This window comes from Pseudomonas sp. FBCC-B1667, from assembly GCF_059133255.1.
This window is the reverse complement of the sequence record NZ_CP101437.1, coordinates 5,389,790-5,620,475: the sequence shown is the minus strand read 5'-3', so window position 1 is coordinate 5,620,475 and position 230,686 is coordinate 5,389,790. Positions and strand designations below refer to the sequence as shown.

General features: G+C 57.1%; 209 protein-coding genes, 1 tRNA gene and 4 pseudogenes (2 of these 214 cut by a window edge). 103 read left to right on the top strand and 111 right to left on the bottom strand.

Annotated elements, in window-relative coordinates; all coding sequences use genetic code 11:
- Both NL116_RS25965 and NL116_RS25960 read right to left on the bottom strand, forming a co-directional pair.
- Nucleotides 1-284, bottom strand: the 5' end (the start) of a protein-coding gene (locus tag NL116_RS25965) for a multidrug efflux RND transporter permease subunit (RefSeq protein ID WP_494374641.1). Its footprint begins 2,818 nt before the window's first position; the window shows 284 of its 3,102 coding nt (coding positions 1-284); the start codon lies at nt 282-284; its stop codon lies beyond the left edge, outside the window.
- A complete protein-coding gene (locus NL116_RS25960) occupies nt 281-1,441 on the bottom strand; it encodes an efflux RND transporter periplasmic adaptor subunit (protein ID WP_494374640.1) in 1,161 nt (386 codons plus the stop codon). The genes NL116_RS25965 and NL116_RS25960 overlap by 4 nt, the downstream gene beginning before the upstream one ends.
- A gap of 397 nt (nt 1,442-1,838) precedes the next feature.
- On the opposite strand from NL116_RS25960, the gene NL116_RS25955 reads away from it, so the two are divergent.
- Nucleotides 1,839-2,096 carry a hypothetical protein gene (locus NL116_RS25955; RefSeq protein WP_407011684.1) on the top strand — a complete coding sequence of 86 codons (258 nt, stop codon included), beginning with the start codon at nt 1,839-1,841 and terminating at the stop codon, nt 2,094-2,096.
- Between the two features lie 155 nt (nt 2,097-2,251).
- On the opposite strand, the gene NL116_RS25950 is transcribed toward NL116_RS25955, so the two are convergent.
- From NL116_RS25950 to norR, 5 genes are all read right to left on the bottom strand, one after another.
- A complete protein-coding gene (locus NL116_RS25950; RefSeq protein ID WP_494374639.1) occupies nt 2,252-3,001 on the bottom strand; it encodes a YkgJ family cysteine cluster protein in 750 nt (249 codons plus the stop codon).
- 83 nt (nt 3,002-3,084) lie between these two features.
- Nucleotides 3,085-3,411 (bottom strand): hypothetical protein, encoded by a 327-nt coding sequence (locus tag NL116_RS25945; protein WP_494374638.1) that lies wholly within the window; start codon nt 3,409-3,411, stop codon nt 3,085-3,087.
- A gap of 59 nt (nt 3,412-3,470) precedes the next feature.
- A complete protein-coding gene (locus NL116_RS25940; RefSeq protein WP_494378134.1) occupies nt 3,471-3,929 on the bottom strand; it encodes a GNAT family N-acetyltransferase in 459 nt (152 codons plus the stop codon).
- Between the two features lie 27 nt (nt 3,930-3,956).
- Nucleotides 3,957-4,859, bottom strand: a complete 903-nt coding sequence (locus NL116_RS25935; protein ID WP_494374637.1) for a chemotaxis protein CheV — start codon at nt 4,857-4,859, stop codon at nt 3,957-3,959.
- A gap of 116 nt (nt 4,860-4,975) precedes the next feature.
- Nucleotides 4,976-6,526 carry a nitric oxide reductase transcriptional regulator NorR gene (gene norR / locus NL116_RS25930; protein ID WP_494374636.1) on the bottom strand — a complete coding sequence of 517 codons (1,551 nt, stop codon included), beginning with the start codon at nt 6,524-6,526 and terminating at the stop codon, nt 4,976-4,978.
- A gap of 148 nt (nt 6,527-6,674) precedes the next feature.
- On the opposite strand from norR, the gene hmpA reads away from it, so the two are divergent.
- The 7 genes from hmpA (at nt 6,675) to cyoE (ending at nt 14,319) form a co-directional block, all read left to right on the top strand.
- Entirely contained in the window at nt 6,675-7,856 is a 1,182-nt protein-coding gene (gene hmpA / locus NL116_RS25925) for an NO-inducible flavohemoprotein (protein WP_494374635.1), read from the top strand.
- Nucleotides 7,857-8,143: 287 nt separating this feature from the next.
- On the top strand, nt 8,144-8,653 hold the full coding sequence (locus NL116_RS25920) for a disulfide bond formation protein B (RefSeq protein WP_123435056.1): 510 nt from the start codon (nt 8,144-8,146) through the stop codon (nt 8,651-8,653).
- An 817-nt stretch (nt 8,654-9,470) separates the two neighbouring features.
- Nucleotides 9,471-10,415 carry a ubiquinol oxidase subunit II gene (gene cyoA, locus NL116_RS25915; protein WP_027922709.1) on the top strand — a complete coding sequence of 315 codons (945 nt, stop codon included), beginning with the start codon at nt 9,471-9,473 and terminating at the stop codon, nt 10,413-10,415.
- Between the two features lie 3 nt (nt 10,416-10,418).
- A complete protein-coding gene (gene cyoB / locus NL116_RS25910; RefSeq protein WP_494374634.1) occupies nt 10,419-12,449 on the top strand; it encodes a cytochrome o ubiquinol oxidase subunit I in 2,031 nt (676 codons plus the stop codon).
- Between the two features lie 3 nt (nt 12,450-12,452).
- Nucleotides 12,453-13,079, top strand: coding sequence for a cytochrome o ubiquinol oxidase subunit III (locus tag NL116_RS25905; protein ID WP_027922711.1), 627 nt, complete (start codon nt 12,453-12,455; stop codon nt 13,077-13,079).
- A complete protein-coding gene (gene cyoD, locus NL116_RS25900; RefSeq protein ID WP_027922712.1) occupies nt 13,079-13,420 on the top strand; it encodes a cytochrome o ubiquinol oxidase subunit IV in 342 nt (113 codons plus the stop codon). The genes NL116_RS25905 and cyoD overlap by 1 nt, the downstream gene beginning before the upstream one ends.
- Before the next feature lie 11 nt (nt 13,421-13,431).
- The gene (cyoE, locus tag NL116_RS25895) at nt 13,432-14,319 is read left to right on the top strand and encodes a heme o synthase (protein WP_494374633.1); all 888 of its coding nucleotides are present in this window, start codon (nt 13,432-13,434) and stop codon (nt 14,317-14,319) included.
- 75 nt (nt 14,320-14,394) lie between these two features.
- Here cyoE and NL116_RS25890 read toward each other — a convergent pair whose 3' ends face one another.
- Entirely contained in the window at nt 14,395-15,813 is a 1,419-nt protein-coding gene (locus NL116_RS25890; RefSeq protein WP_494374632.1) for an aminotransferase-like domain-containing protein, read from the bottom strand.
- A 121-nt stretch (nt 15,814-15,934) separates the two neighbouring features.
- Between NL116_RS25890 and NL116_RS25885 the strand changes: the two genes are divergently transcribed.
- On the top strand, nt 15,935-16,429 hold the full coding sequence (locus tag NL116_RS25885) for a RidA family protein (RefSeq protein ID WP_494374631.1): 495 nt from the start codon (nt 15,935-15,937) through the stop codon (nt 16,427-16,429).
- 68 nt (nt 16,430-16,497) lie between these two features.
- Here NL116_RS25885 and NL116_RS25880 read toward each other — a convergent pair whose 3' ends face one another.
- From NL116_RS25880 to NL116_RS25860, 5 genes and pseudogenes are all read right to left on the bottom strand, one after another.
- On the bottom strand, nt 16,498-16,812 hold the full coding sequence (locus NL116_RS25880; RefSeq protein ID WP_140668471.1) for a helix-turn-helix domain-containing protein: 315 nt from the start codon (nt 16,810-16,812) through the stop codon (nt 16,498-16,500).
- Nucleotides 16,809-17,152 (bottom strand): annotated as a pseudogene (locus NL116_RS25875) (toxin). Before NL116_RS25875 ends, NL116_RS25880 begins: the two are co-directional and overlap by 4 nt.
- 138 nt (nt 17,153-17,290) lie before the next feature.
- Nucleotides 17,291-17,995, bottom strand: a complete 705-nt coding sequence (locus NL116_RS25870) for a hypothetical protein (RefSeq protein ID WP_494374630.1) — start codon at nt 17,993-17,995, stop codon at nt 17,291-17,293.
- 159 nt (nt 17,996-18,154) lie between these two features.
- Nucleotides 18,155-19,672 carry a sensor histidine kinase gene (locus NL116_RS25865; protein WP_494374629.1) on the bottom strand — a complete coding sequence of 506 codons (1,518 nt, stop codon included), beginning with the start codon at nt 19,670-19,672 and terminating at the stop codon, nt 18,155-18,157.
- Nucleotides 19,669-20,385 (bottom strand): response regulator transcription factor, encoded by a 717-nt coding sequence (locus NL116_RS25860; protein ID WP_494374628.1) that lies wholly within the window; start codon nt 20,383-20,385, stop codon nt 19,669-19,671. The genes NL116_RS25865 and NL116_RS25860 overlap by 4 nt, the downstream gene beginning before the upstream one ends.
- 152 nt (nt 20,386-20,537) lie before the next feature.
- Between NL116_RS25860 and msrB the strand changes: the two genes are divergently transcribed.
- The 3 genes from msrB to msrA are packed head-to-tail and all read left to right on the top strand — an operon-like array spanning nt 20,538 to nt 23,599.
- Nucleotides 20,538-21,056 (top strand): peptide-methionine (R)-S-oxide reductase MsrB, encoded by a 519-nt coding sequence (msrB, locus tag NL116_RS25855; RefSeq protein WP_494374627.1) that lies wholly within the window; start codon nt 20,538-20,540, stop codon nt 21,054-21,056.
- A gap of 43 nt (nt 21,057-21,099) precedes the next feature.
- A complete protein-coding gene (locus tag NL116_RS25850) occupies nt 21,100-22,863 on the top strand; it encodes a cytochrome c biogenesis protein DipZ (protein WP_494374626.1) in 1,764 nt (587 codons plus the stop codon).
- A 31-nt stretch (nt 22,864-22,894) separates the two neighbouring features.
- Nucleotides 22,895-23,599 (top strand): peptide-methionine (S)-S-oxide reductase MsrA, encoded by a 705-nt coding sequence (msrA, locus tag NL116_RS25845; protein ID WP_494374625.1) that lies wholly within the window; start codon nt 22,895-22,897, stop codon nt 23,597-23,599.
- A 125-nt stretch (nt 23,600-23,724) separates the two neighbouring features.
- Here msrA and NL116_RS25840 read toward each other — a convergent pair whose 3' ends face one another.
- A complete protein-coding gene (locus NL116_RS25840) occupies nt 23,725-24,630 on the bottom strand; it encodes a LysR family transcriptional regulator (protein ID WP_494374624.1) in 906 nt (301 codons plus the stop codon).
- 102 nt (nt 24,631-24,732) lie between these two features.
- Between NL116_RS25840 and NL116_RS25835 the strand changes: the two genes are divergently transcribed.
- Nucleotides 24,733-25,908, top strand: coding sequence for an aspartate aminotransferase family protein (locus NL116_RS25835; RefSeq protein WP_494374623.1), 1,176 nt, complete (start codon nt 24,733-24,735; stop codon nt 25,906-25,908).
- 101 nt (nt 25,909-26,009) lie between these two features.
- Here the strand turns inward: NL116_RS25835 and NL116_RS25830 are convergent, their stop codons facing one another.
- The 6 genes from NL116_RS25830 to NL116_RS25805 all read right to left on the bottom strand — a co-directional run bounded on the left by NL116_RS25830 (nt 26,010) and on the right by NL116_RS25805 (nt 33,665).
- Nucleotides 26,010-26,516 carry a P-loop NTPase family protein gene (locus NL116_RS25830; protein WP_494374622.1) on the bottom strand — a complete coding sequence of 169 codons (507 nt, stop codon included), beginning with the start codon at nt 26,514-26,516 and terminating at the stop codon, nt 26,010-26,012.
- A 14-nt stretch (nt 26,517-26,530) separates the two neighbouring features.
- Entirely contained in the window at nt 26,531-28,447 is a 1,917-nt protein-coding gene (locus NL116_RS25825) for an alkaline phosphatase D family protein (protein ID WP_494374621.1), read from the bottom strand.
- 115 nt (nt 28,448-28,562) lie between these two features.
- Entirely contained in the window at nt 28,563-28,784 is a 222-nt protein-coding gene (locus NL116_RS25820; RefSeq protein WP_494374620.1) for a formate dehydrogenase subunit delta, read from the bottom strand.
- Complete coding sequence (gene fdhF / locus NL116_RS25815; RefSeq protein ID WP_494374619.1) at nt 28,781-31,663, bottom strand: formate dehydrogenase subunit alpha; 2,883 nt, start codon at nt 31,661-31,663, stop codon at nt 28,781-28,783. Before fdhF ends, NL116_RS25820 begins: the two co-directional genes overlap by 4 nt.
- Nucleotides 31,660-33,192 carry a formate dehydrogenase beta subunit gene (locus NL116_RS25810; protein WP_494374618.1) on the bottom strand — a complete coding sequence of 511 codons (1,533 nt, stop codon included), beginning with the start codon at nt 33,190-33,192 and terminating at the stop codon, nt 31,660-31,662. The genes fdhF and NL116_RS25810 overlap by 4 nt, the downstream gene beginning before the upstream one ends.
- On the bottom strand, nt 33,189-33,665 hold the full coding sequence (locus NL116_RS25805; protein WP_494374617.1) for a formate dehydrogenase subunit gamma: 477 nt from the start codon (nt 33,663-33,665) through the stop codon (nt 33,189-33,191). The genes NL116_RS25810 and NL116_RS25805 overlap by 4 nt, the downstream gene beginning before the upstream one ends.
- A gap of 373 nt (nt 33,666-34,038) precedes the next feature.
- Between NL116_RS25805 and NL116_RS25800 the strand changes: the two genes are divergently transcribed.
- A complete protein-coding gene (locus tag NL116_RS25800) occupies nt 34,039-34,491 on the top strand; it encodes a hypothetical protein (RefSeq protein WP_494374616.1) in 453 nt (150 codons plus the stop codon).
- Nucleotides 34,492-34,503: 12 nt separating this feature from the next.
- A complete protein-coding gene (locus NL116_RS25795) occupies nt 34,504-34,872 on the top strand; it encodes a PH domain-containing protein (protein ID WP_494374615.1) in 369 nt (122 codons plus the stop codon).
- 87 nt (nt 34,873-34,959) lie between these two features.
- Here the strand turns inward: NL116_RS25795 and NL116_RS25790 are convergent, their stop codons facing one another.
- From NL116_RS25790 to NL116_RS25775, 4 genes are all read right to left on the bottom strand, one after another.
- Nucleotides 34,960-35,259, bottom strand: coding sequence for a DUF3916 domain-containing protein (locus tag NL116_RS25790; protein ID WP_494378133.1), 300 nt, complete (start codon nt 35,257-35,259; stop codon nt 34,960-34,962).
- 286 nt (nt 35,260-35,545) lie between these two features.
- Entirely contained in the window at nt 35,546-35,776 is a 231-nt protein-coding gene (locus NL116_RS25785; RefSeq protein ID WP_494374614.1) for a DUF7683 domain-containing protein, read from the bottom strand.
- A gap of 20 nt (nt 35,777-35,796) precedes the next feature.
- On the bottom strand, nt 35,797-36,918 hold the full coding sequence (locus NL116_RS25780; RefSeq protein WP_494374613.1) for an S-type pyocin domain-containing protein: 1,122 nt from the start codon (nt 36,916-36,918) through the stop codon (nt 35,797-35,799).
- Nucleotides 36,919-37,195: 277 nt separating this feature from the next.
- On the bottom strand, nt 37,196-37,507 hold the full coding sequence (locus NL116_RS25775) for a DUF3077 domain-containing protein (protein ID WP_494374612.1): 312 nt from the start codon (nt 37,505-37,507) through the stop codon (nt 37,196-37,198).
- 362 nt (nt 37,508-37,869) lie between these two features.
- On the opposite strand from NL116_RS25775, the gene NL116_RS25770 reads away from it, so the two are divergent.
- Entirely contained in the window at nt 37,870-38,463 is a 594-nt protein-coding gene (locus NL116_RS25770) for a hypothetical protein (RefSeq protein WP_494374611.1), read from the top strand.
- Between the two features lie 24 nt (nt 38,464-38,487).
- Nucleotides 38,488-38,844 carry a DUF7079 family protein gene (locus NL116_RS25765; protein ID WP_494374610.1) on the top strand — a complete coding sequence of 119 codons (357 nt, stop codon included), beginning with the start codon at nt 38,488-38,490 and terminating at the stop codon, nt 38,842-38,844.
- 209 nt (nt 38,845-39,053) lie between these two features.
- Here NL116_RS25765 and NL116_RS25760 read toward each other — a convergent pair whose 3' ends face one another.
- From NL116_RS25760 to NL116_RS25725, 8 genes are all read right to left on the bottom strand, one after another.
- The gene (locus tag NL116_RS25760) at nt 39,054-39,383 is read right to left on the bottom strand and encodes a hypothetical protein (protein ID WP_494374609.1); all 330 of its coding nucleotides are present in this window, start codon (nt 39,381-39,383) and stop codon (nt 39,054-39,056) included.
- A gap of 126 nt (nt 39,384-39,509) precedes the next feature.
- Complete coding sequence (locus NL116_RS25755) at nt 39,510-40,715, bottom strand: ISL3 family transposase (RefSeq protein WP_494373355.1); 1,206 nt, start codon at nt 40,713-40,715, stop codon at nt 39,510-39,512.
- Nucleotides 40,716-41,187: 472 nt separating this feature from the next.
- The gene (locus NL116_RS25750; protein ID WP_494374608.1) at nt 41,188-41,301 is read right to left on the bottom strand and encodes a DUF1652 domain-containing protein; all 114 of its coding nucleotides are present in this window, start codon (nt 41,299-41,301) and stop codon (nt 41,188-41,190) included.
- Between the two features lie 260 nt (nt 41,302-41,561).
- Nucleotides 41,562-41,834, bottom strand: coding sequence for a hypothetical protein (locus tag NL116_RS25745; RefSeq protein WP_494374607.1), 273 nt, complete (start codon nt 41,832-41,834; stop codon nt 41,562-41,564).
- 27 nt (nt 41,835-41,861) lie between these two features.
- Nucleotides 41,862-46,757, bottom strand: a complete 4,896-nt coding sequence (locus tag NL116_RS25740; RefSeq protein ID WP_494374606.1) for a polymorphic toxin type 46 domain-containing protein — start codon at nt 46,755-46,757, stop codon at nt 41,862-41,864.
- Nucleotides 46,754-47,494 carry a DUF4123 domain-containing protein gene (locus NL116_RS25735; protein ID WP_494374605.1) on the bottom strand — a complete coding sequence of 247 codons (741 nt, stop codon included), beginning with the start codon at nt 47,492-47,494 and terminating at the stop codon, nt 46,754-46,756. The genes NL116_RS25740 and NL116_RS25735 overlap by 4 nt, the downstream gene beginning before the upstream one ends.
- Entirely contained in the window at nt 47,484-49,526 is a 2,043-nt protein-coding gene (locus NL116_RS25730) for a type VI secretion system Vgr family protein (protein WP_494374604.1), read from the bottom strand. Before NL116_RS25730 ends, NL116_RS25735 begins: the two co-directional genes overlap by 11 nt.
- Nucleotides 49,527-49,657: 131 nt before the next feature.
- Nucleotides 49,658-50,173: an Hcp family type VI secretion system effector gene (locus NL116_RS25725; protein ID WP_494374603.1), complete on the bottom strand. Its 516-nt coding sequence runs from the start codon at nt 50,171-50,173 to the stop codon at nt 49,658-49,660.
- Here NL116_RS25725 and NL116_RS25720 point away from each other — a divergent pair.
- A complete protein-coding gene (locus tag NL116_RS25720; protein ID WP_494374602.1) occupies nt 50,172-50,477 on the top strand; it encodes a hypothetical protein in 306 nt (101 codons plus the stop codon). The two genes, NL116_RS25725 and NL116_RS25720, sit on opposite strands and share 2 nt — an antisense overlap.
- 89 nt (nt 50,478-50,566) lie before the next feature.
- Nucleotides 50,567-50,788, top strand: a complete 222-nt coding sequence (locus tag NL116_RS25715) for a hypothetical protein (RefSeq protein ID WP_494374601.1) — start codon at nt 50,567-50,569, stop codon at nt 50,786-50,788.
- A 19-nt stretch (nt 50,789-50,807) separates the two neighbouring features.
- Here NL116_RS25715 and NL116_RS25710 read toward each other — a convergent pair.
- The 3 genes and pseudogenes from NL116_RS25710 to NL116_RS25700 form a co-directional block, all read right to left on the bottom strand.
- Nucleotides 50,808-51,030: pseudogene (locus tag NL116_RS25710) on the bottom strand (integrase domain-containing protein); the annotation flags it as partial.
- 980 nt (nt 51,031-52,010) lie between these two features.
- Entirely contained in the window at nt 52,011-53,339 is a 1,329-nt protein-coding gene (locus tag NL116_RS25705; RefSeq protein WP_129438209.1) for a tyrosine-type recombinase/integrase, read from the bottom strand.
- 163 nt (nt 53,340-53,502) lie between these two features.
- Nucleotides 53,503-53,587: transfer RNA gene (locus NL116_RS25700), tRNA-Leu, on the bottom strand.
- Between the two features lie 107 nt (nt 53,588-53,694).
- Between NL116_RS25700 and queA the strand changes: the two genes are divergently transcribed.
- The 6 genes from queA to NL116_RS25670 all read left to right on the top strand — a co-directional run bounded on the left by queA (nt 53,695) and on the right by NL116_RS25670 (nt 59,781).
- A complete protein-coding gene (gene queA / locus NL116_RS25695) occupies nt 53,695-54,744 on the top strand; it encodes a tRNA preQ1(34) S-adenosylmethionine ribosyltransferase-isomerase QueA (protein WP_494374600.1) in 1,050 nt (349 codons plus the stop codon).
- 14 nt (nt 54,745-54,758) lie between these two features.
- A complete protein-coding gene (gene tgt / locus NL116_RS25690) occupies nt 54,759-55,874 on the top strand; it encodes a tRNA guanosine(34) transglycosylase Tgt (RefSeq protein ID WP_494378132.1) in 1,116 nt (371 codons plus the stop codon).
- 43 nt (nt 55,875-55,917) lie between these two features.
- Nucleotides 55,918-56,256: a preprotein translocase subunit YajC gene (yajC, locus tag NL116_RS25685; RefSeq protein WP_007916913.1), complete on the top strand. Its 339-nt coding sequence runs from the start codon at nt 55,918-55,920 to the stop codon at nt 56,254-56,256.
- A gap of 64 nt (nt 56,257-56,320) precedes the next feature.
- Entirely contained in the window at nt 56,321-58,189 is a 1,869-nt protein-coding gene (gene secD, locus NL116_RS25680) for a protein translocase subunit SecD (RefSeq protein ID WP_494374599.1), read from the top strand.
- 9 nt (nt 58,190-58,198) lie between these two features.
- Entirely contained in the window at nt 58,199-59,113 is a 915-nt protein-coding gene (gene secF, locus NL116_RS25675) for a protein translocase subunit SecF (protein WP_494374598.1), read from the top strand.
- Between the two features lie 119 nt (nt 59,114-59,232).
- Nucleotides 59,233-59,781 (top strand): glycine zipper 2TM domain-containing protein, encoded by a 549-nt coding sequence (locus NL116_RS25670; protein ID WP_027922743.1) that lies wholly within the window; start codon nt 59,233-59,235, stop codon nt 59,779-59,781.
- 253 nt (nt 59,782-60,034) lie between these two features.
- Here NL116_RS25670 and suhB read toward each other — a convergent pair whose 3' ends face one another.
- Nucleotides 60,035-60,853 carry a type III secretion system regulator SuhB gene (gene suhB, locus NL116_RS25665; RefSeq protein WP_483842894.1) on the bottom strand — a complete coding sequence of 273 codons (819 nt, stop codon included), beginning with the start codon at nt 60,851-60,853 and terminating at the stop codon, nt 60,035-60,037.
- A gap of 146 nt (nt 60,854-60,999) precedes the next feature.
- Here suhB and trmJ point away from each other — a divergent pair, with 146 nt between their 5' ends.
- The 21 genes from trmJ (at nt 61,000) to NL116_RS25560 (ending at nt 79,851) form a co-directional block, all read left to right on the top strand.
- Nucleotides 61,000-61,770, top strand: coding sequence for a tRNA (cytosine(32)/uridine(32)-2'-O)-methyltransferase TrmJ (gene trmJ, locus NL116_RS25660; RefSeq protein ID WP_494374597.1), 771 nt, complete (start codon nt 61,000-61,002; stop codon nt 61,768-61,770).
- A 2-nt stretch (nt 61,771-61,772) separates the two neighbouring features.
- Nucleotides 61,773-62,549: a serine O-acetyltransferase gene (gene cysE, locus NL116_RS25655; RefSeq protein ID WP_494374596.1), complete on the top strand. Its 777-nt coding sequence runs from the start codon at nt 61,773-61,775 to the stop codon at nt 62,547-62,549.
- A gap of 238 nt (nt 62,550-62,787) precedes the next feature.
- Nucleotides 62,788-63,279 carry a Fe-S cluster assembly transcriptional regulator IscR gene (gene iscR / locus NL116_RS25650; protein ID WP_027922748.1) on the top strand — a complete coding sequence of 164 codons (492 nt, stop codon included), beginning with the start codon at nt 62,788-62,790 and terminating at the stop codon, nt 63,277-63,279.
- Between the two features lie 50 nt (nt 63,280-63,329).
- On the top strand, nt 63,330-64,544 hold the full coding sequence (locus NL116_RS25645; protein ID WP_494374595.1) for an IscS subfamily cysteine desulfurase: 1,215 nt from the start codon (nt 63,330-63,332) through the stop codon (nt 64,542-64,544).
- 85 nt (nt 64,545-64,629) lie between these two features.
- Complete coding sequence (gene iscU / locus NL116_RS25640) at nt 64,630-65,016, top strand: Fe-S cluster assembly scaffold IscU (protein ID WP_003443374.1); 387 nt, start codon at nt 64,630-64,632, stop codon at nt 65,014-65,016.
- A gap of 34 nt (nt 65,017-65,050) precedes the next feature.
- Nucleotides 65,051-65,374, top strand: coding sequence for an iron-sulfur cluster assembly protein IscA (iscA, locus tag NL116_RS25635; protein WP_027922750.1), 324 nt, complete (start codon nt 65,051-65,053; stop codon nt 65,372-65,374).
- 8 nt (nt 65,375-65,382) lie between these two features.
- Entirely contained in the window at nt 65,383-65,904 is a 522-nt protein-coding gene (gene hscB, locus NL116_RS25630) for a co-chaperone HscB (protein WP_494374594.1), read from the top strand.
- A gap of 51 nt (nt 65,905-65,955) precedes the next feature.
- Nucleotides 65,956-67,818, top strand: a complete 1,863-nt coding sequence (gene hscA / locus NL116_RS25625; RefSeq protein WP_494374593.1) for a Fe-S protein assembly chaperone HscA — start codon at nt 65,956-65,958, stop codon at nt 67,816-67,818.
- 2 nt (nt 67,819-67,820) lie between these two features.
- Nucleotides 67,821-68,162, top strand: a complete 342-nt coding sequence (fdx, locus tag NL116_RS25620; protein WP_494374592.1) for an ISC system 2Fe-2S type ferredoxin — start codon at nt 67,821-67,823, stop codon at nt 68,160-68,162.
- 14 nt (nt 68,163-68,176) lie between these two features.
- Nucleotides 68,177-68,377, top strand: a complete 201-nt coding sequence (gene iscX, locus NL116_RS25615) for a Fe-S cluster assembly protein IscX (protein WP_494374591.1) — start codon at nt 68,177-68,179, stop codon at nt 68,375-68,377.
- A gap of 88 nt (nt 68,378-68,465) precedes the next feature.
- Nucleotides 68,466-68,891, top strand: a complete 426-nt coding sequence (gene ndk, locus NL116_RS25610) for a nucleoside-diphosphate kinase (protein ID WP_007916882.1) — start codon at nt 68,466-68,468, stop codon at nt 68,889-68,891.
- 28 nt (nt 68,892-68,919) lie between these two features.
- Nucleotides 68,920-70,062, top strand: a complete 1,143-nt coding sequence (gene rlmN, locus NL116_RS25605; RefSeq protein ID WP_494374590.1) for a dual-specificity RNA methyltransferase RlmN — start codon at nt 68,920-68,922, stop codon at nt 70,060-70,062.
- Nucleotides 70,063-70,079: 17 nt separating this feature from the next.
- A complete protein-coding gene (gene pilW / locus NL116_RS25600; protein ID WP_059182202.1) occupies nt 70,080-70,838 on the top strand; it encodes a type IV pilus biogenesis/stability protein PilW in 759 nt (252 codons plus the stop codon).
- Nucleotides 70,838-71,893 (top strand): RodZ domain-containing protein, encoded by a 1,056-nt coding sequence (locus NL116_RS25595; protein ID WP_494374589.1) that lies wholly within the window; start codon nt 70,838-70,840, stop codon nt 71,891-71,893. The genes pilW and NL116_RS25595 overlap by 1 nt, the downstream gene beginning before the upstream one ends.
- A 3-nt stretch (nt 71,894-71,896) precedes the next feature.
- Nucleotides 71,897-73,006, top strand: a complete 1,110-nt coding sequence (gene ispG, locus NL116_RS25590) for a flavodoxin-dependent (E)-4-hydroxy-3-methylbut-2-enyl-diphosphate synthase (protein WP_007944259.1) — start codon at nt 71,897-71,899, stop codon at nt 73,004-73,006.
- Between the two features lie 37 nt (nt 73,007-73,043).
- The gene (gene hisS / locus NL116_RS25585; RefSeq protein WP_059182204.1) at nt 73,044-74,333 is read left to right on the top strand and encodes a histidine--tRNA ligase; all 1,290 of its coding nucleotides are present in this window, start codon (nt 73,044-73,046) and stop codon (nt 74,331-74,333) included.
- A gap of 40 nt (nt 74,334-74,373) precedes the next feature.
- Entirely contained in the window at nt 74,374-75,015 is a 642-nt protein-coding gene (locus NL116_RS25580; RefSeq protein WP_494374588.1) for a tetratricopeptide repeat protein, read from the top strand.
- Nucleotides 75,008-76,159, top strand: coding sequence for an outer membrane protein assembly factor BamB (gene bamB, locus NL116_RS25575; RefSeq protein WP_494374587.1), 1,152 nt, complete (start codon nt 75,008-75,010; stop codon nt 76,157-76,159). The genes NL116_RS25580 and bamB overlap by 8 nt, the downstream gene beginning before the upstream one ends.
- 138 nt (nt 76,160-76,297) lie before the next feature.
- Nucleotides 76,298-77,767 (top strand): ribosome biogenesis GTPase Der, encoded by a 1,470-nt coding sequence (der, locus tag NL116_RS25570; protein ID WP_310265908.1) that lies wholly within the window; start codon nt 76,298-76,300, stop codon nt 77,765-77,767.
- A gap of 156 nt (nt 77,768-77,923) precedes the next feature.
- The gene (locus NL116_RS25565) at nt 77,924-79,072 is read left to right on the top strand and encodes a pyridoxal phosphate-dependent aminotransferase (RefSeq protein ID WP_494374586.1); all 1,149 of its coding nucleotides are present in this window, start codon (nt 77,924-77,926) and stop codon (nt 79,070-79,072) included.
- A complete protein-coding gene (locus tag NL116_RS25560) occupies nt 79,060-79,851 on the top strand; it encodes an amidohydrolase (RefSeq protein ID WP_494374585.1) in 792 nt (263 codons plus the stop codon). The genes NL116_RS25565 and NL116_RS25560 overlap by 13 nt, the downstream gene beginning before the upstream one ends.
- 129 nt (nt 79,852-79,980) lie before the next feature.
- On the opposite strand, the gene leuA is transcribed toward NL116_RS25560, so the two are convergent.
- Nucleotides 79,981-81,660: a 2-isopropylmalate synthase gene (leuA, locus tag NL116_RS25555; RefSeq protein ID WP_494374584.1), complete on the bottom strand. Its 1,680-nt coding sequence runs from the start codon at nt 81,658-81,660 to the stop codon at nt 79,981-79,983.
- A gap of 385 nt (nt 81,661-82,045) precedes the next feature.
- Between leuA and NL116_RS25550 the strand changes: the two genes are divergently transcribed.
- Entirely contained in the window at nt 82,046-82,402 is a 357-nt protein-coding gene (locus tag NL116_RS25550; RefSeq protein ID WP_494374583.1) for a hypothetical protein, read from the top strand.
- 119 nt (nt 82,403-82,521) lie between these two features.
- Here the strand turns inward: NL116_RS25550 and NL116_RS25545 are convergent, their stop codons facing one another.
- Together NL116_RS25545 and xseA are read right to left on the bottom strand one after the other, a co-directional pair.
- Nucleotides 82,522-83,343, bottom strand: a complete 822-nt coding sequence (locus NL116_RS25545; RefSeq protein ID WP_494374582.1) for a peptidoglycan DD-metalloendopeptidase family protein — start codon at nt 83,341-83,343, stop codon at nt 82,522-82,524.
- 3 nt (nt 83,344-83,346) lie between these two features.
- The gene (gene xseA, locus NL116_RS25540) at nt 83,347-84,726 is read right to left on the bottom strand and encodes an exodeoxyribonuclease VII large subunit (RefSeq protein WP_494374581.1); all 1,380 of its coding nucleotides are present in this window, start codon (nt 84,724-84,726) and stop codon (nt 83,347-83,349) included.
- Between the two features lie 187 nt (nt 84,727-84,913).
- Between xseA and NL116_RS25535 the strand changes: the two genes are divergently transcribed.
- The 4 genes from NL116_RS25535 to guaA all read left to right on the top strand — a co-directional run bounded on the left by NL116_RS25535 (nt 84,914) and on the right by guaA (nt 89,651).
- On the top strand, nt 84,914-85,675 hold the full coding sequence (locus tag NL116_RS25535; protein ID WP_494374580.1) for a sulfite exporter TauE/SafE family protein: 762 nt from the start codon (nt 84,914-84,916) through the stop codon (nt 85,673-85,675).
- 163 nt (nt 85,676-85,838) lie between these two features.
- Nucleotides 85,839-86,387: a sugar ABC transporter ATPase gene (locus tag NL116_RS25530; RefSeq protein WP_494374579.1), complete on the top strand. Its 549-nt coding sequence runs from the start codon at nt 85,839-85,841 to the stop codon at nt 86,385-86,387.
- A gap of 117 nt (nt 86,388-86,504) precedes the next feature.
- The gene (guaB, locus tag NL116_RS25525) at nt 86,505-87,974 is read left to right on the top strand and encodes an IMP dehydrogenase (protein ID WP_494374578.1); all 1,470 of its coding nucleotides are present in this window, start codon (nt 86,505-86,507) and stop codon (nt 87,972-87,974) included.
- Nucleotides 87,975-88,073: 99 nt separating this feature from the next.
- The gene (guaA, locus tag NL116_RS25520) at nt 88,074-89,651 is read left to right on the top strand and encodes a glutamine-hydrolyzing GMP synthase (RefSeq protein ID WP_494374577.1); all 1,578 of its coding nucleotides are present in this window, start codon (nt 88,074-88,076) and stop codon (nt 89,649-89,651) included.
- Between the two features lie 71 nt (nt 89,652-89,722).
- Here guaA and NL116_RS25515 read toward each other — a convergent pair whose 3' ends face one another.
- The gene (locus NL116_RS25515) at nt 89,723-92,800 is read right to left on the bottom strand and encodes a membrane-targeted effector domain-containing toxin (protein ID WP_494374576.1); all 3,078 of its coding nucleotides are present in this window, start codon (nt 92,798-92,800) and stop codon (nt 89,723-89,725) included.
- Nucleotides 92,801-93,072: 272 nt separating this feature from the next.
- Between NL116_RS25515 and NL116_RS25510 the strand changes: the two genes are divergently transcribed.
- The gene (locus NL116_RS25510; protein ID WP_494374575.1) at nt 93,073-94,449 is read left to right on the top strand and encodes a multicopper oxidase family protein; all 1,377 of its coding nucleotides are present in this window, start codon (nt 93,073-93,075) and stop codon (nt 94,447-94,449) included.
- On the top strand, nt 94,449-94,946 hold the full coding sequence (tadA, locus tag NL116_RS25505) for a tRNA adenosine(34) deaminase TadA (RefSeq protein WP_494374574.1): 498 nt from the start codon (nt 94,449-94,451) through the stop codon (nt 94,944-94,946). Before NL116_RS25510 ends, tadA begins: the two co-directional genes overlap by 1 nt.
- 125 nt (nt 94,947-95,071) lie before the next feature.
- Here the strand turns inward: tadA and cmoB are convergent, their stop codons facing one another.
- From cmoB to NL116_RS25470, 7 genes are all read right to left on the bottom strand, one after another.
- Nucleotides 95,072-96,028 carry a tRNA 5-methoxyuridine(34)/uridine 5-oxyacetic acid(34) synthase CmoB gene (cmoB, locus tag NL116_RS25500; RefSeq protein WP_494374573.1) on the bottom strand — a complete coding sequence of 319 codons (957 nt, stop codon included), beginning with the start codon at nt 96,026-96,028 and terminating at the stop codon, nt 95,072-95,074.
- Complete coding sequence (gene cmoA, locus NL116_RS25495) at nt 96,025-96,804, bottom strand: carboxy-S-adenosyl-L-methionine synthase CmoA (protein ID WP_494374572.1); 780 nt, start codon at nt 96,802-96,804, stop codon at nt 96,025-96,027. The genes cmoB and cmoA overlap by 4 nt, the downstream gene beginning before the upstream one ends.
- Nucleotides 96,805-96,923: 119 nt before the next feature.
- Entirely contained in the window at nt 96,924-97,553 is a 630-nt protein-coding gene (locus tag NL116_RS25490) for a lysoplasmalogenase (protein WP_494374571.1), read from the bottom strand.
- A gap of 2 nt (nt 97,554-97,555) precedes the next feature.
- On the bottom strand, nt 97,556-97,948 hold the full coding sequence (locus tag NL116_RS25485) for a protease inhibitor I42 family protein (RefSeq protein ID WP_494374570.1): 393 nt from the start codon (nt 97,946-97,948) through the stop codon (nt 97,556-97,558).
- Nucleotides 97,949-98,080: 132 nt separating this feature from the next.
- Nucleotides 98,081-100,498 carry an endopeptidase La gene (gene lon / locus NL116_RS25480; protein ID WP_494374569.1) on the bottom strand — a complete coding sequence of 806 codons (2,418 nt, stop codon included), beginning with the start codon at nt 100,496-100,498 and terminating at the stop codon, nt 98,081-98,083.
- Nucleotides 100,499-101,443: 945 nt separating this feature from the next.
- The gene (locus NL116_RS25475) at nt 101,444-103,852 is read right to left on the bottom strand and encodes a glucose/quinate/shikimate family membrane-bound PQQ-dependent dehydrogenase (RefSeq protein WP_494374568.1); all 2,409 of its coding nucleotides are present in this window, start codon (nt 103,850-103,852) and stop codon (nt 101,444-101,446) included.
- A gap of 214 nt (nt 103,853-104,066) precedes the next feature.
- Entirely contained in the window at nt 104,067-105,449 is a 1,383-nt protein-coding gene (locus NL116_RS25470; protein ID WP_494374567.1) for a carbohydrate porin, read from the bottom strand.
- Nucleotides 105,450-105,731: 282 nt separating this feature from the next.
- Between NL116_RS25470 and NL116_RS25465 the strand changes: the two genes are divergently transcribed.
- Nucleotides 105,732-105,962 (top strand): VF530 family protein, encoded by a 231-nt coding sequence (locus tag NL116_RS25465; RefSeq protein WP_007903672.1) that lies wholly within the window; start codon nt 105,732-105,734, stop codon nt 105,960-105,962.
- 2 nt (nt 105,963-105,964) lie between these two features.
- Entirely contained in the window at nt 105,965-106,609 is a 645-nt protein-coding gene (locus NL116_RS25460) for a Pr6Pr family membrane protein (RefSeq protein WP_494374566.1), read from the top strand.
- A gap of 131 nt (nt 106,610-106,740) precedes the next feature.
- On the opposite strand, the gene NL116_RS25455 is transcribed toward NL116_RS25460, so the two are convergent.
- On the bottom strand, nt 106,741-107,523 hold the full coding sequence (locus NL116_RS25455; protein ID WP_494374565.1) for a siderophore-interacting protein: 783 nt from the start codon (nt 107,521-107,523) through the stop codon (nt 106,741-106,743).
- Nucleotides 107,520-108,098, bottom strand: coding sequence for a PadR family transcriptional regulator (locus NL116_RS25450; RefSeq protein ID WP_494374564.1), 579 nt, complete (start codon nt 108,096-108,098; stop codon nt 107,520-107,522). The genes NL116_RS25455 and NL116_RS25450 overlap by 4 nt, the downstream gene beginning before the upstream one ends.
- A gap of 479 nt (nt 108,099-108,577) precedes the next feature.
- On the opposite strand from NL116_RS25450, the gene NL116_RS25445 reads away from it, so the two are divergent.
- The 5 genes from NL116_RS25445 to NL116_RS25425 all read left to right on the top strand — a co-directional run bounded on the left by NL116_RS25445 (nt 108,578) and on the right by NL116_RS25425 (nt 114,287).
- Nucleotides 108,578-109,066 (top strand): CS1 type fimbrial major subunit, encoded by a 489-nt coding sequence (locus tag NL116_RS25445; protein ID WP_494374563.1) that lies wholly within the window; start codon nt 108,578-108,580, stop codon nt 109,064-109,066.
- 110 nt (nt 109,067-109,176) lie between these two features.
- On the top strand, nt 109,177-111,699 hold the full coding sequence (locus NL116_RS25440) for a TcfC E-set like domain-containing protein (protein ID WP_494374562.1): 2,523 nt from the start codon (nt 109,177-109,179) through the stop codon (nt 111,697-111,699).
- Nucleotides 111,700-111,736: 37 nt separating this feature from the next.
- Nucleotides 111,737-112,477 carry a molecular chaperone gene (locus NL116_RS25435; RefSeq protein WP_494378131.1) on the top strand — a complete coding sequence of 247 codons (741 nt, stop codon included), beginning with the start codon at nt 111,737-111,739 and terminating at the stop codon, nt 112,475-112,477.
- 5 nt (nt 112,478-112,482) lie between these two features.
- On the top strand, nt 112,483-112,974 hold the full coding sequence (locus NL116_RS25430) for a CS1 type fimbrial major subunit (protein ID WP_494374561.1): 492 nt from the start codon (nt 112,483-112,485) through the stop codon (nt 112,972-112,974).
- Nucleotides 112,975-113,021: 47 nt separating this feature from the next.
- On the top strand, nt 113,022-114,287 hold the full coding sequence (locus NL116_RS25425) for a hypothetical protein (protein ID WP_494374560.1): 1,266 nt from the start codon (nt 113,022-113,024) through the stop codon (nt 114,285-114,287).
- 42 nt (nt 114,288-114,329) lie between these two features.
- Here NL116_RS25425 and NL116_RS25420 read toward each other — a convergent pair whose 3' ends face one another.
- Both NL116_RS25420 and NL116_RS25415 read right to left on the bottom strand, forming a co-directional pair.
- A complete protein-coding gene (locus NL116_RS25420) occupies nt 114,330-119,402 on the bottom strand; it encodes an NEL-type E3 ubiquitin ligase domain-containing protein (protein ID WP_494374559.1) in 5,073 nt (1,690 codons plus the stop codon).
- A gap of 152 nt (nt 119,403-119,554) precedes the next feature.
- Nucleotides 119,555-122,671 (bottom strand): transglycosylase domain-containing protein, encoded by a 3,117-nt coding sequence (locus NL116_RS25415; RefSeq protein WP_494374558.1) that lies wholly within the window; start codon nt 122,669-122,671, stop codon nt 119,555-119,557.
- 527 nt (nt 122,672-123,198) lie between these two features.
- Between NL116_RS25415 and NL116_RS25410 the strand changes: the two genes are divergently transcribed.
- Nucleotides 123,199-124,620, top strand: a complete 1,422-nt coding sequence (locus NL116_RS25410; RefSeq protein WP_494374557.1) for an amino acid permease — start codon at nt 123,199-123,201, stop codon at nt 124,618-124,620.
- Between the two features lie 56 nt (nt 124,621-124,676).
- On the opposite strand, the gene NL116_RS25405 is transcribed toward NL116_RS25410, so the two are convergent.
- Entirely contained in the window at nt 124,677-125,801 is a 1,125-nt protein-coding gene (locus tag NL116_RS25405; protein ID WP_494374556.1) for an OpgC family protein, read from the bottom strand.
- A 246-nt stretch (nt 125,802-126,047) separates the two neighbouring features.
- On the opposite strand from NL116_RS25405, the gene NL116_RS25400 reads away from it, so the two are divergent.
- The 3 genes from NL116_RS25400 (at nt 126,048) to NL116_RS25390 (ending at nt 129,578) form a co-directional block, all read left to right on the top strand.
- Nucleotides 126,048-127,553, top strand: coding sequence for a glucosyltransferase domain-containing protein (locus NL116_RS25400; protein WP_494374555.1), 1,506 nt, complete (start codon nt 126,048-126,050; stop codon nt 127,551-127,553).
- 109 nt (nt 127,554-127,662) lie between these two features.
- Nucleotides 127,663-128,037 (top strand): GtrA family protein, encoded by a 375-nt coding sequence (locus tag NL116_RS25395; protein ID WP_494374554.1) that lies wholly within the window; start codon nt 127,663-127,665, stop codon nt 128,035-128,037.
- A complete protein-coding gene (locus NL116_RS25390) occupies nt 128,034-129,578 on the top strand; it encodes a glycosyltransferase family 39 protein (RefSeq protein ID WP_494374553.1) in 1,545 nt (514 codons plus the stop codon). The genes NL116_RS25395 and NL116_RS25390 overlap by 4 nt, the downstream gene beginning before the upstream one ends.
- Here the strand turns inward: NL116_RS25390 and NL116_RS25385 are convergent.
- The 3 genes and pseudogenes from NL116_RS25385 to NL116_RS25375 form a co-directional block, all read right to left on the bottom strand.
- Nucleotides 129,556-129,927 (bottom strand): annotated as a pseudogene (locus tag NL116_RS25385) (glutamate synthase-related protein); the annotation flags it as partial. The gene NL116_RS25390 and the pseudogene NL116_RS25385 overlap by 23 nt on opposite strands.
- Nucleotides 129,928-130,253: 326 nt before the next feature.
- On the bottom strand, nt 130,254-130,703 hold the full coding sequence (locus NL116_RS25380) for a hypothetical protein (protein ID WP_494374552.1): 450 nt from the start codon (nt 130,701-130,703) through the stop codon (nt 130,254-130,256).
- A 374-nt stretch (nt 130,704-131,077) separates the two neighbouring features.
- Nucleotides 131,078-133,078: a tetratricopeptide repeat protein gene (locus NL116_RS25375; protein ID WP_494374551.1), complete on the bottom strand. Its 2,001-nt coding sequence runs from the start codon at nt 133,076-133,078 to the stop codon at nt 131,078-131,080.
- A gap of 95 nt (nt 133,079-133,173) precedes the next feature.
- Here NL116_RS25375 and NL116_RS25370 point away from each other — a divergent pair, with 95 nt between their 5' ends.
- Both NL116_RS25370 and gmtX read left to right on the top strand, forming a co-directional pair.
- Nucleotides 133,174-134,040 (top strand): hypothetical protein, encoded by an 867-nt coding sequence (locus NL116_RS25370; RefSeq protein WP_494374550.1) that lies wholly within the window; start codon nt 133,174-133,176, stop codon nt 134,038-134,040.
- 1 nt (nt 134,041) lies between these two features.
- Nucleotides 134,042-134,713, top strand: a complete 672-nt coding sequence (gmtX, locus tag NL116_RS25365; protein ID WP_494374549.1) for a gamma-mobile-trio protein GmtX — start codon at nt 134,042-134,044, stop codon at nt 134,711-134,713.
- A 160-nt stretch (nt 134,714-134,873) separates the two neighbouring features.
- Here gmtX and NL116_RS25360 read toward each other — a convergent pair whose 3' ends face one another.
- The 3 genes from NL116_RS25360 to NL116_RS25350 all read right to left on the bottom strand — a co-directional run bounded on the left by NL116_RS25360 (nt 134,874) and on the right by NL116_RS25350 (nt 136,684).
- Nucleotides 134,874-135,335 (bottom strand): hypothetical protein, encoded by a 462-nt coding sequence (locus NL116_RS25360; protein WP_494374548.1) that lies wholly within the window; start codon nt 135,333-135,335, stop codon nt 134,874-134,876.
- A 135-nt stretch (nt 135,336-135,470) separates the two neighbouring features.
- Nucleotides 135,471-136,364, bottom strand: a complete 894-nt coding sequence (locus tag NL116_RS25355) for an ImmA/IrrE family metallo-endopeptidase (protein WP_494374547.1) — start codon at nt 136,362-136,364, stop codon at nt 135,471-135,473.
- Nucleotides 136,361-136,684, bottom strand: a complete 324-nt coding sequence (locus NL116_RS25350; protein WP_420650616.1) for a helix-turn-helix domain-containing protein — start codon at nt 136,682-136,684, stop codon at nt 136,361-136,363. The genes NL116_RS25355 and NL116_RS25350 overlap by 4 nt, the downstream gene beginning before the upstream one ends.
- A gap of 190 nt (nt 136,685-136,874) precedes the next feature.
- Between NL116_RS25350 and NL116_RS25345 the strand changes: the two genes are divergently transcribed.
- The 10 genes from NL116_RS25345 to dsr1 all read left to right on the top strand — a co-directional run bounded on the left by NL116_RS25345 (nt 136,875) and on the right by dsr1 (nt 148,770).
- Entirely contained in the window at nt 136,875-137,840 is a 966-nt protein-coding gene (locus tag NL116_RS25345) for a CBASS oligonucleotide cyclase (protein ID WP_420650617.1), read from the top strand.
- Between the two features lie 9 nt (nt 137,841-137,849).
- Nucleotides 137,850-138,365, top strand: coding sequence for an HORMA-1 domain-containing protein (locus tag NL116_RS25340; RefSeq protein ID WP_494374546.1), 516 nt, complete (start codon nt 137,850-137,852; stop codon nt 138,363-138,365).
- Nucleotides 138,365-139,294 (top strand): AAA family ATPase, encoded by a 930-nt coding sequence (locus NL116_RS25335; RefSeq protein ID WP_461968907.1) that lies wholly within the window; start codon nt 138,365-138,367, stop codon nt 139,292-139,294. The genes NL116_RS25340 and NL116_RS25335 overlap by 1 nt, the downstream gene beginning before the upstream one ends.
- 45 nt (nt 139,295-139,339) lie before the next feature.
- Nucleotides 139,340-140,080: a DUF6602 domain-containing protein gene (locus NL116_RS25330; RefSeq protein ID WP_461968909.1), complete on the top strand. Its 741-nt coding sequence runs from the start codon at nt 139,340-139,342 to the stop codon at nt 140,078-140,080.
- Nucleotides 140,081-140,205: 125 nt separating this feature from the next.
- Nucleotides 140,206-140,541: a hypothetical protein gene (locus NL116_RS25325; RefSeq protein ID WP_494374545.1), complete on the top strand. Its 336-nt coding sequence runs from the start codon at nt 140,206-140,208 to the stop codon at nt 140,539-140,541.
- 271 nt (nt 140,542-140,812) lie between these two features.
- Nucleotides 140,813-141,975 (top strand): IS3 family transposase gene (locus NL116_RS25320; RefSeq protein ID WP_494372978.1). Its coding sequence is split into 2 segments (ribosomal slippage): nt 140,813-141,068 and nt 141,068-141,975, totalling 1,164 coding nucleotides; the frame shifts between segments, so codons are not numbered across the junction.
- A gap of 61 nt (nt 141,976-142,036) precedes the next feature.
- Nucleotides 142,037-142,783 carry a hypothetical protein gene (locus NL116_RS25315; RefSeq protein WP_494374544.1) on the top strand — a complete coding sequence of 249 codons (747 nt, stop codon included), beginning with the start codon at nt 142,037-142,039 and terminating at the stop codon, nt 142,781-142,783.
- Between the two features lie 57 nt (nt 142,784-142,840).
- Complete coding sequence (locus NL116_RS25310) at nt 142,841-143,359, top strand: hypothetical protein (protein WP_494374543.1); 519 nt, start codon at nt 142,841-142,843, stop codon at nt 143,357-143,359.
- A gap of 332 nt (nt 143,360-143,691) precedes the next feature.
- The gene (locus tag NL116_RS25305; protein ID WP_494374542.1) at nt 143,692-144,147 is read left to right on the top strand and encodes a hypothetical protein; all 456 of its coding nucleotides are present in this window, start codon (nt 143,692-143,694) and stop codon (nt 144,145-144,147) included.
- An 804-nt stretch (nt 144,148-144,951) separates the two neighbouring features.
- On the top strand, nt 144,952-148,770 hold the full coding sequence (dsr1, locus tag NL116_RS25300; RefSeq protein WP_494374541.1) for an anti-phage defense-associated sirtuin Dsr1: 3,819 nt from the start codon (nt 144,952-144,954) through the stop codon (nt 148,768-148,770).
- 277 nt (nt 148,771-149,047) lie between these two features.
- Here dsr1 and NL116_RS25295 read toward each other — a convergent pair whose 3' ends face one another.
- The 6 genes from NL116_RS25295 to NL116_RS25270 all read right to left on the bottom strand — a co-directional run bounded on the left by NL116_RS25295 (nt 149,048) and on the right by NL116_RS25270 (nt 156,515).
- On the bottom strand, nt 149,048-149,974 hold the full coding sequence (locus NL116_RS25295; RefSeq protein WP_494374540.1) for a hypothetical protein: 927 nt from the start codon (nt 149,972-149,974) through the stop codon (nt 149,048-149,050).
- Between the two features lie 255 nt (nt 149,975-150,229).
- The gene (locus NL116_RS25290; protein ID WP_494374539.1) at nt 150,230-152,800 is read right to left on the bottom strand and encodes an AAA family ATPase; all 2,571 of its coding nucleotides are present in this window, start codon (nt 152,798-152,800) and stop codon (nt 150,230-150,232) included.
- A gap of 332 nt (nt 152,801-153,132) precedes the next feature.
- On the bottom strand, nt 153,133-153,555 hold the full coding sequence (locus NL116_RS25285; protein WP_494374538.1) for a hypothetical protein: 423 nt from the start codon (nt 153,553-153,555) through the stop codon (nt 153,133-153,135).
- A complete protein-coding gene (locus NL116_RS25280) occupies nt 153,530-154,705 on the bottom strand; it encodes a polymorphic toxin type 44 domain-containing protein (protein ID WP_494374537.1) in 1,176 nt (391 codons plus the stop codon). The genes NL116_RS25285 and NL116_RS25280 overlap by 26 nt, the downstream gene beginning before the upstream one ends.
- A gap of 381 nt (nt 154,706-155,086) precedes the next feature.
- Nucleotides 155,087-156,043 carry a hypothetical protein gene (locus NL116_RS25275; protein WP_494374536.1) on the bottom strand — a complete coding sequence of 319 codons (957 nt, stop codon included), beginning with the start codon at nt 156,041-156,043 and terminating at the stop codon, nt 155,087-155,089.
- 190 nt (nt 156,044-156,233) lie between these two features.
- Nucleotides 156,234-156,515, bottom strand: a complete 282-nt coding sequence (locus tag NL116_RS25270) for a DUF3892 domain-containing protein (protein WP_494374535.1) — start codon at nt 156,513-156,515, stop codon at nt 156,234-156,236.
- A 998-nt stretch (nt 156,516-157,513) separates the two neighbouring features.
- Between NL116_RS25270 and NL116_RS25265 the strand changes: the two genes are divergently transcribed.
- Nucleotides 157,514-158,059 carry a hypothetical protein gene (locus tag NL116_RS25265; RefSeq protein ID WP_494374534.1) on the top strand — a complete coding sequence of 182 codons (546 nt, stop codon included), beginning with the start codon at nt 157,514-157,516 and terminating at the stop codon, nt 158,057-158,059.
- Nucleotides 158,060-158,525: 466 nt separating this feature from the next.
- Here NL116_RS25265 and NL116_RS25260 read toward each other — a convergent pair whose 3' ends face one another.
- On the bottom strand, nt 158,526-158,993 hold the full coding sequence (locus NL116_RS25260) for a hypothetical protein (RefSeq protein ID WP_494374533.1): 468 nt from the start codon (nt 158,991-158,993) through the stop codon (nt 158,526-158,528).
- A gap of 14 nt (nt 158,994-159,007) precedes the next feature.
- Nucleotides 159,008-159,382 carry a hypothetical protein gene (locus NL116_RS25255; RefSeq protein ID WP_494374532.1) on the bottom strand — a complete coding sequence of 125 codons (375 nt, stop codon included), beginning with the start codon at nt 159,380-159,382 and terminating at the stop codon, nt 159,008-159,010.
- A gap of 234 nt (nt 159,383-159,616) precedes the next feature.
- Here NL116_RS25255 and NL116_RS25250 point away from each other — a divergent pair, with 234 nt between their 5' ends.
- Nucleotides 159,617-159,928 (top strand): helix-turn-helix domain-containing protein, encoded by a 312-nt coding sequence (locus NL116_RS25250; RefSeq protein ID WP_494374531.1) that lies wholly within the window; start codon nt 159,617-159,619, stop codon nt 159,926-159,928.
- A gap of 205 nt (nt 159,929-160,133) precedes the next feature.
- A complete protein-coding gene (locus tag NL116_RS25245; protein WP_494374530.1) occupies nt 160,134-160,322 on the top strand; it encodes a hypothetical protein in 189 nt (62 codons plus the stop codon).
- 36 nt (nt 160,323-160,358) lie between these two features.
- On the opposite strand, the gene NL116_RS25240 is transcribed toward NL116_RS25245, so the two are convergent.
- The gene (locus NL116_RS25240) at nt 160,359-160,892 is read right to left on the bottom strand and encodes an antitoxin Xre/MbcA/ParS toxin-binding domain-containing protein (protein ID WP_494374529.1); all 534 of its coding nucleotides are present in this window, start codon (nt 160,890-160,892) and stop codon (nt 160,359-160,361) included.
- A gap of 643 nt (nt 160,893-161,535) precedes the next feature.
- Here NL116_RS25240 and NL116_RS25235 point away from each other — a divergent pair.
- From NL116_RS25235 to NL116_RS25225, 3 genes are all read left to right on the top strand, one after another.
- On the top strand, nt 161,536-161,898 hold the full coding sequence (locus NL116_RS25235; protein ID WP_494374528.1) for a DUF1413 domain-containing protein: 363 nt from the start codon (nt 161,536-161,538) through the stop codon (nt 161,896-161,898).
- Between the two features lie 99 nt (nt 161,899-161,997).
- Nucleotides 161,998-162,219 carry a hypothetical protein gene (locus tag NL116_RS25230; protein ID WP_494374527.1) on the top strand — a complete coding sequence of 74 codons (222 nt, stop codon included), beginning with the start codon at nt 161,998-162,000 and terminating at the stop codon, nt 162,217-162,219.
- Nucleotides 162,220-162,583: 364 nt separating this feature from the next.
- The gene (locus NL116_RS25225) at nt 162,584-162,991 is read left to right on the top strand and encodes a hypothetical protein (protein WP_494374526.1); all 408 of its coding nucleotides are present in this window, start codon (nt 162,584-162,586) and stop codon (nt 162,989-162,991) included.
- A gap of 123 nt (nt 162,992-163,114) precedes the next feature.
- On the opposite strand, the gene NL116_RS25220 is transcribed toward NL116_RS25225, so the two are convergent.
- Entirely contained in the window at nt 163,115-163,420 is a 306-nt protein-coding gene (locus NL116_RS25220) for a helix-turn-helix domain-containing protein (RefSeq protein ID WP_494374525.1), read from the bottom strand.
- Nucleotides 163,421-163,569: 149 nt separating this feature from the next.
- Between NL116_RS25220 and NL116_RS25215 the strand changes: the two genes are divergently transcribed.
- Together NL116_RS25215 and NL116_RS25210 are read left to right on the top strand one after the other, a co-directional pair.
- The gene (locus tag NL116_RS25215) at nt 163,570-164,493 is read left to right on the top strand and encodes a hypothetical protein (RefSeq protein WP_494374524.1); all 924 of its coding nucleotides are present in this window, start codon (nt 163,570-163,572) and stop codon (nt 164,491-164,493) included.
- Between the two features lie 37 nt (nt 164,494-164,530).
- Entirely contained in the window at nt 164,531-164,980 is a 450-nt protein-coding gene (locus NL116_RS25210; RefSeq protein WP_494374523.1) for a hypothetical protein, read from the top strand.
- Nucleotides 164,981-165,206: 226 nt separating this feature from the next.
- Here NL116_RS25210 and NL116_RS25205 read toward each other — a convergent pair whose 3' ends face one another.
- A complete protein-coding gene (locus NL116_RS25205; RefSeq protein WP_494374522.1) occupies nt 165,207-166,973 on the bottom strand; it encodes an ATP-binding protein in 1,767 nt (588 codons plus the stop codon).
- A 289-nt stretch (nt 166,974-167,262) separates the two neighbouring features.
- Nucleotides 167,263-168,033 (bottom strand): hypothetical protein, encoded by a 771-nt coding sequence (locus NL116_RS25200; RefSeq protein ID WP_494374521.1) that lies wholly within the window; start codon nt 168,031-168,033, stop codon nt 167,263-167,265.
- 179 nt (nt 168,034-168,212) lie between these two features.
- Here NL116_RS25200 and NL116_RS25195 point away from each other — a divergent pair, with 179 nt between their 5' ends.
- Nucleotides 168,213-169,268, top strand: a complete 1,056-nt coding sequence (locus NL116_RS25195; RefSeq protein WP_494374520.1) for a hypothetical protein — start codon at nt 168,213-168,215, stop codon at nt 169,266-169,268.
- Nucleotides 169,269-169,805: 537 nt separating this feature from the next.
- Here the strand turns inward: NL116_RS25195 and NL116_RS25190 are convergent.
- The 5 genes and pseudogenes from NL116_RS25190 to NL116_RS25170 form a co-directional block, all read right to left on the bottom strand.
- Nucleotides 169,806-170,183, bottom strand: coding sequence for a hypothetical protein (locus NL116_RS25190; RefSeq protein ID WP_494374519.1), 378 nt, complete (start codon nt 170,181-170,183; stop codon nt 169,806-169,808).
- A gap of 15 nt (nt 170,184-170,198) precedes the next feature.
- Nucleotides 170,199-170,678, bottom strand: coding sequence for a DUF4365 domain-containing protein (locus tag NL116_RS25185; protein ID WP_494374518.1), 480 nt, complete (start codon nt 170,676-170,678; stop codon nt 170,199-170,201).
- A gap of 141 nt (nt 170,679-170,819) precedes the next feature.
- Nucleotides 170,820-172,085, bottom strand: a complete 1,266-nt coding sequence (locus tag NL116_RS25180; protein WP_494374517.1) for a hypothetical protein — start codon at nt 172,083-172,085, stop codon at nt 170,820-170,822.
- 415 nt (nt 172,086-172,500) lie between these two features.
- Nucleotides 172,501-172,770 (bottom strand): annotated as a pseudogene (locus tag NL116_RS25175) (FMN-binding glutamate synthase family protein); the annotation flags it as partial.
- A 180-nt stretch (nt 172,771-172,950) separates the two neighbouring features.
- Nucleotides 172,951-173,751, bottom strand: a complete 801-nt coding sequence (locus NL116_RS25170) for a helix-turn-helix transcriptional regulator (protein ID WP_494374516.1) — start codon at nt 173,749-173,751, stop codon at nt 172,951-172,953.
- A 129-nt stretch (nt 173,752-173,880) separates the two neighbouring features.
- Between NL116_RS25170 and NL116_RS25165 the strand changes: the two genes are divergently transcribed.
- The gene (locus NL116_RS25165; protein WP_494374515.1) at nt 173,881-174,702 is read left to right on the top strand and encodes a carbon-nitrogen hydrolase family protein; all 822 of its coding nucleotides are present in this window, start codon (nt 173,881-173,883) and stop codon (nt 174,700-174,702) included.
- A gap of 115 nt (nt 174,703-174,817) precedes the next feature.
- On the top strand, nt 174,818-176,143 hold the full coding sequence (locus NL116_RS25160) for an APC family permease (protein ID WP_494374514.1): 1,326 nt from the start codon (nt 174,818-174,820) through the stop codon (nt 176,141-176,143).
- 83 nt (nt 176,144-176,226) lie between these two features.
- On the opposite strand, the gene NL116_RS25155 is transcribed toward NL116_RS25160, so the two are convergent.
- Nucleotides 176,227-176,697, bottom strand: coding sequence for a DUF4234 domain-containing protein (locus tag NL116_RS25155; RefSeq protein ID WP_494374513.1), 471 nt, complete (start codon nt 176,695-176,697; stop codon nt 176,227-176,229).
- 214 nt (nt 176,698-176,911) lie between these two features.
- On the opposite strand from NL116_RS25155, the gene NL116_RS25150 reads away from it, so the two are divergent.
- The 3 genes from NL116_RS25150 to NL116_RS25140 are packed head-to-tail and all read left to right on the top strand — an operon-like array spanning nt 176,912 to nt 178,509.
- Nucleotides 176,912-177,346 carry an NUDIX hydrolase gene (locus NL116_RS25150; RefSeq protein ID WP_494374512.1) on the top strand — a complete coding sequence of 145 codons (435 nt, stop codon included), beginning with the start codon at nt 176,912-176,914 and terminating at the stop codon, nt 177,344-177,346.
- A 24-nt stretch (nt 177,347-177,370) separates the two neighbouring features.
- Entirely contained in the window at nt 177,371-178,009 is a 639-nt protein-coding gene (locus NL116_RS25145) for a LysE family translocator (protein ID WP_494374511.1), read from the top strand.
- A 2-nt stretch (nt 178,010-178,011) separates the two neighbouring features.
- Complete coding sequence (locus NL116_RS25140) at nt 178,012-178,509, top strand: GNAT family N-acetyltransferase (protein ID WP_494374510.1); 498 nt, start codon at nt 178,012-178,014, stop codon at nt 178,507-178,509.
- Nucleotides 178,510-178,628: 119 nt separating this feature from the next.
- Here NL116_RS25140 and metR read toward each other — a convergent pair whose 3' ends face one another.
- Nucleotides 178,629-179,546 (bottom strand): transcriptional regulator MetR, encoded by a 918-nt coding sequence (gene metR, locus NL116_RS25135; protein ID WP_494374509.1) that lies wholly within the window; start codon nt 179,544-179,546, stop codon nt 178,629-178,631.
- Between the two features lie 119 nt (nt 179,547-179,665).
- Between metR and metE the strand changes: the two genes are divergently transcribed.
- Complete coding sequence (gene metE / locus NL116_RS25130) at nt 179,666-181,978, top strand: 5-methyltetrahydropteroyltriglutamate--homocysteine S-methyltransferase (protein WP_494374508.1); 2,313 nt, start codon at nt 179,666-179,668, stop codon at nt 181,976-181,978.
- Between the two features lie 42 nt (nt 181,979-182,020).
- On the opposite strand, the gene NL116_RS25125 is transcribed toward metE, so the two are convergent.
- On the bottom strand, nt 182,021-187,246 hold the full coding sequence (locus NL116_RS25125) for a dermonecrotic toxin domain-containing protein (RefSeq protein ID WP_494374507.1): 5,226 nt from the start codon (nt 187,244-187,246) through the stop codon (nt 182,021-182,023).
- A gap of 204 nt (nt 187,247-187,450) precedes the next feature.
- Here NL116_RS25125 and NL116_RS25120 point away from each other — a divergent pair, with 204 nt between their 5' ends.
- Nucleotides 187,451-188,485, top strand: coding sequence for an alpha/beta fold hydrolase (locus tag NL116_RS25120; RefSeq protein ID WP_494374506.1), 1,035 nt, complete (start codon nt 187,451-187,453; stop codon nt 188,483-188,485).
- A 188-nt stretch (nt 188,486-188,673) separates the two neighbouring features.
- On the opposite strand, the gene NL116_RS25115 is transcribed toward NL116_RS25120, so the two are convergent.
- The gene (locus tag NL116_RS25115) at nt 188,674-189,030 is read right to left on the bottom strand and encodes a DUF6124 family protein (protein ID WP_494374505.1); all 357 of its coding nucleotides are present in this window, start codon (nt 189,028-189,030) and stop codon (nt 188,674-188,676) included.
- 519 nt (nt 189,031-189,549) lie between these two features.
- Between NL116_RS25115 and NL116_RS25110 the strand changes: the two genes are divergently transcribed.
- A complete protein-coding gene (locus tag NL116_RS25110) occupies nt 189,550-190,215 on the top strand; it encodes a DsbA family oxidoreductase (RefSeq protein WP_494374504.1) in 666 nt (221 codons plus the stop codon).
- A gap of 111 nt (nt 190,216-190,326) precedes the next feature.
- Here the strand turns inward: NL116_RS25110 and NL116_RS25105 are convergent, their stop codons facing one another.
- The 5 genes from NL116_RS25105 to NL116_RS25085 all read right to left on the bottom strand — a co-directional run bounded on the left by NL116_RS25105 (nt 190,327) and on the right by NL116_RS25085 (nt 196,571).
- Nucleotides 190,327-191,715, bottom strand: a complete 1,389-nt coding sequence (locus NL116_RS25105) for a sigma-54-dependent transcriptional regulator (RefSeq protein WP_494374503.1) — start codon at nt 191,713-191,715, stop codon at nt 190,327-190,329.
- Nucleotides 191,705-193,477, bottom strand: a complete 1,773-nt coding sequence (locus NL116_RS25100) for a sensor histidine kinase (protein ID WP_494374502.1) — start codon at nt 193,475-193,477, stop codon at nt 191,705-191,707. The genes NL116_RS25105 and NL116_RS25100 overlap by 11 nt, the downstream gene beginning before the upstream one ends.
- Before the next feature lie 103 nt (nt 193,478-193,580).
- Complete coding sequence (locus tag NL116_RS25095) at nt 193,581-194,474, bottom strand: alpha/beta hydrolase (protein WP_494374501.1); 894 nt, start codon at nt 194,472-194,474, stop codon at nt 193,581-193,583.
- Nucleotides 194,471-195,865 (bottom strand): aspartate aminotransferase family protein, encoded by a 1,395-nt coding sequence (locus NL116_RS25090; RefSeq protein ID WP_494374500.1) that lies wholly within the window; start codon nt 195,863-195,865, stop codon nt 194,471-194,473. The genes NL116_RS25095 and NL116_RS25090 overlap by 4 nt, the downstream gene beginning before the upstream one ends.
- Nucleotides 195,858-196,571, bottom strand: a complete 714-nt coding sequence (locus NL116_RS25085; RefSeq protein ID WP_494374499.1) for an MtnX-like HAD-IB family phosphatase — start codon at nt 196,569-196,571, stop codon at nt 195,858-195,860. The genes NL116_RS25090 and NL116_RS25085 overlap by 8 nt, the downstream gene beginning before the upstream one ends.
- Nucleotides 196,572-196,790: 219 nt before the next feature.
- On the opposite strand from NL116_RS25085, the gene NL116_RS25080 reads away from it, so the two are divergent.
- Nucleotides 196,791-197,543, top strand: a complete 753-nt coding sequence (locus NL116_RS25080; protein ID WP_494374498.1) for a MipA/OmpV family protein — start codon at nt 196,791-196,793, stop codon at nt 197,541-197,543.
- A gap of 135 nt (nt 197,544-197,678) precedes the next feature.
- Here the strand turns inward: NL116_RS25080 and NL116_RS25075 are convergent, their stop codons facing one another.
- The 14 genes from NL116_RS25075 to NL116_RS25010 all read right to left on the bottom strand — a co-directional run bounded on the left by NL116_RS25075 (nt 197,679) and on the right by NL116_RS25010 (nt 211,365).
- Nucleotides 197,679-198,080, bottom strand: a complete 402-nt coding sequence (locus NL116_RS25075) for a DMT family transporter (protein ID WP_494374497.1) — start codon at nt 198,078-198,080, stop codon at nt 197,679-197,681.
- Nucleotides 198,073-198,447 carry a DMT family transporter gene (locus tag NL116_RS25070; protein ID WP_494378130.1) on the bottom strand — a complete coding sequence of 125 codons (375 nt, stop codon included), beginning with the start codon at nt 198,445-198,447 and terminating at the stop codon, nt 198,073-198,075. The genes NL116_RS25075 and NL116_RS25070 overlap by 8 nt, the downstream gene beginning before the upstream one ends.
- A gap of 186 nt (nt 198,448-198,633) precedes the next feature.
- Nucleotides 198,634-198,963, bottom strand: a complete 330-nt coding sequence (locus NL116_RS25065; RefSeq protein ID WP_494378129.1) for a GlpM family protein — start codon at nt 198,961-198,963, stop codon at nt 198,634-198,636.
- An 8-nt stretch (nt 198,964-198,971) separates the two neighbouring features.
- A complete protein-coding gene (gene aauR, locus NL116_RS25060; protein ID WP_494374496.1) occupies nt 198,972-200,300 on the bottom strand; it encodes a two-component response regulator AauR in 1,329 nt (442 codons plus the stop codon).
- Nucleotides 200,297-202,198 (bottom strand): two-component sensor histidine kinase AauS, encoded by a 1,902-nt coding sequence (aauS, locus tag NL116_RS25055; protein WP_494374495.1) that lies wholly within the window; start codon nt 202,196-202,198, stop codon nt 200,297-200,299. Before aauS ends, aauR begins: the two co-directional genes overlap by 4 nt.
- Before the next feature lie 223 nt (nt 202,199-202,421).
- Nucleotides 202,422-203,156 (bottom strand): amino acid ABC transporter ATP-binding protein, encoded by a 735-nt coding sequence (locus NL116_RS25050; protein ID WP_494374494.1) that lies wholly within the window; start codon nt 203,154-203,156, stop codon nt 202,422-202,424.
- Nucleotides 203,153-203,824, bottom strand: coding sequence for an amino acid ABC transporter permease (locus tag NL116_RS25045; protein WP_494374493.1), 672 nt, complete (start codon nt 203,822-203,824; stop codon nt 203,153-203,155). Before NL116_RS25045 ends, NL116_RS25050 begins: the two co-directional genes overlap by 4 nt.
- A complete protein-coding gene (locus tag NL116_RS25040) occupies nt 203,824-204,570 on the bottom strand; it encodes an amino acid ABC transporter permease (protein ID WP_494374492.1) in 747 nt (248 codons plus the stop codon). Before NL116_RS25040 ends, NL116_RS25045 begins: the two co-directional genes overlap by 1 nt.
- A gap of 192 nt (nt 204,571-204,762) precedes the next feature.
- Nucleotides 204,763-205,677, bottom strand: coding sequence for a glutamate/aspartate ABC transporter substrate-binding protein (locus tag NL116_RS25035; RefSeq protein ID WP_494374491.1), 915 nt, complete (start codon nt 205,675-205,677; stop codon nt 204,763-204,765).
- Between the two features lie 340 nt (nt 205,678-206,017).
- The gene (glpD, locus tag NL116_RS25030; RefSeq protein ID WP_494374490.1) at nt 206,018-207,556 is read right to left on the bottom strand and encodes a glycerol-3-phosphate dehydrogenase; all 1,539 of its coding nucleotides are present in this window, start codon (nt 207,554-207,556) and stop codon (nt 206,018-206,020) included.
- Nucleotides 207,557-207,848: 292 nt separating this feature from the next.
- Entirely contained in the window at nt 207,849-208,604 is a 756-nt protein-coding gene (locus NL116_RS25025; protein ID WP_007943555.1) for a DeoR family transcriptional regulator, read from the bottom strand.
- 94 nt (nt 208,605-208,698) lie between these two features.
- Nucleotides 208,699-210,204, bottom strand: coding sequence for a glycerol kinase GlpK (gene glpK, locus NL116_RS25020; RefSeq protein ID WP_494374489.1), 1,506 nt, complete (start codon nt 210,202-210,204; stop codon nt 208,699-208,701).
- Nucleotides 210,205-210,278: 74 nt separating this feature from the next.
- Nucleotides 210,279-211,130 carry an MIP/aquaporin family protein gene (locus NL116_RS25015; protein WP_494374488.1) on the bottom strand — a complete coding sequence of 284 codons (852 nt, stop codon included), beginning with the start codon at nt 211,128-211,130 and terminating at the stop codon, nt 210,279-210,281.
- A 40-nt stretch (nt 211,131-211,170) separates the two neighbouring features.
- Entirely contained in the window at nt 211,171-211,365 is a 195-nt protein-coding gene (locus NL116_RS25010) for a hypothetical protein (protein ID WP_494374487.1), read from the bottom strand.
- Between the two features lie 135 nt (nt 211,366-211,500).
- On the opposite strand from NL116_RS25010, the gene ybaK reads away from it, so the two are divergent.
- Both ybaK and NL116_RS25000 read left to right on the top strand, forming a co-directional pair.
- Nucleotides 211,501-211,971: a Cys-tRNA(Pro) deacylase gene (ybaK, locus tag NL116_RS25005; RefSeq protein ID WP_494374486.1), complete on the top strand. Its 471-nt coding sequence runs from the start codon at nt 211,501-211,503 to the stop codon at nt 211,969-211,971.
- 15 nt (nt 211,972-211,986) lie between these two features.
- Entirely contained in the window at nt 211,987-212,769 is a 783-nt protein-coding gene (locus NL116_RS25000) for a PhzF family phenazine biosynthesis protein (RefSeq protein WP_494374485.1), read from the top strand.
- Nucleotides 212,770-212,885: 116 nt separating this feature from the next.
- On the opposite strand, the gene NL116_RS24995 is transcribed toward NL116_RS25000, so the two are convergent.
- Both NL116_RS24995 and argF read right to left on the bottom strand, forming a co-directional pair.
- Entirely contained in the window at nt 212,886-213,995 is a 1,110-nt protein-coding gene (locus tag NL116_RS24995; RefSeq protein ID WP_494374484.1) for an ABC transporter ATP-binding protein, read from the bottom strand.
- Complete coding sequence (gene argF / locus NL116_RS24990) at nt 213,992-214,912, bottom strand: ornithine carbamoyltransferase (RefSeq protein WP_494374483.1); 921 nt, start codon at nt 214,910-214,912, stop codon at nt 213,992-213,994. The genes NL116_RS24995 and argF overlap by 4 nt, the downstream gene beginning before the upstream one ends.
- Nucleotides 214,913-215,316: 404 nt before the next feature.
- Here argF and plzR point away from each other — a divergent pair, with 404 nt between their 5' ends.
- The 3 genes from plzR (at nt 215,317) to grxD (ending at nt 218,286) form a co-directional block, all read left to right on the top strand.
- Nucleotides 215,317-215,607, top strand: coding sequence for a PlzR type 4 pili assembly inhibitor (plzR, locus tag NL116_RS24985; protein WP_494374482.1), 291 nt, complete (start codon nt 215,317-215,319; stop codon nt 215,605-215,607).
- A 134-nt stretch (nt 215,608-215,741) separates the two neighbouring features.
- On the top strand, nt 215,742-217,847 hold the full coding sequence (locus tag NL116_RS24980) for a molybdopterin oxidoreductase family protein (protein ID WP_494374481.1): 2,106 nt from the start codon (nt 215,742-215,744) through the stop codon (nt 217,845-217,847).
- Nucleotides 217,848-217,944: 97 nt separating this feature from the next.
- Complete coding sequence (gene grxD, locus NL116_RS24975; RefSeq protein WP_007943565.1) at nt 217,945-218,286, top strand: Grx4 family monothiol glutaredoxin; 342 nt, start codon at nt 217,945-217,947, stop codon at nt 218,284-218,286.
- A gap of 85 nt (nt 218,287-218,371) precedes the next feature.
- Here the strand turns inward: grxD and bfr are convergent, their stop codons facing one another.
- Both bfr and NL116_RS24965 read right to left on the bottom strand, forming a co-directional pair.
- On the bottom strand, nt 218,372-218,848 hold the full coding sequence (bfr, locus tag NL116_RS24970) for a bacterioferritin (protein WP_494374480.1): 477 nt from the start codon (nt 218,846-218,848) through the stop codon (nt 218,372-218,374).
- Nucleotides 218,849-219,046: 198 nt separating this feature from the next.
- Complete coding sequence (locus NL116_RS24965) at nt 219,047-219,265, bottom strand: bacterioferritin-associated ferredoxin (RefSeq protein WP_007943567.1); 219 nt, start codon at nt 219,263-219,265, stop codon at nt 219,047-219,049.
- Between the two features lie 314 nt (nt 219,266-219,579).
- Between NL116_RS24965 and NL116_RS24960 the strand changes: the two genes are divergently transcribed.
- Nucleotides 219,580-220,182, top strand: coding sequence for a peroxiredoxin (locus NL116_RS24960; protein WP_027922844.1), 603 nt, complete (start codon nt 219,580-219,582; stop codon nt 220,180-220,182).
- Between the two features lie 73 nt (nt 220,183-220,255).
- On the opposite strand, the gene rnt is transcribed toward NL116_RS24960, so the two are convergent.
- A complete protein-coding gene (gene rnt, locus NL116_RS24955; RefSeq protein ID WP_027922845.1) occupies nt 220,256-220,933 on the bottom strand; it encodes a ribonuclease T in 678 nt (225 codons plus the stop codon).
- Nucleotides 220,930-221,976 (bottom strand): dihydroorotase, encoded by a 1,047-nt coding sequence (gene pyrC / locus NL116_RS24950; protein WP_027922846.1) that lies wholly within the window; start codon nt 221,974-221,976, stop codon nt 220,930-220,932. Before pyrC ends, rnt begins: the two co-directional genes overlap by 4 nt.
- A 159-nt stretch (nt 221,977-222,135) precedes the next feature.
- Here pyrC and NL116_RS24945 point away from each other — a divergent pair, with 159 nt between their 5' ends.
- Complete coding sequence (locus NL116_RS24945; RefSeq protein WP_494374479.1) at nt 222,136-223,047, top strand: flagellar protein MotY; 912 nt, start codon at nt 222,136-222,138, stop codon at nt 223,045-223,047.
- Between the two features lie 128 nt (nt 223,048-223,175).
- Nucleotides 223,176-224,393: an argininosuccinate synthase gene (locus NL116_RS24940; protein WP_027922848.1), complete on the top strand. Its 1,218-nt coding sequence runs from the start codon at nt 223,176-223,178 to the stop codon at nt 224,391-224,393.
- Nucleotides 224,394-224,547: 154 nt separating this feature from the next.
- Here NL116_RS24940 and NL116_RS24935 read toward each other — a convergent pair whose 3' ends face one another.
- Nucleotides 224,548-225,153 carry a hypothetical protein gene (locus NL116_RS24935; RefSeq protein WP_494374478.1) on the bottom strand — a complete coding sequence of 202 codons (606 nt, stop codon included), beginning with the start codon at nt 225,151-225,153 and terminating at the stop codon, nt 224,548-224,550.
- Nucleotides 225,154-225,737: 584 nt separating this feature from the next.
- Between NL116_RS24935 and NL116_RS24930 the strand changes: the two genes are divergently transcribed.
- Entirely contained in the window at nt 225,738-226,364 is a 627-nt protein-coding gene (locus tag NL116_RS24930; protein ID WP_007943575.1) for a response regulator transcription factor, read from the top strand.
- 82 nt (nt 226,365-226,446) lie between these two features.
- Here NL116_RS24930 and NL116_RS24925 read toward each other — a convergent pair whose 3' ends face one another.
- From NL116_RS24925 to rsxB, 6 genes are all read right to left on the bottom strand, one after another.
- Nucleotides 226,447-226,626 (bottom strand): PA3496 family putative envelope integrity protein, encoded by a 180-nt coding sequence (locus NL116_RS24925; protein ID WP_007898493.1) that lies wholly within the window; start codon nt 226,624-226,626, stop codon nt 226,447-226,449.
- A gap of 106 nt (nt 226,627-226,732) precedes the next feature.
- The gene (gene nth / locus NL116_RS24920) at nt 226,733-227,371 is read right to left on the bottom strand and encodes an endonuclease III (protein ID WP_494374477.1); all 639 of its coding nucleotides are present in this window, start codon (nt 227,369-227,371) and stop codon (nt 226,733-226,735) included.
- 29 nt (nt 227,372-227,400) lie between these two features.
- Nucleotides 227,401-227,910 (bottom strand): Rnf-Nqr domain containing protein, encoded by a 510-nt coding sequence (locus NL116_RS24915; protein ID WP_494374476.1) that lies wholly within the window; start codon nt 227,908-227,910, stop codon nt 227,401-227,403.
- Complete coding sequence (locus tag NL116_RS24910) at nt 227,903-228,514, bottom strand: RnfABCDGE type electron transport complex subunit G (RefSeq protein ID WP_494374475.1); 612 nt, start codon at nt 228,512-228,514, stop codon at nt 227,903-227,905. Before NL116_RS24910 ends, NL116_RS24915 begins: the two co-directional genes overlap by 8 nt.
- The gene (locus NL116_RS24905) at nt 228,511-229,500 is read right to left on the bottom strand and encodes an RnfABCDGE type electron transport complex subunit D (protein ID WP_494374474.1); all 990 of its coding nucleotides are present in this window, start codon (nt 229,498-229,500) and stop codon (nt 228,511-228,513) included. Before NL116_RS24905 ends, NL116_RS24910 begins: the two co-directional genes overlap by 4 nt.
- Nucleotides 229,487-230,686 carry the 3' portion of an electron transport complex subunit RsxB gene (gene rsxB / locus NL116_RS24900; RefSeq protein ID WP_494374473.1) on the bottom strand. 15 nt of this gene lie beyond the right edge of the window, so the window shows 1,200 of its 1,215 coding nt (coding positions 16-1,215); the start codon falls outside the window, past its right edge — the gene reads right to left on this strand; its stop codon occupies nt 229,487-229,489. Before rsxB ends, NL116_RS24905 begins: the two co-directional genes overlap by 14 nt.

The following is a 230,686-nucleotide window of genomic DNA, read 5'->3' as shown; positions in this document are numbered from 1 at the left end:
AGGTTGGTCGAACCCAAGGCGCTGCTCGATGTCATTTGAGTCACGCCGGGAATGGCGCTGAATTGCACTTCGAGCGGCGTGGCCACCGACGACGCCATGGTTTCCGGGCTGGCGCCGGGCAATTGCGCGGCCACCTGAATGGTCGGGAATTCAGCTTCCGGCAGCGGCGCAATCGGCAGGCGGGGGAAGGCGATGGCGCCGAGCAGCACCAGCGCAAACGTCAGCAGGAGGGTGGCGACCGGGTGATCGATGCACCAGGCCGAGACCGAGCCGTGGCCCTTCATGGTTTCGACTCCGATTGCACCATTTGTGGCGGATCGGTCATCACCTGCACCGTCGACCCCGGCTTGAGCCGCGACTGGCCATCACTGACCAATACATCGCCCGGTTTCACGCCTTTGATGATGTCCTGACCGCTGCCTTGGGCAACCACCTGCACGGTCACGGTTTCCACTTTGTCGCCGTTGACCCGGTACACGAAGTGTTGATCGAGACCCCGTTGTACGACGGTAGGCGGCACCACCAGCGCATCTTTTTCCAGGGCTGTCTGAATTTTTACCGTCACCAGCAGGCCCGGCCAGAGTTTTTGTCCGGGGTTATTGAATTCGGCCTTGGCGCGGATGGTCCCGGTATTGGCGTTGATTTGGTTGTCGATCAGGGTCAAGTGACCTTCGCCCAGCAGGTTGCCGGTTTCACCGTCGGTATCGGCGCCAATGTAGGCTTTCACTTGGGCGCGTTGCGGGTCGCCGATCAGACCTTGCAGGGTCGGCAGCATGTGTTGCGGCAGGGAAAACTCGACGGCGATCGGGTCGATCTGCGTCACGGTGAACAGGCCCTGGGCATCGGTCATGCGCAGGAAGTTGCCTTCATCCACCGTACGAATCCCGACGCGACCGGTCACTGGGGAGCGAATCTGTGTGTAGGAGAGTTGCACCTGTGCGGCGTCGATTGACGCCTGATTGCCCTGGGCGGTGGCTTTGAGCTGGTTGACCAGGGCTTGTTGCTGGTCGTAGGTCTGCTTGGACACACCGTCGTCGACGCTGAGCAGTTTGTAGCGCTTGAGGTTGACCAGTGCCACTTGCAACTGCGCCTGGCTTTCGCCCAGTTGGGCGCGGGCCTGATCGAGGCTGGCGCGGATCGAGCGGTCGTCGATGGTGGCCAGCAAATCACCTTTGTTCACCAATTGGCCCTCCTTGACCAGGATTTTGGTGAGAATGCCGTCGATCTGCGGGCGCACCACCACGCTGTGCAACGACAGCACCGAACCGATTCCGCTGACGTAACGTGGCACGTCTTTCTCAACGACGTTGATCACGCGCACCGGAATGGCGGTCGGGGCAGCGAGCTTGGCCGTGGCCGGTTTGACGAGGTACCAGGTGCCCAGCGCTGCCAAGGCTATTAGCAGACCTGCGATCATGGCGTTTTTTTTCTGAATTCGCATGCGAGTGGGGCGCCGGGCTGAGAGGTTGGGGTATTGTCAGGTTTATACCCTTCGTTATAACCCTGTCAGCCCGTCAGGAAGGTGACTGCTAACTGACGGGGCTGTCAGTTTGGGAGGGATCTTGATTGGGTATGCATGGCGTTCGGTCAGGTTGACCGCGTTATCGTTCATCGCGAGCAAGCTCGGCTCCCACAATTGTTCCGTGGAGGGTACAAAAAATGGCTCCACCATAGATCCCTGTGGGAGCCGAGCTTGCTCGCGATAGCGGTGGGTCAGTCAACACAAAACCCGACGGACTCACGCGCGGCGTGAGGCTTGCAGCTCTCGACACAGGTATACTGCCGCCTTTCGCGGCTCGCTGACCGGGCCCGACTTATGTGCATCACCCGGAGCTTTCATGACTTCCCCGACACAACCGCCGGTTGCCGACGCTTTGAGCGACGACCAGGCAGACCTGCCAGACAGCGTCGACTCCAGCGCAGACAGCGAAACCAAAGCCGCAATCCCGGCGTTCAAGTTCCCGTTCAAACCGGGTGATCTGGCTGCCGCGAAGACCGCCAGCCAGCCTTGGTACAAGAACGGCGCGAAAAATGGCCATACCAAGACACCTGGGGCGGCGCCTCCGGGTACGCGTCGGTCGATGGGAAAGCGCTGAGTTTTGACTTGAGCGGTGTCTGATCTGCCGTCATCGCGAGCAGGCCCACTCCCACATTGGATCTCCATCTGACACAGATGTTGTGTATGTCGACGATCCAATGTGGGAGCGGGCTTGCTCGCGAAGGGGTCATAACAGGCAACTCATCCTTTGGATCAAGCCGCCCGCAACGAAATAAACGCATAGTTCACCGGTGCTTCAGTCACCAGTTGCGCACCCGCCGCCTGCATCTGCGCGGCAACGTCATCCCCCGACACATGAAACAACCAGTCACTCTCCGGCGCCGCCAGCGGTTGCGCTGACACCTCATCAATGACGGTGGCAAACGCGGTCATGTCCGGCAGATAAGCGGTAAAGCCATCGCCCTTCAGCGCTGTCGTGCGAATCCCCAACAACCCGCAAATTGCGTCCTTGGCTTGAATGTCATCGCGATCCGCCTGGCGAGAGCGCTGGATCAATTCGGCCAATTGCTGATCCACCAACTTTCCGCCGATGATCAGATCCGGACCCTGCTCCCAAGACTCGGGCGGACACTCCTTGATCGCTGTGTTCAGCAGGATGTGCGGGTTGATTTCCGCCGGGTAGATGCGGCATACCAGCGGTCGGCGCTCGTAGATTGCGCAGCGGTTGTCTTCGTCAAGATTCCGGCAGGGACCGACGTTATAGGCGGCAAAGGTGATCGCCACATACGCCTCGGACGCGCCGCTTCGCACCCTCACCGAACGGCGTTCGGCGTGTTCGCGTTGCTGCATCGGCAGGCCCAGGCCGTTACCCAGAAAGCCCTCGACCAGCACGATCACTTGACCGCCATCGGCCGCCCACAGGCGGGCTTCCGCCAGGGTCAAGGGGACGTGGTGGTCGGTGCAGCACTTGCCGCAACCTACGCAGGAAAACGTTGTGTTCATTGATCGCCGGGTTGCATGTGTGGGCAAGAAACGGCGACAGAATGTCACCGCGCAGCTCAGCGATGAAGCAAGTTATGCGCCATTCACTGGGCCTTGGCGGTCGGGCGAATGGAGTCCCATTCGGTCACGTAGGCGGTTTTTGTTTTCTTGTCGAACAGGCACAGCTCGGTGCCTTGCTGGCCTTTCATGTGTTTTTGCGGGTATTGGCCTTGCATCAGGAGCGCGGTGTAGCCGACCCGGTCATCAAACTGCGCGGCGTTGCCGACCGGCTTGGCGTTTTTCAGGCCGCTGGCTTTTGTACAACTGGTGAGGACTGCTTTGTCGTAGGCGGCCCAGGCGTCGGAGCTGGAAGCTTGGGCCTGGGAGACGAGGGCGGTGAGGCAGAGGATGGTCAGCGTTGCGGCTTTCATTGATCGGGCATCCGTTGGGCTTGTAGGGCCGAGTATGCCTCAAGGTTTGACGGCGCGGGTCAAACTGGAACCGGTTCCCGGCGGACCACATACATCCCGGCACTTTCATACAATCGCCGCGCACGAAGGTTGTCTTCCAATACCTTCAAATCCACAAAGCCTTCCCGACGTTGTTGAAACACGCGAAACGCCTGCAGCAACAATGCGCGGCCTAGACCGAGCCGTTGCGCCCGCGGGTGTACCACCAGGTTCTTGATGTAGGCGCTGGTCCAGCACTGGCAGACACCGACGATACCGTCGTCATCCAGCGCAATGAAACACAGGTCAGGATCGTACTCGGGGTCGGTTTCAAACCGCTGTTGCCACACCTCCAGTGCCGGCATGCGGCCGCCACCGTCCTGGTAACCCAGTTCCATCAGGTGATGAACGGCTGCAGCTAATTCAGGGCGGTATTGGCTGAGGATGATGCTTTCAGGCCAGGTGATCGCCGGCACCACCTCGGCGAGGTTGCGCCGCATCAAGAAGCAAAAATCTTCAGCCACGACTCAGTGACCTTGTTCAGAGACAGCCCGGGCCGCTTCGATCAGGCATTTGGTCAGTTCGGGCGAAGAGAATTTGGTCAGCACTGCGTTAGCCCCGGCCAGCCGCGCTTTCTCGCTGTTCATCGCACTGTCCAACGATGTGTGCAGCAACACGTACAGGTGCGAAAAATCCGGGGTTTCGCGCAGGGTGCGGGTGAAGGCGTAGCCGTCCATCTCCGACATTTCAATGTCCGAGACGATCAGGTTGATCTGCTGGGCCGTGCCTTGCAGGTCGAGCAGGCAGTCGATGGCTTCCTTGGCGCTGCGGGCGGTGTGGCATTGCAGGCCGAGGTTACGCAGGGTGTGCACGGATTGTTGCAGGGCGACCTGGCTGTCATCGACTACCAGAATGCGCGCGCTGCCCAGGACTTCAGCGTCCTCCATGCTCAGTTCGGTCGGGGCCGTTTCGATCTGTGCCGGGGCGATGCCGTGGATAACTTTTTCGATGTCCAGCACTTGCACCAGCGTGCCGTCGACCGAGGTCACGCCGGTGATGTACGAGCGTACGCCGCCGGAACCAAAGGGTGGCGGGCGGATGTCGGTGGTCAGGCAGTGGACGATTTTGCTCACGGCCTGAACATGCAGGCCCTGCTTGGAGCGACTGACATCGGTGACGATCAGGCAGCCACCGTTCGGGTCTTCCAGCGGGCGCTCGCCGATGGCACGGCTCAGGTCGATCACCGACAACGAAGCGCCGCGCAGGGTGGCGATGCCTTTGACGTGAGGATGCGACTCCGGCAGTCGGGTCAGTGGCGGGCAAGGGATGATTTCGCTGACCTTTAGCAGGTTGATCGCCATGAGCTTGCCGCTGCGCAAGGTAAACAGCAGAAGCGAAAGTGAATCTGCGCGGGCTTTGTTGGAAGACATATGTACCTTCTGGAAAAAGGTGATGGGCGATCGCGGGATTGCCAAAAACTATCGATAACGGGTTATCGACTTGTAGTGGGCAGGCTTTAGAAATTCGGATGAACCGTTTGCCGCCCTCACTTCATCCCCAGCCTTTTGGCCATGCGCCCAAGATTCGCCCGATCCAGACCCAGTTCACGCGCCGCACTCGCCCAGTTGTTGTGATGCCGCTCCAGGCAAGCGCTGATCAATTGCCGCTGATAATTCTCGGTGGCTTCACGCAGATCACCGGCTATCAAAGTCACAGGGCTGACGGCTGGTTGTTCGGTAAGCACCTCGATACTGCCAGTAGGCAAATCCAGATCCGCCGCACTCAAGCTCAGAATCTTCGGTCGTTCCTTGCAATTGCCCAGTGCTTTAAGCGCGCTGCGACCAATCAAATGCTCCAGCTCCCGCACGTTCCCCGGCCAGTTATAGGCCAGCAAGGCAGCCTGTGCATCGCTGTTCAAGCGTAGGCTGTTGAGGCCCATGCGCGAGCGGTTTTGCTCGAGGAAGAAGCCGCTGAGCAGCAAAACATCCCGTCCACGATCACGCAACGCTGGCACCAACAACGGGTAAACGCTCAAGCGATGGTAGAAGTCGGCACGGTAGCGACCATTGCGCACTTCTTCGGCCAGGTCACGGTTGGTCGCCGCGATCAGGCGCACGTCCACCGTGTGTTCCTTGTCAGAGCCCAGGCGCTGCAACTGGCCGCTTTGCAACACCCGCAGCAGCTTGGCTTGCACCGTCAGTGACAGCTCGCCGACCTCATCGAGAAACAGCGTGCCGCCATTGGCCAGTTCGAACTTGCCGCGACGATCATTCATTGCGCCGGTAAACGCGCCGCGCACATGGCCGAACAACTCGCTCTCCACCAGAGTGTCCGGCAGGGCCGCGCAGTTGAGGCTGATAATCGGTTTGTCGGCGCGGGCAGAGGCCGCGTGAATCGCCTGCGCAACCAGTTCCTTACCAACCCCGGTTTCGCCGGTGATCAACACGGTCAGGTCACTGCCGCCTACCAGGTTGATCTCTTCCACCAAGCGTTTGTGGGTCTTGCTCTGGCCGATCATCTCGCGGTTCTGCTGGCCGCTGGCCTGACGGTAAACCTCGGCGCGCTGGTGCTCGTCTTCGACGCGGTTGGCCAGCCGTTCGATGCGCTCGGCGGCGTTGACCGTGGCCGCGGCGAGGCTGGCAAAGGCTTGCAGGGCATCCAGTTCGATCGGTTCGAATTGTTCCGGGTCGAGGGCGTCGAGGGTCAGCAAACCCCATGGACGCTCGTCGATAAACAGCGGGCAACCCATGCAGTCGTGGACTTCCAGATGATCGTCGAGGCCCTCGACCAGTCCGTCGTAAGGGTCGGGCAAGTCGCTGTCGGCGGCGAAGCGGGTCGGGCCGTGGCTGCTGAGCAGGGCCTCGAATCGCGGGTGCTCGCTGATTTTGAAGCGCCGTCCCAGGGTGTCCGTGCTCAGGCCATCGACGGCCAGCGGCACCAACCATTCGCCATCAAGGCGCAGCAGGGCGGCGGCATCGCAAGGCAGCAGGGCGCGCATGGCTTCGAGCAAGCGTCGATACCGCTCGCCTTCGGGCAGTTCGCGGGACAGGTCAGAGACCAGGGGCAGCAGGGCGGTGAGCAGGGATTTTGCAGTCATAGTGACTCCGTGTAGTCGACATGACTATAAATCAGCATTTGTCGATATGACTACGATGTTTTTAAGTTATTGATTTATATAGTTTTAATACTTGGCATAGAAACTGATAAGCCTAAGGAAATACACATCAAGCTCCGGAGTCGTCCTTATGCTGAGCGTTCAAGACCGTGCCATCGTCAAATCCACCGTACCGTTGCTGGAAAGCGGCGGCGAAGCGCTGATTACTCACTTTTACCGCATGATGCTCTCCGAATACCCGGAAGTCCGCCCGCTGTTCAACCAGGCCCACCAGGCCAGTGGTGATCAGCCGCGCGCGCTGGCCAACGGTGTCTTGATGTACGCGCGGCACATCGACCAGCTCGATCAGTTGGGCGACTTGGTGGCCAAGATCATCAACAAGCACGTGGCCCTGCAAATCCTGCCGGAACACTACCCGATCGTCGGCACCTGCCTGCTGCGGGCCATCGCCGAAGTATTGGGTGAAGAAATCGCCACCCCTGAAGTCATTGCGGCCTGGGGCGCGGCTTATGGGCAACTCGCCGAGATTCTGATCGGCGCCGAAACCAGCCTCTACGATCAAAAAGAACAGGCGCCCGGCGGCTGGCGCGGGGCGCGGGAATTCATCGTGACGGCCAAGGTTGAAGAGAGCGCAGAAATCACCTCGTTCTACTTCGAACCGGCGGACAAAGGTCCAATTCTTGAAGCAGAGCCAGGTCAGTACATCGGCATGAAACTGATCCTCGACGGCGAAGAGATTCGTCGCAACTACTCGCTGTCGGCGCTGGCGAACAAGGGCGAGTACCGCATCAGCGTCAAACGTGAAACCGGTGGACGGGCGTCCAATCATTTGCACGATCAGTTGCATGTCGGAGCGAGCATCCAACTATTCCCGCCATCGGGCGAATTCACCCTGACAGCCAGCGATAAACCGCTGGTGCTGATCAGCGGCGGTGTCGGCATCACGCCGACACTGGCGATGCTCGAAGCCGCGCTCGCCACCGAGCGCCCGGTGCATTTCATCCACTGCGCGCGCAATGGTAGCGTCCACGCTTTCCGTGACTGGATCGATGGGTTGGCTGAGCGTCATCCGCAACTCAAGCGCTTCTATTGCTATGCGGAAGATGACGGTGTGAGTCCGGCAGCGGACAAGGTCGGGTTGTTGAGCCGTGAGCAACTGGGCGAGTGGTTGCCTGAGCAGCGCGACCTGGATGCTTATTTCCTGGGGCCTAAGGGGTTCATGGCGGCGATCAAGCGTCACTTGAAGGCCTTGGGCGTTCCGGAGAAACAGAGCCGTTATGAGTTCTTTGGGCCGGCTTCGGCGTTGGAGTAACTGGATGGGGCGGCTCGGGAGACCGAGTCGCCATCATCGCGAGCAAGCTCGCTCCCACAGTGATCCAGGGTGTACACAAAACGTGTATTCCCACCGGTCCCCTGTGGGAGCGAGCTTGCTCGCGATGGCCGCACCACGGTCTCAATTGTTGATTACAGTTCGAAAAGTTAATCCCTTCTTAACCGGTTTATCGTTTATTCCCCCAAATCCACCGGCGCGCGCAAGGCTCTCAAACCTTAGAGCCTGCGTGTAGACTGGCGGCAACTGCTATCTAAAAGGGAAACGCGATGAGCGAGGAAACAATGCGATTGGGGCGCGAACGGCGCTATCTGGTGTTGCTGGGCATCATCTGCCTGGCGTTGATCGGCGGCGCGCTTTACATGCAAATTGTGTTGGGCGAGGCCCCATGCCCGCTTTGCATTCTCCAGCGCTACGCGTTGTTGTTTATCGCGGTGTTTGCCTTCATCGGCGCGGCCACGCGCACTCGTCGCAGCATTACCGTGTTCGAGACGCTGGTGGTCATCAGCGCTCTGGCAGGCACAGCCGTTGCCGGGCATCACGTCTACACCCAGTTCTACCCGGCGGTCAGTTGCGGCATCGATGTGCTGCAGCCGATTGTCGATGGCCTGCCGCTGGCGAAGATCTTCCCGCTGGGCTTCCAGGTGGATGGCTTCTGCTCCACGCCGTACCCGCCGATCCTCGGTCTGTCGCTGGCACAATGGGCGCTGGTAGCGTTCGTGCTGATCGTGATTCTGGTGCCGTTGCTGACTTCGCGTAACCGCAAAGCGCTGCGCTGAGGCGGTTCGCCGCACCGCTGCGTCATTCATGAAAACGCCCCGGCCCTCGTTGAGGGGGCCGGGGCGTTTTGCATTTTCAGAGGCCAGATAAAAAGACCGTGACGCGCGACAAGCAAGGGTGCGACACGTGTGCGACATGTTGTCACAGCGTGAGTGTCGCAAGGCATTTCAAGGGGCTGAATTGGCATGGGGGCGGGCAACAAAATGGGTCTGTTGCGGTGGATGATCATCCGACCCTGGAAATGCTGGAGCAGGCAGTTTTAACAGGGCCTGGCGAAATGCCCTAGCCCTTGTCTCATAGGGCGTTGAGCAGTGTCGGAGGAGGGCGAAGACGCCTCGAAGCTGTCTGAACTGCGCAAGGTAGACCTACTAATTTTGGTGTTTTTGTTGAGAATCGATTTCGATACCATGCCGGACTTTTGCGAAATCCGTTAATGATTGTTGCTGGAATGGATAAAAATTATTTCGGGATGAGACATGGTTTATGAATCGTTACATATCTACAATCGCCCGCACTGAATTCCCGGCACTGCTCAGCATGAGCAGAAAGTAGGGCGTCGAGAGGCTTGAACGCTTCATGCGACTCCCAGGTGTCGGAGCCTTCCAACTATCCGCACCAAATGGAATTGGTCTGTAACAAGGCCTTTGACCACGAATTCGAATAAGAACTTACCGCTGTCCCAGGATTTGTCGAGCAGCGTCTGACGCGCGACGGGCAGCCCTTATTCAATCCAAGAAAAATGCCAACCCTTGGCAGGGTGAAGTGTTGGCGATCAAAACCCAACTGCATTGCGCAAGCTGCTTTAGAGGTCGTGAGATGAGTAAAAACAGGTACCCCAGACTACTAGGCTTATTGCCGCTGATTGGCACATTGTTGCTGTCAGGCTGCAACATGACCTTGCTCGATCCCAAGGGCCAGGTTGGCCTGGATGAGCGAAACCTGATCATCACCGCAACGCTGCTGATGCTTCTTGTCGTGGTACCGGTCATCGTCATGACCTTCCTGTTCGCCTGGAAATATCGCGCCTCCAACACTGACGCCGTCTACACGCCGAAGTGGTCGCACTCCACCAAGATTGAAATCGCGGTGTGGGCTATTCCAGTGCTGATCATCATTGCCCTGGGTTATGTCACCTACAAGTCGACCCACGCTCTGGACCCTTACAAGCCACTGGAATCCGACGTCAAGCCGATCACCATTCAAGTGGTGTCGATGGACTGGAAATGGCTGTTCATCTATCCGGAACAAGGGATCGCCACGGTCAACAAGATCGTCTTCCCGGCCAACACGCCAATCAACTTCCAGATCACTTCCGACACCGTGATGAACTCGTTCTTCATTCCGGGCCTGGGCGGTCAGATCTACGCGATGGCGGGCATGCAGACCAAGCTTCACTTGATCGCCAACCAGAACGCTGAATTCGACGGGATCTCCGCCAACTACAGCGGCGCGGGTTTCACCGGCATGAAGTTCAAAGCAATCGCCACCTCTCAGGCGGACTTCGATGCCTGGGTCAGTGATGTCAAGAAGGCACCTAAACAGCTTGAAAAAGCTGAATACGAAGCCCTTTCCAAACCAAGCCAGAACAATCCAGTCGCGCTCTACTCCTCGTTCACACCGAACCTGTTCCAGACCATCGTCGACAAGTACGAAGGCATGAAACCAGGTCCGAAAGTGGACCACGAGAAGAAAGAGAAAGAAGTGGCCCAGATGGAAGGGATGGACATGAGTTCGCATTCAGCTGCCGGGGCAGAGGAGTAAACGATGTTTGGTAAATTAAGTTGGGAAGCGGTCCCGTTCCACGAACCGATCGTGATGGTGACCATCGCCATGATCGCGCTCGGCGGTCTGGGCGTGTTCGCTGCAATCACCTATTTCAAGAAGTGGACCTACCTGTGGTCCGAGTGGCTGACCTCGGTTGACCACAAGAAAATCGGCGTGATGTACATCATCGTCGCCATGGTCATGCTGCTGCGCGGTTTTGCCGACGCCATCATGATGCGTACCCAGTTGGCCATGTCCACTGAAGGTTCGCCGGGCTACCTGCCGCCTGAACACTATGACCAGATCTTCACCGCTCACGGTGTGATCATGATCATCTTCATGGCGATGCCATTCTTCACCGGCCTGATGAACCTTGCGGTGCCACTGCAGATCGGCGCGCGTGACGTTGCCTACCCGTTCCTGAACTCCCTGAGCTTCTGGCTGCTGATGTCTGGCGTCGTGCTGGTCAACGTGTCCCTGGGGGTCGGCGAATTCGCCCGTACCGGTTGGGTTGCGTATCCACCGCTGTCGGAACTGGGCTACAGCCCTGGCGTGGGTGTGGACTACTACATCTGGGCGCTACAGCTATCCGGTCTGGGTACGACGCTGACCGGGGTCAACTTCCTGGCCACCGTGCTGAAAATGCGGACCCCGGGCATGAAACTGATGGACATGCCGATCTTCACCTGGACCTGCACCTGGGCCAACGTTTTGATCGTCGCTTCCTTCCCGATCCTGACCGCTACCCTGGCTTTGCTGACGCTTGACCGTTACATGGATTTCCACATTTTCACCAATGAACTTGGTGGCAATCCGATGATGTACGTCAACCTGTTCTGGGCGTGGGGTCACCCCGAGGTTTACATCCTGATTCTGCCGGCGTTCGGGATCTTCTCCGAAGTCATCTCGGCGTTCTCCGGCAAGAAACTGTTCGGCCACCACTCGATGATCTACGCCTCGGGCGCGATCTCGATCCTGGGCTTTATGGTTTGGCTGCACCACTTCTTCACCATGGGTTCGGGTGCCAACGTCAACGCCTTCTTCGGTCTGGCGACGATGCTGATCTCGATCCCGACGGGGGTGAAGCTGTTCAACTGGCTGTTCACCATCTACCAGGGCCGTCTGCGCATGACCAGCCAGGTTCTGTGGACCCTGGGTTTCATGGTGACCTTCGCCATTGGCGGCATGACCGGCGTACTGCTGGCCATTCCGGGTGCTGACTTCGTCCTGCACAACAGCCTGTTTGTCATTGCTCACTTCCACAACGTGATCATCGGCGGCGCCGTATTCGGCTACATCGCTGGTTTCGGCTTCTACTTCCCTAAAGCGTTCGGCTTCAAGCTGCACGAAGGTTGGGGCAAGGCAGCGTTCTGGTTCTGGATCTCGGGCTTCTTCGTCGCGTTCATGCCGCTCTATGCGCTGGGCTTCATGGGCATGACCCGTCGTCTGAACGCCACCACCAACCCTGAGTGGGTGCCGTACCTGTACGTGGCCATGTTCGGTGCGGTGATGATCGCCTGCGGTATCGCCTGCCAGTTGATCCAGCTCTACGTCAGTGTCCGTGACCGTAAGAAGCCGGAAAACATGTGCGAACACGGTGACCCGTGGAATGCCCACACGCTGGAATGGTCGACCTCGTCGCCACCACCGTTCTACAACTTTGCCGTACTGCCAAAAGCCGACTGCATCGACCCGTTCACTGAAGCCAAGGAAGACGGTACTGCGTACCAGACTCCGGTCAAGTACGAGCCGATCCACATGCCAAACAACACCGCGACCGGCCTGGTCATGGGTGCTCTGTTGACCGTGTTCGGTTTCGCGATGATCTGGCACATCTGGTGGATGGCCATCTTCGGCCTCGCCGGCGCCGTCATCTACTTCGTGATCCACGCTGCCCGTGACGACCAGGGCTACATGGTGCCGGTCGACGTGATCGAGCGCACCGAAGCCGAGCAGCGCAAACGTCTGGTAGCCGCAGGGAAACTCCCGGCCACTGCCACCCGTGTTGAAACCTCGTTGGAACAGGCTTAAACCATGTCGAACTTAGTGACCAATGCTGGACACACCCATGTCGATGGACATGGGCACGATGACCATCACCACGACTCGGGCGAGATGACCGTATTCGGTTTCTGGCTCTACCTGATGACCGACTGCATTCTGTTTGCGTCGATCTTCGCGGTGTACGCGGTACTGGTTAACAACGTAGCGGGTGGCCCGTCGGGCCACGACATCTTCGAGCTGCCTTACGTGCTGGGCGAAACCGCCTGCCTGTTGTTCAGTTCGATCACCTACGGCTTCGCCATGCTGGCGTTGTTCAAGGGCAACAAGAAGGCGGTACTGGGCTGGTTGGCCATCACCTTCCTGTTCGGCCTGGGCTTCATCGGCATGGAGATCAACGAGTTCCACATGCTGATCTCCGAAGGCTACGGTCCTAACCGCAGCGGCTTCCTGTCCGGGTTCTTCACCCTGGTCGGCACCCACGGTCTGCACGTGACCAGCGGTCTGATCTGGATGGCAATCATGATGTATCAGGTCCAGAAAAACGGCCTGACGGCGACCAACAAGACCCGTCTGAGCTGCCTGAGCCTGTTCTGGCACTTCCTGGACGTGGTGTGGATCTGCGTATTCACCGTTGTTTACCTGATGGGGACCCTGTAATGGCTAATGCACACTCCCACGATGGCCACGGCCACGACGACAGCCACGGCAGCGTCAAGTCGTACGCCATCGGCTTCATCCTGTCGGTGATCCTGACGATCATTCCTTTCGGCCTGGTGATGTACCCGTCGCTGCCGAAAGCCATGACCCTGTGGATCGTACTGGCCTTCGCCGTGATCCAGGTGCTCGTGCACCTGGTGTACTTCCTCCACCTGGACCGCTCCGCTGCCCAGCGTAACAACGTGATCGCGTTTGTCTTCGCAGCGTTGGTAATCGTCCTGTTGGTAGGCCTGTCGCTGTGGATCATGTTCAGCATCCACACCGTCATGATGGCGCACTGAGGAAAGTCCGGATGTCCTTTAAGCACTTTATCCAAATCACCAAACCGGGGATCATTTTCGGAAACGTGCTTTCTGTGGCGGGCGGATTTTTCCTGGCCTCGAAAGGGCATGTCGATCTGGCCATCTTCCTGGCCGCCATGATCGGCACCTCCCTGGTGGTGGCTTCCGGTTGCGTGTTCAACAACTGCATCGACCGCGACATCGACCTGAAGATGGAACGCACCAAGAACCGCGTGCTGGTCCAGGGCTTGATCTCCCTGAAACTGGCCCTGGCCTTTGCGACCGTCCTGGGTGTCGCCGGCGTTGCGTTGTTGTACAAGGTGGCTAACCCGTTGGCCGCTTTGTTCGCAGTGATCGGTTTCGTCATCTACGTCGGCTTCTACAGCCTGTACCTCAAGCGCAAGTCGGTTCACGGCACGCTGGTGGGCAGTCTGTCGGGCGCCATGCCGCCGGTGATTGGCTACGTCGCTGTGACCAACAACTTCGACATGGCCGCACTGACGTTGCTGGTGATGTTCAGCCTGTGGCAGATGCCGCATTCCTACGCCATCGCGATCTTCCGCTTCAACGATTACCTGGCTGCATCGATTCCGGTGCTGCCAGTGAAGCGCGGGATCCAGGTGGCCAAGAAGCACATCCTGATCTACATCCTGGCGTTCCTCGTGGCGACCTTGATGCTGACCTTCAGTGGCTACGCCGGCATGAGCTACCTCGCCGTCGCCGCGGCCATGGGCATGTACTGGTTGTACATGGCCTGGACCGGTTATAAGGCAGTGGATGACACGGTCTGGGCACGCAAGCTGTTCGTGTTCTCGATTTTCACCATTACCGCGTTGAGCGTGATGATGTCCCTGGACTTCAAAGTGCCAACCGAGCTGCTGCTGACGTACGCGCCTTAAGCGTCGGATGCTGTAAACAAAAGCCCCGCCTTCGAGAGAAACGCGGGGCTTTTTGTTGGGGGGCAACACGGTCTGTCAGGAGCCTCGCTTATCAAGCAACCGGAAAAACCGCTCCCGCACCTGCGGATCATCGCTGTGCGCAACATTGAAGCGCAGAAAACTATTGGCGTCGGCCGCTTTACTCAGCATCGCCCCCGGCGCCAGCACCAGGTCGTTCCTGAGGCCTTTGTTGGCGAGGGTTTCGGCATGCAACCCGCTGGGCAGACGCGCCCAGATGAACAACCCTTCGCCTGGCACCGATGACACCGAACACCCAGCCTCCACCAGCCAGCGCGCCACACGACTGCTCGATTCATACAATCGGTCCACCGTGCGCCGGATGTGCTTGGCGTAGCTGCCGTTGCTGAGCATGGTGCAGGTGATCTGTTCCGCCAATTCCGAGGTCACGCCGCCGATGCTCATCTTCAGGGTGATCATTCGGGCCGCCAGTTGCGGTGACAACACGGCGTAACTGACTCGGCTGTTGGCCGTCAGGGTCTTGGAGAAACCGGACACGTAACTGACATTGTCCAGCCCGCTGGCGGCCAGACGCGGGGTGCTTCGTTGCTGGAGATCGCCATACAGGTCATCTTCAACAATGTGGAAACCGTAGCGGTGACTCAACTCGAGCAGGCGATACACCTGCGCCGCCGAAAACGAGTGCCCGGTCGGGTTATGCAGGGTGCTGTTGGTCATGTAGAGCACGGGGCGATGGGCGATCAGCAAACGCTCGAACGCCTCCAGATCCAGCCCGGTGCAATCGCGGGGAACGGTGATGACTTTGGCACCGTGCAACGCCAGATTGGTGTGCAGGTTGAAGTAACACGGATCGTCGAGCAGCACCGTATCGCCAGGTTTTAACAACAGACGCATCAATTGGTCGATGGCCTGCATGGTGTTGGCGGTGGTGATGATTTGTTCCACCGGCACGTCGATGCCGACAGTCGACAACTTGACCCGCAACGCCTCGCGCAGCGGTCGGTAGCCTCCGACCTCACCGTATTCACCCATGCGCAACGATGTCGCACGAAGGGTGCTGCGCACGGCTTTAAGCAGTTCTTCGGCGGGCAGCCATGAGCCGGGCAGAAAACCACAGCCGGGACGCAATGCGCCATTATTCACAAGCACTGCGCGACGAACCCGGCTGAGGGTGTCTTGCGGTTGCAGGTCCGGGCCAGCAGCGGCTGGAGTCTGGGTGTTCGTGCGGTGGACGTAATGGCCCGAGCCTTGGCGTGAGACCACCAGCCCCTTGGCCCGCAATCGATCAAGGGCGTCGACTACGGTGGATTTTCCGACGTTCATCAATTCGGAGAGTTCGCGAATCGGCGGCAACTTGGCCCCGTGGGGCAAGCCTCCCTGGCTGATTGCTTCGGACAGTTGATCGACAATCTGTTGTACCAGCGGCACGCCTGGCTGGAACTCGATAGCGGCGATCACGGCGCGCTGAGCCTGCATTTTACTGGTCTCCCTGGCAGTAAAGTTCGCTGGATTCTATACGAACTTGCCCTGATCAAGAGAAGCGTCTGTCTCTACCATCAAAAACGCGTTTGCATGATGGCTAAAGAGGGCTCGGTAGATGAATCAGCAATTAACCCGCGACGAACGTTTCCTCGCGATGGCGAAAGAACACGGCTTCAATATCTACGACGAGAACGCGGCCGGCGGGCATTACGCGCCACTGCTTCGGCATGACAATGAGGTGTATGTCAGTGGCCTGGTGCCTCGCATGAACGGCAAAATCCAGTACCCGGGCCGGGTGGGCCTGGAGCTCAATCTGGCCGATGCGCAAGAGGCCGCGAGCATCAGCGCGATACGGGGGCTGGCATTGATTCGCGAGGCCGTCGGTTCACTGGATAACGTCAAGGCCCTGCTTCGTGTCACCGTTTATGTGAAATCCACGTTCGATTTCGTCGACCTCAGTGAGGTGGCCAACGGCGCGTCAGATGTCTTCACTCATGTGTTGGGCGAGGCGGGCAAACATACGCGCACGACGGTCGGTGTTTACCAGTTGCCGAAAAACGCGCCGGTGGAGGTGGACATGATCGCGGCGTTGCATCCTGCGATTTCCTGAATTTTGCAGGCAATAAAAAGCCCCGCTTTTCTCTCGTAGGCGGGGCTTTTTGATAAAGAGCTATCCACTCAAACGGCTTGGAGTCGCTCGACCATATCGGGGAATTTCTCCACCAGCCTAATCAATAAAGCCGCTTGAGCATTTGGCTTGGATTTTTCCTGCTCCCAATTTCTCAGGGTGCTGGGGCTGGTTCGAATTCGCTTGGCAAAAACGGCCTGGGACATATGCAACTTAGTACGCAGCGCAACGATTTCTTGTGCGCCTACCTCAGGAGCCGGGTTATCTTCCACCGTAGTATTTCGCAGCGTGATCTTGCCTTCTCGCTGAGCAGCCATCTCGTCAACGCCCTGCATCAACTCTGCAAACAGGTCGCGCTTTTTCATGGGGTACCTCGTGCCTTTAACTCTGTGCCTATGGCTTTCTTGAGCGCCTTCTCTTGGTCGGCAGTCAAATTCTCAAGCTCATCCTTGTCATAAATTGCAAACATCCAGAACTGGCCATCATTCATAAGCCAATAATAGACAACCCCAAGCCACCACGCCTGCCTTTACCTCGTCGCTCATCTACCCAGCGCAGTTTGCGGAAGCCACCTGTACGAGGCATGACATCGCCTGCCTGTGGGTTCGACTGCATATACGTTTGCAGCGAACGATACTCATCGTCCGTCAGATAATCGCCAACGGTGGCGGTGAACGAAGAGGTTTCAAAGAATTGGGTTCGCATCACCAAACTATAGGCAAATTGATTATAGTCAAGCAAGCAGCAATTCCTTCACCTGACGAAAGGGGAGATACGACCCACTAGCAAACATCAGTCACAAAAAAGCCCCGCTGCAAGGGCGGGGCTCTTGGGTGAAACGTGTTACTGCGCAGCGATGCTGTAGCCGGCGAATGCGGTTTGCTGCTGCAACGCGGTGATGATGTTCTTGCGGTTGACCGCTTGTTCGACGCCGGCGTTATCCAGGAACGTCTCGCTTTCAATCACGGCGTCATCGCCTTCGCCGATGAAGGTGAAGCCGAGGAACTCCAGCGCTTTGCGGTCAACGTTCAGGCTTGATCGCGGGGTGCGCAGCGGCAGGGTGACGTTTATGCCGTCCTTGCTGATGGTGAACACTTCAAGATCTTTCTTGGCGCGAGCCACTTTGCTCTTGCCACTGCTAGGGTTGCTGATCGCCTGGTGCGTCTGGTTCAGCACCTTCAGCGCGAGGCCGTAGACGATCTCCTGAAACGCCGGGTCATCCTTGAAGCTGGAGAGAATCCGGCTGATCGGGAATTTGCTGCTCAGGTCTTCGAGAGCGGCGATGTCGGACGCTTCCGCATCCTTGAGTTGCTTGAGTTCGCCCATCAGTTCATAGGCTTTATCGTCGTCGAAGCTGTCATGTGCCTGGCGAATCGCGGCGCGCAGCTCGCGGATCTGGTCGCTTTCCCGAGTGGATTGAAAAGCGTCCAGGACCATCTCGCTGATGGTCTTGGCCTGTGGCACATGCTGTGAAAGATTGATGGAGTTTTCGTATTCCGCTTTGGACGACAGGGTGACTACGGATTCAGCGGTGTTGGAATCGGACATTGAAATTTCACTACTTCTTTAACTTGAATTGAGGCGAGAAAGCACAGGGCCTTTTCAGGTCGCCTAATCTATTGGACCTACGCTGAGTTGTCACGGATGAACAGGCAGTAGGTCATGATTTTTGCGAGTAGGCATTTTGGGGCATTGACGGAACGCCGGCTATTTCCCCATCGAATTCAGATTCATTGAGTGAGTCGCCCATTGTTCCGCTGTTTGCTGATCCACCGGCAAGGAGAATCGGAAGGTGGCGCCTCGTCCGGGCAGATCGATCAACTGGATCTCGCGACCGTGCAATTGCAGGATCCGATGCACGATACGCAGCCCCAATCCGCCATCGCGCCGTGCACCGCCAATGTTGAAGGGGCGCAGGAACAGGCCTTCGCGTAATGGCGCCGCAATACCGGGGCCGGTGTCGCTGACGGTAACTTCGATAAACGACCCTTGCGGGCGCAGGCTCAGCTCGATTTCTCCACCTTGAGGGGTATCGCGCAGGGCATTGTCGAACAGGTTGGTCAGCACCCGTTCGATCAGTCCAAGGTCGGCGCAGGCCGCAGAAACGTTCGGGGCGAAAGTGGCCTTCAGTTCGATCTGGCGCGCTTCGGCGGTCAGTTCGAATTTCTGAAAAATGTCCTGCACCAGATCGGTCAGGGAAAAGCGTTCCAGCACCGGTTGTACAAAACCGTGTTCCAGTCTGACCAGTTCCAGCAGCGACTGCGCCAGCCCACCCACCTTGCGGCTTTGATCGAGCGCGATGCCCAGATAGCGACGCCGGTCGGCGGAGGTTAACGTGGCGTCCTTGAGTGACAGGGTTTCCAGGTATCCATGCAGCGATGCCAGTGGTGTTCGCAGATCGTGGGAAATGTTCGCCACCAATTCGCGGCGCTCCTGATCCTGACGGGTCAGCGAACGCCACTGTTCATTGAGGCGGGTTTGCATCTGCCGGAAGGCGGCGTCGAGCACGGCAATTTCATCGTGACTGGCGGCTTTTTCTACCGGTACTAACGCAGGCGGTGTGGAGGGCACGCCGTCGATGTCGAACTGGCTGACCCTTTCGGTCAAACGCCGCAGCGGTCGGGTAATCAGGGCAAATGCCGTGAGGCCGGCAATCAGGCACAACAACGCCACCAGACCGATGGATAACAGGGCGGTATTGAGCGCGGCGCTGGTCGCGCCGCGTTCGGCGAAGCGGTCGTGTTCTTCGCTGAGCAGTACCACATACAGATAACCGGCCGGTTGGCCGTTTACCTGCAATGGCGCGGCGCTGAACACTTTGCGGCCGTCGATGCTGCGCGGATCATCGCCGAGAATCGGCAGGGCATCGCCTTTGAGCAATCGCTGAACGGGGGCCAGATCGATCCGCTCCCGGTGTATCCGGCCTTCCGGTGCAGCGCTTCCGACAATCTTGCCTTCGGTGTCCAGCAGATACACCTCAACGCTGGGATTGACCTGCATGAGTTTGCTGAACAGTTCTCGAATGGCATTGGGCATCAGGCCACTACTGTCCATCAGCACCGTGTCATGGGCAATGTGTTGCGCCAGATCGCGCGACAGCCCCTGCACCACTTCCAGCTCGTGCATCTTGTTGGAACGCACTTGCATCCAGGCCGATGTGCCACAACACACCAGCAACAGAACGGCGAATACCAGGGACAGGCGTTGTGTCAGGGTCAGCCTCATGGCTGCTCCTCCTTGACGGCGAATTTGTAGCCTCGGCCCCACACCGTGAGGATGCGCGCGGGGAGCGCCGGATCGGCTTCGATCTTGGCCCGCAGACGGTTGATGTGGGTGTTCACCGTGTGTTCGTAACCTTCATGGCTGTAACCCCAGACTGCGTTGAGCAGGTCCATGCGCGAGAAGACTTTTCCGGGTTGGCGGACGAAGAAATACAGCAAGTCGAATTCCCGTGGCGTGAGGTCCAGACGCCGGCCGTCGAGCGAGACGTCGCGGGTGATCGGGTCGATGGACAGGCCATCCGTCATCAGGCTGCCCGAGTCCATTTTCAGGTTTCGGGCCATGGCGTCGACCCGGCGCAGCAGGGCTTTGACCCGGGCGACGAGCTCCAGCATCGAAAAGGGTTTGGCGAGGTAATCGTCGGCGCCAAGTTCAAGCCCGAGGATCCGGTGTACTTCGCTGGAGCGTGCGCTGGTGATGATGATCGGGGTGTAGCGGGCCATCGCCCGGGCACGACGGCAGATCTCCAGGCCGTCGACCCCGGGCAGCATCAGGTCGAGGATCAACGCGTCCCAGCTTCCTTGCTGTAGCAGGCGCATGCCTTCGTCACCGTCGGCGCAGTGCACCACCTCGAACGGCTCATCGCGAAGATGCAGGCAGATCAGGTCGGCGATGTGCAGGTCGTCCTCGACGACAAGGACACGTTTGGTCTGTTCCATAAAGCTCAATCCTTTGTAGCGCAATGGGCACATTGTGCGGGTTTTCCTCAGTCCGAGTTATCACGAATTGTTTAACTGCTCGTGAGGATTTGGCGATCAACCCAAGCCTAGGCTGTGTTCCTTATCAGGCATCGGGAATTTTGGAGAAGGCCATGTTTTCACGGCGACAGTTTCTTGTAGCGAGCGGCGGGCTGGGCGCTGCAGCCTTGGTGATCGGTGTGTTGCCAAAATTTGCCGCCCGTACCGCGCTGGTCAGTGATGCCGGCGCGGCGGAGGTATTCGAGGTGACCCACAGCGACAGCGAATGGCACGCCATGCTCAGCGACGAGCAGTACGAAATCCTGCGTGAAGAGGGCACCGAACGGGCCTACAGCAGCCCTTTGAACAATGAACACCGCGAAGGCATTTTTGCCTGCGCCGGTTGTGATCTGCCGCTGTTCTCATCCAACACCAAGTTTGACAGTCGTACCGGTTGGCCCAGCTTCTGGGCCCCCCTGGACAAAGCGGTGGCCACTCGTCAGGACCGGTCCTTTGGCGTGCTGCGTGAAGAAGTCCATTGCCGGCGCTGTGGCGGTCATCTGGGGCATGTCTTCGACGACGGACCAAAGCCTACCGGCCTGCGTTATTGCATGAACGGTCTGGCGCTGACGTTCGAGCCGCAGGCAGCTTGATTCGTGGGCATGTCATTTCACTCACTTGATGCAGGTCGACGCTATGTGGCTTTTGGTTCTCGCTTACCTCGGTGGTGTACTGACGATTGTCAGCCCCTGCATTCTGCCGGTGCTGCCCTTTGTCTTCGCGCGAACCGGGCAGCCGTTTATGAAGAGTGGCTTGCCGCTGTTGGCGGGGATGGCGTTGACCTTCGCCCTGGTCGCCACGTTGGCGGCGGTGGGCGGCGGTTGGGTGGTGCAAGTCAATCAATACGGTCGCTGGCTCGCGTTGCTGTTCGTTGCACTGTTCGGGCTGACGCTGCTGCTGCCGCGACTGTCCGAGCGTCTGACACGGCCACTGGTGGCGGCCGGAAGCCGATTGTCGCAAGCCGCTGGCGCCGATGCCCGGCCGCGTCCCGGCGCTTCCTTCCTGATTGGCGCCGCCACCGGCCTGCTCTGGGCGCCGTGCGCCGGGCCGATTCTGGGCCTGTTGCTGACCGGTGCGGCGCTGCAAGGGGCAAGCATCGAAACCACGTTGTTGCTGCTGACTTACGCGTCAGGTGCCGCCACGTCGCTGGCCATGGCGTTGCTGCTCGGCGGTAAAGTCTTCGCGGCGATGAAGCGCTCGATCGGCGCTGGCGAATGGGTTCGACGTGGTCTGGGGGCAGCGATGCTGGCGGGTGTCGCCGCGATTGCCCTGGGGGTGGATACGGGGATTCTGGCGCGGGTTTCGACCGCATCCACCGGCGGGATCGAGCAAGCCCTGGTGCTCCGGTTGGCCGGCCAGTCGCCGACCAACAGCGGGGCGATGATCGCTGCAGGTGGCGCGATGAAGGTGAGTGACAAGGCATCGGGCGCCCTACCGATTGAAGGCCATCTCCCACCGCTGGATGGCGCGGTGCAATGGCTCAATTCCCCACCACTGACCGCACAAGCTTTGAAGGGCAAAGTCGTGTTGGTGGATTTCTGGACTTACTCCTGCATCAACTGCCTGCGCACCTTGCCGTATGTAAAAGCATGGGCCGAGAAATACCGCGATCAGGGTTTGGTGGTGATCGGTGTCCATGCGCCCGAATTCGCCTTCGAGCGGGACGTCGATAATGTCACCAAAGCCATGAAGGACTTGGGCATCACTTACCCGGTGGCCATCGATAACGACTACAAACTCTGGCGCGCCTTCAACAACGAATACTGGCCGGCCCACTATTTTGCCGATGCTCAGGGGCGCATTCGTTATCACCACTTTGGTGAAGGTGATTACGCCGAATCGGAAAGGGTCATCCAGCAACTGCTGCGTGAAGCGGGCACGGTGAACGTCGCGGACGGTTTGATCCATGCGGAGGCGACAGGGGTTCAGCTCGCGCCGGACATGAGCGAAGTGCAATCACCGGAAACCTATGTCGGTTTCCAGCGGGCGGAGCATTTCGTTCCCGAGTCCGGTCTTTTACCTGACAAAGTGGCCGCGTATAGCCCTCCCGTCGATCTGGCCCTCAACGACTGGAGCCTGGACGGAAAATGGAATGTCGGTTCAGAGCGTGCGACTTCCAGCGCGCCTGTCAGTCGCATCGTTTATCGCTTCCATGCCCGTGATCTGCACCTGGTGCTGGGCCCCGGTGCCGACGGTAAACCGGTGCGATTCAAAGTGCTCATTGATGGCAAAGCCCCTGGCGATGCCCACGGCTCCGATGTCGCACCCGATGGCAGCGGCAGGGTGAGCGAACAGCGTTTGTATCAATTGGTACGCCAGAGCGGCGGCGTGACGGACCGGACGTTCAGCATCGAGTTTCTCGATCCGGGTGTCTCGGCCTATGCATTTACGTTCGGTTGAAGTCATTTTATTTATTGAGGAGTCATGCGCCATGAAAACCCTGCTCACCTGGCGCCGTACCCTGTTGGGGATGGCCGCTGCCGGCGTTATCAGTCAATGCTCGGCATTCTCGTTCGGGGCCGAAGAAGCCGTCGTCATCCCCCCACCAACTCTGGATGAAACGACCCAGGTCCACAGCGAAAAAGTGGTGTTTGCCGGCGGATGTTTTTGGGGCGTCCAAGGCGTTTTTCAGCACGTTAAAGGCGTGAAGAAAGCAGTCTCCGGTTACGCGGGCGGTGCGGCCAATACCGCCCAATATGAACGGGTCAGCGAGGGCGATACCGGCCATGCGGAATCTGTTGAAGTGACGTTCGATCCGGCTCAAGTCAGTTACGGGACATTGCTGCAGATCTATTTTTCGGTGGCCCACAACCCCACCGAACTGAATCGGCAGGGGCCCGACAGCGGGACTCAATACCGGTCGGCGATTTTCACTGAGAGTACCGAACAGCAACGCGTCGCCCAGGCTTACATTGCTCAGTTAGACGCTGCTCATTCGTTCAACAAACCCATCGTGACCAAGCTGGAAACCTACAACGGTTTCTACCCGGCGGAGGAGGAGCACCAGGATTTTCTGACCGAGCACCCGACCTATCCGTACATCGTGATCAACGATCTACCGAAAGTGGCGCAGTTGAAGCAGTTGTACCCCGATCGTTATCAGGAGAAACCGGTGTTGGTGAAGACGGGGATGTGAGTGAAGTGCGATAACGGGGGTTGTTTTGTACCACGCCGAAACTCATGGTCACTTGAAACGCCCTGACGCGCAGATATCAAATGATTCGCCTGGCATCGAGATCAGTTCATGGCCCATTGCCACGGCTAGTGTTTACCCCACAACTGCATGGCAAAGTCGACGAAGTGGCGTAATTTCGGTAGGCGGTAGCGGTCCTGGGCGTATACCAAGTGCATGGGCCGGCTCGGCAGCTGATAGTTCTGCATCAACGCCACCAGTTTGCCATTGAGCAGGTCTTGTTCCACCAGCGCATCGGGCAGCATCATGATGCCCATCCCGGTACGGGCCGCCTGGTGTAAACCCGCCGAACTGTTGATCAGCATCGGACCACTGACGGCTACCGTCACTTCGCCTTCCGGCCCGGTCATGCGCCATTTTTTTTCGACTGATTGCCAGTCATCACCGACCGGATAGGAAAAGGACAAACAGTCGTGATGTCGCAGGTCTTCGGGTTTTTCCGGCGTTGATTGGCGTGCCAGGTATTCCGGTGATGCGCAGATGGTCAGGGTGTAGTCGATGAGCGGGCGGGCAATCAGGTTGGACGGCTCGATGGCGCCCAAGCGAAACGCCACATCAATGCCGTTCTCGAGCAGGTCCGGGCGCCCGTTAGTGAGCACCACGTCAAGTTTGACCTGGGGGCATTGCCGCGAAAATTCGCTGAGGGCGGGCGCGAGCCTTTCCGTGCCGAAAGTCAGTGGTGCCGTGATGCGCAAGGTGCCGCTGGGCGCATCCTGACTCTGTTCGGCCAACCGTTCGGAATCGGCCACCAATCCCAATACTTCAAGACATCGCTGGTAATAAGCGGAGCCGAATTCCGTCAGGCGCTGGCGCCGTGTCGTCCGGTTAAGCAAGCGCACACCCAGCCGTCGCTCCAGCGCGCGCAGGTGATTGCCGACCATGGTCGTGGACATTTCGCACTGCTGCGCGGCGGCCGTCATGCTGCCAGCTTCCACTACCCGTACGTAAACGGTCATTGCCTGGAACAAATCCATTATGAATCTCAGCTTTAAGATGATTGAAGTATTACAGCGTTTATCCATCTCAGGTGGCTAACCATACTGCAAAAACACCGACCATTGATGGAGCTTGATGCCGTGACCGCCGCCTGCCTGATGAGCACTTACCAACCGCTGGCCTTGAGTTTCAACAGAGGGTTGGGCACGCGCCTGTGGGATGAGGCGGGTCGTGAATACCTGGATGCAGTGGCGGGTGTCGCAGTGACCAACGTTGGTCACTCGCATCCGCGAATTGTCTCGGCAATCAGCGAGCAAGCCGGTTTGCTATTGCACACGTCCAACCTCTACAGCATTAACTGGCAACTACGGCTGGCGCAGCGGCTGACGACGTTGTCCGGCATGGAGCGGGCGTTCTTCAACAACTCCGGTGCCGAAGCCAACGAAACCGCGCTGAAACTGGCACGACTTTACGGCTGGCACAAAAGCGTCGAGCAACCGCTGGTGGTGGTCATGGAAAACGCTTTTCATGGCCGGACGCTGGGCACGTTATCCGCCAGCGATGGCCCGGCTGTGCGCCTGGGGTTCAATGAATTACCGGGGGATTTCGTCAAGGTTCCATTCGGTGATCTGCGCGCTCTGAACGATGTTCAACAAGCCCACGGTCAACGTATCGTGGCAGTCCTGATGGAGCCGATTCAGGGCGAAAGCGGCGTGCAGTTGCCGCCGCCGGGCTATCTCAAAGCGGTGCGCGAACTCTGCAACAAGCGCTCGTGGTTGATGATGCTCGACGAAATCCAGACCGGAATCGGCCGCACCGGCCAGTGGTTCGCGTTCCAGCACGAGGGCATCGTCCCGGACGTCATGACCCTGGCCAAAGGGTTAGGCAACGGCATCCCCATCGGCGCCTGCCTGGCTCGGGGCAAAGCCGCCGATCTGTTCACACCGGGCAGCCATGGCAGCACGTTTGGTGGCAATCCACTGGCCTGCCGTGTGGGTTGCACGGTGCTGGACATCATCGAAGAACAAGGTCTGCTGGAGAACGCCAGGCTTCAGGGCGAACGTCTGCTCGCCAGATTTCGCAGCGAGTTGGCGGACAATCCGAACGTCCTGGCCATCCGTGGTCAAGGCTTGATGATCGGCATCGAACTCAAGCAACCGATCCGCGACCTGACCCTGATTGCCGCGCGGGATCACGGCTTGCTGATCAACGTGACACGCGGGAAAACCATTCGCCTGCTGCCGCCGTTGACGATTGATGAGCGGGAGGTGGAGATGATTGTCAGAGGGGTTTGTCGGGCCGTGACCATTGCATGACACATGTTCCTGATCGTCCCCACGCTCTGCGTCACGCTTTAGGGGCGCGGAGCGGCTGCATTCCCACGCGGGGCGTGGGAATGATCAGTAAGACTGCGGCGTCAGGGGATATGAGATTGTCTGTCGGTGTTCGCGAAAGCGCTGATTTCACCTCGATCCATCAGTTTGATTTTTGACCCGTGGAACCCTGCGAACAATTGCCGGTGTGCGGCAAATCCACTGGCATCCTCACGCAGCCGATAACTGGCGGCCCATTCCACCAACGCCATCAGCAACTCGTCATTGTCCGGTCTGTGTTCCCGCTGACGAATATTGGCCACACAACTTTCGTCATCCACACACAACCAGATCAGCGCCGTTGCCCTGTGGATAAGTTCGCTGACGATCCAGCCATAAACGCCTTCGATCACCCACTGCTTTTCATCGGCCGCGACCCGCGCGATGCCCAGTGCGGCGGCATACGGACGGGCGATGCTGTGCTCGTCCGACAGCCAGTGAATCCGGTCGAGATCGATCCATGGCACCTTGAGGTGTGCGGCCAATCGTTCCGCCAGCCAGCTTTTGCCGGCGCCGGAGTTGCCGATGATCAGCGTGCGGGTGAGGTTCATGGTGACTCGCCGTATCAGTCGTCATGTTCAGGCGCAACCATCCGGGTCTTGGGTGAGCCGTTTGAGTTGTGCTGATAGATATCCTGGGGTTGCCCTTTATCATTGAAGTACACCTGGCCGATGCCTGCCGAGTTCCATAGCCGTTCTCCGGCCTCGGCGTGTTCAGGGACGTGCGGGACGATGCGCATGCGTCGGCGTTTGGTCAGCCAGTTGAGGGGCGAACGCGGCGAGTAGAGCCAGCGATTGAGGCGGTCGAACCATTCGAGCAGCCTCGGTGGGAATTCATTCTTGATGCCGCTGCTGGTGATCTGCCAGATTTTCGGGCCGGCCTTGCGGTGACGGATCAGCACTTCGTAGACGAAGGAATAATGCACATCGCCGGACAGCACCACGTAGTTACCCGGCGTGCGTGAGTGTCGGAAAATGTTCAGGATCACTTGCGCCGCGCCGCGATGGGCCATCCAGTTTTCGGCATCCACCAACAGGGGATAACCGAACCAGCTGAAGACTTTCTGCACGGTTTCGATCAGTTTGACGCCGAAGATCGGTGCGGGTGAAACGATGATCGCCGACGGATGATCGAGCAGTTCCTGTTGCAGTTCGCTGAGGGCCTCCCAGTCCAACAGGCCCGACGGTTGCTTGAGGTTCATCTCGCTGCGCCAGCGCCGGGTGCGGGTGTCGATCACCACCAGTGCGGGTGTGGTGGGCAGCACGTAATGCCACTGCTGAAAGCTCAACAGCGCATCGATCAAGTCATCCTGCACCGGGCTGTCGAGGTAACGGTCGGCCCCGGTGACGCTGAGCAAACGGGTTTTTTCCAGCACATCGCTGAACGCGTCGGGGTTGTTGCCCCAGCCCTGGCACAGCATGTAGGCGATCAAGGCGTTGCCGATGATGCGCTTGGAGAACGGATGGCCGTAGGCCGTTTCCTCCCATTGCGCGGAAAGGTTCCAGTCGTCGGTGATGTCGTGGTCATCGAAAATCATCAGGCACGGCAGATGTGCCATGGCCCGGGCGACACCGCCCAGGCCGGATTTGAAGCCTTCGATATGGGTTTGTTCAACGGCGTAACGCTTGAGCCTCTCAGGCGTCAGCGCAGGGGGTTGCGGGGCGATCAATGTCCACGGCGTCGGCGACCAGACCAGCAAATACATGGCCATCACTTCAGCGAACGTCACCAAGTGATTGTCGGCACTGCTGCTGGTGAAAATCGGCTTGCGCGCGCCACCGAAAAATCGCTCGCGCAGGGTTTCGTTGCTTTCAAGCGCCGGTAACAAATCCGCACGGTGGTAGTAGCTGGCCGGGTGCTCATAAAGCTTGGCACTGTCGCTGACCACGGCACCGTCGAGGGTTTCCTGGAACAGGCCGAATCGCTCGATCAAGGCATGAATCGCCCGCAACATCGGTCCCGCCACATCGTCGGCGTAAATCTGATCGCCGGTCATCATCAGCAGCGCGGGCCGCTGCGATGCGTCATGTTCCGTTGCCAATAGACCGTCGACACAGAGCAAGCCATCGGTGGCCGGGTGATGGGGTTTACGGCAGGAGCCATGCAGCAATTGATCAATGCGCGAGCGCAGGACGAAGTTTGGGCAGTGAGCATCGCCGTAGAGCAAATGCGGGGCCCACTCGGCGATGCCCGTCCCGTCGATCAACAGGTCGTATTCGATCACGGTGTCGCAGGGCAGGGCGGTCGCCAGCGGAACATCGATCAAATGGATAAACGCGTGAGTGCCGATCGGGATGACGGTGCACTGTCCGTCGTCCAGTCGGATGTCTGCGCAGTCTTGCAGGCGCAACGTCAGCGACAGCGCCCGGGAGCCCACGAGCCACATGACCAGCCGGGCAGGTTCCAGCCGCCGCAACAGCGGGCCGACCAGCACCGGTGGCAGTGAGTTGCAATCGTCAGACAAAGGCAGAGATACGGACATCCAGGTTCAAGGCTCTTGGCGCACAGGCCGGCGATGATAGCGCAGGTGATCGCCTTTTCCTGTTAAGCGGGCGCCGCGATTGCTCACGACGCCATGCCAAAAGTTTTCCGTGAACCTAAGCCGCCCAGCCCGCCCCACTGACCGCCGCCTGTGCCAATGGATGCATATCTGCCCCTTGATGCTCCGTCTGCCAGGCCAGCAACTCCTTGCGCATACCCGGCGTCCAGTACATCTGCAGATGATTACGCACACCGAGTACGGCCGCTTGCTGGTCCGGTTCGGTGGCGAAATACTGGGCGATCTGGTTGGCCATCCTGATCAGGTTTTCAGTGCTCATCGGCGCACCTCCGCTTTGGCGCCACGGGCATGCCGGCGTTCCTTGAGCAAACGGTCCTGTTCATCACTGAAGGCCTGATAGCGTTTCTGCCACTCGGAAGGGTGGTAGACGCGGCTGACCTCCACGGCGGTGACCTTGTACTCCGGACAGTTGGTGGCCCAGTCGGAGTTGTCGGTGGTGATCACGTTGGCCCCCGATTCAGGGAAGTGGAACGTGGTGTACACCACGCCCGGTGCGACCCGTTCGGTGACCCGCGCGCGCAGCACGGTCTGTCCGGCGCGGCTGCCGATGCCGACCCAGTCACCCTCGTTGATGCCACGGCTCTCGGCGTCGGTCGGGTGGATTTCCAGACGGTCCTCGTCGTGCCAGGCAACGTTTTCGGTACGTCGAGTCTGAGCACCGACGTTGTACTGGCTGAGGATGCGTCCGGTGGTCAGCAGCAGCGGATAGCGATTGTTGACCTTCTCTTCGGTGGGCACGTAACCGGTGAGCATGAAGCGCCCCTTGCCGCGCACGAATTCCTCGATGTGCATCGTCGGCGTGCCGTCCGGTGCCGCCGCGTTGCAGGGCCATTGCAGGCTGCCGTGACGATCCAGTTCGGCGTAGCTGACGTGGGTGAAGGTCGGCGTCAGGCTGGCGATTTCATCCATGATGTCTGACGGATGTGTGTAGTTCATCGGGTAGCCCAAGGCGTTTGCCAAAGCCACCGTGCCTTCCCAGTCGGCCTTGCCGCCCAGCGGATCCATGACCTTGCGCACGCGGGAGATGCGTCGCTCGGCGTTGGTGAACGTGCCGTCTTTTTCCAGGAACGAACTGCCCGGCAGGAACACGTGGGCGAACCTGGCGGTTTCGTTGAGGAAAATGTCCTGCACCACGATGCATTCCATGGCCGACAGGGCTGCGGTGACGTGTTGGGTATTCGGATCGCTCTGGGCGATGTCCTCGCCCTGGCAATACAGGCCTTTGAAACTGCCGCTCAAAGCAGCCTCGAACATGTTCGGAATACGCAGGCCTGGATCGGGTTGCAGCGTGACGTTCCACGCCTGTTCGAACTGTGCGCGAACGACCTCATTGGAGATGTGCCGGTAGCCCGGCAATTCGTGGGGAAAGGAGCCCATGTCGCACGAACCCTGAACGTTGTTCTGCCCACGCAACGGGTTCACGCCCACGCCTTCGCGGCCGATGTTGCCGGTGGCCATGGCCAGGTTGGCGATGCCCATGACGGCAGTGCTGCCCTGGCTGTGTTCGGTGACGCCGAGGCCGTAGTAGATCGCCGCGTTCCCACCGGTGGCATATAGACGGGCGGCGGCACGGATGTCGGCAGCGTCTACGCCGCAGATGGCGCCCAGCACTTCCGGCGAGTTTTCCGCACGGCTGACGAACTCGCTCCAGCGGGCGAAATCGCTGCCCTCGCAACGGGCGTCGATAAAGGTTTGATCGAGCAGACCTTCGGTGACGATGACGTGGGCCAACGCATTGAGCATCGCGACGTTGGTGCCCGGACGCAGGGCCAGGTGCAGTTCGGCGCGGGCATGCACCGAGTCCACCAGATCAATGCGGCGTGGGTCGATAACGATCAGCCGTGCGCCTTCACGCAGGCGACGTTTGAGCTGGGACGCGAACACCGGGTGGGCGTCGCTGGGGTTGGCGCCCATCACCAGAATCACGTCGGCCTGCATCACCGAGTCGAAACTCTGGGTGCCGGCGGACTCGCCCAAGGTTTGTTTCAGGCCATAACCGGTCGGCGAATGGCAGACTCGCGCACAGGTGTCGACGTTGTTGTTGCCGAACGCGGCGCGCACCAGTTTTTGCACCAGGTAGGTTTCTTCGTTGGTGCAACGGCTGGAGGTGATGCCACCAATGGAGTCGCGGCCGTATTTTTGCTGCAACCGACGGAATTCGCTGGCGGCGTAGGTCACCGCTTCATCCCAGCTGACTTCCTGCCAAGGGTCGTTGATGTGCTTACGGATCATCGGTGTGGTGATGCGATCCGGATGAGTGGCGTAGCCCCAGGCAAAGCGCCCTTTGACGCAGGAGTGGCCATGGTTGGCCTGGCCATTCTTGTCGGGAACCATGCGCACCAGTTGGTCGCCTTTCATCTCGGCGCGGAACGAGCAGCCCACGCCGCAATAGGCACACGTGGTGATCACGCTGCGTTCAGGCTGACCCAGTTCGACCACGCTTTTTTCCATCAGCGTCGCGGTGGGGCAGGCTTGCACACAGGCGCCGCAGGACACGCATTCCGACTCGAGGAAGTTATCGCCTCCGGCGGCCTCGACCCGGGACTCGAAGCCGCGCCCGGTGATGGTCAGGGCAAACGTGCCCTGGGTTTCTTCGCAAGCGCGCACGCAGCGGTTGCAGACGATGCACTTGCTTGGGTCGTAATCGAAATACGGATTGGAAGTGTCCTTCACATCAGCCAGATGGTTGTCGCCTTCATAACCGTAACGCACTTCCCGAAGCCCGACCTGGCCTGCGACGGTTTGCAGTTCGCAGTTGCCGTTGGCCGAGCAGGTCAGGCAGTCCAGCGGGTGATCGGAGATGTACAGCTCCATGACGTTGCGCCGCAGCGTCGCGAGTTTCGGCGTCTGGGTGTGCACGCTCATGCCTTCGCTGACCGGCGTGGTGCAAGACGCCGGATAACCGCGCATGCCGTCGATTTCCACCAGGCACATGCGGCACGAGCCGAAGGCTTCGAGGCTGTCGGTGGCGCACAGTTTCGGAATCGTGGTGCCCATCAACGCAGCGGCGCGCATCACCGAAGTGCCTTCGGGCACGCTGATGCTGCGACCGTCGATGTTCAAAGTGACTTGCACCTGACTTTCGCGGGCCGGCGTGCCCAGATCGATATCGGTGTTCGGGTCGAAGAGGGTGATCATTGGTCGGCCTCCGAAGATTGCAGACCGAAGTCGGCGGGGAAGTACTTGAGGGCGCTGACGACCGGAAACGGCGCCATGCCGCCCAACGCGCAGAGCGAACCGTATTGCATCGTGTCGCACAGGTCCTTGAGGATGATCGCCTGTTCATCGCGACCGCTTTGGTCTGGCGCGGCCAGCAAGCGATCGATCACCTCCACGCCCCGGGTCGAACCGATGCGGCAGGGCGTGCATTTGCCACAGGATTCCTCGGCGCAGAACTGCATGGCGAAGCGCGCCATGTGGGCCATGTCCAGCGTGTCGTCAGCCACCACCACACCGCCGTGACCAAGCATCGCGCCGATACCGGCGAACGCTTCGTAATCCAGCGGCGTGTCGAATTGTGAGGGCGGCACCCAGGCGCCGAGCGGGCCGCCAACCTGCGCGGCTTTCAGCGGTCGGCCACTGGCGGTGCCGCCGCCGTAGTCTTCCACCAGTTCGCGCAGCGTCAGGCCAAAGGCCCGTTCCACCAGGCCACCACGACGAATATTGCCCGCCAATTGAAAGGGCATGGTGCCGAGGGAGCGGCCCATGCCGTAATCGCGATAGAATTGCGCGCCCTTGGCCATAATCAGCGGCACCGAGGCCAGGGTCAGCACGTTGTGTACCAGCGTCGGCTGGCCGAACAACCCCTTCAGCGCAGGAATCGGTGGCTTGGCGCGGACGATCCCGCGTTTGCCTTCGAGGGAATCCAGCAGCGCGGTTTCCTCACCGCAGATGTAAGCGCCGGCACCGACACGTACTTCCATATCGAAGGCCAAGCCGCTGCCGCCGACATTGGCGCCGAGGTAACCGTTAGTCCGGGCAATCTCCAGCGCTTCATTCAGCGTGGCGACGGCCTGTGGATATTCCGAGCGCACATAGATGTAGCCGTAGCTGGCGCCAACGGTGATGCCGGCAATGGCCATGCCTTCAATCAGCAGGAAGGGGTCACCTTCCATCAACATGCGGTCGGCGAACGTGCCGGAGTCGCCTTCATCGGCGTTGCACACAATGTACTTCTGCGCAGCCTGCGTGGCGCGCACCGTGCGCCATTTGATCCCGGCCGGGAAGGCGGCGCCGCCACGGCCACGCAGGCCTGAATCGAACACCACCGTCGCGGTTTCATCGCCGCCAAGAATGACGGCCCTTGTTAAACCCTCGAAACCGCCGTGGGCCCGGTAATCGTCCAGCGACAGCGGCCGGGTGATACCGGCGCGGGCGAACAGCAAGCGTTGTTGAGACTTCAGATACGGCAATTCTTCCACCAGGCCCAAGGCCAGTGGGTGCGAGGACGGGTCGCCTTGCAGTGCATCGAGCACGGACGGCACATCGCTAGCGGTCAGCGGGCCAAAACCGATACGGCCTTGCGGGGTGTCCACTTCCAGCAAGGGTTCCAGCCAGTACAGGCCGCGCGAGCTGGTGCGTTGCAGGTCCTGGCTGGCAAGGGCAGACGCCACCGCATCGGCACCGACGGCACGGGCCAGGGAATCACAGGATAGATAGAGGCTCATACGTCCTCCCGGCAAGCGTCGAGCAATGCATCCAGACGCTCTGCACTCAGCCGCGCATGCACCTGACCATCCAGCTCCAGCGCCGGCGAGCAGGCACAAGCACCAAGGCAATACACCGGACGCAAACTGATGCTGCCATCGGCGCTGCTGCCGTGATCATCCAGTTGAAGACGATCACGCAATTGCGCGGCAAGCTGCTCAGCGCCACGGCTTTTGCACGACTCGGCGCGGCACAGACGCAAGATATGCCGAGCCGGCGGCGCGGTGCGGAAATCGTGGTAGAAGCTGATCACCCCGCGAATCTCGGCCTGACTCTGATTGAGAGCGTGGGCAATCTCGGGGACGGCGGCATCGGGGATGTAACCGATACCGGCCTGAATCTCATGAAGAATGGGCAACAGTGCACCCGCAGAGCCCTTGTGGCGCTCCAGCACGCTGTTGACCATAGGCAATTGCAACATCTCATCAGGCATACAGCATTCCTCACGGTCACGGACAAACCAGGTGGTTGTCGGTCGTCCGAAAGTGTCGGCTGCGGCATTCACACCACGTCACGGAATCGTGGCATTGTCAGGCCGTGGCCAGGGCACCCTGAGCGGGCATCTTGTTGTGCCCGGCGCGGTCTTTGCCGCACCTTTTATAGGGCATTAAGGCAGCTTGCCACGCTGGTATTGATTCGACTGCACCAAAGCGACGTGTTTGGTTCTTTCCACGACCACCCGTTAAGTCTAGAAGAGCACTGACCACGGCGCGCATTGTCTGTAATGTTTTGTGGCACAAGCGCAGCACACTTGCCCGCTACAGTAAACGTACGATGCCGTCCGACGAGATCGCAAAGGAGTACACATGAACCGACTCATCCTGCCTGCGCTGGTCATCCTGATCGCGGCGCAATCCCCGGCCTACGCCATTAACGACACATACCGCAAACAACTGGAGCAATCGGGCTGCACCCAGGTCAGCGAAACCCAAGGCTGCGATATCCACAAGAGCAAGGCAGAAAACGCCAAGGCAGGCTTCAGCAACCCCGCCGCAGACGCCCCAGGCACCCCAACCCCCTACGTCGGGCAATGGGTGGCCAAGAGCGATGCCGGCGCAACCGTCGCCACCATCCGCATCGATGCCAAGGAACAGGTGTGGGTCAACGGCAAACAGGTCAAAGCCAAGCGTACCGACGGCACGCTGCAGTTTCGCCAGGGCAAAATCCTCTTCACCCTCCAGGGCGATCGAAGCCTGCAGAACCAGGACTACTGGACGGACAGCGATGCCGGGACCAAAGGACCGATACAGATTGAATAACAGGAGCGACACATGATTGATTTCAACAACAAGGGCTTCTTCAAACTCAAGCAAAACGAAGAATACGCCCAACGCGTTGCCGACCTTTTGCTCGACGGCGAACACGTCATCGACGCCTACAAATCGATGCGCGACGGCGTGGTCTTCACCAACAAACGCATCATCGCCGTCAACGTCCAGGGCCTCACCGGCAGCAAAAAAGACTTCACCTCACTGCCCTACAAAAACATCGTGGCGTACTCGGTGGAAACGTCCGGCACCTTCGATCTGGATTCAGAGCTGGAGATCTACTTCTCGTCGTTGGGAAAAGTGAAGTTCGAATTCACCGGCAGGACATCGATGGTAGAAATCTCAAAGCTGATCTCCCATCACGTCCTCTGACCCCGACACGAAAAAGCCCCGAAAAACTCGGGGCCCAACTGACTAAACACACATCCAATGTGGGAGCGAGTCTGCTCACCAAAGCCGTCAGGCCGGTTCCCCGATGCACCACCACTGCACTGCGACCTCATCGTCAGGTTGGGTTACGTCATGCCCGTGCTCGATGAAGTGCGCTGGCGTGTGCAACGCAAGATCACGACTGATCCGCTCTGGCATGAGCGCGTTAGTTTCACCGAGAAAACCCAGATAATAGTCACGGTCATAGAAGATGGTGACCTCGCTCTGATGAACCCATGGCCACGTCAGCAGGCAAGCAACGCGGTAGTAACCTTGAGAGTGGTCAGCAGCGTTAGACAGGTGACTAGCGGCTTCGAGCAGTTGCTGAATGCAGAAGGCCTGAACTTCGATCGCGGCGTTAGGACCTTCGACCAGAGCCTCTTGTTGCTGAGGGCGATTTGCCGCATTGATACGTCCTTGTGATGCTGAAAAAGTCTTTCGTTGTTGTCAGCTGGCGCAATGAATTCTGGAAAGATTCATTTCCAAAAAGGGGTTTTATTTTTCAGATACATAAATTTGTTCCCTTTGTTCCCTTTGTTCCCTTTGTTCCCTTTGTTCCTTATTTAAAATCGGACTTATCTAGATGGTCGCGGAATGGACGGGCCGACAATCTCCATCAGGCACTACAGGACAGTTGAAAGATGTAATCCGGACTGTTGAAGGCTTTTCCAGTCATGCTTTCAAGGCGCCTTATCTGATCTGGCGTTAAGTCGTATTCATAAATGGCGTCTTCCGGCTCACTCCACCCCATAAGCTCTGCCAATTGATCGAATTGGTCGGTAGGGATTTCAATGCTGAACGCCAGCTCCTCAGTTCCCTTGTCGAATGCAAGAATCTCATGCAGCATTTTTCTGACTCCTATCAAAGTTACTTTGGCGTGGTTCGGCCTGGTTCGGCGTCCTTTGCTCGTTCGCCCGTGTCAGGGTTGAACTCTCCCAAATGCTTGCCTTGTTTGTCGTAGAGCTCAACCCTGCCATTCTCGTAATCCCATTCATAAATTCGTCCCTTGCGGTCTTTCCAGCGTTTTCGCTTATGTCCACCACCTTTGACAGAGCTCTTTGATGGACTGAGTACGGCATCTGGAAAGGCCGTCAATCCTTTGGGGGCGGGGTGATAGCTGTGGTCGCCGCCGATAGGTCGCGCAAACACCAGGTACAACGAACTCAGGCCTGAGTCTGCCGGAAAGACCAAAATGCAGTCATCGGCCTTTATGCCGTCCTCTACCGGATAGCCCTCGATCTGGGCGTCTGTTCCTTCCGGGATCGGGTGTACAAGGATTGTGCCTTGGCTGTTGCTGGCGTCAGGATGGACCATTGGCGGTATGCCTGATCGTCCTCTAGGTGTCCACAGGATGGTGACGCCATTTAGCTCGGCTTTGATCGCGGTCTTGGAGGTGTTCCACTGGGCTTGCACCGTGCGGACCGTGTCATCACCTAACGGGCCGGTGTGAATGCCGTAAACCTGCAACTCGCCCTTAGCATCGTGGCGGAACTGAAATCGCACGCGGGTTGGAGCACGGGTCATGATGCGCAGCTGATCGTCGGTATAGAGCGTGCCGTCGCCCATTTTGGTCGGGAGCATACCTAGTACGAACACGCCGGCAGGATTTCCACGCAATGCCCAGGTGAATCCCTTTTGCATGATGCCGCCACCCGCTATGCGCCCCAGTACAGCGTCGAAGCCTAGAGCGAGTCCGGCAGCCTCTGCCGCCGTCGGGACAAGCATCGACCCAGCCAGCATGACCTTGCCAAAGTCCGAGGCGGGCATGGTGTTGCTACCGGCGTGAGTACTCCCCCAGTTTTCAGGTGTGCAGCACTTGGCAAAAACTGGGTCTTTACGATCCTTGGGAATTGGCCATTCATCTTTAGGGATATATTCCGGTTCTGGTTTAGCGGGCGGATTCCAGCCGGCCCACGAGGCGCCACCGTTCGGACGTTTTCGGCGCCAAATGTCGTCGAAAGGATGTTTTTTCCGAGTGTCCATGGTCATGACAATCCCTGTGTGACTTCGTCTCGAGACAGGAGATTGTCGGTCAGCTCGCTTCCCAGTCAATTTGACTCGGTAACCTGAAGTTTCAGACTCTGCGAAGTACGCACGATCCGCTGCGTACTTCGTTCATATGAAGTTGTAAGCCGATAATCATGGACGCCATCACACGGTCCTTCTGCAGGAGAGAGCCTGCTCGCGAAAACGCCAGTTCAGCCAGCATCAATGCTGAATCGATCGCCGTCATCATCACAAGCAGTCCGCTCCCATTTTTCAGCCGCTACCCTTCAGAAGTCGCCGCTGTCCGTTCAGGTGCCGCTGCAGTAGTCCGACCCCGCCCAAGCACCTTCACCGCATCATCAACCACCGCCTTACTCATCGCCGTCAAATAATGCGCGGCCCAGGCATGGCGGTCGGTGTCCGTGGCGTACGCCGCATCTTCATTCAGCTTCTTGGCGAGAAACAGAAAGTCAGAAGCCATGGCCAATGCATCGCCGAGGGGAACGCCACGAGTGACGTGGAAGAGTGGTTGATCTGCGCAGTAAATGGCAGGTGTTAGGCCGATGGTTTTCAGCTCGGATTGATCGGTCATTGGCCACCTCCGAGGACGGTGAGGCGGTGGGAGAGGGTGGACAGTGGGGCGTTACGCAACTGGGAGTCGCGTTGAGGGTAAAGCCAGATTTTGTACGTATCCATATAGCGCATTGTGAAGCTCCTTAATTTTTAGGAGCCGCCACAATTCGTTACCAAGCGAATGGGTGGCAGCTGTGCGCAGGTTGGTAAACCGGGAAATCAAGGAAACCGGCACGTCCGAAGACGTCCCACGCACAGCCGCCATAACGCAGATCGCAGGCGAAAAAAAAGCGCCTGCGAACGCATGGCACTGTTGCGCAGTGATTTACCTCGGGTTACCAAGCCCGGCCGCTGAATTTGCAGCGACGGAGGGAGGGTATCGTGGAGGCCCTTTTCTCGCAACCTTCGAACACATCGACCCCAACGTTGGCCGATGTGAAGGCCGGGAAGATCACTGCGCGAGAGGGCGTGCAGTTCAGCCATGAAATGCGAAACAAGATTTTGATGGAGCACCGCAAGGTTACCTCTGCGCAGGGGTTGGCTGTGGTGCAAAAAAAGAAGGCTGATGGCCGGACGCTTCAGACGCTTTTTGATCGTTACTCCAAGGAGCTGTTCAAAAAAAGTTACGATAGCCTTTCACCAGCGGAGCAGAGCGAGGTTAATTACACAATTTTGGAGGCCGCAGGGCGAGATAATTCCAAGTTCACAAATGGCACAAAAAAAATGCAGCTAATGGGAGAACTTGGCATTTTGATTACTGCTGCTGTCGCGACTTATCAAATTCTAAATGCTGAAAACAAACAAAAGGAAACGGCGCGTCAAGGGCTGATAGTGGGTGGCGGTACGGCGGGCGGTATTCTGGCAGGGCTTGGAGTCAGCGCTCTATGTGGGCCGGGCGCTCCGATCTGTGCATTTGCCGTTGTGTTTCTGGGAACTGTTGTTGGGGGCAGGTGGAACGGTAGCAGACTCGCTTGATGAGGAATTAGAGGAGTTTTCACATTGGGATATTCTTTGAACCAATCTGAGTTGACAAAGATTAGGGTCGCGCGCTCTGATCCGTTCAATGATTTCCCGGTTGATTACGATTACATAGCTCGCCAGGTTAAAGGCGTTGATCCTCAAACCCTCTACGAGATCCTTTACTCCGAAGTTGCGCCTGTCTGCTTTACCAATATTGCTGCGGCCCTTCCAACGGTATGGACAGGCTTCGATCCTGACTCCCTCAATGCCATGATTGAAGAACGGCGCGTATCCCGGAAGAACAATTGGTTTCGTAGGCAATTCGACAAACTACTCGTTCGTTGGTTGGAATATAACTACGGGTACATCTGGAAAGAGATTGTCAGCAGGCTGTGAGTTGTCAGCGAAGTTTGATTTGCTTTGAGTTTAGTGTCGTCACCAAGAAGGGCTCGTTAGGGCCTTTTCATATGCGGCTTGTTTTACTTGTACTACCAGCTTCCGACGACGCGAAGGAGAAGGGGGTAGATTTATTTCCATCTCAACCAAAGCCCCACTCAGTACCCGTCGGTGTAAAAACGGCGCCAAAACTGCCCTAACCCAATCCTTCACTGAATATCTTTCAAGTAATCCTTGAGCGCAATGGCCGGCGCTTCAAGCTGCTCTATCGTCCGCACATTGTAAAAATCAGCAGACAACCGATGCAGTTCACGCCCAAGCGGCGTATCAACACCACCGATAGCCTCCAGCGCCAAACCTACACAGTGCGCCACTCGAAACTGAATCCCCTCGACATCACCTCTACGCACCAACAACCCAAACACCTCCCGCTCATAATCACTCATGATCGGATCGTCCCGCAGAATCGGACTCGAATCCTCCGTCTCATAAGCAAGCTTGAGGCAGAACAGGGCGACGGTTTCCAGCAGCAGTTCCATGGGGTGAATCCTTGTGAAGGGGCGTACCGGTCGAGGAGGCGAGAAATCAAAAGCATCGCCAGCAAGCCGGCTCCTATAGGTCGGCGTTGTGTCAGGCACTTTTTGCCAGACGAAAAAAAAGGTTCATCACGGATTACCGGGAAAGACGCTCTTGATCTTCATAAAGAAGAACTCGCTATCCCGGTAACCGTACGCCATCCGCTTGATCACCTTTATTCGATTGTTTATTCCTTCCAACTGACCAGTGTGCATCGGCCAGCGAACCCGGCTCACGATGCCCCGCCAGTAAGCCTTTAGCCGTTTGGCAAACTGGATCAGAGCAGGTATTTCGCTTTCATGAGCATGGCGCAGCCATTGCTTCCATGCCGATCTCCAGCTCCAGGCAGTACTCGGCGTCCAGAGCGTTTTGAGTTCGGCCTTCATTAAATAGACCGTCATCAATGCCTGGTTAGCCGCCAGCAGATCCCCCAGGCGAACCTGTTGTTCCGGTGTTTTCAGGTTCTGCGGATTACGCAGAAGCAGCCATCGCGCCTGCTTGATGACCTTTCGGGCCGGTTTGTCATGACGCAGTCGATTGGCTTCGTCGACGCGCACCCGATCAATCACCTCTCGGCCATATTTGGCCACCACATGGAACAGGTCGTAGACCACGCGTGCTTGCGGGCAGTGCTGACGAACCTCCAGATCAAAAGCGGTATTCATGTCCATCGCCACCGCTTCGATGCGAGCGCAACCCTCTGGCCCCAGCTCTTCGAAAAATGGCCTGACCGCCGCCCGGCTGCGGCCTTCGCCGATCCACAGCACCCGCCGTGTATCCGCATCCAGGACAACGCTGGCATAACGATGACCTTTGAACAGTGCGAACTCGTCCATCACCAAACGTCTCGGTTGCGCCTTTGGCAAAATGCTCAATGCTGCTTGCAAGGCTCGACGCTCCAGCAACCGAACGGTCTCCCAATGCAGCCCAAACATCTGCGCCACGTGCAACGTGGGAAGGCGTTCACAGGCTTGAATGACCGCCTCTGCCAGACGACGTGTCATACGGGCATAGCGATCCAGCCAACTGACGGCCTCCATGCGTTTGCCGCAATCGCGGCAATCAACGCGCCGGAGCAAAACGCTCAGGCGCACCGCACGACCGAGAATGGGTAAATCACGAATGACTCGCTCGCAATACTCATGCGTGGTTGAACAGATTTTTTGGCAGCCGCCACAGGAAGGAAATCGAGTGGCGTGAGGAGTCAGATCGATCTGTAGGGCATCGCCATCAGGCTTGATGGTGACGACAGAAAAGCCCTCCCAAAAAGGAAGGAAAGTATTAATATCGCGCATAAGAACGCCGGTTTGTTAGATGTGTTTGCTCGCACGAACATCATCAATCAAATCGGCGTTCTTGTTTCTGTGTTTCCCGGGATTCCGTGAAGAACCAAAAAAAAGGCCTTGCTAAGCAAGACCTTTCTTAATTTTGGTGCCCGAGGGAGACTCGAATAATAGCATAACTGTATAATTAACATAGTTTTTTGCATGTGTACACTTCCACGTTGTACCGTGAAGTGTACGCCCTACCTGCCTCCAATAAGGACTGGTGTGGATGGAAGCTTGATCGGATTTCTCCATCCAATTTCCGATGAGCTGTGAGTAATATCTACAAGAAACTGGTTACGGATAGACTCCCTGGTCTGCCAAAAAATGCCGAACCTGTTGGCGCTGATGCGATTTTGACCCAGGTTACTGATTTTAGCTGACCTATGTGCAGCCTCTGAAATCCCACGCAAGGTCATCGATTGCTGAATATTCGAATGGGTCAATGATTTCCGGCGGCTTGGGTCAAAATCGCATCAGCGCCAACAGTGCAGACGCAAGAAAGAGGCAGAAAACCGCACGCAATGATGTGGCGAAGTTCAAGGATGGAAATCATGACCTATGTCCTCAACCTCAAAGGTGGTTTGAGTTTCTGTTCAGTAATCATAGACAACCTGCTCGGTGTTGACTGAGATCACGACAAGCTGCATCACCTCTAGCGGTCATCCCTCGCCCTCGTAATGACATGCGCTATGGGTCGAAAAGTACCTGGCGACATGCAGCAATCGGCCGATTCTGTTGAAAAAGTCGGATTTTCAGATCGCCTGAACTCAGGCACGGCTATCCCCTTTTGTTTTGTGGCTAACTTTTTGTTTGTTAAACACTTAAAAGCCAAGACTCACACTGCTTCAGTTTTGCATTGTCGTTCATTGCGTGAGATATTTTTTTGTCTATCTCTTTGAATTTATTCGGTTCGTTTTCTTTGTAAAATATTAACCAGTTGTCTCTGCCTTCATGTTCGATCATGTATTTTTGTTCATTTTTTTTGATACTCAAAGACCAAGATGAGAAAAAATCGGGGTGATCCGAAAATACTGTTACCGTAAAGCCACAACGACTTGTCATGTCATATAGATCGGATTGTTTCATTTGTGGCCTCCTAAATGTTATTACAGTTTACGGGATTTTTTCGAAGTTTCCTTTAGCGCTGCTAAAGACTTGAGTACCACCCCCTGACGACGGTTGTGTCACACCTTTCACAGACCAAGTATCATCTATCTGTTTGGCTGTCGATTTCAATACGGGCGTTTTTTCGGTTGTTCGATAAATACCTTGCAGTTTTAGTTCGACTGTCCCTGCTGCACGATTATCTCCGAGTGGACCAATTCCTAGCTCTGATGGGGTTGTAGCAGGGTTCAGAGAGTAGTAGTTGCCTTGTGGAGCACCCGGTGATTGGAATTGATAAACGGTTTTTCCTCGGTTTAACGTTTCTACATTTACCGGTTGATTAAAATCTATGCCGTTTAAATGCCCTGGAATGCTTGTCTCTTCAAAGCCTTGTGTTCGGTAAAACTCCGTAGCGGTCTCTTTTCTTCCGCGGGCATTGATATCGTTATTGATATCCCCTGTCCGGCCGTATTTTTGATTCAGCTCAGCTCGTCTGTCATCTGGGCAGTTACTCGGAACGCAGCTCAACCCCAACGGATCCACCCACCCCGTAGGGTTAGGTACGTACTGGTAGTTGTTCAACCCACCCGCAAGCTTGATCGGATCCGGCGTCAAAAACCGTCCAGTCCCCGGATTGTAGTAGCGATGCCGGTTGTAATGTAAGCCCGTTTCCGCATCGAAGTACTGACCCTGAAAGCGCAGCGGGTTGTCGATTTCAGCAATGTCGAGGGTGGCGAGGTTGCCGTAGGCGCGGTATTTCGCCGACCACATGATCTCGCCGCTGTAATCGGTGAGTTCCTGTGGCGTGCCGAGGTGGTCGAGTTGGTAGTAGAACGGGGTGGCTTTCAGTGGGCCTTCGCCATCGAGCATGGCCAGCGGGCGGAAGCTGCCGGGTTCGTAGATGTAACTGCGATAGCGGTTATCGGCGCTCTCGGCGATGAGGCGTTCGCCTTGCCACAGAAATTCGGTGGTTTGACCATCGACGGTTTTGGCGATGCGGCGGCCGAAGGCGTCGTACTGGTAGCTCGCGCTGCTACCGCCGGGCAGGCTGACGCCGATCAGGCGATGTTGGCAGTCGTAACGGTACTCGGTAACGAGTTTCTGCCCGGTGCCACGGCGTTCGCGGATCAGGTTGCCGTGGGCGTCGTAGTCATAGTGACGGTCGCCCTGCATGAGCAGGCGGTTGCCTTTGACGTTGGCCAGGTTCGCGGTAGGCTGGTCGCCTTGGCCGAGGAGGTTGCCCGCTGGGTCGTGGGCGAAGCTTTCCGGGGTGGTGCCACGGACGTTGATCAGACGGTCAAGCGGATCGTAATGATAGCTGCGGTTGCCTTTGCGGCTGTCGTCGATGCCCGCGAGGTTGCCATTGGCATCGTAGGCGTAGCGGCGGTGGAACAGGTTGCGTTCCTGCTGGCTGACGGTGTGGGCTTGCAGTCGGCCTTGTTCGTCATACTGGTATTGGCTGAGCAGCAGTCCTTGTTGGCGCTGCTGTTCGCGGCCGGCGTTGAACTGGTGTGTGGTCAGGCGCGAGCCGTTGAGGTCGATACTGCTCAGGCGGCCACCGGATTGGTGACGGTAGTCGAGTTTGCTGCCGTCGGGGAGGCGGCAGTGGCTCAGTTGGCCGAGGTTGTCGTACTCGTAACGCAAGGTGCCCCAGCCTTGGTGTTCGGTGATCAGGCGGTCTTGCAGATCGTATTCGTAAGCGAGGGGCCAGTGGCCGTCGTCGATGTTTACGAGGCGGCCGAGGGCGTCATAGCTGTAGTGAATTTCCTCGCCATCGGCCAGGGTCTTCACCAGCAGACGGCCAGCGGCGTCGCGTTGGTACTCGGTGATCAGCTCGCTGCCGTCGTCGCCGAATTCGGTTTTCTTCAGCAACTGGCCGTTGAGGTCGTACTCGTAGGCCGTACGGCGACCGTCGAAGCCGGTTTCCTGTTGGATCAGGCCGTTGGGGTAGTAATCGAGGTGGTAATGCTCGCCACGTTCGTTTTCGATCTCAGTGAGCAGCAAGCGCGAGTTGTCGTAGCGATAACGCAGTTGGCTGCCGTCCGGATTGATGCGACGACTGACCAAGTGCAGGTTATCGGCGTATTCGTAGCGGGTTACGCGGCCCAGTTCATCGCGTTCGGCAGTGACTTTGCCGTAGGCGTTGTAGGTGAAGGCGCGCGTAGCGCCGCCCGGCAAAGTGATTTGCGCGAGGCGGTTGGCAGCGTTCCATTGGTAGTGGGTGATCGCGCCGCTTTCGTCCTGACGGGTGATCTGCCGGCCCAAGGCGTCGTAGCGATATTTGCGCTGGCCGCCGTCCGGTAGCTGTTCTTCGAGCAGTTGGCCGAGGTTGTTCCAGCCCAGTTGATGACGACTGCCATCCGGGTGACGGATTTCCAGCAGACGGCCTTGGCGGTTGTAGCTGTAGTGGGTCGAGTTGCCGTCCGGGTCGACTTGTTCGGTGATGTCGCCCTGATCGTTGCGCCAGTATGTCCACTTTGCCGGGCCACGGTTCACCACACGGACGTAGCCGTGGTAGTACTCGTAAGTGGTGGGGGCGTCTTCCGGCGGAATCACCGCAACCAGTCGACCGGCTTCGTTGTACTGGTATTCGGTGACGGCGCCGAGTGGGTCTTTTTCGGCGATCAGGCGGCCCTTGTCATCGTAGGCCTTCAGGTGTTCGGCACCATCCGGGTCGACTTTGGCGACCAGTCGAGCCTGGTCGTCATGTGTGTAGACCTCTTCGCTGCCGTCAGCGTTGGTAACCGTGACGCTGCCCTTGTCATCCCAAGCGTAGTGCGCGTCCATCTGCGAGAAGCTTGCCCAGTGATGGATGCAGCGGGCTGACTTGCCTTCTTTTTCCCATTCCCAGTAGAAGCTGGCACCACCAGCCAGTTGCCGTTCGAGAATGACGTTCTGGTCGTTATAGGCATAACGCTCGGCTTCACCGGCGGCGTTTTTGGCTTCGATCAGGCGGTGCTGGGCGTCGTAGCCGTAGGTGACCAGGGTCTGGACGGTGCTCCAGGCATCTTCCAGGTTGTCCGCCGGGCTGAACTGCTGGTAATCGATGGCGACGATGTGTTTGCGGTCGTAACGCACGAGGAGGGCGCGACCGGCACCGTTATCGACACGTTTGATTCGTCCGTGAATGTCGCGGGTGATGTGCAGGCGGTTGTCGTAGCTGTCGCTGATGGCGATCAGCGTCGCGCCTTTGCTGTTGTAGCGGAAGTGGTAGAACTGGGTGCGTTCGCCGGCTTGGGTGAGGATCAGTTCGGACGGATCGTCACCAAGGAAAATCGCCGCTTCCGACAGGCTGTTGGTGATCGCCGGGCGCTGCACACTGGGCAACGGGAAGGTGGTGACGCGGTTTTCGTGGTCGGTCCAGATTACTTCGTCGCCGTTGATGTCGACGCGTTGCGCCAGGGCGTGGCTCCAACCGTAACCGAGGCCGCAGTCGATTTCTGCGGCGCTGGTGCGATAGAGGCGCGTCCAGCTGAAGGGCAGCAGACCACCGAGTTCACCGTCGGTCAGGGTCAGCAGCTCTTCGCCGGTAACCATCGATACCGGGCAACCATTGGTGCAGGTTTTCTTGGCACAGGCGGCGCTTTTGTCGTCAGGCGTTTTTGACTGAGTAGGAGCGTCGTCGACCTTTTCCTTTGGTGCGAGGGTGGTCTGTTTGTCTTTCTTGCCACGCGGAAATGAAGAAGCGTCTTTCACTTCCTGCTTCGGCGTATCCGTGGTTTTCGGCACCTGACTTTTAGAACCGTTGGCGGCGGCCTCGTCGATTTTGAGCGCCGCCGTTTTGGTCGGCTTCATCGGCACGCTTTTGGCACTGGCAATCAGTGGCTTGGAAACCTCCGCGTGCGCTGGCAGGCTGTGCTTGCCGCTCAGGCTCATCAGTTTTGCGGCCAGCTCTTCAAGGTATTTGAGCGCCGTACCGGACTTGACCGTGGACAGAGTTTTGGTCCCCACCCGCACTGCGATCCCGGCACCGCCAGTGAGGCAAATACCCAATACCACGTTGATCAGGAATTCCGACGCAATGGCCGTCACCACGTCAACGATGACTTGCGGCGGCAGCATGCCGACCCACGCCACAATCGCCGAGACGTAAATGAACATCAGTGGTTCGTCACTGAGGATCAACAGACCCGAAGCAATGGACTCCTTGGACGCGGCATAGAGCTTGTCGATCTCGACATCCGACAGGTACTTGCGCAGCTTTTCGAGGTTTTCCTTTGGGTGTGCGAGTAGTTCGAACAGGCTTTTGATGTCATCCCACAGCCTGAGCAGCGCCTTTTCCAGACCATCCATCGCTCGTTTTAACAGAATGACAGAGCGGCCCGCGCGGTCAGCCGCCGAGTAACTGGCCCACTGAGGCTGGAACTTGCTCGACCATTCACTTTGCAACCAGCCGTTTAGATTGCCGATTACACCCTGGTAGGAGTCGTAGAGTGCTTTGACATTGCTTTGGGATACGTTCGGGAAAAAGGTAATGCGGTACATCTGGCCTTTCTTGCAGCCATCGATCACCTTGATGCCGCTCGGGCCGATCGTTGTTTCAATGACGGGGCCAGTGACGTCGTCGTAAAAAGTACCTTTGGTGACGGGTTCCAGTTTCACTGGCGTGTTGCCGATCGGTACGAATCGTGCTGATTCGAACATGTGGATCAGCGTGAAGTCGCCCGCCAGAGGGCAGGTCGCGTAGGTCTCGACCTTGCCGGTTTTGGTCTTGCGTTTGGTCACGCTGACTTCATTGCCGACCTTGAAGGTTTGGTCGACATCCAATGCCCAACCGGTCAGGAAGCCGTCCGCCCATTCCTTGTAATCGCTCAGGCAGTTCTTGAAGTCTTTGAGAATCAGGTTCACGTCAGGGGTTTTGGCGTCCAGCACGCGTAGGACCAAGGTACCGATCGGGGTATTCATGACGTGACTTCCTTTGTCAGCTGAGCAGCGAGACGCTCTGCCAAATCTTCTGTATTGGGTTGTTGGCGCACGAAGCGCTCGACCTTGTGGCGCAAGTTATTTTCGGGAAAGGCGAAGAACAGTTCCGGGCAGTCCTCTCCCAGCCACTGCATCAGGTTGTCGACGACGGTGGTGTGGTCTTTTTCCGCCAAACTATCGAGCAACTTTTGCGGCACCTCCCACCACGGCCATTCCTTCGCTGGCGGCACGGCCCTCGGCCCAACGTCCAGGCTCTGGCCATTGATCAGATAGCGGTCAAACACCGGCAATACTTCACCTGCGCCAGCACTCAGCCCTTCAAGAATCGGGTAAATATGCCGCCCGTCCCAGAACCGGAAAAACACTTCGGTCCCATCGGGCATGCGTACCTGGGTCAAACTGCGCAGGTGCTCGAACACCACGTCCGGCGTGCTGGTGGACACTGCCAGCCAACCCCAGTCCTGAGCATCGGTTTCGGCGATCCATTGCAGAAAACCGGCATTGGGTTTCAGCTCGGCGAGGTAGGGCATGACGGGCTGCCAATCGGCGTAAGGCGTGCCGCTCCAGATCGGGATCAATTCCGGCGCCATGTCTTGCTGGTAGAAGGCCTTGAGTGGCTCGGCATCGCTGGCCGCGCTAACGATCAAGTACAACCGCTCACCCTTCTGCAACGGCCGTTCAGCCAGCCAAGCCTGTGGAGTCAACAGATCAGATCGCACAAGCACCTGCCTTGCACTTCTCGCACTCTTCACAGAATGGCGCGTTGCGTTTCAGGGTGTTGATCTGCGCCGGGCTCAGAACCGCCCCCGCCTTATCCGCATCCGCCTGTTTCAGCGCCCCGGGCATCAGCGGAGCCGCCCCAGTGCCGCTGCCCGGACTCCCCCCGGAATTCATGTTGATCACCGGCCCGCTCAGCGTCACACCGCTGGCGTCGATCTTGATGAAGCTGCCGCCGCCCTTGAGGGTGAGTTCGCTGCCGGCTTCGAGCACGACTTTCATGCCGCTGCTCAGGTGGATTTCCTGGCCGGCTTCGATGAATTGGCCGGTGCCGACTTTAATGTGCTGGTTGACGCCCACCGTCAGGTGGTCGTTGGCGCGGGCTTCGACTTTGCGATCGGCATAGACGGTGTGGTGTTCTTCGGCCTTGAATTCGCTGTAGCTGTTTTGCTCAACGGTGTCGTGGCGTTCGTTGCCGACGCGGATTTTCTGGTCGTGCTCGACGTTTTCGTCCCAGTCGCGCTGGGCGTGCAGGAAGATCTGTTCCTGGCCCTTTTTGTCTTCGATGCGCAGCTCGTTGAAACCGCCGCCGCCCGGAGAACTCAGGGTTTTGAAGGTGCTGCGGGTCTTGTTCGCCGGCAGGGCGTACGGGACGACGTTTTCCTTGTGGTACAGGCAGCCGCTGATCAGCGGTTGGTCGGGGTCACCTTCGAGAAAGCTGACCAGCACTTCCATGCCGATGCGTGGAATGGCGATGCCGCCGTAATGGGCGCCGGCCCAGGCGGAGGAGACGCGCAGCCAGCAGCTGGTCTTGTCGTCGGCCTGACCTTCGCGGTCCCAATGGAATTGCACTTTGACGCGACCGTATTGGTCACAGTGGATCTCTTCACCCTTGGGGCCGGTAACCACGGCGCTCTGGCTGCCGAGGATCCGTGGCTTGGGGTGGTTCAGCGGCGGACGGTTCGGCACGTCCCAGGGGGTGGCCTGGAAGCGGTTGCGGTAGCCCTGGTGGAAATCGTCTTTCAGATTGGTGGTGCTGCTGGTCACCGACTCTTCTAGCACTTGCGGCTGTTTGCCTTCGTGGAGGATTTCGGTCAGCAGCCACAGATCGTTCCACTTGGCCTTGGGGTGTTGGGTCAGGGCCAGGAAGTGGCCGCTGACGAGCAACGGCTGATCGCTTCGGCCTTCGGCCAACTGGAAGTCGCTGCGGTGACGCTCGAGGGCGCGTTTGGCCAGGTGCTTGCCGCGTTCACGGTCGATGAAGCGGCCGGGGTAGTCGTAGTCTTCGAGGTCGGGCAGGGCGTCGCCACGGTTCTCGCTTTCCAGTTTCAGGCGCGGTTTTTCGAAGTCGTAATCGCGGCGGGTGGTGCGGCTGGTGCGGGTTTCCAGGCGCAGGTCGAAGCGCTTGATCACCGGGTCGTTGGCGACCATGCCGGAGTCTTGCTGGTAGGCCACGGGCGCGAGTTTCGGGAACAGCGTCTGGTCATCGCCGAACACTAGCTTGTGGGCCGTGGCGCTGTGCTGGAAGTGGTAATGGATACCTTCTTCCTCGCACAGGCGCTGGATGAACTGCAGGTCCGATTCATCGTATTGAACGCAGTAAATGCGCTCGGGATAAATCGCCCCGACTTTGAATTCGTAGGCATTGCTTTGGATGCCGTGCTCTTCGAGGACCATGCCGATGATTTTCGGCACGGTGAGGTTCTGGAAGATGCGTTGGTTGATGCGGTGCGCCAGGTAGGACAGCTGCGGGCGCAGGGTCACAGCGTAGCGGGTCAGGCGTTTGCCCGAATCGCCCTGGGCGGCGCGGTAGATCTGGCCATGAATGCCGCTGCCGTCAGGCGAGAGCTGCAAGAAGGCCGGTTTGTGCAATAGCGTTTCGAGGTCCAGGGACGGCTGCTCACTGACCAGCTCCACCTCAAACACAAAAGGTTGGCTGATGGCTTCCCGACCTTGCAGGGCAAGGACCTGGAGATCGTTTTCCAGACCTTCGACAGTCAGGGCAAAGTGAGTCTGATTGGCCGGCGCGAACATCCCTTGTTCCTCGTGCAGTGCTGCGGCGCACGCCTACACCCAAACGGGCGCTTGCGGACGCGAAAATTCCTGGAAGGCGCAAATGACATCGACCAGCAGAGCTGGCCGATGTTTGGAACCGTCAGCCGCGATTAAGCGACTGGAACACGCCAGTCATCGGAACCCGAAGTACCGGATACTTCGTGGGTCCAGGTGATTTTGCGGTAGGTGAACTGCACTTCTTCCAGGTGCGTGAAGTGCGCGTTCGACGGATCCTGGCAGTTGTGCATTTTGTTGTTGATGGCGACGATGATCGCGTCTTCCAGTTTGGTGGTGTAGTAGTGCTCTTGGGTACCTTGAGCCGAAGTGCGGTACCACTGGATAACGATTTCGCTCATGCGCTCGCCGGAAGTCAGGGCGGCTTGCAGCAGTGGCGAAGACTTGTCGTAGACCTTGGTGATCACGACTGGCTTGTGTACGCGCTGACCGGTCGGTTGGCCGGACTGTGGGTCACGCGGGATGATCACGTCGTGGCTGAACGCCTGAACCATGACCTGGTCTTCGTGACCTTCCTGGTAGGTGTTGCCAACGGAGTCGGCGGTGAAGGCGCCGGCAGTGATCAGGCCTTGTTTCTCGCCAGTAACGGACATGTACGCTGGTGTAGCCATGGATGTGCTCCTTGCTAAAAGTGAGGGTGCCCGGGAGGCGGTATCGCCCGGTGGGTGCCTGACTGTTATCAAGGACCGTGCCAGAAATTATTTTTTCCATATAAATCAGGTGGTTGAGGCGATTTTTAAAACGCGAAGAGGTTTTTCGGCAACGATTACCGGAAAAAGTGCGCAAGAAGTTGCGCACCACTGCGCAACTTCTTGCGCACTTGGCTGCAGTCTTTGCAAGACGTGGCTTGCAGGGCAGTTGGGTCGCGAATATTACGATCTACTGCGCAACTTCTTGCGCACAATGGCCCAATGATGGCGCTCACTGTGCGAAGAAAGAGAATTTCATAACCTCCCAATTCGCATCAAGGTAGTTGAAGGTAATGCTGGACCGGAGAAGTACCAATGCTAACCGATCTACAAGCTCGTCTATCACTCGCAGAGCTAGCCGAAAAATACTTAGAGGGAAGAGATCCTGCTTATGGTCGGCTGATCGAAGTCATTCATGATCCAGCGCGGCAAGTGCCTATCAAAGGGGTACTTGAGGCCATTCGCCGATACCAAAAAGCGCCGTACACACAAAAAGAGCTTGAGCTGATCGATGACCTTTTATACATGTACGGATAATTGGCAAAACGCGATTCGGGATAGTCCAACAAGATCTGCCGATCAATCTGCCGCGCATCGTTGAACCCTGGCCCATCCTCCGACCGACACCACCGCACAAACGCCTGCCAGCGATCACTGTGCGCTTTGACCGTGCCGTAATGCTCACCGCCAAACAGGTCGCGGAGGGCCTGCGGCCCGGCATAACTCAGTTGTCGGCCATAGCCAAAATTGCGCCCGTCCCGTCTACCGACCAATGCCATGATCAAACTCCTCTCGAAGCCAAAACTTTTAAAACTTTCCCCACGTCATCCCGCCAAGAATGTTGAGTGTTATCAGGGATCAAGGCCCCTGCGACCTGTGAGGGTTGTCCACTAACGCGGGACTGACGGCTCTTTACGACCGGGAGCTTGGGCATCTCATGATCTGGCCTCCTGAACACCGTTACCGGTGGGCGGGCGGAGGTTGCATTGGCTGACGAGACCAGCGCCGTGGGATCCTGAGTCAGGTGAAGGCAGTGAGGCGATGACCGGGGCATCCCTGACTGTCAGTCAGGTGCAGTCCATTCCTTGGGCTGCGGCACCATCATCTGCATCGCTGTTGCGGGTGACTTCGGTGTTTGTCACGCCGATTGTCACGAGGGGAAATGCCGCAAAGCCTTGTACGAGTTGGGCTGCAGCAGCGGTAGGAGCGCCCGTCTCTTTCCGGGAGAAAGAGACGGGCGCAGGTTGGCGCAAGGAAATGGCCAAGCGGATAGGTTGCTGCAGGGCAGCTATGAAAGGGAATGAGTTGCCGCAGTGGGCACGCTGGTAAAAGTAGGCATCCATCACATCGCTGTGACCGTGCGAGCCGCCGGACGCTCATCGCACTTTGGGAGAACCACCACGGTGTGGCGTAGCCTTAAAGGTTCTGGCTACCTGGGTTGCTGTCAACGACAGCGCTTTGCCCGATCTTTTCTACGCCTGTGAATAATTGAGGTCAAGACTCCAATTTTCGGGAGTTCTGCGGCGGTGGATGAAATTATCCACCGGTGGAAATCTATGGTTTTCCACAGATAATTTGCGTGGGCTTTAGATTTTTTACATGAGGTCCATCCAAGCAGGGCGGCTTTGCAGCCCCGCTTGGATGGACCCGCGTGGAAGGCGGACTGCGGTGATCTTATTGGCTTACCCACGTTTGGATGCGCCACGGTAGTTTTGCAAGGTTGTCGTCGAGCGGGTCGAATTCGTGAGGCATCAAGTGATCACTGAGTCGCCGTTGATTCTGTCTCGATAGGCAACTTTTGGGGAGGATCATCTTTGTGTGCATGGGATGCTGTTAGAGGCGGTGCAGAAGGGCGAGCGAGGAACTGATTAACGCGAGTATCAAATTGATCGCGAAGGTTGGCTGTAATGCCTTCTTTGAGGGCATCGAGATAGTCTGCATACCACTGCATCATGATCCGACGTTGCGGCAGGTATAGGGCTTGATTGTACTCACCAGAGATGCCGCCCTCGACGTGAGCCAGCTGGCTTTCGACATGATCCTTCAGCCAGCCATGTTCGCGGAGCAGCGTGCTTGCGGTATGACGAGTGCCATGGCTGACGAGTCGTCCTTTGTAGCCGATCTTGGCGAACACCAGGTTGATCGTGTTTTCACTGATGACTGGCTGCTTTTCACCATTGCCAGGGAACAGATACCGGCTGCGTCCAGTGCTTTGATTCAGTTTGGTAAGCATGGCGATCAATTGATGAGGTAGAGGGCTGACGTAATCTCTGCGCATCTTCATGCGTGCGGCCGGGATGGTCCATATCCCTTCCTCGAAATCGATCTCTTCCCATTTTGCATAGCGAACCATGCCGGGGCGGCTCGCCGTCAGGATTGTCATCCATGATGCAATCCTCGCTGGTAGCCGACTGGTGGTCTTGCTTAAGGCCCGGAGAAACTCAGGTAGTTCGTGTTCATGTAGATGTGGGTAGTGTTGAGTGGGTGGTGGAGCTATCGCAATGGCATGGAGTTCGGAGGCTGGATTGTGTTCGCACAGGCCACGTGCAATGGCTTGACTGAAAATCTGTTTCAGCCAGGTCCGGGTCTTGTCCGCAACATTGAAGGCGCCTCGTTTTTCGATGCAGGCCTGCAGTTTTGCGCAGTCGCTTCGAGTGATGAGCTCCAGTTGCTTCTCGCCGAGCGCGGGCAGTAGATCCTTATCGAGATAGTCGCGGATCTTCTTCAGCGTCGCGCTGCTGCGGCCGGAGTCCGCTTTGAATTGGTACCAGTACTCCGCGGCTCGCCTGAAGGTGTTGAGCCCGGCCTCCTGCTGTCGTAGCTTGTCATCGCGGCGTTTGGCGCCGGGGTTGGTGCCTTGCTTGAGTAGGTTGCGGCATTCTGCAGCTCGTTCACGAGCTTCCTGCAAGGAGATATGCGGATACACGCCAAGTGACATGCGCGCCGCCCGACCCTGATAGGTGTAACGGAAGTGCCAGTACTTGCTGCCGTTGGGTTTCACCAGCAGGGCAAGACCCGAACTATCACTCAAGGTGAACGGTCTGTCGGCAGGCTTGGACGCTTTGATTTGCAAGGCGGTCAATGGCATCGCTGTACACCTCCGGTTCTCGAACTGGAATATGTACAGAAAATGTACCAAAAAGAGGCTGGCTTGCAAGAGATAGGGGTGGAACCCCAGAGACCAAAAAGCCCGCAGTTAGCGGGCTCTATGGGTGTTGAGTAGACGCTGGTAGTCGTCTATGTACTGCAAATGGTGCCCCGAGGGAGACTCGAACTCCCACTCCTTTCGAAAACGGATTTTGAATCCGCCGCGTCTACCAATTCCGCCATCAGGGCTCAATGGCCGCGGAGTATAAAGATGAGATTACCGTCGGTCAATCAGGTACATAGAGAATTTTCACTATTTCCGCTAGACTTCCCGCCCCTGCTAGACGAACCCCATCATGCGCGTTGCTGACTTTACTTTCGAACTCCCTGATTCGCTGATCGCCCGCCACCCTTTGGCCGAGCGTCGCAACAGTCGCCTGTTGACCCTTGATGGGGTCAGCGGCGCCCTGGCACACCGTCAATTCACCGATTTGCTCGAGGATTTGCGCCCGGGCGATTTGATGGTGTTCAACAATACCCGGGTGATTCCGGCACGGCTGTTTGGCCAGAAGGCTTCCGGCGGCAAGCTGGAAATTCTGGTCGAGCGCGTGCTCGACAGTCATCGCGTGTTGGCCCATGTGCGTTCCAGCAAGTCGCCGAAGCCGGGGTCTAAGATCCTGATCGATGGCGGTGGCGAGGCCGAGATGCTGGCGCGTCATGATGCGTTGTTCGAGCTGGGGTTCGCCGAAGAGGTGTTGCCGCTGCTGGACCGCGTCGGGCACATGCCGTTGCCGCCGTATATAGACCGCCCGGATGAAGGCTCGGACCGTGAGCGTTATCAGACGGTCTACGCCGAGCGTTTGGGCGCGGTGGCGGCGCCGACGGCGGGGCTGCATTTCGATCAGCCGCTGCTGGAGGCGATTGCCGCCAAGGGCGTCGAGACGGCGTTCGTGACCTTGCACGTCGGCGCCGGTACGTTCCAGCCGGTGCGCGTCGAGAAGATCGAAGATCACCACATGCACAGCGAATGGCTGGAAGTCGGCCAGGACGTGGTGGATGCGGTCGCTGCTTGCCGTGCTCGCGGTGGTCGCGTGGTGGCCGTGGGGACCACCAGCGTGCGTTCGCTGGAAAGTGCTGCGCGCGATGGCGTGCTCAAGCCGTTCAGTGGCGACACCGATATCTTTATCTACCCGGGCCGACCGTTTCACGTGGTCGATGCCTTGGTCACCAACTTCCATTTGCCTGAATCCACGCTGTTGATGCTGGTTTCGGCGTTCGCCGGTTATCCCGAAGCCATGGCTGCTTATAAAGCGGCCGTCGAGCATGGATACCGCTTTTTCAGCTACGGTGATGCGATGTTTATCACCCGTAATCCCGCACCACGTGGCCCTGAGGACAAAGAATGAGTCGCCAAAGTCGTATGTCGTTTGAGTTGCTTGCTACTGACGGCAAGGCTCGTCGCGGTCGTTTGACCTTTCCACGCGGCACCGTAGAAACCCCGGCCTTCATGCCGGTGGGCACCTACGGCACCGTCAAGGGCATGTTGCCGCGGGATATCGTCGCCACCGGCGCGGAAATCATTCTGGGCAACACCTTTCACTTGTGGCTGCGTCCTGGCACCGAAGCGATCAAGAAGCACGGCGACCTGCACGATTTCATGCAGTGGAAAGGCCCGATTCTGACCGACTCCGGCGGCTTCCAGGTGTTCAGCCTGGGCGCCATGCGCAAAATCAAGGAGGAGGGCGTGACCTTCGCCTCGCCGGTTGATGGCGCCAAAGTGTTCATGGGTCCGGAAGAATCGATGCAGGTCCAGCGTGACCTGGGTTCGGACATCGTGATGATTTTCGACGAATGCACCCCGTACCCGGCTGACGAAGACGTCGCTCGAGTGTCGATGGAGCTTTCGTTGCGTTGGGCCAAGCGCTCGAAAGAAGCCCATGGCGACAACACGGCGGCGCTGTTCGGCATCGTTCAGGGCGGCATGCACCAGGACCTGCGCATGCGCTCCCTGGAAGGCCTCGACCAGATCGGCTTTGATGGCCTGGCCATTGGCGGTCTGTCGGTGGGCGAGCCCAAGCACGAAATGATCAAGGTGCTGGATTACCTGCCGGGTCAGATGCCGGCTGACAAACCTCGTTACCTTATGGGCGTTGGCAAACCGGAAGATCTGGTTGAGGGTGTGCGCCGCGGTGTGGACATGTTCGATTGCGTGATGCCAACCCGTAATGCCCGCAATGGGCATCTGTTCATTGACACCGGCGTGCTGAAGATCCGTAACGCGTTCCATCGCCATGATGATTCGCCGCTCGATCCGACCTGTGATTGCTATACCTGCCAGAACTTCTCCCGTGCTTATCTGCACCACCTGGACAAGTGCGGCGAAATGCTGGGTAGCATGTTGAATACCATCCACAATTTGCGCCATTACCAGGTGCTTATGGCTGGTTTGCGCGAGGCTATTCAACAGGGTACATTGGCCGCCTTTGTCGATGCCTTCTACGCCAAACGCGGGTTACCTGTTCCGCCTTTGGACTGAGTTTTCTGACCCCAAGATTCAACATTTGCAACTGGAGTGCTAAATGAGCTTTTTTATCTCTAATGCCATGGCTGACGCTGCTGCACCTGCTGCTGCGGGCCCAATGGGTGGTGGTTTTGAGTGGATTTTCCTGGTGGGTTTCCTGGTCATCTTTTACCTGATGATCTGGCGTCCACAGGCCAAGCGCGCCAAAGAACAGAAAAACCTGCTGAGCAGCCTGCAAAAAGGCGACGAAGTTGTGACCACCGGTGGTATCGCCGGCAAGATCACTAAAGTGGCAGACGATTTCGTTGTTCTGGAAGTTTCCGACACCGTCGAAATGAAGTTCCAGAAAGGCGCTATTGCCGCGACGCTGCCAAAAGGCACGCTGAAAGCGATCTAAGTTTCAACTTCATATTCAATCGACGGGGCGCGCAAGGCGCCCCGCGTCATAAACGGGCGGCGTGATGCTGAACAAATACCCTCTGTGGAAATACATTCTGATCCTGGCGGTGCTGGCGGTCGGTCTGATTTATTCCGCTCCCAATCTATATCCTGATGACCCGGCCATTCAGGTCAGCGGTGCAAGTACTGCGCTGTTGGTCAATCAGGCTGATCTGGATCGTGTGAGCACTGCGCTCAAGGAATCCGGGATCAACGTCAAGGCAGCCACGCTGGCGGCCAATGGCAAGGGCGGTCTGATTCGTCTGACCAAGGCTGAAGATCAGCTGCCGGCCAAAGACGTCGTGCGCAAGGCCCTGGGTGATGACTACGTCGTTGCACTGAACCTGGCACAAACCACGCCACAATGGCTGCGCAGCCTGGGCGCGCACCCGATGAAGCTGGGTCTGGACTTGTCCGGTGGTGTGCACTTCCTGCTGGAAGTGGACATGGACAAAGCCATCGACGCACGCTTGAAAGTGTACGAAGGCGATGTGAAAAGCCTGTTGCGTAAAGAGAAACTGCGCTATCGCAGCCTGCCGCAATTTAACGGTGCCATCCAGCTGGGCTTCAGTGATGAAGCAGCCCGCGAAGAGGCCCGGGCGCTGATCCGCAAGAACTTCAACGATTTCGACATTGTTCCGGCCGACCTGAATGGTCAACCGGTGCTGCGTCTGGCGATGACCCCAGCCAAGCTGGCGGAAATCCGCGAATACTCCATCAAGCAGAACTTGACCACGGTACGTAACCGCGTCAACGAGCTGGGTGTCGCCGAACCGATCGTTCAGCGTCAGGGCGCCAACCGCATTGTGGTTGAGTTGCCGGGCGTTCAGGACACCGCAGAAGCCAAGCGTATCCTCGGCAAGACGGCCAACCTCGAGTTCCGTCTGGCGGCTGAGCCGGGTGCTTCGAAAGCCACTTCCGAAACCTTCGAATTCCGTGAAGGCAAGCGTCCGCCGGCACAGATCGAGCGTGGCCTGATCATCACCGGTGACCAGGTAACTGACGCCAAGGCTGGTTTCGGCGAACACGGCACGCCTGAAGTGAACATCCGTCTGGATGGCCACGGTGGCGAGCTGATGAGTCGTGCGACTCGCAGCAACGTCGGTCGCAGCATGGCGGTGATCTTCATCGAGCAGCGTCCTGTTACCACCTACACCAAGCAAATGGTCAACGGCGTCGAGAAAGACGTTGCGGTCCAGACGTTCAAAGAAGAGAAGAAGATCATCAGCCTGGCGACCATCCAGTCGCCGCTGGGTGCTCAGTTCCGCATCACTGGCCTGAACGGCCAGGGCGAGTCTTCCGAACTGGCGCTGTTGCTGCGTGCCGGTGGTCTGGCTGCACCGATGTACTTCGCTGAAGAGCGCACCATTGGTCCAAGCCTGGGTGCCGACAACATCGTCAAGGGTATCGATGCATCGCTGTGGGGCATGCTGTTTGTCTCGCTGTTCATCATCGCCATCTACCGCTTCTTCGGCATCATCGCCACCGTCGCGCTGGCGGTGAACATGGTGCTGCTGCTGGCCTTGATGTCTTTGCTGGGGGCAACGCTGACCCTGCCGGGTATCGCCGGTATCGTATTGACCATGGGTATGGCGGTCGACGCCAACGTTCTGATCTTCTCGCGGATACGTGAAGAGATCGCGGCGGGCATGACCGTACAACGGGCAATCAACGAAGGCTTCGGCCGGGCATTCACCGCGATTCTCGACGCCAACCTGACCACATTGTTGGTCGGCGGGATTCTCTTTGCGATGGGCACCGGCCCGGTCAAAGGCTTCGCAGTGACCATGTCCCTCGGGATCTTTACCTCGATGTTCACGGCCATCATGGTGACCCGCGCGATGGTCAACCTGATCTTCGGCGGTCGTGACTTCAAGAAGTTGTGGATTTAAGGGGCTGCCATGTTACGTACAATCAACTTCATGGGCGTTCGCAACTTTGCGTTCGGCGTCACATTGTTCCTTACGGCGCTGGCCATTTTCAGTGTCTTCCACAAGGGCATGAACTGGGGCCTGGACTTCACCGGCGGTACGCTCATTGAGCTGACCTACGAGCGTCCGGCTGACGTCACCAAGGTGCGTGAGCAACTGGTGACTTCGGGTTATCACGAAGCCATCGTGCAAAGCTTCGGTGCGACTACCGATTTGCTGGTGCGTATGCCGGGTGAAGATCCGCAACTGGGTCATCAAGTGGCAGAAGCGCTGCTGAAAGTCGGCGGCGACAACCCGGCGACGGTCAAGCGCGTCGAGTTCGTCGGCCCGCAGGTCGGTGAAGAGCTGCGCGACCAGGGCGGCCTCGGCATGCTGATGGCGCTAGGCGGCATCCTGATTTACCTGGCGTTCCGCTTTCAGTGGAAGTTTGCGGTCGGTGCGATCGTTTCGTTGATTCACGACGTGATCGTGACCATCGGTATCCTGTCGTTCTTCCAGATCACCTTCGACCTGACGGTGTTGGCGGCGGTACTGGCGATCATCGGTTACTCGCTCAACGACACCATCGTGGTATTCGACCGGGTTCGTGAGAACTTCCGGGTACTGCGCAGGGCTAGCCTGATCGAGAACATCAACATCTCGACCACGCAAACCCTGCTGCGGACCATGGCAACTTCGATCTCGACGTTGTTGGCGATTGCGGCCCTGCTGTTCTTCGGGGGCGACAACCTGTTCGGCTTCTCCATTGCGCTGTTTGTCGGTGTTCTGGCGGGTACTTACTCGTCGATCTATATCGCGAACGTGGTGCTCATCTGGCTGAACCTGAACAGCGAGGATCTGATTCCTCCTGCGGCGACCGAGAAGGAAGTCGACGACCGTCCATAACGGCCATCGCTTTCCAGCTGTCTGCCAAAAAAGGCGCGAGTTGAACTCGCGCCTTTTTTTATGCTCCAAGGCTGGGAGAAGCGCGGGTTCTTCCCGCATGTGATGGTCAGGAGGTTCATGTGAACAAGTCGTTGCTGGTTGGTGCGGTATTGGGTGCTGTCGGTGTAACTGCCGGGGGTGCTGTTGCCACCTACAGCCTGGTTAAAAGCGGCCCTGAGTATGCGCAAGTACTAGCCGTTGAACCGGTCAAGACACAGATCAAGACGCCACGTGAAGTCTGCAAGGATGTCGCAGTGACTCGGCAAGCGCCGGTCAAGGATCAACACCAGATTGCCGGTACGGTGGTCGGTGCATTAGCAGGTGGTTTGCTGGGTAACCAGATCGGCGGCGGCACCGGCAAGAAGATTGCCACGGTCGCAGGCGCGGTCGGCGGTGGTTACGCAGGCAACAAGGTTCAGGAAGGCATGCAAGAGCGTGACACCTACACCACGACTCAAACTCGCTGCAATACAGTGAATGACATCAGCGACAAGGTCGTAGGTTACGACGTTCGTTATTCGCTGGATGGCAAGGAAGGCAAAGTGCGGATGGATCGTGATCCGGGCAACCAGATTCCGGTCGATAAAGAAGGCAAGCTGGTCCTGTCGCAGAACGAAGAGAACCGCTAAATTTTCAGGTTTAAGTTTCAAAAAAGAAGCACCCTTCGGGGTGCTTTTTTGTGTTCGCAATTCATGAAGCACTCCAATTCCAATGTGGGAGCGGGCTTGCTCGCGAAGGCGGCTTCACATGCAGCATTGATGGGGGCTGATACACCGCTTTCGCGAGCAAGCCCGCTCCCACATTAGGTTTTTGGTGTTTGTGCGACAGTATTCCAGGCATAAAAAAAGCACCCCGAAGGGTGCTTTCTCTGTCGCTGGAAGCTTAGCGCTTCAGCGAGGCTGGCAGGTGCGGCTGGATCGCCGTCAGAACGGCCTTGAAGCATTTGGTGTTACCGGCAACGACGTGGCCTTTCTCAAGGAATTCGTGACCACCGGTGAAGTCGCTGATCAAACCGCCGGCTTCCTGGATCAGCAGGGCGCCTGCAGCCATGTCCCACTCGGACAGGCCGGATTCCCAGAACGCGTCGAAACGACCGGCAGCCACATAGGCCAGGTCCAGGCTCGCCGAACCCGCACGGCGGATGCCGGCAGTCTGGCCAACCAGGGCGCGGAACATGCCCAGGTAGTTTTCGAGGTTGTCCATCTGGTCGTCACGGAACGGGAAGCCGGTACCCAACAGGGCACCGTCCAGGCTGGTGCGACCGCTGACGCGCAGGCGGCGACCGTTCAGTTGAGCGCCGCGACCACGGCTGGCGGTGAATTCTTCCTGGCGAACCGGGTCCAGAACAACAGCGTGTTCCAGGCGACCGCGGTATTTGCAGGCGATGCTGACAGCGAAGTGAGGAATGCCGCGCAGGAAGTTGGTGGTGCCGTCCAGCGGATCGATGATCCACAGGTATTCTTCGCCTTCGATACCGTTGCCGGCGTGCATGCCGGTTTCTTCACCCAGGATCGAGTGGTTCGGGTAGGCCTTGCGCAGCGCATCGATGATTTTCTGTTCGGCGGCGCGATCCACCTCGGATACGTAATCCTTGGCGTCTTTTTCGTCGACCTTGATGGTATCCAGGCGCTCGATGGAGCGGAAAATCAATTCACTGGCGCTGCGGGCGGCGCGCAGCGCGATATTCAGCATGGGCTGCATGGATGTGTCACCTAAGGTTGTTAAAGAAAGCCGGGCATTCTATCAGAACTTTTCTACAGGTGAAGGTCGGTGTTCGCTTTCATAGCTTAACGGTAGTAGGAACTGTAAGATTCGGCTCCTTATTTCTGTGTTCGAGACTGCCTCCCGTGCTGCATAACATTCGTGTCGTCCTGGTCAATACCAGCCATCCCGGCAACATCGGCGGGGCTGCGCGTGCCATGAAGAACATGGGCCTGTCGCGGCTGGTGCTGGTCGAACCGCGGCTATTTCCGCATCACGAAGCCGACGCTCGTGCTTCCGGTGCAGGGGATGTCCTTGAAAGCGCGCAAGTCGTCGCCACCTTGGAAGATGCCTTGGTCGGCTGCAATCTGGTGCTCGGCACCAGTGCTCGCGACCGGCGCATTCCCTGGCCGCTGCTCGATCCCCGCGAATGCGGTGTAAAAGTGGTGGAAGAAGCCGGGCAGGGCGCCGAGATTGCCCTGGTGTTCGGTCGTGAAGATTCTGGCCTGACCAATGAAGAGCTGCAGCGATGTCATTATCACGTGCACATTCCATCAGACCCTGAGTTCAGCTCGCTGAACCTTGGGGCGGCGGTGCAGGTGCTGGGCTATGAAGTGCGCATGTCCTGGCTCGCGGCCCAAGGGCAGCCAAGCAAGGTCGAGAAGGATGAAGTGGCGTCCACCAAAAGTGGTGAGCTGGCGACCATGGATGAGCTGGAGCGATTCTATGAGCACCTGGAACAAACCCTGGTGGCCATCGAATTCCTCGATCCGGAAAAGCCACGGCACTTGATGGCGCGCCTGCGCCGGTTGTACGGACGTAGCTCGGTCAGCCGGGCAGAAATGAACATATTGCGTGGCATCCTCACGGAAACCCAAAAAGCGGCCCGTGGCGAGCTTCTAAAGCGGAAGGATTAATGATGTTTGAGCGTTTGCGTGAAGATATCCAAAGCGTATTCCATCGAGACCCGGCGGCGCGTAACGCTTTTGAAGTTCTGACGTGCTACCCGGGCATGCATGCCATCTGGATTCATCGTCTGTCGTCGGTCTTGTGGCGCGCAGAGCTGAAATGGCTGGCACGGCTGGTGTCGAACTTCGGTCGCTGGTTGACCGGGATCGAGATCCATCCGGGGGCCAGGGTCGGTCGTCGCTTCTTTATCGACCATGGCATGGGCATCGTTATTGGTGAGACCGCCGAGATCGGCAATGACGTCACCCTTTATCAAGGTGTGACCCTGGGCGGAACCAGCTGGAACAAGGGCAAGCGTCACCCGACCCTTGAAGATGGCGTGGTGGTGGGGGCGGGCGCCAAGGTGCTCGGCCCGTTTACGGTCGGCGCGGGTGCCAAGGTCGGATCAAATGCAGTGGTGACCAAGGCTGTTCCTGCCGGGGCGACCGTTGTCGGTATTCCGGGGCGGATCATCGTCAAATCCGATGATGAGCAGGATGCCAAGCGCAAGGCCATGGCCGAGAAGATCGGCTTCGATGCCTACGGTGTGGGCGAAGACATGCCGGACCCTGTAGCGCGTGCCATTGGTCAGTTGCTGGATCACTTGCAGGCGGTCGACGGTCGTCTGGAGGGGATGTGCGGCGCGTTGAAGGATCTGGGCAGTAACTACTGTGCCAAGGATCTGCCTGAACTGCGCGAAGAAGATTTTGCGTGTGTGAAGGATAAGGATCAGAGCCAGGCCGGTTAGGCCGAGTCGACTGCATCGCGAGCAGGCTCACTCCTGCATTTGAAATGCGTTCCCCTATAGGAATGAGCCTGCTCGCGAAGAACGATAACGCGCAATTGCTGGCTGTAGCCACCCAGCCTTTGCTATGATGCTGCCGCTCTTTTGCGGGTAAACCTGACTAAAGTACTAGGTCTTATAGTTGACTTAAATACTCGGGAATTGCATACTCGCCCCATTCCGAACTCCGTGGTAATTGTCCATGCGACTGACTACAAAAGGCCGATACGCCGTGACCGCCATGCTCGACCTGGCGTTGCACGCGCAGCACGGGCCGGTGTCCCTGGCCGATATCTCCGAGCGCCAAGGCATCTCCCTGTCCTACCTCGAACAGCTTTTCGCCAAATTGCGCCGCAGCAATCTGGTGTCCAGCGTCCGTGGTCCGGGCGGCGGCTACCAACTGTCCCGCGAGATGCAGGGCATCCAGGTCGCCCAGGTGATCGATGCGGTGAACGAATCAGTAGATGCCACCAAATGCCAGGGCCAAGGCGATTGCCATTCAGGCGACACCTGCCTGACTCACCACTTGTGGTGTGACTTGAGCCTGCAGATTCACGAATTTCTGAGCGGTATCAGCTTGGCTGACCTTGTGACTCGCCGTGAGGTACAAGACATAGCCCAGCGTCAGGACCAGCGCCGTTGCAACAGCAAGGCGCCGCGCCTGGACAAGATTGAAGCGTCCGCCGTCGAATGACAGCCAAAGAGCTAACGGCACGCCAGCCAGCCTGATTTAGGAGATAGTCCATGAAATTGCCGATTTACCTTGATTACTCTGCGACCACCCCGGTTGATCCGCGTGTTGCGCAAAAAATGAGTGAATGCCTGCTGGTTGACGGAAACTTCGGTAACCCGGCGTCCCGTTCCCACGTGTTCGGCTGGAAAGCTGAAGAGTCCGTCGAAAACGCCCGTCGTCAGGTCGCCGACCTGGTCAACGCCGATCCGCGTGAAATCGTCTGGACCTCCGGTGCCACCGAATCCGACAACCTGGCAATCAAGGGTGCGGCGCATTTCTATGCGACCAAAGGCAAACACCTGATCACCACCAAGATTGAGCACAAGGCTGTCCTCGACACCATGCGCCAACTGGAGCGTGAAGGTTTCGAAGTGACCTACCTCGAGCCTCAGACTGATGGTCTGGTAACGCCGGCGATGATCGAAGCGGCTCTGCGTGAAGACACCATCCTGGTCTCGGTCATGCACGTGAACAACGAAATCGGCACCATCAACGACATCGAAGCCATCGGCGAGCTGACCCGCTCCAAGGGCATCCTGTTCCACGTTGACGCCGCTCAGTCCACCGGCAAGGTCGACATCGACCTGTCGAAGCTGAAAGTCGACCTGATGTCGTTCTCTGCCCACAAAACCTACGGCCCTAAAGGCATCGGCGCGCTGTACGTCAGCCGCAAGCCGCGTGTTCGCATCGAAGCGACCATGCACGGCGGCGGTCACGAGCGTGGCATGCGTTCCGGCACCCTGGCGACCCACCAGATCGTCGGCATGGGTGAAGCCTTCCGTGTAGCCAAAGAAGACATGGCTGCCGAAAACGTGCGCATCAAAGCCCTGAGCGACCGCTTCTTCAAACAGGTCGAAGGCCTGGAAGAGCTGTACATCAACGGCAGCATGACCGCCCGCGTTCCGCACAACCTGAACCTGAGCTTCAACTACGTCGAAGGCGAGTCGCTGATCATGGCGCTCAAGGATCTGGCTGTTTCGTCCGGTTCGGCCTGCACCTCGGCATCGCTTGAGCCTTCGTACGTACTGCGTGCCCTGGGCCGCAACGACGAACTGGCACACAGCTCGATTCGCTTCACCTTCGGCCGTTTCACCACCGAAGAAGAAATCGACTACGCCGCGCAGAAAGTCTGCGAGGCCGTTACCAAGCTGCGCACTCTGTCGCCGCTGTGGGACATGTACAAAGACGGTGTCGACATTTCGAAAATCGAGTGGGCGGCACACTGATTTCAAGTCGCCGCGAACCAGCCCTGTACAACCCAGGTTGGCAGGGCTTTAAGAGCGACTCTCTGATGAGTGAGGATTAAGCATCATGGCTTACAGCGAAAAGGTCATCGACCACTACGAAAACCCGCGCAACGTCGGCAAGATGGACGCGGAAGACCCTGATGTCGGCACCGGCATGGTCGGCGCTCCGGCGTGCGGCGACGTTATGCGCCTGCAAATCAAGGTCAACGAGCAAGGCATCATCGAAGACGCCAAGTTCAAGACTTACGGTTGCGGTTCGGCTATCGCCTCCAGCTCCCTCGCTACCGAGTGGATGAAAGGCAAGACCCTGGACGAAGCCGAGACCATCAAGAACACTCAACTGGCTGAAGAACTGGCCCTGCCGCCAGTGAAAATCCACTGCTCCGTACTCGCTGAAGACGCTATTAAAGCGGCCGTTCGTGACTACAAGCAGAAGAAAGGCTTGATCTGACTTTCAGGTTTTGGCGACGAGTAAGGAGTCACCGATGGCTATCAGCATGACAGAAGCGGCTGCTCGACACGTGCGGCGCTCCCTCGACGGGCGCGGCAAAGGTGAAGGGATTCGTCTGGGTGTTCGCACCACAGGCTGTTCCGGCCTTGCCTACGTGCTGGAGTTTGTCGACGAGGTGGTTGAAGAGGATCAGGTGTTCGAAAGTCACGGTGAAAAAGTGATTATCGACCCAAAGAGCCTGGCCTACCTGGACGGCACCGAACTCGATTTCGTCAAGGAAGGGTTGAACGAAGGCTTCAAGTTCAACAACCCCAACGTCCGCGGTGAATGTGGCTGCGGCGAAAGCTTCAACATCTGAGGCTTGTCGTGGGTACTCCTTGTCATTTCGCTTTATTTGAGCTGCAACCGAGTTTCAATCTGGACCTCGACCAGCTGGCTACGCGCTACCGTGAGTTGGCGCGCAGTGTTCATCCGGACCGCTTTGCTGACGCTTCCGAGCGTGAGCAGCGGTTGGCGCTAGAGCAATCCGCGAGCCTCAACGAGGCCTACCAGACGCTCAAAAGTCCCCCTAAGCGTGCACGTTACCTGCTCGCTTTGAATGGTGGCGAGCTGCCGCTGGAGGTCACGGTGCATGATCCGGAGTTTCTTCTGCAGCAGATGGAGCTGCGTGAAGAGCTCGAAGACCTGCAAGACAGTGCCGATCTGGCCGGTGTTGCGGTGTTCAAGCGGCGCCTGAAGACCGCGCAGGATGTACTGAACCAAAGCTTCGCGGCTTGTTGGGATGATGCGGCTCACCGTGAACAGGCCGAACGCCTGATGCGGCGCATGCAGTTCCTCGACAAGCTCACCTACGAAGTGCGCCAGTTAGAAGAGCGCCTCGACGATTAACCCAGTGCCGCTCCGGTCGCACGCCTGATATACAGATAAGTCCTGATACCAATGGCCCTACTGCAGATCGCCGAACCCGGCCAAAGTCCTCAACCGCACCAGCGTCGTCTGGCTGTAGGGATCGACTTGGGCACTACCAATTCGCTGGTCGCTGCGTTGCGCAGTGGTCTTTCCGAACCTCTGGCTGACGCTGACGGGCAGGTCATCCTGCCGTCTGCCGTGCGCTATCACGCTGATCGCGTCGAAGTCGGCGAATCCGCCAAGCGGGCTGCCGCGACCGATCCTTTGAACACTGTGCTGTCGGTCAAGCGCTTGATGGGTCGTGGTCTGTCCGACGTCAAGCAATTGGGCGATCAACTGCCGTACCGCTTTGTCGGCGGCGAATCGCACATGCCGTTCATCGACACCGTGCAGGGGCCGAAAAGCCCGGTCGAAGTCTCCGCCGATATCCTCAAGGTGCTGCGTCAGCGCGCTGAAGCGACGTTGGGTGGCGAGTTGGTCGGCGCGGTGATCACCGTTCCCGCCTATTTCGATGATGCGCAGCGTCAAGCCACCAAGGATGCGGCCAAACTGGCCGGTCTGAACGTGCTGCGTTTGCTCAATGAGCCCACCGCGGCCGCTGTGGCTTACGGTCTGGATCAGCACGCTGAAGGCCTGGTCGCCATTTATGACCTGGGCGGCGGCACCTTCGATATTTCGATTCTGCGCCTGACCGGCGGTGTGTTTGAAGTCCTCGCTACCGGTGGCGATAGCGCGCTGGGCGGCGATGACTTTGATCACGCAATTGCTGGCTGGATCATCGAGAGCGCCGGTTTGTCCGCCGATCTCGATCCGGGCGCGCAGCGTCAACTGTTGCAAACAGCCTGCGCTGCCAAAGAAGCGCTGACTACCGCCTCGTCGGTCGAAGTGGCTCATGGTGGCTGGAAAGCCGAGCTGACCCGCGAAGCGTTCGATGCGCTGATCGAGCCGATGGTTGCTCGCAGCCTGAAAGCCTGCCGCCGCGCCGTGCGTGATTCTGGTGTCGAACTGGAAGAAGTGCACGCGGTGGTCATGGTTGGTGGCTCGACGCGTGTGCCTCGCGTTCGCGAAGCGGTCGCTGAAGCCTTTGGTCGTCAACCGCTGACCGAAATCGATCCGGATCAAGTGGTGGCCATCGGTGCCGCGATCCAGGCCGATACCCTGGCTGGCAACAAGCGCGATGGCGAAGAACTGCTGTTGCTCGACGTGATTCCGTTGTCTCTGGGGCTCGAAACCATGGGCGGCCTGATGGAGAAGGTGATTCCGCGCAACACCACCATCCCCGTCGCTCGCGCCCAGGACTTCACTACCTACAAAGACGGCCAGTCGGCCATGGCGATCCACGTGTTGCAGGGTGAGCGCGAGCTGATCAGCGACTGCCGCTCCCTGGCGCGCTTTGAATTGCGCGGCATTCCAGCGATGGTGGCCGGTGCCGCGAAGATTCGCGTGACCTTCCAGGTCGATGCCGACGGTCTGCTCAGCGTATCGGCCCGTGAATTGGGTTCAGGTGTTGAGGCCAGCATTCAGGTCAAGCCGTCCTACGGCCTGACCGACGGCGAAATCGCCAAAATGCTCAAGGATTCGTTCCAGCATGCCAATGACGATAAAGTCGCCCGTGTACTGCGTGAGCAGCAAGTCGACGCTCAGCGCCTGATCGAAGCGGTGCAGGCTGCTCTGGAGGCTGATGGCGAGCGCTTGCTGGATGCCGAAGAGCGTCTGGTCATCGACATGCAAGTGCAGGAATTGACCGAACTGATGAAAGGTTCCGATGGTTACGCCATCGAGCAGCAGACCAAGCGTCTGTCGCAAGTGACCGATGCCTTTGCTGCCCGCCGCCTGGACTCGACGGTGAAAGCCGCGCTGGCGGGGCGCAACCTGAACGAGATTGAGGAATAACGATGCCGCAGGTCATTTTTCTGCCACACGAGAAGTTTTGCCCGGAAGGCATGGTTGTGGAGGCTGAGCCCGGTATATCCATTCTTGAACTGGCGCACGAACACCATATCGAGATGGAAAGTGCCTGTGGCGGCGTCTGTGCCTGCACCACGTGTCATTGCCTGATTCGTGAAGGCTTTGACTCGCTGGAAGAGGCTGACGAGCTGGAAGAAGACTATCTTGATAAGGCTTGGGGGCTGGAAGCTCAGTCCCGCCTGGCGTGTCAGGCGATTGTCGGGACTGAAGACCTGACCGTCGAAATTCCGAAGTACTCGCTCAACCACGCAGCCGAAGCGCCGCACTGATTCAAGGAATTGTCATGAGTCTGAAGTGGACTGATGTGCTGGAGATTGCGATCCAGCTGGCTGAAAGCAAGCCCGACGTTGACCCTATTTCGGTCAACTTCGTCGATCTGCGCAAATGGGTGATGGAATTGCCCGAGTTCGACGACAAGCCTGAGCATTGTGGCGAAAAGGTTCTGGAGGCCATTCAGGCCAACTGGATCGAAGAACGCGACTGAGCCACGCTGCAGGTTAGGCAATACCAAAGAACCCGCGTATAATTCGCGGGTTTAATTTTTCACAAATTACCGTTTCTGGAGTTACACCATGGCTGTTCAACGTACTTTCTCCATCATCAAGCCTGACGCTGTTGCTAAAAACGTCATCGGCGAGATCACCACTCGTTTCGAAAAAGCAGGCCTGCGCGTTGTAGCTTCGAAACTGAAGCAACTGTCCAAAGCTGAAGCTGAAGGCTTCTACGCTGAACACAGCGCTCGTGGTTTCTTCGGCGACCTGGTTGCTTTCATGATCTCCGGCCCGGTTGTTGTTCAGGTTCTGGAAGGCGAAAACGCTATCGCTCTGAACCGTGAGCTGATGGGCGCTACCAACCCTAAAGAAGCTGCTGCCGGCACCATCCGTGCGGACTTCGCTGACTCCATCGATGCCAACGCTGTACACGGTTCGGACTCCGAAGCCGCTGCTGCTCGCGAAATCTCGTACTTCTTCGCAGCTACTGAAGTAACCACTCGCTAAGCATTGGCTTAAGAGTGAAGGTGAATCCATGACTACATCGACTGTAAAAACCAACCTGCTGGGTCTGACTCAACAGGAAATGGAACAATTCTTCGACTCGATCGGGGAGAAGCGTTTCCGTGCCGGTCAGGTAATGAAATGGATTCACCACCTTGGCGTCGATGATTTCGACGCCATGACGAACGTCAGCAAAGCCTTGCGCGACAAGCTCAAGGTGATTGCTGAAGTTCGCGGTCCTGAAGTGGTCAGCGAGGACATTTCCACCGATGGCACCCGTAAGTGGGTGGTGCGTGTGGCGTCCGGCAGCTGCGTCGAGACCGTGTACATTCCCCAGGGCAAGCGCGGCACTTTGTGCGTTTCGTCCCAGGCAGGCTGTGCCCTGGACTGCAGTTTCTGCTCCACCGGCAAGCAAGGTTTCAACAGCAACCTCACCGCCGCCGAAGTCATCGGTCAGGTGTGGATTGCCAATAAATCGTTCGGCAGCATCCCGGCAACTGCCGACCGTGCCATCACCAACGTGGTGATGATGGGCATGGGTGAGCCGCTGCTGAACTTCGACAACGTCGTCGCGGCCATGCACCTGATGATGGACGACCTGGGCTACGGCATTTCCAAGCGCCGTGTGACCCTGTCGACCTCCGGCGTGGTGCCGATGATCGATGAGCTGTCCAAGCACATTGACGTCTCCCTGGCGTTGTCGCTGCACGCACCAAATGACGCATTGCGTAACCAATTGGTGCCGATCAACAAGAAATATCCGCTTAAGATGCTGCTCGAGTCGTGCCAGCGCTACATGTCGTCCCTGGGCGAAAAACGCGTGCTGACCATCGAGTACACCTTGCTCAAGGACATCAACGACAAGGTTGAACACGCCGTTGAGATGATCGAACTGCTCAAGAACATCCCGTGCAAGATCAACCTGATTCCGTTTAACCCGTTTCCGCATTCCGGTTACGAGCGCCCGAGCAACAACGCGATTCGCCGGTTTCAGGATCAGCTTCACCATGCAGGCTTCAATGTCACCGTACGCACCACCCGCGGTGAAGACATCGATGCCGCATGTGGCCAATTGGTAGGGCAGGTGCTGGATCGCACCCGCCGCAGCGAACGTTATATCGCCGTGCGCGAGTTGAGCGCCGAAAACGATATGGCGACAAACGCTGCGAAATAATTAAAGAGAGGATCTCTATGTCCCTGCGCTTCGCGCTGCTTTTGCTGTGGGCCAGCCTATGTGCTGGATGTGTCCTGTCGGGCGATTTCAACCCGATGAAGACCAGCAAGGGGCGCGATGAAGCGCGTGTGGCTTATGTGCAATTGGGGTTGGGGTACTTGCAGCAGGGGATGACCGAACGTGCCAAAGTCCCGCTGAAAAAGGCGTTGGAGCTGGATGACTCGGACCCTGATGCCAATGCGGCGCTGGGGCTGGTGTTCCAGGCCGAAATGGAGCCAGAACTGGCCGACCAGCATTTCCGCAAGGCCCTGTCGTCCCGCCCCAACGACGCACGAATCCTGAACAATTACGGCAGTTTTCTTTTCGAAGAAAAACGTTACAAAGAGGCGTACGAGCGCTTTGAACAGGCCGCCGCCGATACGCTGTACCCTGAGCGTTCGCGAGTATTCGAGAACCTGGGCATGACCGCTTCAAAGCTGGGTGAGCGAGATCTCGCGCAGCAGCAACTCGAAAAAGCCCTGCGTTTGAATCGCCAACAGCCACGTGCATTGCTCGAAATGGCTGAGTTGTCCTTCGAAGACAGGCATTATGTGCCCGCGCGTGACTATTACGATCGTTTTAGCCTGCTGGCCGAGCAAAATGCACGTAGTCTATTGCTCGGCGTTCGGCTGGCAAACGTGTTCGAAGATCGCGACAAGGCCGCAAGTGCTGGCCTGCAACTAAAACGACTCTATCCCGGTACGCCGGAATATCAGCAATACCTGTCGGAGCAATGATGAAAGCGGCGCATCCCGAAGTTGTAGCAGCGAATCGCGTTAACCCCGGTGAGACTTTGCGCCAGGCCCGCGAAAGCAATGGCTGGTCGCTGGCTGAAGTGGCCCTCAAGCTCAACCTCACCGTTACTTCCCTGAGCAATCTTGAAGCCGGCGCATTCGACAAGTTGCCTGGGCATACCTTTGCTCGCGGTTATATCCGTGCGTACGCCAAATTGCTGGGCATGGACCAGGCCGTTCTTGTGCAGCAATTCGACCAGTCCACCGGCACCGATTCCAAGGGCAGTAGCGTCCACAGCCTGGGGCGTATCGAAGAGCCGGTGCGGGTTTCCCATACCATTTTGCGCATTGTCAGTCTGTTGTTGCTGATTGCGGTGATTGGTGGCGGTTTTGTTTGGTGGCAGGATCAAACCTCACTGCGCACCAAGGAGTCGATCGGCCTGGCCCCGGAGCACGTTGAAGTGGAAGGCGCCGACGGCACTACCCAAATCCATCCGCTGGACGAACCGGAAGACCAGGCCGTCGCGGAAGGTCAGGCTGAAGGCACTACGTCGCTGGCATTGCCACAAGCCGGGACCTCCTCTGACGCGCCGGCTGAAGCTGAAGCAACCGCGCCTGCTGCTCCGGTAGCACCGGCACCGGTGGCCCCGACGCATAATGCCGCTCCTGTTGTTGCCGCTCCAGCGCACAACAGTGCCCCTGTGGTTGCAACACCGACTGCTCCGGCGCCGGCTGTTCCTGCGGTTCCCGCACCAGTAGTGACCGCTGCGGTTGCTCCAGCCGCCCAGACGTCGGTTGCGACGGCGCCAGTGGCCGGCCAGGGCCAGGTTCAGTTGCAGTTCACCGCCGATTGCTGGACGCAAGTGACCGATGGCACCGGCAAGGTGCTGTTGAGTGGTCTCAAGCGTAAAGGCGATAGCGTTTCCGTCAGCGGCAAGCCGCCGTTTGCCGTGCGCCTGGGCTTCGCCCGTGGTGCACAGGTCAGCTACAACGGTCAGGCGGTTGATGTCGCTCCGTTCACCAGTGGCGAGACTGCTCGCCTGAAGTTGGGTCAATAAGTCATGCACGGCGAATCTCCAATCAAACGTCGCGAATCCCGCAAGATCTGGGTCGGTAACGTGCCTGTTGGCGGCGATGCGCCTATCGCTGTGCAGAGCATGACCAACAGCGACACCAATGACGTTGCCGCGACCGTGGCCCAGATCAATCGTCTGGAAGCCGCTGGCGTCGATATCGTGCGCATTTCCGTGCCGGACATGGATGCCGCCGAAGCCTTCGGCAAGATCAAGCAACTGGTCAAAGTACCGTTGGTGGCCGACATTCATTTCGACTACCGGATCGCGTTGCGCGTCGCCGAGTTGGGGGTGGATTGCCTGCGGATCAACCCGGGCAATATCGGTCGCGAAGACCGCGTCCGCGCGGTGGTCGATGCCGCCCGTGATCGTGGGATTCCGATCCGCATCGGCGTCAACGCCGGCTCCCTGGAAAAAGACCTGCAAAAGAAATACGGCGAGCCGACCCCGGCTGCGCTGGTCGAATCTGCCCTGCGCCACGTCGAGCACCTCGAACGCCTGAATTTCCAGGACTTCAAGGTCAGCGTGAAGGCGTCCGACGTGTTCATGGCCGTCGAAGCCTATCGCCTGCTGGCCAAGGAAATCGTTCAGCCGCTGCACCTGGGCATCACCGAAGCGGGTGGTTTGCGTTCAGGCACAGTGAAATCCGCTGTGGGCCTCGGTATGCTGCTCGCCGAAGGGATTGGCGATACCATTCGCATCTCGTTGGCGGCTGACCCGGTCGAGGAAGTGAAAGTCGGCTACGACATTCTCAAATCCCTGCATCTGCGTTCCCGTGGCATCAACTTCATCGCCTGCCCGAGCTGCTCGCGGCAGAACTTCGATGTGGTCAAGACCATGAACGAGCTGGAAGGGCGCCTCGAAGACCTGCTGGTGCCGCTGGATGTCGCGGTCATCGGATGCGTGGTCAACGGGCCGGGTGAAGCCAAGGAAGCCCATATCGGCTTGACCGGCGGCACGCCAAACCTGATTTACATCGACGGCAAGCCGTCGCAGAAACTGACGAATGACAATCTGGTGGATGAGCTTGAACGCTTGATCCGCCAGAAAGCGGCCGAAAAGGTCGAAGCTGACGCTGCCGTTATTGCGCGTGGCTGAGCCGGACTCAAGAGCCGAACGAATTTAAGGATTTATTGTGAGCAAGTCTCTGCAAGCCATTCGTGGCATGAACGACATCCTGCCCGAACAGACACCCCTGTGGCGTCATTTCGAGGGCACCGTTTCGCGTCTGCTGGATAACTACGGTTACAAGCAGATCCGCATGCCGATCGTCGAGTTCACCGAGCTGTTCAAGCGCTCGATCGGTGAAGTGACCGACATCGTCGAAAAAGAGATGTACACCTTCGAAGATCGCAACGGCGACTCCCTGACCCTGCGTCCGGAAGGCACGGCGGCGTGCGTGCGCGCAGTGCTTGAGCACGGCATCACCGGCGGTGGACAGGTGCAGAAACTCTGGTACATCGGCCCGATGTTCCGTCACGAGCGTCCACAAAAAGGCCGTTATCGCCAGTTTCACCAGATCGGTGTCGAAGTGTTCAACCTCGACGGTCCGGACATCGATGCCGAGCTGATCGTGCTGACCTGGCGTCTGTGGGGCGAGCTGGGGATTCGTGACGCAGTCAAGCTCGAGCTCAACAGCCTGGGCACTGCCGAGTCCCGTGGTCGCTATCGTGAGGCGCTGGTCGAGTTCCTGTCCGCGCATCTGGACAAGCTGGACGAAGACAGCCAGCGTCGTCTGAAAACCAACCCGTTGCGGGTTTTGGATACCAAGAACGCCGACACACAAGCGATCCTGGTCGACGCGCCGAAAATGGCCGACTACCTGGACGACGAGTCCCGTGTGCACTTCGAGGGCCTCAAAGCTCGTCTGGACGCCGCCGGCATTCCTTATGTGATCAACCCGAAGCTGGTTCGCGGGCTGGATTACTACAGCAAGACCGTTTTTGAATGGGTCACCGACAAGTTGGGCGCCCAGGGCACCGTGTGTGCCGGTGGTCGTTACGACGGTCTGGTCGAGCAGATGGGCGGCAAGCCGACCACGGGGGTTGGTTTCGCCATGGGCATCGAGCGCCTGGTTTTGTTGCTTGAGACCCTGGAGCAGATCCCGGAAGAAATCTCCCGTCAGGTCGACGTCTACCTCTGCGCCTTCGGCGAAGCGGCGGAACTCGCCGGCCTGACCCTGAGCGAACGTGTTCGTGATCAATTGCCCAACCTGCGCCTGCAAGTCAATGCCGGCGCCGGCAGCTTCAAAAGCCAGTTCAAGAAGGCCGACAAGAGCGGTGCGCTGTATGCGCTGATCCTCGGTGACGATGAGATGGCCCAGCAAGTGGTAGGTTTCAAACCCCTGCGTGGCCAGGGCGAACAACAAAGCATTGCCTGGGATGCGCTTGCTGCACACCTGGCCACCTGCGTCGTGCAGGGTTGAAGCTGTCAAACAGCCGATTTAGCGATTAAGGAGTATTGGGGTGTCGAGTACCGAAGACGAACAACTGGCGGATTTGAAGGACTGGTGGTCACGCAACGGCAAGCCCCTGGTTACTGGCGGCCTGCTGGCGCTGGTCATCGTGTTCGGCTGGCAAGCCTTTCACAAGTATCAGAGCAATCAGTCGCAAGGCGCCTCGATGCTCTATCAGCAATTGCTCGAAACCACGTTGACGCCTGACGGCAAGCCTGACGCCGCCCGTGTTGCCGATCTGGCCGGCAAGCTCAACAGCGAGTTCGCCGGCAGTGCCTACGCACAATACGGCAGCCTGTTCGTGGCGAAAGTCGCCGTCGACGCGGCCAAGCTGGACGACGCCGCCACCGAGCTGAAAGCCATTGTCGCCAAACCGGCCAACCCGGCGCTGGGTGAAATCGCCCGTCAGCGTCTGGCGCAGGTACTGGCCGCGCAGAACAAGGCCGATGAAGCCTTGAAGTTGCTCGAAGGCGATGCCGACAAAGCATTCCTGGCCACTCGCGAAGAACTCAAAGGCGACCTGCTGGTGCAGTTGGGCCGTACCGACGAAGCGAACAAGGCGTACCAAAACGCCAAGGCAGCTCTGTCGGATGAAGCGGCGGTCGGCGGCCTACAAATCAAGCTGGACGATCTGGCCAAAGGGGATGCGTGACGTGATTCGTTGGAAACATGCAGCATTGCTGGCCCTGGCCATTTTGGCCGCGGGTTGCAGCAGCAACAGCAAAAAAGAATTGCCACCTGCCGAGCTGGTCGACTTCAAAGAAGAAGTGGTCCTGCAAAAGCAGTGGAGTCGTTCGATCGGTGACGGTCAGGGCGAAACCTACAACATGCTGGTACCGGCGATTGATGGCGACACCATCTATGCTGCCGACGTCACTGGCGTGGTGGTCGCGATGGATCGCAGCAATGGCGACGTCAAATGGAAGAAAGATCTCGAGCTGCCTGTTTCCGGCGCCGTTGGCGTGGGTTACGGGCTGGTCATGATCGGCACGCTCAAAGGCGAAATCGTTGCCTTGGACGCGATCAACGGTGAAGAGAAATGGCGCGCTCGCGTGTCCAGTGAAGTCCTCGCACCGCCGGCCAACAACGGTGATGTGGTTGTGGTTCAGACTCAGGACGACCGTCTGATCGGCCTGGATGCCGCGACCGGCAACCAGCGCTGGTTGTATGACAGCACCCCTGCGGTTCTGACCCTGCGCGGCACCAGTGCACCGATCGTCACCAACCGCCTTGCGTTGGCGGGCCTGTCGACCGGTAAAGTGGTCGCTCTCGATATCACCAACGGCGTGCCGGTGTGGGAACAGCGAGTAGCGATTCCACAAGGTCGTTCGGAGCTGGAACGTGTGGTTGATATCGACGGCGGCTTGCTGCTGTCCGGCGGTACTTTGTACGTTGCCAGCTATCAGGGTCGCGTTGCGGCACTGGACCTGGAAAGCGGTCGTCAGCTCTGGCAGCGTGATGCTTCCAGCTATGCCGGTGTCGCCCAGGGTTTTGGCAACGTCTACGTGAGCCTGTCTGCGGGCACTGTTGAAGGCGTCGACGAGCGTTCCACCACTGCATTGTGGAGCAACGATTCGCTGGCCCGTCGTCAACTGTCGGCTCCGGAAGTGTTCTCCAGCTACGTTGCAGTCGGCGACATGGAAGGCTACCTGCACCTGCTGAGCCAGGTGGACGGTCGCTTCGTCGGCCGCGAAAAGATCGACGGCGACGGCCTGCGTGCCCGTCCGCTGGTGGTGGGTGACACGATTTATGTGTATGGCAACAGCGGCAAACTGGAAGCCCTGACCATTAAGTAAAGGTTTGACTATGCTTGGGGTTAATCCCCAGGCAGCCCCGATTACGGGGTTCGCAGCGCCCTCAAGCGTTGCCCCGAGCACCAGCCGCTGCCTCGCAGCGGCTTTTGTATTTTCTGAAATAACGAAGTGGAGAGCCGCATGGTTCCCGTAATCGCCCTGGTGGGCCGACCGAACGTCGGCAAGTCCACCTTGTTCAACCGCCTGACCAGGACTCGTGACGCCATTGTCGGCGACTTGTCCGGTCTGACCCGTGATCGCCAATACGGTGAGGCCAAGTGGCAAGGGCGTTCCTACATTCTGGTCGACACCGGTGGTATCTCCGGTGACGAGCACGGTATGGACGAAAAAATGGCCGAGCAGTCACTGCTGGCCATTGAAGAAGCGGATGTCGTTCTGTTCCTGGTAGATGCCAAGGCCGGTTTCACCGCCGCCGACCAGATGATCGCCGAGCATTTGCGCAAGCGTAACAAGCGTTCTTACGTGGTAGCCAACAAGGTCGACAACATCGACCCTGAAATGGCCCGCGCCGAATTCGCGCCGTTGGGCATGGGCCACGCGATCCCTATCGCCGGTGCTCATGGTCGTGGCATCACCCAGATGCTGGAAATCGCCCTGAGCGACTTCCCGAAAGACGAGGAAGAGCCGGAAGACGGCGAAGAAGAGATCGTCGCCGAAGGTGAGGAAGCCAAGCGCATTCCTGGCCCAAGCGAAAAAGACGGTATCAAGATCGCCATCATCGGTCGCCCGAACGTCGGCAAGTCGACCCTGGTCAATCGCATGCTCGGTGAAGACCGGGTGATCGTGTATGACCAACCCGGCACTACCCGCGACAGTATCTACATCCCGTTCGAGCGTAACGAAGAGAAGTACACGCTGATCGACACCGCCGGTGTGCGCAAGCGCGGCAAGATCCACGAAGAAGTTGAAAAATTCTCCGTGGTCAAAACCCTGCAAGCGATCAAAGACGCCAACGTGGTGATCTTCGTCATGGACGCGCGCGAAGGCGTGGTGGACCACGACCTCAACCTGCTGGGCTTCGCCATTGAGTCGGGTCGTGCGCTGGTTATCGCGATCAACAAGTGGGACGGCATGACGCCGAGCGAGCGCGACTTCGTGAAGGTCGAGCTGCAACGTCGACTGTTCTTCGTTGATTACGCCGACATCCACTTCATCTCGGCCCTGCACGGCACGGGCGTGGGCAACCTCTACGCCTCGGTACAGAACTCGTTCAAGTCTGCCGTGACCCGCTGGCCGACCAACCGCCTCACCCAGATTCTGGAAGATGCGGTCGGTGAACACGCGCCACCGATGGTCAACAACCGACGGATCAAGCTGCGTTACGCCCACTTGGGTGGTGCTAACCCGCCGATCATCGTGATCCACGGTAACCAGATCGAGAAGGTGCCGAAGTCTTACGTTCGTTACCTGGAAAACACGTACCGTCGTGTCTTGAAGCTGGTCGGTACCCCGATCCGCATCGAGTTCAAGGGCGGCGAGAACCCGTTCGAAGGCAAAAAGACCACGCTGACCGACCGCCAGGTCAACAAGAAGCGTCGCATGATGTCGCACCACAAAAAGGCCGACAAAAAGCGCCGCGACAAGAAATAGAAGCTGCTTTAGTTGATCGTTCCCACGTTCACACGCGGGAACGATCAATTAGGAGAAGGGCGCCCGTTGGCGCCCTTTTTTTATGGGCGCCGGATGGGCTATCCTCGGGCTCTCCCGCGCCGCCGTTAGAGCCGGGTGTAGCGCAGGGAATCACCGATGATCACCAGTAAGCTGCCGAATGTCGGCATCACTATCTTCACTCAGATGTCTCAACTCGCGGCGCAGACCGGGGCGATCAACCTGTCCCAGGGTTTTCCCGATTTCGATGCCCCGCAAGCCCTGTGCGATGCGGTTGGCCGGCACATCGCCAATGGCCATAACCAATATTCGCCCATGACCGGCCTGCCGGCGTTGCGTCAGCAAGTGTCGGCGAAGATCGCTCGCAGCTACGGCGTCAACGTCGATGCTGATCAAGAAGTCACCATCACTCCCGGCGCCACACAGGCGATCTTCTGCGCGATTCAGGCGATTATCCACAGCGGCGACGAAGTGATCGTGTTTGATCCTTGCTACGACAGTTACGAGCCGTCGGTGGAACTGGCCGGTGGACGCTGCGTGCATGTACAGCTCGGGTTGAATGATTTCTCCATCGACTTCCAGAAACTGGCTGATGCCATGACCCCGCGCACGCGGATGATCGTGCTCAACTCGCCGCACAATCCGAGTGGGGCGCTGATCAGCCGGGCCGAGCTGGATCAGTTGGCGGATTTGATTCGGGGTCGCGACATCTATCTGGTCAGCGATGAAGTCTACGAACACCTGGTATTTGACGGCGTGCCTCACGTCAGTGTGCTCAATCACGAGGAGCTGTATCAACGCGCCTTCGTGGTCAGTTCCTTTGGCAAGACTTACCACGTTACCGGCTGGAAAACCGGCTACGTGGTCGCTCCACCGGCACTCACCGCCGAGCTGCGCAAGGTGCATCAATACGTCAGTTTCTGCGGCGTCACTCCGTTGCAATTTGCCTTGGCCGACTTCATGGCCGAGCACCCGGAACACGTCGAAGCATTGCCCGGTTTCTATCAAGCCAAGCGGGATCTGTTCTGCGACCTGCTGACACCGTCGCGCTTCAGTTTCACCCGAGTGACCGGCACCTATTTCCAGTTGGTCGACTACTCGCACATCCGCCCGGACCTCAATGATGTCGAGATGGCGCTGTGGATGACCCGCGAACATGGCGTGGCGAGCATCCCGATCTCGGTGTTCTACCAGACCCCACCCGAAGGCCAGCGCCTGGTGCGCCTGTGTTTCGCCAAACGTGAGGAGACCCTGCGTGAAGCAGCGGCAAAACTATGCGTGATCTGAGTGCACTGCCCAACCTGAATGTCGCATTGATCCAGACCACGCTGGCCTGGCACGACCGGCAAGCCAACCTCGAGCACTTCGAACAGTTGCTGGAACAGGCACGCGGCGCGGACCTGATCATCCTGCCGGAGATGTTCACCACCGGTTTCTCCATGGAATCGGAAACGCTGGCGGAGACGGAAAACGGTCCGACCAGCAAGTGGCTGCGCGTTCAGGCGGCAAAGCTCGATGCGGTCATCACCGGCAGCATCATCGTTCAAACCGCAGACGGCAGTCATCGCAATCGCCTGCTGTGGGCGCGGCCGGACGGGGAGGTGGGGCACTACGACAAGCGTCATCTGTTCCGCATGGCCGGCGAGCATAACCACTACACGCCGGGCGAGCGTCAGGTGCAGTTCGAGCTCAAGGGCTGGCGCGTGCGGCCGTTGATTTGTTACGACCTGCGCTTCCCGGTCTGGAGCCGCGATGCGCACGACACCGACTTGCTGCTGTACACCGCGAACTGGCCGGGTGCGCGGCGTCAGCACTGGAACCGCTTGCTGCCTGCGCGGGCCATTGAAAACCTTTGCTACGTGGCCGCAGTGAATCGGATCGGCACCGATGGCAAAGGTTTTGCCTACACCGGCGACAGTCAGGTGCTGGATTTCCAGGGCGAAACCCTGCTAAGTGCCGGTGAAGCCGACGGCGTGTTTCAAGTGGTGCTGAATGCTGCGGACCTTCAGGCTTATCGCACGCGTTTCCCGGCGAACCTGGATGCCGATACCTTCGAGTTCACCTGAGATTTTCGCTGACCGTCCCGGCCTCTTCGCGAGCAAGTCGAAGAGGCCAGCTCAGCCCACACAAAAACTCAGGCAAACAAAAAGGCCCCAAGGTTCGCACCTCGGGGCCTTTTGCAGTTCAGCGAACGCTTACGCCGCTTTCGCTTCCGGCTGGCTCAGCGAGCGGTTCAGCGCGCTGAACAGCGCCTTGAAACTGGCAGTGGTGATGTTTTCATCAATGCCCACACCATGCACCGCACGCTCACCGTTCACACGCAGTTCAATGTAGGCCGCAGCCTTGGCATGGGTGCCCGCGCCGATCGCGTGTTCGTTGTAGTCCATGATCTCCACCGGAATCGGCAGGCCGGCCACCAAGGCTTCCAGCGCACCGTTGCCCTTGCCGCGCCAGTGCAGGTTGGTTTCGCCCTGACCTTTGCTGGAGACTTCCACTTCCACGGCGCTGTGACCGTTTTCTTCCTGCAAGCGATGGCTGACCAGCGCGTACGGGGTGTTGGCCTGCAAGTACTCGCTGTGCAGCAACGCGTGGATTTGCTGAGCAGTCATCTCGAGGCCGAGGCGATCAGTTTCACGCTGCACGACCTGGCTGAACTCGATCTGCATGCGGCGTGGCAAGTTGATGCCGTATTCCTGTTCCAGCAGGTAAGCGATACCGCCTTTGCCCGACTGGCTGTTGACGCGGATCACCGCCTCGTAGCTGCGACCGATGTCGGCCGGGTCGATCGGCAAGTACGGCACTTCCCACAAGGCATCTGGTTTCTGCTGGGCGAAGCCCTTGCGGATCGCGTCCTGGTGGGAGCCGGAGAACGCAGTATGGACCAGGTCGCCGACGTACGGGTGACGTGGGTGCACCTGGATCTGGTTGCACTCTTCGACGACCTTGCGCACGCCGTCGATGTCGGAGAAGTCCAGCTCAGGGTGAATGCCCTGGGTGTACAGGTTCAATGCCACGGTCACGAGGTCGACGTTACCGGTGCGCTCGCCGTTGCCGAACAGGCAGCCTTCGACACGGTCGGCGCCGGCCATCAGGCCCAATTCGGTGGCGGCAACACCGGTACCACGGTCGTTGTGGGTGTGCAGGCTGATGATCACGCTGTCACGACGGTTGATGTGACGGCCGAACCATTCGATCTGGTCGGCGTAGATGTTCGGCGTGGCGCATTCGACGGTGGCAGGCAAGTTGAGGATCATCTTGTGCTCAGGCGTCGGGTTCCAGACCTCGATCACGGCATCGCAGACTTCCTTGGCGAATTCCAGCTCGGTGGCACTGAACGTCTCTGGCGAGTACTCGAAGGTCCACTCGGTGTCTGGCTGCTGGGCGGCGTATTTGACGAACAGCTTGGCCGCGCTAACGGCGATTTCCTTGATCCCGTCCTTGTCCTGGTTGAAGACAATCCGGCGGAAAGAAGGGGAGGTCGCGTTGTACAAGTGAACGATGGCTTTCTTCGCGCCGCGCAGGGATTCGAAGGTGCGTTCGATCAAGTCTTCACGACCCTGGGTCAGCACCTGAATGGTGGTGTCGTCCGGGATGTGCTTACCTTCGATCAGTGTGCGTACGAAGTCGAAGTCGGTTTGCGAAGCGGCCGGGAAAGAGGCTTCGATTTCTTTCACGCCGACGGCCACGAGGGTTTTCCAGAAGCGCAGCTTCTTGACCGCGTCCATGGGCTCGATCAGCGACTGGTTGCCATCACGAAGGTCAGAGCTGCACCAGATCGGCGCGGCAGTGATGGTCTTCGACGGCCAGGTGCGGTCCGGGATGTCGATGGTCGGGAACGCGCGGTATTTCGAAGACGGGTCTTTGAGCATGCTCATTGGGGGAATCCTTATTGTGTTGGCCGAAAAAAGGCGGCCTGCCGGTGGATCAAATGTTGTTGGGAAAAGCGTGGGGCGAGGCACCGCGATTCAGCCTGGCAGTCGTGCGCTGACGAGGCAGAGGCTGCGGTGCTGGCGAAGCTGAATGAGGGTGTGAAAGGTTTTCATGCCTTCAACCCTAACCTCGGGGGTGAAGGATGGCAAGCAGTCGAAAAAAATTGAGAGGAATACCCGGAAAGGTAATTTTATCGAGATTTAATTGCTGTGAACGGCGGCGATTGTTTTGATGATTGCGCAAGGTTTGAGCACTGCGCAATCGCAGAATTTCGGTGACGGCCTCTTGGGTGCAACTATGCTTACAGCCTGAACAAGGCAGGAGTCGGACATGAACGAGTCGGACTGGAAGCGGTATAGCGCGTTGCGTCCGTTGGCCCATGAGCGGATGTGTATCCGGATCATGGAGGAGGTCGAGCGCACCGTGCTGGATAAAAGCCTGGAGCCTTATGATCGGATTGAAGCCACTGAAGAGTTGCTTCAGTCCAGGCAAAAGGAGCTGTATTGGGCGTTTGGTGTGTTCAGGTTTTCCCGGCATGAGGCGCAGTCGCACTTGCTCGGGTTGTGCGCGCGGGAGTTGATCACGCCTGAAGAGTTGGCGGGATTTTCTGCGGAGACTCAGGAATGGGTCAAGCATTGCCTGGCGGATCGGGAAGCCCATGGGATTGAGGATCTTGAGGCTGAATAGGTGGCGTCTGTTACGCCGCCATCGCGGGCAAGCCCGCTCCCACAGGGATATTTGTTGCACTGAAGATCCAATGTGGGAGCGGGCTTGCCCGCGAAGAGGCCAGTAGCCTCTGCAACTTTCTAAGGCTGAAACGCCCCGATAAAAATCGCCGGATCCACCCGCGCATCATTCAGGCTGACGTTCCAGTGCATGTGCGGCCCGGTCGCCCGGCCAGTAGCACCGACCTTGCCCACCACCCCACCACGCGCCAATTGCTGCCCAACCTTCACATCGATTTTCGACATGTGGCAGAACATGCTGATGAAGCCCTGCCCGTGATCGACAAACACCGTGTTGCCGTTGAAGAAGTAATTGCCGATCAGAATCACCTTGCCCGCCGCCGGCGTCTTGATTGGTGTGCCTGCCGGCACAGCAAAGTCGAGCCCGGCGTGCGGATTGCGCTCTTCACCATTAAAGAAACGGCGCACACCAAACTTGCTCGACAGCGGTCCGTTGACCGGTTTGTCTAGCAGCAGGTTGCTCGGCGTGTTGGGGCTGAAGCTGCGATAGGCCTGGATCTGCTCGGCCAACTCGCCTTCTATGCGCTTGAGGTTGTCAGGGTTCGGATTGACCTGCTGGGTATTTTTCAGGGTGATGTGCTGTTCCGGGTATTTCTTGTTGCCGACGGTAAAGTTCAGACTGCGGCCGCCGCTGCTGATCTGTTGCGTGCCCGGTTTCACGGTCAGCGGCACACCGACAATCGCCAGCCAGTTGTTCTGTTCCTTGACCACCAGCACCGGTTTGCCTTGATAGCTGGCTTTCGGTGCCTGGGCCGCGGCGCCCAGATCCACCACGGCCACGCCGCCGGGTACGGGCTTGTTCAACAGGTGAGTGATGTAGCTGTCGGCGTGGGCGTTAAAGGTCAGGCACAGCAACAGCAGTGGAGCTAAAAAGCGCGGCATGGATCAATCCAGTAAAGAAAGGGTGACAGGCGTCAGGTGATTGTCTTCGACCCGCACTTGCAGTTCGCCGTCGCCGAGTTTGGCCTTGAGGCGCTGACCGTTGTGGGTTTGTTCGGCGCTGCGGATCGCATTGCCGCGCTCGTCCAGCAGAATGCTGTAGCCACGGGCGAGGGTCGCCAGCGGGCTGACCACTTGCAGCGTCTGTACCTGACTTTGCAGTTGCAGGCGTCGGGACTTGAGGCCTTCGCGGATGGCACGGGGCAAGCGTTCGGCGAGGCTGTCGAGGCGTTGGCGGAGCATCGCCAGTTGCCGGCCGGGATGTTGCCCGGCGAGGCGGGTTTCCAGGCGAATCAAGCGTTCGCGACGGGTGTTGAGGTTGCGTTCGAATGCACGGCGCATGCGCATGTCCAGATCATCCAGGCGCTGCGCTTGCTGGCGCAGACGCTCGCCGGGATGGCGCAGGCGGCGGGAAATGCCTTCCAGACGCAGGCGGTCGCGCATCAAGCGGTCGCGCATGCGCATCACGAGTCGGCGATGCAGGCTTTCCACCCGGCGTACCAGGTCGTTGGAGTCCGGGGCGAGCAACTCGGCGGCGGCGGACGGCGTCGGGGCGCGGACGTCGGCCACGAAGTCACTGATCGACACGTCGGTTTCGTGGCCGACAGCGCTGACAATCGGTGTGACGCAGGCATCAACCGCGCGGGCCACGGCTTCTTCGTTGAAGCACCAGAGGTCTTCCAGCGAGCCGCCGCCACGGGCCAGGATCAATGCGTCGAACCCCCGGGCGTCCGCCAGCTTCAGCGCGCGGACAATCTGCGCGGTGGCCTCGCGACCTTGCACGGCGGTGGGGATCAGCATCAGCTGGATTTGCGGAGCACGGCGGCGGAACACGCTGATGATGTCGCGAATCACCGCGCCAGTCGGCGAGCTGATGATGCCGATACGTTGCGGATGCGCCGGCAGCGGCACTTTGCGTTCGGCACTGAAAAGACCTTCGGCGCTGAGCTTTTCCTTCAGTGCATCGAAGGCCAAACGCAGCGCGCCGTCACCGGCCGGCTCCACGGTGTCGAGGATCAGTTGATAGTCGCCACGTCCCTCGAACAGTGAAACCTTGCCGCGGACTTTGACCGCCAGGCCATCCTTCAAGGCTTGACGAACCCGTGCGGCGTTTTGCCGGAACAGCGCGCAACGCACCTGGGCGCCGCTGTCCTTGAGGGTGAAATACACGTGGCCGGACGCAGGACGCGCGAGGTTGGAGATTTCGCCTTCGACCCAGATATTGCTGAACACGTCTTCGAGCAACACCCGCGCGCGGCCGTTGAGCTGGCTGACAGTCAGGACTTCACGGTCCAGGCCGAGTCTTGCAAAGGGATCTTTAATCATGGGGCGCAGTTTAAAGGCATTCGGCGCCCAATCTCCATGACCCAACGAAATTCCATTTGTGCGAGCCTGCTCGCGAATTCGGTGTGTCAGTCACCGCAATGTTGAAAGTCGATCCGTATTCGCGGGCAGGCTCGCTGCCGCAAGGGTAAAGTCCAGCCCCTGTACTCAAGGAAGACATGGAGTGAATATGTTGGCATTTCTCAACCAATGGCCTTTCGGCACGACGGATTGGCTGATCATCGGGCTGGGCATCGCTCTGGCGTATATCGTGTTTGGCATTGCCGGCTTTGGCACCGCACTGGTAGCGGGGCCGATTCTGATTCTGTTCATGCCATTGTCGAAGATCGTGCCATTGCTGGTGCTGCTGGATTTTGTCGCGGCGTTCGGCAATCTGCTGCCCTCGCGGCGTGATGTGGCGAAACCCGAGTTGCTGCGGTTGCTACCGTGTATGGCGGTGGGGTGCACATTGGGGGTGATCTTTCTGCTGAACCTGAAATCCGACGTATTGCTGCTGCTGATGGGGCTATTTATCAGTGCTTATGCGATTTACAGCCTGTGGGTCAAAACCCGTCCGACACAGTTATCCGCTTCGTGGGCAGTGCCGATGGGCGCCGTGGGCGGGATGTTCGGGGCGTTGTTTGGCAGTGGCGGCTTCTTATATGCGATCTATTTGAACAGCCGACTGCCCAAAGAGGCAGCCCGGGCAACCCAGAGTGCGCTGATCAGTTGCAGCACGGTGGTGCGCTTGAGCCTGTTTGCCGTCGCAGGTGTGTATGCCGAGCTACCCTTGTTGGTATTGGCCCTGTGTTTGTTGCCGGCCATGGCCTTGGGGCTGTGGATCGGGCGGCGATTGACCATGAAGTTGTCGCGCGAGGCGTTTGTGCGGCTGGTGACCTGGTTGGTATTGGCCAGCGGGATTGCCTTGATCGGGCGCTATTTCAGCACTTGACCTGAAAATGTCAGGCATTAAGCTGCCGCCCGCAGTCCTTGTGGGAGCGAGCCTGCTCGCGAAGGCGGTGGGTCAGGCAACATCACTGTTGGCTGCAATGGCCCCTTCGCGAGCAGGCTCGCTCCCACAAAGGTGGATTATTCAGCATCGGTAGGCTTGCACCATGAACTCCCAAAGCATCATCGTCCCGAAAATCTCCACGCTGCCAGTGCACGAACCCCGGGCCCGGGCGGTCGTGCGGTGGCTGGTGCGCAAAAACATCATCAAGGAAGAACTCACTACGTGCGGCCGCACCGGCAATCGCATGGGCCACGCCATCGCCGACGGTGCACGCGCCGTGGTCCTGTACCCCGAAGCGCTGCCATTTGGCGAGCCGATCAATGGTCTGGAGATCATCACCAAGCGCTGCATCTACACGCCGGCCAAAGGTTTCCTGAGCGAGGCAGGCTGCGCCGAATGCCGTAAGGAAGTCGGAGAAGCGCTGTTCGAAAGCCTGGAAGACTGGATGCCCGGCCGCACCGATAACTTCACCTGTCCAGAATGCGGGCATGAGGACGACATCAACGGGTTCCTGTTCCTGCAGGAATGCGGTTTTTCCAACCTCGGCTTCATCTTCAACAATTGGGCGGAAGCCGGGTTCAAGCAGAGCTTTATCGATGAGTTTGCCGATTGGCTGGATCAGCCGGTGAGTTGGATCAAAGTCGAGTTGTAGGCCGCGATAAATCCCGTATATCAGTAATGCTAATAATAGACAGAGTTTTACATTGAACCCGAGGGGGTGTCTGACTATAATGGCGCGCTTCCATTTTCCCGCTCGGGAGCCCCCGCGATGCTGCGTATCAGCCAAGAAGCTCTGACATTCGACGACATTCTCCTAGTGCCCGGTTATTCCGAGGTACTTCCTAACGAAGTCAGTCTCAAGACCCGTCTAACCCGTGGCATCGAGCTGAATATTCCTCTGGTTTCTGCCGCCATGGACACCGTTACTGAAGCCCGTCTGGCAATCGCCATGGCTCAGGAAGGTGGCATCGGCATCATCCACAAGAACATGACCATCGAGCAGCAAGCTGCCGAAGTGCGCAAGGTCAAGCGTTACGAAGCCGGCGTGGTCAAGGACCCGATCACCATCGAGGCTGACGCCACGGTTCGTGAACTGTTCGAACTGACCCGCCTGCACAACATCTCCGGCGTTCCGGTACTGCACGATGGCGACCTGGTCGGCATCGTTACTTCCCGTGACGTGCGTTTTGAAAATCGTCTGGAAGCCACAGTCCGCGAAGTGATGACGCCTAAAGAGCGTCTGGTCACGGTCAAGGAAGGCGCCGACAAGAACGACGTTCGCGAGTTGTTGCACAAACACCGCATCGAACGCGTACTGATCGTCGACGACAAATTCGCCCTCAAAGGCATGATGACCGTCAACGACATCGAAAAAGCCAAGGCTTACCCGCTGGCCAGCAAGGACGATCAAGGTCGTCTGCGTGTGGGCGCGGCCGTCGGTACCGGTAAAGACACTGGTGATCGCGTCGCAGCCCTGGTCAATGCCGGCGTTGACGTGGTGGTGGTCGACACCGCTCACGGTCACTCCAAAGGTGTGATCGACCGCGTTCGCTGGGTCAAACAGAATTTCCCTGAAGTGCAGGTCATTGGCGGCAACATCGCCACCGGCGCTGCCGCCAAGGCCCTGGCCGAAGCGGGTGCTGACGCCGTCAAGGTCGGTATCGGCCCTGGCTCGATCTGCACCACCCGCATCGTCGCCGGTGTCGGCGTCCCGCAAATCAGTGCCATCGCCAACGTCGCCGCTGCCCTTGAAGGCACCGGCGTTCCGTTGATCGCCGACGGCGGCATCCGTTTCTCCGGTGACCTGTCCAAGGCCATCGTAGCCGGTGCTTCCTGCGTAATGATGGGTTCGATGTTCGCCGGTACTGAAGAAGCTCCGGGCGAGATCGAACTGTTCCAGGGTCGTTCGTACAAGGCTTACCGTGGCATGGGTTCGCTGGGCGCCATGTCCCAGGCTCAAGGTTCCTCCGACCGTTACTTCCAGGACTCCTCGGCAGGCGCCGAGAAACTGGTTCCGGAAGGCATCGAAGGGCGTGTTCCTTACAAGGGCACCCTGAGCGCCATCATCCATCAACTGATGGGCGGCCTGCGTTCCTCGATGGGCTACACCGGCAGCGCCGACATCGAAGAAATGCGCACCAAGCCTGAGTTCGTGCGGATCACCGGTGCTGGCATGGCCGAGTCTCACGTGCACGACGTACAAATCACCAAAGAAGCGCCAAACTACCGTGTAGGTTGAGGCTTCCAGCAAAAAGTTAAGTAACCGGGGCTGTTTTATTCAGCCCCGAGTTGTTTCTGAATCACGACTGTTTCTGAATTACTTAGACGAGACTGAATCATGGCCCTCGACATTCACGCCCACCGCATCCTGATCCTCGACTTCGGTTCCCAGTACACCCAGCTGATTGCCCGCCGCGTGCGTGAAATCGGCGTGTACTGCGAACTGCATCCGTTCGACATGGACGACGAAGCGATCCGCGAATTCGCTCCAAAAGGCGTCATTCTCGCCGGCGGCCCCGAGTCCGTGCACGTCGCTGACAGTCCGCGCTGCCCGCAAGCGGTGTTTGACCTGGGCGTACCGGTCTTTGGTATCTGCTACGGCATGCAGACCATGGCTGAACAGCTGGGTGGCAAGGTCGAAGGTTCCGAACTGCGTGAGTTCGGTTACGCTCGCGTTGACGTCGTCGGCAAGAGCCGCCTGCTCGACGGCATCGAAGACCACATCGACGCCGACGGCCTGTTCGGCCTCGACGTGTGGATGAGCCACGGTGACAAAGTCACCAAGATGCCGCAGGACTTCCACATCCTCGCCAGCACCCCAAGCTGCCCGATCGCCGGTATGTTCAACGACGCTCGCGGCTACTACGGCGTACAGTTCCACCCGGAAGTGACCCACACCAAGCAGGGCGGTCGCATCCTGTCGCGCTTCATCCTCGACATCTGCGGCTGCGAAGCCCTGTGGACGCCTTCGAAGATCGCTGAAGACGCCATTGCCAACATTCGCGCCCAGGTCGGCACCGACAACGTACTGCTCGGCCTGTCCGGTGGTGTGGATTCCTCGGTGGTTGCCGCGCTGCTGCACAAAGCCATTGGCGACCAGCTGACCTGCGTCTTCGTCGACAACGGCCTGCTGCGTCTGCACGAAGGCGAGCAAGTGATGGCCATGTTCGCCGAGAACATGGGCGTCAAGGTGATCCGCGCCAACGCTGAAGACCAGTTCCTGAACAACCTGGCTGGCGAAAGCGACCCAGAGAAAAAACGCAAGATCATCGGCCGTACCTTCATCGACGTGTTTGACGCCCAGTCGAACAAGCTGGACAACATCAAGTACCTCGCCCAAGGCACCATCTACCCGGACGTGATCGAGTCGGCTGGCGCCAAAAGCGGCAAGGCTCACGTGATCAAGTCGCACCACAACGTGGGCGGCCTGCCGGAAGAGATGAACCTGAAACTGGTCGAGCCACTGCGCGAACTGTTCAAGGACGAAGTCCGTCGTCTGGGCCTGGAACTCGGCCTGCCGTACGACATGGTCTACCGTCACCCGTTCCCGGGCCCGGGCCTGGGTGTGCGGATCCTCGGTGAAGTGAAGAAGGAATACGCCGACCTGCTGCGTCGTGCCGACCACATCTTCATCGAAGAACTGCGCAAAGCCGACTGGTATCACAAGGTCAGCCAGGCATTCGTGGTGTTTCAACCGGTTAAGTCGGTTGGCGTTGTAGGCGATGGCCGTCGTTACGCGTGGGTCGTTGCCCTGCGTGCCGTTGAAACCATCGACTTCATGACCGCGCGTTGGGCTCACCTGCCTTACGACCTGCTGGAAACCGTCAGCGGCCGCATCATCAATGAAATCGAAGGCATCTCCCGCGTTACTTATGACGTGTCGAGCAAGCCGCCAGCGACGATTGAGTGGGAGTGATCCCGGTCTGATTGATCGTCCGTAATACCTGAAAGGCCCCGTGAGCGAAAGTTCACGGGGCCTTTTTGCTATCAGGTCGCTACCGTGGGGAGGCGCCCTTCCAGGGTCAGGCCCATGCGGTTAAGTGCGTGGGCAAGGCTGGTCAGATTCGCGTAGGTCACCAGATGCACGCCGGCCCAGGCAGGACGGTGGATCAGAAAGCCGCCATTCATCGTTCGTTCAATCATCGTTCGCACAATCTGGTTGGTCCTGCTGCGATGAATCAGCGTCAACGTGTCCTCCGACTTTTCAATGGTGAACATGCCTTGGCGGAACAGCAGCTGATTGATTTGATCGGGCGATCGTTGAATGACCTGAGTCGGTATCTGCAGGCTGATATCGGCATACAGGGTGTCGACATTGCCGCTCATCTGGGGCGCAGCCTCTGTGACTTCACGGCCGACTTCGATGCCATGGTCGATGTCGAGGTGCAGACGCTCACCAGGGCCCACTTCTTCAATGCGTAGACCGATACCGCCCTCGGTTTCACTGATACCGGCGATTCCCCTGAACGTGTTGGTACTCTCCTGATCGGTCAGCACCAGCCATTTTCCGCCGCCATTGCGGGCTTGAGTGGCCTGCATGATGGTATGGGTGAGGTAGGTCTTGACGGATTGGCGTGAGATGGCGCGGAAGTTTGTATCGGTGTATCGATAACTGGCCAGGCAATCGGTGGCCTGGATTCGAATGCCGTTCTGTTGGGCGGTCTTGACGACTTCGAGGGGGGTGAACTGTCCGGCAGGATCGCCGGGCAGCTTTTGCAGATACTTCTCCAGCATGCCATGCATCTCCCCGGTTTCGGCGAAGACGTTCAGGTCGACTTGATTGAAGTCGTTGAGCAGGCGATGCATGTAGATCGTCTTGACGCCTTGCTTCGCCAGCGTCGGCATGTTTTCGATCAGGAACCGCATGCTGGCAATGCGGTCCTGACTCTCACCGATTACCAGACCGGGCGCAGTGTTAAATACTTTCTCGATGAGCTCCGTAACGGTCGTGGAGGGTGTGATGACGGGCTGAACCGGGCGGGCCGGTAACGAGGCAAAAAAATCCGTCTGGATCTGGAAACCGATCGCGTCCCTGATCAGGACCGCTCGACGTCCGGCGACGTACTCTTCATAGGGGGAAATCCCTCGGAGGACCCCGCCAGGTGCGGAGACGACTTTTATATGGGTTTCCGGCTTTCCCAGGGCCAAAAAGTTCAGCGATCGCCCATTGGGGGCATCGTATCTTGTCAAATGCCTGACTAAATCTGACCTTGGGCGGACCTGAGTCGTTGGCCTGGAAGGACCGGGACCGGGACCGGGACCTGGAGCGGGAGCGGGCTTGCTGAGGCCTTTGCCGCCGCCTTTCAATCCGCCTTTCGGCGCCAACTCCCATTCGCCTTCGCCAGTCAGGCGCACGGGAATTGATCCTGTGGAGGCCTGTGGGTTTGCCGGGTCGATGATGGCCCACGTTCCGCCACCATTGATGTCGGCTTCGTAGCGAACGTAGTAAGCCTGATCGTTCATCATGATGGCGGTGGAAGGGTTTGAGTCCAGTGAGTAGATTCCCCGAAATTTTCCGCTCGTGGCCGCAGGATAGTTTTCGAGGATTTCATTGCATTGCCAGTGCTCTGGCACTTCAAAAGCTTCTGCGGTTTCATCTGGCAGGGTAGGCAGCACAACCGGTTGCAAGGGACCTTCCTCTGATGCAGCGTTCGCCTGAGGGTCTTGCGCGGCGACGGTTTCTTCCGGATCGAGCGCCTTGTACAGATCCGCCATCTCGGCCGCTTCAGCCGCCTCGGCGGCAGCCCCGGCTTCATCCAATACGGTGACCTCCTTGAGCAGCGGAATATTGAACAGGGCATTGATGCCATCGAGCACGGCGCCGATGACGCCAGCCTTGCGTTGCGCCGCCGTTGCGCCATTGACCGCCTTGTCGATGTTCAAGCCCATCGCGGCGATGCTGGCCCCGATCACCGGCAGCGCGATTGGCCAGCCCATCACCGCCAAGGGGCCAAACACGTGCAGCCCGGCAGTCAGGTAACCCAGCCAAAGTTGCTTGCGCATTTGTCCGTGGGTCACCAGCGTCAGGTCCGCCTCTTCCAGCATCGTGCTCTGGACCGCCCGGCTCTGCCAGGTGAAGGCATCGCCGCTGATCGTGATGTTTTTCTGATTGATCAAGTGGTGGTCGTATTTCCCCCAGGTGCCGACCAACTGATTCATCAGCGGAGTGATGTTGTCGTGGACTTCCTTGCGTACCGACAGCGGAAAATGAGTCATGAACTCGGTACGCGGCTGCTCTTCATTCATTTGCAGCAAGGTCCACCAGTGCATGTCCGTCAGTGTCGGGTGCACGTGGAAAGCCTGTGCGGCGCCGGGAACGTAAGTGATCTGCCGACCGTTGCGGTCAACGATGCGCAGAATATCGGTGGCGACATGCCCTGCGACATCCAATGCGCAAACACGAAGATCGGCGGGCGGATTGGTTTGGGACTGCAGGGTCGCCAGGGTGATCGGCCAGCTTGCAGCACCGACAACGGCCCTTACGACAGTCTGGAAATCCTCCTCTTCCAGTTGACCGTGTTGCCGCGCCTCGACGGCTTTGCTGAGGTAGTTACATTTGGCTAGCGCCCGGAAGTCCTCGAAATGAGTGGCCCAGAACGCGTTCAGTTTATTCAGATAGCGTTCACTGAGGTTCTTGTCCCACAGATCCGCAAGGACCTTGCTGGGGTACATCCGCACTTCGTTGGTTTCATTGAAAATGCTGGCGCTTGCATCGGCTGTGTAAAACCCGCCGTTACTGTTCAGCTCGAGGGCGTCGTCTTGATCGGTGACGCGGTATCCCTGGATCACCAGTTGCGTCAGCGTCAATGATTCACAGGGTTTGGGGGCGTGCTCCCAACTCAGAAAGGCTTTGGTGCTGCTGGCCGAGACGTTATCGAACCGGTGCCACCAGACCTGATCCGGGTCCATGCCGGTGATGCCATGTTTTTGCAGGATTTCGCTGGCGACCGCGTGGGCTTCTTCCTTCAAGCCGGGGCAGGCGGTAACAACGACGGGGGCAATCGTTTTCAGTTGCTCCTTGTCGGCAGCATTGGGTAACGCGTCGGTACTTTGATCAACAGGCATGCTCTCGCTCCTTGAGAAATGGGTCGTGAGGATGACCCGTTTACTCAAGGCACGTGCACTACATAGTTATGCCCACATGCCTTACGTGATCATGTAGGGGCAGCGTCGTGCCACATCCAAAAAGTAGAATTTGTCGGGGTATGCCGTGATTCGGTGTACTCGAATTGCCGACGATCCGCCGCCCCACCCTTACTGTTTCTCATCCGCAGGTGTATCGTATTCGCCTTTTGCAGGCCTCGTGCCTGTCGCTGATACGTGAGGTAGTTGAGTTCATGTCCTTTACCCGTCGCCAAATCCTCGGTGGCCTGGCCGGTCTTGTTGTCGTTGGTGTCGGAGCGGGGGGCGCGTCGCGGTACTGGCTGGGCAAGATGGCCGACGCCGACGCCGGTCATGACTATGAGCTGATCGCGGCGCCGCTGGACGTCGAACTGGTTGCCGGGCACAAGACCCCAGCCTGGGCGTTCGGCCCCTCGGCGCCGGGCACGGAGCTACGGGTGCGTCAGGGCGAATGGCTGCGGGTGCGCTTCATTAACCACCTGCCGGTAGCGACCACCATTCACTGGCACGGCATCCGCCTGCCACTGGAAATGGACGGTGTTCCGTACGTTTCGCAATTGCCGGTGTTGCCGGGCGAATACTTCGATTACAAATTCCGCGTGCCGGACGCCGGCAGTTACTGGTATCACCCGCACGTGAACAGCAGCGAAGAATTGGGCCGCGGCCTTGTCGGTCCGCTGATCGTCGAAGAGCGCGAACCGACCGGTTTCAGGTACGAGAAAACCCTGAGCCTGAAGAGCTGGCACGTCGACGAAGACGGCGCTTTCGTAGCGTTCAGCATTCCTCGCGAAGCCGCTCGTGGTGGCACGGCGGGGCGGCTGTCGACCATCAACGGTGTCTCGCAAGCGGTGATCGACTTGCCCGCCGGGCAAATCACCCGAGTGCGCCTGCTCAACCTCGATAACACGCTGACCTATCGGCTTAACATTCCCGGCGTCGAAGCGCAGATCTACGCGCTGGACGGCAACCCCGTGGCGCCGCGCCCAATGGGCAAGGAGTACTGGCTCGGCCCGGGTATGCGCATCTGCCTGGCGATCAAGGCGCCACCCGCCGGTGAAGAACTGTCCCTGCGCAACGGCCCCGTTCGCCTGGGTACGTTCCGCTCGGTGGCAAACACCGATGCCCCCACCGAATGGCCGCCCACCCTGCCTGCCAACCCGGTGGCAGAACCCGACCTGGCCAATGCCGAGAAACTCAACTTCAATTTCGAATGGGTGGGCTCGGTGTCGGTCAACGTCGACAACGGTAAACCGCCGAGCCTGTGGCAGATTAACGGCAAGGCCTGGGACATCACGGACAAGACCTGCGCTGACCGCCCGATTGCCAAGCTTGAGAAGGGCAAGAGCTACATTTTCGAATTGAAGAACATGACTCAATATCAACACCCGATCCACCTGCACGGCATGAGCTTCAAAGTCATCGCCTCGAACCGGCACAAAGTCATTCCGTACTTCACCGACACGTATCTGTTGGGCAAGAACGAGCGTGCGCAAGTGGCGTTGGTGGCGGATAACCCGGGCATCTGGATGTTCCATTGCCATGTGATCGATCACATGGAAACCGGCCTCATGGCCGCCATTGAGGTGGCGTGATGCGTCAGATACGTCCCGCCGCCATCATCGACCGCAGCCGTGATCGCGACTTCATGCGCGAAGCCCTGGCTCTGGCGGCGCAAGGTGCTGCGCTAGGCGAAGTGCCGGTGGGTGCGGTGCTGGTGCAGGACGGTGAAATCATCGGTCGCGGCTTCAATTGCCCGATCAGCGGCAACGACCCGAGCGCCCATGCCGAGATGATCGCGATCCGTGCCGCCGCCTTGGCCGTCAGCAACTATCGCCTGCCCGGTAGCACGCTGTACGTGACGCTGGAGCCGTGCAGCATGTGCGCCGGCCTGATCGTGCATTCGCGGATTGCGCGGGTGGTGTATGGCGCGCTGGAGCCAAAGGCCGGGATTGTGCAAAGTCAGGGACAGTTCTTCACCCAAGGGTTTTTGAATCATCGGGTGTTGTTTGAAGGCGGGGTGTTGGCGCAGGAGTGTGGGGCGGTGCTTAGTGAGTTTTTCAAGGCTAGACGCGCCAAACCCACTGAATAAACACAAAACCCAATGTAGAAGTGAGCCTGCTCGCGATGGCGGTCTGACAGTCAATATTGATTTGACTGTCAGACCGCCATCGCGAGCAGGCTCACTCCTACAGGGTTATGCGATGTTTGATAGATTTATTTACGGGCCACGATGACGGCACGCATCGGCGCCGGCAGCCCTTCTATCGTTTTGCTGTGGTCGTCCGGGTCCAGGAAGTCGCTCAACGACTGATACTTCATCCACTCCGTGCCGCGCTGTTCCTCGACCGTGGTCACGCTCACGTCCACACAGCGCACATCCGTAAACCCGGCACGGCGCAACCACAGCTCCAACGCCGGCACCGACGGCAGGAACCACACGTTGCGCATCTGTGCGTAGCGGTCTTCCGGTACCAGCACCTGTTGCTGATCGCCTTCGATCACCAGCGTCTCCAACACCAATTCACCGCCCTTGACCAGGCAATCCTTCAGCGCCAGCAAATGCTCGATCGGCGAACGGCGGTGATAGAACACGCCCATGGAAAACACCGTATCGAAGCCTTCCAGCTCCGGCGGCAGGTCTTCGAACGGGAATGGCAGGTGCCAGGCGTTGGGTTCGGACAGATAGCGCTGCACTGCCTGGAACTGGCAGAAGAACAACCAGTTCGGGTCAACGCCGATCACGCTGTCGGCACCGGCGCCGAGCATGCGCCACATGTAATAGCCGTTGCCGCAGCCGACATCGAGGATGCGTTTGCCCTTGAGGTCCAGATGCGGCGCAACGCGGGACCATTTCCAGTCCGAACGCCATTCGGTGTCGACGTGCACACCAAACAAATCAAACGGCCCTTTGCGCCACGGCGACAACCCCATCAGCGCGGTGCGCATCTGCGCACGGGTGTCGTCGTCGCACTCGGTGTCCAGCATCAGGCCATTGAGCAGGTCGACGTCACTCGGCTGGATCTTCGGCAATGCATCCAGCGCGCTCTGCCAGCGCTCAAGGTCGCCGTGACCCTTCTCCATTTTCTTGTCGAGTTGCGCTTGCAGGGTGTTGGCCCAGGCGGCCAGTGGTGTACCGGCCAGACGGCGGGCGAGGGGGGACAGATCAATCATGGCAAGGCAATCAACGAGGCAAAGTTAAGACACTGGAACCACGGCACGACTTTCGAGAACCCCGCGGCCAGCAAGCGGTCGCGGTGTTCTTCGAGGCTGTCGGGCTTCATGACGTTTTCGATGGCGCTACGCTTCTGGGCGATTTCCAGTTCGCTGTAGCCATTGGCGCGTTTGAAGGCGACGTGTAAATCAGTGAGCAGGGCGTGTTCTTCAAGGTCATTGAAGCGCAGCTTCTCCGAGAGGATCAACGCGCCGCCGGGCAGCAGCGATTGGCGAATACGCGAGAGCAACGCGGTGCGCTGGTCGGGGGCGATAAATTGCAGGGTGAAGTTCAGCGCCACCACCGAGGCGGGCAGGAAGTCGAGGGCGAGGATATCGCCTTCGATCACCTCCACCGGCAGCAACTCCTGGAACATCGAGTCCTGACCGTTGAGGTATTCGCGGCAACGCTCGACCATCGCCGCCGAGTTATCCACCGCGATCACGCGGCAACCGTCGGTGCGCACGTGCCGGCGCAAGGCCTGAGTCACGGCGCCCAGAGACGAACCGAGGTCGTAGAGGATGCTGTTGGGCTGGGCGAATTGCGCGGCCAGCACGCCGAGGTTTTCCACGATGGTCGGATAACCCGGCACCGAGCGCTTGATCATGTCCGGGAACACCCGCACCACGTCCTCGTTAAAGGCGAAGTCAGGCACCTGGCTCAGAGGCTGGGCGAAAAGGCGATCGGATTCTTTGCTCACGGCGGTTCCAGCGGCATGGGTGGAAAAGGCCGGCATTTTAGCCAAATTGACGGGGGGATGCGCGGGTTGTCTGATAAACCGCTGGGCTCATGCAATTTGAAGGGTGAAAGGACTGTTGTGGCGAAGGGGGCAAGCCCCCTCGCCACAGAGCCGCGTTATTTTTGAGAGAACGCTGACGCTGTAATTCCCCATTGCCCCAACCAGTAACTGAGGATGATCACGTAAGGCGCTGCGTCGAACGGCGCCACAAATCGGCTGATACCAATCACGCTGTCGGAAAACACAAACGCCAGCGCACCTGCCGCCGCCAGCAACGCCGAGCGCTTGGGAACTTCATTGCCCAGGCGAGCCAGTGCCCGCCAGAGCATTGCGCTGATGGCCAGTCCGTAAACAATCACCGGGATCAGCAATGGGCCGAGGCCGTGGGAAATCAGAATCCCCAACAAGACTGCGCCGACGCTCAGGGCAATCACCAATGGAAGCACCGCCAACCGCCGGCAATCGCTCAGATAGGCTTTGAGATACGCCAGATGCGCGACCAGAAATGCCCCGAGACCAAACACAAACAGATCACCCGGCCACGCCAGCAACACGTCGCCGAGCAGCGAAAAAATCAGGCCAAGGCTGATCCAGCGTCGATAGTCGCTGGGTGGTGCATCATGCAACCAGCCCAGCAGGGCCAGAACGGGCAGCGGTTTGACCAGCAGACAAAGCAACGTCGCATGCACACTCACGCCATACAGGAAGGTCACCGCGCCCATCAGCGCCAGAATCAGCCAGCCCACGGTCAGTTAACCGAGATCGCGCAATCGAAGGTGTCGACCGGCAACACTTCCGGTGCCCAAGGCTGCTGCGAGGTCAGGCGCAAGCGCCCGGTGCCGGCGGCAAAAGCCTGGAAGCGCCAGGTCGAAATACCGGCGCTGCCGACGATGCCCGCGTCTTCCGGGTTGCTGTACACCTCAGGGCTGAGCGCATGCAGCACACCACCGGCCGAATCCTGAATCGCCCAACGGTAACCTGTGCTCGGGTTGCTCGGCAGGGTCAGGACCAGGTTTTGCCCGCTGTTCAGCTTCACCGGGCATTGGCTCTGTTTTTCCACGGTCACGTTCTGTTTCGGCTGCGTGGCGCAAGCGGCCAGCAAGGAAAGGGCGAGGGGGACAAACAAGCGAGTGGGGGACATAAGGTCAGCGGCTCCGGCGTTCACGACGAACGGCGAGCATAACTGAAGATGAGACAAAGTGTGACAGGGCTGAGGGAGGGATCGTTTCCCACGCAGAGCGTGGGAAACGATCAGTACGATCAGGTTGTGGGGTCAGAACAAAATCTTCGCCACATCGGCAAAGCGTTTGGCGAAGTGCACGGTAATCCCTTCCTTCAGATAATCCGGCAATTCTTCGAAGCTTCCACGGTTTGGCTCCGGCAGGATCAACTCAAAAATCTTCTGCCGCCGCGCCGCAATGACCTTCTCACGCACGCCGCCAATCGGCAGTACATGCCCGGTCAACGTCAGTTCACCGGTCATGGCCACGCCTTTTTTCGGCGGCTGGTTGCGTGCGAGCGAGAGCAGGGCGCTGGCCATGGTCACGCCGGCGCTCGGGCCGTCTTTCGGGGTGGCGCCTTCCGGGACGTGGAGGTGGACGAAAGCTTCGTCGAAGAACTTCGGATCACCGCCAAACGACTTCAGATTTGAGCTCACGTAGCTGTAGGCGATTTCCGCCGACTCCTTCATCACATCACCCAATTGCCCGGTGAGTTTGAAGCCGCGGTTCAGCGTGTGGATCCGCGTTGCTTCGATCGGCAAGGTCGCGCCGCCCATACTGGTCCAGGCCAGACCCGTGATAACACCGGTGCCGGACAGCACTTGCTCATTGCGGAACACCGGATGACCGAGTGAGGTTTCGAGGTCTTTGGGGCCGAGTTTGATGACGGCTTTGGGGTCGTCGATCAATTTCACCACGGCCTTGCGCACCAGTTTGCCCAGTTGTTTTTCCAACTGGCGCACCCCGGCTTCGCGGGCGTAACCGTCGATCAACGCTTTGAGCGCGCTGTCGCTGATGCTCAGGCTGCCCTTGGACACGCCGGCCTTTTCCAGCTGCTTGGGCCACAGGTGCCGCTTGGCGATGGCGATTTTTTCTTCGGTGATGTAGCCCGACAGGCGAATCACTTCCATCCGGTCCAGCAATGGGCCGGGGATCGAGTCCAGGGTGTTGGCGGTGCACACGAACAGCACTTTCGACAGGTCCAGACGCAAGTCCAGGTAATGGTCGAGGAATTCGACGTTCTGTTCCGGATCAAGCGTTTCCAGCAGCGCCGAGGCCGGGTCGCCCTGGTAGCTTTGGCCCATCTTGTCGATCTCGTCGAGCATGATCACCGGGTTCATCACTTCGACGTCTTTCAGCGCCTGCACGAGTTTGCCCGGTTGCGCGCCGATGTAGGTGCGGCGGTGGCCCTTGATCTCGGCTTCGTCGCGCATGCCGCCGAGGCTGAAACGGTAGAACGGCCGGCCGAGGGATTCGGCGATGGACTTGCCGACGCTGGTTTTACCCACGCCCGGCGGGCCGACCAGCAGCACGATGGAGCCGCTGATTTCGCCTTTATAGGCACCGACCGCGAGGAATTCGAGGATGCGGTCCTTGATGTCGTCGAGGCCGGCGTGGTGTTTGTCCAGCACTTTGCGCGCGTGCTTGAGGTCGAGTTTGTCCTCGCCGTACACGCCCCACGGCACCGATGTCGCCCAGTCGAGGTAGTTGCGGGTGACCGCGTACTCCGGGGAGCCGGTCTCGAGGATCGACAGCTTGTTCATTTCCTCTTCGATGCGTTTCTGCGCCTGCGGCGAAAGCACTTTGCCGGTCAGGCGTTGCTCGAACTGCTCAATGTCGGCGCTGCGATCATCCTTGGTCAGCCCTAGCTCTTGCTGGATGACCTTGAGTTGTTCCTTGAGGAAGAACTCACGCTGATGTTCGCCGATCTTGCGGTTAACTTCGGCGGAAATCTCTTTCTGCAGGCGCGCAACCTCGACTTCCTTGCGGAGCATGGGCAGGACTTTTTCCATGCGTTTGAGCATGGGCACGCAATCGAGCACTTCTTGCAGCTCGCCACCGGTGGCGGAGGTCAGGGCGGCGGCGAAGTCGGTCAGTGGCGATGGGTCGTTGGGGCTGAAGCGGTTGAGGTAGTTTTTCAGTTCTTCGCTGTACAGCGGGTTGAGCGGCAGCAGTTCCTTGATCGCATTGATCAGCGCCATGCCGTAAGCCTTGACCTCGTCGGTCGGCTCGGTGGGCTGGTGCGGGTATTCGACTTCCACCAGGTACGGTGGGCGATGGTGCTTGAGCCAAGTCTTGATGCGCACCCGGGTCAGGCCCTGGGCGACGAATTGCAGTTTGCCGTTTTCACGGCTGGCGTGATGGACTTTGACCAGGGTGCCGTACTCGGGCAACGCGCTGGTATTGAAGTGGCGCGGGTCTTCCTGGGGCGCGTCCATGTAGAACAGGGCCAGGGAGTGGTGATCGGCTTTGCTCACCAGGTCGAGGGTTTCGGCCCAGGGTTCTTCGTTGACGATGACCGGCAGTACTTGGGCCGGGAAGAACGGGCGGTTGTGGATCGGGATGATGTAGACCTTGTCCGGCAGGTTCTGGCCGGGCAGGGCGAGGCCTTTGCCGGTGGCGTGGTGTTCGATTTGCTCGGTTTCGTCGTATTCGCTCGGGTCTTCGGGGAATTCTTGCTGGTCGCTCATTGGGGCACCTGCGCAATTGGGTATGGGTGTTAGATGGGGCAGGTGGGGGGTGGTTTCAATGGCTCGCGATGTTTCTAGGTGTGTGTTCAGGGTTTGGACAGGTGCTTTGTCTTGGCGGCCTCTGGGCCGACCATGTTGTTGTTTTTGGGGTACATATCCGTTGCTGCGGTAACGGCTGCTTAGGGTTTCGCCCTTACGGCGACTCACTTTTTTTTCAAACGCCAAAAAAAAGTAAGCAAAAAAAGGCTCGCCCCGAGCGTCCGGCCCCTCGCTAAGGCTCGGCGTTCCTTCGTTCCGGTATCCATCCGGGGACACTGCCCTCCGGTCTGCTTCGCGACGACCTACATGCAGCGTGTTCGACTGCGTCGAACGGCGCTGCGCGCCACTCCCCGGATGCACACCTCCACTCAGCCTCCCGAGGGGGCGGGTGAATCAAAAGCTAGATCAAAAGCTGCAGGCGAGCTAACGCTCGGCCTGTTGAGTGGTGGGGAGCAACGGGGGTGTGTCGATTCAAGCTGTAGGAGTGAGCCTGCAGGAAGATTAGCGGTGTGGATCATGGCGACGCTCCATTCGAAAATAGGGAGTTCGCCACGACTGCGACCCAGCACTTGGGTGGTAACCCGTACGCAGGTGGGTCGGCCAGGGAATGGAACCCGGCAGGGCCGAAGCCCTCCCACGCACAGTTCGCCATGAAGCAAGCACGAAAAGTGCGGCAAAACCCGGTCGCTGAATTTGCAGCGACCCCCAAAGCCTATCTCCCGGACTTCCGACACAACAACCGCCACACCCTGTCGGAATCCTCCTCAAAACCGCCGCAGCTGTGGGACCTTCACAGATTTTCCAGACCTCCCCCGGTCAAATTGAGGAGTGGGGTGACAAAAATAGCGGCCACGAAAAAGGCGACCCCCTCACAGGAGTCGCCTTTCCATTAACCGCCGCTATACCTTACTCGGACAGTTTGTACGCCATCACATAGTCGCCTTGCTTGGTGCCCAGCGACCCGTGACCGCCCGCAACCACCAGCACGTATTGCTTGCCGTCCTTGCCGGTGTAGGTCATCGGTGTGGTTTGCGCGCCGGCCGGCAGGCGGCCTTCCCACAGTTGTTTGCCGTTTTTCACGTCATAGACGCGCAGGTATTGGTCGAGGGTGCCGCTGAGGAACGCCACACCACCGGCGGTGGTGAAGGTGCCGCCCAGGCTGGGTACGCCCATGCTCAACGGGATCGGAACCGGCGAGCTGTCGCGCACGGTGCCGTTTTTGTGCATCCAGATTTTTTCATGGGTGGTCAGGTCGACTGCGGCCACGTAGCCCCACGCCGGTGCCTGGCACGGCAGGCCCATTGGCGACAGCAGGGGTTCAAGAACGACGCCGTACGGCGCGCCTTTGTTTGGCTGCACACCTTCGGTTTCGCTTTTGCGCGGGCCTTGGGCGGCGATTTCTGCCGCTGGGATCAGCTTCGATTTGAAGGCCATCCAGTCCGGGTTCACGAACAGGATCTGACGCACCGGATCCACCGAGACACCGCCCCAGTCGAACACGCCGAAGTTACCCGGATAAACGATCGAACCTTGCAGCGATGGCGGGGTGAACGGGCCGTCGTAGCGCAGGGATTTGAAGGTGATCCGGCAGACCAGTTGGTCGAATGGCGTGACACCCCACATGTCGCGTTCTTTCAACGGTGGCGGCATGAAGTTGAGGTCGGATTTGGGTTGGGTCGGCGAGGTGTGATCACCGGCGACGGCGCCTTGCGGCACGGGCACTTCGTTGATCGGCACGATTGCTTTGCCGGTGCTGCGGTCCAGCACGTAGATGCTGCCTTGCTTAGTCGATGCCAACACGGCTGGCTTCACGCCGTCAGCGGTTTTCAGGTCCATCAGGGTTGGCTGGCCGCCGACATCCATGTCCCACAGGTCGTGGTGGGTGAACTGGAAGTGCCAGCGCACTTTGCCGGTAGCAATGTCCAGCGCGGTCAGGCCGGCGGCATGCAGTTCCGATTCAGGGGTGCGTTCGCCACCGAACTGGTCCGGGGTCTGGTTGCCCATCGGCAGGTAGAGCATGCCGAGTTTTTCGTCGACCGCGAACATGGACCACATGTTCGGCGAGTTGCGGGTGTAGGTCTGGCCTTCGGCAATCGGCGTGGTGTCGTCCGGTTTGCCGCTGTCCCAGTTCCACACCAGTTTGCCGGTGTGTACGTCGAACGCGCGGATCACGCCGCTTGGCTCGTCGGTGGAGACGTTGTCGGTGACGTGGCCGCCAATCACCACCAGGTCTTTGGTGACCGCGGGTGGCGAGGTGGAGTAGTAACCGCCGGCAGTGAAGCCGCCGATGTTGGCGCGCAGGTCAACCTGGCCCTTGTCGCCGAAGTCTTCGCACATCTTGCCGGTGTCGGCGTTGAGGGCGATCAGACGGGTGTCGGCGGTCGGCAGGAAGATCCGGCGTGGGCAGGCATTGATCACGGCGGCACTGGCGCTGCCGGTCGGGCTCTGCTCGGAGGCGTAGACGGCGTCATCGTGATACGACACGCCACGGCAGGTCATGTGCGCCCAACCCTTGAAGTTCGCCGCGTTTTGCGTGGAGAGCTTAGGGTCGAAACGCCAGATTTCCTTGCCGGTGTCCGGGTCCAGCGCGATCACCTGGCTGTGCGGCGTGCACACGTAAAGCATGCCGTTGACTTTCAGCGGGGTGTTTTCAGCGGTGGTCTCGCCCGGATCGTTCGGGCCCGGCAGGTCGCCGGTGCGGTAAGTCCACGCCGGGACCAGTTTGTGCGCGTTTTCCGGAGTGATCTGCGCCAGGGGCGAGTAACGATCACCGTGGGCGCTGCGGCCGTAAGAATTCCAGTCACCGTCGGGCATGGCCGGCGCGGTGTTGGTCATGCCGGGCACGCTGTCGCGGTCCAGTTGGCCTTTGATTTCACCGGGGTGGGTGAATTGGCTGGCCAATGCGGCCACGCCCGCCACGACCACGGCGACGCTCAAGGCGCCGGTGCCCATCGGTGCAGCGCCTTCGCGCAGCAGTGGACGACGGAACCATGGCAGCAGCAGGACGATACCCAGCGCAAACAACATCGCCAGGCGCGGCACCAGTTGCCACCAGTCAAGGCCGACTTCCCACAGTGCCCAAACGGTGCTGGCGAACAACACCAGTGCGTACAGGCCCAGCGCAGCGCGGCGGGCGAGGAGCAGCAGCACGCCGGTCAGCGTCAGGCCGATACCGGCCAGCAGGTAATACAGCGAGCCGCCGAGCATGCTCAACTTGATCCCGCCAGCCAGCATGGCCAGGCCCATTAGCAGAAGCAGGATGCCGAGCAGGCTCGGCAACAGACGGCTTCGACTCAAAGCACCATCAGTGCTCATAGTGTAGTTCTCCGTGACGTTTTAAGTAGTCCCGCGCAGGTTCACTGTAGATGACGATCTGGCGCGGGCATGGTTCATATAAAAAGTGTTTGTTTGACGCATTCCCTTGTGGGAGCGAGCCTGTCCGCGAAAGCGGAGGTTCAGTCAACATCGATGTCAAGGCTGACGGCCTCTTCGCGCGCAGGCTCGCTCCCACAGGGGGGGGCGGTGTGTTTTAGAAGGACGAGGTGATCTTGATCCCGCCAATCAATGCGTCATCGACCTGGTCCACGCCACCGGGGTGGCGGATGTATTGCAGGTTCGGGCGCACGGTCAGCCAGTTCGTCACATGCACGCCGTAATAGAGCTCGGCGCTGTATTCGGTGTCTTGCGGCGGCAGGAACGTCGGGTCGTCGTAGTTGAAGACGGCGCGGGCCTGATTGCTCGCCTCGGCGTTTTTGCGGTAGGCCGGGTTGACGTGAACCCGGGCCAGGGCGAAGCCGATGTCGTCTTTGGCGCGCGCATCGAAAACGCCTTTGTAGACCACGCCTGCCTGGACGTAGTTGTCGATGGCGTTGGTCTTCTTGTCGTGCATCGTGCCGTTGGCAAAAACGTTCAAACCACGGCTGTTATCGCTGGTGAGGTTGGTGATCTGCTGCTGAATGCCCAGCCACACGCCGTGTTTGCTCGATGCACTGCGGTATGCCTCACCGCTCAGGGCCGCTGGCTGACCATTGCTGTCCTTATAGACATCGGTGGCGTTGGCGCTGCTGTAGTAATAACCGGCACGGTATTCGCCCGGCAGGCCGTTGAGCTTCGGCGTCCACACCAGCTCCACCGGCAAAATCGCGCCCTGGGTGCCGCTGCCACTGAGCTTGAAGCCGTTGTCGCGATCCAGGTTCGACGGGTTTTGCTCGTAGGCACCGACCTGCGCGTACAACTGCGGCGTCAGGTGATATTTGACCCGCATTGCCCATTGGCTGACCGGCCAGTTGTACCAGATGTCGCCGACCCAGTTGCCGACCTGCGAGCCGCAGAACGCCAGGTTCTGGAAGTCGCAGGGGAAGCTGTTGAAATCTTCGCCTTCGCCAAAACGACCGGCCTTGATGTCGAGCTTCTGGTCAAAGAATTTCTGCTGAAACCACATCTGCGTCAGGCGCCAGGTTTGCCCACGGCCCCAGACTTCCTGGGCCGAGGTAAAGCCGCCCACACGCGGGTCATTGATACGGTCGTTGCTGATGTTGTTGCCGTTGCGCTCGGTGATGGTCAGCTGAAATTCGGCGTCGTCCCAACCGAGGATTTTCTGCAAATCCAGGTGCGTGCCGAAACCGAACTGATCGCTGTAGCGCGCAGTGCGGTCATGGTCGTAGCCACCGTGCAGGTTGCTGCCCATCTCGCCGGTGTAATCGACTTTGAAGTCGTAGCCTTTTTCCGCAAGTTCGGTACGCGTGCCGTTCCAGTCGCCGAGCATCCACGGTGAATCGCTATCGAAGGCGGGCGCCGCCTGGGTGCAGGTGGCGAAGCCCAACGCGGTGAATCCACCGATCAGTTTCAGGGCTTTTCGGCTGGCAACAGCTGTACAGACAGCGCTGTCTCGCGAAGTTTGAAAGTAAGGCATAGAGAAGAAATTCTGGGTCTTTTTCTAGGGAAGATACGGAGTGCAGCAGGGCCTGAAGCCATTTGAAGAAGCGTTTCAGCTAGGCGGCGCAAGGATAATGTTCTGTTACAAATAGAGAAAGGGCTTTTATGGACATGGATCGTTTCAGATTTGGTAACAGTGCCGGGCGGCGACCTTCAACGTCACCTACATTGACTGATAGCGCACAGAGCGCTTCCACCCGATCACACCCTCGGCTAAGGTGCGCGGCTTCCCACTCCTTACATCGCTCGAAGGCCCGGCATGACCGAACAGAACAACAACCCGCTGCATGGCGTAACGCTGGAACAGATCCTCAACGCCCTGGTGGAACACTACGAATGGTCGGGGCTGGCCGAGCGCATTGATATCCGCTGCTTCAAGAGCGATCCGAGCATCAAGTCGAGCTTGACGTTTCTGCGCAAAACCCCGTGGGCCCGGGAGAAGGTCGAGCGCCTGTACGTGAAGTTGATGCGCACCAAGCGACCGCTCTGAACATGCCGGGCTTGGTCGCGAGGCGCCGTTTTGTGGCCGCTGCGGCGGTGCTGGGCTGGGCCGGGCTGGCCATTCAGCTGTACCTGATTCTGTATTCGCGCTGGACGCTGGACGCCCGGTTGATCGGCGGTCTGGTGAGTTTTTTCAGCTATTTCACGGTGCTGACCAACACGCTGGTGGCGACGGTACTGACCTGTGAGTGGACGTCCCGAGAGTCCGCAGCCCGACGCTGGTTTTTGCAGCCGTGGGTGAGCAGCGCGATTGCCGTGAGCATCGCCGTGGTGGGGCTGGTGTACAGCGTGTTGCTGCGGCATCTGTGGCACCCCGAAGGCTGGCAGTTTCTGGCGGATGAATTGCTGCACGACATCATGCCGCTGCTGTTTCTGGCGTATTGGTGGTTCTGCGTGCCCAAAGGCACCCTGCGTTTGCGGCACATCGCGTTGTGGATGATCTATCCATTGATGTACTTCGCCTACGTGTTGTGGCGCGGGCACCTGCTGGCGGTATATCCCTATCCCTTTATCGATGTCGACAAGTTGGGTTATCCACAGGTGTTTGTGAATGCGGGTGGGTTGCTGGTCGGGTTTGTGGTGGTTGCGCTGATAGTGATCGGGCTCGACAGGTGGCAGGTCCGAAAGCGAACCTGAATTGTGGCGAAGGCGCTTTTGCGGCGAGCAAGCTTGCCCCCGTTGGGCTGCGAAGCGGCCCCAAGTCCGGGCGCGCTGCGCACTCCAACGGCGGCAAGCCTTTCGCACAGGATGCTGGTCAGGCTTAGTTATTACTCGTCGCTGTCATCCAGCCGCCAGTAGCCGACCGCTTTTACGAACGGCTCATTCAAGCCATGTTCATCCAGCAACACTCGCCGAATCTGCCGCGACACTTTGGTCTCGGTCGCCACCCACGCATAAAGATTGCCGCTCGGCACTTGCAGTTGTTTCACGGTGTTCAGCAGGTTGTTCTTGCCGCCCTCGCGCAAGACCCAGATCACATTGACCTGCGCGGGGCTTTCCAGACGCTGTTGCTCGGCACCGTTCTCCACCTCGACGATCACCAGCGCACGGCGATTGGCCGCCAGGCCCTCGAGGCGGCGGGCAATGGCGGGCAGGGCGGTTTCGTCGCCGATCAGCAGGTAGCTGTCGAACATGTCCGGCACGATCATCGAGCCACGCGGCCCGCCGATGTGCAGGAACTGGCCGGGTCTGGCTTGCTCGGCCCAGGTCGAGGCGGGGCCGTCACCGTGCAACACGAAATCGATGTCCAACTCCAGTGTGTCGAGGTCGTAGCGACGTGGCGTGTAGTCGCGCATCGCCGGCATCGGCCCGTTGTTTTTGCCAGCGCCGAGCACCAACGTTTCCAGTGCCGCCTGTTCCGCCGCGTTTTGTGGGAACAGCAGTTTGACGTGGTCATCGGTGCCGAGGCTGACGAAGCCGGCCAGCTCTGGCCCGCCCAAGGTAATCCGGCGCATGCGCGGCGTCAGGTCGACCACACGCAACACCTGCAGTCGACGGCGCTTGATTTCATGCATGACACGGTGGATGGATTGCACGATCACTTCAGTCATTCGGCTTGCTCCTGAACGGGTTGAACGGCCGGGCCGTCGACGATGGCCTTGGCGGTGTTGTTGAGCAGGTCGCGCACCCGCAGGATTTCTTCGGGGCTCCAGCGGCCGTGGTGCATCTGCAAGGCATGACGCAAGTTGTGCACCGCTTCGTGAATCTCCGCAGGGCGGTCATGACCGCGCAGCGAGCGCTTGCTGACGTCGATGCGCATACGCACGCCGTCCAGCGCAATCGCTTGCTCAGTCAGTGACAGGCGTCCGGCGTCGGTGATGCCGTAACGTTTTTTCCCGCCCTCGGCGTCGCCCGAAATCATTTCGCTTTCTTCAAGAAAGGTAAGGGTCGGGTAGATCACGCCGGGGCTGGGACTGTAGGCGCCGTCGAACATGCTTTCGATCTGGCGAATCAGGTCATAGCCGTGGCAGGGCTGTTCGGCGATCAGCGCCAACAGCAGCAGTTTCAGGTCGCCGGGGGCGAACACCCGTGGCCCGCGTCCGCCGCGTTCCCGACCGGGGCCAGGGCGTTTTTCGAAGCCGTCGCGGCTGTCGCCGTGTTCGCGATGGGAATGATGGTCTCTCATTTCGTGTCTTCTCTCGTCGTGTTTAGATACAACTTAAGATATATCTTAAGTAAAGAGCAAGGTCGCAGGACGAACGGTCATGGCGAGGCAGGCACGTGCCAGGACCGGGCTGGCAGGCGACGTGCTCTTTTAGAGTAATAAATCTATTCGGGCGAGTTTGACGGCTTATCACCGGCTTATTAGTGTGAGAGTCGTATTGATCTTACGGACGTTTTATTAGTTGTTATCTGTCTGTATTTTTAGTCAAAGCTGTGTGTAGTACTTCTCTGAGAGGTGTGCAGCGCAATGAGTGTTTTTCTGTCTTTTTTCCTATTGTTTGAAGTCCATTGTTACTACATGTTCTTCGGAACTTGCGTACTTACTTTCTTAAGCGATTGGCCGATCATTCTCCGGCGTCGAAAATAAGCCGGCCTACGAAGAGTCGTACTGGCTTATTCAGCTTTCTCGGCCCAATCCTTTGAAAAGACAGGTACTCAACAATGTTCAATAAGTTTGCAATCGCCGTCCCGATGACCCTCTTGGCACTCAGCTCTTCGGTGGCGTTCGCTGCGGAAGAAGCACGCACCTCCATCAACATTACCGCCACGATCCCAACCCAGGTATTCCACGCCCAACCGGTGAATCCTGACTTCGGTAAAGATGAAAAAATGGCCTACAACCTGGTGGCTGGCACCTTGAATCCGCTGCGTGCGACCTACGATATTCGCCACACCAACGGTTCGGTCAATGCTTATGTAGAAGGCGGTCCGCAACCCCTGTTCAACGGTAGCAACAACATCGCGCTGACCTATTCCTTCAACGGCGTAACCTTGACCGGTGCTTCCCAGGAAGTGGTCGGCGATACCGAATCCAACGGCGGCATGCGCGCTGATCTGGTGATTGCCGCCGCCAAACCGACCGCCACTCAGACCGGTCTTTACACCGCCAATCCAGTCGTAGTCTTCGATGCCATGCCGCGCATCCCGTAACACCGTTATGAAGTAAGGATCGTTCTTATTTAGATAACGCTTGCCGGTCGACAGGCAACTGCTGCCTGTCGACCGGGTTTTAACGTGCTTATATTCAGAGTATTCCGTTCATGTTCCCGATGACTCCCATCGCGACGGCGCTTGCCCTGCTGTGTTGCGCAACCGCTTTGGCCGCACCCGCAGATAATGCGTACACCCCCCGAAGTCTGTTGGCCCAGGCCAAGGGTTTGCCGACCGAGTTTGAAGAACACTTCTTCGATGTGCCGCTGGCAGTGCGTGTGGAACTTGATCAACAGTTTCTGGGTGAGGCGATGGTCGTGTTGACGCGCGATGATCGCATTACGCTTGTTGACTTCACGGATGTCAGCGACAGCCAGTTCAAACCCAGTGAGCGCGACATCTGGTCGAGCTATCTGAAACAAGGTGTGGCCCTCGGCAGCTGCGAGGCCACATGCCCCGAACCATTGTTGGCCGTGCACTACAGCCTCGAAAACTCCTTGGTCTCGATTCTCACGCAAAATGCTGAGCGTGACGACCAGGTGCAACGCTATTACAACCTGCCTGAGGCTGGCAGTACCGGATTGATCGTGCGCAACCAACTCAACCTCAATGGCGGCCAGGATCAGGACCTCGGTGGACGCTACGGTCTGGAAGCCAGCAGCAGCCTGGGCAATTGGACCCAAGCGGTCAATATTCAGCTGTCGCGACTGGGCGGCATGGATAACACGCTCTACCACGCCGTCAATGAGCTTTATACCCAGCGCGAGCTGGAAGGCAATTTTCTGCGCCTGGGTTATTTCACCCCTTCATCCGAGGGCCTGTCCCGCCAGCCGCGCACCTTTGGTACCAGCCCCGACACGGCGTTGGGCGTCATGTATGGCAGCTCCGACAGTCTGGCCATCAATACCCCGAAACCGGCGGTTTATCCGATTTACGTCACCGCCAATCGCCAGGGTTCCGTGGAGATTTACCGCGACGGTCTGCTGATCAATACCCAGGCAATGCCTGCCGGTTTGCAGACCCTCGATACCCGTCCACTGCCGGGAGGGATTTATGAAGTGGAAGTGCGCCTGATTGAAGACGGCCAGATCACCTCCAGCACTCAGGAGCTGGTCTACAAGCCGAACAACTGGCGCAATCATGACGAGCGCTGGCGCTACAACCTGTTCGCCGGCCGTGAATCGGGCTTGCTCAGCAACTGGGACCAGCCCGACGATGGCGACAAGACCGCCGGCGCGGCGCTCAACTACTTGCTGCACCCGCGTGTGATTCTCGGCCTGAGCGGTCGACAAGTGAGCGATAGCCTGCAACTCGGTACGTCGGTCGACTGGGCCATCGTCAATCACGCCAGCCTGTATGCCAACGTCTACCAGACCGAAGACTACGGCACCGGTCTCGACGTGCAGGGCCTGTATTCCTACGCCAGTGGCAGCCTGGTCGCCAGCTATAACCGCAGCTGGCTCGACACCACAAAACTGTACGACACCCTGCCCGATGGCACGCGGGTGCGCCAGCCCAACGTATTCATCGGGCAAACCAGCAACTCTTCGTTGTCGATCAACCATCGACTGACCAGCAAAAGTTCGGTCAATGCGCGGGTATCCCACAGCGAGGGCAACACCAATGGCACGGGCGTGGACCTGGGATGGACCCAGCGCACCCGGCTGCTTGGCAGCGATGCCAGCTGGCGATTGTCCCTGTTCGATCGGCCGGGCAGCATCAGTTCGGATGACGACCGCAACCGAGGTATCGACCTGAGCGTCAACCTTGCCCTGGGCGGCCCCGGTGAACAGATCTCCGGCAGCATCGGCACCCGCACGGCCCGCGACGGTGGACGAGATAACAATGCATCGATCACTTACCGCAAAGACCTGCAGGATCACATTCTGCAAAACGTCTCCGCCACGGCCATCACGGACACTTATGGCCTCGGTCTGAATACCATGGCAACGATGCAATCCGACCTGATCAATGCCGATGGTTTCATTCAACGCTCCTCCTTCAACAACGACTTTACCGGTGGCCTGAACCTGGACAGCACCGTGGCCGTCGGCGCACGGAAAATGGTCGTGACCAGCCAATACCACCGCAACGGCGCGGGCATGATCATCGATGTGGAATCGGACATCGAAGACATTGTCCTGCGCGCCGACGATTTGAGCGGCGGCAGCGCGGTCCTGAAGCCCGGGCGCAATTTTGTGCCGATCACGGCCTACAAAAGCAGCTCTGTCAGTTTCGATTTCGAAGGCAACCACGTGCCGGCCGCCACCATTCAGCCGTCGCGTTCCAGTTATCACCTGAACAAGGGCGGCGTGGATTATCGGCAGATTCGCGTGATGCGAACCCTCACCGTCCTGGGCCGCCTGATCGACCCTCAGGGCAAACCGCTCAAGGGCCACCACATCATCAACCACGCCAGTCGCGGGGTGAGCGAGGTGGATGGTTTCTTCTCGATGGAAATGAACGCCGGTTCACCGACCCTGGAAGTGCGCCACGGCAACCAGCTGCTGTGCCAGTTCCGCCTGGACCCGAGCCGTGGCCGCACGGAAAACAACGTGCTGATGATCGGCGATCTGCGCTGCACGCCAGACACCTTGGCGGACCTGACGCTTCAGACGCCGACGGCAGGCTGATGCCCGGCACCCCGCACTTTTTTGGAGGTAAATGACGATGAAACGTCGGTTGGCATTGATTGGTTTTTGTTTGTTCACCCAGACGGCGCACGCCGGACCAAGCATCAATATCGGCTCGGTTTACGACTACCTGGACGGTGACAAAAGTACCTTTTTGAAACGCGTCTATAACGGCGGCGACAGCACCGCCTTCGTCAAGGTCAACATCCTTGAAATCCTCTACGACGCCGATGGCAAATCCCGGGAAGTCCCACTGATGTCCAATGCCGACGGCACCTCCCGGGATGGCTTGATGGCCAGCCCGGCACGGCTGATCGTGCCCGCCAGTGGCATGCAAGGCACGCGATTGCTGTACATGGGCGAGCGCGACAAAGAGCGCTATTTCCGCGTGCGCTTCGTGCCGGTGGTGCCCGAGAAAGAAGACGAGTTCGCGGTGTCCATTGAAGAGCGCGAGGAATACAAGAAAACCCTGTCCGCCGGGGTCACGGTGCTGGCCGGGTATGGCGCGGTGTTTTTCGTCCGTCCCAAGAGCACGCGTTACGCCAGCGTGATCGAGAACGGCCCGACGGATTACCGTATCCGCAACAACGGCAACACCGTGGTGGTGATCGATGAGTTCAAGGATTGCTCGGTCAAGAACGAGCAGGACTGCCAGCCCACCACCAAGCATCACATCCTGGCGGGCCGCCAATTCGAGTTCGAAAAACAGGCCGGCCGCGAATACCGCTTCACGCTGGTTGAAGGCGAGAGCAGCAAGAAACTTGATGTAAAGGGCTGATGACCATGTTCAGAAAACTGATGGTTCTGATGGTCTTGGCAATGGCCTGCCATTCAGCGTTTGCAGCCCGCGAGGTGCATCAATTCGACGTGTTCGTGACGATCCCGAGCCAGCCCTTCTACGTCATTCCCGCTGACCCCGGCTGGATTCACCGCGAACAGCAATTACCGTGGAACCTGACCACCGCGACCCTGGGTGGCTTGCGCAAGTATTTCGATGTGAAGAATGAGTCTGGCGCCATCGAGGCACGGCTTGAGGGCAGACCTTTTCTGTCCAACGGCACTGATGCTCATGACATTGGTTTGCGCGTGATGTTCAACGGCCATGTGCTTGATGAACTGAACAGTCGCGAAGTGGTGTCGATGAGCGATGCCGCACCGGGTAAGCGTGTGTTGCTGGAGATCGTGCCAACCCCCCCTGACGATGGGATTTATAAACCGGGCAGCTATTTCGGCAGTGTCAATTTGATTTTCAACGCAGTGCTGCCGGGGGCGTGATGCCATGCGGATTGGCTGTTGACCTGACTCGTTTCAGAGGAAAAAACATGAATCATTCACAGGGCTTGGGGCGGCAGGTACGTTGCTGTGTCGGGATCGGGATTTTATCGTTGCTCACCTGTTCTTCGGCCTGGTCGGAAGAAGTCTCTATCCTGGCATCGTTCAGACCGGACTCTGCAAACCCTCAGCAGAACAAATTCCGGAATGACACGCCTCCCAGCGGTTATTGCGAGAGTTATCCCAGCGAGTGCCACGACAACGAGATGTTCAGCCTGCGCGTGCCGATTCAGTTCAACTCCAATGCGCCGATCCAGGCGAATCACCCGTCATCGCGCCAGGGTGCCACTTTCAAAGTCCCGGCGCAGTGGCGCGAGTTGTCCGTGGTGCATGAAACGACGGGCGAGCCCGAGACGGTCAAGGTTCGGATTGCAGGTATGGGCTCCCAGTATTTGACCGAGGACGTTATCAGCCTTGTCGGTGGGGGGAGCGACTATCAACTTGCCCACGCTCAACTGTGGGGCGCCAGTTGGGTGTATGCGCCCGCACCCTGTCTTTATAGTGGCGTAGGGCTTATAGGGCCGGCTAGCTATGCCTTTTTCTGGAAAACACCCGTCGAGGCCAGCTGCGATAAGCAGGCCAGGTTCAACGTGCCCTGGTTGCGTTACAACTATCTGGATTTCGCCTATGAACTGGTCACACCGAACCCGTTGGGCATGTCTTCGGGCCGTTATGTTGGAAGCCTGACCTACAGCGTCGGATCGAACGGTGATTTCGACATGGGTGACGTCATGCAACCGAGCGATTCGACACTGACGCTGAATTTCACACTGGACGTGCAACACACGCTCAAGGTCGAGATCCCACCTGGCGGCAATAGTGTTGAACTGGTGCCGCAGGGCGGCTGGCAAGCGTGGCTGACGCAAGGGCGCAAGCCGACACGGCTGTTCCGCGATCAGACGTTCAATGTGTCTTCGTCGAGTCGCTTCAAGATGAACCTTGACTGCCAGTACAGCAACGATGGCAACCGCTGCCTGGTACGCGACCCGGCCTCGGGTCATGCTGTGCCACTCGACGTCAGCGTCACGTTGCCCAATGGCCTGGTGGATGGCGCCGATCAACCCGTCAGCCGCCGGCCGTTGCGGCGCGACGGCAGTGGCACCGAGCTGTTCCAGCCGCGCATTTATGTTGATCGCAAGCCTGGAACGTTACACTTCGAGATCGCGCAAGACGAGGTCGAGGAAATGCTCAAGCCCGGTGTCACCCGAACGTACTCGGGCAATGTCACGGTGATCTGGGATTCGGAAGTGGGCTAAGGGTTGACCCTGATGCATCATTCGATGCATCAGGGGTGCCGATTATTGCTGTGCGTCTTTTTGCAGTGCTGCGCGGGTCAGTTTCCTGCTCAGTTCTTTTTCTTCGTAGCCCAGGTCATGAAGCAGTCCGCCATAGACTTCATCGGTCATGTCTTCATGGGTCAACACCACTTTTTCATCGATATTCAGTCGCCCGGCAAGGTCTAGCAGGCGCTGTTTGATCGCTCGTCGTTTCGCAATCTGCTGGTCCTTGGAACGGGCCCAGGTGTGCTGGACTTCGCGTAACTCATCCAGCAAGTCGCTCCTGGTTTCGAACAGCCGGGTATTGCGGCGGAACTCGTTCGGGTACGTGTCCTGCAGGTATTTCTGCCAGAACGGCTGTTCGATCATGTCGTTGATCAGACCATCGCCGGCCTCCATCGACATCACCGTCTCGAAGGCGATGTCGAGGGTTTCGGCGCTCACCTTTGCAATGGGGCGAAACAGCATCGACTCCGATTGCCACGGTAAACCAAGGCGTTGAGCCAGTCCGGTTTCGTAGGCGAGGTACACCTCGACCTCATCGGGGTTACCCGGGCGGCTGCCGAAATCGGCACGGGCAATGTCATCCACGCGCGCGAGGCGAGCGGCACCCTTGGCCAGGTTCAACAGTTTGCTTTCAAGCACGGCGTTGGACGTCGACAAGGCATAGGCTTCGGAGGCAAGCACCTTGATGCCCATGTGGTTGAACACCTGGGTCCCGGCATCGGCACAGGTGGTAGGCGCCCTGGCCATCTCGAACAGATCCTTGCGCAACCCGGTGTCCAGGTCGATGGCTTCGATCATGCGCCATACCCGGGTGCTGAGCTGTTGACGCAAATTACCACCGGCCCGGTAATCGGCCGAGCGAGTCTGTTTCTGGATCAAGGAAAAAAAATCCGCTGAGCCAGGCTCGGTCATCAAGTCGTGCCAGGCTTCCTCCCGGAAAGTGCCCAGCCCTGAGACCTCGGCACTCCACCATACCGAGTCGTTGTTCATGGGCCACAGCTTTATCGCGTTGCGTGCCGCGTTGGTGTAGACCTGCGTTGGCGAGATGCCGACCGATCGTCGATACGCTGTGAAAGTAACCAGGTTGGCCTCCGAGAGCTGCTGTTCGTACAAGCGGGTCCGCGCCACGAGGAAGGCATCTTCCGAACCGGGCACGACCTTCGGAATGACGCTGATCGGGTTCTCCTGCAAATCCAGAAAGAAGCCGCGCGGTCGACGTTTGTTGGCAGGTCCTAACAGGCCATCGGGCCAAGTGGTGGCCCCGGTGTTGCTCAAACTCAGAATTCTCAGTCTGGGCATGCGTCCGACGTCCGGCAGCCGGCCCAACTCCCGGTTGTCATCGAGCCTGAGGGTTTCCATGCGGGTCAGGTTTCGCAGTTGCTCGACGGCCGACGGGGTCAACGAGATGTCGTTGTTCATCAGTCGCAACGTGCGCAGGTGGTGCATCTTGCCGATGGCGTCGGGGAGTCGCCTCAAGCCGCAGCTGCGGGCGCTCAGTTGCTGCAGATGAGGGAAGTCGCCCAATAGGCCGGAGGCGGATTCGGCAAAAGTCGTGCGGTCCAGATTCAAGGTGCTGATCTGATCGAGGTAGCGTTTGATATCCGGCAATTCCTTCCACCAGCGTTCGAGGTCGAGCACCTTGAATTCTGTGGACAAGTCCAGCGCATACCCGCCGTCGGCTGTGATGCTGCGTTCGCCAAAGACCGTGGGTTTGCGTTTGAAACAGTCGATGAGGCGTTCGGCAATGTGCAACCCGCCGCTGTTGACGAACCCGCGTTGATCCGGGCCCCAGGTATCCGGCTGCTGGTAGCGCCAGCGATTGAACAACACACGCAGGTCGTCCAGTTCACGGTCCAGACGAGTCAGGGTCTGGTGCCCTTGTTCCTGCGATCCGAGGGATCGCACAAAGGTGATGACCTCGCGCTCATTGAAGTGAGGGTAAATATCCTGCACCCGTTCGGTGAGCGTGGGGGCGACGGTGGAGAAGCCGGGACCGCGCAAGAGGATCATGTCTTCATGGTCAGCCAGCGGACGGATCGGCGGTGCGGCGAGCGCAGTGCGGCGTTGCGCCGGGGTCTCGGTCTTGGCCATTACCCATTGCTTGAAGAAGGCGCCCTGGCCCGGCCGATAGCCCAATTGCGCCTGTTTGTTGTTCGGCAAGCCGTTGAGGACGGCTTCGTAAAAATCAGTGCTGTCGTGCAATTTCTGGTTGTCGCCATCCCAGACTTCGAATCGGTTGACATCATCCTTGACCAGCACCCGGACCATCGACGCGTCTTCAGCACCCACGCGGCTGCGCAAGGGACCGGCGTCGTTGCCTTCGCGAACCTCGATGCGCAATTGCGCGAAGGTGTCGGTATGAATCCTCAAGGCGTTCAGCACCAGGCTCTCGGTTTCCGCCACCCACTGCGCGCCGTCGTGGAAGCCTTCATAGGCATGGTTGGTCCGGGCTTCGAAGGCGGCCTCACGGGCGCGGCTCTTGAGGTTCAGCGGCAGGTGTTGCGTTTGGGTCATGCGCTTGAGGTCGGCAGTGTCGGCACTGTTCAGCAACGTCGCTGCCGCGCGGGACGGCAGCTCGGGAAAGGTCTGGCGCATGAGTCGCAGCTGCGGATCGTCGGACGCCTGGGCACCTTGGTAAAGCTGATTGACGATGTCCGGGGTCATTTGATCGGCTTCATCCGCCAGTCGATTACGCAACGCTTGTACCCGTTCCCCTTTGGCGGTGGACCGACCGAGCACGGCTTGCAGCTCTTCTTCGCTGAGAAACTCGAGAAGGTCTGGCGCAAACCGGTCACTCATGAGGTTGGACAGACTGGTGGACAGCGTCTGCCCGTCGCTCGCCTCTACATTGCCGTACTGGCGGAACCGGCCGCTCATGTCGGCATGTTCGTAGACCTTCAGGGCTTTATCTGCCGGCCAGCCGTCCAGGTAAGTCGCCAGCGGTTCAAACCAGTAGGAGGAAGGGTCCAGGGGCTGGCCTGAGCGAATCCTGTCGATGGCCTGGCGGGTCTGGCGCTGGATGTTCAAGCGGGTGAGGCTGTCGTCGAGTAACGGTGGCGGGGCCGTGTTGTCGACGTACATCCGGCGCAGCGCGCCGTCGTTGATGCCGCTGGCAATGCGAACGTCGTCGAGTTGCGTGTCGCTGAAGCCCTCCACGGCGTGGCCGAGACGGCGCATCAACGTCGGGCGATCCCAGGCTCGCGGGTTCTCGGCTTCATGAGTCCAGGCGCCGAGGCCGTTGTGTTTCAGCTCGGGCCGATAAGCCATGTCGCGATACGGGTGTTTGACTCGATAATTGCCGGTTTGCGGGTCTTTTTGCACGGCGTAGTGTTTGTCTTCCAGTGGCAGAACCGTCTGGCCTTCGTGGGCATGCAGCCCGAGCTTGTCCGGCCTGGAATCCGGCGATAGCTGCACATCGGGCCACTCATAGGCTTTGAGATCGGGGTGCCACAGCCGGGGTTCGCCGTTGGGCAGGGTAACCGGTTTCATGCCTTCGATCAGTGGTGACAGTTTCAGGCGCGCCAGCGCACCAATCTGCGCGCCGGCGGAAAACGCTGCCAGCTGAAGCACATCCGTGACCACGCCGACGATGTGTTCGACGGCTTCGGTCCACAGCCCCAGGGTCATGTCGACGATGCCTTCAATGGTGTCGCTGGCCATCTGATACGCCATGTAGCCCATCATCACCTCACCGAGTCCGGGCACGAACGGCGTGACGACCATCAGGGCGATGTTGAAAATGTCCGAGAAGATTTTTTTGAAGTTCTCCCACCACGCCTGTCGGGCATGGGTATCGGCATCGGCGGTGGACACGGCGATGTGGCAGGCGTCTTTGAAAACCTTGTTGAGCTTGTGCTCAGACAGGTACTGCCAGAGTTCGCCGGTGATCGGTGTGGTGCTGAAATGCAGGTTAGGTTCAGTGACAGCCACTTCCCGCCAGCTCGGTCTCTGGTCCAGCGGCTCTTTGCGGTGCCATTTCACTTGGAACAGGCGTTGTTGCAGCCCGGCAAAAAAATGCCCCCGAACGGATTGATCGACGAACCGGCTGAAATATTGGCGGTAGGTCATGCCGGTGGACGAAATGACATCGTTGTTACGCAGCTGACGCGTCAGTTCATTCATGAAAGCGAGGGTCGAGGGATACTCTTTCAGCGGATGCTCAGGGTCTTGCGGGACGTAAGCGAATATCGGCACAACTTCACGGGCCCGGTCCAGATCCGGGGTAATCAAAACGATCCCGGTCAGCACACTGTCGAGAATCGACAGGTTGGCGAAGTGCATGATTCGGCCTTTGCGGGTGAGGTTGCGCTGGCCGTCGAGCATCATCAGGATCAGGTCACCGGCATCGGCGTCAATGTCGCCTTTCAGGACGGCCAGTCTGGCAGCCGCTTTGAACGCGGTTTTCTCACTCTCGACAATCTTGTGTTTCAAAACAACCTGGGCGAGGCCGTCTCTGGGCCGCAATTGTTCTTCGAGGTATTTCGTGTAGCGCGCGCCAATGTCCAGCTCGCGGCACAGGGTCTGGAACTGGGCGATGGACATTTTGCGTTTGATCGGCAGGGTGTCGAAATGCCCACGGGCATCGGGCTGACTGATGAAGTTCGAGTCTGCTTCGCAGGTTTCCCTGCTCGAGAAGTTATGCAGGGCCGCGTCCAGCAGTGATACGGTTCGGGTCACCACACCGTTGATGTTGCTGGCATACCAGGGAAGCTGTTTGGGTAGATAAAGGTGCAAGTACGTGGTTTTTACGTCGACGTCGACACCGAACTGTTTCAGCAACGCCTCGGTCACCAACGGTTCGGCGAATTCATATACGCCTTGTACCTTGTCCATGACCCGGTCAACGGTGTTTTGCGCGGACCAGTGTTCGAGGTTGGCTTGTTGTAACGGTGTGTGATCGAAATCCCTGTTGGCCAGTACCCAATACCCTGAAGCCGGTCGGGTGAGGCTCAGTTCCCGAATCCGTCGCGATGAAGCGTCCTTGAGCGCGGGATGGATTCGGTTCTTGATATACGCGTAGTGGCGACCTTTATTGCCATCGGCCCCCGGTGTGGGTAGCGCTGAAGTACGTCCGTGTAAGTCAGTCATGCTTTTAATGAACCTTGAGCGTTAAGTGGAGTGACCAGCCTAACGCCCGAGGCTCAAAGTAAAAGCCTGAATTCCCGCTGCTTTAATCCGTGTTTACCCCCCCAATGCATTGGAATTACCCATGCCGAAAATAAATAAATACCGCCATTTTTTCAGCGTCGCGCGACCTCCACGGGCAAACATTGCGTATGCGCACCCGGTTGCAGATACGGCGTCAGAATCGGCGCCATGCCCTTGAGCACCTGCACCGGCAGCGCCGAGGTGAACGTGAACGCTTCGGCGCTGCGCCCGGGTACGAAGGCAGTCAACGTACCGAAGTGGCTATCACCGATATAGAACACGAAGGTGGCCGTGCGGTTGATCGACTTCGAACTCAAAATTCGCCCGCCGGAACCAATGGCTTCGATACGGTTATCCCCGGTCCCGGTCTTGCCGCCCATCGCCAGGGGTTTGCCATCGGGGGTGATGAAACTGCCGGAAACACGTTTGGCGGTACCGGCATCCACCACTTGCGACAAGGCCTCGCGCATGGCCGTGGCCACTTCGGACGGCATCACCCGTTTGCCGGCGACCGGGTCGTTGATCAGTTTGGTTTCGTAGGGCGTATTCGCCGCGAAATGCAGTGTGTCGATGCGCAATGTCGGCATGCGCACGCCATCGTTGAGAATGGTGCCGATCAATTCGCCCAGCGCTGCCGGACGGTCGCCGGAGCTGCCGATGGCCGTGGCCAGTGACGGAACCAGGTGATCGAACGGGTAGCCGACTTTCTGCCAGCGCTGGTGAATGTCCAGGAACGCTTCGATTTCCAGCATGGTGCGAATACGGCTGTCGCGGGCGCCTTTGTGACGACTCTTGAACAGCCAGCTGTAGACTTCCTGACGCTCGAACTGGCTGGCTTTGACGATCTGGCTCCACTTGGCGTCCGGGTTGTTCAGCAGGTAGCCCATCAGCCACAGGTCCAGCGGGTGAACCTTGGCGATGAAACCCTGGTCCGGCAAGTCGTAGGCGCCGGGGCTGTAACTTTCGTACAGCCGTTGCAGGCGTTCGTCAGTGAGTTTTTCGGTGAGCTTGGCGCCTTTGAGGTGCGAACGCACAAAGGTGTTGAAGCTTTCCTGGCTGGCCTGTGGCAGCAGATAACGGTGAATCGCCGCCATGCGAATCGGCGTCGGGCGCATGCTGTCAAGGAAGGTATCGAGCCGTGCCTGGGTGTCCTTGTTTTTGTACTTCTTCCAGAATTTCAGCAGGAACGAGGTGCCTTCGCGGTCGGCGAAATCTGCCAGGTATTCCTGACGCCGCGGGTCTCGATCGTCCTTGAGCAATTCGGCGCTGTTGTTGGGGCCGGAATAGGTGGTATAGCGCACCAGGTCGCGCATCAGCCGAATGAACGGCAAGTTGATCGACTCACGGATCGCATCGCGCAGCGTCGGCATGCGACCGTTGTCTTCCTTGCGAAAGTTATGGAACATGTGCAACCCGCCACCCGTGAAAAAGGCTTCGCCTGGGCTCGCGGAGTATTTGCGATCCAGCGCGGCGCCGAGCATGGCCGGCAGGTTGCGGTCTTTGTTCTGGATCAGATAATCGACGGCCCAGCGGCTCAGACGGTCCTGGTCAGGGACGTCGACTTTCTTCAGTTCCGGCACGGTCATCCCTGCATACTTGTCGTGCAGCTCGGCAATGATCTGCAGGTAGGTGGTGAGTACGCGCATTTTGGCGGTAGAGCCCAGTTCCAGTTTGCTGCCTTCGTTGATGTCGAACGGCTGGTCGGTACTGTCGGTCTGCACGCGCACGCGCGCGCCATCCGGCGTCAGTTCGAACAGCGTGAAGCTGTAGCGCACTTGCGTGGTGCTGGTGGGGGTGAGCAAGCGTTCGCCCATCAAACCGATCTGCGTCGCAAACGCCGGGTCGGCCAGGTGCTTGAGGTACTCCGTGGCCTGGGTCTGCAAATCGCCTTGCAGGGTGCTGGTGGCAGACAAGTCGAGACGGTCGAGGTCGTACAGCGGACGATTGAGCAACCCGCCCAGGCGACTGCGGGCCACGCTGATGCCTTTGTTGGTTTCGATTGGCTGAATGGTCGGCTGGGTTTGCCAGTCGCGATACGTAACCTTGCTGGCCAGCGCCGCCGCCGCAAACGGCGCATCGATCACATTGTTCTGGGCGAGCAGGCGAATGTGGCTGTCGGTGAGGTCTGCCAGTTCATCACGACCTTTGGTCAGGTAGTGGGAAGGGCGGCGCTGGGCAATCATCAACGAGAGCATTTCACGCAAGGCCAGGCCTTTGGCGGCCATGGTCTTTGGGTCGGTGTCGGTGCTTGCCAGCGTTTCGTTGGCCTTGTCGAAGTCGGCGCCATACCAGACCCGCAACCCTTCCGCCATGCCATGCACTTCACCGTGGCCGGGCACGGCGGACAGCGGCACGCTGTTGAGGTAGTCGCGTACCACGTTTTTCCGGGCATCGAGGGTTTCCGGACCCGCCTGATAAGCGCGCACGGTGGCGGAAATCATTTGCCGGATCTTCTCCGCGCCCGACACCGTCAGGCCATCAGGCGAGTGCCGATACTTTTCGAGTTGCGTCGCCAGCGTACTGCCACCCGCCGATTGCCCCGGCAGATGAATCAACTTGGCCACCTGCGACCATGCGGCCATGCCGAAGCGCGGCCAGTCCACGGCGGGGTTGGCCAACGGTTGCTTGGGATCGAGCAGGAAGCGGTTCTCGATGAACAACAGGCTGTTGACCACCACCGGCGGGATCGCATCAAAGCTTGAATACAGCTGTTGTGGGTATTTGAACTGGTACAGCGGCATGGCACGGCAGTCAGTGATCGACAGGCCTGCCTGGATTTTCTCGGAGTAGGGCACGAACAGGCCCTTGTCGCTGTAGTCCATCAACTTTTGGGAAAAGCGGGTTTGGGCTGAAATCACGTAATTGCGCTTGAGCAACCGGGGCAGGAACTCGTCCAGTGAGCTGTAGCCCAGACGCAAATCAAAAGGCCCGGCGCCAGGGTAACGAATGGCATCGCTGGGACCCGATCCCAGTGTGTAGCTCAGGGACGCGGCAAATTCGCTGACTTCCCGGGATTGAAATTTTGAGGTGCGCATTTCCTTGGCGGCCGCCAGTCCCACGACAATCGCGATGATCAGCAACAACAGCCAAAACGCCTTCCAGCCGTGTTTGACACGGCTGGTGCGAGGTTTTTCAGGTGATGGCGCTTCATCCACACGTTCAGTCGGGACCACAGTTTTACTCGTATCGGTTTGCCACAAAGCGCCCATAGCCGATTGATCCATTCACGCAGATTGATCTGACTTGTCTGAAGCTTAGACGGTGGTTGGCGATGGTGAAAAAATTGTGGACGAGGTTGTCGCCTATTTTTTCCGCATCCACACAATTACCTGTAGCAGCCTTTGGCAGCTGCTACAGGGGCGGGTGGTCTGGCGGGTGAAGAGGCCTGATCTAGAGCTGTCGAGCGGTAAGTAAGGTGCAGGCAAGTGCATGACGACGCACCAATGCTGTGCAATACTCATCGCCGTTTTCTGTCACGGGTGAAATCACTTTTAGCCAGTTAAAGCCTCTCCGCAAAAGCCCATTTTGCCGAGAGATGTGGCTGCATTTTGTAGTTTTTAGAGTGAAAACGCCTGAGCAATGCTTTTTATACTGCACGTCCCGCTGATCCTGGAAGTTTTGTCCTACAGGACGGTCCTGCTCACGAAGTAAGGCCGGTTTCAGACAAGCAATGGCTTATCGGTCAGCGCTTCGACACTCGGTGGCTATATCCAATAACAAGACGAGGATGTCCCCTATGCCAGCTGGCAATCACCTTCCCCACGGCGAGACCGCTCAGGGCGGCCCGCTCAAACGCGAACTCGGCGAACGGCATATTCGCTTGATGGCACTCGGCGCCTGTATCGGCGTCGGTCTGTTCCTGGGTTCGGCCAAGGCCATCGAAATGGCCGGTCCGGCGATCATGCTGTCCTACATCATCGGCGGTCTGGCGATCCTGGTGATCATGCGCGCCCTCGGCGAAATGGCCGTGCACAACCCGGTTGCCGGCTCGTTCAGCCGTTACGCCCAAGATTACCTTGGCCCCTTGGCGGGCTTCCTCACCGGCTGGAACTACTGGTTCCTGTGGCTGGTGACCTGTGTCGCGGAAATCACTGCGGTGGCTGTGTACATGGGCGTCTGGTTCCCCGATGTACCGCGCTGGATCTGGGCGCTTTCAGCGTTGATCAGCATGGGCACCATCAACCTGATCGCCGTAAAAGCCTTCGGTGAATTCGAATTCTGGTTCGCCCTGATCAAGATTGTCACCATCATTGCGATGGTGATTGGTGGCATCGGTGTGATCGCGTTCGGCTTCGGTAACGACGGTGTGGCGCTGGGGATTTCCAATCTCTGGGCCCACGGCGGTTTCATGCCCAACGGCGTGCAAGGCGTGTTGATGTCCCTGCAAATGGTCATGTTCGCCTACCTTGGCGTCGAGATGATCGGCCTGACCGCCGGTGAAGCCAAGAACCCGCAGAAGACCATCCCGGATGCCATCGGCTCGGTGTTCTGGCGGATTCTACTGTTCTACGTCGGCGCGCTGTTCGTGATCCTGTCGATCTACCCGTGGAACGAAATAGGCACTCAGGGCAGTCCGTTTGTGATGACGTTTGAGCGTCTGGGCATCAAGACCGCCGCCGGCATCATCAATTTTGTGGTGATCACGGCCGCGCTGTCGTCCTGTAACGGCGGCATCTTCAGCACCGGGCGCATGCTCTACAGCCTGGCGCAGAATGGCCAGGCCCCGGCCGGTTTTGCCAAGACCTCAAGCAACGGTGTGCCGCGTCGTGCCTTGCTGCTGTCGATGGGCGCATTGCTGCTGGGTGTGTTGCTCAACTACCTGGTGCCGGAAAAAGTCTTCGTCTGGGTCACCGCGATTGCCACCTTCGGCGCGATCTGGACCTGGGTGATGATCCTGCTGGCCCAGCTCAAGTTCCGCAAAGGCCTGAGCGCCAGCGAACGTGCCGGGCTCAAATACAAAATGTGGCTGTACCCGGTCAGTTCGTACCTTGCGCTGGCGTTCCTGGTGTTGGTGGTCGGCTTGATGGCGTACTTCCCGGACACCCGCGTGGCGCTGTATGTAGGCCCTGCGTTCCTGGTGCTGCTGACGGTGTTGTTCTATGTGTTCAAGCTGCAACCGACCAACGTGTCGCAAGGCGCGGTGAGCTCGGTGTCATAAGACGTTACGCTTGAAGTGCAAAAAGCCCCGGTCGAGATGGCCGGGGCTTTTTAGCTTCAGACGACGGCGTTTTGCGGGGATTGTGTCAGGCGTTTATTGAACTCCAGCCAGAGCGCCAACGACCCCATCAACCCGGCCCCCACCAGCGCGGTGAAGACTTGCATGGCAAACGCATCGTCGGTCAGGGCGTTGACCATGTCCGCCAACGGCGCCAGCAACACGCCGAGGCAGAACACCTCCAGTGAATAACGCCCCATGCGGGAACATTGCCGGGCCAGCCATTGTTGCGTCCATCCCGCGTCCGGCAACAGTTTCGCTGTGACATACGCCAGCGCCAGAAAGTGCAGCAGGCGCACCGGCGACAGGTCGGTCTTGCTGATCGGGTACAGCAGGTTGCTCAGCAGCGTAGGCATCAGCGCGTCATGTATTTGCGGCCAGCGCCAGGACACGGTAATCACCCCGGCCAGCACCGTATAGATCGCCGCACTGACAAATAACGGCTGGCGCAGCAGTGGACGCGTTTCGGCCGACCGGGGCTTTTGCCCGTGAATCGCCGCCGCGCCACCGAGCACAAACAGCAGCTGCCAGGTGACAGGGTTGAAGTACCACACGCCGTCCTTGATCGCGGCCAGGTTCCAGCCAAACGAAGGCGCCAGCAGGTAAACGGTCAACGACACCGCCACCACCGCCCAGGCCTTGCGCACCAACAATGGCAATACCAGCGGCAACCCGGCCAGCAGCACGATGTACAGCGGCAACGGGTCCATCAGGTTCGGCTTGAAGCGCAGCAGCAATTCATCCGTCAACGCCTGCTGCGGGTTGGTGATGAAGTGGCGCAAGCCCATTTCCTCAACCAGATCACGGGTTTCCACATGGCTGTTGGCGAAGAACACGATGCCCATCAGCATCGCCAGCAAAAAAATATGCACCACATACAACACCCATGTGCGGCGCAGGATTTTCACGCAGGCGATCAAGTAACCGTCGCGCGCGAGGACTTTGCCATAGGCCAGGACGGCTGCGTAACCGGCGAGAAATACGAAAATTTCCGCTGCATCGCTGAAGCCGAAATTGCGCAGGGTGATTTGACCCAAGGGGTTGTGGGGCACGTGATCCCAGAAAATGAAGATCAGTGCCAAGCCACGGAAAAAGTCGATTCGGTGATCGCGTTCAGTCGTCATGACGGCGGGCTCTTGAACGGTTTTTGAAGTAGGAGCTGGGCGCCCCAAAGGGTAACGTGCCGCACATCGGCGGCGCGCAGGGTGCAGTGATTTGCCGGCAATTGCAAAGTGCGGGTATTACGGGATGTCTCAGCAATTGGCTGAGGGTTAACCGCCTGTCTAAAACCCAAGCAGTAGCGCGATCTCTGACTACCGTCGGGTTCAAAGATATATCCATTGAAGACGGAATATCCCAGAGGCTTTGGCATGAGGATCAGCGATTGGATCGACAAAGAACTCGCAGGCCGTCAGGTCTGGTTGCTGTTTCTTCTCGCGACGCTGCTGTATGTCCTGCCGCTGATCCTCGCGGATTACCCCTACATTGATGACAACTGGCGTTCCCTGGCCGCCGGCATGGGCTGGTCGGAAGAGGGCCGATTGTTCGCGCAATGGTTCTATAACCTGCTGACCTTCAGCGGTGCCGCGCCCAATATTTTCCCGTTGCCACTGTTGATCGCCACGCTGGCCATGAGCGCTGCCCTGACGCGCCTGACGTTCCACTATTTCCCTGAGCCGACGTTTACTCATTGCCTGGTGTTGCTGCCACTTTGGTACAACCCGTTTTTCCTGCAAAACCTGTCGTATCAATATGACGGCCCGACCATGGCGCTGAGCGTGGTGGCGGTGATCTGCGCGATCACCTTTCGCAGCCTTTCGCGCGTCCAGCAACTCGCCGTTCCGGCATTGCTGATCGCATTGGCCATCGGCCTTTATCAGGTCAGCATTAATGTGTTTCTCGGTCTCTGTTGCCTGGAGCTGCTGCGGGGCGCCAATGACCGATTATCGTGGCCCGCGTGGTGCCGATTGCTTGGCTGGAAAATCGCGCAGTTGGTCCTGGCTGGCTTGATCTATTACGCCACGGCCTTTGCTGTCATGAATCAAACCCGCACCTCGATGTTGAACGTTGCAGCCGCGCCGCTGCTGCAAATTGAAATCAATGCCGGCAGGGTCCTGGAAAAAGTCGTGCTGCTGTTTCATGGCGGGTTTGCCTGGGTATTCGGCGCACTGTTGTTATGCGCCATCGCCGGTGGGGTGTGCGTGGGGCGGGGTGTGCTGGCGCGGTGGGACACCGGCCTGCACAAAGCGGTGATGGGGATCGCGTGTCTTTTGATGCTGCCGGTTTTGGTGTTGCTGGTGCCCGGCGCCTCCTTGATTTTCCGCGACTTCAATGAAGGCGCCCGAACCTTGATGGGCTATGGCGTGCTCCTGGTTTTGCTGTTTTACCTGAGTCATCGGGTGCTGGCGCCATTGCATAGAACGCTGCCATTGCTGCTGTTGATCCCGCTGTTGGCGACGCTCTCGTTGTCCTTCGCCTATGGCCGCGTACTGACCCTGCAAAAGACCTTTTCGACCCATGCGCTGTATGCCTTGAGTGCCGACATCGCCTCCCGCCCTGCATTGCGCAACGCCAAGCGCATTTACCTGTCGGTCAGCTATTCGGATCACTGGCTGGTGGCGGCTGCCGGGTCGTTCAAGCAGATGCCGGTGTTGCATTACCTGCTGAACATCGACTTCTACATGCTCGCGGAAAACCTGCCGAAAACCGGCATCACCAACGTGGTCAGGGAAAAGGAACGGCGCAACGCCACACGGGTGGGCTACCAGGGTTATCCACCGTTGGTGGACAGCCTGTTCTATCGCATATATCTGCTGGGGGATTACGGTTTTATCGTCATGAAAGAACCGCCTTGGGTTACCACGCTGCAGTGGTAATCGACCGTTGGTCTGGAAGGTCGTGCTACCTGTCAGTTCTGACAGTAGACGCACAGCTTGCGCTGGCTTTAGGTTGACGCCTGCAACAGCAACCAGCCAGGGAACGGACATGAAAGCCTTACGGAAAGAGTTTTCCACTTACGCGGTAGTGGGTGTAGCCAATACGCTGATTCATTGGCAGCTCTTTTATGTCTTGAACACTGCCGCCGAATTGAGTCAGGCCGCCAGTAACGTTTCGGCATTTTGTGTGGCGGCAACATTTTCCTTCTACGTCCATGCGCTTTACACCTTTGAAACCGGGGCGTCGGTCCTTCGTTATCTGATGTATGTCTTTTCTATGGGCGTCATGAGTTACGTCGTTGGGCATTTCGCCGATGTCTGGAAACTTCACGGTTTAGTGACCGTCGCGTTGTTCTCGCTGTTGAGCCTGGTTTGCGGGTTTTTCTTTTCGAGATTTATCTTGTTGCACGAGCGTGGCGCGTGAAAATCTCGCGCTGTACCGGGGAGGTGGCGGCGCTGTCTGTGGTGGTGGCGATCGCGTTATTCGTGAGATTTCACGCCATCACCACGCCGGCCGTCTGGTACGACGAGGCCTATAGTTTGCTGCTCGCCGAGCGTTCGCCCGCGGACATCTGGTCCACCACGGCTCGGGATGTTCATCCACCGCTTTACTACGTGTTGCTGCATTACTGGATGCTGGTGTTCGGCAATGGTGTGTTGTCAGCGCGATCGCTGAGTGCCCTGGCCGATATCGGCACCTTGTTGCTCAGCATCAAGCTGATGAGCCTGATAGCGACGCGCAGGGCGACCTGGATCGCGGCGTTGTTGCTGGCGTTGTTGCCGATTTCGGTTCGCTATAGCCAGGAAATCCGAATGTACACGTTGCTCGGTTTTTGGCTCATGGCCGCGACCGTGGCGTTGGTGTGTTGGGTCAATGCACCGCAGCGAAAGCGTTTTGCGATCATTTATGTGCTGCTGATGACGGCCGCTTTTTATACGCATTATTTCGCTGCATTTTGTGTATTGGTGCATTGGGTTTTTTGGTGGCAATCGCGCGGTTTATCCGTTCGTGCATGGATGGGGGCTAACGCTGCCATTGTTGTGTTGTACCTGCCTTGGGTCCCTCATTTCATTGATCATCTGGTACACCGTGACGGGCTCAACTGGATTTCTCCACTCACATGGCAGGCCGCTCTGGCCAGTGTCTGGCAGTTCACTGTGGTGGGTGATTCGCTGCCGGCTTCCTCGTGGTGGCGAGTGCTGCCAACGTTGTTGATCGTTGCATGTGCCGCTGCAGTAGTGGTGAAAGGTCAGATTGAACAGCGATACAAAGTTCTGTTGGTGGGTTATTTTTTTGTGCCGGTACTGGTGGTTTTTCTATTGTCGTTGATCGTCCCGGCATTCATCCCTCGATACCTGTTGTTCGCGGTTATCGGGTTGCCGATGATCTGTGCAGTTAATCTGGATGCATGGGGAAACCGAGCCTGCATACTCGTCCTGGCAGGTATCGCACTTGTTCTCGTTCAGGGATTGTTCTCGGTTTATCAACAAACGGATGGATTGGGTGGCTCGGCTGTGCGCCTGAATGGCCGGCTGGATGTTGTCGTGGCGGGTATAGGTCGAGAGTTTCGACCGGATGATGAGATTGTGGTTGACGGGTTGTTTTGGTACTTGCCGTTTATGTACTACAACACAACGGGTATCCAGCCGAAGATTTACGTTTTCAGATCGTCGACTGGTGAATCATGGGGGCCTTCCGACTATGGCGGCTGGGCCTTGGTTTCCGCTCGAGCAAACGGACTATCATTCAATGATTTTTCGTATATGAAAACGAATGCCAGAAGAGTTTGGTGGGTAACGGGTCAATCAAGCCCTGATCATAGCCATTTATTTCCAAAAAACTGGATACAGGTGTTATCGCTAAGGGCAGGCGAAGGCGAGGCCCGCTTGTTTGTCCTGGACGGAGCACCCACCTCCCACGAAATCGCCATGCAACCGCTGTTCACGCAGCAGCCACTTCATTAGGCTCAAAACTGTCCGCCCGCGCCATCTGCCACATCCGCGAGTAAAACTCGCCATTCACTTCACCGGTGAGCAATTCCCCCGGTTTCAGGAACACATGCAACTGTGAGAACAACTTGATCTCGGTTGCCGACATGCGCCGTACCAGATGTTTTGCGGACAACTGTGAAGGATGATCGAGGCCCGCCGCTGCCAGCATTTCGGCCAAAGCCTTAAGCGTGTTGCGATGGAAGTTGAACACCCGCTGAGCCTTGTCCGGGACCACCAGTGCGCGCTGGCGCAAGGTGTCCTGCGTGGCGACACCGGTCGGGCATTTGTTGGTGTGGCAGCTTTGCGACTGGATGCAACCGATGGTTATGCCCCCCAAAATCCAACTATTGCCCTGCGTGTGAGTGAGTGAGGGGGGTATGAATAGTTGACCAACTATTTAGAGGCGAGCACCTCAAGCATTCCGCCGCTACCTCAGCATACCCTGCTGCACCCGAGCACCCCGCAGGCGCATGCCTCAACGCCACCAAAATAGTTCGTCAGCCAGTGCCCCGAGCGCTAAAAATCTAGCTATAAACGAACTGAAGAATGTGGAAGAAAAGAGGTAGGGGGGAGGGCATCAAATTTTCTGACCGACATCATACACAGGCCGGCCAACTGTCCAGCGGTTCACACGAAAAACAAAATTACTCACAAACCCAGATCATGCTCCAGTTGTAGCGCTTCCAAATGTTCTGGTGCAGCACCTTTTTGCACCCAAGCATTCAGTAAGCTCCAGGTGCAAGCGTGGAAAATTGCCTGCGGAACCATGACATTCCGCCTCAGACGCTTGTCACCAATGATAGTTACACCTGATTTCAGAGCACCTGTAAGTGTATGCACGGCTACACGAGGTAGTTTGCTACGTCCTCGTTTGTCGGTAACGACTATCGCGGGCCAGCTCCACGATGTATATGTCTTATCTGACCGCAAAGTATCTTCGACTACTTTTTCTAAGGTTTTGGGAGGCATCAATGCTGCAGCTGAAATCCATATGTTCCGCACATCATCGTCTGTCATATTGCCTGGGTTGGCGCTGGAGACGAAAAAGTTGTCGACTGGCGACCAAGCATTTGGCCCACCAACATAATACAGAGTCATAACATTAGCGATATGACGTGTAGTGTTTGGTACGCAGGAGTTATGGGGGCATAGCCTGTGTATCATATCCACAACCTGAGTTAGATGCTTTTGTCTGCTAAGCATGATTTTACCTCTGTGACGAGACTTTAAAAGTAGTATGGTCTACTCGTGTGTCAAGTTTTTTGAGGATTTTCAATATGTGCGTAAATACTAGCTGAATGGTTTTGTAGGCGTTGCTTACAAGGTTTTAGTTTTGATGTTGAATAAAGTTAGATGTATTGGTTTGCAGCCTTATCGAAAACTTATATGTGTAGAGCTGGAGTTGCCATCTCTCAAAGGGATTGCATGTCACAACTAACATGCAATCCATGTGTGCACGTTGTTGGGTGCCGTCAGTAAGTATCTGGTGGGCTTTCTAATGTTTTCGTGAATAGCTCGCGAAATTTCGAATTTAGTTGTATGGGCATCCCTGGCTCAGCCGCTAATACTATCGCAGCGACGCTTGCGACTCCTGAGAGTCTCAGCGATAACTGAATGTTCGGAATGACAATGTCGGCGCGGTTGAAAGCTATTTTAGATTCAATCTGTTGTTTCCATTTTTCATGACTCCACCGAGTGAGCGGTGCTTCCAGTGCAGCTCGGAATTCAGACTGGATCGCCACTTCCAAAAAACGTAGTGTTGCCCCGAATAATTGAGTTATAAAAAGTTCAGGCCGTGTAAGAACTGTATGAATCGAGTCTGCAAGGCTGTAGTCAAGATCGTCAGGATCAGGCGCGAGCATTTTGTCAATCCAAGTGACTGCGTGATTTAGACTGACATGGTTTTCAAAGTCTTCGCGCAAATCTTTCAAAACTGAAATATTACCGGACAGTGCTGCAGAGACGCCGAAAGTGTAGATTGCAGATTTCTGTAAGCGTACCAGCCGTTCCGCCTGAAGATTATTTTTCGAAGTTCTTGGCACGACGGCATACACAGGGACTTCCGATATTTGGGGCTTTTCCCCATTGAAGGCATGCGCCACAAAATCCAGCCAACGATGAAGCTGATCGGCAAATCCATTTGCTACCAGATTCTTTATAGAGTTGTTGAGGATGTAAGACCTGAACGTTAACTCAAAGGTTGGAGCAGTCCTCCCATTTAATCTCGTTTCTAGACAATGGAGCGCCTGTGTCGGCCCCACAGCCTCAGACTCTGCTGTAGCGAAGAGGTACCAGGTGGCGTCTAAACTAGCTCGCGAAAGATTTACGATGTCCTCAGGTGGATTTGGGTTGCTGCACATTCCGGCGATCATGAATGCAGGGTCGCCGTTGATGAGGGGTTGACTCTCTGCGCCGATGACTTGCACGTGGAGCCACAGCAGTCCATGACGAATAACACGGCTGCAGTAAGCTGCCTGTAGTAAATCCTCAGAATCAATATCGGGTAGCTGCTGAAGAACTTCTCGATATACGTCGATAGCCGCGTTGAGGTCTCCGGCTCTGTACAACGCAAGCGCAGAGTCGGCCTTCAATCCTAGTGCGATGGCGTTGAAGGATTGACTGGCCACGGCCAACGCATCTGTTTGGGCTTGCGAGAATTGGGACGCCGCTGCTTTCCAGTCGCCTGTCTCCGCGAAGCTAATAGCTGTCTCTCTGCGCAAAAACATTCGCTCTAATGGTTCGAGCTCACCTAGTTGAGAATCGATATCTCGCACTATGGATATTACGTCATGGTGCTTGCGCTGCCGGAGATAGATCTTTGATCGTGCTCTGGCTAGATCGATAACAGTTCCGAACTCAGCCTCTGCCTGTTTGATTAGCTCAAGCGCGCAGTGCGGATCAGCTGAGTACTCATCTAGCATGATGCTCGCCGCGACCAGGAGCAAAATGGTGAGCTGTGAGTGACCCCAACTACGGGTGAGCTCGGCCATCTTCAGGTGCGCTTCGCAGGCGCTGCGACCATCGATTTTGCCGGAACGAACCTCTTCAAGCCATGGGCCATTTACCAGGGCGGCGGTTCCCTCACGTGTTTCGAGGGCAAACTCAAGGTATTCCTCACGTTCGTCTCGGTTTAGATGGTGCAGCTCTTCAAATAGGTTCAACTGGGCATTGACGCTACCAACGTGTATTGCCTGCGAAATAAACAATCCACTGTGTTGATTAGCTGTACCAAAGGCGGGTGTTAGCTGCACTTTGTTTGTAAGGGATGCACGAAATTTGCGCAGCAGACTAAACCAATCTGGAAGTATTGCGGGGAGGTTCACGAGGCATAATGCTTTGCCCATAGCCATCGTATGGAACATATCCTCACCTTGAGGATCAGACGCCTTGATCTCGGATTCGAGAGTTTTCCACACATTTAGCGGATGTGAGGTTTTGTCATTAAGAGATGCGGCAATAGCAAATTGATTCAACCTGAATAGGATTGCTTTTGCGGGATCTTTTGGGACAATTAGCGAATCAAGAGGGGCAAAGCGCAGGCTAGGTCAAGTCAGATGAAAAAAGTACTGTGGGTGGTTGCTGGAATGGCGGAGAACTCTTCGGTCAGAGGGGTATTCCCATTTATCTTGCTGTGCCTCACGGGCCTGAAAACTGCATTAGGTGTCGTTGGTTCATCACAGACGCTCGCTATCTCGATCCGCTGCGCGCGCACTTCAATAATTTGAGTTACAAGGCGTCATTAGCAGCGAAGTTGGCCGTCGAACATGAGCAGGTCAGGGATGAGTTGCTTGAAGAGCGGTATTTCGCCCAGGAGGAGGGTAAGCCATTCACCCGTCAATCTGAGCTTCAACAAGCTGAACGACGGTATGAAAAGCAGATTACTGAGGCCGATGAGTACGCCAAAGATTTGGTCGCGTGCTTCCAGATCATCGGTCGTCTTGTGTCGATTGAAGAAGATCGTGAAGAGGGTGACGAGAGTACGAAGCTGGTTGCCGTAGGTAGCATGGAGGACGTGCGTCATCCCATCTCGTTTATCGAAACTGACTCCGAAATGCTGCAACTCGCTCAGATTTGTGAAGACGCCGAAATCTACCCGGATCTGATGGATGATATTCGTAAATCCCCTGCGGTCGAAAAGCGTTCAAGAGCTTTGAACCGTGTGCTCATGTCGCAGGGATACGTTCCTATTTTCATGAACATGGATGACCGTATGCAGCTGATCGCCGGGAACGCGATGATGCGTGCCATGGCCTCAAAGGCGAACCCGACAAATCAGCTGGAGGGCTTCAGGATGGCGTCTGGTGTGTTGGAGGCGGGGCAGAACCTTGGACTGCTGCCGTCAGGCATCTCTGCGTTGGAACACACCTTTGAGGCGCCTGTAATCAAGCTTGTTGACCTGCTTTCGATTTCCCCAAGTCATCAGGGAGTACTCTAGGATGATTGATCCGAGTATTGTTTTCGAAGACCTCACGGCGAAGGCGAATGCGCAACAGCGGAAATCCCTGGCGGTGCTCAATGCCGTCTTGGCCGAACATCACGCAGCGGGAGAGAAAAACTTCTCCATTGCTGAGATAGCGCGCCTCTCGGTAGCTAAGGGTGGCCCGTCGACTTCGACTATCCGCAACAAAACCGGTATGTGCTTCCGCCAGCTTATCGAGGTTTGGGCTGCCAAATCTGGTATGTCGATGAAGAAGCCCATCAATCCACGGTTGAAGTCGAACTCGGTTCCGAAGGACAACGAGCTATTGCATCGGATCGATGATCCAGCATTGCGAGGCGTCTTTGGGATGATCATTGCCGAGCGGAACAGATACCGGAATGAGCTGAACACTCTGAAAGGGCAAAGTGAATTCGTAATTGATTTGCGACCATTGAAAATGCCCTCACCCACTAAGGCTGATGATGAGAATGTCCAAGTCATCCCGTCGCTGCGTGGTGTCTTGAATGAAAGCGAAATTGAAGCCCTGAAGGGGGCCATCGATGATGCGTTCATCGAGAAGCAGGGCTGGGTGGTGGGTAAAGCGGGCCAAGTGAGAGGTGAGTTTGGTCCGCTCTACAAACACGGCTACGTTAATGCGATCAAGAAGGTGCTTGCTGAGATTGAGTGATACCCCCCTGATGAGTAAGGGGGAAACCCACTCGGATACGCTGGGCTCATTCGGGGCGTAAGCCTCGGTAAATACCCGCTTAGGCGGGATGAGTCCAGCGGGTGGTGGGTCATGAAATTCGTTGCGCTCACGAACACGGTGACCCGGTCCTGCGGGGCCACTAGGTTAGACTTTTATACCGCGTGCTCCTTGCCGCGTCGGCGAGGAGATTCTCCTGATCCTTTATATAGCAAGCATCATCTGACTCAATGGCTTTGGTTTCTTTGTCTTGGGGCTGCGTATCAATGACAGTGACGCCGGCACATGCTTTCAACAAATGCTCGATATCTTTCGCGCCGTATCCATTGGTCTCAATGACGAGCGAGCCATCTTTCATATGGATCATCACGCGCCGGCTGTTCCTAGCCTTGAGCCAAGAGATGATTACCTTAGCAATCGCATTCCAAGGCATTGCATCACTCAATGCCGAGATCATCTCGACGAAACCTGAAGCTTGCGGTTGCCCCGAAAACTGCATCACGCTGGAGTGATGAATGGAGGCATCGTCGAGAGCGGCCAAGAAAGAGTCGTTGCTGTTTTTGAAGAGTGTGAAGCGGATCGCACTTACTGCGTGGTCGCTCATTGGCACAGTACCTTGAGAAATAACTTTGAGAGACTAAACACGCTTGAACCATTAGCGTGAGGGTGGAGCGACCTGAAGAACCGATGGCCTTTACAACTGCTGCCCCCGCGCACGGACAGGTTCTTGAAAGCCGCGTCAACTGCGCGGACGCTTCTGCTCCCAGGGCTTAAATTGATCTTCATCGGAGCGCCATACAGTAGCCGAGCGCGGCAAAATCAGCAGAGACATGACATGTTCGTACTGATCAGACGAAACCTTCATCTCTCGGACGCAGGTGCCGGCCTCTGCGTGAGGAAACCAGATCTTCGCTGGCAATTCGATTCCCCTGCGCTCTTGCTTGACGCCTGGAGCCGCAGCGAGAGAGCCTGCTGGTATCTCGACCGTCTGCTTGCGTGTGCGGAAGAATACGCCTGCACGTGATGCCTGCTTACTTGAAAATGCCCACTGCATAAAGCCGTCACGGGACAAAACCAGAACCGCATTCTCCTCAGTGTACTGAAGCCACTTCAGAACAGCGGCTGTAAGGGAGACACCATAACGCTCAGCACAGTAGCCAAGTAACTCTAGATCAACGGTGGTGGAGACCTGTGCCCTGAAATCATCCAGAGGCATGAGCAAGTAAGAGGCGAATAGATCCGCCTGAGCCTCGATTGTCTTGTCTTCCCAATCAAGCATGTCATCGTTGCTGCACTGAAAGGCAGGCCGTGTCTGGCGGTGCAGGATGTAATGGCCTAACTCATGAGCTTGGGTAAAACGGATGCGGCCTGGTGATGCCATCGCGCTATTGAATAACAGCATCCATTTTTTTCGCTCTTCGTCTGGGAACAGCGCACCATCAAAGCTTTTGATGTCGACAGGGGTGACTTCTGTGATTGGGTCCGACCAGCCGAAAATGTTCGCTGCCTCCATGGCCAACGTTTGTACGTCCACTGGAAACCTGCCGCCGTGCGCGTTACCGAAGGCTTCCAAGATTTTCGACAGCCGATTGGCTGCTCGCTGAGGTGTCCATACCTGCTCATCAGCCATCATGTTCCCTTTTTGAAGGTTTCCAGAATCTTTCGAAGATGCTCCTTGGCATCCGGCTCCAGATTTTTATACCCGCGAAAAAATGCATCGTCGAGATGGCGCTCTTCAGGAGCGCGCACATCCTCTTCGAAAAAGTACTGGGTCGCAACGCCCAAAACATCAGCCAGAGCCGTGAGCTTTTCAGCTGATGGCCGTTGCGATTCACGGTTTTCCAGTTCCCAGAGATAACTTTTACTCAGACCAGCCATGTCTGAGAGCTTCTCTAAGGTAAGCCCGCGCTGCTTGCGCAGTTCACGGAGCTTCTCACCGAGACGGGTCGCCACGATCTCGCTCCTTTCAGTTAGTAATCAAAATTGTACCACGATTCCGAACAAAGCGTTTGACAATACCGGAATTCGGAGTAGCGTAAGTAGAAAGTTCGCTATACCGAACTTTTGTCATGCTAGCCGATGTGCGCTGTCCCAGCGTGGTCGTACTGGCTTCATCTGATACTCATCCCCAGGGGGGAATGGTATGTCCAGAGAACATGTTGACCATCGCGACATCGCACGGTTCGCCGAAGATAAGGTGAACCTGCCCAAAGATAAGGCTAGCGCATACCGAGAGCAGGCAGGGCGCTTGCAGGAGAAATTGGAGCGCTACCTGTCAGACCACCCAGATTTCTCGCTCAAACGGATGCTGGTCTCTGGAAGCCTGGCAAAAGGGACCGCTCTGCGCTCGCTAAGCGACATTGATGTGGCCGTTTACGTAAGTGGATCAGAGGCGCCGCAAGACACTAAGGCGCTGATTGATTACCTGGCCGAGAAATTGCGCAAAGCCTTCCCCAACTTCAGCCCTGAGCAGGTCGTACCTCAAACCTACTCAGTCACTGTGTCGTTCCGTGGGTCAGGTCTGGACGTCGATATCGTTCCCGTACTCTACAGCGGCCTCCCCCAATGGCGAGGCAATCTGATCAGCCAAGAAGATGGCTCTTTCCTCGAAACGAGCATCCCGCTGCACCTAGAGTTCGCCAAAGCACGTAAACGCGCGCAGCCTACTCACTACGCGCAAGTGGTGAGGCTCGTGAAGTATTGGGCTGCGCTGATGAAGCGTGAGCGCGACGGCTTCCGGTTTAAGTCGTTCATGATCGAGATGATTTTGTCGAAGCTGTGCGATGACGGTGTCGACTTCTCTGACTACCCGGAAGCTCTCCAGTCCTTCTTCACCTACATCGCTCGCTCAGAGTTGCGCGAGAAAATCTACTTCACTGACAACTACTCTGCGTCACAGGTCGGCACATTCTCCGACCCCTTGCAGATCATTGACCCTGTGAATCCGACCAACAATGTTGCTCGGCTATACACGCAGCAGAACATTGACGCGATCATCGAGGCGGCTCTGGAAGCAGGTGATGCCATTGACGCAGCGCTTTATGCTCCTAATAAGCAACTGACTGTTGGCTACTGGCAGCAGGTCTTCGGTTCAACCTTCCAGGTGTGAGGTAACAGTATGTCGTCCGCTAGCTATTCGGTCACAGAGTCCCAAACCTTCACCTTGACTCACGCCAAGCACATGGCCGCAAAGGTAGCCGCTGATCTGATGCGCCTTCAACGCCTCTATGGTAGTCCGAGCACCCAGTGGATCTTGGATTATGAGGAAGAGGTAAAGGTCTTCCTCAAGGCGGGTTACCTGGACACTGTGACCTATGGGTTTAAACGCGATGGAAAGTGGATTGAACCCACCCTTAAGTACACCGCATCCGAACTATCGAGCGGCGATGTTGACGATACTCCGGGGCGTATTCGTCCGAATGCCGACATCGCTGGGGCAAGTTTCTACAGCTACATGACCTACAGCACTGCTTGGAGAAACGCCTCTCAAAGCGAACGAGATGTCATTAAGGGGCAAGTGCCAATCAGCAGAAGCGGGGCGGATGAGCCAGAGGTTAATGGCTATTTGACCTCAGACCTTTCGTATTCATCCGGGGGCCGTGCCCTCAACCGTTCGACCGTAAGGAGTTACTGATGAACAAGCCAGCGTTGGATGAACTCTTCGAATACCGGGTCAACTACCCAGATTTCGAACCACAGGAGCGGCTGGCTAGGTTGGTCGGCCTGGACGACCAAAAAGTCCGCCTGACAAAAATCCTTGGCCTTCTGGTTAACTCCTCCGGCCTCACCGACTGGGCTAAAAAATTCCATCCTGGCTCCGAAGCTCTGATCGAAACAGTTCTGCGGCGCCCACCTCTTGTCGTGCTGGCTGGTGATGTAGGCAGCGGCAAAACTGAGCTGGCCGAAACAATCGGCGATGCCGTTGCCCGGCAGGAAAAAATCAATATTACGCTTTTCCCACTTAGCCTCTCGACTCGCGGGCAAGGCCGAGTCGGTGAAATGACTCAGTTGATCTCAGCGGCTTTCGATTACACCATTGAGGAGGCCAAAAAGCTTAAGTCGAGCGAAGGCCGGTCTCGCGGCGCCGTCATTCTGCTCATCGATGAAGCTGATGCCCTTGCTCAGTCTCGCGAGAATGCGCAGATGCACCACGAAGACCGAGCTGGTGTGAACGCCTTCATCAGGGGCATCGATCGGATCGCAAACGCTCAACTGCCAGCCGCAGTGATCATGTGCACCAACCGTCTCAATGCCTTGGACCCTGCTGTGAAGCGGCGCGCAGCTGAAGTTCTGTCTTTTGGCCGACCGAACGAAGAGCAACGCCGCAGCATTCTAACCCGGCGCTTGGGGCCACTCGGCCTTCCTAAAGTCGCGCTGGATGATCTCGTGAAGGTAACTGGCCCGAGGGAAGGTGACATTCCTGGATTCACTTTTTCCGATCTGACTCAACGGTTGATCCCGTCGATAGTCCTAGATGCCTACCCTAGCCAAGCGGTGAAGCCGGGCAATGCCTTACGAGTTGCGCATGAGATGAAACCGACTCCTACTTTCCAGGATCTTTAATCCTGACGCCAGACGCTGGCTCCCATGCCCCGTGAGTGAAAAATTATGGCTACGAAAAAGGATCGCATTGCCGACACTGCCTGGATGAAAGATGCTTTTATGGATGTCCAGGTGGAGTTGGCCCTCAGGCTGAAGCGAGCAGCTCAATCCATCTCGCACGCTGGGACGCACGGTACAGTCGTCGAAGACCACTGGATTGAAGTATTTAGGGCCTATTTGCCTAACCGCTATCAGGTTGCGACGGGCTTGGTGATTGACAGCCAAGGTAACCGAAGCGATCAAATTGATATCGTCATCTTCGACCGTCACTACACTCCAACTTTGCTCGATCAGCAGAGTCATCGGTATATCCCCGTCGAAGCCGTGTATGCGATTTTCGAATCCAAGCCACATTTTGACAAAAGCTACCTGGAATACGCCGGCAAAAAGGCTGCATCGGTGCGCAAGCTACACCGAACTTCTGTCCCTATTGCGCATGCTGGTGGGACATACGATCCCAAGCCTCTTTTCCCAATCCTCGCGGGAATCATCGCACCAAAATCAAGTTGGGCTGATGGTTTGGGGGAGCATTTCCTCAAACACTTACCGGTAGAAGAATCGGAGCAGTTGGATTGTGGTTGCGCGCTTGATGACGGGGCATTCGATACCTTCGATGGCAAGCTCAAAGTCGTCGACGCTGAGGGATCGCTTATCTACTTTCTGTTCCGTCTTCTTTCTCGGCTTCAATCGCTAGGCACGGTTCCGGCAATTGATTGGGCTGCGTATGCAGCGGTCATAAATAGATAGGCATTTACATCTGGCATTCCCGATAAGAACCTAGAATTTTAATCTTGACGAAACCATTTGAGCAGCCTGCAAGGGCTACCAAGAGGATCAGGTCAAACTTCAAATCCCCCAAAGGAAGTCGACACATGAGTAGTAGCACTGAAACAAAACCGCTGAAAATTAAGCCAAGCGAATTGTACTACACGGATTACAGCGACAAGGCCGTACCTGGGGATGATCCCAATAAGACCAAAGAAGACGCTGGCAGATTCAGTCGAAAAGAGAAGTACGAAGTGGTTGATATGATTAATTCAATCATATGGAAGGATAATAAAACCAGCCTCAATGCGCTGTTGACCGTCGAATGGATGCTTCATAAAGAGCTGCCATCCAACGTACAAGGAAGAGAAAAAGTCCAAGCTTGGATATACGCTGAATATAACAAATTCCTTCCTAGTCGCCCTGCTAGGCTCAAAAGCTAATGCATATCTGCGACTGATCTTCAAGATCAAGTAGCTTTAGAAAGGCGAGCGCCTGTGGGAGTCAGGCTTGCCGCATTGCAGATATGGGGCAACTTCTTTCGTTATGCGGCAACCATGATCTTTAGCTTCCATGATCCCACCGGCTAGAGTTTCGCAACTGTACAGACTCTTAGTATCGCGCTTTCGCAGGATGAAAGCGTTGCAAGGTGTAGTGGTCTAATGAAACCGGACACCCATTTAGGCGAGAATGCTCGCCAGATCGAGGTGTCAGATGACCAAACAACGCCGTTCCTTTTCTGCTGAATTCAAACGCGAGGCTGCCGACCTCGTGCTCAAGCAAAACTACAGCTACATCGAAGCCAGCCGTTCGCTCGGCGTCGGCGAGTCGGCCCTGCGCCGCTGGGTTGATCAGGTTCAGCAGGAGCGCCAAGGCGTCACTCCGCAGAGCAAAGCGCTGACCCCGGAACAGCAGAAAATCCAGGAGCTGGAAGCCCGGATCGCCCGCCTTGAACGGGAAAAATCGATATTAAAAAAGGCTACCGCGCTCTTGATGTCGGAAGATCACGAGCGTACGCGCTGATCAATCAGCTGAGCGTCCATGAGCCGATTGATTGGCTGTGCAAGGTGTTTGAGGTCACCCGTTCGTGCTACTACGCCCAGCGTCTTAAGCGCCGCACACCGGATGTCGAACGGCTTCGGTTACGCAGCCGGGTGAGCGAGCTGTTCTCGCAAAGTCGCAGTGCTGCGGGCAGCCGCAGCATCCTGTCGCTGATGCGTGACGACGGTGAGCAGCTCGGTCGGTTCAAAGTGCGCAGCCTGATGCGCGAGCTTGACCTCGTCAGTAAACAGCCCGGATCACATGCCTATAAACGAGCGACGGTTGAACGGTTGGATATCCCGAACTTCTTGAATCGAGAGTTCGATGTTCCAGCACCCAACCAGGTGTGGTGCGGCGACATCACCTACATCTGGGCCCAGGGGAAATGGCATTACCTGGCTGTCGTGCTGGATCTTTGCACGCGCCGGGTGGTGGGCTGGGCGTTGTCGGAAAAGCCGGACGCCGATCTGGTTATCAAGGCGCTGGATATGGCTTACGAGCAACGAGGAAGACCTCAGGGTCTGCTGTTTCACTCGGATCAAGGGTCGCAGTATGCGAGTCGTTTATTTCGCCAGCGGCTGTGGCGATATCGCATGCGCCAGAGCATGAGTCGTCGGGGAAATTGCTGGGACAATGCGCCAATGGAGCGCGTGTTCCGCAGCTTGAAAACGGAGTGGATACCGACCACGGGTTACCGAACGGCTCAAGAAGCCCAGCGCGATATCAGCCACTTCTTGATGCATCGGTACAACTGGGTTCGACCCCATCAATTCAACGGTGGGCTGGCGCCAGCTCGGGCCGAAGAAAAACTTAACGTCGTGTCCGGGATTAGTTGACCACTACAAGGTGGCAGGTGCGTGGTTTCAGATTTTTTATTATTTTAAGGAAAACGGTAAAGTGCTTCTGGCTGTCAGCAAGTTTATTCACCCGTATCTTGAGTTTGTCGGTGGTGCTGCGTTTAGTTTTGGGCACGTACTGCAAGACCTAGGCGTTCCAAAATCTGAATTTTTTCAAACTCACCTGAGCGGCTTTGTTCCGAGAGCAATGACGTTGTTGTGGGTCCTTCTTCTTTTGATGCCACTGATCATTGGTGCTGCTTACACCTTGGGACGGTTTAAGGGTGGCGTCATAGCGCTTTGCGTGCTCCTTGCGCCAGGCGTACTTAACTTGATGGATTTTTTCCCAGACCTTCGATACGGCGCACCAAGTTCTTCTACGGGGGGCGTGGGTGTGAGCGGAAATGTTATGGCGCTCATTCCTTTATTGGTGATGGTCACTGCTGCTGGGTGGTCAATCACGGTGCTGCTGTACGATACGTTGAAATTAACTGATAAATTTCATCATTATTATGATCACCTTTGGTTTTTGACAGCGCTGACCGCTGCGGTCTTTTTTGTGACAGACAGCACGGCCAGCAACAGTGCCCAAACCCTCAATAATGTATCGCGAGTAGCTCAGGATTCAAGTCGCTATCTTCTCCTGCAAATCCGCCGTTACCAAGATTATTGTCGGATTAACGGTTTGGAATCTACCATGTCTTGTCAGTGGAGCAATTACTCACAGTGGACGATTGGGCCGCTTGCTGAATATAGTCCAGTCCTTTTTAAAGAGTTTGCGCCCGAAAGCAGTCGGGGATTTTTTTAGCAACCGAGAGAATCGAATCTGTCGGATGAGGATATTTTAACCATCAGGCGGGAGCTGTTGGAATACAATCAGAAAGTGTGTCCTGTGAAACAGTTGTCTAAAGACGCTGCTCAGTACGCTCCGCTATCGGAGAGTTGTGAATCACCTCCCTTTGAGTATTGTACCGCGTGGCCGGACGGACCAGAGGGTTTCGTTGATCGCTACATTTTTCAGCGCCCAGTGGCAATTGCTAACGAGTGCATAATTCCCAACCTGGTTAAGCTGAAATCTAGAATGCCAGGATTGCTTGCTGATGATCGTGAAGCGAGCCAGGTGAAGAACTACAGATGGTTTTACTTCTTGTTTATCACGCTGGCTGTTGGTGGAAAGATAGCGAATTCGAGTACAAAACTCGTCGATTTTAAGAAAAGGAAGAGAGCGATTTTTGTGAAGGATCTTTGGCGCCTCACGATTTTCCTTGCTTCATTCGTTTGGAAGGCGTTTAGATTTGGTCTGTCTTTTTCTCGTTATACGGCCAAGGCTGCTAAAGCTAAATATAAGGCTCTAAGGCCTTCTCTTGAGGGAGGCGCGCCCTAGAGGTGCTCGGAGGGGGCATCTGGCATACTCCCTTTCTGCGGATGCTCGGGGGTGCGGCCGACGATGTGAAGGCCAGGCCCCCAACCCCCGCCATGGAGGGGCCAGCGCCTGCGCTGCTATAGCTGCTTTGCAGAAGGTGCCACGTGGTGGGCCTTGGGTTGAGTCGGCCTAAGGTGAGGTTCATGATCAGAAATGACCCGTTGATTCGGCTCGACCGTAGCATTGCGATGGAAGGATTACAGGCTGCACGCATACCCTAAAGGCTCATTGACAGCATCTTTTGGGATTTGCATTCTTCATTCTCTGAACCCACCAAAGAACAAGGATGTGAGATGCGTAAAGCATTAATTTTTGGTAATGGCTTGGGCATGGCCCTTGCCCCGCAGCATTTCAGCCTTGCGGGGGCTATGCATGATGTGTGGCATCTACCGCATTTACTCACAGCGGAAGACCGGAGACTTATCAGCCTTACGCTAGGGAATGAGGGCGCGATCCCTCAGAATGAAGAGCAGCTTGACGTTCTTCATCAAGCCGTCACAGCTTGCAAAACGCTAAACAGAATACTTTCACCAGATCTTCACTGGCTTACAGAGCAGGGTCGGCGGTTTCCTATGGCCGTAGCCAAGTATATGCACATGGTTGCGACCAGATTGCATCTTGCCGATGCTGACTTACCCGAGCAGTTTATAGCGTCGCTATCAGCTTTCGTCCGCCAAACAAATTCCCATGTTGCGACTCTGAACTATGATCGGCTTTTATATGGGCCTTCATTGATAGATGAGTTTTAGCTGGTTTTGATGGCAGTCTAGTCGATGGAATAACTAATGCTGGTTTTGATTCTGCGAATCTGGAAAGGCAGTGGGGGAGGAGTTTTGGTTACTACTTACATCTTCACGGTTCGCCGTTGTTTTATACGGACATTGATAGGCGGGTTCGTAAGCTTCAGCGACATGAGATTAATATGTTTGCGGCGAATCCATCCGATCACATAGTCTTGACCCATGTTGCGCATAAGCGTTCAGTGATAAGTGCATCACCGATTTTAATCACGTACTGGCACTATTTGCATCGCGCACTGCAAGAGGCGTCAGAGATTGTAGTGGTAGGGTATTCAGGATGCGACACGCACCTGAACGAAATAATCGCCATGTACGGGGCATATAAACATATTCGAGTAATTGAGTGGGCTGCAAATCACTTCCACCCTGTCAGACTGTCCCAGTGGCAGGGTGTATTCAAGTCAATGAACCTGCGCTTAGATCTATATGCAAATATATTGGATAATCAAGTGTGGTGACTGCAACCGGAGATCGCAGATATGGCGAGCGGCTACAAAAGTCCTGAGTATCGCGGTGTGCCGCTACAGGCTCTCCATGCTTTGGCAGAGGATGTACACCATGGAACCTTCAGCGCTTGCGCTGCTGTAGCTGCTGGGTGGAAGGGGCCAGGTGGCGCCTTGCTCATGTCAGGTCAAGCTATCACAAAGGCGTAATGTCACCGGTCGCTGAGTATTGATGGCGCAAAGGCTTCACCCATGGTACACAACGATCCAAAAGGTGGCTTTTAGCCATTAAGCATGGGGTGGGGCAGGGATGCAATTTGTAACGAACGGTCCAGATATTCCAGATGAGCTGCTCCAAGCCCATGAAGAAGGCAGGGTCATCTTCTTTTGTGGGGCCGGTATTTCTTATCCGGCTGGGCTCCTGGATTTCAAAGGTTTGGTGCAGCTCATCTACAAGGAGGCGTCGACCACCTTCGATAGCGCCGAGCAGAAAGCTTTTGATAACTATCAGTTCGATGCCACGTTGGATCTACTTGAGCGTCGCTTGCCGAACGGGCGCGCTGCTGTTCGAGAGGCTTTGGTGCGGGCTCTCAAGCCCAACATCCGACTCAAAGGCGCGACAGATACGCACGCAGCATTGCTGAGGCTGGGAAAGTGCCGGACCGGTGAAGTGCGTCTTGTAACCACAAACTTCGACCGAGTGTTCGATGCCGCAGGTCGACGCACAAAACAGCGTTTCAATTCTTACTCAGCCCCAATGCTTCCTCTTCCCAAAAAAAGTCGATGGGATGGGGTCGTTTATCTGCACGGCCTACTGCCGGATAAACCTAACATTTCCGAACTCAATCGACTGGTTATTACCAGCGGTGACTTTGGACTTGCTTACCTGACTGAGCGTTGGGCTGCCCGATTCGTAAGCGAATTGTTCCGCAACTACGTTGTTTGCTTCGTCGGGTACAGTGTCAGCGACCCAGTTCTGCGCTACATGATGGACGCTTTGGCTGCTGACAGAATGCTGGGGGAGATTACACCTCAGGCATGGGCATTTGGATCTTGTACGCCAGGAGAGGAAAGCCTTAAGACCGCTGAGTGGAAGGCAAAAGGGGTCTCCCCCATCCTTTACAACACTCAGCCTGGGGCAAACTCACATAGGGGATTGCACCAAACTCTGAAAGCTTGGGCAGAGACATACAGTGACGGAACGACGGGTAAGGAGCGGATCGTGACCACTCACGCTCTCTCCAGGCCTTCGGCAAGCACCCGGCAAGATGATTTCGTGGGGCGTCTGCTGTGGGCGCTTTCTGACAAGTCAGGGCTACCAGCGCGCCGGTTTGCAGATTTCAACCCTGCTCCGCCCTTGGAGTGGCTGCTTGGCGCCTTTAGTGACCCCCGGTACTGCTACTCGGATCTCGCGCGCTTTGGTGTTCCTGCTCACGCTGAACCTGATCCTAAGCTCAGCTTCAGTCTGGTTCAAAGACCTTCGCCTTACCACTTGGCAGCGCCGATGACGCTGGGAAGCGGGCGCACGGGTCACTGGGATAATGTGATGTTCCAGATCGCTCGGTGGCTTGTTCGGCATCTCGACGATCCAGACCTTCTACTTTGGCTTACTACGCGGGGCGGATGTATCCACGAGCGGCTTGCATTTCTTATTCAGGATCAACTGGGGCGCATTGCCAAGCTTCAAAGCGAAGGAAACACCTCTGAGCTGGATGCGCTTCGCAAAAGCTCACCTAACGCGATACCTGGGCCTCACATGCGCAAGCTGTGGGGACTGTTCCTGGCTGAGCGGATCAAGTCGCCTTGGAGAGACCTAGACCTCTATAGCTGGTTGGAGCGGTTGAAGCGAGATGGTCTGACTGCCAGTCTTCGACTGCAACTCAGGGAGTTGCTTTCGCCTGTGGTGTCGATCTCCCGGCCGTTTCGATTTTCAGAAGACCAGGATGTCTCAGCAAAACACCTGCGCGATCTGGTGAACTGGGAGTTGGTTTTAGTCTCCGACCATGTACGATCCACGCTCTCCGAGTCGTCTCGTTCGGAGTGGGCACCGGTCTTGCCCTTGCTACTGGAGGATCTCCAGGCATTGGTTCGTGATGCGTTGGATCTTTTGCAAGAACTGGGAAGCGCCAATTCCTTCGAGGATCGTTCGTATTGGGATCTGCCGTCTGTTAGTCCTCACTGGCAGAATCGTGGCTTCCGCGAGTGGGTCGTGCTCGTTGAGTTGCTAAGGGATTCGTGGCTGACTAATTTCGAAGAACACCCTGAGGTTGCGGCGAAGATCGCGCACAGGTGGTTTGAGATTCCATATCCAACCTTCAAACGCTTGGCGTTCTTTGCAGCCAGTCAGGATGGTGCCATTTCTGCTGATGAGTGGGCTGAATGGCTACTTGTCGAGAATGGTCATTGGTTGTGGTCCACCTCCACTAAGCGCGAGGTCTATCGCCTGCTTGTGTTGCAAGGGCGCATGCTGCCCCTTGCCGCTCAAGAAAGGTTAGAGGCGGAGATTATGGCCGGGCCTCCCAGAGCAAATTTCGTGGAGGACATTACGGATGATCGCTATCAGGAACATGTAGACCGGGCGGTTTGGAGGGCCTTGGCGAAGCTTCAGTACGGCGGGCTTATACTGGGTGATCAGGCACAGCAAAGACTTGATGCGCTGTCCGCAGCCTACCCACATCTACGCTTGGCAGACAATGAGAGCGACGAATTTTCTCATTGGATGAGTGGGACCGGAGACCCTGATTATCAGCAGCAGCGTGTTGTCAGGCCTGCACCTTACAAGCGTGAGGCACTGGTCCAATGGCTTCGAAATGTCCCGGCAGCTGATGAGTACTTCGATGAAGACACCTGGAGAGATGTGTGCCGAAAGCACCTTCTCAACAGCTTGTATGCTTTGGGTGACCTAGCGGATGAGGGCCAATGGCTCTTGGGTCGCTGGAGGGACGCTTTCCAAGCATGGAGCGAATCTGGCATTGCTCGAAAATCATGGCGTTATGTTGCTCCGTGGATCAATAGGATGCCAGATCGTGAACTTGAGCAGATAATTCATTATGTAACTCGATGGCTCGATGAGGTATCCAAATCAGAACTTCAAGATATGGATATGTTTTTGGGGCTTATCCGAAGGGTGATGCATCTGCCCCTGGAAGCGGATACGGGGATGACCAGTAATGGCGAACCGATAAATCAGCCAGTCACTGAAGCCATCAATCACCCCATTGGGCACGTTACCCAGTCTCTGTTGAATATTTGGCAGAGATCAGGCCTCAACGACGGTGATAGTCTGCCAGAGTGGATGGGGCAGATTTTCACCGAGCTGTGCCACCCGCACGTGGAACGATACCGCCATGGCAGGGTTCTGCTTGCTTCCAGACTTATTGCTCTGTTCCGGGTGGATGAGGTATGGACAAGCGTAAATCTGCTTCCTCATTTCAGCTGGGCTCGCAATCCTGCTGAAGCTAGAAGGGCCTGGGAAGGCTTCTTGTGGTCGCCCCGCCTGTACCGTCCACTCCTGTTGGCCTTCAAAGTCGAGTTTCTCGATACCGCAAGCCATTATGCGGATCTGGGTGAGCACGGGGAGCAGTTCGCGGCGATTTTCACTTATGCAGCCTTAGGTCCACTTGAGGGGTATACCACGGAGGAATTCCGTGATGCCTTTGCGACGTTTCCACTGAAAGCGTTACAAGAGTCGGCTCAAGCTTTATCACAAGCGCTGGAAGGGGCTGGGGAACAGCGGGAGGAATATTGGCAGAATCGGGTACTGCCCTTTTGGCAACATATCTGGCCAAAATCCAGGGACCTAGTGACATCCAATATCGCTGAGTCATTGATCCGGATGTCCATTGCGGGCGGAAGAACATTCCCGGACATCCTGAATGCAGTTCACGACTGGCTAGTGCCCATCGAGCATTTGCACTATGTCATCCACCTGCTTGATGAGTCAGGCATGTGCATGGTTTTCCCTGAATCAGCGTTGCGCCTGCTGGCTGCGGTAGTTGGCGAGCAGACTTGGCCGCCTTCTGAGCTGCGCTCTTGTCTTGAATCGATTGCACATGCCCAGATCGACCTTACTGAGCGTCCAGAATACCGCAGGCTGACGGAGTACCTGCGTCGTCGTGGTCAGCCATAGTGCGAAGAGCCTTTGGTGCAGCGGGCCAGTTGATTTCGTGCAAGGGAAAATGATGCAGGATGGTTGAATCGCTGCTTATGGGTAAAGCAGGCCAAGTGAGAGGTGAGTTTGATCCGCTCTACAAACACGGTTACGTTAATGCGATCAAGAAGGTGCTTGCTGAGATTGAGTGATACCCCTGACGAGTGGAGGCAACCCGCCTAGATATGCTGGGCTCATTCGGGGCGCAAGCCTCGGTCAATACCCGCTTAGGCGGGATGATCCCAGCGGATGGTTCTTATGCCCTTTTGTTAATTAACCACTCGGCCAGCCCTGAATTGACTACCAGTTCTGCGATTCGGAATAGATTCCAAATATGAATGTTTTTATGCTCTGTCACGAGGGCACTTAAGTCATCTGCGCAGGTATGATAAATGAAGTACATTTCGTCGAACTGGTCATATTCGTTAAATGAGTTAAGATAGAGTTCAAAGTCAGATTTTGAAGTTGAAGACTTTATCTGGACGAAGGCCCGTTTTTGAGTCGAGGGCGAATAAACATCAAGATCAATGTCTTTCTCAGTTTTTCCAAGGACTGAGAATCTTTGCCAGCCTGACTTTGAGAAAATTAAATCAATTAACAATTCGAAGTCATGCCACCAGAGCCCCCTGATAAGCTCTTCAACTTCATATATGAGTTTTTGCAAAGTTTCTTTTGCATTATTAACTTGTTCTATTGTGTGGCCGTTTATCTTTTTTATCAGATAGTCTTGCATCTCCACAGAACAAATTGTTCCGCGATAGCCCTGAACCTTTGTCACTCTGCCATCAATATTCTCAACCCTGAGGGGATTGCCATGAATATCAACAGACGACCACTGTCCGATTACATCACGTATGCGGCTTTTGTCTTCGATTTCAGCGACTGTTTTATGGGCGTGACACCAATAGAGTCTTTTTTTATAAAATGTTATCCATAGGCAACTCTCGTCAAGCTCATAGAAATCCCGGATTTGCTTGACGGAGTTAGAGGTCGAAGCTTGCTTTCCTTTTCTTTCCTTAAACCAGTAATCTCTGAGTATCTCCCAGTTTCCATCCAGTGCGTCTTGATGGTGTGGGCTGCGGTAGCCAAGCCTTATTGTGCCATGCTCGATGCAGGAAGCCTCCCATTTACCACCCTCACCGAGTTTAATGAAGCGAACTGTGCTAGGGTTGATTTCTTGCAATTCTTTTCCTTAAATTGACAAAGTAATGCGTGCCGGTGTTATTTGTATGGAGTAGTTCATTGTCGATTTGTATCTTTCGATCAATGTTTTCTTTCAGTATAAATCGCTTGTGGCGCCAGTTTGCTCAGCCGGATGCATACTGTGTTGGCTCTCCCAAAACATTACGAGAACCTTGATTAAGTCAGTATGTGAACCTTGCTCCGCCGCATCCTTACCACATTTAATTCTGGGATGCGGCGCGCCGACACCTATGTTCTACGCTGCTTTTTTCCTCCGCGCCTCTAGATCATCTCGCCACTGTTTGAGCGACTCAATGTCAGCTTTCAGTTCTGCCTCCTCTGGCACCTGGACGGGCACCTCATCGGACTGGCTATGTTCAAAGCAGCTGAATTTGGTCATCAACTCGTCAATCCGCTGAAGATCCTCACGGGTTATTCCGAGCAGAGCGGGAAGCCGACCATCGGTGGAGATGCCGCGCCGATGTCGCACGACAATTTTGTACAAGAGGTCATCCTCAACCGATCTTTCAATCAGCTTTCTGAAATCACTACAGATGCCCTGAGCTAATGCATTGTAAGCCGCTGGCCCCGCAGCTTCGCCGGCTTTCTTTGCGTCTCTCAGCCGTTCCAGCAGAATGTTGTTCGCGGTTTTGGTTGAGCTGTTCCATACCGCTTGGTCAGCTGGATGGCCCGAAGCTCCGCCAAAAGACTCGATGCACATTTGCTGGAAGTTAGCCTTCTTCCACGATTCGCCGATTTTCTTAGCAACATCATCCATCGCCCCATAAAACGATAGTCTATGGGTGAAGATGAGAACCTGGCGTTCCTTAGCCAGCTCAGCTAGACGGCATGCGACCCTCCATTCGAAGTCGTGATCTAGGGAAGAGATGGGGTCGTCGAAAATGAACGGTGCGACCCCTGGCTTGTCGGTAACATCCGCCAAAAAAGCCGCCAGAGATATGATCCGACGTTCACCTTCGCTCAAAACTTTGTCAGGAGAGTGATCCCCGTTTTTTAGTGATTTGAGCTTAAGTTGATGAAGTACCTTTCCTCTAGTGGTTCTGGTCTTTGTTAATTCAACCTGAATCCGCGTGGCGCCAAGCGCACGTAGTTCATCGTTGAATCGCTTGACGTATAACTCTGTGACCACGCTTTCAGAAATCTCTGTCGCTTTAGTGGAGATACGACGAGAGCTTGCAGCACTCTTCAGCTTGTCGAGGACTTTATGATCCATGAGCCTCTGCTGCTCTTTCCTAACAGCTTCACTTTGCTGTGAAACCCATTGGTTGGCTTCAAGCGCCGCTTTCTCCGCAACAGCCTTTGGTCTATCAAACTGAAGTGAATCTTGATCGAACTGAACCGCTTCAGAGGTCAACTGCTGCGCAAATTGTTCGAGTACCCCTAGGTTCGCAGCCATCTCGGGGACAGCCCCGGCCATGCCGGTCTGCTCATGATCAAGCAATGCTTTCCTCACAGCCCCCACATTCATCCAAAATCCCCATAGGGCTGCCATCCACTCAGGCGTAGTCAAAGCTGCCGCAGTACACTGCGTTTGTACTTCGGCCTGCGTGAGGCCGACTGGGAGCGTTCGGATACTTTCGTCGTACGCTCGCTCAGATGTCTTTGCATCTGTTTCCAGCTTGCTTAGTACAAACTGCTCGAAATCATTAAGTCGGTCTTGGGCTTCAGGCGATAATTCTTGATGGCAGAGGACGCAGCGCCCGTCTTGGGTCACTGGGTAAGGTCGGTCGGGGTAGGGGATCAGAGAGTATGCGCGGGCTGCTTCCCACATCGCTTTCCATGTAGGTGTGCCGACACCTTCCAATACTGCTGATTTGGCTTTAGCGCCCTCAATCGCAATACGTCGCTTGTCGGACGCTTCTGTCCGTTGTTTCCGAATGACTTGAATCTGTTCGGCACTAAACGCCGCTACGGCTGTTTTGATGCCTCTGACTATATTGGTCACCTGTGTGCAGGTGTCGCGCTTTTGCTTCGCAAGTGATGCCGGATCATTTGTCTTCAGTCGTTCATTGAGCGCCTCCAAGCTCCCTAGGTTTTCAGGAGTCCATCGCAAAAGCTGTTCGACAGCTGATGGCGTCAATGAGCTAAGGCGCTGATAGTCTTTCCCGGCAGCCGTACTTTGGTAGGCGGCAGGAATGATCGGAAGCTTGCTCAGGAGCTGGTCTTGCTCTGCCTGCAAAGCGTCCTTGACCAAGTCAGTGGCCGCAGCCAGTTTTTCAAACAGACCCATAATTGGTGGGCTGTACGTTGCTGCGCTTTCGCTTTTGAGATAATGAAGAGCTTCATCACTGTCGAATATATCTATATCGCGTAGTTGTTCGATTGCGGCGTCAGTGATGTGCCATTCGACGCTTTCGGATGACTGGTCTAGTTCAAAGTTGAGAGTGCATTTGCTGGAGGCTGGCGCCGCCTGGAAAACGTTCGGCTTGAGATCGCCAGCGCGAGTCTTGCCTGTCGCTTTTTTGAGAATCCTTGTGTAACAGGATTTTCCGGACCCATTATGGCCGTAGATAACAGTCAAATTGCCGGTGCCGAAGTCTAGCGGTGCTCTAGGTCCAAGGCTCTCGATGCCCGTGACGTCTGCAATGCTTTGCAAGCGGAGTACTGAGCCAGCAGGGGCATGTGTTAGCTCATCAAAAGTCCGGTGTTTGGAGATCGCTTGGCCTGCTGGTGTTTTTAGCAGGGATGCAATCTGTGAAATGTCATTCTGCGTGAGATTTCCATGCTTCAGTAGCCTGTCAGCAGCCTCCTGAAGCCAGTCCGCTTGCTCAAGCAGCCACGTACGAACCTGTCCCTGCGCGTCCATAAGATACTCCCTGCCGACGATGAGTCATTTGACGCTAGCAGATCCCTTCATATGCGCAATTTCGTGGCCTGTCTTTGAATTCTCAGGGGACGTCCAAGGTCTCGTGCTTCCATATGAGATCCCAGTTTTCTGAAGGGTTTAACAGCTTTGGCCGATTCACTTCGCCGAAAACACTGCTGGTATAATCCCTCGCGGTGCTCGCCTCTGCCGTAATCTGGGGACAGTCCGGAGGTACGGGCGGGCCATCACCTTATTTTTCTAGTCCAGAAACAAACGATCCCGCTGCCTGCATCATTCCAAAGCGGCGGGAGCCAGGTTCTGGAAAGGTCTAATCAGGGTTTCGCCTTGTCCGTGATGCATGGCTTCAAGCGGTCAGTATCCGTGCCGCTTTCTTGGCTTCTATCGATGTCGCCGTTCGCATCGAGGTAGATATGCGTTGTCCACCATTTTGGGGTGATGTTGACGCAATGGTTGCGAGTCCTTTCCCCCCACCAGTAAAACTCCATAAAAAAGCCTTCATCTGGAAATATGTGGCCGAAGTCCATCGAGGTCTCGCCGGGGTACAGCCCACCACGACCACTTCTGTAAATCCTGTTTTCTGTGTTCCAAACAACTCCAAGATTCTCTGTGGCGTCCTTTGAATAGTGAACGGTTACAGTGGGAGTTGCGACATACCAGAACGCAAGCGGAGAGATCATCAGGGAGAGCACGGCAAGGATTCGCCGGAATCTAATTATTTTCACATTTGTGCTCACGTATGCCGTCTCCCCATTCCGTTGGTGCCACTGCTAACACTTTGTCCATCACCATTTTGGCTGTGATACCTCCATTCGGGTGCTCCTTGAAAAGCTGCACACCTATCTGAATCGATATTCGGTCGGGAGCATCGTCAAAGGCGCGGGCTCCTTCAACATTCCCGGAACGGTGTGGGCCAGGAAGTGGTTTTTCAGGTGTCTGTTGCGTTAGGACTTCTACGATTTTTTCTTCCGCTTTTCGAATGAAATCTGAGGCAAATTGTTCAACGCCCGCACCGTCTGAAAGAGCGCTTTCGGACAAACCACCAGCCATCCCCACATACCCGTAATGGACGTTCGACCAGATGTCGTAAAAATAATCGTAAGCTCCTTGTTTGTACCAAACACCACCAAAGAGTTTAAGTAGGATGGGTTTGTGATCCCAGGGGCGGTTTTGACCAACTCGCTCAGTCCATATGGCCATAGCAGCCGCACCATTTGCAGCTCCTATCGCTTGAGGGCTTGTCGTTCCAATCTGTGCATACCAAGGCAAGTCCATTTGCTTGCGGGTTTCTGCTGCAACGTCGTAGCTCAGCAGCTCTTTCATCTTGATGACTGCCGGATCGTGAATGTTGCGATTCATTTCGTCAGCAATGTAGCTTGCCGGTTTTTCCATCATGTCTGGATCATTGCAAATGGCGGGCTTTTTATCTGGCTCTGTCTTCTCTTTCGAGTCAGCAGAGACTGCTTTCGGGTCCACCAAAGCGTTCGCAGCTAAGGCTTTCTCCTTGAGCTTAGGGTCAGCCAATAAGGTCGCCATCTTCTCATCGTCCACAGTGCCATCTGGCCGGAACACTCCGAGCACCATGAAGTTGATGATGGTTGCACCACCGGCGTCGCCCATAACAAATCCACCACCGACGTCGCCTGACCCCGTAATGATCGTTCCACCGTGGCTGGTTGGGCTGCCTAAGTGAGCCATGGGACGGCCATTGACTTGAATCGAGGGAAAACCGGTGGTGATTACGGCTCCACAACCACAGGTATCGCCAACGCGAGCCGATCCCATAAAGTTGATATTTACGTCGCCACTGGCGGAGGCAATCGGAGTAGTGCCATGACCTGGCATTGGGCAGACATGCTTGTCACCCAAGCGAGCGGAGGGAGTCATTTATCTTCCTTGAAGAGCGGAGGGAGTCATTTATCTTCCTTGAAGAGTAGTAGCAAAGCCCCTGTGTGGAGGCTAAAAGTGCTTAGACGCGAAACGAGCTTACCGTGATCGTCGATGCGATGTCTGTAGGAATTGTCTGATGTTTTCACTCGTTGTAGGCAGAATTCGGCCTCAGCTAATACTAAGGGCTTGTACCACTCCTGTGTGAAGAGTAGCGTTCAACGCTTCCTTTTTCATCTAAGAGAAAAAGTATGTTGGCCATCATAGGGCCGGAACATCGCAGCAGGTCTGATAGTTCTTGTCGTAGCAAGTGTCCCTGATTTTTTCCAGCACTGAAGACGTATCGCAAGTTAATAGTCTATTAAGAGTCTGAGGTCTGAGCTAGGAGTCCTGGCCAGAGCTTTGTTTGAGTAAGTCATTATTTATTTTCGGCGATTTTTGGCTTGCTTTTTTGTTTCTCTCGATAATGATTGAATCGTTCGGGACTTCCAATCTTGTACTCCTATCCTCCGATTGCATTTCAATAAGTGTCGTGGTTCCAACTCCACGGAAAATAATCGTGGCGTTTTCAAATCGCTTGTAGTTTTCTAATTTTGAGTCAGTTTGCCCAGGAAGTAAGCTGGAGTAAGGCGGTTTTACGTGAATAACGACCTTTTCGATTCTGATGTTTGCAGTGGTCATTGCAGTTTGTAGTAAGTCAGTTGTGATGCCCCCAAAACATAGTGGTGTAACAATAAGAATTCCAATAATCATTGCTCTCGTTTTTTTCAACCATTCAATATCAACTGTTTGGCTCTCTTTTTGGCCGTGTTCTATTTTTGGTTTTTTAGAGTCGATCAGCGATGATTTTATTTTTTTGTTGTGGTCGAGAAGGGTGGAGTACATTATATACTGGAATAGTGGTGTGATCATAAGCGGTATGTGTTCGACTAGGTTATTTCTAGATAATGCATAGATAAATATGGCTCCTGATAGTCCGAACAATACTGTTGCTAGATTGATTTTTTGATATTCAAATATCAGAGATGATTTTTCTTTGCTCAGTTTTTCAGCCGTTCTTAGGTAGAGCCTTAGCGCTGGGACTAAAACTGGTGATAACAATACGCCGGTTGCTGTTATAAGTCCTGTGAATATTAGGCAAATTCCACCAAAGCAAAGTGCGGCTATTAAAAAAAGCAATCCATCACCTATCGAGACGCCTTGTGGGTAGTGGCCATTTATTAGTGAATAAATAACAATGCATCCCCCGCCAATTAGTAATCCTATTTTGGCAGATAGTGAGAGGGTTTTAATAATTAAGTCTAATTGGTTTTCATAGCTATTTTGGTTTTCTAGCATTATATAATCTCACTGATTTAAGAAGGCGGAATAGTGTCGCTGTTGGATGTTGTCTCAGTAGCGGATTGTATAGTTTTTCGAGCGCGCATTAACCTTATTTTTCTGCGAGAACGGAGCGATACAGTGCTACAGTCGATGCTTATCTGATTACGGCAAGAGGGAGGGTTGGGAGGATTTTTAATTTTTTATTTTAGAATTCTGGAAGGCTTTCTAAGTTGTCTTCCTTCTTTGTGTTCGCATTTGTCGCCAAGAATACTTCATCGATCACATGAACCATTGCGCCGACGCGCCATTTCTCATTTTCCCAATATATGGTTTGGAAAGTGGTATGACCCAATGAAATTATGCGGGCTACAAACTCTCTGTCAGTGATGAGCTTGGTGGTAGTGCCAGCTTTTATTACCTTTAATTGTTGAATATTTCCTGAAGCTCTGTCTTTGCGTATTGCAGCTATGTAGAAGTCAGCAGCCATTTTTGATTCCTTTTCGTTAAGTGCTCCCTCGCATCTGCATTTTTAAGTGGTGGCAAAATAGTGTCAATGGGTGAGATGGCATTATTTGATCATCCGTACAGCTTTGTAGATTGTCCGACGAGTTTTTTCAGCTCTTGGTAGGAAAGCTATGAGTGAGCGAAGCAGGGGTAATTCGCCGCGTGGTGTTCTACGCCAGTCGTGCATTGATCCTGTGTAGTCGGACGCCCTGTGCATGTCGGCGGAATGTCATTTGTAGAGCTGCTGGGGGTCTCTCAGTTGCACCAGGTGCGTGAGCACCGGGCGGAGTGTGGAAGAGTGGAAAATGTAAGCTACAGTGACCAGTAGTATCGTGTGAAACCAATAACTGCTGGGTTGTAGTTTATACAAATTAAAGCATATCAAGGAGATAGTAATATGAGCATCAAGCCAGGGCCTAAGCCGAAAGCTGAATCGACTGGAAAAACAGATCAGCGCCGAAGTGTTACTCCCGAGAACAAATCTAAACATCCCGACTTAGATGTTCATAAGCACAAGAAAGGGAAGTGACCTTTTAAAAGCCCCCGCTTTAGATAGCTGGGGTTTCAAGGTGAACGTTAGCATTGTAAGGTTTGAAGTCGATGTTGATGCCGGTGTCGGCTTCGCCGAAGGTGTCCAAGGGGGCTGGATTCAATGCGCCAGATTGAGCAGGTGGCCTTTGAATGTGCCCTTGCGTCACAGGTCTAAGGCGATGACGATAAAATGGCTTGCGCCTCAATGGTGTGGTATGATAATGGTTGTGCAGAGACTTTAGAGGGGCTATTCCATGAGTTTCAAAATTTTCTTCTCCAAAAACCTGGTGTCTGAAGCAAACTTGAAGCTATCTAATCGTAAAACCGATTCTGGCGCCAAGTTGCCAAGAGAAGTAAGCGATATAATTTATAGCTCTCGTCAAAGCACAGAGGACATCAGGTCGGCATTCAAGGCGGCGTCTTTGCGTTTAAAGAAGGCGTGATAATTAGATGGCTGATGGTAATTACAATTACATTTATACTAAATTAGTAGAAAATGAAAATGATATTCTCGGAATTATTGCCTATTCCCTCTATAAGCGGCAAAAAATCGAGTATGTTCAGAGCTTAAAGGAAAAGAACGGTTGTGACCCTAGTGATGGTGACTTGTCACAGTTTCATGATGTCAGCAACTCTCAGTTCCAGCTCCAAGCTTATCGCAACCAAGCAGACAAGTTAGCTCAAGATTTTTTGACAATATCGTTGGAGACGAGAGCTGAAGAGTTGGAGAAATATTATAAGGAACACGCTACTAGTGAGATTAAGAGCTACAAGCCTAACTATTGGATAGGCGTGTCTCAAGGTGTTTTGGCATCTGTGATTTTTGTGATGTTGCTCGGGTTGCTCGTGATTTTTACTTGGAGCTTAAATCAAGGTCCGAGGCAGGTTATTGAGCAGGTATTCAGTGTATCAATATCTGACCGGGTAAGCTCTGATGATGCAACAATTCCAGCTGTTTCTTCACCTAGTGAGGTGACGGTTCGCAAGGATAAATAGTGATAGAGGTTCGCGCTCAATAGCTAGGTGAGGTGGTTCGATTTTTCTTAAATGAATTAACCTGTCAAATTTCAGCGTGATTGTAAGTGGTCAATTAGATCATTTTTTACCAAATGCCTCATCCCGCTCGAATCATAAAAGTCTTAGCCCCCTATGGTTTAGCTGGCTTCGCCAGAATGTGTCCAGCAAAAGGCCGGTTGCACTCACGCTACCCTGGATATGCCCCGATTACCGATTACAGAGCGACGGACGTACGCGTGTTCCTAACAAGCGTAACGTCTTTTGGGTTTCGCAGCCCTAAGCACTTCAGTTCCTTGGCTCAAAGACTCATAGTGAGCAAACCTCTTGCCCAGAGTACCGCCCCCTGGCCCTGTTCGCAGAATGCGCTCATAGTTCAAATTAGAAGACTGACAAATTTTATTGCCATCCACAATTCATGTCGTGGGTGTAACGGGGCGCACCAGCATCAGTAGCGCTCAGGATCTATAAAAAAACCGATGCTTTCTAAAATATCATTTAAAGCCCCAATAATACGAGGCTCTGCATAAAGCTCCAGTCTCGTGTACGAAAGAGCAATGGCTAAACGTGCTTGTTGTTCACTTAGGAGTGAGGGATCAAAAGGCCACACCTGCACATTGATCGCATTGCCATCGGAATGGCTATCATCATCCATCAAATCCGCGCTTTCTCGCACATCCATCCAATCGATTAATGAAATCCCAAAAGTCTTCTGAGGGCCATCGGCGAGCATAGTTCTATGGTCTAGGAACGTGTCGCCTACCGGTATGAGCCTTTCAGTGGGAAAGTTTCTTGCGCGTACATCCATTAATCGTGGGGATGAAACATAACTCCTGACCGATTCGAGATCGATTAGGTGGTGGCCTTCATAGAGACGTTTGTGTAACGCATCCAAAAGGTCGAGTTGATTGCACATAACTAGTTTCATGATCAGTCGTCGTAATGCAGATCGCAGCGTGGGTGATGGTAATGCATGCGTCTATTACCGACCCGAGTACCGCAAATGGCGCAAATGCTGACGGACATCGCTTCAGCGAAATTGAAGACGCCTGTGACGAAGTCATCACCACCGCGATACTGGATTCTGAGAACGCCAAACTTTTCCTTCACCTCTTCCACGATGACCTGTTCGCATCCAGGTGCTATTTCGCATCTGGCATAAACGAGGGAGAGGGCGTTGTTGAGAAGGTCATACCACCCATCCTGACATCCGAATCCCCAAAAATACTGTCCATCGACCAGTCTGGCGTTTGGAAATAGGGACAGATTGGGTTTACACAGCATCGCCTCGTATTCTGGGCTCATAGGTGCCTCCTCATGCAGGAATATTCAGTCATCACCAATCTCTTGAGTCCGTGCGCCTACGACGTAGGTCATCACCTCAGAACGCATTCCGCTGGAAGGCCAGATGATCTCGGCTGTCGAAGCCTTGAATGTTTTCCGCTTAATATTCGTGGGGAATTGATCGAAACCCTACAATTGTAGGGCGCTAAAAATCGAAGTTTATGGCTCTATCCTCACCTTTGCAAGAGGTGATCGATGGATCTCAACGTTGCTTTTGCAGCGGCGCTCAAGGGCATGCGGCTGCTCAGAAACCTTCCGCAGCAACGATTTTTCGCTACCACTTCCAGGGCCTACATGACGCACTTGGAGCAAGGAAGGAGGTGTCCGGGCCTGGGCAAGATCGAAGATCTCGCTGCGGTGATGCACGTGCATCCCGCGAGCCTCGTGGTGGAGTGCTATCTGCAAAAAAATCCAGAAATGGATCTAGATAGTCTGCTGGCAAAAATCAGGGAAGACCTGACTTTCGAAGGCTATGAACACGTGAACGACCCGCGCGACAGCAGATGAATCATGCAGCTAATGAAGGAATATTTGGCTCGTAGTCGTGAGCTGGTGAATCACGGGCAGAGCCCAGTTGTGTCATAACGGCAGGGATGAGCCCATTCCAAAAAAACACATACCAATACCGGAGACTTGCGTGACCATTTTTTCATGCCGCGCAGAGTGTCAGGACGATCTTGATGGGTTCATTGAGGCCGCGAGGAGGGCGGGTGTGGAGATGATCATCCGGGCGTATCCGGATAAGGTTTTCCCAGATGTCGACATCGAAATTAAAACCCAGGAAACAAAAGAAATGTTGAAAGGTCTGCTTGCAGATTCTGAAGCGCACGTTATGCGTCAGACGTTAAGAGCGGTTCCTCTGGCGAAGAATTCATTGGAGCGAGACCTCAGGGTAAAATGATTCTCATGGCTCAATGCTGGTTTTTTGCGCAATGAGCTATAGATAGACGCCATGCTCGATCTTCCAAATCAGCGCTCTTACTGTGTCTATGCCAACAAGAGTCGATAGCAGACTCGCCGGGGTGTGTCCGTTCAGAGCAATGCTCGGGCCGACCAGCCAGGCAACGGTCTCTGTAGCGTTCCTTTCAAACAGTGCCAGTGCTTCTTGAATGACTAGGCCTTGAGCCAAGGCGTAGTCGTTCTCCATGACCGTGAACTTTTTCGCCCTCTTCAAGCGGCGTCTCGTTCCGGCTGACATTCCCAGCAAATCGAATAGCTTGTTCTGGGATATCTCAAGTGATGTCGCGAGATCGCTGTAGAAGCTGGAGGTCAGTTGGTTGCGGGCAAGCTTCTCGACGTTTAGGCCAGATGCAATGTCGAGTGTATTTAGGGAGGCTTCGACTGATTCCTCCATTGTGGCGCTCTCTGTTGTAGTGACCATAGCGAGCCTTTTATTCCTCATCGAGTAGGAGGGTTCGTTTTGGAGAAAAATCAATCTCAGCGAGGTCTGGGAGACGGTTGTAACAGTCAAATAGGACTCCATCGGACGTTACAGGGTTACGCTGACCCTATGTCCATTTCACGTCATTTTCCCGGCCCAGAGATGGCAATTTCTCCCTCCGCATATCTACGCACTCAGTTGGCGTCTCAGCAAGCAGTGTCATTAGATCTCGCGCAGCATGACGTGCGTTTCTGGGAATCAGTTTGGTGTCGGAGGAGGGCTGATCTCTTACGCCAGGTTCACTGGGTTGCGTTGATTTCGTCGACATTGCAGCTTTCTCTGAGGAGCCGGCTTGAATTTACACGCAGAATGATCCGGGGGAGATTGGCGTCTCGAAATAACGAACATCAGTGATGCGGTGCGGGCAGCCTTTCTGCTAGAGAAGGGAAGGCAGAAATGCGTTAGCAGTTCGGCCATTTTCTACCCTGCACCTTGTTATGTGTTGATGCGTTGATTGCTCATCAGCTTACCGCGCTGCCGGCCCCATGCCCTTTGAGCACCGATCAGACGACGAATCGTCGAGCATTTGAAGCTGCTTTGTAGTTACCATCCTGGGTAGGCGGTAAGCTGGAAGCAGTCTCATCATTAGCAATTCATTTTGAAAATGAGTTGCACTCATCTATATTCTCATTTATATTCATTTCAGACATGAATTCGATGAGGATACCCAAAAATGCAGTGCATTATCCAGATCAAAGAGGATTTACTCGCCGCCTTGCTCACCCATGCTACAAAGAATGGCTCAACGGTAGAGGTTGTTATCGACGATATTTTGCGGGAAGCCCTCGATGACCCAGATTTAGAAAGCAAATCGCTAGGTGCCTTCCTTCACGTGGCAGTAAGTGGGGTAGACGCAATCGAAAAAATGTCTGAATTTACGCTCGACGACGTTTTAGGGTCTGAGGATTGGAATCGTCTGAGTGGTGGTGATCGTAAATCGCTTGGACGCAGTTTCCGAAAAGAGGTTGAACGCTTGGGTATCGCCGTGTGGCTGCGCCGCAATAGCGCGAATAAAGCCATTTACCTGAAGCGGTAAACTAGAAATACCGCCCGCTGTGCCAAGCCCTAGCCCTAAAAATTCGGGGCCTAGGACGTAGAGGAGCCCGATGATCGCGCTCAGCCCAGAGATATCGATATGGACACTTTCCGCAAGTCTGCGCTTGGTGACAAAACTTTAGAGAACACGGAATCTGCTTTGAGGGAAGCACTTAAAGCTGTCAGCGAAGGGCGGTTAAAGGTGGACGATGCTTTAGGGGACATCCTCTATTTGATTTCCAGCATTGATCACGGGGAACCAAGCGAAATTCAGACTTGGACAGCACCAGGTGCACTAATCCAGAAAATCAAACGATCCTAGGGCCGCTCAACTGTCTCCTAGTCCCGGCTTCTATAAATCGGTGACAAGGCAGCCAAGTGATACTGCTTCCGCGACTTTGAACAAGGAAATCATATGATCAGTTTTATGCCGGGTCGCCTGTACAGATTCGTCTTCAGTGACGGAAGAGAAGTTGTCCTTCGTTTCGATGGCTTCGGTGCCCACATGCGGCAAATCTGGATTGAGCCTGAGTCTGGCTCCGAGGTAAATCCGCTTCCACCCTACGTAAGCGTTGAACCAGCCTAGAAAGTTTGCTAAGCATTATCTCAAGCCTTGGCCGCAAGCGGGGCTGGGTACGTAGAAAAGTGGGCTTTCGCTCCCTAGGAACGAAAAGAAGGAGTTGGCTGTGGCTGAAGCTCTGAATATTTCCATCCGTTTAGTACGATCCCAAGATGATGCGGCTGCTTTCGGAGCGGATTATCAAGGCGAGTTGCGCGAGTTTAGAGAAGCCGTGAATGCTTCGGGAATTGCCATCAGTCCTCGCATTGCTGTCTTTGACAGTGTAGGAGCCACAGGTGGCCTCACAGGTGAGTTCTTAATTCCAATGACGCAAGTTATCGCACCTTTTCTCACTGCTGCGCTTGTCGCGTGGGTGAGCAGACGTAATGGACGCAAGCTACGTTTGAAGGTTGGAGATATAGAAGTGGAAGGCAATACCGAGGAGGACATCAAGCTTCTTGTAGCCAAAGCAAAAGAACTAGCCACCGTAGTTGATCCTGACAGTAAGCGAGGGGACGCAGGCAGTAGCAACTGAGTCGCGCGCGACGCGCCTGCCAAGATCAGTCATTGGCGGGCAGAGGCAGCATGGAAAACGTTTTTGTGCCGTTTATGAGGGTTTCATCAGGGGATAATTACGTCGGTATGCCACACAGGATTGTTAGCCAATAGTTTTGATGAAAGTCAGCACCCGCTCTTTATCTGCCTGGTCGAACTGATGGTACTGAGCCAACAGTTCAGCTTCATCATCTGTCGCGGCATAGAAGAAAGTCGCAGGCAGGCCCAACTCCGCAGCTATACGTTGGATCAACTCAAAACCTGGTACACGCCGTCCGACCTCATACCGATTCATGCGTGTCCGCGCAGATGCAGGCTCCAGCCCAATCCGAATTCCCAGTTCCTCCTGAGAAAGGCGGGCGCGCAGTCGCGCCTGCTTGAGTCGTGTGGATAGCGTGCTCTGGACCATGACGTCTTCTAGTAAATCAGTGGGGTCATGGTGCAATTTGAGATTTGTTCAAATGCTACCGATTTGGTAACTTTGTGCGCAGATGGCAAATCGGTGGCACAGGCGTTTCAGCGCGCCGCCAATCAAAAAATCTCATAGGGACATATTTCATGGTGGTTTGGCACAAATCGTCGCCATTGCGCTTCTTCCTTGCGTGCGCGATTCCCTTCAGCTTGTTGGCCGGTTGTGGCGATGGAGCAGGGGAGACCGAAAAACAGCCTGCTTCGATCTCGGCATTGAGCAAGACAGGTGCGGATTCAAAGGCGGCTGACGCGGCTGTGATGCAGCAAATTGCAGAGGAGAACGCCCCGCGCATCGTGAGCTTTCCCGATCCCGGAAAAGCTGAGCCAAACGCCTATCTGGACGCCAGACTGCCGATGACCGCGTTCAATCTTTACAACGCGAAACGGGATTGGGTTGAAGCACCCGATGACATTGCCGACTCGATTGCTGACGCTTACAACGTACGAAAGGCAAACCCCGAGCTTTATCGCTTAGCCTCTGAGAGGCTGTCGGAGAAGGATAGCTTCAAGCGGAAGGATCTAACCAATGCACTAAGCGCTCTGGTGGCGAAGGAGGCTGAAAAGACCAAGGTCAATAATTTAGTTAAATTGAGTTCGGACGAATGGCTGCCGATTTCGCTCAGCGGTTACGACGACCAAGCCAAGGGCTACCATATCGACAACTGCCTTTTCTCAAACAAACTGGAATACACGGACGAAGAACAGCGAAGCCAAAGCAGAATGGCTCAGAATCCACTTCGGTGCTATCTCAATCCCGGCCCCATCCCCTATTACATCGGCTTCCAAGGTGGTTCCAACGTAGTGTTAGACGTGGCCGATGAAACTCTCGCCCGAAAAATCGAAGCGTCGCGAGACACCATAAGAATCGATATCTATGGCTACGTTCGCTCGGTAGAGCGGGAGCGCTTTGCCGGTGAGTTCGGCCCCCAGCGATATGTCTTGATTGGCCCACACCGTATAGACCTAAGAGATGGCACTACCGGTGAAGTCATCTACACGAAAAGTATTTAATTTCGAATTAATGTCTTCAATGAAGGCGGTATGAATTATGGCACTTGTAATTTTGGATGGCGTTATTCAGGAGATTGGCGTCGGTTCATACGTCAATCATCAGTGGGTGCTTTCGTTTGTGAAGGTGAACGGAACACGCGTCAAAGATGTTGTGTGTGACGACTTCATGAGGTCATTTCTCAAAGTCGGCAAAAAGGTGAAGTTAGCTCTAGTGCGCCGTTGGTTAGGAGCCAACATTCTATATTCAGCTCAATTGGATGACGGTGAGGTTGTTACCAGAGGTAAGGCACTTCCTATGGTTCAGGCTATGATGATCGGATTTGGAATTTCACTTCTTTTGAGCCCAATATTCATGGGCATTATACGGGTAACAGATTCGATTTTATTTTCCGTGTTGATATTGGTAGGTTCGGGGATGACGATTTCCTATCTTGCCATGAGGGATCATTTCAGGGCTCGGAAAGTCTTTCATAAACCGATGCTCTGAAGGATGAAGAGCATCCTAGAAGACTGATCAAGCCACTCAAGTCCTTTGGTCGATAGAAAGAGTTTCTTTCAAGACCCTGAGCGAAGAAGAGCGTATTTCCACTCCTGAGTTGCTGTTCGTCCGTCAGGCAAGCGTCCGCTGGAGCTATAGCTGTTGCCGGGCAAGCGGCAACAGCTCACTTCCGTAGCTGTCGAGTTCCAGATGTACCAAGCCCCCTGTGGGCGACCTACGCCAGCTTCGCTCCAGGGAAGGTCGGTGCACGTTGAAGCTGCCATTCAATTTGTCGACGTGCTGTGGAAATAATGTCTGTAAACAATAGGCAGCTGACACCGGGTTCAAGTTCTCGGGAGGGGAAGCCATCAATCCGTCCTCCTATTACAAGAATTTTTATTGGCTTACCGGTATATCCGGAAAGCTCATTCCGATACCTAGTTGCTTGCTGGTAGTCTAGATAGCTCAGAGGGTGGGAAGGACGCTTAAACTCGATCAGCAAGAATTCCCCAATAAGGTTTTCATTCAGCAATAAGTCCGGACGGGTCGTGCCTTGTGCTCCAGAGTACTTTTGATCCAGTAGTTCCTCGATCTGCCGTTTCAAAGTGATATTGGAGCTGAAGATTGTGAATGCAGCGCCCAAAATCCACAGGTTCACTTCTATAGCTTTGTGTACCGTCGACTCAAGGCAGGCTTCATTTCGGACTAGGCGTTCCAAGTCGTCCAGGAACTGCAATCTGGCCTTGGCTTGATCGACTAGAACGGCCATGTCTGCAAGACCAAAATTCTCCAGTGCATCAGCAAGGTTCACGACATCACCGCGATTTGCCTCAGCGAGATGCTCGACGATAGAACGGTATTCTGTACGCTCCACGGCTTCAAGAACGACAAATGCTAGCGCCTGTACCTTGTGGGCAGGTTCGTCGTAATACTTCTTCAAAACTTTTTTGATTGCTCGGTCCGCGAACTCGCGCTTGTGCTGCGGCAGCTTTTCCAACCGGCCGGAGACTGCTTTTTGCAAGCGAGCGTGCGCCATCCGCATTTCCATGCCATGCGTGGCCCGGAAAGCCTCAACCAAATTCTGTTGTACGAACGCGACGATCTGTAAGTAGGCCTCACTGTTTTCGATTACCGAATCCCAACCCGCTGTCACATAATCGATCAGCCCGTCGGCCTCGACCTCGCCATACAGCTTCTTTAACAGGCGAGAAGGAATCTCATCGTTATTCTCCAGGCCAAAAGAACCAGGCTTGCCGACCGCTTTTCCTTCCACCATCAGATTAATACCGGGGCGCCTCAGGCCACTTTTCTTTTTGCTGATCGCAAAACGAAGAATCACATCTCCTGCATGGGGGAATGTGCCCCGCACCTCAGTAAATTCGCCCTCAAGGTCATCAATGCCCAGCGGTTTTCCATTGATGATGATCTTGAAGTCCTTTTGCCGACCGTACTCCATGATCAGCTCTTGGCGCAGGCGGTCAGCACTTGGGTAACGAAGTCCCTGGCGAAGATGCGTCAGTTTCACGCAGGTTCCGTGGTCCTCGGAGCTGCACTCGCTCACCTCTAGCGGCAACGTCAAGTGCTCGATATCAGACGCCGACTCAAGATCCTGAATGCCGAGCGTGAACGAAATTTGATGGCCGCGAGCCTTGGTTGTGAGGCACATCATCGAAGCAGACATCAGCCCGGCGAATTTTCCGATCCCTTTCTTGCCTTTGATCGGGCGCCGCTTTTTTGATGTGCGTCCATCATTCCGCATGCGCCGATCAGACGCGATTTTCAAATAGTGAGACTCAAGCTCCTGACGCGTCATGCCGTTGCCGTTGTCGCGCACAACAATAGGGCTATCAGTCAATGGTTCAGGCAGTTCTATCACCACCTCTTCAGCGTCTGCATCCCATGCGTTATCAACCAGCTCTTTAAGAGCTTTTTCTGTCGTTGAGTAGTCTTGGCTGAGCAATGTTGCGAGTCGGGAGTCAACCTGAAAATTTGCTTGCTGCATCTCGTATTCCATCACGGAAGGGCGTTGGCCTCCGGTCACATCCACGACATGCACGAGAGGCTATTTCAGCTCATTCTACACGGATGGCCTAATGATGGCTCGATGCGTAAGGGAAGTACGGGCCTCATCGGAATTAATCCTTCAACGTTTTTAGACGTTGAACCGCGCCGCTGAATCGAGTCCGTCAATGCCGCTGAGCTACTGATTCGCGCTCAATGAGGGGCAAATCGTTGGCGACGTTCTGACTTTCGTAGGAATTTATCTGGCAATATTTCAGAATCTTATATTGTCATTGCTCGGTGGGTTTGAGCTGTTTTTCCCGTGCCTTATTGAATGCTTCAAGACATTCTGTGAAATCATTCCTGAACGCTGAAGAGCTAATATCGTTTATACAATAGTGGCTGCGGATTTCATTTGCTTCGGCTTCTAGCCCTTTTAGCTTTTCAGAAATCAAATCAATTTCTTCGAGGGCAGTTTTCTGCGCCAAAGAGATCTTTCGGAGTTCCACATACCTCCAAAATTTACCCGCTTCAATATTTGTAATTCTTTGACCTTGATTTAACAAGTTCGTAGTCCCGGCTTTCTCTAGTCGTGCGTAAAATTTAAGCTGGTTAATAAAAACGGTTGAAACATTCCTGGCTGTTAAATGGGTTTGCGGTTCGTTCTTCATGAACGCGTCGATAAATGGGAAGTTGTCGTCGCGCTGTATGTTGAACCATAAAAAGGATGTTCTGTATGAAGGCGTTGTCGTGGCTATTTTTTCGTATTCTTTGAAGTATTCATAGGCGTCGACAAGAATGCTTTTCTGTTTTTCGATCAAATTATCAAATTCTTGATCGAGAAGCTCAAATTTATTTTCTATTTCAGATCTTGGCATCGTTTGTTGCGTATTAGCAAAGTTTCTTGATGCGCGATAAGCATAATCGGCAAGAAAATCAGAATATTCTAGGTCTCCCCTGAGTGCCAGTTCCTGTGCCAGCGCTTGAAGCTCGGCTTTGGCACCAACGAAGTCGCAATCATCTATTTTGGCAAAGATTGAGTTCAGTTCCTCATGTTTCACGTTTGAATTTCTCCATGTTGTGATAGGCAATGCGCATTGCCTGCTTGTAGATGCGGCTCATTAATAAAGTATCTGTACTCGTCTCTTCGCAGGAGAGCTTTGTGAGCCTGCCATGCTTTGAAACCTTCGTCGAGCACTGGTATGGTCGGAACTAGAGCGGTTCATGGTAAGGGAGAGGCATGAAGATTTGGGCGTGTGCGAAGAGGGCTGACGGCTTCATCAACCGGGAGGATGGTCGGTACAAGCTGTTCTTCATTTGGCAAGTCCTCAAGATGCGCCGACTGAGCCCTGACCAATTCAGCGCGCTTACCTTCTTCAGTACCCATTCTCGCGTAGAGAAGCGCCGTGAGATGGTCGCCGTCAAGAATGGATACTTTCGTTACAAGAGCGTCGATACTCAGGCTGCTCGATCTGGTGATAGCGACGGAGAATCCCTCCCACATGCCTATCTGGTAGCCATCCTCTCACAGCTTCAAACGATCAATTTCAAGATTGGTGATGAGGTCGTCCCATTCACGTTCACACGCCTTGTAGCAGAGGAAGCCCGGCTGCGATTTGGGAACGGAAATGTCTACGTTCCTGACCTGTATGGAGAGTTCACCTCTGACAACCTCTTCCACAAGAAGTGGGGCGGGAAGCTGGCGATTGAGGTCTGCTACTCCAACCCGTGCAGCATGCAAAAGATTGTCGATTTCCGTGACCATGGTATTCCCATCATCGAAATCAAGATTGCCAAAAGCATTAATATTGAGACCTATATTGATAAAAATAACATTGAGGAAAGTATCGAGCGGGGCTATCAGAAAATTAGCGATATCGCTTCCAATCAGTTGTTTTGCAAGGTTCTCTCTAATCCAGTGAGTATTGGGTTTCATCAGGATTATGTTAGCCAAATTGAAAAGGACCGATTGGAGCTGGCAGAGAAAACCAGACAGGACATGCTGGTAATTATCAGGAAGTACCAAGAGGCGGAATCGCTTGCTGCTGATGTTTCCAAGCAGCGAGACAGTATTGCTGAGGCGAAAGGTTTGCTGGCAAGGGACATGGCGGCTTTGTTGGTTTCAAATGATGGTCTGACTCAAACCGTGGAACAGCTGAACGTCGAGCTGGGGAAATACAAGGCGGCATATTCGAGCAGGGTCAATGAGATCAAAAGCTTGAATGGCGAATTGGAGAATGCTAAGGCGGGGTTTTGGACGAAGGTCTGGCGGGCTATCAGCTCTGAGAAGGCGTAATCGAAAGCACCTACAAGGGGCTTTGATAAACATAGGCTTATAACGGTTTTGCATAACCGGCTCTTGGGCCTGTAAGTTTTGCGTGCGAAAATTGAGGGTTAGGCAAGGCCTGTAAGCATTTTGAAACGCTGAGGAAAAATAGCGCACATGGCTTTATCGGTGAATAGATGCTGGAAGCAGCATCGCTCGGATCGTCGCAAGCAGTCATTCAATAGGCATGTGGTCTAGGCGTTGAGCGGGTTTCAGATATGAGATGGGCATGCTGTCATCTAGACGTGGTGCCCGTTGGGGCGGTCAGGAACCCTCAGTTCGAACCTCACCATTAGGCCCCGCTTCGTTATTGGCAGGGCAATGCTCCGAATGCAAGGGCGACCGTGGCATCATGCTCCTGAATTAGCTGAGCCATCAGCGTAGGCATGTCCAAGTAGCTACACGCTGCACAGTCCCCAGTCGGCACCGCTCGGCAGAGACAACTCATAGTCACTCTCCGTTAACGTCCCTTGCAAACTCCACGTGGCACAGTCGCGTTTATGATGATCATAGAGGCGGAGCAGGGCCATCAACCGTTAGCTCGGTGATCGAAAGCTCTTCTCGCGAGTAAATCATTTTTTGTCTTAGCGCGCTATCCACGGCCATTGTGTCGCCATCGAGGTTAACTATAGCCAAATAGGTTTTCATGTTGAACTTTTTGGCTAGTCGCGCAACCTCTATGCGGGACTGCCTGTCTTGTCGCGGAACACCCTCTGTTCCTTTAGTAACAACGAGAAAGCGCTCCCATGTACCGTTAGAAAACTTTTCCACCTGAAGGTCGACGATTTCATCACCAATTCGGGCCTGTTTATGTATTACGTATTTGTTTCTGGAAAGGGGGAGTGCCACGGCATATCTACAGAAATCATCACCATCGGAGTTCATGTGTCTCTCTCTATTTTATTGAGTGAATATCGATTTGAATTCATGAGTTTTTTCTTTATAAAAATTAAGTACTTCATTCCAAAGCTTTACTCGAGTAACTTGGTCATTAAGGCAGTGGTCACGTGAAACTGTCTTGAATCCGGGGCCTCTATCGCTCTCGACTGCCGTGAAATACGCCACTTCTGTGTCTTCATCTGAAAGGTCTACAGCCACTAGGTATGCTGGAGCTTTACGCTCTTGAGCCTTGAAAACTTCTTCCTTCGTGAATGTTGCACTTATCGATTTGTCAGGCATAGCGGTTGCTGAGGCCTTAACCTGTACGAAAAAAAATGGGCCAAACGCATTGTTATTCTTGTCCTGGAGCGTTACTACAAAGTCAAAAAGCTCCGCCTTTTCTCCCAGGAAATGGGGTTTGAATCGCGTTTTTCCTCCAATTCTTCTGTTGAACAACAATCCGACGAAGTTCTCTCCACGATCACCTAAATCATTACTCAATTTACTGCTCCGATGAGATTGTGCTTCTGTAAGCTTTGGTTTTTAGTGAGTCGTTATTTAAATTATAACAGCTTATCACTTGTTTTTTGTACGTAGGAATTTCCTTTCGTCGTGTCTATAGACTGGGCGGTAGGAGTAATGTTAGATTTCCTTCTTAAGAATCAATACGCAATAGAAAAGAGTTGCTTTCATTATGTGATTGATGCCATGAATTTCCCTGAATAGTAGGAGTGATTTTCTTATAAAATCCATGAAAGAAATTTCGTAGTACTTGTCTCTACTCATACCTTCTTTTCCAGGATAATAGGTTATTAACTGTGTCGATTCCTTGTATTCATACTTGTAGTGCGCAATGCCGTTTCTTAGCTTGTTGTCAATAGCATTCATGTCAATTCGATAGAAACAGTCATCTATAAAGGAAAATTTGCTTCCAAGGTCTACGTTTGCAAAAGAATTTAGGTTCTCAAGTTCAGGTCGTACCTTCTGAGCTTTCGTCAGTTTCAGAGATGGATCAAATAGATTGCTGTCGCCGCGTTTGATTAGATTGTTTAATCCTGCCAGGAAGGTAAGTTGCCGCGAAAAAACTTCTGCCAAGTCTTTATAGTAATTGCTACAAGCATCGAAATCCGCTGTGGATATGCGAGCTGGAATTCTGCCAAGTTCGTCAGTGTTCGCGTAATCGTAAAAGAGTGCTGAGCGAAACGGCAAATCCATTGCAACCAATTTTGGATACAGTGATAAGCAGTCGTGGTGCAGGTTTTTGAGAAAACCGTTGCCTAATATCTCGTCAATGAAAGCAACTGTTTTTTCGTTATGGTGTTGGTGCAGCCACATCATCAGGTTGGATGCTTTCGAGCTTATTTCAGAATTATGCTCATGGATTGTAAATGGAGAAGACATCACGGATGTGGCTGTATACAGTGCAGCTACCACGTCTTCTTTTTTACGCGACGTTAGACTGACTCCCGGTATCTTTGAGCACGTCTTCTGGAAATTGTCGATGTCCCCGCGCTTGTACTGGGTAATCACACTTCTCAAATCGTTCTGCATCGGATAAAGGATGTTCAGCATGTTTAAGCGTTGATTCAAGTGCTGATACGATCCATGGCCGATTTCTTGTGTAACTCGGAGAAAGGTTGTCAGGCCCATTACGTACGTTCCGAAGTACGCGGGGAAATCCAAATGTAGATCAACGAATGGGTTGTCTCCATTGAAAGCCCCCTCAAAGTCTTCCACCTCTGTGGCCCCCATCAATTCACCATCGGACTGGCCAAAAACAAATGAAATGCGTTCTTCACATTGTGGACAAGCGAATTGGAATGGCTGAATGTCTCTGTTTGACATGCCAATTCTGCAATCGATTTTTGTGCCGCATGTGTTGCATTGAAAACATTTGCAGATATTCATGACTATCCTTATTCATTTGGTATCAGCACTTAGGCTCAAACACGGAAAACAACGTGCGATTTGGAGGCGGTGGGGCCTTGGCTACGTGTGAGATTACCTCATTCTGGCCGATCTCTGCCTAGTACACGCCGTTAGCCGAATGGCCGTTACATCCGACTGCACACTCAGGGTTTAGCGGTTGGGGCAGGTGTTGAGTTGTGGGCAATAACATTTTTCACAGCAGAGCGGGCTCGGGAGTCAGTGGCATTCCTGGGGCACTGCGTAATGGGTGTCTGGGGAGGTTGATGTCAAAGCTGACCGAGGGTTTTTTTTGCGTACCCACGTGAATTTGAGCGTACTAGCTTGCCGGGCGGCTTAGTACTATTTGTTAGTATGTGTACTAAGTGGTTTATGCAGCGATGTGGCCGTCAGTCGGGGGTATTGCGGTTGTTAGTATGGTTAGTGATCTGGAGAGCAATTCCGGACGAATCCCCTCAACCAGATAGCGGATATTGCCGAGGATCGGGTAATTACGGCGCACCGCGTGCGGGCTTTGCAGCAGATCGAACAGGCCGATCAGGCTGAGTACGCCGGTGATGGCAGTGATTGGCCAGAGCCAGTCGTATTCGAGGAAAGGCAGGCTGGCGAGGGTGAAGATCACGCAAGCGGCAAAGAAGGCGTAGCGGCTCAGGAGTGACAGGCTCATACGGTTTCCTTGGGATCGGACTCGGTTGTATTCAGCACCGTGGAATACCTGACACACATTACTTTGGGAGCGAGCTTGCTCGCGATGGCAGTCTGTCTGCTACATCAATGTTGGCTGGATGGCCGCTATCGCGAGCAAGCTCGCTCCCACAGTAAAAGCGAAAAATATCCCGCTGGGCAGTCAGGCATTTTGGGCCTGTAGGAATATCGAAAACAGCTCTGACTGGGATTTGATCCCCAGCTTGCTGTACATGTGTTTCTTATGGACTTTCACAGTTTCCACGGAGATTTCCAGCTTGCGGGCGATTTCTTTACTGGAGCAACCGCTGAGCATCAACCGCCCGACATCCAGTTCCCGAGCGGTCAGTTGCGCACCTTTGAGTTGCTGCACCGACGCTTCCAGCTGCACGCGCCAGTCGGGTTGCGGTGGCGACGGCGCAAGGGCCACGACTTCGTTGATTTCATAGGGCAGGCGCTGGCGCAACAGGCCCAGCACCCACGGTTGGATCAGCGACAGCAAGGCAATCTGCTGGCCACTGAACCGCTGCTTGCTGCCCAGCGACAGGCACAACGTGCGGTCGCCTTCGAGCTGGCAATTGAACTGGATTTCATCGGCGACCACATTCAGACGAAAGTAGCGCTGGTAATACTCGGTCAGCTCGAAGTGCTCCGGCGCCACTTCCGACAGGCGATAGAGGCCGGTGCGCGACTGTTCGCGGCACGCGATGTAGAACGGGTCGAGCAGGTACAAACCGCGCAGGTAATCCTGAAACAGCTGATCCGGGCTGCCGTCCTCGCCCGGGCATTCGGCGAACACTTGCGGGTACTGGTCGGCGCTGAAAAGCAGGGCGACCCAACTGTCGAAGGTCACGTACTGATCCAGCAGACGCACCAGTTGCGTCCAGAAATTGGGCTTGTCCAGTGCGTCGATCAGTTGCCCGACCGATCGGTGCCAAGCGATGTCGTCCAGCGAAAGCGTCATGCCTCTACCCCTATCGGGTTACCCCAGCGGCGTGATTCCCCGGCCGCTGGCTTGCTGCGCATACTGGCGCACAGAAACCGACCGGGCAATCTTTCTGCGGTCCGGCCTCCCCAAGAACAAGGAATACCGATGAAAGTCGAACTCGCCCAGTTGGCGGGCCGTGACAACGGCACCGCGTACAACCTCGAACGCGCCCTGACGGCGATTGCGGCCTGCGCCGCCGACACCCAACTGATCGTCTTCCCGGAAACCCACCTGATGGGCTTTCCGACCGCCGACACCGTGGCACAAACCGCCGAGCCACTGGACGGCCCGACCGTCAGCGCGGTGCTCGCCGCCGCCCGTGAGCGCAACATCGCCGTGGTGATCGGCATGGCCGAGGACGACAACGGCCGCTTCTACAACACCACGCTGCTGATCACCCCCGAAGGCATCGCGTTGAAATACCGCAAGACGCATTTGTGGGCCTCGGATCGCGGCGTGTTCGAGCCCGGCGACCGTTACGTCACCTGCGAGTGGAACGGTGTGCGGGTCGGCTTGCTGATCTGCTACGACATCGAATTCCCGGAAACCGCCCGCGCCCTGGCGCAACTGGGCGCCGAATTGCTGATCGTCACCAACGGCAACATGGACCCCTACGGCCCGACGCACCGCACCGCAATAATGGCCCGAGCCCAGGAAAACCAGGCGTTTGCGCTGATGGTCAATCGAGTGGAACCGGGCGATGACGGGTTGATGTTCGCGGGCGGCAGTGCGCTGGTGGACCCGTTGGGCACGCTGTTGTTCGAAGCGGGGCGCGATGAAGGGCAATTCACGGTCGAGCTGGATTTCAACCGGTTGGAGGCAGCACGCAAGGACTACCGGTATCTGGATGATCAACGGCTGAAATTGCCGGGGAAAATGGTGGAGCAGGCAAGCGGGGTTCGGGAGCTGCTGATTCCTTCGCGATGAGGCCCTGACAGACAACACACCTGTTTGACCGATCACCCAAAACAAGAAAGTACCCCCGAAACTTAGCGCCGAACTCGGCTCTGCCATAAATCTAATAAATTCGGAGTAGTCGCTCATGGCTCGTTTGCAACGCACCCTGTCATTGGGTTCGGTGGTGCTGTTTGGCATTGCCTACATGACGCCGATCATTGTGCTCGGCACCTTTGGCATCCTCGCTCAATCCACCGCCGGCAGGGTGCCGGCCGCGTACCTCGCGGCACTGGTGGCGATGTTTTTCACCGCCATGAGCTACGGCCGAATGGCCTCTGCGTTCCCCGTCGCAGGCTCGGCCTACAGCTACGTGCGTAAAGCCATCAGCCCGAAACTCGGCTTCATCGCCGGATGGGCGGTGCTGCTCGATTACCTGTTCCTGCCGATGGCGATCTGGCTGATCGGCGCCGCCTACCTCAACTCCGCGTTCCCGGCCGTGCCGCAATGGCTGTGGGTGCTGGCGTTCATCGGCATCACCAGCGCGATCAACATCATCGGCCTGAAACTGGCCAACGGCATCAACGCCTTGCTGATGCTGGTGCAGGCGCTGGTACTGATCGCCTTCGTCGTGCTGTGCATCCACTACGTCGGCGGCGACGCGAGCACGCCGTTGTGGTCGATCCAACCGTTCTTCAACGGCGACATGCAGATGCCGCTGATCATGAGCGGCGCGGCCATCGCCTGTTACTCGTTCCTTGGGTTCGACGCGGTCAGCACCTTGACCGAAGAAACCCGCGATCCGCGCCGCACCATCCCACGGGCAATCATGTTGATTACCCTGATCGGCGGGTTGATCTTCGTCAGCGTCTCGTACTTCGTACAGATCGCGCACCCGTCGTTCCAGTTCGACAACGTCGACTCGGCGGCCTATGAAATCGCCCGCAACATCGGCGGCGACCTGTTCGTCTCGATCTTCCTGATCGGCCTGATCGTCGGTCAGTTCGCCTCGGGCCTGTCCGCGCAGGCCAGCGGTTCGCGTCTGCTGTTCGCCATGGGCCGCGATGGTGTGCTGCCGAAATCGTTTTTCGGCACCCTGCACGAACGCTTCGGCACCCCGGTCAACAGCATCCTGTTGTGCGCCGTCGTCGCGTTGCTGGCGCTGAAACTGGACGTCACCACCTCGACCTCGTTCATTAACTTCGGCGCGTTCCTCGCCTTCAGCCTGGTCAATCTGTCGGTGATCTTTCACTACTGGATCGGCGGCGGGAAGAAAGGCCTGCGTGAACTGGTGCTGTTCCTGGTGTTCCCGTTCATCGGTCTGGTGGCGGACTTGTGGCTGATGGTCAGCCTCGATCACCTGGCGATTTACCTGGGCCTTAGCTGGCTGGCGATTGGCGTGGTGTACCTGGCGGTACTGACGAGCGGCTTCCGTCGCCAGCCACCGGAGATGGATTTCCAGGAAGCGACGTAAATCCCCCAAAAAGAAACGCAGGATCGTCGGTTACAGCAGCAAACAGGGCAGGCAACCTTCGCGGTTACCTGCCCTTTTTTGTTTCAGGCTTGAACGGAGTGGGATAACGGTGGTTTTTTATCGTGGTGTTTTTGCTTGTCCCGGGGGAGGGCGTTGATGCAGTAGTTGACGTGGTAAAAGGTGAACAGGACAGAGTAGATACGATTCATGCGCAGTTCGAAATTGTGTTCAGTCAACGCGTAAGCCCTAAGCGCTCTTCGTACTCGAAAGCACCATGCAAGGGAGAGCAGGTAGGCCGCCAACGCCAGTAAGAAACCTACCGCCATGTCGGCTGCATCAGTCGTGTTGCTCAGTACACTGCCGAAGCCAAACAGGGTCAGATAGCCAATCATGAATCTCGTGCTCAGGGTCTTGATACCCGTGAGGTCTTCCACCGCGACAGCGGTTTTGTACAACCAGACATTGGTATAGAGCCCCATCGTCAATGCAGTTAACAGAATGAAGTGAAATGTCTTGAGATTGTTCTTTTCTTTGAGCGTCGAGATATCGGACATGCAACAGGTTCCTTGCGAGGCGAGGTAGGCAAATGACGGCTGAATAGCTGCCGAACACGCTACCAAAACCCCGCGTGGGAAATTTCCGAGCCAGTACGTGGATAGATCCTCCTTTTCATGCGATTCGAGTGTCAGTCTTGCAGTGACTGTTGGATGACGAGTACCCAGTGAGCATGGGATCCTTTCAGCCTTTACCCAAGGCCCATTCCGATCCATGACTCCTGCATCCACTGTTTCGCCCCGCATCATCCGCATCGCCGCCGCCCTGTTGATCGGTCCCGACGGCCGTACGTTGCTGGTGCGCAAGCGCGGCACCCAAGCTTTCATGCAGCCGGGCGGCAAGATCGAAGCCCATGAACAACCGGTTGACGCCCTGGCCCGAGAGCTGGAAGAAGAGTTGGGTTTGATCATCGATCCCGCGCACGCCGGTTACCTTGGGCAATTCTCGGCGCCGGCGGCCAACGAACCGGGGTTTGTCGTACAGGCCGAGCTGTTTTTGCTGACCCTTGATGTGGACGTCACCCCCGCTGCCGAGATCGAAGAAGTGATCTGGATCGACACGGCCACCGACGGTGATGTCACGCTGGCGCCATTGACACGGGACCTGATCCTGCCGTTTTATCGAGCATCGCTGACCGAACCTGCCTGATCATTTCCGGACGAAGGATTGCCCATGATCCCGCTTCAAGACTTGTTGATTTTCGCCGCTGCCGCGTTGCTGATGGTGCTGACGCCGGGACCGAACATGATCTACCTGATCTCCCGTTCGATCTGCCAGGGGCGCAAGGCGGGCGTGACCTCTTTGCTTGGCGTCGTAGCAGGGTTCTTCGTGCATCTGTTCGCGGCGGCGGCCGGTTTGACCGCGGTGTTCCTGGCGGTGCCAATGGCCTATGAGGTGTTGAAGTGGGCAGGGGCGTTGTACTTGCTGTGGCTGGCCTGGCAGGCAGTCAGACCCGGTGCCCGTTCGCCGTTCGAGCCACAGCAGTTGCCGCCGGATTCGTCGCGCAAACTGATCACCATGGGCTTTCTCACCAGCGCGCTGAACCCGAAGATTGCGGTGTTCTACCTGTCGGTGTTTCCGCAATTCATCAACCCTGAACACGGCTCGGTGTTCAGCCAAAGCATCATCCTCGGCCTGACCCAGATCAGCGTCAGTTTTTGCGTCAACCTGCTGATTGCGCTGTTCGCGGCGGGCATCGCCTCGTGGTTCGTCAGGAACCCGACCTGGCTGGCGCTGCAGCGTTATGTCATGGGGTTTGTGTTGGCAGCGCTGGCGGTGCGGCTGATGCTTGAGCAACGCAGGACGGCTTGACCATGTGGATTGAACGGCTGGACGCCAGTCATGCGCTGGCTTATCGAGAGTTGATGCTCGAAGCCTATGACCTGCATCCGCAAGCGTTCACCTCCAGTGTGCGCGAGCGCGCGGCGATGCCGTTGAGCTGGTGGGAAGGGCGGTTGACCGGCAAGCTGGATGTGGTGTTCGGGGCGTTTGAGGGCGGCAAGTTGGCCGGCATTGTTGGTCTCGCCTTCGAACCGCGGGAAAAAGCCCGGCACAAGGCGACGCTGTTTGGCATGTACGTGTCCGGCAGGGTCCGCCAGCGCGGGCTGGGGTATCAACTGGTGCAGGCGGCATTGGCCGAGGCGCAGCAGCATCCGGCGCTCAAGGTGATTCAACTGACCGTCACCGCCGGTAATGAAGCGGCGTTCAACCTGTATCAACGCTGCGGCTTCATCCAGTTCGGTCTGGAACCGCTGGCGGTGCGGGTGGGCGAGGACTACTTCGACAAAATCCACATGTGGCGCGAGATCTGAAGCGCACCGATATCCCTGTGTGAGCGAGCTTGCTCGCTATAGCGGTGTCAGCCACATAGATGCTGAATGATGGATAGATATCGCGAGCAAGCTCGTTCCCACAGTTGGAATGTGTTGGTTTAACGAACGGCGCTGACACCATCGAGTGTCGAGAACGACGTATCTTTCGCCGTCAGCAAGAAATCGCGCATGTACGGCGCATCCAGCATGTCCGCGCGTATCCCTGCATACAACGTCGCAAACAAACCCTTTTCACCCAGCCGCTTGGCCTTCACATAACCCCGCGAACTGTATTCATGCAGCGCCCAATGCGGCATGCCGCACACGCCGCGTCCGCTGGCCACCAATTGCATCATCATCACCGACAGTTCCGAGGTACGGACCTGCGCCGGTTCGATGTCGGCCGGTTCGAGGAAGCGGGTGAAGATGTCCAGCCGGTCACGTTCCACCGGGTAGGTGATCAAGGTCTCCGTGAGCAAATCTTCCGGCACGATGTAGGCCTTGCTCGCCAAGGGATGCTGGTTAGCCACCGCCAACATGGCTTCATAAGTGAACAACGGCACATAGGTGATGCCGGCGATGTCCAGCGGGTCGGAGGTCACCACCAGGTCCAGATCACCGCGAGCCAGCGCGGGCAGCGGCGCAAAGGCGAAGCCCGACGCCAGGTCCAGTTCGACTTCCGGCCACGCGTCGCGGAACTGGTCGATGGTCGGCATCAGCCACTGGAAGCAACTGTGGCACTCGATCGCCATGTGCAAGCGCCCGGCTGTCCCACCGGCCAAACGTGCGATGTCACGCTCGGCGCCACGCAGCAGCGGCAGGGTGGCGTCCGCCAGTTGCAGCAGGCGCAAACCGGCGCTGGTGAAGCGCACCGGTTTGGTCTTGCGCACGAACAGCGGCATGCCCAGGCGCTCCTCCAGTTCCTTGAACTGGTGGGACAGGGCCGATTGCGTCAGGTGCAAACGGTCAGCGGCATCGACGAGGCTGTCGGCTTCGCGCAACGCGTGCAAGGTCTTGAGGTGGCGGATTTCAAGCACCGGATGGCTCCATGAGTAAAACTTGTGATCAACACGAAAAGGTTGAGTTTGTCTCATGTTGGGTTGGCTGTCGACAATAGCGCCATGTTTTACAGCATCCTTTATAGAGAGAATTCACCATGGCGCTGGCTCACACACTCGGTTTCCCACGCATCGGCGCGGACCGCGAACTGAAAAAAGCCCTCGAATCCTATTGGAAGGGCGACCTCGACCAGGACGCGCTGAACAGTGTCGGCCGCCAATTGCGCGCCACCCACTGGCAACTGCAGAAAGACGCCGGCATCGACCTGCTGCCGGTCGGCGACTTCGCCTGGTACGACCAGGTGTTGACCCATTCCCTGACTTTCGGCGTGATCCCCGAGCGTTTCGACAACGCCAGGGATGCCAGCGGCCAACCGACCCTGGACACCCTGTTCGCCATGGCCCGAGGCGCCACCGCGAGCTGCTGCGGCGGCGAACATGGCTCCGAACAATACGCTCAGGAACTGACCAAGTGGTTCGACACCAACTACCATTACCTGGTCCCGGAATTCACCGCAGATCAATCGTTCACGCTGAGCTGGGAACAGCTATTCGAGGAAGTGGAGGAGGCCAGGGTTCTCGGTCACAACGTCAAACCGGTGATCATCGGCCCGCTGACTTACCTGTGGCTGGGCAAAGCCAAAGGCAAAGACTTTGACAAACTCGACCTGCTCGAACGCCTGTTGCCGGTGTACAACGAAATCCTTGGTCGCCTCGCTGCCCAAGGCGTGGAATGGGTGCAGATCGACGAACCGATCCTGACCCTAGACCTGCCGCAGGCCTGGAAAAACGCCTTCGAGCGCGCTTATCACATCCTTCAATACTCGCCGCTGAAAAAACTGGTGGCGACCTACTTCAGCGGTCTGGAAGACAACCTGGGCCTGGCCGTCGGCTTGCCGGTACACGGCCTGCACATCGACGCGGTGCGCGCGCCGGATCAACTCGCTCAGGTGCTGGATCGCCTGCCGACCTACAAGATTCTCTCGGTGGGACTGGTCAACGGTCGAAACGTCTGGCGCTGTGAACTTGAGCACGTGCTCGCGCAATTGCAACCGGCTCAGGAGCGTTTTGGCGACAACCTGTGGGTCAGCAGTTCCTGTTCATTGCTGCACAGCCCGGTGGATCTGGAACGCGAAGACAAACTCGACCCGGAACTGAAAAGCTGGCTGGCCTTTGCCGTGCAGAAGTGTGGCGAAATCGCCGTGCTGCGCGATGCGCTTAACGATCCGCAATCACCCAAAGTACACACCGCACTGGCCCAAAGCCGAGCGATTCAAGCCAGCCGTGCCGAGTCGCCGCGTATCCATAAAACCGCGGTGCAGGCGCGCATCAACGCCATCGGTGCAGCGGACAGCCAACGTCATTCGCCGTTTGCCCAGCGCATCGAACAGCAACGCGCTTGCCTGAAATTACCGGCCTTCCCGACCACCACCATCGGCTCGTTCCCGCAGACCGGGTCGATCCGTCTGGCGCGCCAGGCGTTCAAGCAAGGCAAGCTGTCGGCCAACGATTACACCGACGCCATGCACAGCGAAATCCGCCACGCCGTGCAAATCCAGGAGCGCCTGGGCCTGGACGTGCTGGTCCACGGCGAAGCCGAACGCAACGACATGGTCGAATACTTTGCCGAGCAACTGGACGGCTACCTGTTCACCCGTTTCGGCTGGGTGCAGAGCTACGGTTCGCGTTGCGTCAAACCGTCGATCATCTACGGCGACATCAGCCGTCCGAAAGCCATGACCGTCGACTGGATCACCTATGCGCAGGGGCTGACCAACAAGGTCATGAAAGGCATGCTCACCGGTCCCGTGACCATGCTGATGTGGTCGTTCCCCCGTGAAGACGTGTCGCGCAAAGTCCAGGCGCAACAATTGGCGCTGGCCCTGCGTGACGAAGTGGTGGACCTGGAAAACGCCGGCATCAAGATCGTGCAGATCGACGAAGCCGCGTTCCGCGAAGGCTTGCCGCTGCGCCGGGCGCAATGGCAGCAATACCTCGATTGGGCGGTGCATGCCTTCCGCTTGAGCGCATCCGGCGTGCGTGACGAAACCCAGATCCACACCCACATGTGCTACAGCGAATTCAACGATGTGATCGAGTCCATCGCGGCGATGGATGCCGATGTGATCACCATCGAAACCTCGCGTTCGGACATGGAATTGATGGAAGCCTTCGAAGTGTTCGACTACCCGAACGACATCGGCCCGGGCGTCTACGACATCCACTCGCCACGGGTGCCGGACACGGCCGAGATGGTCAAGTTGATGAGCAAAGCCGTGAAGCGGATTCCGGCCGAACGCCTGTGGGTCAACCCCGATTGCGGATTGAAAACCCGAGCGTGGCCGGAGACCGAAGCGGCGTTGGTGAATATGGTGGCGGCGGCACGACAGCTGCGCAGCCGGTTGGCATAAAGGCCCAAAGCGGGAGCGGACAAACCGCTCCCGTTTTACGCTTTACAGCGGCTCGAAGTATTTCAGCGCCACTGATTTTTTGCCGATATCGGCGTAGGGAAGGGCCGCGTTGTCGGCGTGGGTCAAATACCGGTGCTCGGGCAGTTTCAAGTGGGCTTTCTCGAATTCGGCGAATGCCGGAGCGGGCTTGCTGTAGTGGAAGTGGGCGTACCACAGCACCTTGGGCGGCGTTGCCGTCAGGTCCCACACTTGGTACTCCTGCAAGTAATCGATCCTTGCGTCAGGGCGCTTGCCGAGATTTTTCATCGGTGCCGTTTTACGGACCTGCACCGCGTTTTGGCTGATCAGGTCGTCGAGTATGCCATCGGTAGGTTTTTGCGTACGTATCGACTGGCGGGTACGCATTTGGCGACCGGTCGCCGTGAGTTCAGTGGCCTTGTCGCGCAGTTGCTCAATGATGGAATTGTGCGGGGCAAGTTCTTCGATAGTGAGGGCGCGACGGTTCAGCTCGCTGGCCTCGCTGACCATCATGTGCTCCAGATCGACCCCAAGCATGTCCTGAGTCGCATAGGCTTGAACCCTGGCCTTGTAGGTTTCCTGGGATCGCAGGCGGGTATTGGCATCGTCGACCAAGGCCTGAAGGTTTCTTTGTGGAGCGCCAGACGCCTGTTTAGGCGGGTTCAGCAGGCGAGACTTGCCATTGGCGCCCAGTTCCCAGATTTCCTCGTGTCCGCCCCGTCCTGTCAGCGTGTATCGGTGCGTCTGGGTGGTCGACTCCCAGTGCTCCACCCCGATCAGCAAATGATCGTCTTCGGTGATGAACACCTTTTTACTGCGTTGCCCGCCGGGGGAAGAGGGTGCCGGCTGATCAATGTTCCTGCGCGCTCGTTCGGCCATTTTCTCGATACCCTCCAGCAGTGGGGCGACGGCCTCCAGGTGGAAGTGCTGCGGATAGCTCGCGGTCCAGGCATTCATGTCGCGGCGAAACTGCCCAAAAAGCTCTAAGCACTCTTGCAAGATCTGATTGCGTTGAACTCGGGTGGCGGTGACTTCCGGCAGGCTGTATTGGGTGAACAGGGCGCGATCGACTTTGACCCTTAGATTCTCGGCCTGACCTTGCAGATAGAACCAGGAAACATCCTGGGTCGTATCAAAGCGTTTGACGATTTCCAGCAAATGCCCGGTTCTCAAATAAAGCAGATTCATCTCGCTGAGCCGACTGTTCAGCATCATGACTTCAGCGCTTATTTGTGCCTTGTGGCTGCTGACCGATATGCGCTCATACCACAGGTTGAGATTGCGCATCGCAGCATCGACTTGATCCAGCTCGCGGACAAAGTCCACACGTAACTTGCGGATGTCTCGCAGCGTCTGGAAACGCTCACTGAGCGCGTTGTCCGGCAGTTCATCAAGGCGCTCGACAAGTGCGTCGATACTGTCTATCAGCGGGTTTGTCCGATGGTTGGCAAAGTACACCCGTTGCTTGTACCGGTCAGCGATCAACAAGGCGTCATGGCTCTGCATCTCCCGCAGCACGCGTTTTTTGTTGCCGTGAGTGAGGGGCGAGAGCTCAGCCAGCGTCTGATAGTGCCTGCTGGCCAATTCAATGTCGCCGATACACGCGGCTTCTGTCGCGGGTATCAGCGTCGGGCGATGAGCTTGGGTACTGGCGTTGTACGCTTCGATCAGAGCAGTGGTTCGCGGGACTTGGGTGTCGAATTTCGGGGCTAAGTCATCGGCGGCTTCGGTTAATTGGTGGTGGCGGCGAAAGGCATGATCGGCCCACCAGCGAGGCAGACGTGCGCGAATGGCCGCCGGCCAGAGCGGGTCCAGTCCGTCCGCCAGGTGCCCGAGTACTCCTCCGCCTCCCAGTCCGCCGCCCTCGAAGGTCACTCCGTAGACACCGAAGTAAGTGTCCCAATGGCCCGCCTCATCCAGGCCGATGGGTTGTTTATAGGTTTTTTGATGGGTGCCGGTCAGTCGCCAGTTGCGTGAATCCGTGCTGCGTTCAACCTCAAAGATGCGCCCCTGGCGAACGATAAAGTCGCCGTCTGCGTGCCGGTAAATGTTGCGGTACATCCCGTGGGTAGCCGGCTGCAAGCCGGCAAGAGAGATCGGCTTTTGGTAATCGTAACCGGCGAAGCGATTGAAGCCATGCCGCGCTTGGCGCCTTGATCTTCCTTGCAGCGCCCCCGCGCTTTTGCCCAATGCGTTGAGTTGGCGAAGCCGCGTCAGTGAACGGGCGCCCTTGGCTGACCGGGATCCTGCGGCCGCGCCCGGAAGGACGTCCATGGCGGCCTCGATCAGTGTCAGCAACACCGATTCGATCTCGGTCAGGCCATCGCCTACTTCCCCACGCAACAGGGCCGCGACAGCAAGGTTGGCGCTGTGCCAGGCATCGTAAAGAGCGATGCCCGTGCCGACAAAGGGCACCATGCTCAAGGCCATTTTCATGTAGTTGAACGCCCTTGGACCGCTGAGCGCGTAGCGTTCCAGGTACAACGCATCGTTGGAACGGGAGCTTGCGCGATGTGATTCGATCAGTCGTCCCATGTGCGCATTGAGCAAATGGGCCGACAGCGACGTGGTTTTCGGCCAGGGCAGCCCGATCCCGATCATCGCGTTGAAATGCTTGAGCACGGCCTGGTTGATGCGGCTTTCATGGGCTCTCACTGTGCCATGCAAGGCGCGTCCAGCCAGGTAACTCACCATCTCACTGCGCAGGCACGCATTGAACAAGGCCCGGCGAGCCGTCTCAATATCGTCGTAGCGACGCAGGCACTGGCCGTCGGGGCTGTCCGGCAGATACAGCAGGGTTATCCCGCTGACTTGCTCTTGAATGAACGTCACTCCCAACAACGTGGTGGGGCCCTCGTTTGGCGTGTCCTTGCCACCGGCGCTCAGGTACGCCGGCAACAGCACAATGCGCTTGCCTTCAACGTTCCAGGCCTGCGGGGTGTCGGCATCGATGGCGATGTTCAAAATCTGCCATTCGTGTTGATTGATCAGCTTTTGCAGGCGTGCGCAGGTCCCCTGCAATTGCAGCATCAGGCGCCAGGGCTCGATCAGGCATTCACGCCGGTGCTCTTTAACGAAAGCGGTCTCGCTGGCCGAGCCCGTGAAGGCGTCGCGAATCAGGTTTTCGTAGACTTGGGGCAGGTTCAGATCGGGCAGGGTCTTGCGTAGCCATGGCAAGTGGATACCGTTGGCCAGCGCCCGCCGCTCGGTTTCATCCGCGCTCGTGACTTCTACCCGCATGAAGCCCAGTCGCAGTGACAGCGGCTCCAGTTGCATCGAAGGCGTGTTGTCGATGTTGAGCTGGACGAGTTCTTCAAGTGACATTTTGCTGCGGGTTGCACTGGGGACCGCAACGAGTTTCTGCGGGGTTCCCGGGGCTGCGCCATCGGACAGTTGTTTTTGCAGCACCACCGAGTCGGGCAGATCAACCTGCACGGCAAAATGCCCGTGGAGCGAGAAGTCTTTGCGCAAACGGGCCTGCACATGTCGACGGGTGAACTCGTCACGGGGTGGCAGGGCGATTTCCAGCTGTTCGTGACTACGGCGCATTGCCAGAATGTAGCCCTCGAACAGCCCCCTGAGCTCAACACGTTCGGCTTCCGATAAATTGGCCAGCCAAGAGGGCAGCAAAGAAAAAAGGGTCGCGCTACGCCTTTGTTCCTGCAGGTGCAAGAAGGCCAGGTTCCTGGCGGCCAGCATCGGGACTTGCAAGGCGGCCAGCGTTATTTTGCGCAGCTTTTCCAGTTCATCCGCACGCTGTTGAGCCTGGGCTGCATCTGGAAATTGCTGACGTATGTGCGCTGCTTGCTCTTCGAAATGGCTCGTTTGTTTATTGAGGCTGTAGTGCAGTGGGTCGGTCTCGATTTTGCTCATTTTCAAGGCCAGAACCGGGTCCCCGTCCTGAATCTTGAACACCTGCCGTTCAAGTTCTGCGCAGTTGGCGAACCGCTGCAAACCGCCGCCGGCGCCGGGCCAGTACAGCAACAGACTGTGCGCCGATGCGGCATCGAGCGGCGCTCGGGAGATGACGAAAGGGCCGATGAGAGCTTCGGTTTTGACGGTGTTTGCCTCCGTCATTGACAGCGTCAAACTGGCGACGGTAACGGCCGAGTCACGATCCGCCGCGAGCGGCGAGTCCAACACCGCTTCAAGCAGGCTGAATTCATCGCTGTCGAGCTGTTTGAGCGCCAGTTGAAGCTGGCCCTCGGCATGCAGGCCATCCTTGTGCGCCTGATAGAGCGCGCTGAACTCGCGGTTGATGGTCACGAAGTCGAAGGTGCGCGCTCTGTAAAGCAGGGTGGACGCGGCCGTATCGGCGACTTGCTCTGCCGTCTCCAGTGTCTTCAATGCCTCGTTGAATGCTTGTTGACGGTCGCTTTCGAGTTCATCGCCCAGCAACGTCTCGAGTGCGTCGCGCTGCCGGTTCAGCGAGGCCTGGCGCTGAGGCCGGGGGATATCGGTAAACAGGCTGCCGAACAGCGACGGATCGTCCTCCCCAAACGGGTTGCCTGGCAGCAGGGTTTCAAGGTCTGGAGGCAAAGCGAAAACGACGGCATTCTCGTACTGCGGGTGTAGCAGCTGCTCAGTGATGCCGACGGTCAGAGGCTGATCTTTCGCGCCGTATTCAAAACGCACTTGATCATCAGGCAGGCCCTGCGGGACGAGAGATTGTTCAGACAACCAGTCTTCCATGTCACTGCGCTGATTGAAGACCTGAATGGGAACAGCCCGGCTTGGCAAATACAGCCACTGCGTGACGGGTGGGCGTTCGCCCACACTGATGACCCAGGCCGCCGGGAGTTTCAGGGTGCCGCTGTCGCTCAGTATCAGGGTCAACTGCTCGATGTGGAGGGGTTGATCGTTCAGGCGCAGACCGGAATCGGGAGGGGAAGGGATCAACGATAGCGTCAGCAACTGCTCAGCCGTAAGGGTTCGGCGCGCGAAGGCCACTTGGGCGCAGGCCTCGAAATGGTTGCGGTACAACTGACTCGCCCGCTGGCGTCGCGACACCGGCGTGCCGGGCGCCCGGGCGTCCCAATAGGCCGTCCAGCGTTGGTTGATCGATGGATCCTGACGGTGGTTTCTCAGTGGTGCAGCGGCAAACAACGCTTGCAAGCCCAGGCTACTATCGCGCCAGCGTGCCGTAGCGCTGAGTAACAGGCTTTCATCGGGGTTGTTCTTCAGGGGCGGATGGGCCGCCATCGTGATTGGCGGGGAGACGGGCAGAGGACTGAACGCACTTTCTTTCATGACAACGTGGCTCTGTGCAGGGAGCGGCGGATCCGCTCTTGAAGAGCCCCATTAAAAGAAACTCGCCACTGTCCATGGCACTACATAGTTATCGCATTGACCATTGGGCGATATTCACGAAACTGTCACGCAACTGTGGCAGCGCGCTTGAACAAACTTCATCAGACTCGCGCTCTACTGTGGTTCTGCGTTTCGGTGTTTTTCATGCGTGCACGATTTTTATCAACAGCGGCCTGCCTGGCCGCGTTGTTGTTTGGCTTACCGTCCTTTGCGGCGTCTCGTTGCGATGTCAACGTAGCGACCGAACACGTCGATCTGGCGCAGGTGAGCCTGGCGTACCAGAGCATCGGCCGTACGTCGGACCCTGTGTTGTTGTTGGTGATGGGCCTGGGCGGGCAGTTGATTCACTGGCCGGACGAGGTAGTGGTTGCGTTGTGTCAGCAGGGTTTTCGGGTGATTCGTTACGACAATCGTGATGTCGGCCTCTCGACTTGGCGGCAAACCCCGGCCGACGCCAACCTGACTTTCGAGGCCTTGCGCTTCAAACTCGGCTTGCCGGTGTCGGCGCCGTACACCCTGACCGACATGGCCGACGATGCGCTGGGGTTGATGGACGCGTTGCACGTCGAACAATTCCACGTCTTGGGCGCGAGCATGGGCGGGATGATTGCCCAACACATGGCGGCAATGGCGCCGCAGCGGGTCGAGAGCCTGACCCTGATCATGACCAGTTCCGGGGCTGAAGGCTTGCCGGCGCCGAGTGCGGCGTTGGTGCAGTTGTTGTCGCGACGTGGCGCACCGAATCGCGAAGTGGCGCTGGAACAACAGGCCGATCTGCTCGCGGCGCTGGGCAGTCCTTCCGTGACGGATGACCGCGAAGCATTGCTGCATCAAGCGGCGCTGTCCTACGACCGGGCGTTCAACCCCGAAGGCGTGAAGCGCCAGATCATGGCGATCCTCGCCGAGCGCAGTCGTGTGGATTTGCTCAACCACTTGCGCGTGCCGACGCTGGTGGTGCACGGCACGGCTGATCCGTTGTTACCGGTGATGCATGGCGTGCATCTGGCGGCGCACATTCGTGGCAGTCAACTGGTGCTGATTCCGGGGTTGGCGCATCGCTTCCAGGAAGCGTTCAAGGCACCGCTGCTGGCGGCGGTGCTGCCGTACTTGCAGACCCACCGCGAAGACACTTCGCATTGGGCGCAGATTGATCCGGTGCCGTCGCCAAATCTTCTGTAACCCCAATCCATCTGTTGGACAAAAACCCTGTGGCGAGGGAGCTTGCTCCCGCTGGGCTGCGAAGCAGCCCCAAACCTGCGTACGCGGAGTCTCAGAAAGTCCGCATTCACCGGTTTACGACTGCTGCGCAGCCGAGCGGGAGCAAGCTCCCTCGCCACAAAGGCTCCCCAGTCACGACAGATTCGGGGTTAGGTCGGGACGACGTTATCCAGCATCAGGTTCACCGCCAGTTCACCCAACATGACGGAGTTCTGAATACCGAGCACGGTGTTGCGCTGGGTGCCGTCAACCGTTGCGGCGTAGTTGCTCAACATCACACTCGCTGACGCCAGGGATTCGCAGGCGTTGACCAGCAGGGTTTCGTGATCGGTGTCGGGGGCGATGAAGTAGATGGTGCTGGGTTTGCGTGGGGTGTCTTTGGGGATGACCGGTTTGAGGTAGTAATCGAGGGCGCGGTCGGCGGCTTTGTTGAGTTTTTTCGACTCTGGGGTTTCGTAGGGGGAAACGTCGTCGGTTTCCGGTGGATTCGGCGTAACTTTGAACATTTGATCGTTGTCCTGTTAGTAGAGCTGCAACCTGTCACGCTACTAAACGGATGGGTGGCAGCTGTGCGCAAGTTAGTAGACCGGCCAACGGTCAAAACCGGCGCGCCCGAGGGCGCCATGCGCACAGCCACCATCAAGTGCAGGTGAATGCCTGACTGGATGACACTTGTACGACCGTTAAGAAAAGCCGGGCTACTAAACCCGATCACTGGAAATCAGTGACAGGACCAAGTTACCGACGGCCCTCCAGGCGCACAAGCCGGCGGATTCTGACGTGGTTGTAGGCGACGGCGCAAGACGCTGTAGCTTTCCGGAAGTAACCTTAAACAGAACTAAACACGCCCCCAAAAACACCGCAGATCTAGTGTGGGAGCGGGCTTGCCCGCGATGGCGGCGTGTCAGTCACCACACCTGTTGGCAGGAAGACCGTCATCGCGGGCAAGCCCGGCTCCTACAGGATCCCGTCTTTCCGGTGTATCGTTCGAACTTTCCCGCGCGATCCAGCCAGCGAGGTGTGTGATGAGTACCCCTTTGAAAATCGATTTCGTCAGCGACGTGTCCTGCCCCTGGTGCGTTGTCGGCTTGTACGGCCTGACCCGGGCGCTGGAGATTCTGCGCGATGAGGTCCAGGCCGAGATCCGCTTCCAGCCGTTCGAACTGAACCCGAAGATGGGTCCCGAAGGGCAGAACATCACCGAACACATCACCGAAAAATACGGCTCGACGCCCGAGCAGTCCCAGAAGAACCGCGAAATGATCCGCGCCCGTGGCGCCGAGGTCGGGTTTGCGTTTCGCACCGATGGCAACAGCCGCATCTACAACACCTTTGATGCGCACCGGCTGCTGTTTTGGGCAGGGCTGGAAGGCTTGCAGTTCAATTTGAAGGAGGCGCTGTTCAAGGCGTATTTCACCGACGGCGGCAACCCGTCCGATCACGGGCAGTTGGCGCAGATTGCTGAAAGCGTGGGGCTCAATCGACAGCGGGCCGAGGCGATTCTGGCGTCGGATGAGTACGCCAAAGAGGTGGTTGAGGAAGAACAGCTATGGCTGTCCCGTGGCGTGAGCTCGGTGCCGACAGTGGTGTTCAACGGGCAGTACGCGGTGAGTGGCGGGCAGCCGGTCGAGACGTTTGTTGGCGCGATTCGGCAGATCATGAGTGAAGCGAAGGGCGGCACCGTGAGCTGATAACTGTGGGAGCGAGCCTGCTCGCGATAGCGCAGTGTCAGTCGAAATCAATGTTGAATGACAGAACGCTATCGCGAGCTCGCTCCCACAGGGGGGCGTGTGGTGCCGAGACTAACGGACGATTTTGTCAACGTGGATACCGAGTTTTTTCAGCCGATACCAGAAGCTGCGCTCGGAGATTCCGATCAATTGTGCCGCTGCCGCCTGTACGCCATTGCTCTGCGCCAACGCGGCCAGAATGTAGGATTTCTCCACTTGCGCCAGCGCCGCTTCCAGGTCCGCCGGCACGCTGCCCTCCGCGACCAGTGCGCCACCCTCAACCGGCCGTGACGCAAACAGATACGCCGGTAAATCATCTTCTTCAATCACCGCCGCGGACGCGACGATGGTCGCGCGCTCCACGCAGTTTTGCAGCTCACGGATATTCCCCGGCCATGAATAATTGGCCATCGCCTGCAACGCCTCGGCGCTGAAACCGGTGATGCGTTTGCCCGCCGTGGCCCCCAGCGTATGGGCAAAATGCCGAGCCAGTGGCGCGATGTCTTCGGCCCGCTCGCGCAGCGCCGGCAACGGGATCGGGAACACATTGAGACGGTAGTAGAGGTCTTCGCGAAACTCCTTGTTGGCCACCGCCTCCAGCAAGTTCTTATTGGTCGCTGCGATCACCCGCACATCCACCTTGCGCTCGCGTGGATCGCCCACCGGTTCGATCACCCGTTCCTGCAACGCCCGCAGGATCTTTGCCTGCAAGGCCAGCGGCATCTCACCGATTTCATCGAGAAACAATGTGCCCTTGTCCGCCTGCATAAAACGCCCGACGCGATCAGCCACCGCGCCGGTAAACGCGCCTTTGCGGTGGCCGAACATTTCGCTTTCCAGTAAGCCTTCAGGGATTGCCGCGCAGTTCACCGCAATAAACGGTTTGTCAGCGCGATTGCCGTGTTTGTGGATGGCCCGGGCGACCATTTCCTTGCCGGTGCCGCTCTCACCGGTCAGCAGGATCGTGGCGTTGCTTTCGCGCACGGAGTCGATGGCGTGCAGCACCCGGCGAAAGCTCGGGCTGTCGCCGATCAGGTTGTCGATCTGCTGGTGTTCGTCGAGCTCGGCGCGCATGCGCTGGTTGTCTTTGAGGATGTCGCGAAACTGCAGGGCCTTGTTGACGGTGATGTCCAGTTCGTCGATGTCGAACGGTTTGGCGATGTAGTCGTAAGCGCCGTCGCGCATCGACTGCACGGCGTTTTTCACCGTGCTGTAGGCGGTCATGACGATCACCGGCAAGTGCGGGTACCGGGTTTTGATTTCCGCGAGCAATTGCGGGCCGTCCATCCCGGGCATGCGCCAGTCGCTGATGACCAGGTCAATGTCCTCGGCCTCCAGCACTTTGAGTGCGTGCAGGCCATTGCCGGCGGTGAACACCTGAATGCCGCTCTGACTCAAGGCCGATGCCAGCAGGTCGCACAGCTTGGGTTCGTCGTCGACCACCAGTACGTTATGTGTCATCACTGCCCCTGTCGAAGTGTTCACCGTTGGCCGGAATGTACAAGGTGAAGGTGGCGCCGGCCTCTTTTTCACTGACGCATTCGATGCGCCCGTCGTGACTTTCCATGATCGAGAAAACCTTGGCCAGACCCAGCCCGGTACCGGAAGCCTTGGTGGTGACGAACGGCGTGAAGATCCGCTCGAGCATGTCCGGGGCGATGCCCTGGCCAGTGTCGCTGATACGAATAACGGTGTAGTGCTGTTCGCTGCTGATCCCGACGGTCAGGCGCCCGCCCTCGGGCATGGCGTCGATGGCGTTGACCACCAGGTTCAGCCCGGCCTGCTTGAGTTGCCGCGCGTCGGCAAAGAGAGTCGCTGCCGGCGCCCGGTCCTCGATGACCACTTCGATATTGTGGCTGGCCAGTTCCGGCGCGCAGAAGCCGATTAACTCGTCCACCAGCGGGCGCGCCAGTTGGGTCGAACGCATCGGCGCGTTGGGCTTGGCGAAGTCGAGGAAGTCGGTGATCAGGTCATTGATCCGGCTGACTTCGCTGACCACGTATTCCAGGTGCCGTTTGTCGGTCTCGGGCAGATCGGCGCGCCGGTGCAGCAATTGCGTGGCGGTTTTGATGATGCCCAGCGGGTTGCGGATTTCATGGGCCAGACCCATCGCTACTTCGCCCAGCGCATGCAGACGGTCGCGACGGCGCAGCTGTGATTCCAGGTGTTGCAATTCGCCCAGACGTTCGCTCATGTGGTTGAAGGTGCTGCTCAGTTCCGCCAGCTCGTCGCCGCCGGTGACGGTCAAACGCTGGCGGTAATCGCCAGTGATCACCGCTTGCACGCCTTTTGAGAGCCCGCGCAACGGCTGGGTCAGGCGCTGCGAAACCAGCCAGCCGACCGCCAGAGATGCCACCGAGCTGAGCAGGAAAATCAGGATGAACAGGTTGCTCTGGTTCACCAGCCCGACCAGGCTGGTGTGGCGCAGCAGGCCGCTGAAGATCACGCCTTGCAGCTCGCCGTTTTCATTGAAAATCGGCTGGTAAATGCCGCTGTAGCGGTTGGTGAATTGTTCGATCGGTTGTTTGGTGGTGCGCAGGATCTGTTCGATTTTCTCCGGCACGGTCGCTGGATGGTCTTCGAAGCGCTGGGTGGAGAAGATCTCCAAAAAGTCATCGGCCTTGGCCAGGTACAGGCGCAAATCGAGGGAATGCACATCGGCCACGCTGGTAAGGAAGCTGCTGTCGAGGTACGTCGCCACCACCAGTTTGTAGTCAGCGCCGTCCTGCTCGGTCTCGAAGGTCGACACCACCGTGCCGGTCGCCACGCCGCCGACTTGCAGGGTTTGCAGTACGGCTTTGGGCTCGGTGCTGATTTGCCGGACGATGTCGTCGGCGACGGTGCTGAACACCACTTTGTGATCGCTGTTACGCACCAGCGCCACCACGTCGATGCCCATGGAATCTGCAATGTCGGTGGTGAGTTTGTCGTGCCTGGTCGACAGCCGATCCGTGGGCGGGCGCGTATAACGCAGGAACAACTGTGCGGCCCGGGCGTTATCCCGCAGGATTTCACTGATTTCGTCTTCGACAATTTTGGTCGATTCCTGCAGCCAGATCCTCACGTTGCTGTCAAAAATCTGCGACAGGGTGGTGGCCGCCAGTTCAGCGGCGATCATGGTCGGGATCACGCTGACCAACCAGAAGGCGAGCACCAGTTTGCGCTGCAGGCTCCAGCCGGAGAGGGCGAACGGTCGGGCGGTGACGGGTGATTCTTGGGTCATTGGGTTTCGCTTATCGCAGCGGGTCCGATCGGATAAACCGTCTCAATACAGTAGCCGACTTCGCCCTGTAGCAGCAGGTTTCGCCAATTGCTACAGGTCGTGTTCAGGCCAGTTGGCGGTAGTCCAGGCGCACGGGTTGCGGGGCGTAGCCTTGTTGCATGAAGCGGTGCTGGATGAAGTCTGCGCTCAGCTCGACCACGCGGCGGTATTGCAGGTCGACGGTGATCATGTGATAGCAATCGTCGAGCAAGACTTTCACCACCGGCCCACCGAGTTTTCGTTCCACGTAATCGGCGTTCCAGGCGCTGGTGATGTCGTCTTCCTTTGAGTGCAGCACCAGTGCCTGAGTGGTGATCTGCGGCATGCGTTTTTTCACCGCCGCTACCAGCCGATGCAGTTCGCGAACGCTGACCCCGGACATGGTCAGCAGCCCGGCATTGCTGCTTTCACCGGCCTTCATCTGCCGTTCGACAATCGCACGCAAACGTTCGTCCTTGATGCCGAACGGTGATTTTTCGTTGAAACGGCACAAGTGCACGCCGTACGGAATCGACATCACCAGGCTGCTTAATTTCGCCACCCAGGGCATGTTCCAGCCGTCGTAGCGCAGGGTCGTCGAGTACAGCAACAACCCTTCGATCTGCCCCGGATGTTCGGCGGCCAGGTACATCGACAACACCGCACCCATCGACAAACCGCCGACGAACACATGTTTGTGTTTGCGCCGCACGCCCACGAACGTATTGCGCGCACTTTCGTACCAGTCGCGCCAACCGGTGGCTTGCAGGTCGGCGTTGTTCCCGCAATGGCCGGCCAGGGTCGGCACATACACCGTGCACCCGGCCTTGGCCAGGCCCATGGCCACCCGACGTAACTCGGTCGGGGTGCCGGTGAGGCCGTGGATCAACAACACCGCGACGTCCCCTGAGCCGAGAACGAACCCGGCGCTGCCTTCGCCCATGTCGATTTGCACGTCGTCTACAAAAGCCGCGTTCATCGTTTCATGGCCCGGTGCAGCAAGCGATCGAGCAGGGCGATGCCGAGGTCGATTTCCGGGTAGCTGATTTCCAGCGACGGTGCGAGGGTGATCACGTTTTTGTAATAGCCGCCCACATCGAGGATCAGGCCGAGGCGTTTGCCGTCGATTTCGATGTCGCCTTTCATGCCTTCGTCGACCATGAAATCCAGAGTCGCCTTGTCCGGCGTGAAGCCGTCCGGGCCGCAGATTTCGCAGCGCAGGGCCAGGCCCAGACCGTCGACGTCGCCGATGATCGGGTAACGTTTCTGCAAGTCTTTCAAGCCTTCGAGGAAGTACTTGCCCTTGTTCATGACCATGGCGCCGTAGTCGACTTCGCTGGTCATCTTGAACATTTCCAGGCCCACCGCCGTGCCCAGCGGGTTGGAGGCGAAGGTGGAGTGAGTCGAGCCTGGCGGGAAGATTTTCGGGTTGATCAACTCTTCCCTGGCCCAGATGCCGCCCAGCGGATTGAGGCCGTTGGTCAAGGCTTTGCCGAAAACGATGACGTCCGGTTTGACGTCGAAGTGCTCGATCGACCACAGCTTGCCGGTGCGCCAGAAGCCCATCTGGATTTCGTCGACCACCATCAGGATGCCGTGCTGATCCAGCACATGCTTGAGTTCGCTGTAGAAGTTCATCGGCGGAATCACGTAGCCGCCGGTGCCCTGGATTGGTTCGACGTAGAACGCGGCGTATTCGCTCTGGCCGACTTTCGGGTCCCAGACGCCGTTGTACTCGGTCTCGAACAACCGGGCGAAATTCCGTACACATTGGCTGCCGTATTCTTCCTTGGTCATGCCTTTCGGGCCACGGAAGTGGTACGGGAACGGGATGAATTGCGCCCGCTCGCCGAAGTGGCCGTAGCGGCGACGATAGCGGTAGCTGGAGGTGATCGACGACGCACCGAGGGTTCGACCGTGGTAACCGCCCTCGAAGGCGAACATCAGGCTTTTGCCGTTGGTGGCGTTGCGCACGACCTTCAGCGAGTCCTCGATGGACTGCGAACCGCCGACGTTGAAGTGCACGCGACCGTCGAGGCCGAACTTCTTCCTGGCGTCGACAGCGATCATTTCCGAAAGCTCGATCTTGCCCTTGTGCAGGTACTGGCTGGCGATCTGCGGCAGGGTGTCGATCTGCTGTTTCAGCGCATTGTTCAGGCGCGGATTGGCGTAGCCGAAGTTAACCGCCGAGTACCACATTTGCAGGTCGAGGTAGGCCTGGTTTTCGGTGTCCCAGACGTACGAACCTTCGCAGCGGCTGAAAATACGCGGCGGGTCGATGTAGTGAACGGTGTCGCCGTACGAGCAGTATTTGGCTTCTTTATCCAGGAGGATCTGGTCTTCAGGGGTGGCGATTCGACTATCAGACATGGTGGAAGAGTTCCTGTGTTTCAGCGTTGAAAGTGTCTGTGTTGAAAGGGGTGGCGTTGGCCGCGCTGGCGTTGGGCAGCAGGGCGAGCAACTCGGGGAGTTGGGCGAAGCTGTCGAAGCGCGCGTGGGCGATGCCGTTGCGCTCGCAGTGCTCGGCCAGGCGATCCTTGGCGAACACGAAATCGGCGGTGGCGGCCACGCACATGTCGGACTGGCCATCGCCGATCACCAGCACGCGTTTAGTGCTGGGGGTGGATTTGCATTTGCAGTTGCCGGAAGCGGCGCGGCAGGCGTCGCTGGCGTGGGGGAAGTCGATGCGCCAGCTGTCGTGGTCGAGCTGGCGCAAGCGGTTGGCGAGGATCGGCAACAGGCTGACGTAATTGCGCGCCAGGATCCGGGCGATGCCTTGCTCGATGCCGTCGCTGACCACTTCGAACGAAGCACCGAGGCCGATGGCGTGGTCGACGAAGTCGGGGAAGTCCGGGTCGATCTCGATGGAGTCGAAGAACCCGAGCAGTTCACTGGGTGTGGCCTTGACCAGCGCGAGCTGGCGGCTTAGGCATTCACGGGAACCGATATTGCCGGCCAGCCACTCGTTTTCGATTGCTTCCCAACTCGGGTCGGCGAAGCGTTGGAGGATGCTGTCGATCACGTCGGTGCGGGTGATGGTCCCGTCGAAATCACACACGATATGCCAGTCAATCATCTGCGGTACCTATTGGACTTTGCGCGCTGTCTGCGCTTGCCAAGGGGATAGAGCAGGGACTGTGCCAACCTGTTTTGGCCCAGCAGGGCTAGGGTTTTTGCGGGAATGGAGGGCTGCGAAGCTACAATTTTTGTAGGTCGCTACAAACAACATGAGTGCTTGCGCGGGGGAGGCAAATCGAGGATTGATGCGCGCCTGTCCCGTACAAGGAATGGCCTCATGTCGAGGATCACTGTTGTTCTATTCGCCGCGCTGACGAGTCTGTCGGCCAGTGTTTCAGCGGCTGGCATTACCGGGGAGGCCGGGGCGGGTCTCAGCTATCAGCCACACGATCCGAGCGGCAGTCGCTACGAAGTCCGGCCGGTGCCGTACCTCGATCTGGACTGGGGCGATGTCAGCCTGAGCACGGATGACGGCCTGACCTGGAATGCGTTGAAGGCCAACGGCTTCAGCGCCGGGCCGTTCGTGAATTACCTGCCGGGACGGACTGCCAACGGTCATCTGCAAGGTTTGCACGACGTGCCGGACATGGGCGAAGTGGGTGGGTTTGTGCAGTACGCGCCGGCTGACTTCTGGCGGGTGTTTGCCTCGGTCGGGCAAGCGGTGGGCGCGCGGGGCGGGGTGTTGGGGCGGGTGGGGGGGGAGGTGGGTTATCCCGTGGGCGGCGGCGTGATAGGCAGCTCCAATGTGACGGCGCACTTCGCCACTGCCCGGCAGAATCAGGCGTTTTTTGGTGTCAGCGGGGAAGAGTCCTTGGCTTCCGGGATTCGGCCGTACAACGCAGGGGGCGGATTGCAGAATGTGGCGTTGACCCAGAGTTTTGAGTTTCCGCTGGCGCCGCACTGGTCGTTGCTGACCAGTGCGAGCTGGATACACCTGACCGGTTCGGCGGCGGACAGCAGCATCGTCAAACAGGTTGGGGATAACAATCAGGGCGAAGTGCAGGCGGCCATTGCCTACAAGTTCAACTGAAGGATTTGTATTGAGTTGACTGACGCCTTCGCGAGCAAGCCCGCTCCCACATTCGACCGAGTTTTTCCTGAATAAATGCGATCAAACTGTGGGAGCGGGCTTGCTCGCGAAGGCGTCTTCGAATTCGATGGAGATCTAGGTTTCTTCGCCCTCAGCCAGCAACGCAATCCCGCCAATAATCACCGCCACCCCCACCCAGTGCAGTCCGCTGATCTGCTCTCCCAACCCCAGCCACGATCCGAGCAAAACGCCGACAAACACCAATGAACTCAGCGGAAACGCCAGCGACAAACTGCTGCGCCTCAAAATCAGCATCCACACAAAAAACGCGCCGATACCGCAGCCCACGGCACTCAGGACGCCGGGGTCGACCACCACGGCCCGTAGCCACTGCACGGTAAACGTCATCTGCCCCAACTGATCGCCGCCGACCTTGGTCGCGACCTGTCCGGCACTTTCCAGAACAATCAGCAGCGCCCAGAGCATTACGGTGCCGAGTCGTCCGTGCAGCCAATCCATCGGTTTTGGCTCAAGCATGGCCGGCACACACCAGCATTACGCCCACTGTAATCACCAGCGTTGCCAGCCAGCGTCGGCGACTGACGGTTTCGCCCAGCACCACTTTTCCCGCCAGCACTACGCCGCAATAAGCCAGGGCTCCGGCCGGAAACAACAGGCTCAGCGGGGCTCGGGACAACGCTTCAAGCCAGACGAAAAATTCCAGCGCATAGGCGCCGATTCCACACCACAGCTGCGGCGCGTTGAACACTTGGCCCCAGAAGGCGTTCAGCCGGAAACCGCCTTCGAGTTCCGGTAAACGGTCCAGGCCGAGTTTGAAACAGAGTTGGCCGATGACGTCCAGCACGATGGAAAAGGCGACCAGCAGGATGACGGTGAAGGTCAGGTCGGGATCCAGGATAGGCATGGTCAGGATTCACCCTTGGCGGATCCTCCCGGTCACCGGGTTCATCGCACATGAAGACCGGCCGGGAGGGCTTTTGGGGCGAATGCAAGGGACGGGCCAGCCATCACGGCAGTGAGCCTGATGGAGAAGCCTTGCAGGAGTGAGCCTGCAAGGGAATTGTGGGTGTCAGGCGTGGAGGCGGACCCACACGCTGACGAGGATTGTCGCCGCGATCAGCCAGCCGACTGCCGCGACGGCGAGTGAAGCCTCCAACCGCATCCGGTCCACCATCACATACAACGTCGCCAGGTAAATGAAGTACGGAATGATCGACCACATGCCAAACACGATGGTGGTCTTCAAGTCCTCCACCGAACGCCCTTTGCCGACGATGAAATGCGCAATCAGCGCAAAGGTGGGGAACAACGGCACCAGCCCGGCAATGTAATAGTTTTTGGTCTTGGCCAGCGCGGCCAGAATCAGGACAACCGCCGCGCCCAGCGCCGCTTTCAGAATCAGGTCCATCAGTGGCTCAGCCCGTACTTTTTGACTTTGTCGAACAACGTGGTCTTGGCCATCCCCAGTTCAAGGCTGGCCTGGGTCAGGTTGCCGCCGCTGCGTTGCAAGGCGTCGCCAAGCAAGGTGCGTTCGAAGGCTTCCACTGCTTCAGCGAACACCAGTCCCTGATTGCTGCCACTGGCGCCGGTTTTCTTGAAGGCCGGCAAACCGAGGGCAAAGCGTTCAGCGACGTTGCGCAGTTCTCGCACATTGCCCGGCCAGTCGTGGCTCATCAGGTTCGACAGGGTCTGGTTATCCAGCTCCGGTAAGGCGCGATCGAAGCGCAGGGATGACTGCTGCAGAAAGTGCTCGAACAATTGCAGGATGTCTTCGCGACGTTCGCGCAACGGCGGCAGTTCCAGGGTCACCACGTTCAAGCGGTAATACAGGTCGCTGCGGAATTCGCCGGCCTTGCTGGTTTCGGCGAGGTCGGATTTGGTCGCTGCAATCACCCGGCAATCCACCGCCACGCTCTGGTTCGAGCCGAGGCGTTCGAGGGTGCGTTCCTGCAACACCCGCAGCAATTTTATTTGCAGTGGCAGGGGCATGCTTTCGACTTCGTCGAGGAACAGTGTGCCGCCGTCGGCGTGTTCGATTTTGCCGATTCGCCGCTTGCCGGCGCCGGTGAACGCGTTGGCCTCGTGACCGAAGATTTCGCTTTCGAACAGGTTTTCCGGCAAGCCGCCGCAGTTCAACGCGACGAATTGTTTGGTATGGCGGCGACTGAAGTCATGCAGGCAACGCGCGACCAGTTCCTTCCCGGTGCCGGTCTCGCCTTCGATCAACACATTGGCCGAGGTGTCGGCGACGTTGGCGATCAGTTCCCGCAGGTTCTGCATGGCCGGCGAGCGGCCGATGATCCGGCCTTCCAGCGAGTCGCGTTCGGCCAGTTGCCGGCGCAACGAAGTCACTTCACGGGCGAGGCTACGTTGTTCCAATGCACGGCGGGCGACATCCACCAAGCGTTCGGGGGAGAAGGGTTTCTCCATGAAGTCATAGGCGCCTTTCTGCATTGCGCCGACCGCCATGGAGATGTCTCCGTGACCGGTAATCAGCACCACCGGCAGGCTGCGGTCGCGGGCCTTGAGTCGGGTCAGCAGTTCCAGGCCGTCGATGCCGGGCAGGCGAATGTCGCTGATGACGATGCCGGCGAAGTTGTCGCCGACACGTTCCAGCGCTTCTTCGGCGCTGCCCACGCCGACGCAGGGAATGTCTTCCAGGGTCAGCGCCTGTTGGCAGCCGAGCAGCACATGAGGGTCGTCTTCGACGATCAGCACACTAAGGTCGTTGTTCATATGGGCTCGGCGGGTGTGGGGCTTACCAACGGTAAACTGAGGACGAAGGTGGTACCACCGCTGGCCGGGTGTTCGACACCCAATTGCCCGCCAGTGGCGGCGGCCAGGCTGGCGGACAGGGTCAAGCCCAGGCCCAGCCCCTGTTCGCCGGGTTTGGTGGTAAAGAACGGTTCGAAAAGGTGCTTGCGTGCTTCGGCGTCAATGCCGTGGCCGTTGTCGCGCACGCGCAGGCGATATTTGCCGTCAAGAACGTCGCCTTCCAGCCACAGTTCCGGCAGGGGCTGTGCCTGCATGGCGTCGAGGGCATTGCCGATCAGGTTGACCAGAATCTGTTCGAGGCGGGTCTGGTCGATCTGCACTTGTACATCTGTGAAATCGCGATGCAATTGCAGATGAACACTTTCCACCCGACCGGCCAGCAGTTGCAGGGCCGCATCCACCGCTTTGCCGAGGCAGGCCTGGCCTTTGTCGTCGCCACGACGGGCGAAGGAACGCAGGCTGGCGGTGATCCGGCCCATGCGGTCGATCAGTTCATTGATGGTTTTAAGGTTGGTGCTGGCAACATCCAGCTGACCGCGTTCCAGAAAGCGCACGGTGTTGCCGGACAAGGTGCGCAATGCCGCCAGCGGCTGGTTCAACTCATGGGCAATGCTGGTCGACATCTGACCGATGGCCGCGAGTTTGCCGGCCTGCACCAGTTCATCCTGGGCGCGGCGCAGCGTCTCTTCAGCTTGCCGGCGCTCGCGGATCTGTCCCTTGAGCCGCTCGTTGCTGGCGCGCAGGTCGGTGGTGCGTTCGGTAATCCGACGCTCCAGTTGATTGTTGGCTTCCTGCAAGGCTTCGCGGGCGGCGAGGCGGGTGGCGATGACCTTGCGCCGCTCGTTCCAGGCAATCAGCAGGAACGCCACGAGGGCAAACGCCACCGCCACCAGAATGCCTTGGTTGATCGCTTCGCGGCGCAAATCCTGAAGCGGCGTGAGCAGGGTGAAGTTCCATGGCGTATCGCTCAGGGGCCGGGTCTGGGCCAGGTAGCTGATGTCCTCTTCGTCGGACTCCACTTCGCTGTTGGCGGGGAAGGTCAGCTTCTCCACGCCCTCGGCCAGGGTTTCACGGGCCAGCGGTTGCAGCTCGTTCAGCGGAAACCAGTAGTACTGGAGACTGCGGGCGAGTTTTTCCTTGGTCTCGTCGCTCAGCGGCACGACTGACTTCAGGCGCCGCGCCGGATCGCTGGAGAGAATGATGATGCCGTTTTCGTCGCTGACGAACGCTTCGAGGCGCGCCCGCTGCCAGCGCTCTTCCATGGCTTCGAGGCGCACTTTGACCACCGCGACGCCGATGATCTTGCCGTGTTCTTCCAGGCCGTGGGCCAGGTAGTAACCGGGTTCGCCGTTGGTGCTGCCGATGCCGTAGAAACGACCCGGCTGGCCACGAACGGCATTTTGGAAATACGCGCGGAAGGACAGGTCTTCACCGAGGTAACTGTCGACATCGCGCCAGTTACTGGTGGCCATGACGCGACCGGTGGTGTCCATCACATAAATAGCCCGACTGCGGCTGCGCCGGTTCAGGCCTTCAAGGTAATCATTGACCGTTTGCCGGTGTTCCGGCGACGGGTCGGCCAGCAGTGTCGACACACTGGATTCGAGTTCCAGCAGGCTGGGCAGGTAGGTGTACTTGCTGATCTCGCTCTCGACGGCGCGTGCGTGCAGTTCGAGCTGACGCTGGCCGTTCTCGCTGAGGCTGCGAATGCCGTAGTGTTCACTGACCCAGAAGCCTGCGTAACCCAGTCCGATCATCAGGGCGATGATCAGCGGCGGCAGGAATAGATGACGAACCAGACGAGGTTTCACGGCAAGTGATGGCGGCGCGGCGCGATAGAGAGTGGGGTCGCATTTCATCACAGATGCCTTGGGTCAACCACAACACAAATCTCCAGCCCACCACCGACCCCATGTGGGAGCGACCTGTGGCGAGGGTGCTTGCCCCCGTTGGGTTGCGAAGCGACCCCTGCGTTTCGAAGTCAAACCGCACTTAACGGGTTCCCGACTGCTTCGCAGCCGAACGGGGGCAAGCCCCCTCGCCACAAAAGCCCGCTCCCACAGGTGGGGAGCGGTGTCTTTCTCAGTGCTGCAAAATCTTGTTGAGGAAGTGCTGTGTCCGCTCGGCACGGGCGCTGATGTCACCGAAGAACTCTTCTTTCTGGCAGTCCTCGATGATCTTGCCTGCGTCCATGAAGATCACCCGGTCCGCCACTTTACGGGCGAAGCCCATTTCGTGGGTCACGCACATCATGGTCATGCCTTCGTGGGCCAGTTGCACCATCACGTCGAGTACTTCGTTGACCATTTCCGGGTCCAGCGCCGAGGTCGGTTCGTCGAACAGCATGACGATCGGGTCCATTGCCAGCGCGCGGGCAATGGCCACACGCTGTTGCTGACCACCGGACAGCTGGCCCGGATGCTTGTGCGCATGAGCCGACAGCCCGACACGCTCAAGCAGTTGCAGGCCTTTCTTGGTGGCCTCTTCCTTGCTGCGGCCCAACACCTTGATCTGCGCGATCGTCAGGTTTTCGGTGATGGTCAGGTGCGGGAACAGTTCGAAATGCTGGAACACCATGCCCACGCGCGACCGCAGTTTCGGCAGGTTGGTCTTCGGATCGGCAATCGAAGTGCCATCGACCACGATGTCACCTTTCTGGAACGGTTCCAGCGCGTTGACACACTTGATCAGGGTCGATTTGCCGGAACCGGACGGCCCGCACACCACGATCACTTCGCCTTTTTTGACCTCGGTGCTGCAATCAGTCAGTACCTGGAAGTCGCCATACCACTTGTTGATGTTCTTGATAGAGATCATACGGCAAACCTTTTTTGCAGACGCTTGACCAGCAGCGAGGCGGCAAAGCTGATTGTGAAGTACACGAGACCTGCGAAGATCAGGAACTCATTGGAGCGACCAATGATGTCGCCACTGGCGCGCGAAGCATTGAGGAAGTCCACCAGGCCGACCGCGTAAACCAGCGAGGTGTCCTGGAACAGGATGATGCTCTGTTGCAGCAACAGCGGGGTCATCTTGCGGAACGCTTGCGGCAGGATGATCAGACGCATCATCTGGCCGTACGTCATGCCCAGTGCCTGGGCTGCGCCCATCTGGCCCTTGGGAATCGACTGCACACCGGCCCGGACGATTTCGCAGAAGTACGCGGCTTCAAACATCATGAAGGCCACGATGCACGAGGCGAACGCGCCGATCGGGGTGTCTTCGCCGGTGATCCAGCGCAGTACAAACGGTACCGCCAGGTAGAACCAGGTGATCACCAGCAGCAACGGGATCGAGCGGAAGTAGTTAACATACGCGCCGGCCAGGTTCGACAGCAGTTTGCTGTGGGACAGACGGCACAGCGCCAGAACGGTGCCGAGAATGATCCCGCCGACGACGCCCAGCGCCATCAGTTGCAGGGTCATGACCATGCCATTCCACAAACCCGGCAGGGAAGGGATGATGCCCGAGAAGTCGAGTTCCATTATTTACCCCCTACGGAGATCAGGCCCGGTACGGCGACTTTCTTCTCGACCATACGCATCAGCAGCATCAGGCTCATGTTCAGGGTGAAGTAAATCAGGGTGGCCAGGGTGAACGCCTCGAACAGGTTGGCAGAGAACTCGGCAGTCTGTTTGGTTTGCGCAAGCAACTCCATCAGGCCGATCAGCGAGGCCACGGACGTGTTCTTGAACACGTTGAGGAATTCCGAGGTGAGCGGCGGAATGATGATCCGGTAGGCCTGGGGCAGCAGCACGTTCCAGTAGATCTGCGGCAGCTTGAACCCCATGGCGCGGGCCGCGGCTTCCTGACCTTTGGGCAGGGCCTGGATACCGGTGCGTACTTGTTCGCAAACGCGGGCGGTGGTGAACAGGCCCAGGCAGACAACGACGCTCAGGAACGCCGAGGTAACCGGGCTCAGGTCCTGTTTGTACCAGTCTTGCAGGTCTTGCGGCAGCAGATCGGGCACCAGGAAGTACCAGATGAACAGCTGAACCAGCAGCGGCACGTTACGGAAAAGTTCGACGTAGCAGGTCGCGATGCCCGAAACGATGCGATTCGGCACGGTGCGCATGACGCCCAGAATCGAGCCCAATGTCAGGGCAATGATCCAGGCCACGATGGCGATGGCAATGGTCCAGCCCAGGCCGGTGATGTACCAGTCGAGATAGGTCTCGCTGCCAACGCCGGTGGACTTGAAGAACACGCCCCAGTCCCAGTTGTAATTCATTAGGGTCTCCCCTCAGATCGATCGATGTACAAGTGCCCGCCTGGGGAAGCTCCGTTCCCACCCGACTTGAAAGTCGGGCACACACGACCGGCTCGACAGCCAACGGTTCGAGTGTTTCCAGAAATGCCAGCAGGGAGTGACAAACTCCTGGGAGGGCAGCGGCCCTCTCAGGAGATAAGGGTAGTCAGAAAATCAGGACTTCTTGTCGTCAGCCGCTTTGTCGGTCGGATTGGCGATCAGGGCCTTGAGCTCGTCGCTCATCGGGAAGTTCAGGTTCAAGCCTTTTGGAGGGATTGGCTGCATGAACCATTTTTCGTAGATCTTGTTGATCTCGCCCGACTTGTAGGTGGCAACGATCGCGTCGTCGACCGCTTTCTTGAACGGCTCGTCGCCCTTGCGGACCATGCAGCCGTAGATTTCGTAGGACTGTGGAGTGCCGGTGACGGCCCAGTCATCAGCCTTCTTGGCTTTGGCGGCTTCACCGGCCAGCAAGGCGTCGTCCATCATGAACGCAACGGCACGGCCCGATTCCAGCATCTGGAAGGACTCACCGTGGTCTTTGGCGGAGATAACGTTCATGCCCATTTGCTTGTCGGCGTTCATCGACTTGAGAATGCGCTCGGACGTGGTGCCCGCGGTGGTTACCACGTTCTTGCCTTTCAGGTCGGTGAAGTCTTTGTAGGGCGAATCTTTCTTGGACAGCAGACGGGTGCCGATCTCGAAGATGCCGACGGAGAAGTCAACTTGCTGCTGACGCTCGACGTTGTTGGTGGTGGAGCCGCACTCGACGTCCACGGTGCCGTTCTGCACCAGCGGGATACGGGTTTGCGAGGTCACGAGGTTGTATTTGACCTGGAGGTTGGGCATGTCCAGGTCTTTCTTGATGGCTTCAACGATCTTCAGCTGGATATCGTGGGAGTAGCCCATCGGTTTGCCGGAAGCGTCCGCGATGTACGAAAACGGAATGGAAGCATCACGATGCCCGAGGGTGATGACACCGGACTCTTTGATCTTTTTCAGGGTGCCGGTGAGTTCGGCGGCGAAAACCGGAGTGCTGATCAGAGCGGCAGCAATGGCTGCGCCCAGGATATGGGGAACGATGCGCATCAAATTTTCCTCGACATTGTTTTTTTTATGGAGCCAGTTCGTCGGCCCTTTTGTGCTTCGAACGCTTGTGGGCTCTTGAAGCGGCGCTACAAACATTCGTCGAAGAAGTGTAGAGCATGACTCATGCCAAGCCAGGATCGATAGATCAAGTTATTGATTAATAAGGGTATTTAGTATTGATGGTGTTATTTTTTGCGTGGAATAATCCGGTTAACCGAATCGACTGATGGGTCGCGTTCGGAAAACCGAATGCATTGATTTGCGCATAACCCTGGGGGGGCAGAATGCAAAAAGCCCCTGAATCTCTCGATTCAGGGGCTTTGCTTTAACCGATCGCCGATCAGGCCGCTTCAATCTTTCTGCGGTTCTGTTCGACCTTGCTCAGGTAATCCGCCAGCTTCTGCTGTTCGACAGCGGTGGTGAACAACCCCAGCTTGCTGCGACGCCACAGAATGTCATGCGCGGTGGTCGCCCACTCATCGCTGCACAGGTAATCGACTTCACGGGTATAGAGCCCGCCGCCGATGTGTTCACCCATGTCACTCAGGTTCTGTACGCCTTCGAGCATGCGCCAGGTGCGGCTTCCGTAAGTGGTGGCCCAGCGGCGGGCGATCTCGGTCGGTACCCAGTCGTATTTGTCGCGGATCAAGGCGCACAAGGCTTGCGGGGTGGTCATGTCTTCGCCGCCTGGCAGCGTGGCGCTGGCGGTCCAGCTTGGCTTGATGTGCGTGAAGTACGGTGCCAGTTGTGCCAGCGCCGACTCGGCCAGTTTGCGGTAGGTGGTCAGCTTGCCGCCGAACACCGACAGCAAGGGTGCTTCTTCACCGGTGCCCGACAGCGCCAGGGTGTAATCCCGGGTGACGGCCGATGGGTTGTCGGATTCGTCGTTGCACAGCGGGCGAACGCCGGAATAGCTGTGCAGGATATCGTCGCGGCTGATCTGCTTTTTGAAGTGGGCGTTGACGACTTTCAACAGGTAATCGGTTTCGCCCTCGGTGATGGCCACTTTGGCTGGATCGCCGGTGTATTCACGGTCGGTGGTACCGATCAGGGTGAAGTGGTTCAGGTACGGAATAGTGAAGACGATGCGCTGATCTTCGTTTTGCAGAATGTGCGCGTGTTCGCCTTCGTACAACTTCGGCACGATCAGGTGGCTGCCCTGGATCAGGCGGATACCGTACGGCGATTCCATCTTGAGGTCGTCACGAATGAACTTGGCCACCCACGGGCCGGCCGCATTCACCAGTGCCTTGGCGCGGATCGAAAACAGGCTGCCGTCGGCACGTTCCAGGTGCAGGTGCCACAAGCCTTTGGTGCGGCGAGCGCTGACGCAACGGGTCTGGGTGTGAACGTGGGCGCCTTTTTCGCGGGCTGCCATGGCATTCAGCACAACGAGGCGCGCGTCATCTACCCAGCAGTCGGAGTATTCAAAACCTTTGGTGATTTCGCTTTTCAGCGCGCTGTCCGGACCGAACTTGAGGCTTTTCGAGCCTGCCAGCTTTTCCCGCTTGCCAAGGTGGTCATACAGGAAAAGGCCGGCGCGAATCATCCATGCCGGACGCAGGTGCGGACGATGCGGCAGCACAAAGCGCATTTGCTTGACGATGTGCGGCGCCTTGGCCAACAGCACTTCGCGCTCGGCAAGGGCTTCGCGCACCAGGCGAAACTCGTAATGTTCGAGGTAGCGCAGGCCGCCGTGGATCAGCTTGCTGCTGGCGGAGGACGTGTGGCTGGCCAAGTCGTCCTTTTCACAAAGGAACACCGAAAGACCGCGGCCGGCGGCATCCGCTGCGATCCCTACGCCATTGATCCCGCCACCGATGACGGCGATGTCGTAGACCTCAGCGAGAGGGGGCGTAGGCAAGGTGGAAGTGGGCATCGGCTGGCCTCGGTGCTTGTTTTGTGTATTTGAATTCGAACATTAATGTTCATTTGCGAAAATGGTAGCCCATAAAGACGCCCACAGCCAGTTAACTTCGATTGAAAAAACTGATCGAAGGGCGGTTAAAGGAAAATTTACGAACATTTAGAATGGCGAGAGGGCGCGGGAGGGTTATTGCTTGGACGAATGTCATCGCGAGCAAGCCCGTTCCCACAAGTATTGCGTACACCCTGTGGGAGCGAGCTTGCTCGCGACGGCGTCGGTACAGACGCCGACGATGTGAGAGGTGTTAAACGACTTCGAGTCGAATCTTGTGCTGACTCAACAACTGCGCCAACGCCGGGACTGGCGGCTGATCGGTGACCAGGCAATCGATCAGGCTGATCGGCCCCAGGCGAATCATGGCGTTGCGCCCGAATTTGCTGGAGTCCGCCGCCAGAATCACTTGCCGCGCATTGGCAATGATCGCCTGCGACACCCGCACTTCCTGATAATCGAAGTCCAGCAGGCTGCCGTCTTCGTCGATGCCGCTAATGCCCACTAACGCGAAGTCGACTTTGAACTGATTGATAAAATCGACACTCGCCTGACCGACCACACCGCCGTCGCGCCGCACGTTGCCACCGGTCAGCAGGACGTCGAAGTCGTCCTTGGCGCTGAGCATCGAAGCCACGTGCAGGTTGTTGGTGATAATTTTCAGGTGATTGTGGTTGAGCAGCGCCCGGGCAATCGACTCGGTGGTGGTACCGATATTGATGAACAACGAGGCGTGATCGGGGATCTGGGCGGCAATGGCTTCGCCAATGCGCTGTTTTTCATCGCGCATCTGATCGGCGCGCATGGCGTAGGCGGTGTTTTCGACACTGGAATCGTAGGCCGCGCCGCCATGGTAGCGACGCAACAGATTGGCTTCCGCCAGCTGATTGATATCGCGGCGAATGGTTTGCGGTGTGACGACGAACAGCGTGGCCATTTCCTCGATACTGACGTAGCCGCGTTCGCGAACCAGTTCGAGGATTTGCTGCTGACGGGGAGGCAGATTCATGGGGCTTCCTTTGGGCTGCCGTGCAAAATTTGCCCATGATGCCGCAGGAATCCGCTCCCGACCAGTTACAACCTATCTGGAACCCGTTGTTGGCTTATTCAGCGCCTTCATGCGGTTCCCAGTCGCGGGTGCGGCTGACGGCTTTCTTCCAGCCGGCGTAGAGTTTTTCCTTCGCGGTTTCGTCCAGGGTCGGTTCGAATTCGCGCTCGATCACAGCCTTGCCGCGCAGTTCTTCCAGGCTGCCCCAGAAGCCACACGCCAGGCCGGCCAGGTAAGCAGCGCCCAGTGCAGTGGTTTCACGCATTTGCGGACGCTCGACCTGAGTGCCAAGGATGTCGGCCTGGAATTGCATCAGGAAGTTGTTCGCTACCGCACCGCCATCCACGCGCAGGGCTTTGAGACGTTCGCCGGAATCCTGTTGCATGGCGTCGAGCACGTCCCGGGTCTGGTAGGCAATCGATTCCAGCGCGGCACGAATGATGTGGTCCACGCGCACACCGCGCGTCAGGCCGAACAATGCGCCACGGGCATACGGGTCCCAGTATGGAGCGCCCAGGCCAGTGAAGGCCGGCACCAGGTACACGCCGTTGCTGTCTTTGACCTTGTTGGCGAAGTATTCGGTGTCATGGGCGTCATTGATGATTTTCAGTTCATCACGCAGCCACTGAACCGTGGAGCCGCCGTTGAATACCGCACCTTCCAGTGCGTACGCCACTTCGCCACGTGGGCCGCAAGCGATGGTGGTCAGCATGCCGTGCTTGGACTTCACCGCTTTGTCGCCGGTGTTCATCAGCAGGAAGCAGCCGGTGCCGTAGGTGTTTTTCGCCTGGCCGGGCTCGACGCACATCTGGCCGAACAGGGCGGCCTGCTGGTCACCGGCGATGCCGCCAATGGCGATGCCGCTTTTAGTGTGGCCGTAGATTTCCGAGGATGACTTAACCGTTGGCAGCATCTCGCGGGGAATATCCAGCACTTCCAGCATCTTCGCGTCCCACTCCAGGGTGTGGATGTTGAAGAGCATGGTGCGTGAGGCGTTGGTGTAGTCGGTGACGTGGACTTTGCCGCCGGTAAATTTCCAGATCAGCCAGCTGTCGACGGTGCCGAACAGCAGTTCGCCGTCGCGTGCACGCTCGCGGCTGCCTTCGACGTTGTCGAGGATCCACTTGAGTTTGGTGCCGGAAAAGTACGGGTCGGTGACCAGGCCCGTGGTGTCGCTGATGTATTGTTCGTGACCGTCGCGCTTGAGTTGCTGGCAGATCTCGGTGCTGCGGCGGCACTGCCAGACGATCGCGTTGTAGATCGGGCGGCCGGTGGTCTTGTCCCAGACCACGGTGGTTTCGCGCTGGTTGGTGATGCCGATGGCCGCGACCTGGTCGTGATGCAGGCCGGCTTGTGCCAGGGCCTCGACCATCACGGCGCTTTGAGTGGCGAAGATTTCCATCGGGTCATGTTCGACCCAGCCGGCTTGCGGGTAATGCTGGGCGAATTCGCGCTGGGCGGTGCAGACCACATTGGCATCGCGGTCGAAAATGATCGCGCGCGAGCTGGTCGTACCCTGATCGAGGGCAATGATGTAATTCTTGTTCTGAGTGTCGGTCATGTCGATTGCCTTGGACGAAAAAAGGGAGTGAAGTCAGGCGCGCGCCACTGGGGCAGGGTCACGCGCCTACGGTATCAAGAAGTGCTTGGTTTGCCGTCAATGGCCGATGTTGCTTCCTTTGTAGCAGGTGTGGCGCTGGGCAGATGACGGGCAATCAGCCCGCGATAGGCGGCAGCACCGAGGCAGGCACCGACAATCGGTGCAAAAACAGGAATCAGGAAGTACGGGATATCACGTCCGCCGGTGAAGGAAATTTCACCCCAGCCCGCGAAGAAAGTCATCAGTTTCGGACCGAAATCTCGCGCCGGGTTCATCGCAAAGCCGGTCAGCGGGCCCATCGAGCTGCCAATCACCGCAATCAGCAGGCCGATCAGCAGCGGCGCCATCGGCCCGTTGGGCAGGCCGTTGTTGTCATCGGTCAGGGACATGATCACGCCCATCAGGATCGCGGTGATGATCACTTCCACCAGGAACGCTTGGGCCGTGGTCAGGGCCGGGTTGGGGAAGGTCGAGAACACCGACGCCAATTCCAGGCTGGCCTGAGTGCCACGGACCATGTGGTGGGTTTGTTCGAAATCGAAGAAGAGATTGCTGTACAGCGTGTAGACCAGCAGCGCGCCGCAAAAGGCGCCCGCCACTTGGGCGAGGATATAAAACGGCAATTTACGCTTTTCGAAGTCAGCGAAAATGCTCAGCGCAATGCTCACGGCAGGATTGAGGTGCGCCCCGGAAACCCCGGCAGTCAGGTAGATCGCCATGCTGACGCCGACGCCCCAGATGATGCTGATTTCCCACAGGCCAAAGCTGGCACCCGCGACCTTGAGCGCGGCAACACAACCGGTGCCGAAAAAGATAAGCAGGGCAGTGCCCAGGAACTCCGCCATGCATTGGCTCGAGAGCGACGGTTGTTGTAAAGCAGTTGTCATTGAAAACCTCAATTTTTTTTGTTGTCTGGCGCTTTTTTCATCATGGTCGAAGCGCGATTTTCACCAAGGCAGGATCCCCATCCTGGTCTTGGTCTACTGCGGGTGCTGCCGTAGGAATTTCCGTGCTGTATTCAGATTCGAAAAAATATAGACAAGAAACACTGCTGTCAAAGGTCGAAAGTGAACTGTCGGTCACAATCCAACTATTAGTCAGGTGAATGATCGTATTGTTCACGCAGTGGTTCCTGCGCGGACGAACGGTAAGATTTGCCGCAGACCCTTGAAAACAGGGCCGCAATAGAGCCTTTTGCAAGTCGATGTCTTAGAATTCAATGCAGGATTTTCTACTGCCGCCCAGTCAGGAGCTGTCATGACCCCCGCATTGGATTTGTTGAAAAAAGTTCGAGCCGAACATCGCGTGCACAGTTACGAACATGATCCAAAGGCCGCGTCCTATGGATTGGAGGCTGCAGAGAAACTCGGGCTCGACCCGGCGCAGGTGTTCAAAACCCTGCTGGCGGCCAGTGAAAAAGGCGAATTGCTGGTGGCGGTGGTACCGGTCGTCGGGAGTCTGGACTTGAAGCACCTGGCGCATGCGGCGGGGGTGAAAAAAGTCGAAATGGCCGATCCGGCGGCTGCGCAGCGCGCCACGGGTTACCTGTTGGGTGGAATCAGTCCGTTAGGGCAGAAGAAACGTTTGCGTACTTTCATCGATAACTCGGCTCAGCCTTTCGCCAGCATTTTTGTCAGTGCCGGTCGACGTGGTCTGGAAGTGGAGTTGGCGCCAGCAGTATTGGCTGAGCACACGCAAGCGCAATTCGCCGATATCGGCCGTGTTTGAATCAGGGAGATAGTCATGCAGCTTGAATTTCACCAGGTCGACGCGTTCAGTGATAGGCCGTTCAGTGGCAACCCGGCGATGGTCTATCGGCTTGATGCCTGGCTCGCCGATGAGCTGATGCAGAAAATCGCCGCTGAACACAATCTCGCCGAAACCGCCTTCGTGGTGCGCGAAGGGCAGAGGTGGCACATCCGCTGGTTTACTCCGACCACCGAGGTGCCGTTGTGCGGCCATGCGACGCTGGCCAGCGCCTATGTGTTGTTTGAAATCTATAAAGAACCTGCCGAACGCCTGGACTTCATTTGCAAGTCCGGCCCGTTGAGCGTGAGCCGCGAAGGGGAGCGTTTGTGGCTGGACTTTCCGGCGATTACGCCTTCGGAAGTCGGCGTCACCCTGGACGTTGAGCGCGCCCTGGGTGTCGAAGTGGTCGATGTGCTGGGTTCAAACGAGTTGTTTGTGGTGCTGGAGTCCGAACAGGCTGTGCTCGACTGCCAGCCAGACATGGTCGCATTGGCGAAGCTGCCGTGGCCCGGGGCGATCGTAACCGCCAAAGGCAACAAGCATGATTTTGTCTCACGCTACTTCGCGCCGGCGATTGGTATCAATGAAGACCCGGTGACCGGCTCGACCCATTGCAGCCTGATTCCGTATTGGTCGAAACGGCTGGGTAAATCGAGCCTGACCGCGTATCAGTGTTCGAAACGCGGCGGGCAGTTGTTCTGTCGGTTGGAAGGTGATCGGGTAAAAATTGGCGGGAATGCGACGCTGGTTGCGAGCGGAACGCTGATGTTGGCCTAACGCAAAACAACTGTGGGAGCGAGCTTGCTCGCGATGGCGGCGTGTCAGTTAACGATAATGTCGACTGCTACACCGCTATCGCGAGCACGCTCGCTCCCACATTTGGATGGTGTGGATCAGTTGGCATTGCTGTAGCGGCGCACGCCCGATTCGACGGCCGGAATCTGCGCGGCAACGCTGCCCGATGCCTGAAACAGCACCAAGTGATCAGCCGCGACACGTATACCGACATCAGCACCGACCTGATGATCGGCATGGCTCGGAAAAATCGATTCCAGCTGCGCTCCGGTTGGCATCTGCAGCCGATACAACGTCGACGCGCCCTGGAACGACTTGCCGACGATTCGCGCTTTCAGCGAGCTGTCCGGTGCGTAGACGATATCGTCCGGGCGCAGCAACACATCCACCGCGCCGCCCATCGGCCAGGTGTAAGCCCGATTGCCGCGAAGTTCACCCAGCTCGGTTTGCACCGATTCCGGGCTGCTCAACTGGCCACGAATGAAGTAACCCTGGCCGATGAAGCTGGCCACAAACGGTGTCTGCGGTTCGTGATACAGGTTGTAAGGCGTGTCCCATTGTTCCAGCCGGCCTTCCTTGAACACGCCGACATGATCGCTGACGGCGAATGCTTCTTCCTGGTCGTGGGTCACCAGAATCGCGCTGGTGCCACGGGCCTTGAGAATGTCGCGCACTTCATGGCTGAGCTTGCGTCGCAGTTCGCCATCAAGATTGGAGAACGGTTCGTCGAGCAACAGCAGTTGCGGTTCCGGTGCCAAGGCACGGGCCAAGGCCACGCGCTGCTGCTGGCCGCCAGACAGTTCATGCGGGAAGCGCTTGCCGAGGTTGTTCAGGTTGACCAGTTCCAGCAGTTCCTCAATCACGCGATCCTTTTGCGGATGTTTGCGGATCCCGAAGGCAATATTCTCGCCCACGCTCAAATGCGGAAAAAGCGCGTAATCCTGGAACACCATGCCGATCCGGCGTTTCTCCGGGGCGAGGGTGAAACCGGCGCGGGAAAGGGTCTCGCCGGCCAAGGTGATTTCACCTTCATGCACCGGTTCGAAACCGGCAATCGCTCGCAACGTTGTGGTTTTGCCGCAGCCCGAAGAACCGAGCAGACAGCCGATGTCGCCGGCGTTCAAATGCAGGTTGAGGTTCTGCACGACCCGCTGGTCTTGATAGCCGCAGGCGAGGTTGCGCAGGTTAAGCAGTAATGGCTGGCTCATGCGTGGTGATACGAAGGCGGGACGAGAAATTCGAGCAGGGCCTTTTGTGCGTGAAGGCGGTTTTCGGCTTGATCCCAAGCGACTGAGCGCTTGTCGTCGAGCAGGTCGACGCTGATCTCTTCACCGCGGTGGGCCGGCAGGCAGTGCATGAACAACACGTCGTCCGCAGCCAGGTCGAGCAGTGCGCGATTGACTTGGTAGGGCGCGAACAGCTTAAGGCGCTTGGCGGTTTCTTCTTCCTGGCCCATGGAGGTCCAGACATCGGTGCTCACCAGGTGGGCGCCGCGCACGGCGTCCTTTGGATCGCGGACGATGGTCACACGATCGCCGGCCCTGGCCACGAAATCAGGGTTGGGTTCATAACCTTCAGGGCAGGCAATGCGCAGCTGGAAGTCGAACTGGATCGCCGCTTCTATATAGCTGTTGCACATGTTGTTGCCGTCGCCGATCCAGGCAACGGTCTTACCCTGGATCGAACCGCGATGTTCGAGGAAGGTCTGCATGTCGGCCAGCAACTGGCACGGGTGCAGGTCGTCGGACAGGCCATTGATCACCGGCACGCGGGAGTTGGCAGCGAATTCGGTCAGGGTGCTGTGGGCAAAGGTGCGGATCATCACCGCGTCGAGCATGCTCGACATGACGATCGCGCAGTCGCCGATCGGCTCGCCACGGCCCAATTGCGTGTCGCGCGGTGAAAGGAAGATCGCCTGGCCGCCGAGCTGGATCATGCCGGCTTCGAACGAGATCCGGGTCCGGGTGGATGATTTCTCGAAAATCATCCCCAGGACGCGGTTTTTCAGAGGCTCGAACAGTACGCCGCGGTTACGCAGGTCCTTGAGCTCAACGCCTCGACGGATCACGCTGACCAGCTCTTCGGGCGTGCAATCCATCAGGGAGAGAAAGTGCCTTGCGCTCATCATTGACTACCTTTTTGCTACAAACCGCAGATGCTCAAAGCCTTGTTTAACGGAACAACGGGCGAGACCTGCGGCGTAAGCCGCACGGGGCGACGAAATAGGGGAAGGCGCGATCTTATAATTAAATGTCGCGTCTTACCAATAGGGCTACGTTTTTTAGGGTGTTTCACAGGGCTACGGTCTGATCGCTTTAGCGCATTAGAAGCCTTTTTCCTTACGGTAGCCGCTCATTTGTACACTGGGGCTGCGGGGCATTGCAAACAAGCGGGGCGGCAATAGTTCAATGGCGGTCGCTTCTGACCCGGCGTCGAGGACTCCGCTGGGAATGTGCCTTTGTTGAAACATTTGCTAATGCAAAGTGCTGGGTTATAACTACCTGACGAGTGACGCAGGAAGCCTTCGAAATGGAATCGAAAGAACAGCTCTTAATGGATTTACTCGGCCTCACGGCTCGCTCCCTGACCCACCTCACCGCCTCAATGACCTCGATGTGCTTCGAATTGATGCGCAGTGAAGATGAGGTCACCAAGGCCGCTGGTCGACGGATGATCGACCGTATGGCAACCATCAGCACCGGGCTCGACGAGCATTGGCGGCTGATCGGCGAGCTCACCGAGGTGCATGTTCCCCAGGAACAAGTCCAAACCCTTCAGGAAATCCAGTTTCAGGCGCCACCCCGGTTGCCGCCGAACTAAGTTCTTACGGCCATTGGCTGGCCTGATGGGGGCCGATTCACAAGACGAACGTCGCTGGCGCAGGCGCGTGTCTGGCGCCATAGTTTTGATCCCGCGGCTGATATTGCCCGCCCAGAACAAGACAGAGACTGGCCATGACCAAGACTCTCCATCACCGTGCCTGCCACTTGTGTGAAGCCATTTGCGGCCTGACCATCGAAACCACCGAAGCTGACGGCGCGGTGCAGATCACTTCGATCAAGGGCGATCCGCTGGATACGTTCAGCCGTGGCCACATTTGCCCCAAGGCGGTGGCCCTGCAAGATATTCAGAACGATCCGGATCGTCTGCGTCAGCCGATGCTGCGCGTGGGCAGCGAATGGCAGCCTATCGCGTGGGAAGACGCCTTCAGTCTGGTAGCCGAACGCCTCGCGGCGATTCAGGAGCGTCACGGGCAGAACGCGGTGGCGGTGTACCAAGGCAACCCCAGTGTGCATAACTATGGGTTGATGACCCACAGCAATTATTTCCTGGGTCTGTTGAAAACCCGTAACCGTTTTTCCGCGACGTCCGTCGACCAGTTGCCGCATCACCTGACCAGCCATTTGATGTACGGCCATGGGTTGTTGTTGCCGATTCCGGACATCGATCACACCGATTTCATGCTGATCCTGGGCGGTAACCCGCTGGCTTCCAACGGCAGCATCATGACCGTGCCGGATGTGGAGAAGCGCTTGAAGGCGATTCAGGCCCGGGGCGGCAAAGTCGTGGTGGTCGATCCGCGTCGCAGCGAAACGGCAGCGATTGCCGATCAGCATCTGTTCGTGCGTCCCGGTGGCGATGCGGCGTTGTTGTTCGGGCTGCTCAATACGTTGTTCGCTGAAAACCTGACGCGTGAGAGTCATTTGCCGATCGACGGTCTGGATGATGTACGTCAGGCTATTGCCACGTTTACCGCCGAAGCCATGAGCCCGTTGTGCGCCGTGCCGGCCGAACAGATCCGCCAATTGGCCCGGGATTTCGCGGCAGCGCCGACCGCGGTGTGTTACGGGCGCATGGGCGTCTCGACCCAAGCGTTCGGTACGCTGTGCCATTGGCTGGTGCAATTGATCAATCTGGTCACCGGCAACCTTGATCGCGTCGGCGGTGCGTTGTGCACCGAGCCAGCGGTGGACCTGGTGGCGTCGACCTCGGGCGGGCATTTCAATCGGTGGCAAAGCCGAGTGTCCGGGCGTCCGGAGTACAGCGGTGAATTGCCAGTATCAGCTTTGGCCGAAGAAATGCTCAGCGAAGGGGAAGGGCAGGTCCGCGCGTTGATCACCGTCGCCGGCAATCCGGTGCTGTCCACACCTAATGGCCGGCAACTGGAACAGGCGCTGGATGGCTTGGAGTTCATGGTCAGCGTCGACCTGTACATCAATGAAACCACGCGCTATGCCAACCTGATTTTGCCGTCGACCTCCGCCCTGGAAAACGATCACTACGACACCACGTTCAACCTGTTCGCGGTGCGCAACGTGACGCGTTTCAACCGGGCGATTCTGGCCAGGCCTGACGGCGCGCTGCATGACTGGGAGATCTTTGTCGGCCTGGCCAAGGCGTTTGCCGCGAAGACTGGAAAGGAACTCAAGCCGACGATTCCTCCTGCGCAAATGATCGACCTTGGCTTGCGGATGGGGTTATATGGCGATGCGTCGGAACACAAGCTGTCGCTGGCAACCTTGTTCGACCATCCGCATGGGGTCGACCTGGGCGCATTGAAATCCAACCTCGCGCCACGTTTGAAAACCGCCAATCAACGCGTGCAGGCAGCGCCGCCGGTTATCCTTGCCGACCTCGCACGTTTCGCCGCACTACCAGCACCGGCCGCTGATCAGTTGCTGATGATTGGCCGCCGTCATGTGCGAAGCAACAATTCGTGGATGCACAACTATCACCGCTTGGTCAAAGGCAAACCACGTCATCAATTGCTGATGCACCCGGACGACCTGTCCAGTCGCGGGCTCAGCGATGGACAACGTGTGCGGGTGAGTTCACGGGTCGGGATGATTGAGGTGGAAGTGGTCGCCAGCCTGGACATGATGAAAGGCGTGGTCAGCCTGCCCCACGGCTGGGGGCATGCGCGGCCGGGTGTACAAATGACGATTGCCAGTGGTCAGCCGGGTTCCAGCGCCAATGACCTGACCGACGAATGTCAGCTCGACGAGTTGTCAGGAAATGCGGCGTTGAACGGCGTGCCGGTCACTGTGTCGGCGGCGTGATCGTGTCTGTCGGGGAGACCGAGCATGGCGCTCGGGTTTCCGTTACAATGCGCCACCGTGCCGACCTCTGAGTCGGAAAGTTCAGCCGAGGTGCTCCATGGATATCATCGAAACGATTAAAGAGCAGATTGCTAACAACACCATTCTGCTTTACATGAAAGGTTCGCCGAATGCCCCGCAGTGTGGCTTCTCCGCGAAAGCTGCGCAGGCCGTGATGGCATGTGGCGAAAAGTTTGCGTACGTGGACATCCTGCAGAACCCGGAAATCCGCGCCAACCTGCCGAAATACGCCAACTGGCCAACTTTCCCGCAACTGTGGGTCGGTGGTGAGCTGGTCGGCGGTAGCGACATCATGACCGAGATGGCGGCTGACGGTTCGTTGCAGACCACGATCAAAGCCGCTGTTGAAGCGGCTGCTGCCAACAAGACCGAAGCCTGATTCGATCTCTGTAGGCAATACAAAAGCCCCGCCTCTTTAAAAGAGAGCGGGGCTTTTTAATGTCTCGTGTTTAGCGGGCGCTCACTTACTCGTCTTCGCCCATCTGCGATTGCAGGTAGTTCTCAAGGCCTACTTTATCGATCAGGCCCAATTGGGTTTCCAGCCAGTCGATATGTTCTTCTTCAGATTCGAGAATATCTTCGAGCAGTTCACGGCTACCGAAGTCGCCGACCGTTTCACAATGAGCGATGGCAACTTTCAGATCGGCGTGGCCGGTGCGTTCGATACGCAGATCGCACTCAAGCATTTCCTGGGTGTGTTCGCCGATGTGCAGCTTGCCCAGGTCCTGGACGTTCGGCAGGCCTTCAAGGAACAGGATGCGTTTGATCAGCTTGTCCGCGTGCTTCATCTCATCGATGGATTCGTGGTACTCGTGCTTGCCCAGCTTGTTCAGGCCCCAATCTTCATACATGCGCGCATGCAAGAAGTATTGATTGATCGCGACCAGCTCATTGGCAAGGATCTTGTTGAGATGCTGGATGACTGTTACGTCGCCTTTCATGATGGGGTCCTGCCCTGAGTAGCTGTCAATAAGGCTGAGTTTGAGCCGCGCATGTCAGGGTGTCAAACCTAAGTTATTGAAACTTATATGAAAATTAATCGGAATAAGAATGTTTGTGTTCCGCGTCTAGGGCGTAAGCGATTGATTTTCAGGCATAAAAAAACCGGACATCAGTCCGGTTCTTTGAAAGAGGGGCGCTTACGCGGCAGTAAATTCTACCGGGAAAGGAATCGCTGCCTGGGCCGATTGCAATTTGGTCAGGGTTTCGCGAACCACTTCCTTTGCAAGGCAAGCGCATTTGCCGCATTGGCTGGCGACGCCGGTGGCCTGGCGGACTTCCTTATAGCTGCAGCAACCTTCATAGATTGCATCGCGGATTTGACCGTCGGTGACACCAGTGCAGAGGCAGACATACATAAGAAAAAACCGTCGCTGGTTGTGACTCAATTGCGATGGATCTTAATGTTAACGAGAATGATTGTCAAAGTGGTTTCTGAAAGCTTTGCGTTATAAGCGGTCGCCACCGACGAACGGTTTTCATCCAGGCAATCTGCCAGTAATGCCCTCCATCGCAATTTTAACCGTCCTGCAAAAAAACCGTTGAGGACAGCCTAAAAACGCCGTGTATGATGGTCGGTCCTTCGAAGGGGGTCGTGTCACAGGGCTGTCGCCTGAGGGTGGCAGGCTGATGCGAATCCAGTTCTTCACGTTAATAGACCAGGAGATATCCAATGAGCGTACTCGTAGGCAAACAAGCCCCGGACTTCACCGTACCAGCCGTCCTCGGCAATGGCGAAATCGTAGACAGCTTCACCCTGTCGTCGGCCATCAAAGGCAAATACGGCCTGGTGTTCTTCTACCCACTGGACTTCACCTTCGTTTGCCCGTCCGAGCTGATCGCTCTGGACAACCGCATGGCGGACTTCAAGTCCCGCAACGTTGAAGTGGTTGCCGTGTCGATCGACTCGCACTTCACTCACAACGCCTGGCGCAACACCCCGGTGAACAATGGCGGTATTGGCCAGGTTCGCTACACCATGGCTGCCGACATCAAGCAGGAAATCATGAAGGCCTACGACGTTCAGTCCGCTGACGGCGTGGCTTTCCGTGGCGCGTTCCTGATCGACGACAAAGGCGTTGTCCGCTCGCAGATCATCAACGACCTGCCGCTGGGCCGTAACATGGAAGAGCTGATCCGTCTGGTCGACGCTCTGCAATTCCACGAAGAGCACGGCGAAGTTTGCCCTGCCAACTGGAAAAAAGGCGACAAGGGCATGAACGCTTCGCCAGAAGGCGTTGCTGCTTACCTGACCGAGCACGCTGCGGCACTGTAAGCCCAAGCGTCAGGCATAAAAAAACCGGCCTCAGTGGCCGGTTTTTTTATGCGCAGGATTCATCAGCGACAGATCAGTCGTTGAAGTCTTCCCAGCCGCCCATCTGTTTCCAGCGATTGACGATGCCGCAGAACAGTTCGGCCGTTTTCTCGGTGTCATAACGAGCCGAGTGCGCCTCACGACCGTCGAAGTCGATATCCGCCGCCTGACAGGCTTTGGCCAGCACGGTTTGACCGTAAGCCAGGCCGGCAAGGGTCGCGGTGTCGAAGCTGGAGAACGGATGAAACGGGTTACGTTTCATGTCCAGACGTGCGACCGCTGCGTTGAGGAAGCCCAGGTCGAAGCTGCTGTTGTGGCCAACCAGAATCGCCCGTTTGCAGCCGTTGGCTTTCAGGGCTTTGCGGATGCCGCGGAAGATATCCGTCAGCGCCGCTTCTTCACTCACGGCCATGCGCAGCGGGTGATCGAGTTTGATCCCGGTGAATTCCAGTGCCGCCGCTTCGATGTTCGCGCCTTCAAAGGGCTCTACACGGAAGAAATAGGTGTGATCGGGGTACACAAACCCTTTCTCGTCCATGGCGATGGTGGTTGCAGCAATTTCCAGCAGGGCGTCGGTGGCCGAGTTGAAACCACCGGTTTCTACGTCGACGACGACCGGCAGGTAACCACGGAACCTGGCTGCCATTGGATGACGAGGACCGCCTCCACCGCCTTGACCGTCCTGTTCGTCATCGAAATGGTCTTCACTCACGCGTGTTCCTCCAGCAGGCGCCAGCGCAGTTTTTCACCGGCGCGCAGCGGGATAACGGTCAACTCGCCAAATGGCAGGCTGGTTGGGGCGGTCCACTCATCGCGGACCAGGGTAATGCGGTCGGTGTTCGCCGGCAGGCCATAGAAACGCGGGCCGTTGAGGCTGGCGAAGGCTTCGAGTTTGTCCAGCGCGTTACGCTGTTCGAACGCTTCAGCGTACATCTCGATGGCTGCATACGCGGTGTAGCAACCGGCGCAGCCGCACGCGGCTTCTTTGGCGTGCTGGGCGTGGGGGGCCGAGTCAGTGCCCAGGAAGAACTTTTCGCTGCCGCTGGTGGCGGCGTCGAGCAGGGCTTCCTGGTGCGTATTGCGCTTGAGAATCGGCAGGCAATAGAAGTGCGGCCGAATCCCGCCTACCAGCATGTGGTTGCGGTTGTACAGCAGGTGATGAGCAGTGATGGTTGCGCCGACATTGGCCGAAGCCTCGTTGACGAACTGCACGGCATCGGCGGTGGTGATGTGCTCGAACACCACTTTGAGCGTCGGGAAACGCTCGACCACACGGCGCATGTGCTCATCGATGAAGATTTTCTCGCGGTCGAACACGTCGACATCGCCACGGGTGACTTCGCCGTGGATCAGCAAGGGCATTCCGACTTCGGCCATGGCCTCAAGAGCAGGAAAGATCTTGTCGATGCTGGTGACGCCAGAATCCGAGTTGGTGGTCGCGCCGGCCGGGTACAGCTTGGCGGCGTACACGAAACCGCTGGCCTTGGCCTCGCGAATTTCTTCGGGCTGGGTGCGGTCAGTCAGGTAAAGCACCATCAACGGTTCGAAGCGACTGCCGGCCGGGCGTGCAGCGAGGATTCGCTGGCGATAGCCGTCGGCTTCAGCGGCGTTACGCACCGGAGGTACCAGGTTGGGCATGATGATGGCGCGACCAAAGGTGCGCGCAACATCCGCAACGGTATTGGTCAACACGGCACCATCGCGAAGATGAATGTGCCAGTCGTCGGGACGCAGCAGGGTCAGGCGGTCGGACATGAGGGGATTCCAGGCGGGTCAAACTCAGGGGAATGCTACCGGAAAAGACTCTTGCAGGCACTCGCTATCAAGTTTTGCAGGAACCTACCGATATGAATCAGGTATGCCGGAAACATGCGTGTGTCGGTCTTTTTGTTGTAGAAGCCAGTGGAGCCTCCCGTGCGCCAGCGTTATTTAGCCTTGCTCAGTGTGTTTGCCAGCCTTCCTGCGATGGCGCTCACTTTCCAGACGCGTCTGGAGAGCATCGAGTGGACGGTCGAAGGCGACAAGTTCGAATGCCGCCTGACTCAGCCGATCACCGATTTCGGGTCGGGTGAGTTCGTACGCCGTGCCGGTGAGCAGGCGATATTTCGTCTGAATACCTACAACGCGATGATCGGCGGCGGTTCGGCGACCTTACTGGCAGCGGCCGCGCCGTGGCAGCCGGGGCGTGGCGACATCAATCTGGGCTCGGTGCGCCTGGGCAGCGGCAATGTGCTGTTCAATAGCTCGCAAGCTCAGGCCGGGCGCTTGATCAGTGGCTTGATCGATGGCCGCAGTCCGGTGATCCGGCATGCCTCTGGTGATGGCCGGGTGTCGGAAGTTCGGCTGTTGCCGGTCAAGTTCAGCAAGGCATTCAACGACTACCAGAGTTGCGTGGCGAAACTGTTGCCGAAAAATTTCGAACAGGTCAAACAGTCCGAAATCACTTTCACGGGTGCCGAAGGTATTGATCTTGATGCGCACGCCAAGGCGCAGTTGCAAGTGATGCTGGAGTTCATGAAGGCTGATCCGTCGGTCAATCACATCGAGCTCGACGGGCACTCCGACAACAGCGGCAATCGCCTGGCCAACCGTGAACTGTCGCGCCGCCGCGCATTGGCGGTGATGGATTACTTCAAGGCCAACGGCATTCAGGAATCGCAGATCACCATGCGCTTCCACGGCGAGCGCTACCCTGTGGCGCCGAATACCAACGCCGCCAACCGCGCAAAAAATCGACGGGTTGCCGTGCGTCTGGAACGCGTCGCGCCGACCGAGAAAGTCGCGCCTCAAGGGGCGACACCGGGAAGCGCCGCGACGACCTCCTGACCCTCCGAAGTCGTCGCTCGCTCGACAGAATCTGTCGCTTCGTCGTCATAAGCTGTCGCGCCACTGTAAATTATTTCGTATGACCGGTAGACTTCACGGCTTTCCGTAGAACCCCGTGGAGTGATGGCATGGCGGACGTAAACAAGGTCGTTCTGGCGTATTCCGGCGGCCTGGACACTTCGGTGATCCTCAAGTGGCTGCAGGATACTTATAACTGTGAAGTGGTGACCTTCACCGCTGACCTGGGTCAGGGCGAAGAGGTCGAACCTGCGCGCGCCAAGGCACAGGCCATGGGCGTCAAAGAGATCTACATCGACGACTTGCGCGAAGAATTCGTGCGCGATTTCGTTTTTCCGATGTTCCGCGCCAACACCGTTTACGAAGGCGAGTACCTGCTGGGTACTTCCATCGCTCGTCCGTTGATCGCCAAACGCCTGATTGAAATCGCCAACGAAACCGGTGCTGACGCCATTTCCCACGGCGCCACAGGCAAGGGCAACGACCAGGTTCGTTTCGAACTGGGTGCGTACGCCTTGAAGCCAGGTGTGAAAGTGATTGCTCCGTGGCGCGAGTGGGACCTGCTGTCCCGTGAAAAGCTGATGGATTACGCTGAAAAGCACAACATCCCGATCGAGCGTCACGGCAAGAAAAAATCCCCGTACTCGATGGATGCCAACCTGCTGCACATCTCCTATGAAGGCGGCGTGCTGGAAGACACCTGGACCGAGCACGAAGAAGACATGTGGAAATGGACCGTCTCCCCGGAGAACGCTCCAGACAAACCGCAATACCTGGAACTGACCTACCGTAACGGCGACATCGTTGCACTGGACGGCGTCGAAATGACCCCGGCCACTGTGCTGGCGACACTGAACCGTATCGGTGGTGAACACGGTATCGGCCGTCTCGATATCGTCGAGAACCGTTACGTCGGGATGAAGTCTCGTGGCTGCTACGAAACCCCTGGCGGCACCATCATGCTGCGCGCTCACCGTGCGATCGAATCGATCACCCTGGACCGCGAAGTGGCTCACCTCAAAGACGAGTTGATGCCCAAGTATGCCAGCCTGATCTACACCGGTTACTGGTGGAGCCCTGAGCGTCTGATGCTGCAACAGATGATCGATGCATCCCAGGCCCACGTGAACGGCGTTGTTCGCCTGAAGCTGTACAAAGGCAACGTGATCGTGACCGGTCGCAAGTCTGACGAATCGTTGTTCGATGCCAACATCGCGACCTTCGAAGAAGACGGCGGCGCTTACAACCAGGCCGATGCGGCGGGCTTCATCAAGCTCAACGCCCTGCGTATGCGCATTGCCGCGAACAAAGGCCGCAAGCTGTTCTGAGTCTTTTGAGCGGGTAATAGAAGTGTGGCCTTGTCGGTGACAAGGCCACACCTCGCAAGAGGGATGTTCTGCCTGTTGTTCATTTAGCGTTTAGCTTTTTCTTGATGCCCGTTACGCCTTCCTGCTGTTTTTCTCTCCTTTTGCTCTTCAAGAGCTACCTGCCGGTCTCTGCCGGATAAAACGTTTGGCCAATGATTGTCAGCGCTTGCGAACTCGAATTATAGGCGACGCAGAAGATGGAACCGCTGCGCTTCTTTGTCAGTTTCGAATGCTTGAGCACGCTTTCTTTCAGCGATGTCTCCGAGTCTGCGCACGTCAGAAATACGATCACTTGCGCGAGGTTTTTCTGTGGAGGCTGAATGCTCTCCAGCAGCAAACTGAATGCCAACGGATGACCCGCTACGCGCGCATCGACGATGTGCAGATCCTTCAGCCGTTCAGGCAGGCAGACGTAATGCCGGGCCGGAAGATCAGGGGTGGAGGGAGTATTGTCCTTGCGACCTGCGCTTTTCATGACGGTTAAAAAGTGCTCTCCCTTCTCAAAATCAGAAGGCGCATAGAGCGACCGATAGTTGAAGTTGAGGGTCGCGAAAAATAGTAAAAGCAAATAAAACGGAAAGCTGATCAGGAACCAGATGTAAAGCGCTCGTTCTTCATCGCCGAGAAAAGGCAGTGAGACGGCCGCCGATGCTTCAGACAGTGTGGCGAATATTGCAATGATAGTCATGGGGTTGGTAATTTTGCATTTGGGTTTTTTCATGTTCGTTGCTCATTAGGGTATTAACTTTTTCTCGAAGGGTTAAAAGGTCGTTTGTTGAGGTGTTGGTTATATCGTGTGAAAGTTGGTGGTGGTGTAGTTGGGTAAGTCTCCAGTTTGGCATTGTAGTTTTCAGGCTTTGATGGAATGGCGCTATTGTTTGCTTGTCTATGGGATGTTTTGCTGGAAAGTATCGTGGTGTTGTCTGGTTTTTAAATGTGTCCTGAAATAAGGTTTGGATGTTTCTGAACGTAATTTTTTTGTGTGAGTTTTTTTATCGAGGGGAACAACCTGCTTGGCTTTAAGCGTAGCTGAATTCTGATGGGATGTCCGAAGGCGCGCGCGTCATGCCTTGCCATTTTTTTATTGCGGTAATTCGATACAGAAAAATTTCCGGGTGGCAGACTTCGGGAGATTTGATACTTCGCAGGATGCAATTTGTTTTAAGAAATTTGTAGGACGAATCTTTTTAGTTTGTAAGAAATGTCTCTGGCTATGGGTGGCTGAGGGAGGCGGCATCCCACGGATGAAGTGACTAGGCTATTGTGCGGGCTCTAAAAATTCGAACAGCGAAATTGGACTTGCCCATGAATAAAGTGCTGATCGTGGATGATCACCCCGTCATTCGTCTAGCGGTACGTATGCTAATGGAGCGCCATGGCTACGAAGTCATTGCAGAAACAGATAACGGCGTGGACGCATTACAACTTGCTCGCGAACTTATGCCTGATATTGTCATTCTGGATATTGGAATACCCAAACTGGACGGGCTAGAGGTCATTGCGCGACTGACATCGACGGCGATGCCACTTAAAGTGCTGATATTGACGTCGCAGGCGCCGGGGCATTTTTCCATGCGTTGCATGCAGTCGGGGGCTGCAGGCTATGTCTGTAAACAACAGGACCTGACTGAGTTGCTCAGTGCAATAAAAGCCGTACTTTCAGGCTACAGTTACTTTCCGAATCAAGCGTTGCATACCGTACGGTCAAGTCTTGGTAACGCCAGTGAAGCGGATATGGTGGATCGTTTGTCCGGACGCGAAATGATGGTTTTACAACAGTTGGCCAGAGGAAAGACTAATAAGGAGATTGCCGATGGAATGTTTCTCAGTAATAAAACCGTCAGTACCTACAAAACCCGCCTGTTGTTGAAGCTTAATGCTCGCTCCCTGGTTGACCTGATTGAACTGGCTCAACGCAATGGCCTGGTATAAGTGCCACCCACGTCTGATGAAGCCGTGCTTATCAGCGATTGGCGCCTAGTAAAAAGCCTCCGTTTCGGGAGGCTTTTAGGTGTTACAGGTCAAAATCGTAATCGGCCAATTGCTTTTGCAGTCGGCGCTCCTCCAGCAAATTGTCGATGGTGCGACGTTTGCTCAGGTTGGTCTTTGCCACTTCCACCACCGGTTCAGCGTCATCAGCCTCAACGGGTGTGAAGTCGTCTTCTACGTCCAATTGCTCTTTGCCAGTGCTCATAGGTCAACTCCAGGCTAAGACTGCCTTTGGCGCCCCTTATATCGATAATCTCCCGGCGGGTAAAAAAGATTTTTTCAATCGATACATCAATAATTTTAATAGCGCCTCAATCATCCGAAGTCTTTTGCTTGTATTCGCACAGGTCCTCGATCCGGCAGCTGCCGCAGCGGGGCTTTCGGGCCAGGCAAACGTAGCGCCCGTGAAGGATCAGCCAGTGATGCGAGTCGAGCAGGTATTGCTTGGGAACAAACTTCATCAGTTTCTGTTCAACCTCGACGACATTCTTGCCAGGAGCAATGCCGGTGCGGTTGCTGACCCGGAAGATGTGGGTGTCCACCGCCATGGTCAGTTGGCGAAAGGCAGTATTGAGCAGCACGTTCGCGGTCTTGCGGCCGACGCCAGGGAGCGCTTCCAGTTCCTCGCGGGTTTGCGGGACTTCGCCGCCGTGGCGCTCCACCAGCAAGCGACAGGTTTCGATGACGTTTTTCGCTTTGCTGTTAAACAGACCGATCGTCTTGATGTATTCCGACAGCCCTTCGACGCCCAGCGCATAAATCGCCGCCGGGGTGTTGGCCACGGGATAAAGTTTGGCGGTGGCCTTGTTGACGCCGACATCGGTCGACTGAGCGGAAAGAATGACGGCAATCAGCAATTCGAAGGGTGACGAGTAAGCCAGTTCAGTCTTGGGTTCCGGGTTGTCTTCGTGCAACCGGCGGAAAATTTCCAAACGTTTTGCGGCATTCATGGACGATGCGTTTCCCTAAAAACAGTCAATCAATGTGAGGGCGTCGAGCGGGCCCAAGCCTGACGTGCAGCGATCAACACTCCCAACAGGATGAACCCGCCGGGGACTAGCGTGGCGAGGTGCAGGCCAGCGTTGCCTAGGAGCTCTCGCAGCAGGCCCAGGCCCAACATCAAGGCGCCAAACAACGTGCACAGACGCCTGCGATCAAGGCGTGGGCTCTGGAAGAAACCGTTGTATTCCAGCACAACGCATTGCAGGGCGATCAGTCCTGCGTACAGCGCCACAGGCTGGTGCCATTGAAGTGATAAGACTTGTGCGGCCAATTGCGCGCAACTGGTGAGCGTGGCGGCCAACAGTATGCTGGCAAGCAAGCGGGCGGAAGGAACCAGCCGCGAACGCAACGCCCACATGCCAACGCCATAAGCACTGATGACCATGAGGAACATCAGCCACAGTCCCAGCGCCGCCGTCCAGGAAGTCGTGGCGCCGAGCAGGGGGGCCAGCATCAGCGAGTTTTGCAGGGTCGACGACTTAGTCATGGACGCTACTCCCGATCAAGGATTTCCGCTGTTCATCGAAGTAGCGCAAGGCATCATGAATGGCGCTGATCACCGCCCTTGACGTAATGGTCGCCCCCGCCACCTGGTCGAATTGTCCCTGGTCCTTTTTCAAGGCCCAGCCCGTGTCGCCGGGGTCGATGCGCGACTTGCCGGTAAACGTTTGAAGCCATGCGTTCGGCCAGTCGGCGATCTTGCCGCCCAGCCCCGGGGTTTCCGATTGCTTGAGGGTTTTGACCCCCAACAACGTGCCGTTGGCATCGATGGCAATCATCAACTCGATTTTGCCTTCATAGCCTAGCGTCTGACTGCGCAGCAACACCGCGCTCGGCTGGCCGGCCCTGGTCGCCAGGTAGCCGCCCAGCAGCGTACTGTTGGCCAACGGGATGTTGGTGACAGCTAGTGGATGTTCCAGCGGCTGATTGTCATAGCTTTGCACCGGTAGCAGGTCCAGCAGGTTTCGACTGTCGATCCGCCGTTGTTCTGCAGTAATGCGCGGTGCGCTGGCGAAATGCGCGAGGTAGGTCGCGCCGATTCCCAGTCCGGCCAGCAGCATCAGAGTCAAGACACTAGACGCTCGGCTCATGGGCTTACGGGCTCCTGCCGGGACGCAATAAAACGCTCCAGCGCCGGTACGCAAAGGTTCATCAGCAGCACGGCAAATGCCAATCCGTCCGGATAGCCGCCCCAGGTCCGTATCAGGTAAGTCAGCAAGCCAACGCCCACACCGAAGAGCAATCGGGCACCCGCGCTTTTTGCCCCGGACACCGGTTCCGTGACAATGAAAAAAGCCCCCAGCATGGTGGCGCCGGTGAGCAGATGAAACAGCGGTGAGCCATGGGAGTCGGAGCCCGAACCGTTCCAGCACAACAGGCTGATGACAAACAGGCTGGCGAGCATGCCGACCGGCGCATGCCAACTGAACACCCGCCGTTGCAGGAGAAACGCGCCACCGGCGAGAAAGGCCAGGTTGACCCATTCCACGCCGCGTCCGCCGAAATGGCCGAACGCCGGGTTGCCGGCGAAGAGTTCGTCCATGGTCAGGCTTTTATTGATGCGCAGGCTGTCCAGCGCGGTGGCCTGGGCCCAGGCGTCTGGTGTCGCGCTGAGGTTGAAGCCGAATATCTGTTGCAGGCCGTCGAGCAAGGCCATGCCGTGGGAGGACGGCCAATGCGTCATTTGCTGGGGAAAGGTCACCAGCACCAGGGCGAAACCGAGCATCGCCGGGTTGAACGGATTCTTGCCGACGCCGCCATACACCTGTTTGCCGAGCAGTGCGAACGCCGCCGCACACACCGTCAGCCACCATGGGCAATACGGTGGCAATGCCAACGCCAGCAACGTCGCACTGACCAGCGCGCTGCCATCGCTCAACGTCGGTTTCAACGGTCGCTGGCGCAGTCGTACCACAGCGCCTTCAACTGCCAGCGCGGTGGCGGCCGCCAGCATCAGGTTGATCAGGACGCCCCAACCATAGAGCCAGAACAACGTCAGCAGCCCTGGCATGGTGGCCAGCAACACCAGTTTCATGGCCTGCTGGAGGCGTTCGTCCACCGATTCAAGGGCTGACATAGGCATCCACCAGGCGCTGCGCTTCAAGCAGCCGCGCGCGGGCCTTGTCGATCGATTCGCTCGGGGTGTCCGCACCTCGTTCGAGTTTGCTGACGTCGGCGCGGGCGTAGGCCAATTCGGTTTTCAATTGTCGAAGCTGGTTGTCGATGGGGCGTTTTTCGATGCGTGTCAGGTCCGGCGTCGGTTGTTCACTCGCCGCTTCAGCGACGTGCAAGGCCTGTTCGGCCTCGTTGAGTGCGCGTTGCAGAGTGTCGATCTGTTCGGTCGGTGCTTCGTTGGCCTGGGCTTTCTTGAGTTCGGCGCGGCGCATGGCCAACTGGATCTTCGCCCGCTTCAAGTCGGCGTCCTTCGCCGGGGCAACCTGCCTCGGGGGCGTCGCTGAAGTGCTTTCCAGTTGCGCCAAAGCCTGTTCGGCGGCCTCGAACTGTTGTTGCAGCACGATCAGTTGCGCCTGCTGCTCGAACGTCGGTGGATGCCCGAAGGCCTTGAGCGATTTGTTGAGTTGCGCCCGACTCATCGCCAGATCGATTTTGGCTTTTTTCAACACCGCATCAGCGTTAGCGGCTTTCTGCCCGCGCACGCGTTCAAGCGCCGCTTGTACCGGATCAGTCGTCGTTACTTCACTGTGCGTAACGGCACGTTGGGCGCGTGCCTGGCGTTCTGCGATTTTCTGTTGTTCCTCGCGCTGCAAGCGGGCGTTGCGTTGTTCGAATCTGCGCCGTGCATGGTTGCGCTTGGCGGCGCGAGCCCGTTGCTCTTCAAGGCTGAAGGCCAGGCCCCCGACAATCGGCAGCACCGTGGCCAGCGGTAACGTCCGCATCTCGATGCAATCCACCGGGCAGGGCGCTACGCAGAGGTCGCAACCGGTGCATTCATCGATGATCACCGTGTGCATCAATTTGGCCGCGCCGACGATGGCATCCACCGGGCAGGCCTGGATGCATTTGGTGCAACCGATGCATTCGGCTTCGCGAATATAGGCAATCTGCGCCGGGGCTGAACCGCGACTGGTGTCCAGTTCCAACACCGGTACTTTCAGCAGCTCGGCCAATGCCGCAATGGTTTCGCTGCCGCCGGGCGGGCACTTGTTGATCGGCTCGCCGCTGGCGATGCCTTCGGCGTAGGGTTTGCATCCGGGGTGGCCACACTTGCCGCATTGCGTCTGCGGCAGGAGGGCGTCGATGCG

Excerpts from the sequence above, each read along its gene's own strand:
- NL116_RS25820 (WP_494374620.1), bottom strand. The coding sequence starts at position 28,784 with ATGAGCACTGAAAACCTGATCAGGATGGCCAACCAGATCGCCCAGTAT.
- NL116_RS25025 (WP_007943555.1), bottom strand. The coding sequence starts at position 208,604 with ATGAATCTGCCTCCCCGTCAGCAGCAAATCCTCGAACTGGTTCGCGAA.
- cyoA (WP_027922709.1), top strand. The coding sequence starts at position 9,471 with ATGAGTAAAAACAGGTACCCCAGACTACTAGGCTTATTGCCGCTGATT.
- NL116_RS25800 (WP_494374616.1), top strand. The coding sequence starts at position 34,039 with ATGAACCGACTCATCCTGCCTGCGCTGGTCATCCTGATCGCGGCGCAA.
- NL116_RS24910 (WP_494374475.1), bottom strand. The coding sequence starts at position 228,514 with ATGAGCCGAGCGTCTAGTGTCTTGACTCTGATGCTGCTGGCCGGACTG.
- iscX (WP_494374591.1), top strand. The coding sequence starts at position 68,177 with ATGAGTCTGAAGTGGACTGATGTGCTGGAGATTGCGATCCAGCTGGCT.
- cyoE (WP_494374633.1), top strand. The coding sequence starts at position 13,432 with ATGTCCTTTAAGCACTTTATCCAAATCACCAAACCGGGGATCATTTTC.
- NL116_RS25015 (WP_494374488.1), bottom strand. The coding sequence starts at position 211,130 with ATGACAACTGCTTTACAACAACCGTCGCTCTCGAGCCAATGCATGGCG.
- NL116_RS25215 (WP_494374524.1), top strand. The coding sequence starts at position 163,570 with ATGGTGGTTTGGCACAAATCGTCGCCATTGCGCTTCTTCCTTGCGTGC.
- yajC (WP_007916913.1), top strand. The coding sequence starts at position 55,918 with ATGAGCTTTTTTATCTCTAATGCCATGGCTGACGCTGCTGCACCTGCT.
- NL116_RS25775 (WP_494374612.1), bottom strand. The coding sequence starts at position 37,507 with ATGACCGATCAATCCGAGCTGAAAACCATCGGCCTAACACCTGCCATT.
- NL116_RS25485 (WP_494374570.1), bottom strand. The coding sequence starts at position 97,948 with ATGTCCCCCACTCGCTTGTTTGTCCCCCTCGCCCTTTCCTTGCTGGCC.
- NL116_RS25560 (WP_494374585.1), top strand. The coding sequence starts at position 79,060 with ATGCGTGATCTGAGTGCACTGCCCAACCTGAATGTCGCATTGATCCAG.
- NL116_RS25235 (WP_494374528.1), top strand. The coding sequence starts at position 161,536 with ATGCAGTGCATTATCCAGATCAAAGAGGATTTACTCGCCGCCTTGCTC.
- NL116_RS25780 (WP_494374613.1), bottom strand. The coding sequence starts at position 36,918 with ATGACCATGGACACTCGGAAAAAACATCCTTTCGACGACATTTGGCGC.
- guaA (WP_494374577.1), top strand. The coding sequence starts at position 88,074 with ATGGCCCTCGACATTCACGCCCACCGCATCCTGATCCTCGACTTCGGT.
- iscR (WP_027922748.1), top strand. The coding sequence starts at position 62,788 with ATGCGACTGACTACAAAAGGCCGATACGCCGTGACCGCCATGCTCGAC.
- gmtX (WP_494374549.1), top strand. The coding sequence starts at position 134,042 with ATGATTGATCCGAGTATTGTTTTCGAAGACCTCACGGCGAAGGCGAAT.
- pilW (WP_059182202.1), top strand. The coding sequence starts at position 70,080 with ATGTCCCTGCGCTTCGCGCTGCTTTTGCTGTGGGCCAGCCTATGTGCT.
- NL116_RS25870 (WP_494374630.1), bottom strand. The coding sequence starts at position 17,995 with ATGTCCGATTCCAACACCGCTGAATCCGTAGTCACCCTGTCGTCCAAA.
- NL116_RS25105 (WP_494374503.1), bottom strand. The coding sequence starts at position 191,715 with ATGACACATAACGTACTGGTGGTCGACGACGAACCCAAGCTGTGCGAC.
- NL116_RS25360 (WP_494374548.1), bottom strand. The coding sequence starts at position 135,335 with ATGAGCGACCACGCAGTAAGTGCGATCCGCTTCACACTCTTCAAAAAC.
- metE (WP_494374508.1), top strand. The coding sequence starts at position 179,666 with ATGGCGCTGGCTCACACACTCGGTTTCCCACGCATCGGCGCGGACCGC.
- NL116_RS25325 (WP_494374545.1), top strand. The coding sequence starts at position 140,206 with ATGAGTAGTAGCACTGAAACAAAACCGCTGAAAATTAAGCCAAGCGAA.
- NL116_RS25140 (WP_494374510.1), top strand. The coding sequence starts at position 178,012 with ATGTGGATTGAACGGCTGGACGCCAGTCATGCGCTGGCTTATCGAGAG.
- bamB (WP_494374587.1), top strand. The coding sequence starts at position 75,008 with ATGCGTGACGTGATTCGTTGGAAACATGCAGCATTGCTGGCCCTGGCC.
- queA (WP_494374600.1), top strand. The coding sequence starts at position 53,695 with ATGCGCGTTGCTGACTTTACTTTCGAACTCCCTGATTCGCTGATCGCC.
- der (WP_310265908.1), top strand. The coding sequence starts at position 76,298 with ATGGTTCCCGTAATCGCCCTGGTGGGCCGACCGAACGTCGGCAAGTCC.
- NL116_RS25345 (WP_420650617.1), top strand. The coding sequence starts at position 136,875 with ATGTCCAGAGAACATGTTGACCATCGCGACATCGCACGGTTCGCCGAA.
- NL116_RS25110 (WP_494374504.1), top strand. The coding sequence starts at position 189,550 with ATGAGTACCCCTTTGAAAATCGATTTCGTCAGCGACGTGTCCTGCCCC.
- cysE (WP_494374596.1), top strand. The coding sequence starts at position 61,773 with ATGTTTGAGCGTTTGCGTGAAGATATCCAAAGCGTATTCCATCGAGAC.
- NL116_RS25145 (WP_494374511.1), top strand. The coding sequence starts at position 177,371 with ATGATCCCGCTTCAAGACTTGTTGATTTTCGCCGCTGCCGCGTTGCTG.
- NL116_RS25645 (WP_494374595.1), top strand. The coding sequence starts at position 63,330 with ATGAAATTGCCGATTTACCTTGATTACTCTGCGACCACCCCGGTTGAT.
- NL116_RS25880 (WP_140668471.1), bottom strand. The coding sequence starts at position 16,812 with ATGAAAAAGCGCGACCTGTTTGCAGAGTTGATGCAGGGCGTTGACGAG.
- NL116_RS25125 (WP_494374507.1), bottom strand. The coding sequence starts at position 187,246 with ATGAAAGAAAGTGCGTTCAGTCCTCTGCCCGTCTCCCCGCCAATCACG.
- NL116_RS25885 (WP_494374631.1), top strand. The coding sequence starts at position 15,935 with ATGAATCAGCAATTAACCCGCGACGAACGTTTCCTCGCGATGGCGAAA.
- NL116_RS25940 (WP_494378134.1), bottom strand. The coding sequence starts at position 3,929 with ATGCGGCGCAACCTCGCCGAGGTGGTGCCGGCGATCACCTGGCCTGAA.
- NL116_RS25715 (WP_494374601.1), top strand. The coding sequence starts at position 50,567 with ATGCTAACCGATCTACAAGCTCGTCTATCACTCGCAGAGCTAGCCGAA.
- NL116_RS25950 (WP_494374639.1), bottom strand. The coding sequence starts at position 3,001 with ATGAACACAACGTTTTCCTGCGTAGGTTGCGGCAAGTGCTGCACCGAC.
- fdhF (WP_494374619.1), bottom strand. The coding sequence starts at position 31,663 with ATGATCACCCTCTTCGACCCGAACACCGATATCGATCTGGGCACGCCG.
- NL116_RS25455 (WP_494374565.1), bottom strand. The coding sequence starts at position 107,523 with ATGACTGAAGTGATCGTGCAATCCATCCACCGTGTCATGCATGAAATC.
- NL116_RS25470 (WP_494374567.1), bottom strand. The coding sequence starts at position 105,449 with ATGCCTTACTTTCAAACTTCGCGAGACAGCGCTGTCTGTACAGCTGTT.
- NL116_RS24940 (WP_027922848.1), top strand. The coding sequence starts at position 223,176 with ATGGCGGACGTAAACAAGGTCGTTCTGGCGTATTCCGGCGGCCTGGAC.
- NL116_RS24995 (WP_494374484.1), bottom strand. The coding sequence starts at position 213,995 with ATGAGCCAGCCATTACTGCTTAACCTGCGCAACCTCGCCTGCGGCTAT.
- NL116_RS25955 (WP_407011684.1), top strand. The coding sequence starts at position 1,839 with ATGACTTCCCCGACACAACCGCCGGTTGCCGACGCTTTGAGCGACGAC.
- NL116_RS25100 (WP_494374502.1), bottom strand. The coding sequence starts at position 193,477 with ATGACCCAAGAATCACCCGTCACCGCCCGACCGTTCGCCCTCTCCGGC.
- NL116_RS25045 (WP_494374493.1), bottom strand. The coding sequence starts at position 203,824 with ATGGAACTCGACTTCTCGGGCATCATCCCTTCCCTGCCGGGTTTGTGG.
- NL116_RS25380 (WP_494374552.1), bottom strand. The coding sequence starts at position 130,703 with ATGACTCTGTATTATGTTGGTGGGCCAAATGCTTGGTCGCCAGTCGAC.
- NL116_RS25230 (WP_494374527.1), top strand. The coding sequence starts at position 161,998 with ATGGACACTTTCCGCAAGTCTGCGCTTGGTGACAAAACTTTAGAGAAC.
- NL116_RS24935 (WP_494374478.1), bottom strand. The coding sequence starts at position 225,153 with ATGAAAAAACCCAAATGCAAAATTACCAACCCCATGACTATCATTGCA.
- NL116_RS25475 (WP_494374568.1), bottom strand. The coding sequence starts at position 103,852 with ATGAGCACTGATGGTGCTTTGAGTCGAAGCCGTCTGTTGCCGAGCCTG.
- NL116_RS25840 (WP_494374624.1), bottom strand. The coding sequence starts at position 24,630 with ATGGATTTGTTCCAGGCAATGACCGTTTACGTACGGGTAGTGGAAGCT.
- NL116_RS25255 (WP_494374532.1), bottom strand. The coding sequence starts at position 159,382 with ATGAGCCCAGAATACGAGGCGATGCTGTGTAAACCCAATCTGTCCCTA.
- NL116_RS25355 (WP_494374547.1), bottom strand. The coding sequence starts at position 136,364 with ATGATGGCTGATGAGCAGGTATGGACACCTCAGCGAGCAGCCAATCGG.
- glpD (WP_494374490.1), bottom strand. The coding sequence starts at position 207,556 with ATGCCCACTTCCACCTTGCCTACGCCCCCTCTCGCTGAGGTCTACGAC.
- NL116_RS25435 (WP_494378131.1), top strand. The coding sequence starts at position 111,737 with ATGAAACGTCGGTTGGCATTGATTGGTTTTTGTTTGTTCACCCAGACG.
- xseA (WP_494374581.1), bottom strand. The coding sequence starts at position 84,726 with ATGATTAAAGATCCCTTTGCAAGACTCGGCCTGGACCGTGAAGTCCTG.
- NL116_RS25275 (WP_494374536.1), bottom strand. The coding sequence starts at position 156,043 with ATGCTAGAAAACCAAAATAGCTATGAAAACCAATTAGACTTAATTATT.
- ndk (WP_007916882.1), top strand. The coding sequence starts at position 68,466 with ATGGCTGTTCAACGTACTTTCTCCATCATCAAGCCTGACGCTGTTGCT.
- bfr (WP_494374480.1), bottom strand. The coding sequence starts at position 218,848 with ATGAAAGGCGACGTAACAGTCATCCAGCATCTCAACAAGATCCTTGCC.
- iscU (WP_003443374.1), top strand. The coding sequence starts at position 64,630 with ATGGCTTACAGCGAAAAGGTCATCGACCACTACGAAAACCCGCGCAAC.
- NL116_RS25530 (WP_494374579.1), top strand. The coding sequence starts at position 85,839 with ATGAACTCCCAAAGCATCATCGTCCCGAAAATCTCCACGCTGCCAGTG.
- secF (WP_494374598.1), top strand. The coding sequence starts at position 58,199 with ATGTTACGTACAATCAACTTCATGGGCGTTCGCAACTTTGCGTTCGGC.
- NL116_RS25085 (WP_494374499.1), bottom strand. The coding sequence starts at position 196,571 with ATGATTGACTGGCATATCGTGTGTGATTTCGACGGGACCATCACCCGC.
- NL116_RS25410 (WP_494374557.1), top strand. The coding sequence starts at position 123,199 with ATGCCAGCTGGCAATCACCTTCCCCACGGCGAGACCGCTCAGGGCGGC.
- NL116_RS25040 (WP_494374492.1), bottom strand. The coding sequence starts at position 204,570 with ATGAATTACAACTGGGACTGGGGCGTGTTCTTCAAGTCCACCGGCGTT.
- NL116_RS24930 (WP_007943575.1), top strand. The coding sequence starts at position 225,738 with ATGAATAAAGTGCTGATCGTGGATGATCACCCCGTCATTCGTCTAGCG.
- NL116_RS25425 (WP_494374560.1), top strand. The coding sequence starts at position 113,022 with ATGAATCATTCACAGGGCTTGGGGCGGCAGGTACGTTGCTGTGTCGGG.
- iscA (WP_027922750.1), top strand. The coding sequence starts at position 65,051 with ATGGCTATCAGCATGACAGAAGCGGCTGCTCGACACGTGCGGCGCTCC.
- NL116_RS25210 (WP_494374523.1), top strand. The coding sequence starts at position 164,531 with ATGGCACTTGTAATTTTGGATGGCGTTATTCAGGAGATTGGCGTCGGT.
- NL116_RS25905 (WP_027922711.1), top strand. The coding sequence starts at position 12,453 with ATGTCGAACTTAGTGACCAATGCTGGACACACCCATGTCGATGGACAT.
- NL116_RS25260 (WP_494374533.1), bottom strand. The coding sequence starts at position 158,993 with ATGTGCAATCAACTCGACCTTTTGGATGCGTTACACAAACGTCTCTAT.
- NL116_RS25755 (WP_494373355.1), bottom strand. The coding sequence starts at position 40,715 with ATGCGCGATATTAATACTTTCCTTCCTTTTTGGGAGGGCTTTTCTGTC.
- NL116_RS25165 (WP_494374515.1), top strand. The coding sequence starts at position 173,881 with ATGAAAGTCGAACTCGCCCAGTTGGCGGGCCGTGACAACGGCACCGCG.
- msrA (WP_494374625.1), top strand. The coding sequence starts at position 22,895 with ATGAAAACCCTGCTCACCTGGCGCCGTACCCTGTTGGGGATGGCCGCT.
- NL116_RS25450 (WP_494374564.1), bottom strand. The coding sequence starts at position 108,098 with ATGAGAGACCATCATTCCCATCGCGAACACGGCGACAGCCGCGACGGC.
- NL116_RS25825 (WP_494374621.1), bottom strand. The coding sequence starts at position 28,447 with ATGTCCGTATCTCTGCCTTTGTCTGACGATTGCAACTCACTGCCACCG.
- NL116_RS25785 (WP_494374614.1), bottom strand. The coding sequence starts at position 35,776 with ATGCTGCATGAGATTCTTGCATTCGACAAGGGAACTGAGGAGCTGGCG.
- leuA (WP_494374584.1), bottom strand. The coding sequence starts at position 81,660 with ATGAGCATGCTCAAAGACCCGTCTTCGAAATACCGCGCGTTCCCGACC.
- cmoA (WP_494374572.1), bottom strand. The coding sequence starts at position 96,804 with ATGCCGGCCTTTTCCACCCATGCCGCTGGAACCGCCGTGAGCAAAGAA.
- guaB (WP_494374578.1), top strand. The coding sequence starts at position 86,505 with ATGCTGCGTATCAGCCAAGAAGCTCTGACATTCGACGACATTCTCCTA.
- cyoD (WP_027922712.1), top strand. The coding sequence starts at position 13,079 with ATGGCTAATGCACACTCCCACGATGGCCACGGCCACGACGACAGCCAC.
- NL116_RS25550 (WP_494374583.1), top strand. The coding sequence starts at position 82,046 with ATGAACGAGTCGGACTGGAAGCGGTATAGCGCGTTGCGTCCGTTGGCC.
- NL116_RS25335 (WP_461968907.1), top strand. The coding sequence starts at position 138,365 with ATGAACAAGCCAGCGTTGGATGAACTCTTCGAATACCGGGTCAACTAC.
- NL116_RS25080 (WP_494374498.1), top strand. The coding sequence starts at position 196,791 with ATGTCGAGGATCACTGTTGTTCTATTCGCCGCGCTGACGAGTCTGTCG.
- NL116_RS25155 (WP_494374513.1), bottom strand. The coding sequence starts at position 176,697 with ATGTCCGATATCTCGACGCTCAAAGAAAAGAACAATCTCAAGACATTT.
- ispG (WP_007944259.1), top strand. The coding sequence starts at position 71,897 with ATGCACGGCGAATCTCCAATCAAACGTCGCGAATCCCGCAAGATCTGG.
- NL116_RS25730 (WP_494374604.1), bottom strand. The coding sequence starts at position 49,526 with ATGTTCGCGCCGGCCAATCAGACTCACTTTGCCCTGACTGTCGAAGGT.
- tgt (WP_494378132.1), top strand. The coding sequence starts at position 54,759 with ATGTCGTTTGAGTTGCTTGCTACTGACGGCAAGGCTCGTCGCGGTCGT.
- hscA (WP_494374593.1), top strand. The coding sequence starts at position 65,956 with ATGGCCCTACTGCAGATCGCCGAACCCGGCCAAAGTCCTCAACCGCAC.
- NL116_RS25190 (WP_494374519.1), bottom strand. The coding sequence starts at position 170,183 with ATGAACTCCGATGGTGATGATTTCTGTAGATATGCCGTGGCACTCCCC.
- NL116_RS25095 (WP_494374501.1), bottom strand. The coding sequence starts at position 194,474 with ATGAACGCGGCTTTTGTAGACGACGTGCAAATCGACATGGGCGAAGGC.
- tadA (WP_494374574.1), top strand. The coding sequence starts at position 94,449 with ATGCGTCAGATACGTCCCGCCGCCATCATCGACCGCAGCCGTGATCGC.
- NL116_RS25180 (WP_494374517.1), bottom strand. The coding sequence starts at position 172,085 with ATGAATATCTGCAAATGTTTTCAATGCAACACATGCGGCACAAAAATC.
- NL116_RS25890 (WP_494374632.1), bottom strand. The coding sequence starts at position 15,813 with ATGCAGGCTCAGCGCGCCGTGATCGCCGCTATCGAGTTCCAGCCAGGC.
- NL116_RS25595 (WP_494374589.1), top strand. The coding sequence starts at position 70,838 with ATGAAAGCGGCGCATCCCGAAGTTGTAGCAGCGAATCGCGTTAACCCC.
- plzR (WP_494374482.1), top strand. The coding sequence starts at position 215,317 with ATGGAATCGAAAGAACAGCTCTTAATGGATTTACTCGGCCTCACGGCT.
- NL116_RS25265 (WP_494374534.1), top strand. The coding sequence starts at position 157,514 with ATGGCTGATGGTAATTACAATTACATTTATACTAAATTAGTAGAAAAT.
- NL116_RS25115 (WP_494374505.1), bottom strand. The coding sequence starts at position 189,030 with ATGTTCAAAGTTACGCCGAATCCACCGGAAACCGACGACGTTTCCCCC.
- norR (WP_494374636.1), bottom strand. The coding sequence starts at position 6,526 with ATGACTGCAAAATCCCTGCTCACCGCCCTGCTGCCCCTGGTCTCTGAC.
- NL116_RS25935 (WP_494374637.1), bottom strand. The coding sequence starts at position 4,859 with ATGTCTTCCAACAAAGCCCGCGCAGATTCACTTTCGCTTCTGCTGTTT.
- NL116_RS24915 (WP_494374476.1), bottom strand. The coding sequence starts at position 227,910 with ATGACTAAGTCGTCGACCCTGCAAAACTCGCTGATGCTGGCCCCCCTG.
- NL116_RS25460 (WP_494374566.1), top strand. The coding sequence starts at position 105,965 with ATGCCGGGCTTGGTCGCGAGGCGCCGTTTTGTGGCCGCTGCGGCGGTG.
- NL116_RS25750 (WP_494374608.1), bottom strand. The coding sequence starts at position 41,301 with ATGATTTCCATCCTTGAACTTCGCCACATCATTGCGTGCGGTTTTCTG.
- cmoB (WP_494374573.1), bottom strand. The coding sequence starts at position 96,028 with ATGATTGATCTGTCCCCCCTCGCCCGCCGTCTGGCCGGTACACCACTG.
- NL116_RS25445 (WP_494374563.1), top strand. The coding sequence starts at position 108,578 with ATGTTCAATAAGTTTGCAATCGCCGTCCCGATGACCCTCTTGGCACTC.
- secD (WP_494374599.1), top strand. The coding sequence starts at position 56,321 with ATGCTGAACAAATACCCTCTGTGGAAATACATTCTGATCCTGGCGGTG.
- NL116_RS25565 (WP_494374586.1), top strand. The coding sequence starts at position 77,924 with ATGATCACCAGTAAGCTGCCGAATGTCGGCATCACTATCTTCACTCAG.
- NL116_RS25535 (WP_494374580.1), top strand. The coding sequence starts at position 84,914 with ATGTTGGCATTTCTCAACCAATGGCCTTTCGGCACGACGGATTGGCTG.
- hmpA (WP_494374635.1), top strand. The coding sequence starts at position 6,675 with ATGCTGAGCGTTCAAGACCGTGCCATCGTCAAATCCACCGTACCGTTG.
- NL116_RS25220 (WP_494374525.1), bottom strand. The coding sequence starts at position 163,420 with ATGGTCCAGAGCACGCTATCCACACGACTCAAGCAGGCGCGACTGCGC.
- NL116_RS25400 (WP_494374555.1), top strand. The coding sequence starts at position 126,048 with ATGAGGATCAGCGATTGGATCGACAAAGAACTCGCAGGCCGTCAGGTC.
- NL116_RS25395 (WP_494374554.1), top strand. The coding sequence starts at position 127,663 with ATGAAAGCCTTACGGAAAGAGTTTTCCACTTACGCGGTAGTGGGTGTA.
- NL116_RS25120 (WP_494374506.1), top strand. The coding sequence starts at position 187,451 with ATGCGTGCACGATTTTTATCAACAGCGGCCTGCCTGGCCGCGTTGTTG.
- fdx (WP_494374592.1), top strand. The coding sequence starts at position 67,821 with ATGCCGCAGGTCATTTTTCTGCCACACGAGAAGTTTTGCCCGGAAGGC.
- NL116_RS25075 (WP_494374497.1), bottom strand. The coding sequence starts at position 198,080 with ATGCTTGAGCCAAAACCGATGGATTGGCTGCACGGACGACTCGGCACC.
- NL116_RS25440 (WP_494374562.1), top strand. The coding sequence starts at position 109,177 with ATGTTCCCGATGACTCCCATCGCGACGGCGCTTGCCCTGCTGTGTTGC.
- dsr1 (WP_494374541.1), top strand. The coding sequence starts at position 144,952 with ATGCAATTTGTAACGAACGGTCCAGATATTCCAGATGAGCTGCTCCAA.
- nth (WP_494374477.1), bottom strand. The coding sequence starts at position 227,371 with ATGAATGCCGCAAAACGTTTGGAAATTTTCCGCCGGTTGCACGAAGAC.
- pyrC (WP_027922846.1), bottom strand. The coding sequence starts at position 221,976 with ATGTCCGACCGCCTGACCCTGCTGCGTCCCGACGACTGGCACATTCAT.
- NL116_RS25850 (WP_494374626.1), top strand. The coding sequence starts at position 21,100 with ATGTGGCTTTTGGTTCTCGCTTACCTCGGTGGTGTACTGACGATTGTC.
- NL116_RS25945 (WP_494374638.1), bottom strand. The coding sequence starts at position 3,411 with ATGAAAGCCGCAACGCTGACCATCCTCTGCCTCACCGCCCTCGTCTCC.
- msrB (WP_494374627.1), top strand. The coding sequence starts at position 20,538 with ATGTTTTCACGGCGACAGTTTCTTGTAGCGAGCGGCGGGCTGGGCGCT.
- NL116_RS25515 (WP_494374576.1), bottom strand. The coding sequence starts at position 92,800 with ATGCCTGTTGATCAAAGTACCGACGCGTTACCCAATGCTGCCGACAAG.
- NL116_RS25545 (WP_494374582.1), bottom strand. The coding sequence starts at position 83,343 with ATGCCGCGCTTTTTAGCTCCACTGCTGTTGCTGTGCCTGACCTTTAAC.
- NL116_RS25330 (WP_461968909.1), top strand. The coding sequence starts at position 139,340 with ATGGCTACGAAAAAGGATCGCATTGCCGACACTGCCTGGATGAAAGAT.
- argF (WP_494374483.1), bottom strand. The coding sequence starts at position 214,912 with ATGAGCGCAAGGCACTTTCTCTCCCTGATGGATTGCACGCCCGAAGAG.
- NL116_RS25420 (WP_494374559.1), bottom strand. The coding sequence starts at position 119,402 with ATGACTGACTTACACGGACGTACTTCAGCGCTACCCACACCGGGGGCC.
- NL116_RS25865 (WP_494374629.1), bottom strand. The coding sequence starts at position 19,672 with ATGAGGCTGACCCTGACACAACGCCTGTCCCTGGTATTCGCCGTTCTG.
- NL116_RS25430 (WP_494374561.1), top strand. The coding sequence starts at position 112,483 with ATGTTCAGAAAACTGATGGTTCTGATGGTCTTGGCAATGGCCTGCCAT.
- NL116_RS25745 (WP_494374607.1), bottom strand. The coding sequence starts at position 41,834 with ATGAAACAATCCGATCTATATGACATGACAAGTCGTTGTGGCTTTACG.
- NL116_RS24980 (WP_494374481.1), top strand. The coding sequence starts at position 215,742 with ATGACCAAGACTCTCCATCACCGTGCCTGCCACTTGTGTGAAGCCATT.
- NL116_RS25195 (WP_494374520.1), top strand. The coding sequence starts at position 168,213 with ATGAAGATTTGGGCGTGTGCGAAGAGGGCTGACGGCTTCATCAACCGG.
- aauR (WP_494374496.1), bottom strand. The coding sequence starts at position 200,300 with ATGAACAACGACCTTAGTGTGCTGATCGTCGAAGACGACCCTCATGTG.
- NL116_RS24905 (WP_494374474.1), bottom strand. The coding sequence starts at position 229,500 with ATGTCAGCCCTTGAATCGGTGGACGAACGCCTCCAGCAGGCCATGAAA.
- NL116_RS25810 (WP_494374618.1), bottom strand. The coding sequence starts at position 33,192 with ATGAGCCTCTATCTATCCTGTGATTCCCTGGCCCGTGCCGTCGGTGCC.
- NL116_RS25290 (WP_494374539.1), bottom strand. The coding sequence starts at position 152,800 with ATGGACGCGCAGGGACAGGTTCGTACGTGGCTGCTTGAGCAAGCGGAC.
- NL116_RS25150 (WP_494374512.1), top strand. The coding sequence starts at position 176,912 with ATGACTCCTGCATCCACTGTTTCGCCCCGCATCATCCGCATCGCCGCC.
- NL116_RS25340 (WP_494374546.1), top strand. The coding sequence starts at position 137,850 with ATGTCGTCCGCTAGCTATTCGGTCACAGAGTCCCAAACCTTCACCTTG.
- rlmN (WP_494374590.1), top strand. The coding sequence starts at position 68,920 with ATGACTACATCGACTGTAAAAACCAACCTGCTGGGTCTGACTCAACAG.
- NL116_RS25090 (WP_494374500.1), bottom strand. The coding sequence starts at position 195,865 with ATGTCTGATAGTCGAATCGCCACCCCTGAAGACCAGATCCTCCTGGAT.
- NL116_RS25000 (WP_494374485.1), top strand. The coding sequence starts at position 211,987 with ATGCAGCTTGAATTTCACCAGGTCGACGCGTTCAGTGATAGGCCGTTC.
- NL116_RS25305 (WP_494374542.1), top strand. The coding sequence starts at position 143,692 with ATGCGTAAAGCATTAATTTTTGGTAATGGCTTGGGCATGGCCCTTGCC.
- aauS (WP_494374495.1), bottom strand. The coding sequence starts at position 202,198 with ATGAAATGCGACCCCACTCTCTATCGCGCCGCGCCGCCATCACTTGCC.
- NL116_RS25740 (WP_494374606.1), bottom strand. The coding sequence starts at position 46,757 with ATGAATACCCCGATCGGTACCTTGGTCCTACGCGTGCTGGACGCCAAA.
- NL116_RS24925 (WP_007898493.1), bottom strand. The coding sequence starts at position 226,626 with ATGAGCACTGGCAAAGAGCAATTGGACGTAGAAGACGACTTCACACCC.
- NL116_RS25720 (WP_494374602.1), top strand. The coding sequence starts at position 50,172 with ATGGATGTGCTCCTTGCTAAAAGTGAGGGTGCCCGGGAGGCGGTATCG.
- NL116_RS25795 (WP_494374615.1), top strand. The coding sequence starts at position 34,504 with ATGATTGATTTCAACAACAAGGGCTTCTTCAAACTCAAGCAAAACGAA.
- NL116_RS25160 (WP_494374514.1), top strand. The coding sequence starts at position 174,818 with ATGGCTCGTTTGCAACGCACCCTGTCATTGGGTTCGGTGGTGCTGTTT.
- NL116_RS24960 (WP_027922844.1), top strand. The coding sequence starts at position 219,580 with ATGAGCGTACTCGTAGGCAAACAAGCCCCGGACTTCACCGTACCAGCC.
- NL116_RS24965 (WP_007943567.1), bottom strand. The coding sequence starts at position 219,265 with ATGTATGTCTGCCTCTGCACTGGTGTCACCGACGGTCAAATCCGCGAT.
- lon (WP_494374569.1), bottom strand. The coding sequence starts at position 100,498 with ATGAGCGACCAGCAAGAATTCCCCGAAGACCCGAGCGAATACGACGAA.
- cyoB (WP_494374634.1), top strand. The coding sequence starts at position 10,419 with ATGTTTGGTAAATTAAGTTGGGAAGCGGTCCCGTTCCACGAACCGATC.
- grxD (WP_007943565.1), top strand. The coding sequence starts at position 217,945 with ATGGATATCATCGAAACGATTAAAGAGCAGATTGCTAACAACACCATT.
- NL116_RS25035 (WP_494374491.1), bottom strand. The coding sequence starts at position 205,677 with ATGCGCATCGTTCCCCATATCCTGGGCGCAGCCATTGCTGCCGCTCTG.
- NL116_RS25705 (WP_129438209.1), bottom strand. The coding sequence starts at position 53,339 with ATGCCATTGACCGCCTTGCAAATCAAAGCGTCCAAGCCTGCCGACAGA.
- NL116_RS25050 (WP_494374494.1), bottom strand. The coding sequence starts at position 203,156 with ATGATCTCTATCAAGAACATCAACAAGTGGTATGGCGACTTCCAGGTA.
- glpK (WP_494374489.1), bottom strand. The coding sequence starts at position 210,204 with ATGACCGACACTCAGAACAAGAATTACATCATTGCCCTCGATCAGGGT.
- NL116_RS25920 (WP_123435056.1), top strand. The coding sequence starts at position 8,144 with ATGAGCGAGGAAACAATGCGATTGGGGCGCGAACGGCGCTATCTGGTG.
- NL116_RS25415 (WP_494374558.1), bottom strand. The coding sequence starts at position 122,671 with ATGGGCGCTTTGTGGCAAACCGATACGAGTAAAACTGTGGTCCCGACT.
- NL116_RS25860 (WP_494374628.1), bottom strand. The coding sequence starts at position 20,385 with ATGGAACAGACCAAACGTGTCCTTGTCGTCGAGGACGACCTGCACATC.
- NL116_RS25170 (WP_494374516.1), bottom strand. The coding sequence starts at position 173,751 with ATGACGCTTTCGCTGGACGACATCGCTTGGCACCGATCGGTCGGGCAA.
- NL116_RS25805 (WP_494374617.1), bottom strand. The coding sequence starts at position 33,665 with ATGCCTGATGAGATGTTGCAATTGCCTATGGTCAACAGCGTGCTGGAG.
- NL116_RS25830 (WP_494374622.1), bottom strand. The coding sequence starts at position 26,516 with ATGAACCTCACCCGCACGCTGATCATCGGCAACTCCGGCGCCGGCAAA.
- NL116_RS25510 (WP_494374575.1), top strand. The coding sequence starts at position 93,073 with ATGTCCTTTACCCGTCGCCAAATCCTCGGTGGCCTGGCCGGTCTTGTT.
- NL116_RS25960 (WP_494374640.1), bottom strand. The coding sequence starts at position 1,441 with ATGCGAATTCAGAAAAAAAACGCCATGATCGCAGGTCTGCTAATAGCC.
- NL116_RS25760 (WP_494374609.1), bottom strand. The coding sequence starts at position 39,383 with ATGGAACTGCTGCTGGAAACCGTCGCCCTGTTCTGCCTCAAGCTTGCT.
- NL116_RS25465 (WP_007903672.1), top strand. The coding sequence starts at position 105,732 with ATGACCGAACAGAACAACAACCCGCTGCATGGCGTAACGCTGGAACAG.
- NL116_RS25280 (WP_494374537.1), bottom strand. The coding sequence starts at position 154,705 with ATGACTCCCTCCGCTCGCTTGGGTGACAAGCATGTCTGCCCAATGCCA.
- NL116_RS25725 (WP_494374603.1), bottom strand. The coding sequence starts at position 50,173 with ATGGCTACACCAGCGTACATGTCCGTTACTGGCGAGAAACAAGGCCTG.
- NL116_RS25405 (WP_494374556.1), bottom strand. The coding sequence starts at position 125,801 with ATGACGACTGAACGCGATCACCGAATCGACTTTTTCCGTGGCTTGGCA.
- suhB (WP_483842894.1), bottom strand. The coding sequence starts at position 60,853 with ATGCAGCCCATGCTGAATATCGCGCTGCGCGCCGCCCGCAGCGCCAGT.
- ybaK (WP_494374486.1), top strand. The coding sequence starts at position 211,501 with ATGACCCCCGCATTGGATTTGTTGAAAAAAGTTCGAGCCGAACATCGC.
- NL116_RS25205 (WP_494374522.1), bottom strand. The coding sequence starts at position 166,973 with ATGCAGCAAGCAAATTTTCAGGTTGACTCCCGACTCGCAACATTGCTC.
- NL116_RS25270 (WP_494374535.1), bottom strand. The coding sequence starts at position 156,515 with ATGGCTGCTGACTTCTACATAGCTGCAATACGCAAAGACAGAGCTTCA.
- NL116_RS25250 (WP_494374531.1), top strand. The coding sequence starts at position 159,617 with ATGGATCTCAACGTTGCTTTTGCAGCGGCGCTCAAGGGCATGCGGCTG.